We start from the raw sequence: 230,686 nt of genomic DNA, 5'->3' as shown, positions 1-230,686 counted from the left end.
ACAATATTTGAAAAGAGCATCACGCCTGAAAAAATAAGTGTTTTTTTGGAGTCACAACCTGACACCATTTTATGCAGATTCTATGACTCAGAAACCCACGCCGCCGCTCAATTTTTTTACGTAACTGACGATAACGACAGCACCCTCCTGAATCTTATTGAACACAACTTCAATCAACAACATGAAAGCGAAATTCACAATTATATAAACAACACCCAATTAGACGGCCCAGCCTAACCAGAAACCTTGTCAAAAATGACATTTCAATACAGCCTCAGCGTCACCTGGAAAAAACAGCCTTCGCAAGCCCTTATAAAGTCATTGTAAGATTTTCACTAACGAAGAAATGAAATAAAATGAAGATAAGAGTAACTGGTATTTTTTCTGATCAAGACATTCTACGTGTGAGATTCAACTCACCCTTCGGGAATGGTGTGGCTTTATGGAGCGATCCCACACCAGAAATTGGTGAAGATCTAGACGTGGAACTTGAGCTGGACGAAGTGTTCTCTTGGGAAACAAACATCATGTCCTCGCTTGAGAAGACGCCGCAGATCATTTTTACCAATGACACTCATTTCATAATTGGCGAACTAATTCAAGATGGAGGCGATGGTTGTGCCGCATTGAAGCTTGGCGACTCAATAATCCTTGTTGAGCTTGATGAGCCAATAAAACAGGAACTCGATTTAGTAGAGTTGAGAGTAAATACCATTCATTTGTGCCCAACAAACGTCTGAGTACGCGGATTGCCAAAAATTCAAGTTAATGGAAAATCTACACATCGCTTTAAGTACAGAAAAATCAAATTTAATTCTTTTTTGGAAATGACCCAGATGAATACTCGACGATGCCCTAGGGCGAAACAGAAATAGCCGACCCCCGAGGCTTCTTCGCTGACATCTACCGTTTAGCCAGCGAAGTCTGGAAGACGACCTCCAAAAAGCCAGCCTCGAAGACCAGTCCACATGGTAATCACACCGCCACTCACCCTGACACACCACAGTGGTAGTGCTTGCAGCCCAACGCAGGCCAAGGCTATTCACCACAAATGCTTGCTCACGCGAAACGGGTGAGCAAGCCAATCAAGTCACCTTATTGACCGTATCAGTAGCTTTGCGGCATTTCCCCGCGAGCCAAACGCTGGTTGATATCGGCGATGACCCCGGGCAGGTCGTTGATGGTATCGATCAAGTAATGCGGGCGCGACGCTTGGAACATCGCTTCGATACGCTGGCGCTCGCTGGTCAATGTGGCGCTGTCCAGGGCACGGAACTGTGCGTAGGTCAGGCCCAGGGCATTGCCCGAGCAGGTCAGCGCCACCGTCCACATACCGGCGCGACGGCCTTCGAGGATACCCGGCACGGTGTCGTCGACTTTCACGCACGCGGCCACGTCATCGATGCCCAGGGCGATCACGTTGGCCAGCGCCTGGGCTGGCCAAGGGCGGCCGTTGGGCACTTCGTCGGTGGCAACCACATGGTCGGCGACATAGCCGTTGGTGGCGGCCAGGGCCACGACCTTGTCCATCACTTGCTTGGGGTAGCCGGAGCAGGAGCCGATCTTGATCCCTTGCGCCCGCAGCGTTGCAATGGTGTCGAGGGCGCCGGGGATCAGCGCCGAGTGCTCGGCGATCTTCTCGATCTGCAGCGGCATGAAGCGCTGGTAGATGGCGGTTACATCATCATCGGTCGGCATGCGGCCGAATGCCTTGCGATAGCGCTCGGCAACTTGCGGCTGGTCGCAGAGGGTGCGGATATGGTCCCACTTGCCCATGCCCATCGGGCCACGGGCTTCCTCGATAGAGACTTGCACGTCGAACTCGGCAAACGCTTCGACAAAAATCTGCGTGGGGGCAAAGGAGCCGAAGTCGACCACGGTGCCAGCCCAGTCGAGGATAACGGCCTGGAGGGCGTTGGGGTTTTGATAGTTCATGGTTCAGATCCTGTGGGTAATGGGGGGAATCAAATGTCCAACACTTCCATTTCTTGCAGCACGTCGGCGATGGCCTTGACCGCTGCGCGCATGCCGGCCGTGTCGACATGGCCGATGCAGCCCACGCGGAAGGTTTCCACCTGGGTCAATTTGCCGGGGTAAAGGATGAAGCCCTTGGTCTTGACCCGTTCGTAGAAGTCCTTGAACTGGTAGCGCGGGTCTTTCGGTGCGTGGAAGGTGACGATGATCGGCGCCTGGATCGCCGCTGGCAGAAAACTGCGCAGGCCCAGTGCAGCCATGCCGTCCAGCAGTGCCTGACAGTTGTTGGCGTAGCGTTGATGACGGGCGGGCAGGCCGCCTTCTTCGGCGTATTGCAGCAGCGCTTCATGCAGGGCCGCGACTACGTGGGTCGGCGGGGTGAAGCGCCATTGGCCGGTCTTGGCCATGTAGCTGTGCTGGTCGAACAAGTCCATTGCCAGGGAATGGCAGTTGCCCTGGGCGGCAGCCAGCGCGTGTTTTTCCGCGAACACAAACCCCATGCCCGGTACGCCTTCCAGGCATTTGCCGGAGGCGGCGATCAACGCTTCGAACGGTACTTCGCGGGCATCGATCGGCAGCGCGCCGAAGGAACTCATGGCATCGATGATCAGGCGCTTGCCGTGACGTTTGATGACCTGGGCGATCTCCGGCAACGGGTTGAGAATGCCGGTACTGGTTTCGCAATGGATCAGCGCGACGTGGGTGATGGCGCTGTCAGCCTGCAGCAGGCGGTCCACATCAGCGGCCGTGGTGGGTTCGTCCTCAGCGGTTTCAAAGGTGCTGAACGCACGGCCTAGCACTTCGCAGATCTTCGCCAGGCGCTTGCCGTAGGCGCCGTTGATCAGCACCAGCACCTTGCCGTCGCGGGGTACCAGGGTGCCGATGGCGGCTTCGACGGCGAAGGTGCCGCTGCCTTGCAACGGCACACAATGGTGACTGTCGGCGCCGTTGAGGATCGCCAGCAACTGCGTGCACGCGCTGGCAGTGAGCTGGTTGAAGCGGTCATCCCATGAACCCCAATCCACCATCATCGCCTGACGGGTGCGGTTCGATGTGGTCAGGGGGCCAGGGGTCAACAGGATCGGCGCGGCAGTGGTCATCTCAAATCCTCGCAAGGTGTCGGGGGTGAAGCTACGGCGCCTAAATTGCAGTTTGGCTTGTCATCAATCAAATTGTTTGTTGTTATGCGAGCTATCAGTGAGGCCGATAGCTATGAACCTGTTCCAATTGCGTGCATTCGACGCCGTGGCCCGCGAGGGCAGTTTTACCCGTGCGGCGGCTCGGCTGTTCATCAGCCAGCCGGCGGTGACCGGGCATATCAAGGCGCTTGAGGAGTACTACCAGATCCCGTTGTTGCGCCGCACCGCACGACGGGTGGAGTTGACCGAGGAGGGCGCGCGCCTGGCGGCCATCACCCGGGCGATCTTCGGTTTGGTAGACGAAGCACAGACCATGCTGGAGGCCAACCGCCAGTTGCTCACCGGGCGCCTGGAAGTGGCAGCAGATGGCCCTCACTTGGTCATGCCGATGATCGCCAGCCTGCGCTCGCGCTACCCGGGCATCACCGTGAACCTGCGCCTGGGCAATGCCCAGGAGACGTTGGCGGCGCTGCTGTCCGAGCATGCGGATGTGGCGGTGCTCACCGAGGTGGAACCGCGCAATGGCCTGCACCTGCAACCCTTGAGCGAGTCACGCATTTGCGCCCTGGTGCCGGCAGCGCATCCGTGGGCAAAACAGCCCGAGGGGATTCAACTGGCGCAACTGCATGAGGTCATCATGGTGTTGCGTGAGCCCAGCTCCATCACCCGGCGCACCTTTGATGACGCGTGCCTGGCGGCGAATGTGCAACCCAAGGTGCTGTTGGAACTGGACAGCCGTGAAGCCGTGGCCGAAGCCGTTGCGGCTGAATTGGGCGTGGGGGTGGTGTCGTCGATGGAGATCAGCCCGGACCCGCGTGTACAAGCCGTACCGATCCTGGGTGATGGCCTGCTGAATCGGCATATGCTCGGCTGCATGGAGCGGCGCCGGTCGCTGCGATTGATTCAGGCATTTTTCGATTTGGCATGAAGGCTCTCACGCACGATCTCCAGAAAGGTCGCCACCACCCGGCGTGAACTCTGCTCTTTCAGGCACACCAGGGTTTCCTTCATGCGCTGGGTACAATCGCGGATCGGCATGGCGTACACCCGTGCGTCAGCGCCGAACTCCGCGGCCGACACCACGCCCACGCCAATGCCCACCACTACCGCTTCACGGGCGGCCTCGCGGCCTTCCACCTGGATCGCCGGGCGAATGCGCAGGCCGGCCTGGCTCATTTCCTGCTCCAGGGTCTGACGGGTGACCGAGCCTATTTCACGCAATACCAGTGGCGTGTCATCGAGGTCGGCCAGGCAGATGGATTCGCGCCCGGCCCAGGGGTGGTTGCGTGCGACGAACGCCAGGAGCTGGTCGTCGGGCAAGGGCAGCGACAACAGGCGTGCATCGTCGACATCGCGCCCCAACAGCGCGAGGTCGGCCTGGTAGTTGTAGAGGCGAGACAATGATTCATCGGTGTTGCCGGTTTCAATCTTCACGCTGATCCCCGGGTACAGCTGGCAGAAGCGCGCGATCTGCGGCAGTACATGCACGGGTGCATCCACCGCCAGGGTAAGGGTGCCAGTGAGCAGGGCGCGGGAGTCCTGCAGCAATTCCTCGGCTTGCGCCTCGATCACAAACAGGCGCTGGGTGATGCCCAGCAGGCGCTCTCCGAGATCGGTCAGGCGCACCGAACGTTTATTGCGGTGGAACAGCAACACGCCGAAGCGCTCCTCAAGTTTGCGCACTTGGTCGGAAATCGCCGGCTGGGTCAGGAACAGGCGCTCGGCGGCCCCGGTAAAACTGCCGTGGACGGCCACCGCATGGAAGGCCTTGAGCTGGGCATGGGAAACCGACATGGCACGTCCTCTTACAAGCTGAACTTATATTTGAAATACGATAAATCGATTTTACCTATTAGTCAGCCATTGCTTTGATGCACCTCAGTCGCTGTAGGTTGAGTCCTACAACCCCGGCGGCCATGGGCGCAGGCATACCGCACCCATCTGACCAATGTCGCGGCCTTCACGGCCCGACATTGCAGTGCTCAACCATAAAAAAAACAGGCGTTTTCTTTCGATTCTGCCGGCACACTCACACCTGAGGTCAGAACCACCATGAATATCCCTATGGGTAGCATCAAGCGTTGGCGCGTGCAGATTTTCGCCATCACCTGGCTGGCGTACGCCGCGTTCTATTTCACCCGCAAAGCATTTTCCGTAGCGAAATTGGGGATTGGTGATGACCCGAGCTTCCCCCTCGATAAAATGATGATGGCCAACCTGGATGGCCTCTACCTTGCTGCCTACGCCGTAGGCCAATTCACCTGGGGCATGCTTGCCGACCGCTTCGGGCCACGGCTGGTGGTGCTCGGCGGCTTGCTGATTTCCGCCGCCGCGGCGCTGGTGATGGGCACGTTTGCCACCTTGCCGATCTTCGTCACCTGCATGTTGATTCAGGGTTTGGCGCAGTCCACCGGCTGGTCGGGGTTGTGCAAGAACCTTGGCAGTTTCTTCCCGGCCCAGCAGCGGGGGCGGGTGTTGGGGTTGTGGAGTTCGTGCTACGCCTTTGGCGGGCTGGTGGCGTCACCGTTTGCCGGCTGGTGGGCCTATACGCTGATCGGTAGCTGGCACGCGGCATTTATCTCCAGTGCCGCAGTGGTGGCGGTGGTGGCCGTGCTGTTCTTCATCTTTCAGCGCAATACCCCGCAGGATGTGGGCTTGCCGGCGGTGGAACCCGAGCCGGTCTTGAGCGCCGAAGAGGCTGGCGCTCAACAGCGCATCAGCGTGCTCGAACCCCTGCGCGCGATCCTGCGTAACCGCACGGTATTGACCCTGGGGCTGGCGTACTTCCTGCTCAAGCCGGCGCGCTACGCGATCCTGTTGTGGGGGCCGGTGATTGTCTACGAGCAGATGCCGTCGGTGGGCAAGGTCGGCGCGGCCATCGTGCCCACTGCGTTTGAGCTGGCCGGTTTGCTCGGGCCGGTACTGATCGGCCTGGCCTCCGACAAACTGTTCGGCGCCCGGCGAATGCCGGCCTGTGTGCTTAGCTTGCTGGCGTTGACCGTGGCCCTGGCGCTGTTCATGGGTGCGCTGCACACCGGTAGCGTGGTGCTGGTGATGGCCTTGCTGTTTGTGATGGGCCTGACCCTGTACGGCCCGGACTCGATGATCAGCAGCACCGCGGCCATCGACTTCGGCACCGCCAAGGCTGGCGCCACGGCCGCAGGCTTTGTGAATGGCTGCGGTTCGGTGGGGGCGATCCTTGGCGGCTTGCTGCCGGGCTACTTCGATACCGTCACGGTGTTTATCGTGTTTGCCGGCGCGGCGCTGTTTTCTTCGCTGGTGTTGATGCCCTATTGGAACGCCAGGCCTGCGGTACTGGCCCAGGTCGGGGATTTTGTGCCAGACCGCAACGTCGCGATCAAACCCTTGCGCACCTGAGGGCTTGGGCGGTTTTTTGGTGGAACGATGCGTTCTTGCGCTATAAACTCTGCCCCCAAAGCGCCGGCCAGTAGACGTCTCGGCGCCATGGATATAAGAGAGTGAGTCATGGGCGCACAGTGGAAAGTCAAACATAAAGAAGCGGCATCCAATGCCAAGGGCAAGATCTTCGGCAAGCTGGTGAAAGAAATCACCATCGCCGCCCGCAACGGCGCCGATACCGCGACCAACGCGCACCTGCGCCTGGTGGTGGAGCAGGCCAAGAAGGCCTCGATGCCCAAGGAAACCCTGGAGCGCGCGATCAAGAAGGGCGCCGGCCTGCTCGGTGAAACGGTGCAATACCACCGCGTGACCTACGAAGGTTTCGCCCCGCACCAGGTGCCATTGATCGTTGAGTGCGTGACCGACAACATCAACCGTACCGTGGCAGAAATCCGCGTTGCATTCCGCAAGGGCCAACTGGGGGCTTCCGGCTCGGTGGCCTGGGACTTCAACCACGTCGGCCTGATCGAAGCATCGCCGGACACCCCGGACGCTGATCCGGAAATGGCCGCCATTGAAGCTGGCGCCCAGGACTTCGAAGACGGTGAAGAAGAGGGCACCACCCTGTTCATCACTGAAACCACCGACCTGGATGCCGTGCAAAAAGCCTTGCCGGAGCAGGGTTTCACAGTGCTGTCGGCCAAGCTGGGCTACCTCTCGAAGAACCCGGTCAGTGGTTTGACCGATGAGCAAATGGCTGAAGTCGAGGCGTTCCTGGAAGGCCTGGACAACCATGATGATGTGCAGGATATGTTTGTCGGCCTGGCTGGCTAGCCACTGGACAAATGCAGTCAAAAATGTGGGAGGGAGCAAGCCCCCTCCCACATTGGTTTAGTGGTGCTGCATAGATTTCAGCAACGCTTCGATTTCTTCGAAGCTCGGTCGTGCCAGCATATCCGGCTGAGAGCATCTTTGTTGCAGTGCCCGTAAGGTTTCGTTACTTGCCTCAACCCGCTCCAACAACTCCCCCAACAACACCCCGAACGCCCGCACTTCAATACGCTGCAACGCCCTGGTTTCCAGGGAGTCTGTGGTGGCATGGAATGACGCTGCGCCAAAGTCGCCAAGCAGACAATCTCCCGCCGTATTCCACAAGATATTGTGGCCATACAGGTCGCCATGGGTGATGCCCTGCCGGTGCAAGTGCGCCGCCACCGAGGCGATGCCTCGTACCATGCGCATGGCCACATCGAGGCTGAAACGGGTGCCGTGCTCGTAGATATCCCGGGTGCAGGATGCCATGCTCGGCAGAGCCGCGAGGTTGCGGTAGCTGGGGTCGATCAGGTCCATCACCAGTGCAGCCCGGTCGTCGGGGTGGCCGACGACACGGCCTTGCACCTTGATCAGGTTAGGGTGCAACCCGGCGGCGATGCAGGCTTGCATTTCATGCAGCGGTGAACCGTCGCTGGTGATGGTGCCCTTGTACAACTTGACCGCGACCGGCAGCGCCTGGGGTTTCCACCATGCTTTATGAATGATCCCCGAAGCGCCTTCACCGAGTACCTCGCCCAGTTCCAGTTCCGGCCAGGGAATGTTCGGCGTTGCATCATCTCCCTTTACCTCCACCGCCATTTCCACCGGGTTGCCGGCGTAGGCCAGCCAGGTCAGGCTCGGTAGCGTCAGCAGCCACTGCGGCAGTTGGGTGAAGCGGTTGGAGGCGATGCGGATCAGCTCCAGGTTCTTGCATTGGGCCAGGCTTTGCGGCAATCCGGTCAGTTGGTTGCCGGCCAGCATCAGTTTTTGCAGCAATGGGCGTTGGCCCAGTTCGTCGGGCAATTGGCTGATGCAGTTATCGGTGAGGATCAGCCAGCGCAACTGGGGCGGCAAGGCGGCGGCCGGCACGTGGCTGATCTTATTGACTCTGAAGGCAATCATGCTCAGCTTCGCACACCGGCCAAGGCACTCCGGCAACTCGGTAAATGCGTTTTCCGAGCAGAACAGCACGCGCAGGTGCTTCAGGCGATGCAGGTCGGTCGGCAGGCTGCTCAGGGCGTTGCCCGAGAGGTTGAGGATTTCCAGGGAGTCGGCCAGTTCGAAGATCTCCCGGGGGAACTCGGTCAGCCCGCAGGTCAGGTCCAGGCGCGTCGCGCCAGCCAGTTGGCCAGCCTTGAGTTGGGCGAGGGTATTCATGAACAGCACGGCACTCGGAAGGGGGCACAAAAGGCGCTCATGATACCGGGTCGGGGGCGGTTTGCGGGCTGCGTGTTTGCAATTGGCGCAGGCGGCTAGCGGTGCGGGCGAGGTCGATGGCCTGGCCTTCCAGGCATTTTTCCAGGGGTTGGTGGCCGATGAGGGTCAGGCGTTTGTCCTGGTCGTAGAGCACATCCACCAAGTTGATAAAACGCTGTTGCACGGCAATTGGGCATTCGGCCAGTTGTGGCAGGCCGTCGATGATCCAATGGTCGAAATCCTGGCACAGCAGCAGGTAGTCCATGACTGCCGTGAGCTGTTCACACAGGTCGTTGAAGGTGAACACGATGGTCCGCGCCTGATGGCCGCGGCACAGCAACCGCCGAGTGCCGACGGTCAGGGCTAGCGCCGGGCAATCCATGGCGGGCAACCCGAGGCTTACTCGCTGGTCTGAAGTGCCTGGCCATACATACTGGCCGCTGGTGAAGCATTGCTGCGGGTGGGCCTGGGGCAGGCTGCGAAAGTCCTGGGGCGCACTGACTTCCAACACGTCCATGCGCGCGGCGATCAGGTCGATCACCGGCTTGAATCGTTCATGGTACAGCGGGTTGGGCAGCAAGCCAGCGGGTGGGTAGTTGGAGGTCACCAGCACCAGCACCCCGCGCTGAAACAGGGCCTTGAACAAGCGGCTGATGAGCATCGCATCGCCGATATCGTGGACGTGGAATTCGTCGAAGCAGAGCACCCGGCAGTCGGCCAGCAACTGATCCAGGGCGACGGCCAGGGCATCGTCATGCCCGCGGTGCAGGAACATGCCTTGGTGCAGGCGGGTGAAGAAATCGTGGAAGTGCACGCGCTGCTTCTCGGCGATCGGCAGCGCCTGGAAAAAACCGTCCAGCAGCCAGCTTTTGCCGCGCCCCACTGGGCCATGCAGGTACAGGCTGCGCGTGGCTTGGCCGTTGAGCAGGTGCTGGGTCTCGCGATCCAGGGCGGTAACCGCCCGGATTTGCCCGTCGCTGAGGGTATAGCCCTGTTGTTCGGCCTTGTTCTGAAAATACGCCGGGATAGGCGAGGCGCCCAGAACGTCGGTTTTTTTACCCAGCAGGCGCTGGAGCAGGGGAAGCACGGCCAATGAGAGTCACTCTGTATTGCGGTGGTCACTCACTGTAGGGCGCCCGACGCCATTTGACCAATAGGGATGTACGCGGCCAGCCATCTCGAAAAAGCATGGCATGGGCGCCAAGCCCGGCAAACTGGCACTTTCACTTTAAATGACTAATCTCATACACAGTTGTCACCCCTGTATAAGGAATTGGGGCTGTGAAGGGACCGGCGGTATTGGCTGTCATGAGCACGATGCTCTGCAACACGGCTTACGCTGCGCAACTCCAGGTGGAGGTGCGCATCGACGTGCAGCGGGGTTGCCAGTTGGTGGGCACCACCCGCCATGCGGGCATCGAGCAACTTGGCGTATTGGATTTCGGTAACGGCCCTCGTCTGGATGACCCGGCCGGCCCCCTGAGTGCGGCCTTGATCAGCCAGCGCCAGCCGCGCCTGGAATGTAACCCCGACACGCCTTACCAAATACGCGTTGATGGCGGCCTGCATGGCGGCGTAGGCGAAGTGCGTTACCTCGCCAATGCGGCGCCTTCAAGCAGGCCCATTCCCTATCGAATCTATGCCGACGCCGCGCGGTTGATCCCCTTGCCGGTGGACGTGCCGATCAGCGGCCGCGTACCGGACACCGGTTCGGTCGACCTGCCGCTGTATGGCCGTATCGAACCGCTCAAAGATATCCCGGCCGTCGGCCGTTATTCCGACCTGCTCAAGGTCACCGTCACATGGTAAGCCGCTATCTGGCCGTTGCGGCCCTGGGCAGCCTGCTGTTGCTGGCGGATGACGCGCAGGCGGCCGCGGTCAACGGGCAGATCCACGCGCGGTTGGTGATCACCGCCAGTTGCGAAGTCAGCAAAGGCGTGGAGCGCGCACCGGTGACCCCCGAAGGCGGCACCGCGCTGCTGGATTTCGGCAGCCAGGGGCCGACCTGGAATGACACGTTGGGAGCGACCCTTTCCGATGGCGAGAAAGCGCCGCTGTCGGTTTCCTGCAACCCTTCGGTGGTCAGCAGTTTCACCGTGACCATCGACGGTGGCGCCCACGGCGACGGCACCACGCGCCGCCTGAGCAACGGCCGCCAGACGATTCCCTATCGGCTATCGGCCGATGCATTGGGCCAGAGCGCCTACCGCATCGGCCAGCAGCGCAATTTCGTCGTGACCAAGGGCGCACAGGTACCTATTCCGGTATTCGGCTCAGTGGTGGCGAATACCAGGGCCCTACCGGCCGGCATCTACACAGACACCCTGACGGTGACTCTGGATTGGTAAACCATGAGGATAAATATCATGCATGCACTCGTATCTCGAATCGGCGTATGTGCCCTGGGCCTGGCGCTGGCTTCCAGCGTGAATGCGGCGACCACGGTCACCGGGCAGATCACCTCCAGCCTGACCTTGATCGCCAGTTGCCAGGTCAACGGTTCTGGAGCGGCCACCGGGTTGAACTTCGGTAGCCTGAACTTCGGCACCACCAACAGCCTGTTTACCAATGCCGATGCGCAATTGCTCGGCGGCACCGGTACTGGCGGGGCGCTGTCGATCCTATGTTCGGCCGGCACCACGCCTGCGGTGAAGGTGCGTGCCGGTGCCCATGATGGCGCCTCCCCGGGCGGCACCCGTGCGCTGGCCGATGGGGCGGGGAACTTCGTGCCTTACGACTTCTACACCGACAGCGGGCACTCCGCGCTCCTGGCGATTGATGGCGTGGTCACCCTCGCCACCAGCACGGGCGTGGCGCAGACCGTCAACCTCTACGGTCGGGCGGTGGGCAAGGCGGGGCTGCCGGCGGGTACTTACACCGACACCGTGGCCGTGGAGCTGACGTTCTAACGATGTGGCTCAGAGTGTGGTTGGCCTGTGGGTTGGCGATGCCGCTGCCGCTATCGGCGGTGACCAGCCAGAGCTTCCAGGTCAGCGCGACCATTACCCCGGGCTGCCTGATCGTGGGCGGTGGCTCCAACTACGGCGCGTTGGCCTACGGCAGCTATTCGGCCCTGGCCACCAGCACGGTAACGGCGGCCCTCACTGGCGGTGTGACGTTGCAATGCACGCCGGGCGTGGCCCTGAGCATGAGTGTGGATGGCGGCTTGCACAGCAGCGCCGGGCGTAATTTGCAGCTCAACAGCGGCAGTGCGCGGGTGGCTTACCAATTGTTTCGGGATGCGGCGTTCAGCCAAAGCCTGGGGATCAGCCAGAGCGTCAGCGTGACCTACAGCGATGCAAACAACATCAGCCTGCCGATTTACGGGCGGGTGGTATTGCCGGGCAATCAGCCTGGGGGGACGTATAGCGACACGCTGCAGGTGCAGCTGTCGTGGTAGGGCTATCGGTATAAGGAGTGGTGTTATGCGTTCAGCTTCCCGGCGGTGGTGTGCCGCGGGTATTGCCTTGGTTTTTTTGTGCACAGCAGGGCTGGTGCAGGCGGCCAGTTCGGTGCTGATCTGGCCCATTGACCCGGTGTTGGAGGCCGATCAACAGGCCAGTGCGTTGTGGCTGGAGAACCGTGGCACGGAGACCGCCAACCTGCAGATCCGCGTGTTTGCCTGGAGCCAGACCGGCTTCGAGGAGCAGTACCAGAACCAGCGCGATGTGATCGGTAGCCCGCCGGTGGCCAGGATCGAGCCCGGCCAGAAGCAACTGGTGCGCCTGACCCGCACCCGTGAAGTGCCACCCGGGCAGGAGTTGGCCTACCGCATCATCATCGATGAAATCCCTTCGGCGCTGCAGGTGCCCGCACCGCCGGAAGGCAAGAACACAGCGGCGGCGATTCGCTTCCAGATGCGCTATTCGGTGCCGTTGTTTGCCTACGGCGCCGGGCTTTGGAGCAAGGATGACGCCACTCGCCAGCGCGACCCCAAGGGCGCGGGCAAGCCGGAGTTGAGCTGGCAAAAGGTCAACGTGGCCGGGCACAGCTACATCGAGGTGCGCAACCAGGGCGCCGTGCACGCGCGGCTCACCGATGCGTCGTTCAAACAGGGCGGGCAGACCCGGCCGCTGGTGGAGGGGTTGCTCGGCTATGTACTGCCGGGCGCGAGCATGCGCTGGCCGGTGCCGGATGCCGTGTCGGCCGACCAGCCATTGCAAGTCAGGGTCAACGGCGCGCCGCAACTGGAGAGCCTGGCGCCAAAGCGGTAATGGTTGTGTAGCGAGACGGGCTCAAGCCCGGGTTTAGACAGGATGGAGATGTCCATTGAAGGACACAACGCCATGGTGAGTCGTGGCTGGGCTCGAGGTTTATGGCCGTCGGTGGCAGTGGCAAGCGGGCTGTGGGGCGCGGCGGTGGCGGGCGACCTGCCGCCGCCGCCGAGCAGTATGGAGGCAGTCGCTGATGCTCAGCTGTTTCTGGAACTGGTGGTCAACCAGATGGACACCGGCCGCGTCATCGCCGTCGATCAGCGCGCCGGCCAGCTGTTTGTACCGGCCAGTGCCTTGCAGGACGTGGGCATGAAACTGCCTGGCGAACCCGTCGGCAGTGTGGCCCTCGACCAGGTGCCCGGCCTGCACAGCGACTACGACAGCCATGGCCAGCGCCTGCTGCTGGATGTGCCGCCGTCATGGTTGCAGGCGCAGTTTATCGGCAACCGCAGCACCTACCCCCGCACCCAGGCCATGAGCAGCTTCGGCGCCTTGCTCAACTATGACGTGTATTTCAACGACACCGATGACGGCGGCAGTTACCTCGCCGCCTGGAACGAGGTGCGGCTGTTCGACAATTGGGGCACGTTGTCCAACACCGGGCAGGTCCGCCAGACCCTCGCCGGTGGCATCAGCGACAGCACCCTCAGCAACGGCTACCGGCGCTACGACACCACTTGGCGGTTTTCCGATGATGAACGCCTGCTCACCTACGAGGCCGGCGACGTGATCAGTGGTTCGCTGCCCTGGAGCAGCTCGGTGCGCCTGGGCGGGGTGCAACTGTCTCGGGACTTTGCCGTGCGCCCGGACCTGGTCACTTACCCCTTGCCGCAGTTTGCCGGTGAGGCGGCGGTACCCTCGTCGGTGGACCTGTTTATCAACGGCTACAAATCCGACAGCGCACAGCTGCAACCCGGCCCCTATACCCTGACCAACATCCCGTTCATCAACGGTGCCGGCGAGGCCGTGGTGGTCACCACCGATACCCTCGGTCGCCAGGTCTCGACCACGGTGCCGTTCTACGTCACCAGCACCTTGCTGCAACAAGGCTTGACGGACTTTTCGGTGGCCGCCGGTACCTTGCGTCGTGACTACACCCTGCGCGATTTCGGCTACGGGCCGGGCGTGACCAGCGGTACGTTTCGCTATGGTTATTCGGATAACCTGACCCTGGAAAGCCACGCCGAAGCGTCCAGCGACCTGACCCTCGGCGGGCTCGGTGGCAACCTGCGCCTGGGCAACTTCGGCGTGCTCAATACCGCCGTCAGCCAGAGCCAGTTCGACAGCCGCAGCGGCCAGCAACTGAGCCTGGGCTACCAGTACAACAGCACGCGCTACAGCCTGATGTACCAGCGCGTGCAGCGGCGCGACGACTATGCCGACCTGACCCTGGTCGATACCCCTTACGCCAGCCTCAGCAAGCGCAGCGAGCAGGTGACCCTGAGCCTCAACCTCGAGCGTTTTGGCAGCCTGGGCCTGGGCTATTTCGACGTGCAGGCGGCGGACGATTCGCGCACGCGCCTGCTTAACCTGAGCTGGAGCAAACCGCTGTGGCGCAATACCAGCTTCTACCTGTCGGCCAACCGCGAAATCGGCGACAGCAACTGGGCCATGCAGGCACAACTGGTCATCCCGTTCGACCTCAACGGCAGCCTGGCCTTGAGCACCGAGCGCAGCAAAGATGGTGCCAGCCGCCAACGCATCAACTACAGCCGCTCGGTGCCCAGCGAAGGCGGCGTGGGTTACAACCTCGGTTATGCCCAGGGTGATGGCCCGGTCTATCGGCAGGCCGACCTGACCTGGCGCTTGCAGTCGGTGCAGTTGCAGGCCGGCGTGTACGGCAGCAGCGATGCGCAGACGCGCTGGGCGGATGCCAGCGGCTCGCTGGTTTGGATGGGAGGCGAGACCTTTGCCGCCAACCGTATCAATGATGCGTTTGTGGTGGTGAGTACCCAGGGGTTTGCCGGGATTCCGGTGCGCTACGAGAACCAGCTGGTGGGCCAGACCGACCGTAACGGCCACTTGCTGGTGCCGTGGAGCAGTGCGTATTACCGCGGCAAATATGAGATCGACCCGCTGAACCTGCCGGCGAATGTGCAGAGCCCCAATGTGGAACAGCGGGTGTCGGTGCGCCGGGGTAGCGGCTATCTGCTGGAGTTCCCGCTGCGCCGGGTGCTCGCCGCCAGTATCACTCTGGTGGATCGCCAGCATCAGGAGTTGCCACTGGGCAGCCTGGTGGTGCACGAGCAAAGCAGCACCCAGGCGGTGGTGGGCTGGGATGGCCTGGTTTATCTGGAAAACCTCAGCGCCCACAACACCTTGCAGGTCACGTTGGGCGAAGGGCGGACCTGCCAGGCGACATTCGACATCGATGAGCAACAACAGGACGTGCCCCTCATCGGGCCGTTGGTGTGCCAATGAGCAGGCTGCGGGTGACGGGCAAGGCATGGCTGTATGGAGTAGGGCTGTTGTTTTCCGGGCAGGTAATGGCGCTGTGTTCGGTCGGTTCCACTGTGCCGGCCAGTTTCGGCTCGATCAGTTCGATGACGGTGCGCACGGCGGCGCAAACCAGCTCCACCACCAACTCAGGGTTGAGCTGCACCTCGGCGTTGATTTCGTTGCTGGTGTCCACGGACCACTTTTACGCGACGATCACCTCGGCCCAGAGCGGCATGGTCGGGCCGACCGGTGATGTGATCGGCTACACGATTTATGGCAACAACAGCACCAGCTACCCGATAACCCGTGGCGCACAATTCGATTTTGGTGGTGCCGGGGGGATTGCCCAGAGCATTGGCCTGGTCGCCGGGCCTGGGGCGAAGACCGTGCCGCTGTACCTGAGCAGCATCACCGGCAGCAACGTCGCGGCTGGGTTGTATACCGAGACATTGAACATCGCCTGGAACTGGAATTATTGCTCGGGGATCGGCGTTGGTGGTCTGTGCCTGGGGCGTGACATTGGCAGCGGCACGGCGTCGCTGACGGTCAGCATGACCGTGACCAATGACTGCCAGATCACCGCGCCGAATATCAGCTTTGGCAGCGCGCCGGTGGTCAGTGGGTTTACTGCGGTGACCGGGCAGACGATCAATATCGCCTGCACCAAGGGCAGCGCCTATACCGTGGGCTTGAGCGACGGCCAGAACCCGGTCAGTGTCGGCGGGCGGCGACGCATGATTTCTGGTACCAATTACCTGGCCTACGACATTTTCAAAAGCGCCGGCACCACGCGGTGGGGCAGTGTCGGCGCGGCGCGGCGTGCCAGCTCCACGGCCGAGGTCAACCCCGGTAACGGCTTGGGGACCGGCAGCCAGGTGTACAACTACAACGCGCGAATCTACACCGACCAGACCACGCCGCCGGGCGGCACTTATATCGACAACGTGGTGCTGGACGTGGGCTTCTAGAATTTCATCAACGGCGTGACGGGCTGATCCACCGGGCTGACTATCGCGTAGTTGTAGCCGCCGCCCGACCAGTATTGGGCCTGCAAGCCATCGGCACTGCGGCTGCCCCGGGGCAGAAAACCGTTGTTCGGGCCCGGCGGGCGGATATAGAAGCTGATGCGCCGGCCTTGTAGGTCTTCGTACAGCACCATGGCCGCTGCGCCTTGGTCGGTGGTGAGCAGGCGCCCGCTGACCGGCTTGAACCCCGCCTGGCTCAGGTCGGGCAGGCGGTGGGCCTGATTGAAATAGCGGTCGAGCCAGGCCTGCATATTGCCGCCGCCGTCGGCGTTGTAGTCGGCGGGCATGATGCCGTCCTGGGCAAACAGCCGGTAGGCCTGCATGGCGTCGGTCATCGGCAGCAGCGGCGGTTGGGTAACTTCGCGGGCGTGCCAGCCGCCCACGCCGCCGAGGCTCACGGCGATCAGCAGCAGCGCCGCCGTGGCGAAGTGGCGGCGGGACTGACGCTTGATGCGCTGGCGAATCAGCGCCGGGTCCAGTGCCGGGTTGTTCGGCTGTTGCAGCGAGCCGCTTAAAGAGGCACGCAATAATTGCGCATCCTGTTGCCAGGCATGCACCTGCGCGGCGACCTCGGGGTGGTTGGCCAGCCAGGTTTCAAGCACGCGGCGATCACTCTCCAGTAATTGATGATCGACGTAGGCATGCAAATCGCGTTCGCTGGGGGGAAGGCTGATCATTTGAGTCTCCGCAGGGCAGGGCCGGTAATTTCGCCATCGCTGAGTTGACGCAGCGCTTGGCGCGCGCGGGACAGGCGGGACATCACGGTACCGATGGGCACCGCAAGAATCTCGGCCACTTCCTTGTAGCTCAAGCCTTCGACAGACACCCATAGCAGCAGGGCACGCTGTTCGGTGGTGAGCCGGTCGAAGGCTTGCAGGGTGGATTGGGCCATCACCGTGCGCTCCACCGACGGTTGCACGTCATCGCGGCCGGTGAAGAATTCGAGCATGCGTGCATAGCGTCGGCTACGGCGGTGGGCGTCGAGAAACTGCCGGTAGAGGATCGAGAACAGCCAGGCGCGCAGGTCGCCTTCGATACGTTTGCTGGCCCAGGCGATGATCGCCCGTTCCAGGGTCGCCTGCACCAGGTCATCGGCGCTGCTGCTGTTGCGCGTCAGGGACACGGCAAAACGCCGTAACCTGGGGATGAGTTCACGTAACTGTTCGTCGAGTTCATGCATGGGTGTCTGGCTGATCACTACGCTGGAACTAGAGAGACGTCCGGCGTTGAAGGTTATTCCACGGCCAACAAAATAATTTCAAGGCCAGGGAATAGAGCAAATCGGCGTTCGTCTTAATGCTCCGACCTTATGTTTCACCCTAAGGCCTCTGGCCCTGGAGTTCCTGCATGGTAGATCACTCATCACCCCCCCGTCCTCCGCTGAGCACCGCGAGCCTGATCGCACGCCTGGCGGGCATCGGCGCCGTGGTTGCCGTTGTCGCCGGGGCATTTGCCTACGTCAACGGCACTCTCGACCCACAACGCCTGCGGCCAAAAACCTTGGTCAATGCCTTGGAAACCAATAACGGCGTGCACCCGGGGTTTCGCCGTAACCATGCCAAGGGCGTGTGCGTGGCCGGTTATTTCGAGAGCAGTGCCGAGGCGCGTGCGTACTCCAGTGCCCAGGTGTTCAGCGAGGTCAAGACCCCGGTGATCGGCCGGTTTGCCTTGCCCAGTGGCAACCCTTATGCGCCGGACAGCAGTGTGCCGATTCGCAGTTTTGCCGTGCAGTTCAGCCAGGCCAACGGCCAGCAGTGGCGTACTGGAATGAACAGCATGCCGGTGTTCCCGGTGGGCACGCCCGAGGCGTTCTACCAGATGCTCAAGGCCGGCGCGCCAGACCCCGCCACCGGCAAGCCGAACCCGGCGGGCATGCCCGCGTTTTTTGCCGCGCACCCGGAGACGGCGCCGTTCCTGGCCTGGGTCAAGACCGCCAAGCCGTCGGCCAGTTATGCGACTGAAACCTATAACGGCATCAACGCGTTTTACCTGGTGGGTGCCGATGGCCAGCGCCAGGCCGTGCGTTGGGGCGTGGTGCCGCAGAGCCAGGACACGACGGGTGATACGGCGCCGTCGGGCAGTGATTTCCTGGAACAAGACCTGGTGCGGCGCCTGGCCGCCGGGCCGCTGCGTTGGCAGTTGAACATGACCCTGGCCAACCCTGGCGACCCGTTGGATGACGCGAGCAAGACCTGGACCGGCGCGCACAAGGTGCTGAACGCCGGCACCCTGGTGCTGCAAAGCAGCCAGCCACAGGCGGATGGAGATTGCCGCGATATCAACTTTTACCCGCTGATTTTGCCCAGTGGCATCGAGGCCTCCAAGGACCCGTTGCTGGCCGCACGCTCGGCCGCGTATGCCAGTTCGTACCTGCGCCGCGCCGGTGAAGTCAGCCCGTTGCACAGTGCCCCTCAGGAGTCGAAGCCATGAATGCTCAACCGCGTTTTTTTGCACCCCTGGCACGTCTGCTGCACTGGCTGATGGCGCTGATGATCATCGCGATGTTGTTTATCGGTGCCGGTTTGGCGGCGTCCGTGTCGGAGCGCCATGAGTGGCTGATCCACTTACACAAGCCTTTAGGGATTGCGATTCTGGCACTGGTGATCGTGCGATTGGTGGTGCGCTTTTCCACCCGACAACCGCCGTTGCCTGCGGATTTGCCTGTGTGGCAAGTGCTGGCAGCCAAGGCTTCCCATGTGCTGTTGTACGCATTGATGCTGGTGTTGCCGTTGCTGGGCTGGGCAATGATTTCGGCAGCCGGTGACCCAGTGATGCTCAGCAGCAGCGTGCAACTGCCCGCGCTGGTGGGGGCGAATGCGCCATTGTTTGCACTGTTGCGCAAGGCTCATGGCTATCTCGCCTACGTGTTGTTCTTCACCGTGCTGGCGCACTTGGCGGCGGCGTTGTTCCACGGTTTGATCCGCCGCGATGGTGTATTGCAAAGCATGACCGGCACCAAGCACTGATGGGCTTTTGTGGCGAGCGAGCTCGCCACAAATCGTTAACGCAAGAGGCCGACGATATCGGCGACGCTGCTCAATACGTCCTTGCCCAACTGTTTCGAGCGATCGCCTGACCAGCCGGTGCGCAGGTTGGGCGCGTCGTCGTTGTCTTTGAAGGGCATCTCCAGGGTCAGGGACAGGCAGTCATACTTCTCACCGACCGCGTTGCAGGCCAGGGTCATGTTGGCTTCGCCCGGCAGGTCGCGGGTGTAGCCATGGGTGGTCTGGAAGTCTCGGGTCAGGTGGCTCAGGTGGCTGCGGAAGTGTTTTTCCAGGGCTTCGATACGCGGGGTGTAGCCGGGGTTGCCTTCGCAACCGGCGGTAAAAACGTAGGGGATTTCTTCGTCGCCATGGATATCGAGGAACAGGTCCACGCCGTATTTTTCCATCTGCTCCTGAATGAAGAATACTTCCGGGCTGAGTTCCTGGCTGGCGCTTTGCCAGGCGCGGTTAAGGTCCTGGCCCATGGCATTGGTGCGCAGGTGGCCGTGAAAGGCGCCATCGGGGTTCATGTTTGGCACCAGGTACACGTCAGCCACGGCTAGCAGCTTTTTCAGCTCTTCATCGCCATCCTGTTGCAGGCGCTCAATCACACCTTCCATAAACCATTCGGCCATGTGTTCGCCGGGGTGCTGCTGGGCGATGATCCACACCTTGCGGCGGCCTTCGCCTCCTTTGCCGCGGCGTAGCAGTTGTATATCACGGCCTTCGGCGCTCTTGCCGGTGGCGAGCAGGGTGACCCCGGCGTACTTCAGGGCTTGATCGATCAGCCAGTCGTGGCGTTCACGGCTGTAGGGTTCGAAATAGGCGAGCCAGACGTGCTTTTCCCGGGTTTGGAGGGTGATATGCAGGATCTCGCCATCAAAGCGCGTCGGTACCCGGAACCAGTTGATATGGTCGTAGGACGCCACGGCGTTGTAGCCGCTCCAGGCATGCTTGTAGGACGAGCGACCCGCGTTGCTCAAGCGAAAGGTGTGGGTATGGCCCACGTGCATGCCTTCGGCCTTGAAGTGGAACCATTGGAAGTGATCGCTGCGGGTATCGGGTTTGATTGCCAGCAACAACTGATAGGCATCGCTGGCATCCAGGACCTGGATATTGCCGCTGTCGAAGTCGGTGCTGATTTTGATGGAGGTCAAGGCCACGGTCATAGTCTGGTTGCCTGAATATGAGTGATGTGGCGGCTATATTACACAGGCGTCAGGTAAAACCTGGATGCAAAATTGTTGCATGGGGGAGGGGGCGTCATCCCTGACGCCGCCGCAGCTTAGAATCTATGAGATTGATTCTCAAGCGCTAATTCGCAAATATCCGGGCTAGAGCAGTCGAGCGGCTTTCTTTGGGCGATAGTCTTTTGCTACCATGCGCGCCATCGAGCAACACACAGTCTTCATTAGCCTGAAGCCATGCCAGGGAAACTGGCAAAAAAAAGACCCGGCCAAAGAGCCGGGTCAAAAACCGTGATTAGCCTGATGAGGAGATATTCCAAGAGTCCGACCTAAGGTCCCTTGGTCTATCGACTGATCTCGCGATCAGCTGAGTCCAATAATAATCATTATCATTTGCAAGTCAAATGTTTTTATCCGTGGGATAGAAATATTTTTCTTTCGCGGCTGTTACGCGTTTGCCTGAGCCCCTGGCCCTTGCAACGATCGCTCCACCATCGCCTTCGCCATGTCGATCAAATACACCACGGAAAACGCCAGGTCGCGCTGGTTGCCTTGATGGCTGCACGCTGATTCGTAGGCAGTTGCCGCTGCGCTGCGCAGCAGGTCCGAGGCGTGCACCAGGGCTTCCTCCTGGCTGATGCCCGGCTTGATTGCGAACAGCGTGCCGTCCGAGGCAGGCGACGACATATCTTCTTTCAAGTAATAGTCGAGTGCGCGTTGGGCCGCGCCGCTGTTGCACATGTCGTGTAATTCAACGTGTTCAGGTGTTTCGGGCAATGAATGCGGGCTGGTCGTCATGAGCGGCAGTACTCCGGTGGGTGTCGAAATCCTTAGGCTTGATGATAGTACGTATCGTATTTATGTCGTTTTATGGATTACTACAAACTGTTTATTGCCCTGAGAAACACACCCCGTATTGTCAGGCGCCATGGATAACTGGATAGCGTTGGTCAAAGCCAGCATGAAAGACCGCAAGGTCACACAGGGCGAACTGGCAGAGCGCCTGGGCATGTCCCAGGGCGGCGTCGGCCATTGGCTCAACAAGCGCCGCGTGCCGAGCCTGGCGGACATGAATCGGGTGCTGGCGGAGCTTGGGTTGGGGGGCTTGGAGGTGGCGCTCGAGATTCGTGAGCGGGCCGCAACGGAGCCTGCGTTGGAACAACGCTACAACCCCTATTTCCGCTACCCGGTCAGCGATTGGAAGCAGGCCTGCGAGCTGCGCGAAGAGCGTGCGGCCTATAGGGCTGGACGTTACGAGTTGACCGATTACCACGCTCGAGGCGAAGCGTTCTGGCTGCCGGTAACGGGCGACGCCATGACCGCGCCCACGGGCTTGAGTATCAGTGCCGGGATGATGATCCTGGTGGACCCGGCCATCGACCCCGAGCCCGGCAAACTGGTGGTCGCCCAATGGGCTGGCAGCTCCCAGGCGACCTTTCGGCAATTGCAGGACGAAAGCGGCCAGCGCTACCTGGTGCCGCTCAATCCCACTTACCCCAAGGCACTGCTCACCGACGAATGCCGCCTCCTGGGTGTCGTGGTGCAAGCCACGGCCAGGTTTTAGCCGGTCGTTTCGAGCTCCACCAACGCGCTGCCTTCAGCCACCATTTCACCTTCCTGGCAGAACAACGCCTTGACCACCCCGGCCTGGGGCGCACGGATGCTGTGCTCCATCTTCATGGCTTCCAGCACCACCAGTTGGGTGCCAGCCTCGACGGTCTGGCCTACCTCCACCAACACGCGCACGATGCTGCCGTTCATCGGAGCGGTAAGGCCGCCCTGATGGGATTGCCCAGCCTCGACCGCCGCAATCGGATCGAACAAGCTGACAGCATGCATTTCGCCTTCCCAACGCAGGTACAGATTGCCTGCACTGCGGACCGCCAGATGAGCGCGGCGCACGCCTTGGTGTTCGATCAGCAACTGCTCGCCGCACAGCAGCGGCGTATGCCCCGACAATGTCACCAGCCGATCCTGCCCATTGCAGCTCAAGTGCAGCGACACCTCGGCAGGCAGGCCCGTACGAAAGCCCTGGTTAGTTGCCCACGGCCCTTCACCCAGCGGCAGGCTCTGCATAAACGCCGAGCCCGCCGCCTGCCAGAACGCATCGCTCAATGCACCGGGCGCTGGCAACAGTTCATCCTGATAGCGCGGGATAAACCCGGTATCCAGTTCGGCCGCCGCAAACGCGGGATGGCCGATGATGCGTCGCAGAAAACCCAGGTTAGTCTTGAGCCCGCCGACCGCAAACTCATCGAGCATGCCCAGTAACCGCAAGCGCGCCTGTTCACGGTCTTCACCCCAGGCAATCAACTTGCCAAGCATCGGGTCGTAGAAGGGCGATACGTCGTCGCCTTGTTCGACACCACTGTCCACCCGGCGTCCCGGGCCTGGGCTGGACTCGCGGTATAGCGCCAGGTGCCCGGTGGCCGGCAGGAAATCATTGGCCGGGTCTTCGGCGTACAGCCGCACTTCAATCGCATGGCCGATCAACGGCACCTGCTCTTGAGTGATCGGCAGCGCCTCGCCCTGGGCAACTCGAATCTGCCAGGCCACCAGGTCGAGGCCGGTAATCGCCTCGGTCACCGGATGCTCCACTTGCAGCCGCGTGTTCATCTCCATAAAGAAGAACTCGCCCCGGGCATCCAGCAAAAATTCCACCGTGCCCGCGCCGACATAACCGATGGCCTGGGCTGCGCGCACTGCCGCTTCGCCCATGGCCTTGCGCTGCTCCACACTCAAACCCGGTGCCGGGGCTTCTTCCACGACCTTTTGATGGCGACGCTGGATAGAACAGTCGCGCTCATTGAGGTACAGGCAGTGGCCGTGCTGGTCGGCAAACACCTGGATCTCGACATGGCGCGGCTTGAGCAGGTATTTCTCCACCAGCATCTGCCCATTGCCGAACGACGACAGCGCTTCACGCTGGGCGGAGGCCAAGGCTTCGGCCAATTGGCTGACGTCCTCGACCACCTTCATGCCCTTGCCGCCGCCGCCGGCCGTGGCCTTGAGCAGCACCGGGTAGCCGATACGCTCGCAGGCGGCGCGGAAGGTCTCCAAGTCCTGGGCCTCGCCGTGATAACCCGGCACCAGCGGTACGCCAGCCGTTTCCATCAGGGCCTTGGCCGCAGACTTGCTGCCCATGGCATCGATGGCCGAGGCGGGCGGGCCGAGGAAGATCAAGCCGGCGGCCTCGATGGCGCGGGCGAAGCCGGCGTTTTCCGAGAGGAAGCCGTAGCCGGGGTGAATCGCCTGGGCGCCGCTGGCGTGGGCGGCGGCGATCAGTTTGTCGATTTGCAGGTAACTGTCGGTGGCTTTGCTACCCCCCAGGTCGACACGGATATCCGCCTCGCGGCTATGGCGCGCATCGCGGTCGATGGCGCTGTGCACGGCCACGGTAGTCAGCCCCATGGCCTTGGCGGTGCGCATGACCCGGCAGGCAATTTCGCCACGGTTGGCCACCAGTATTGTGGTGAGTGAGCTCATGAACGCGGCTCCTGGGCCTGCCAACTTGGCGCACGCTTTTGCAGGAACGCGCGCAAACCTTCCTGGCCCTCGGCGCTCACACGAATACGCGCGATGGCGTTTTCACAATAACGTCGCAACGCGGGATTGAGGGCTCCGTTGCCCACTTCACGCAGTAAATCCTTACTGGCGCGCATCGCCGCCGGGCTGTTTTGCAGCAGGTTGACGACCCACTGGTCCACCTGCTGATCCAGGGTTTCGGCCGGATAACTCTCTGCCAGCAAGCCGATCTCCCGCGCCCGCTGGCCGCCAAATCGCTCGGCCGTCAGGGCATAGCGACGGGCAGCGCGTTGGCCCATCGCCTGCACCACGAACGGGCTGATCACCGCTGGCGCAAGGCCGATGCGCACTTCCGACAGGCAAAACTGCGCGTCGTCGGCTCCGATGGCCATGTCGCAGCAACTGATCAGGCCCAGCGCGCCACCGTAGGCCGCGCCTTGCACCACGGCCAACGTGGGGATTTTCAGCTTGGACAGGTTGTACATCAGCTCCGCCAGTTCGCGGGCGTCGTCCAGGTTGGTGTGGTAGTCCAGCTCGGCCGACTGCTGCATCCAGGCCAGGTCGGCGCCGGCACTGAAATGCTTGCCGCGCCCGCGCAGTACCAGGAAGCGCAGGGACGGGTCGCCCTGCACCCGGTCGAGGGCAATGATCAGTTCGCGGATCATCTGGGCGTTGAACGCGTTGTTCTTGGCTTCGCGACTGAGCCACAACGTGGCAAAGCCACGGCTGTCGGTGATCAGTTCGAGGGTGTTGAAATCGCTCATGGGATACAGCTCCATTTACATGCGGAACACGCCGAAGCGGCTCGGCTCGATGGGGGCGTTCAGCGAGGCGGACAAGGCCAGGGCCAGCACGTCGCGGGTCTGCAACGGGTCGATGACACCGTCATCCCACAGGCGCGCACTGGAGTAGTAGGGGTGGCCCTGGGTTTCATACTGGTCGAGGATCGGCTGCTTGATCGCGGTTTCTTCTTCTGCACTGAACGCCGCGCCTGCGCGCTCAGCCTGTTCACGCTTGACCTGCACCAGCACGCCGGCGGCCTGTTCGGCACCCATCACGCCAATGCGTGCGTTGGGCCACATCCACAAGAAGCGCGGGTCATAGGCGCGGCCGCACATGCCGTAATTACCTGCACCAAAGCTGCCGCCGATGATCACGGTGAACTTCGGCACCTTGGCACAGGCCACTGCGGTCACCAGCTTGGCGCCATGCTTGGCGATACCACCAGCTTCGTACTTCTGGCCGACCATAAAACCGGTGATGTTTTGCAGGAACAGCAGGGGAATCCCGCGCTGGCACGCCAGCTCGATAAAGTGCGCGCCTTTCTGCGCGGCTTCGGCGAACAGGATCCCGTTGTTGGCCAGGATCGCAATCGGGTAGCCATGCAAGTGCGCAAAGCCGCACACCAAGGTGGTACCGAACAAGGCCTTGAACTCATCGAACACCGAACCGTCCACCAGCCGTGCGATGACTTCGCGCACATCGAACGGTTGCTTGGCATCCGCCGGAATCACGCCGTACAGCTCTTCGCTGCTGTACAGCGGTGCCACGGGCGGGCGTTGCAGCAACTCACCTTGTTTGCGCCAATTGAGGTTGGCCACGCTGCGTCGAGCCAGGGCCAGGGCGTGTTCATCGCTGTCGGCATAATGGTCGGCCACGCCGGAGATCTTGCAGTGCACATCGGCGCCGCCGAGGTCTTCGGCGCTGACCACCTCGCCGGTGGCGGCCTTTACCAGCGGCGGGCCGGCGAGGAAGATGGTGGCTTGCTGGCGCACCATGATCGCTTCGTCAGCCATGGCTGGCACGTAGGCGCCGCCGGCGGTGCACGAGCCCATCACCACGGCAATCTGCGGGATGCCCTGGGCGCTCATATTGGCTTGGTTGAAGAAGATCCGCCCGAAGTGCTCACGGTCCGGAAACACTTCGTCCTGGCGCGGCAGGTTGGCGCCGCCGGAGTCCACCAGGTAGATGCACGGCAGACGGTTCTGCTCGGCGATGGTCTGGGCGCGCAGGTGTTTTTTCACGGTCAGCGGGTAGTAGGAGCCGCCTTTGACCGTGGCATCGTTGGCGACGATCATGCATTCGACGCCTTCCACACGGCCGATCCCGGCAATCACTCCGGCGGCCGGTACGTCCTCGCCATACACCTGATAAGCCGCCAGTTGGCTGAGTTCGAGGAACGGCGAGCCCGGGTCGAGCAAGCGGTTGATACGCTCGCGAGGCAGTAGCTTGCCCCGCGAGGTGTGGCGCTCCTGAGCCTTGGCGCCGCCGCCTTGTTGTACGTGAGCGAGCAGGCTGTGCAGGGCGTCGACCTGTGCGAGCATCGCCGCGCTGTTGGCGGCGAACTCTGCCGAGCGCGGGTTGAGCTGGGTATGCAGGGTGGCCATGGGGCGCTCCTTCAGCGGGTTTCGTTGAAGAGTTCGCGGCCAATCAACATCCGTCGAATCTCACTGGTACCGGCGCCGATTTCATACAGCTTGGCGTCGCGCAGCAGGCGGCCGGCGGGGAATTCGTTGATATAGCCATTGCCGCCGAGAATCTGGATCGCGTCGAGGGCCATCTGCGTGGCGCGCTCGGCGCTGTACAGGATCACGCCCGCCGCGTCCTTGCGCGTGGTCTCGCCGCGCTCGCAAGCCTGGGCCACCGCGTAGAGATAGGCGCGGCTGGCGTTGAGCTGGGTGTACATATCCGCGACCTTGCCCTGGATCAGCTGGAATTCGCCGATGCTCTGGCCAAACTGCTTGCGGTCATGGATGTACGGCACAATCAGGTCCATACACGCCTGCATGATCCCGGTGGGGCCGCCGGACAGCACCACGCGTTCGTAGTCCAGGCCGCTCATCAGTACCTTCACGCCGCCATTGAGCACGCCGAGGATGTTTTCTTGCGGTACCTCCACGTCATCGAAAAACAGCTCGCAGGTGTTGGAGCCGCGCATGCCCAGTTTGTCGAACTTGTTGCTGCGGCTGAAGCCTTTCCAGTCACGCTCGACGATGAAGGCGGTGATGCCGTGGGGGCCTTTCTCCAGGTCGGTCTTGGCGTAGATCACGTAGGTGTTGGCGTCGGGGCCGTTGGTGATCCAGGTCTTGCTGCCGTTGAGTACGTAGCAGTCGCCGCGTTTGTCGGCGCGCAGTTTCATCGAGACCACGTCGGAGCCGGCATTCGGCTCGCTCATGGCCAGGGCGCCGATGTGTTCGCCGCTGATCAGCTTGGGCAGGTACTTGAGTTTCTGTTCGTGGTTGCCGTTGCGGTTGATCTGGTTGACGCACAGGTTGGAGTGCGCACCGTAAGACAGCGCCACCGAGGCCGAACCGCGGCTGATTTCTTCCATGCTCACCACGTGGGCCAGGTAACCCAGGCCGGCACCGCCGTATTCCTCCGGCACGGTGATGCCCAGCAGGCCCATGTCCCCGAACTTGCGCCACAGGTCGGCGGGGAACAGGTTGTCGATGTCGATCTGGGCCGCGCGCGGTGCGATCTCCTTGGCCACGAAGGACTGCACCTGGTCGCGCAGCATGTCGATGGTCTCGCCGAGGGCGAAGTTCAGGGACGGGTAACTCATGGACAGGCACCTTAATGTGAGCTTTGTTGTTGTGTGGGTTGGGCGCCAGAGGAGGGCGCTCACCTTTACGTTAACGTAAGCTTGCGTTGCGGCGCTGTCAATCGTAGTTTACGTATACGTCAACCTACAAAAAAGACAACAGGGGTCGTTATGGAGCAACCGAATCAGAGCTACTGCCGTGGCTCCCAGGACAAGACCTTGCTGGCCATGACCATTGGCCAGGCCTTCGACCGCACCGCCGCGCAGTATGCTGAGGGCGAAGCCCTGGTGGTCCGACACCAACAGCGACGCTACACCTGGCGGCAGCTGGCCGAGACGGTCGATCTGCATGCGCGGGCATTTCTGGCCCTGGGCATGCAAACCGGCGACCGCCTGGGTATCTGGGCGCCTAATTGCGCCGAATGGCTGATCTGCCAGGTAGCAAGCGCCAAGCTCGGGGTGATCCTGGTCAATATCAACCCGGCCTATCGCAGGAGTGAGTTGGACTACGTGCTCAAGCAATCCGGCTGCCAATGGCTGGTATGCGCCGGTTCGTTCAAGACCTCCGATTACCACGCGATGGTCCAGGCGCTCAAGCCGGACCTGCGCGGCCTCATCAGCCTCGACTCCAGCCCGCCACCGGAATTCGTGCCCTGGTCGCAACTGTCAGCCCTGGGCGCCGGGGTCCCGGCCGAGCAACTGCACAGCCGCCAAGCCAGCCTGCACGTCGACCAACCCGTGAATATCCAGTACACCTCCGGCACCACGGGCTTCCCCAAGGGCGCCACCCTCAGCCACCACAATATCCTCAATAACGGCTATATGGTCGGCGAAAGCCTGGGCCTGACTGCGCAGGATCGTTTGGTCATCCCGGTGCCGCTGTACCACTGCTTCGGCATGGTAATGGGCAACCTCGGTTGCATCACCCACGGCACCACCATGATCTATCCCAACGACGGTTTCGACCCGCTGTTGACGTTGAGCGCCGTCGCCGAAGAAAAAGCCACCGGCTTGTATGGTGTGCCGACCATGTTTATCGCCATGCTCGATCACCCGCGCCGGGCCGAGTTCCAATTGTCCAGCCTGCGCACCGGCATCATGGCCGGGGCGACATGCCCTATCGAAGTGATGCGCCGAGTCATCCATGAACTGCACATGGGTGAAGTGCAGATCGCCTACGGCATGACCGAAACCAGCCCGGTGTCACTGCAGACCGGAGCCGATGACGATATCGAGCGGCGCGTCACCACGGTGGGCCGTACCCAACCGCAACTGGAAACCAAGATTATCGACGACGCCGGCAACACTGTAGCGCGCGGCGTGATAGGTGAGCTGTGCACCCGTGGCTACAGCGTGATGCTCGGATACTGGAACAACCCCGAAGGCACCCGCGAGGCCATCGACGACGCCGGCTGGATGCACACCGGCGACCTGGCGACCATGGATGAACAGGGTTACGTGTGCATTGCCGGGCGCAACAAGGACATGATCATTCGCGGCGGCGAGAACGTGTACCCACGGGAGTTGGAAGAGTTCTTCTTCACCCATCCGGCGGTGGCCGACGTGCAGATCATCGGCATCCCCGATGAGCGCTATGGCGAAGAAATCGTCGCCTGGATCAGATTCCATCCCGGCCATGTCGCTAACGAGCTTGAACTGCTGAGTTGGTGCAAGGACCGCATCGCCCACTTCAAGACGCCCAGGCACTTCAAGTTTGTGGATGAGTTTCCGATGACGGTAACGGGCAAGATCCAGAAGTTTCGCATGCGTGAGATTTCGATCGAGGAATTGCGCGAGCAATCTACCTAGCAGCGCACACTCCATTTGGGAGTGGCGGTGCGCCGCTCGCACATTTTGGATGCGATGAGTCAGCGGATGACCAAAGGCCAGGAAGCACAAAGGGGACCCGAAGGTCCCCTTTAATTTGTCGTTGCGTGCTCTTTTCTTATTATTGAGGGGCGGCCTGTTGTTGTTTTTGGTAGCCGTGGCCCGTACCGCTATTTTTGGCGACCCCCATCCGGGGTCAAGAGCAAACGTATTTTTTTGAACGCTGACCTGCTTCTTCGTAAACGATCCAACCAGTGGGTAGCTACCTGAGGTAATTTTATTTTTCTCTATCCGGTTGCGGGTTGCGGCACGCCGTACCCTGCGAAGCACATCTTCTCCAAAAAAATCTGTTAGCTGCGTCTCTGCCGTGTTGTTTTTGTTATGTCAGAGTCGTTTCGTCTTATTTTTATTAGGTTTGGCGCTTTTTATTCTTGTTATGCCATAGAGATAGCAGGAGGCGTGCCAACTTTTAAAAGTCTTCTAAAATCAATAAGTTAACTTTTTTGTGAGAAATATCTTTCAGTAAAGGCGACATATTTTGTTCCCGCGTTACCCGTTGTGTAGGTGTGCGGTAACACATTGTCACAGCCGTGCTACCTACCCTGCGTTACGTGCCTTCGCCACACGGGATCCACTGGGCCGCCCGAGCACCCGGCTGATCTGCTGGCCGGCGCCAATCAAGCACTCCAGGTCAATGCCCGTGTCGATGCCCAGGCCGTTGAGCAGGTAGAGCACATCCTCGGTGGCGACGTTACCGCTGGCGCCCTTGGCATAAGGGCAACCGCCGAGCCCCGCGATAGAGCTGTCGAACACATGGATGCCTTCCAGCAGGCTGGCGTAGACGTTGGCGATGGCCTGGCCGTAGGTGTCATGGAAATGCCCGGCCAGCTTGTCCCGTGGCACCTGGGCGCCGACGACTTCGAACAGGCGCCGGGTAGCGCCGGCCGTGCCGGTGCCGATGGTGTCGCCCAGGGACACTTCATAGCAGCCCATGGCATACAGCTCGCGGGCGACGGCCGCCACTTGCTGCGGCGCGATATCGCCTTCGTAAGGGCAACCCAACACACACGACACGTACCCGCGCACGCTGATGCCGTGCTGCTTGGCCGCGGCCATGATCGGCGCGAAACGCTCCAGGCTTTCGCTGATCGAGCAGTTGATATTGCGTTGGGAAAACGCCTCGGACGCGGCGGCAAACACCGCGACCTCCTTGACCCCGGCCGCCAGCGCATCCTCAAACCCGCGCAGGTTTGGCGCCAACGCGCCATAGGTCACACCGGGCTTGCGCTGGATCTGTGCAAACACCTCGGCTGAACCGGCCATTTGCGGCACCCATTTGGGCGAGACAAAACTGCCGACTTCGATATAGCTCAACCCGGCGGCGCTCAAGGCGTCCACCAACTGGACTTTATCCGCCACGCTGATGGGCTGGGCTTCGTTCTGCAAGCCGTCGCGCGGGCCGACTTCCACCAGGCGTACGTGTGAGGGGAGGGACATGGCAGTTACCTTCTGATTATTGGCCGGCTTGGCTCATGGTGTGCGCCAGTGCCTGGGTGCAGCGCTCTTCGGCGGTGTCCAGTTCCAGCTTCATCTGTTCGATATCCAGCAACTGTTGCTCAAGCTGTTCACGGCGCTCGGCGATCTTGGCCAGCATGCTGTGGAGTTGGATCTGGTTGCCGCCGGTAGGGTCGTAGAGTTCGATCAGCTCGCGGCATTCGGCCAGGGAAAAGCCGATGCGCTTGCCGCGCAGGATCAGCTTGAGGCTGACCTTGTCCCGCGCCGAGTAGATGCGCTCCTGGCCCCGGCGTTCAGGGGCCAGCAGGCCTTGTTCTTCATAGAAACGAATGGCGCGGGTGGTGATGTCGAGCTCGCGGGCGAGGTCGGAGATGCTGTAGGTCGTGCTCATGGGGGCGCTCAAGAAAGTCTTGGCGTTAAGCTAATGTCAGGTTGACGTAAACGTCAAGGGCCGCTGCGCAGCCCATCGGGGCCAAGCCCCCTCCCACAGGGTGAGTACTTCAGCCTCCCGCCTGTTGTTTATCCAGTTTCTTTTCGTGGGCCGTGACTTGCTGGCACAGCTCGATCATCTGCTCGCGCATCCAGCGGTTGGCCGGATCCTGGTCGGTGCTTTCATGCCAGTACAAATGGGTTTCCACCGGCGGCACATCGTTGACCGGCAAATTGAACCAGTGCAGTTCATGGCGTCGGGCGAAGCGCTCGGGCACGGTCATCACCATGTCGGTCTGTTGCAACACCTGGGAGGCCATCAGGTAATGCTGTGAGCGCAGGGCGATCTTGCGCTGGATGCCCATTTTGCCCAGGGCCAGGTCCACATGGCCCAAGCCGTTGCGGCGGCTGGAGATATGGATATGGGTCAGCGACAGGTAGTCATCCAGGCTGAATTTGTCCTTGCCCGCCATCGGGTGGCCTTTGCGCATGGCGCACACGTAGCGGTCCTCCATCAGCTTGACATGGCGCACCTGCGGGTCGGTGTTGAGGGGCGCGTCCACGGCAAAATCCAGGCGCCCGGCCGCCAGCTCCTTGGTGGTCTCACGGCGCTTGGACAGGAAGCTCTCGATCACCACGGTCGGCGCCAGGCGACGCAGGCGCTGGAACAACTGCGGCAGGATCACTGCCTCGGTGAGGTCGGTCATGCTGATGCGGTAGGTCTTGGCCGCCTGCTGCGGATTGAAGATGCGGCTTTCCTGCACCGACACTCGCAGCAACGACAGCGCATTGCGCACCGGGCCGATGATGTTCTGCGCCATGGGCGTGGGCACCATGCCCTGGGCGGTGCGCACGAACAGCGGGTCATTGAAGGTCTCGCGCAAACGCGCCAGGGCGTTGGACACCGCCGGCTGGGTGATGCCGACGATCTGCCCGGCGCGGGTCAGGTTGGCTTCGGTGTAGATCGCATCAAAGACGATGAAGAGGTTGAGGTCGACCTTGCTCAGATTCATTTCGTTGCGCTCTTCTTGTTAGATGTCCATACGCCGATCATATATCGGTGATGAATGTTAATACACGCCGAGAATAGGCTAGGTAAATTATCAACGCTGTTCTAGCATCGAATGCATGACCTAAACAACCTCTCAAAGAAGGGAGCTGCTCATGGATTTCGCCTATTCGCCCAAGGTTCAGGAACTGCGTGAACGCGTCACTGCGTTCATGGACGCTTATGTCTACCCGGCCGAGCCAGTGTTTGAGCGCCAGGTTAATGAAGGTGATCGCTGGCAGCCCACCGCAATCATGGAGGAGTTGAAGCTCAAGGCTAAAGCCGAAGGCCTGTGGAACCTGTTCCTGCCTGAGTCCGAACTGGGCGCCGGCCTGACCAACCTTGAGTACGCGCCGCTGGCCGAAATCATGGGCCGCTCCCTGCTGGGCCCGGAGCCCTTCAACTGCTCCGCCCCCGACACCGGCAATATGGAAGTGCTGGTGCGCTATGCCAACGAAGAACAGAAACGCCGCTGGCTCGAACCGTTGCTGCGCGGCGAAATTCGCTCTGCCTTTGCCATGACCGAACCGGACGTGGCTTCTTCGGACGCCACCAACATGGCCGCCCGCGCCGAACGCCAGGGCGACGAGTGGGTGATCAACGGCAAGAAATGGTGGACCTCAGGTGCCTGCGACCCGCGCTGCAAGATCCTGATCTTCATGGGCCTGAGCAACCCGGATGCGCCGCGTCACCAGCAGCACTCGATGATCCTGGTGCCGGTGGATGCACCCGGCGTAAAAATCGTACGGCCGCTGCCGGTATTCGGCTACGACGACGCGCCCCACGGCCACGCCGAAGTGCTCTTCGACAACGTGCGCGTACCCTACGAAAACGTCTTGCTCGGTGAGGGCCGTGGTTTCGAGATCGCCCAGGGCCGCCTTGGCCCGGGCCGTATCCACCACTGCATGCGTTCCATCGGGATGGCCGAGCGTGCGTTGGAGTTGATGTGCAAACGCTCGGTCAGCCGCACTGCATTCGGCAAGCCCCTGGCGCGTTTGGGCGGCAATATCGACAAGATTGCCGACTCGCGCATGGAAATCGACATGGCGCGCCTGCTGACCTTGAAAGCGGCGTACATGATGGACACCGTGGGCAACAAAGTGGCGAAAAGCGAAATCGCCCAGATCAAGGTGGTAGCGCCGAATGTGGCCTTGAAGGTGATCGACCGTGCGATCCAGATCCACGGCGGCGCCGGGGTTTCCAATGATTTCCCGCTGGCCTACATGTACGCCATGCAACGTACCCTGCGCCTGGCCGACGGCCCGGACGAAGTGCACCGCGCGGCAATTGGCAAGTTTGAGATTGGCAAGTATGTGCCTAGGGAGCTGATGCGTAGCGGGCAGTAGACCGCGTCATCTGTAATCGGGAGCAAGCCCCACATTGGAATGCATTCCAAGTGTGGGAGGGGGCTTGCTCCCGATGAGGCCGGATCAGGCACTGAAGATCCAGCAACCCTCAGTACACCCACACCTCCACCCGCCGATTCTTGATCCGCCCCTCATCCGCCGTATTCGCCGCCACCGGCATCTGCGCGCCAAACCCGCGAATATCCCTTAGCACCACGCCGCTCTTGACCAGTTCCCGGCGCACCGCCATCGCCCGTAACTTCGACAACAACGCCGCACGCTGCGGATCATTCTTGGCATCGCCAAACCCCACCAGCGTCACCCGTTTATCCAGCTTGCCGTGGCTTCTTATATAAGCCACCACTCGCTGCAGATCCTGGCGCGCCTTGTTGTCCAGGCTGGCGCTGCCTTCCTCGAAACGGAAATTCACCGTCAGGCGCTGGGCGTCACGGGTGATGGCCTGGTAGTCGTCGGGCATTGACGGGCGTGGCGTCACGCCTATCGCTTGTACCTGCTGGGCGATAAAGCCATTGGCGGCCACAATCGCCTGGCCCTTGCTGCCTTGGCTGAAGTCCACCAGCGCCTTGGCCCACGGGTTGCGGGAAGAGGGCGGCACGTAAAAGAACAGCCGCCGTGACAGCGGGTAATCCTCGGTGGCAATCAAGCTGGTCAAGGGCAGCATCGGTTGTGAGTCGCCGTCGACAATCGCCACCGCCTTGGCCTGGCGCACATAGGGCAGGCCGATAAAACCGATGCCTTGCGGGTCATGGCTGACCGCATCGGACAACGCCTCACTGGACTCGAAACGCTGGGCGGTCCCGGCAAGCGGTTTGCCCCGTCGGCTCAACACCAGCTCCTTGAACGTGTCGTAGGTGCCGGACTGATCATCCCGGGCATATAGATGAATGGCACCGCCAATGCCACCCAGTGCTTCCCAGGTGCTGACCTCGCCATTGAATATTTGCGCCAACTGCTCGGTGTTCAGGGTATTGAGCGGGTTGCGAGGGTTGAGGATGATCGCCAGACCATCGATGGCGATTACCTGTTCGGCGTCAGGGCTTTTCAGATCGCCCAGGGGTTCGAGGTCCACCAGCTCACTGTCCTTGATCGGGCGGGACGATGCGGCGAGGTCGGCGCGAGCGTTTTTCAGCGCGGCAAAGCCGGTGCTGGAACCATGGGCAGCGACCTCGACGGTCACCGTCTTGCCTTGGCGCGTCTTGCCGACCACGCGCTGCTCGTTCGCCCCGGCACCTGGCTCGCTGTGTACGCCCTGCAAGCCTTGATGCTCCATTAACCCCTTGACCAACGCGGGGCCGAGCGCCGCGCCGATGGTGTTGGAGCCCTGGATGCGTAGCGCAGGGCCTTGGTCGGGAATGGGCAGGGGAGTGGCCACGGCGGGCAGGGAGATCGCAAAGCACAGGAACAGAACGCGCAGCTTCATGCTGGCACCTTCTCAAGCCAAAGGGAGTGCCGCGAGATTAAGTCAGGCAGATGGCATGAATGTTACAGGCACACTGCAGGGCAAAATGTGGGAGGGGGCTTGCTCCCGATTGCGGTGTATCAGCTACAGATGAGCTGACTGACACACTGCTATCGGGGGCAAGCCCCCTCCCACATTTGCCCGAGTACAACCAGGCAACTCAGCTCAATTCCAGCCAGATCGGCGCATGATCCGAGGGTTTCTCCAACCCACGCAAATCGTAATCCACCCCGGCGTCCTTGACCCGCGGCACCAGGCCAGTGGATGCCATGATCACGTCAATACGCAGCCCACGCTTGGGCTCATCTTCAAACCCACGGCTGCGGTAATCGAACCAACTGAAGCGGTCGGCCACGTCCGGGTTGAGGTGGCGGAAGCTGTCGACCAGGCCCCAGTTCTTCAGGCGTGCCATCCACTCGCGCTCTTCCGGCAGAAAGCTGCACTTGCCGGTTTTCAACCAACGCTTGGCGTTGTCGGCGCCGATGCCGATGTCGCAATCTTCCGGAGAAATGTTCACATCGCCCATCACCACCAGCGCCTGGTCACTGCTGAACTGGCTTTCCAGCAGTTGCTGCAAGTCTTCATAAAAGCGTTGCTTGGCCGGGAACTTGGTGGGGTGATCGCGGCTTTCGCCTTGGGGGAAGTAGCCATTCATGATGGTCACCGGGTGGCCGTTTTCATCGGCGAAGGTGCCCCAGATAAAACGACGCTGGGCGTCCTCTTCATCGCTGGCAAAACCTTTGTTTACGCTCAGCGCCTCTTTGCGCGAGAGCAGGGCCACACCGTAGTGGCCTTTCTGCCCGTGGTAGTACACGTGATAACCCAGGGCCTGCACCTCGGCCAACGGGAACTGGTCATCGTGGACCTTGGTTTCCTGCAGGCCGATCACATCCGGTTGATGTTTTTCAATCAGCGCCGCCAGCTGGTGAGGGCGGGCGCGCAGCCCGTTGATATTGAAGGAGACGATTTTCATGGTCGACAGTCCAGTCTGGCAAAAGCGCGATGCTAGCCGACAAGTCCGGCGGGGGCCAGCGTGGCGGTAGGGCAGATGCACTGCTAATGTCTGGGAACGACTGGAGCTGCACAGGTTCGTACCCATAAGAACGCCATGTTTGAGTGGCGCCCAGGAGATTGACTGTTATGCCAGACACTTCGACGGCCATTGCCGAAATCCGCCTGCTCAATAGCGGCTACTCCCGCGAAGCGCGATCCCTGCTTTACCAGGCGTATCGCCATGAGCCGACCTTCGCCTACATCTTCGAAGCCGAACGCTCAGGCTATGAACAGCGGGTACGCGCCACCGTGCGCGAACTGGTCAAGCAGCATTTCTTCCAGAAGCTTCCCGCCATCGGCCTGTTCGTCAACGACCGACTGATCGGCATCGCCCTCATCGCACCGCCGCAGCGGCGTCTGGGTATCACCGAGAGCTGGGCCTGGCAGATCCGCATGTGGCTGAGCACCGGTGTGCGCGGTACACGGCGTTACCTGGAATACCATCAGGCCGTCCTGGCCTGCCTGCCCAGCGAGTCGGTGCATGTATTGCCTTTGCTGGGCATTCACCCGCAGTTCCAGGGCAAGCACTATGGTGAGCAACTGCTGGAAGCGGTACACAATTGGTGTGCCGACGACCCGCATTCCTCCGGCGTGGTGCTGGATACGGGCAATTCCCGCTACCTGGATTTCTACAAGCGCCAAGGTTATGAGGAGATCGGCGAAGTCGCTGTAGGCCCGGTGCTGGAGCATGTGTTTTTCCATCCTAATCCGCAGGCGTTACATGCTGTAACGGCTTAGGACAGAATTATTCAGACAATTCCAGGTTCAAAGAGCCTCCCTAGCTCGTGTAGCATCCGCGCCTATGAAGTTTCCAGGAAGATATACCAGCGGCTTGATTCTGCTGTTCACGAGCTGCGGCGCATTTGCGCAAAGCGAACTGGACGTGCGGATCAAACCCTCAAACGACGCGCTGAAAGCCAACATCGAAGGCTATATCGGCGGGGTGGGCGATCGTGATGAAGAGGCCTTGCTGCGGTTCAGCCGCGGCGCCGAGGAGCAGGCGCGCAAAGCCGCCCAGGCCTTGGGCTACTATCAGCCACAGATCGCCAGCGATGTTAAGGGCGGCAAGAACCCGCGCCTGACCCTGACCATCGACCCCGGCGAACCGGTGCATTTGCGCAACGTGACCATTCGGGTCGATGGCCAGGCCGCGAGCCTCAAGGCCTTTCGCGTGCCCGCCAGCGACGACCTCAAGTCCGGCGCCGTGCTCAACCACGGCCATTACGAAGACGCCAAGCGCCTGATCCAGAACCAGGCGTCGCGCTACGGCTTTTTCAGCGGGCGGTTTACCAGCCAGAAACTGGCGGTGGACCCCAAAGCGGGTGTGGCCGATATCGAACTCATCTACGACAGCGGCCCGCGCTACAGCATGGGCAAAGTCAGCTTCAGCGGTGACACACCGTTTGATGAAGAGCTGTTGCAACGCATGGTGCCGTTCAACAGCGGCACGCCGTACGACTCCGAACTGGTCGCCGAACTCAATCAAAACCTGCAAGCCAGCGGCTTCTTTGAAGGCGTGCGCGTGGACGCCAGCCCCACCGCTGCGACCAATGACGTGATCCCGGTCGCCGTGCAGCTGGAAACCCGCAAGCCGCGCACCATGGGCCTGGGCCTGGGTTACTCCACCGACGTCGGCCCACGGGGCAAAGCCAACTGGACGCGCCATTGGGTCAACCCCCAGGGCCACAGTTATGGCTGGGAAGCCGAACTGTCGGCGCCACGGCAGAACGTCGGGCTGTGGTACGACATCCCGCTTGACCCACCGCTCACCGACAAATTGCGCTTTGCCGGCGGCTATCAGAATGAAGAGATCGCCAACACCGATACCTTGAGCAAGCTGCTCACCATTGGCCCCGAATGGCACAGCAAGTTGCCCAGCGGCTGGACGCGGGTGATTTCCCTCAAGTACCAGCGGGAAGAGTACCGCCTGGGCAATGACTCGGGCCTGAGTAACCTGGTGATGCCGGGGGTCAGTTATTCCTACCTGCGCAGTGACAACCGCATCGACCCGCACCATGGCTACCGGCTGATGTTCGATACCAAGGTCGCCAAGGAGGGCCTGGGGTCCGACACCAACCTGCTTTACGGCACCGCCACGATCAAGGGCCTGACCACCTTGTGGGACAACCACCGTTTCCTGGGCCGCGCGCAATTTGGCGGCAGTGCCACCAACGGCTATAAATCCGTGCCACCGTCACTGCGCTTCTTTGCCGGCGGCGACCAGAGCGTGCGCGGCTATGAGTACCAGACCCTGTCGCCAGAGAACGATCGCGGCGATCGCATCGGTGGCCGCTACATGGTGGCCTTGAGCGCCGAGTATCAATACTCCATCACCGACAAATGGCGCATCGCGACCTTTGTCGACCAGGGCAACTCCTTCAACAACCTGGATTTTCCCAGCCTGAAAACCGGTGTGGGCGTTGGCGTACGCTGGGTCTCGCCAGTGGGGCCAATTCGTCTCGACCTCGCGCATGCCCTCGAAGATCCGGGCGGCGTTCGATTGCACTTTTCCATGGGGCCTGAGCTGTGATGCGTGGTTTGAAAATAGCGGGGCTGGCGCTGGTCGGCATCCTCGCTTTGCTGTTGTTGGCGCTGTGGTCGGTACTCGGCACCCAGGCCGGCAGTCGTTGGGCCTTGGGCCAGGTGCCGGGTTTGAGCGTAGAGAATTTCCAGGGCCGCCTGGGCGGGCAGTGGAGCGCCGAGCATCTGCTGTGGCAGCAGGACGACAGCCGCGTCGAGCTGAATGCGCCGAAGTTTGATTGGTCGCCCGGCTGCCTGCTGCGCATGACCCTGTGTATCAACCAGCTGGATGTGGAGCAGGTCAGCCTGGAATTTCCACCCAGTGCCGAAGAGAGCAGCAGCGGGCCGATTCAACTGCCCGAACTGAAACTGCCGCTTGCCCTCCAGTTGGGCGACGTTCGCATCGGTAGCCTGTTGTTCAACGGCAGTGAAGAACTCAAGGGCCTGCAATTGGCGGCGCACTGGACCGCTGCCGGTATGCAGATCGACTCGGTACACCTGCAACGCGACGACCTCGTGCTGGACCTTGCCGGCTTGCTGCAACCCACCGGTGATTGGCCGCTCAATGCCAGCGGCAACCTGAGCTTGCCCTACGCCCCAGGCGGTGCACCCTGGACTATCGCGCTCAAGATCGACGGCGACCTGCTCAAGACCCTCAAACTCGACGCCGACAGCAGCGGCTACCTGCCGGCCAAGCTCAGCGGCGAGTTGCAACCCCTGGTGGAAAACCTGCCTGCGCAGTTGCACATCACCTCCGAGGCTTTCAAGCCCAGCGCCGACCTGCCTGACACCCTGCAACTCAACCAGCTGGACCTGAGCGCCAAGGGCGACCTGAAAAGCGGCTACCAGTTGCTGGGCAAGGCCGTGCTGCCGGCGGAAAAAGGCCCGGTGGATTTGCTCTTGCAAGGCAAGGTCGACGCCAAGGGCGCGCAGATCGCCGGCCTGGACTTGAATGCCGGTGACAAGCAAAGCCTCAAGCTCAGTGCCAACCTGGACTGGCAGCAAGGCTTGCGCGCTGACGCCAAGATCGACTGGTTGGACTTCCCCTGGCATCGCCTCTATCCCGTGATCGATGAACCCCAAGTGGCATTGCGCACCTTCAACGGTGAAGTCTCTTATAAGGACGGCAATTACCTCGGCAATCTCAAGGCCGACCTCGACGGCCCAGCGGGTAAATTCAATGTGGTCACGCCCTTCAGCGGCGACCTCAAGCAAATCTTTTTGCCCGAACTGAAACTGACCGCCGGCCAGGGCAAGGCCGAAGGTCACCTGAACGTGCAATTTGCCGACGGCATTGCCTGGGATACCGCGCTGGATCTGTCGGCGCTGAACCCTGCGTACTGGGTCGCGGAGTTGCCCGGCACCCTGGCCGGGCCGCTGCGCAGTAAAGGCGAGTTCAAGAATGAACAGCTCAAGCTCAACGCCGATTTAGACCTCAAGGGCCGCCTGCGTGGGCAGACCGCGGTGCTGGCGGCCAAGGCCGAAGGCGCCGGGGAGCAATGGACCCTGGCCAACCTGGATATCCGCCTGGGCGACAACCGCATCAACGGCAGCGGCAGCCTGCAACAACGCCTGGCCGGGCAGATCGACATCAAGCTGACGCGCCTGGCCCAGCTATGGCCGCAACTGCGTGGGCAAATCAATGGCCGTGTCGATGTGGCAGGCACCCTGAAAGCGCCCCAAGGCAAGCTCGATCTCAAGGGCCAGCAACTGGCATTTGCCGACAACCGCCTGCAAACCCTCAACCTGGACGCCAGCCTCGATAGCGCCCAGCGCGCCAAGCTCGACCTGAAGGCCAGCGGCATCCAGGCCGGCGAAACCCAGGTGGGTAACCTCACCGCCAGCGCCCAGGGCGATATCAAGAGCCAGAAAGTCCAGTTGGACCTGGCCGGCCCGTTGGTCAAGCTGGCCCTGGCCTTGGATGGCAACCTCGACAAAGGCAACTGGCGCGGGCGCCTGGCCAGCGGCGATGTGCAAGCCGGTGGCCAGGACTGGCGTCTGCAAGCTCCGGCGAAAATCGAGCGGCTGGCCGATGGCAAGCTCACCTTCGGCGCGCACTGCTGGGTCTCCGGGCCGGCCAGCCTGTGTGGCGAAGACCAGCGCCTGATGCCCGAACCGAAGCTGCGTTACCACCTCAAGCAATTCCCCATCGATAGCCTGGCGGCCTTTTTGCCCAAGGACTTCGCCTGGCAGGGCAAACTCAACGCCGACGTCCAACTGGACTTGCCGGAGAGCGGGCCCAAAGGCGTGGTGGCGGTGGACGCCAGTGGCGGCACCTTGCGCGTACGGGACAAGGGCCAGTGGCTGGATTTCCCTTACGACACGCTGAAGCTGGAAACCACCCTCAACCCCAAGCGCATCGACACCCAGCTGAATTTCCGTGGCGGCAAGCTCGGCGAGTTGGTGTTGCAGGCGCAAATCAACCCGTTGCCGAACAACAAGCCGATCACCGGCAATTTCAGCCTTACCGGCCTGGACCTCGCCGTGGCGCGGCCCTTTGTGCCAATGGTGGAAAAACTCAACGGCAAGCTCAACGGCAATGGCCGCATCTCCGGCGGTCTGCTCGCACCCCTGGTCAACGGCAACCTGAGCCTGGTGGACGGTGAAGTCTCCGGGCCGGAATTGCCCATCAGCCTTGAGGGCCTGAACCTGCAGGCGCAGATCGCCGGCGAAAGCGTGCAGCTCAATGGTGGCTGGCACAGCGGCAAGGCCGGGCAGGGCAGCCTCAAGGGCCAGATCGACTGGGGCCGCGCCTTGGTGGTCGACCTCAGCCTCAAGGGCTCGCAACTGCCGGTCACGGTGGAACCCTATGCCAAGCTGGAAGTGGCGCCCGACCTGAAAATCAGCCTCAAGGACGACAAGCTGGCGATTGCCGGCAAGGTCCACATCCCCCGTGGCGATATCACCGTGCGCGAATTGCCACCGTCGACGGTCAAGGTCTCCGATGACACGGTGATCATTGGCAGCCAGACCGAAGAGGGCAAACCGCCAATGGCCATGGCCATGGATATCGACGTGGAGGTGGGCGAAGACCAGCTTAACTTCGCCGGCTTCGGCCTCACTGCCAAGGTCCAGGGCCATGTGCATATCGGCGACAACATGGACACCCGCGGCGAACTGTGGCTCAACGACGGCCGCTACCGCGCCTACGGCCAGCGCCTCAACGTGCGCCGTGCGCGCCTGCTGTTCGCCGGGCCGCTGGACCAACCGTTCCTGGATATCGAAGCGGTACGCATCGTCACCGAATCCAGCCGCACGGTCACCGCGGGTATTCGCCTGAGCGGCAGTGCCGAACAGCCGACCACGCAGATCTTCTCCGAGCCGGCCATGGCCCAGGAAGATGCGCTGTCCTACCTGGTGCTGGGCCGCTCGCGCACCAACACCGGCGAAGACAACAACATGCTTGCAGAAGCCGCCCTGGGCCTGGGCTTGATGGGCAGTGCCGGTTTGACCTCGGATATTGCCAACAAGCTGGGCATCCAGGATTTCGACCTCGACACCCAAGGCACCGGTAACAGCACCGCCGTAGTGGCGAGCGGCAAGATCAACGAGAAACTCAGCCTGCGTTACGGGGTAGGGGTGTTCGAGCCGGCCAACACCATTGCGCTGCGCTACTTGCTGAGCAAGAAGGTGTACCTGGAAGTGGCCACGGGCGTGGCCAGCTCCCTGGATATCTTCTACAAGCGCGATTTCTGACCAGTACAGGGTAATAAATGTGGGAGGGGGCTTGCTCCCGATGGCGGTGGGTCAGCTACAAATTAGCTGACTGACATACCGCCATCGGGAGCAAGCCCCCTCCCACATTTAACTGCATTGCAAGCCACTAAATCAGCCAACTACCAAGCAAGCTAATTATTCCATTTGACATTCGCTGCCTAAGCAGTAACATCTCGTCACATATTCGCTGCCTAGGCAGTAATAAGGTGACTTTCGATGCCTCACTTCACCCCTGACAACTTCCACAACTGCCATCTTGGCTTGTTGCTGGGCCGCGCCGCGATTCTCAAGGACCGGATCATCGACACGCATATGGAACCCCACGGCATCACCGCCGCGCAGTTCAAGGTGTTGATCATCATGGCCCAGTTCGGCGTCGACACCCCGGCCGAGCTGTGCCGCAACCTGTCTCTGGACAGCGGCTCGATGACGCGCATGCTCGACCGGCTGGAGCAAAAAGACCTGCTAAGCCGCAAGCGGTCCGAGCTGGACCGCCGTCAGGTGCAGTTGGTACTGACCGCCGAAGGCCAGCGCCTGGCGGACATGTTGCCGCATATCGGCGCCCAGGCCCTCAATCAACTGGCTGGCGCCCTCGAACCGGGCGAGCTGGAAAGCCTGGAACGGATTCTGAAGAAGATTTTGATCGCTGCGGGTGACCCCATCACTATCCAGCGGGTAGGTAAACAATGAACACACGCGCATTCAGCCTGGTGCTGGCGGCGATGACGCTGGCCGGTTGTGCCAACTACAGCGGCCTCGACACCCAGGGCCAACGCCTCGACGCCAACACCCTGCACACCGGTAAATCCCTGAGCGGCGTGACCCTGTCCAGCGCCGCGTGGCCGGCCGCCGACTGGTGGAAAAGCCTCGGCGACCCACAGCTCGACGGCCTGATCGCTGAGGCCCTGCAACACAGCCCCGATATGCAAGTCGCCGATGCCCGTGCCCATCAGGCCGAAGCCGCCGCCTATGCCGCCAACGCCGCACGCATGCCGACCCTGGATGCCAGCGCCGGCGTCAGTCGTTCGCGCCTGGCCAAAGACCAGGACCCGCGGGGGCAGGGCGATGCGTACTCGACGGTGCGCAATGTCGGCGCCAGCTTCAACTACAACTTCGACTTGTGGGGCGGCCAGCGCGCCGCCTGGGAGGCCACCCTGGGCGAGGCCCGCGCCGCCGAAGTCGATCAACAGGCCGCGCGCCTGACCCTGGCCGCCAACGTGGCCAAGGCCTACAGCGACCTGGGCCAAGCGCATATCGTGCGTGACCTGGCCACCGACGACCTCAAGCGCACGCGGCAGATGCTCGACCTGAGCAAGCGCCGCTTGAGTTCCGGCATCGACAGCGAGTACCAGTACCAGCAGACCGAGAGCCTGGAAGCCAGCTCCCAGTCGCAGTTGATCGATGCGGAAAAACAACTGCAAAGCGCCAAGATCGCCCTGGCGGTGTTGCTCGGCAAAGGCCCGGACCGTGGCAGCGAGCTGGCGCGCCCGGCAGTGCTCAAGCCCAGCGCCGTCGCGGTGCCTTCGGTACTGCCTGCCGAGCTGCTCGGCCGACGCCCCGACCTGGTCGCCGCACGCTGGCGGGTAGAGGCGGCGAGCAAGAACATCGACGCCAGCAAAACCCGCTTCTACCCCAACCTCAATCTGAGCGCGAGCGCCGGGGCGGAGTCGTTGCTGGGGGACGCGATGTTCGGTTCGGCCAGCCGCTTCTTCAATATTGCGCCGACCCTTTCGCTGCCGATCTTCGACGGCGGTCGCCTGCGCGCCGACCTCGATGCCCGCGACGCCGACTACGACCTGGCGGTAGCCCAGTACAACAAAACCCTGGTGCAAGCCTTGGGCGATATCGGCACCACCCTTTCGCAGCTGCGCGACACCGGGCGGCAGATCCAGGCCCAGCAACATGCCGCGGACATTGCCCAGCAGTCCTATGACACCGGGGTGCAGCGCTACAGCTCAGGCATCGGCAACTACCTGGATGTGCTCAGCATCGAGCAGCAATTGCTGCAGGCCCAGCGTCAGTTGGCAACCCTGAATGCCGCGCAGATCGATCTGTCGATTCAACTGATGCAGGCCCTGGGTGGCGGGTACAACGCCAACAGCGTGACCGCGACCACCCCCGCTACACGCACGGAATAATTTGAGGTATTTGTCATGACCACTGCCGAAAACACCACTGCAACTGAACAACCCAAAGACAACAACCCACGCAAACGCAAAGTGATGCTGATCGGCCTGGCGCTGATCGTTATTCTCGGTGTGGTCGGCGTGTGGGGCTGGTATGAGTTCTACGGCCGCTTCAATGAAAGTACCGACGACGCCTATGTGAACGGCAACGTGGTGGAAATCACCCCGCTGGTCACCGGCACCGTGGTCAGCATCGGCGCCGACGATGGCGACCTGGTCCACGAAGGCCAGGTGCTGATCAACTTCGACCCCAACGACGCTGCCGTCGGCCTGCAGAGTGCCCAGGCCAACCTGGCCCGCACCGTGCGCCAGGTGCGCGGCTTGTACAGCAACGTCGATGGCATGAAAGCCCAGGTCAATGCGCAGAAAGCCGATGTGCAAACCGCCCAGGACAACTACAACCGTCGTAAGACCCTGGCCCAGGGCGGCGCGATTTCCCAGGAAGAACTGTCCCACGCCCGCGACAGCCTGACCGCCGCCAAGAACGCCTTGACCAACCTCGAGCAGCAACTGAAAACCAGCAATGCCTTGGTGGATGACACGGTGATTTCGTCCCACCCCGACGTGCAAGCTGCCGCCGCGCAGTTGCGCCAGGCCTACCTGGCCAACGCGCGCAGTACCTTGATCGCGCCGGTCACAGGTTACGTGGCCAAGCGCACCGTGCAATTGGGCCAGCGCGTACAGCCTGGCACCGCGTTGATGGCGGTGATTCCGCTGGACCAGCTGTGGATCGACGCCAACTTCAAGGAAACCCAGCTGCGTGATATGCGCATCGGCCAGCCGGTGGATATCGAGTCCGACATCTACGGCAGCGACGTGAAGTACAGCGGCACCGTCGACAGCCTCGGCGCCGGTACCGGCAGCGCGTTCGCCTTGCTGCCGGCCCAGAACGCCACCGGTAACTGGATCAAGATTGTGCAACGGGTGCCGGTGCGCATTCATATCAACGCCGAAGAGTTGGCCAAGCACCCGCTGCGCGTGGGCCTGAGTACGGTGGTCAACGTGAACCTGCACGACCAGAGCGGCCCGGTGCTGGCGCAACAGGCGCCGCAGAAAGCGTCGTTCAGCACCAATGTGTATGATCGCCAATTGGCCGAGGCCGATGCCATGATCAACCAGTTGATCCATGACAACAGCGTCGCCGCTCCCAAGGCTGCGCAACGCTGATGAGCAATAACGCCTCGTTCACGCCACCCAGCCTGCTGATGGCCACTATTGGCCTGTCGCTGGCGACCTTTATGCAGGTGCTCGATACCACCATCGCCAACGTGGCGTTGCCGACTATCTCTGGCAACCTCGGTGTGAGTTCCGAGCAGGGCACCTGGGTGATTACCTCGTTTGCGGTGAGCAACGCCATCGCCTTGCCGCTTACCGGTTGGTTGAGCCGGCGCTTTGGCGAGGTGAAGCTGTTTTTGTGGGCGACCATCCTGTTTGTGCTGGCGTCGTTCCTCTGTGGGATTTCCACCTCAATGCCCGAGCTGATCGGCTTTCGGGTGCTGCAAGGCTTGGTCGCCGGGCCGTTGTACCCGATGACGCAGACGCTATTGATCGCGGTCTACCCACCCGCCAGGCGCGGCATGGCACTGGCGTTACTGGCGATGGTCACCGTGGTGGCGCCCATTGCGGGGCCGATCCTCGGCGGCTGGATCACTGACAGCTACAGTTGGCCGTGGATCTTCTTCATCAACGTACCCATCGGTATCTTTGCGGTGATGGTGGTGCGTTCGCAGTTGAAGAAACGCCCGGTGGTCACCAGCTACCAGCCGATGGACTACGTCGGGCTGCTGAGCCTGATCGTCGGTGTCGGCGCCTTGCAGATCATCCTCGACAAGGGCAATGACCTGGACTGGTTCGAATCCAACTTCATCATCATCGGTGCGGCGATCTCGGTGGTGGCGCTGGCGGTGTTCATCATCTGGGAAATGACCGACAAGCACCCGGTGGTGAACCTGCGGTTGTTCGCTCACCGTAACTTCCGGATCGGCACTATCGTGTTGGTCCTCGGTTATGCGGGCTTCTTCGGCATCAACCTGATCCTGCCGCAATGGCTGCAGACCCAGATGGGCTATACCGCCACCTGGGCCGGGCTGGCGGTGGCACCGATCGGTATCCTGCCGGTGCTGATGTCGCCGTTCGTGGGCAAGTACGCGCACAAGTTCGACTTGCGCCTGCTGGCGGGCCTGGCGTTCCTGGCGATTGGCTTGAGCTGCTTTATGCGCGCCGGTTTCACCAACGAAGTGGACTTCACCCACATCGCCCTGGTGCAGCTGTTCATGGGCATTGGCGTGGCGCTGTTCTTCATGCCGACCCTGAGCATCCTGATGTCCGACCTGCCGCCGCACCAGATTGCCGACGGCGCCGGGCTTGCGACCTTCCTGCGCACATTGGGCGGCAGCTTCGCGGCTTCGCTGACCACCTGGATCTGGATCCGCCGGGCCGACCAGCACCATGCCTATATGAGCGAGAGCATGACGCCCTATGACTCGGCCACCCGTGACGCCTTGCAGGCGCTCGGTGGAGCGGGGCACAAGGCGTATGCGCAATTGGACCAAGTGCTCACCAGCCAGGCGTACATGATGTCCACCGTGGATTACTTCACGTTGCTGGGGTGGATGTTCATGGGCTTGATGTTGCTGGTGTGGCTGGCCAAGCCGCCATTTGGCGCCAAGGCAGGGCCGGAAGCGTCCGGCCACTGACCGGCAAAGGTTGGAATGCAATTCAATGTGGGAGGGGGCTTGCCCCCGATAGCGGTGGGTCAGCCAAAAAATATGCTGACTGATCCACAGCCATCGGGGGCAAGCCCCCTCCCACATTTTGATCTCTGTTCACATAGGATTAGTGGTGTTTGAGGATCATGCGCCAGGCAGTGCCAATTGCGGATTGACGAAGTCAAACGCCGCCAATTGAAACCCTTGCTCATCCACCTGCAACGCCCAGCCTTGTTTGTCCCAATCCCCCAGTACAATGCGCCTGGCCGCTTGGTCACCAATCTGCAACTTATGGATGGCCGGGCGGTGCGTATGGCCGTGCACCAGGGTGTGCACGCCGAACTGCTGCATCACCCGCGGGACTTCTTCGGGGGTTACATCGACAATGTCGTTGGCTTTCATGCGCACTTGGGCAGAACTTTCACTGCGCAACTTGCGCGCCAGTTTATGGCGCGTGCTCAACGGCAGGTGGCGCAGGATAAACAACACAATCGGGTTACGCAGGATACGCCGCAGCTTCATATAGCCAAGGTCGCGGGTGCAGAGGCTGTCGCCGTGCATCAATAGCACTGGCTCGCCATAGAACTGCACGACACTCGGATCCTTGAGCAAGGTTGCGCCTGCTGCTTTGCAGAACGCCTTGCCGATCAGGAAATCGCGGTTGCCATGCATGATGAAAATCGGGGTGCCGCTGTCGCTCAGTTCACGCAGCGCTTCACAGATGGAACGCTGGAAGGGCGTCATCCCATCGTCGCCAATCCAGGCTTCAAAGAAGTCCCCCAGAATGTACAACGCCTGGGCACCACGGGCGCGACCGTGGAGTAAATCCAGAAACGCCCGGGTAATATCCGGGCGCTCCTCTTCCAGATGCAAATCTGAAATCAGCAATATCACGCTTCGATGATCTCGGCTTTCTCGACGATCACGTCTTCTGCTGGAACGTCCTGGTGACCGGCCTTGGACGTAGTGGACACGCCTTTGATCTTGTCGACAACGTCAGTGCCGGCGGTGACTTTACCGAATACCGCGTAGCCCCAGCCTTGCACGTTCTTGCCGCTGTGGTTCAGGAAGGCGTTGTCGGCGACGTTGATGAAGAACTGCGCGGAGGCCGAATGCGGCTCCATGGTACGGGCCATGGCGACGGTGTACTTGTCGTTGGAAAGGCCGTTGTCCGCTTCGTTCTGGATGCTTGGGCGCTTGTCTTTCTTTTCTTTCATGCCAGGCTCGAAACCGCCGCCCTGGATCATGAAGTTGCCGATGACACGGTGGAAAACGGTGTTTTCGTAGTGGCCGGCTTTCACGTACTCGATAAAGTTGGCGACGGTGATCGGCGCTTTCTCGGCGTTCAGCTCGATGACGATGTCACCGTGGTTGGTGGTCAGTTTGACTTGAGTCATGTTCACTACTCTTTTCAGGGAATTCGTGGGTGTGGACGCCTGGGCGCCTCGACCGGTTTGGCCTATCAGCGGCCAAGGTGCGCAGTTTAGCGTGCCTTGCAGGAATTTCGAGGTGGTTTTTTACCGCGCCTGTCATTAAAGCAGCAATTAAAGCAGCAGTTTTTGACCGTGCTCTGTCAGGTGGTTGACAGCATCGGCTATGATAAGCCCTTTGTTTTATCTGGCCCCACCTGGCCACGAACCTGTCTGTTCAAGGATCCTATGAGCAAGCCCACTGTCGACCCTACCTCGAATTCCAAGGCCGGACCTGCCGTCCCGGTCAATTTCCTGCGCCCGATCATCCAGGCGGACCTGGATTCGGGCAAGCATACGCAGATCGTTACCCGCTTCCCGCCAGAGCCCAACGGCTACCTGCACATCGGTCACGCCAAGTCGATCTGTGTGAACTTCGGCCTGGCCCAGGAGTTCGGTGGCGTCACGCACCTGCGTTTCGACGACACCAACCCGGCCAAGGAAGACCAGGAATACATCGACGCCATCGAAAGCGACATCAAGTGGCTGGGCTTCGAATGGTCCGGTGAAGTGCGCTATGCCTCCAAGTATTTCGACCAGTTGTTCGACTGGGCCGTCGAGCTGATCAAGGCCGGCAAGGCCTACGTCGACGACCTGACCCCGGAGCAGGCCAAGGAATACCGTGGCACCCTGACCGAACCCGGCAAGAACAGCCCGTTCCGCGACCGTTCGGTGGAAGAGAACCTCGACTGGTTCGCCCGCATGCGCGCCGGTGAGTTCCCGGACGGCGCCCGCGTACTGCGCGCCAAGATCGACATGGCCTCGCCGAACATGAACCTGCGCGACCCGATCATGTACCGCATCCGCCATGCCCACCATCACCAGACCGGTGACAAGTGGTGCATCTACCCCAACTACGACTTTACCCACGGCCAGTCGGACGCCATCGAAGGCATCACCCACTCCATCTGCACCCTGGAGTTCGAAAGCCATCGCCCGCTGTACGAGTGGTTCCTGGACAGCCTGCCGGTACCGGCGCACCCGCGTCAGTACGAGTTCAGCCGCCTGAACCTGAACTACACCATCACCAGCAAGCGCAAACTCAAGCAACTGGTGGATGAAAAGCACGTGCATGGCTGGGACGACCCACGCATGTCGACGCTGTCGGGCTTCCGCCGCCGTGGCTACACTCCGGCATCGATCCGTAATTTCTGCGAGATGGTCGGCACCAACCGTTCCGACGGCGTGGTCGACTACGGCATGCTCGAGTTCAGCATCCGCCAGGACCTCGACGCGAACGCCCCGCGCGCCATGTGCGTGCTGCGTCCGTTGAAAGTCGTGATCACCAACTACCCGGAAGGCCAGGTCGAGAACCTCGAACTGCCGCGTCATCCGCAGAAAGAAGAGCTGGGCGTGCGCAAATTGCCGTTTGCCCGCGAAATCTACATCGACCGTGACGACTTCATGGAAGAGCCGCCCAAGGGCTACAAGCGCCTGGAGCCGAACGGCGAAGTGCGCCTGCGCGGCAGCTACGTGATCCGCGCTGACGAAGCGATCAAGGACGCCGATGGCAACATCGTCGAACTGCGTTGCTCGTACGATCCGGATACCCTGGGCAAGAACCCTGAAGGCCGCAAGGTCAAGGGCGTGGTCCACTGGGTTCCGGCTGCCGCCAGCATCGAGTGTGAAGTGCGTCTGTACGATCGCCTGTTCCGTTCGCCGAACCCTGAGAAGGCCGAAGACAGCGCGAGCTTCTTGGACAACATCAATCCTGATTCCCTGCAAGTACTCACGGGTTGTCGTGCCGAGCCATCGCTTGGCGACGCACAGCCGGAAGACCGTTTCCAGTTCGAGCGCGAAGGTTACTTCTGCGCGGATATCAAGGACTCGAAACCCGGTGCTCCGGTATTCAACCGTACCGTGACCTTGCGAGATTCGTGGGGCCAGTGATCAAGTCTTAAGGGATTCATCGTGCTAACGATCTACAACACGCTCAGCAAGACCAAAGAAGTCTTCAAGCCGCTGGATGGCAACAAGGTGCGCATGTACGTGTGCGGCATGACCGTGTACGACTACTGCCACATCGGCCACGGCCGCAGCATGGTTGCCTTCGACCTGGTGACCCGCTGGCTGCGTTTCAGTGGCTATGACTTGACGTACGTGCGCAACATCACCGACATCGACGACAAGATCATCAACCGCGCCAATGAAAACGGCGAGTCGTTCGACGCGCTGACCGAGCGCATGATCGCTGCCATGCACGAGGACGAGGCGCGCCTCAACATCCTCAAGCCGGACATGGAACCGCGTGCCACGGACCACATCCCCGGCATGCACGCGATGATCCAGACCCTGATCGACAAGGGTTACGCCTACGCCCCAGGCAATGGTGACGTGTACTACCGCGTCGCCAAGTTCATGGGCTACGGCAAGCTGTCGCGCAAGAAAATCGAAGACCTGCGCATCGGCGCCCGCATCGAAGTCGACGAGGCCAAGCAAGACCCGCTCGACTTCGTGCTATGGAAAGGCACCAAGCCCGGCGAGCCAAGCTGGGAATCGCCATGGGGCGCCGGGCGTCCGGGTTGGCACATCGAATGCTCGGTGATGTCCACCTGCTGCCTGGGCGAGACTTTCGACATTCATGGCGGCGGCAGCGACCTGGAGTTCCCGCACCACGAAAACGAAATCGCGCAAAGCGAAGCCGCCACCGGCAAGACCTACGCCAACGCCTGGATGCACTGCGGCATGATCCGCATCAATGGCGAGAAGATGTCCAAGTCTTTGAACAACTTCTTCACCATCCGCGACGTGCTGGAAAAGTACCATCCGGAAGTGGTGCGTTACCTGCTGGTGTCCAGCCACTACCGCAGCGCCATCAACTACTCGGAAGACAACCTCAAGGACGCCAAGGGTGCTCTGGAGCGGTTCTACCACGCGTTGAAAGGCTTGCCCGCCGTGGCGCCTGCTGGCGGCGAAGCGTTCGTGGCGCGGTTTACCGAAGTGATGAACGACGACTTTGGTACACCGGAAGCCTGCGCGGTGTTGTTTGAGATGGTGCGTGAGATCAACCGCCTGCGTGAGAGCGATCTCGACGCAGCGGCAGGTCTGGCTGCTCGCTTGAAAGAGCTGGCGAGTGTCCTGGGCGTGTTGCAGATGGAAGCTGATGACTTCCTGCAAGCCGGCGCCGAAGGGCGTGTGGATGCGGCTGAAGTGGATGGGTTGATTCAGGCGCGTTTGGCTGCTCGTGCGAACAGGGACTGGGCGGAATCCGACCGTATCCGTGACCAACTGACCGCGATGGGTGTGGTGTTGGAAGACGGCAAGGGTGGGACTACTTGGCGGTTGGCTGATCAGGCTTGATCGGTAAACGCTGAATGAAAAACGCCCCGACTGGTTCGGGGCGTTTTTTTGCATACCGTTTTAACGGCGCACTCCTTAGGACATTTCCCAAAATGCCCACCGCATTTGACGCTCGCTCCATCCTGGCTTTAGATGTTGCTACGACCAAACCCAAGATGAAACTGGCGGTAATTCAAATGGATTGTATTTTCTGCAGCATTGTCCGAAAAACCTCCCCGGCCCATATCCTGTGGGAGGACGAACACCACATGGCGTTCTTGTCGATCTTTCCCAACACCCCGGGTTTCAGCGTGGTGATCCCCAGGCAGCATTACGGCAGTTACGCGTTTGCGCAGTCGGATGAAGTGTTGGCAGGGCTCGCTATCGCCGCTAAGAAGACCGCGCAACAGATCGACCGCGCGTTTCCCGATGTGGCGCGTACGGGGATGTTCCTGGAAGGCTATGGCGTGGATCACCTGCATGCGAAGCTGTTTCCGATGCATGGGACTGGGCAGGACAGTACATTCAAGCCGATGAGTTCGAAGGTGGATAAGTTTTTTGCGGCTTATGAGGGCTATATCTCTTCCCACGACCATGTGCGGGCGGATGATGCCGAACTGGCTGGGCTGGCAGAGCGAATCCGGTCTTTCGCCTAGTAGAGTCACAAATGTGGGAGGGGGCTTGCTCCCGATGGCGGTGGGTCAGTTACAGATTAGCTGACTGACCTACTGCTATCGGGAGCAAGCCCCCTCCCACATTTTTAACCGTGCCCGCTCTATAAGTTAGCGGCGGCTGCTGACTTCGGCGGGTACGTCATCACCAGCCATGCGCTTGCGGAACAACGCGGTACGCGCCAGCAGCAAGGTAGTCACCGGCACAGTGATCGCCAACAAAATCGGGATCAGCCAGCCGTGCAATACCGGCCCGGACTTGAGCACCGAAAAGTAGATGATCGACGCCAACGCCACACTCCAGGCGCCCAACGTCGAGGCCAGCGCCGGCGGATGCATGCGCTGGAAGAAGTCCTTCATCCGCAGCATGCCGATCGCGCCAATCAGCGCAAACACGCTGCTGAGCACCAACAACGCCGCCACTATGATTTCAACCCATAACGGCATCATTCAATCACCTCCCCACGCAGCAGAAATTTGGCCAGGGCAAACGAGCCGACGAAGCCGAACAACGCAATCAACAGCGCCGCTTCAAAATAAGTGTCACTGGCATAGCGAATACCCAGGGTCAGCATCATCAGCATCGCCAGGATGTACAGGTAGTCCAGCGCCAGTACCCGGTCCTGGGCCGACGGGCCTTTGAACAGGCGCACCAGGGTCAGCACCATCGCCATGGAGAACAGGAACAGGCTGAACAGGATCGCATTGGCGAGCAGGGCGCTCATTCGAAGATCTCCATCAGGGGCCGTTCGTAGTCGTGTTTGAAGTGCTGGATGAATAGCGCGTCGTCATCCAGGTCGAAGACGTGCAACAGCAGGATGCTGCGGTCTAGCGCCAGCTCCGACCAGACGGTGCCGGGCGTCACGCTGGTGATCATCGCCAGCACGGCCAGGCCATTGGCGTCGCGCAGGTCCAAGGGGATCTTGATAAAGCGCGAGCGCGGTGGGCGTGAGCCGCAGGTGAGTACACCCCAGGCCACCTGCAGGTTGGAGATGATCACGTCGCGGCCAACCCGGAAAAACAGGCGGACTATTACGCCAGGGCGGCGGATACGGATCGGCAACGGGCGCAGTGGCGCCATCAACAAGGGTGCAAGAACGCCCAGCAATGCGCCCAGCAGCAGGTTGCCGGGGCTGATCGACAGGTTCAGCACCAGCCACAAGACCCATAACGCCACTGATAGCCACGGGGCAGGGAACAGGCGCTTCATGGCTGCACCCCCAGCGCGGCGGCCTTGGCTTCGGGGCTTGGCACCGGACGCGTGGCCAGCACCGCCATCACGTAGTGTTCCGGGTTGTTCAGGCTTTCGGCGGCGGCCTGGGTGTAGCGCATCAGCGGCTCGGCCTTGAAGGTCAGCAGGATGCTGAGACCGAGCAGGAAGAAGATTGGCACACATTCGTAGCGACGCAGCAACGGCGAGGGGCGCTCTTCCGGGGTCCAGAAGCGCTGGATGCCGAGGCGGGCGAAAGCGATCAGCGAGGCCAGGCCAGACAGAATCAGCAACGCCACCAGGCCCCAGGCCGCAGGGCGGATCGATTCGTCCACGGCGTTGCCCAGGCCCAGTGGGTTGATCAGCGCACTCAACAGGCTGAGCTTGCCGATGAACCCGGACAAGGGTGGCATGCCGATAATCAGCAGCGCGCAGGCGATAAAGCTCAAGCCGAGAAAGGCCATGGTCCAGGGGATTACCTGGCCGACCACGGCTTTCTGCTCATCGTCCAGGTTCACGCCAGGGCGCGGATGCAGCGATTCCATGGCCTTGGGCAGCGCATCGATCTCTTCATCCAGCGGCAGGTCGTTGGCTGAACGCGAACGCTCGATCAACTCCGCCAGCAGGAACAACGCACTCAACGCCAGGGTGGAGCTGACCAGATAGAACAACGCCCCAGCGGTCAGGCTCGGCTGGGCAAACCCCACTGCCGACAGCAGGATCCCGGCCGAGACCAGGATGCTCAGGCTGGCCATGCGCTCCAAGCGTTGCGCCGCTACCATCGCCAGCGCCGCGCAGATGATCGTCGCCATGCCGCCGTACACCAGCCAGTCGCCGCCAAACAGCGCCGAAGCGCCGGCCTGGCCGGAGAACAACAGGGTCCACAAGCGCAGCACGGTGTATACGCCGACCTTGGTCATGATCGCAAACATCGCCGCCACCGGCGCGCTGGCTGAAGAGTAGGCGGGCGCCAGCCAGAAGTTCAGCGGCCACATCCCGGCCTTGGCCAGGAACGCCGTGGCGAGGATCGCCGCGCCGGCATGCAACAGGCCACGATCAGCCTCCGGCACCAACGGGATTTTCAACGCCAGGTCAGCGAAGTTCAGTGTGCCGGTAACGCCGTAGATCATCGCCGCGCCAATCAGGAACAGCGACGACGCCAGCAGGTTGATTGCAATGTAATGCAGCCCCGACGACACCCGTGCGCGGCCGGAACCGTGCAGCATCAGGCCGTAGGACGCCGCCAGCAGCACCTCGAAGAACACGAACAGGTTGAATAGGTCGGCGGTGAGGAACGCGCCATACAAACCCATCAGCTGGATCTGGAACAGTGCGTGGAAACTGGTGCCCGCACGGTCCCAACGGGCCATGGCAAACAGCAGCGCGCTCACGCCGATAATGCCGGTCAGCACCAGCATCATCGCCGACAGTTGGTCGACCACCAAGACGATGCCAAACGGCACCTGCCAGTTGCCCGGCAGGTACACACCAATCGAGCCGGGGCCGCCTTGTTGCGTCCAGTACAACAGCAGGATAGCGATGCCCAGGCCGATCACACTGGAGCACAGATTGATCCGGGCCTTCAGCGGGCGGCGTTTCTCGCCCAGCATCAGCATCAACCCGGCGGTGAGCAGCGGCAGCAGGATCGGCGCGACGATCAGTTGATTCATCCACGTCATTCCTTGGGCTCCCGGCCGTCCACATGGTCAGTGCCGGTCAGGCCCCGGGACGCCAGCAGCACCACCAGGAACAAAGCGGTCATGGCGAAGCTGATCACGATAGCCGTCAGCACCAGGGCCTGGGGCAACGGGTCGGTGTAGTTGAGCAGGTCTTGGGGCACGCCGTCCTTGATGATCGGTTCCTTGCCAATAAACAGGCTGCCCATGCTGAAAATGAACAGGTTGACCCCGTAGGACAGCAGGCACAAACCCATCACCACCTGGAACGTCCGTGGCCGCAGGATCAACCAGACGCCGGAGGCCGCCAGGACCCCAATGGCGATTGCGATGACTTCTTCCATCAGGCGGCTCCTTCAGTTGCGGCAACCACTTTGGGCTGGTTGCTCGGTTTATGCGCTCGCACGGATTGGTGGCCGAGAGCGGTCAATATCAGCAGTGTGGAACCTACGACCGTGGCGTACACGCCGACGTCGAAGAACAATGCACTGGCAATATGGATGTCACCCAGCAGCGGCACGCTGAAATGCCAGGTATGGGTGGTCAGGAACGGGTAGCCGACGAACAGCGCGCCGAGCCCGGTCAAGGTCGCCGAAAGCAGGCCGAAGCCCATCCAGCGCATTGGCCGCAGGCTCATCTGCGCCTCGACCCACTGCGTGCCAGCCACCATGTATTGCAGGATAAACGCCACCGACATCACCAAGCCGGCAACGAAGCCGCCGCCCGGTTGGTTGTGGCCGCGCATGAACAGGTAGAACGACACCACCAGCGCAATCGGCAGCAGCAGGCGCACCAGCACCGCCGGCACCATCATGAAACCCAGGGCGGTATCGCTGGCCTGGCGTGGGTTGACCAGGTCGGTGGCCACGTCGGGTGCCAACTGGCGCTGTTGTGGCGGCAACTCCATGCTTTCTTTAGACGGACGGAAGCGTCGCAGCAGGGCGTACACGGTCAATGCCACGGCGCCGAGCACGGTGATCTCGCCCAGGGTGTCGAAGCCCCGGAAGTCCACGAGCATCACGTTCACCACATTGCTGCCGCCGCCTTCGGGCAGGGCGCGGCTCAGGTAGAACGAGGAGATATCGTTGGGCGTCTGGCGGGTCAGCATCGCGTAGGACAACAACGCCATGCCGCCACCCACCACGGTGGACAGCAGGAAGTCGCGCACCCGGCGAATCCGCGCCTTGCGCAGGGTGTTGGGCAGTGGCCAAACTTCTTCGATCCGCCGCGGCAGCCAGCGCAGGCCGAGCAGGATCAGCACGGTAGTCACCACTTCCACTACCAATTGGGTCAGGGCCAGGTCCGGCGCCGAGAACCACACGAAGGTCACGCAGGTCATCAGGCCGCACACGCTGACCATGGTCAGGGCCGCGAGCCGGTGATACTTGGCTTGCCAGGCGGCGCCGAGGGCGCAGGCAATCGCCAGCAGCCACAGGGTGACAAACACGATGGAGCCAGGGATCTTCGGCCGGTCGCCCCAACTGAGGCCACTGTTGATCATGGGGATCATGGCGCCGACCACCGCCAGCAGCACCAGCAGGAACAACTGGGTTTGCAGGCGCTTGGTGCTGATGCGTTTCTCGATTCGGCGCACGCCGCGCATCATCACCACCAGGCAGCGCTCGAAGCCGCGCTTGCCGTTGAAGTAGCTGATCAGCGGCGGGTACTTGAAGCGCCCGCGCTTTAGCTGCTTGCGCAGCAACAGGTACAGCACCACGCCGCCGGACATGGCCACCAGGCTCATGATCATCGGCGCGTTCCAGCCATGCCAGATCGCCAGGCTGTACTGCGGCAGCACACCACCGACCACCGGGAGCGCCGCGGCGGCGAGGATCGAGCCGACCACCTGGGCCGGGAAGATCCCCACCAGCAGGCAGGTAAACACCAGCAACTCGACCGGCGCGCGCATCCAGCGCGGTGGCTCGTGGGGTGTGTGCGGCAAGTCGGTGGCAGGCGGGCCGAAGAACACATCCACGGTAAAGCGCAGGGCGTAGGCGACGCTGAAGGTACCGGCGATGGTCGCGATCACCGGCAGGGCGATTTCTACCCATTGGGTCGACGAGATAAACACGGTTTCAGCGAAGAACATCTCTTTGGACAGGAAACCGTTGAGCAACGGCACCCCGGCCATGGACGCACTGGCTACCATCGCCAGGGTTGCGGTAAACGGGATCAGGCGCACCAGGCCACTGAGCTTGCGGATATCCCGCGTGCCGCTTTCGTGGTCGATGATGCCCGCCGCCATGAACAGCGAAGCCTTGAAGGTGGCGTGGTTGAGAATATGGAACACCGCAGCGACGGCGGCCAACGGGCTGTTGAGGCCCAGCAGCAGGGTGATCAGCCCGAGGTGGCTGATGGTGGAGTAGGCCAGCAGGCCCTTGAGATCGTTTTGAAACATGGCGCAGTAAGCGCCGAGGAGGAGAGTGAGGGCGCCGGCACCGCCGACGATCCAGAACCATTCTTCGCTGCCGGACAGCGACGGCCACAGGCGGGCCAGCAGGAACACGCCGGCCTTCACCATCGTCGCCGAGTGCAGGTAGGCTGAGACCGGAGTCGGCGCCGCCATGGCGTGGGGCAGCCAGAAGTGGAACGGAAACTGTGCGCTTTTGCTCAAGGCACCGATCAGCACCAGGGCCAGCATGACCGGGTAGAGGGAGTGCGCGCGAATCTGATCGCCCGCCGCCAGCACCAGGTCCAGGTCGTAGCTGCCGACGATATGCCCCAGCAACATCACGCCCGCCAGCAGGCACAGGCCGCCGGCGCCGGTGACCATCAGCGCCATATAGGCACCGCGTCGCGCATCGGCGCGGTGATGCCAATAGCCGATCAACAGGAACGAGAACAGGCTGGTCAGTTCCCAGAAGAATACGATCTGGATCAGGTTGCCGGAGATCACGAGGCCAAGCATGGCGCCCATGAACGCGAGGAAGAACGCGAAAAAACGCGGCACCGGATCGTCCGGCGACATGTAATAACGCGCATACAACGCCACCAGTGAGCCGATGCCCAGCACCAGCATCGAGAACAGCCAGGCAAACCCATCCATGCGCAGCACGAAGTTCAGCCCGAGGCTGGGCAACCACATGAATTCTTCGCGGATCACGCCACCATGGGCGATCTGGGGGTAGAGCAGGGCGACTTGAATAGTGCCGACCAGGGCCACAAGGCCGGCCAACAGGGATTCGGTGTTACGTGCGTTGTGCGGCAGCAAGGCCGCCAGACAGCTGCCGATAAAAGGCAGAAGCAGTAGAACTATCAGGGACATAGGCTTCTAATCTGCGGAAGTTTGGGATGCATCATACGTGCCGCTTTCACGATCACCAAACGGCAAGATGTGGCAGGATCCTACAGGAGCAGTAGAAAACAGTTACAAGCGGCAAGCTACAAGAGAATAGCCGTGTGTATTTCTTGCAGCTTGTAGCTTGCCGCTCACAGTATCAACCTTGATTTTCAGGCTCTACAGCGCGTTGAGTATCGACAGCTGTCGAGCTGCTCCTCTTCCACTCACTCACAATCACGGCCACCACAATCAAAGCCGCCCCCAGCATCGCAATGGGCGGGAACCGTTCCCCGGCAATCCGCCCAACCACCCCGGCCCACACCGGCTCACCGGCATAAATCAAGGTGGCCCGGGTCGGTGACACACTCTGCTGCGCCCAGTTCATCGCGACCTGGATCACGGCACTGGTCAAGCCCAGGCCCACCGCGCTGAATAACAGCAACCACGAAAAGCCCGGCAACGCCTCGCCCATCGGTACCACCATCATGAACGACAGCACCGATGCCGTCGCCAGTTGCACCACGGTCACGCGCCGCACATCCACCTGCCCGGCAAATGCGCTGATCAAAATGATCTCGGCCGCAATCGCCACCGCGCCGATCAAGGTGGCGATTTCACCCGCGCTGAAATCCAGCGAAGCGCCCGCCGGGCCGGTCAGCAGCATCAGCCCGGCGAACGCCAGCATGATGCCGATGCTCGGCATCAACCCCGGGCGCCGACCCAGTACCAGCCACTGCAATAGCGGCACGAAGGGTACGTACAGCGCGGTGATAAATGCCGACTGGCTGCTCAGAATCGTCTGCAGGCCAATGGTCTGCAAGCCGTAGCCAAACATGATCGCCACGCCGATAAATACGCCGGCCTTGAATTCAAACAGGGTCAAATCGCGCAGAGTGCGCAAGGAAAAACAGCCCACCACGATAGCGGCAGCGGCAAAGCGCAAGCCGACGAAAAACATCGGCCCGCTGACAGTCATGGCGTGCTGCACCAGCAAGAAGGTACCGCCCCAGATCATGGTGATCACCACCAGGATGCATTCGGCTTTACTGAAACGGTTGAAACGCGAAGGGGAGTTCGGGGCGGTCATGGCGGCTCGGTCTTGCAAGGGGAAAGCACGGACCGCACAATGCGCCGCACTGCTGGGCAGTATACTGCGCACACCCACCTATTGAGCAATATAGTGCACAAAGAAAATCCGCAACGGGCTTCGGTCCTGCAGCACGTCAGCCAGAACGTCCGTCGCCTGCGTCACGCCGCCGACCTGAGCCAGACCGCGCTCTCGGAAAAGTCCGGGGTCAGCCGGCGCATGCTGGTGGCGATTGAGGCGGGGGAGAAGAACGTCAGTTTGTCCACTCTAGACCGTGTGGCCGAAGCGTTGGAGGTGGCGTTCAGCGACCTGATCCAGGCGCCAGATGCGCCTGACCACAGCCGCATCAATGAGCTGGCCTGGGCCGGTGATGTTCCCGGTAGTAAAGCGGTGTTGCTGGCCAAAGCCAACGCCCGGCGCGAAGTGGAACTGTGGGAGATGCGCCTGGAACCCGGTGATCGCTACAGCCCCGAGCCGGATCCGGACGGTTGGAGCGTGCAACTGTTTGTGTATGAAGGTGCACTGACCCTGGTTCTGGACGGCGAAGAGAAAACCGTCGCCGCCGGTGAGTTCTATATGTTCGCCAGCCGCCAATCCCACGGCTATCGCAATGATGGCGACGTGGCGGTGTGCTTCGTGCGTACGGTGGTGATCTAGACAGTGAGGGCCAACCTGCATGAGTGAATCCACCCGCAACGCCGATGTCCTGATCATCGGCGGCGGCCTGAGCGGCACGATGCTGGCGGTGCAACTGCTGCGTTTGCCTGGCGCACGGCGCATCCTGGTGATCGAGCCGCGTGCTGAGCTGGGGCGGGGTGAGGCTTATAGCGCCGTCGAGCTGGGCCACACCTTGAACGGCAACGCGGCGCGCATGAGTGTCGACCCTGACAATGCCGACGACCTGACTCAATGGCTCACCGACTACATCGGCGCAGGCGGTTGGCCGGAGTCGGACCAACAGCATGTGCCCATCAGTGAACTATTCCCACCACGGGGGATTTTTGGTTTGTATGCCCAGCAGCGCCTGGCCGAGGCCATTGCGTTATCTACCTCGACCGTCGAGCATATCCGCGCCGAAGCAGTCGACCTGCAAGTCGATGCCACCTCCGCGCTGTTGACCCTTGATAAAGGTGAGCAACTGCGTGGCACCTGCGCGGTATTGGCCACCGGCATGTTCCCGGCAGCGCGCACACCGCAAACCGAATCCACCGGCTTGAACGCCGCAGCACTGGACCCGTGGGACGTGCAAGCGATGACCCAGCTCGACCCGCATTCAACGGTGCTGATCATCGGCTCCGGGCTGACCATGGTCGATGCCGTAGTCTCCTTGGAACAGGCCGGGCATCGCGGGCCCATCGAGGTTTTTTCGCGCCACGGCCTGTTGCCCCATGTGCGCCGGCAACCGCCGAGTTGGGAAGACTTCCTGGCCGCAAACCACCGCCTGCGTAGCCCACGGCAATTGCTGCGTGAGGTGCGGCGCCAATGCCGGCTAGCGCTTGAGCAGGGCATCGACTGGCAAGCGCCGCTGGACACGGTGCGCAGTCATATCGCGCGTTTATGGAGCCAGGCCAGTGAGGCACACAAACGCCAATTCGTGCGGCATGTACGGCCGTGGTGGGAAAGCCATCACCACCGCTCACCGCCGTTGAGCGCGCAGTTGGTGGCGCGGTTGCAGAGAGAAGGGCGGTTGCGGATTCGCGCAGCGTCGTTCAAAGGCTTGGTGCCGTCGGATGATGGAGTTGCCATTGCGGTGCGCCTTCGTGGCGAGCAAGGGCTCACCCATATTTCGGGCGCGGCGCTGATCAACTCCAGCGGCATCGAATACGACTGGCGCCGCGTGGCCCGGCCGTTGCCGCAGCAACTGCTCAAGCGTGGGTTGATCCAGCCCGGGCCGTTGGCGTTGGGGATTGCGGCGGATGCGTGCGGTGCGGTGCTGAATGCCCACGGCCAGGTCAGCCCGCGACTGTTTGCCATGGGGCCGCCGTTGCGCGGGATGTGGTGGGAGAGCACGGCGGTGACAGATGTGGCGCTCCAGGCCAAGGCGCTGGCCGCCAAGCTGACACAGAACTGAATGTGGGAGGGGGCTTGCTCCCGATGAGGGCGTGTCAGTAGATACATTCGTGGCTGATGCACCGCTATCGGGAGCAAGCCCCCTCCCACATGTTGATCTGCGGTTAGCTTGAGGTTTTCACAAAGCCTGGCTTGAGTCCGAATACCTCAACGCCCTGGGGCGTCGATTGCCCGGTGGTGACCTTTACTCGCTCCACCGGCTTGTCCATCGCCGCCCGATACTCCACCGTCATATCCGGCTGGATCGCCTGGCTGGGAATCACGATCGCCTGGTCATTGTTATAGGTCACGATGGTCAATCGCGCGCTCATGCCCAGGCGCACCCGCTGCAACTGCTGCGGCGTCAGCCTGGGGATCGACAAGGTCACCGGAAACTGCGCGCTGCCCTGGCTGTCGCTGGCGATGGCCAAGCCACTGACCACACTGACCGAGCCCGTCAGCCGTTCGCCATCAAACCCATCGCCCATCACTTCTACCGCCTGGCCCTGATGCAACTGGTTGATATCCAACTCTGAGACCTTGGCGACGATTTTCAGCCGTTCGATATTGGCCAGCCCGAACAGCACCTGGCCCTGGCTGACCTTGCTGCCGGCCTGTACCGGCGCATTGCTGTTGCCGCCACTTTGGGCGGAGCTGGTGCTGCCGGGGGCGGGCACCACGATGCCTGAGAAGGGTGCCTTGACCTCTTTGCCTTCGAGCAGTTTTTGCAAGGCTTCGTACTTAACCGTGGCATTGGTCAACTCCATCTCGGCGATCTGTCGGTATTCGCCCTTGCCTTGGTCCTGGGCCTGTTGCAGCTCACTGCGTGCCGCCACCAGGTCCAGTTGCTGCTGCTGGGTTTGCTGCTTGAGATCGTCCAGTTCGTTGCGCGGAATGATGCCGCGTTTGAACAGGTTTTCGCTTTCTGTGAGTTTGCGCTGGGTGTTGCCAGCGGTCATTTCAGCAGTGCGCAAGCTGCGGCGGGCGCGGCTGACGGCGGGGCTGCTGTCCCAGTCCTGCATTTCCTGCACGGTGCGCCGGGCCTTGAGTTGGGCAGAGAGGGCATCGCGCAGTTGCACTTCAAGAGTGGCCGGGTCCATGAGCAACAGCACCTGGCCGGCCTCGACTCGCTGGCCTTGTTCGACCAGGTTGGCCAGCACGTTGCCGTCAAACGGTGCGGTCAGCGTGACAGTGGTGTCGGGCTCGATCTTGCCCACCAGGCCGATCTGGTGCACCAGCGGGTCAGGCTTCACCGCCAGCCACTGCTCGGCCGTGCCCGCCTGTTCGGCGCCGCTGCGTTGGCTGAGCAGGCCGATGGCCGCACCGGCCAACAGCAGGATCAAGGCAACGGCGAGCAGGCGTTTTTTATTAGTAGTCATTGAGGGCGATTTCCCAACTTTCCAGCGTCATGCCCAGGGTCAGATCGAGCTGGGTCTGGGCGTTCAAATAAGCGATCAGCGCATTGAGCTGGGCATTTTCGGCGTTGCGCAGGTCGGTTTCGAAGCTCAACACCTGGAAGTTGGTGGAACGCCCGGCACTGAGTTTTTCCCGCTCGATCTCGATCTTGCGCCGCGACAACTCCACGGCGCGCTTGGAAATTTCATATTGGCGCCAACGCGTGCCAAGGTCACGCACCACATTGTTGACGTTACGTTCCAGCTCCTGGCGAGCGTCGGTAATGCGGATTTCCTGATCCTCCACATTCACCCGCGCACGCACTTCGGCCTGGCGCGTGCTGATATCGCCGATGGGGATCTGCACCTGCACGCCAGCGTAGCTGTCCCAGGTGCGGTTGTTGTTGTGGCCGTTGTCGTTGTCGGTGGCAGCGCGCACCTGATTGGCGCCGGCGACCAAGTCCACCTGCCAGCGCCCGGAGTCCTTGGCGATCACCAGGTTGAGGTCGGCCTGCTGGCTGCCCAGCAGCGCGGCGAGGTATTCCGGTTGCTGGTTCTGCGCCAGGTTGAAGGCTTGGCGTTTGTCGATCTCCATGGGGTTGGCCTCCAGGGCCTCGGTGGCGCGCACCGGCGTCGACAGGTCCAGGGCCAGCAGGCGCAGCAAGGCCAGGCGGCTGGTGTCCAGTTGGTTCTGGGCTTCTTCCACGCCCAATTGCTGGGTAGCGATGTCGGCTTCGGTCTGCACGATCTCGAACTCAGCCATGCGCCCGGCGCTGATCAGCGCCTTGTTCACGTCCAGCAGTGTATTGGAGCGCTTGAGCGCTTCCTGCACGATCACCAGTTGCTCCTGGGCGCGCAGCAATTGGCGGTAGGTGGCGATGATCTGGCTGATGGTCTGTGCCACGGTGGCCTTGAGGTTCAAGCGATTGGCCTGCTCGGCCAGGCGCGACAGGCGTAGCGGTGCGGTGGTGGCGTCCCAGCCGGCCCCGCGCATCAGCGGTTGGATGATCGCCAGGTCAAGGCCGTCGCTGCGGTAGCGGCCGGCCCGGTTGGCATTGTTCAATTGCTGGGTCCAGGCCATGCTCAAGCGCGTGCCGTATTCGCCGAGCAGGCTGCTGGTCGGCGCCAGGTTGGCGTTGCGCGCATTGTCCTGGGAACCCCGGGTGGTGCGGTAATAACTGTTGAGGGTGAGCTTGGGGTTGAACACATCTTCGGCAACGCGCAGGTCGAACTTCTGCGCCACCCGTTGCAGGTATGCGCTGCGGATCGCCGGGTTGTTGCGCAGGCCCAGGTACACGGCGTCGCCCAGGGTCATGGTAGTTGCCTGGGCATTCAGTGACACGCCGCGCTCGTAGCCGCTGCGGGTGGTACTCGGCGCTTGCGGGTTGACCACCACGTCTGCGGCCATGCACGGCAGGCTGATCAGCATAAGGAGCAGCACGCACTTATTCATCACGCAGGGCCTCAACCGGCTGCAACCGCGAGGCCGACACTGCCGGGTAAATGCCAAAGAACAAACCGACCAGCAACGTACTGCCAACCCCCAAGGGCAGGGCGGCGACCGCCAGGGCAAATGCCCAGCCTGACAGCCATGCATACAGCCATGCGGCGGTCATGCCCAGTACTGCGCCGCACAGCGCACCCACGGCGGTGAGCGTGACGGCTTCGAGCAGGAACAGGTTGCGGATATCCCGCTGGCGCGCGCCCAAGGCCATGCGGATGCCGATCTCGCGACGGCGTTCCGAGACGTTCATCAACATCACGTTCATCACCCCGACGCCGCCGCCGACCAGGGAGATCGCGCCGAGCGCCAGCAGCAGGTAGGCGAAGGTACGACTCTGGCGGGTCATGCCATCGATCATTTGCTGGGGCACGGTGATGTTGACGTCGTGGTCGCTGAGTTGCGGTTGCAGCGCGGCGGCGGCGTCGCGGGCGATACGCTCCATGTCCTGCCCCGGCGCTGCGCGGATGATCACGTTGCTGATCTGCGGGCTGGCATAGATGCGGCGCATGCCCTCGGCCGGGATAAACAACGATTCGTTGGCCTGCACCGGCATCAGCATGGCCCGGGGTTGGTCATGCAGGATGCCCACGATCAGAAACAGGTAGTCGTTGATGCGCACACGGTCGCCCAGTTTCAGCGGGTCGCCCGGTGCGCCGAGGGCCTGGGCGAGTTGGTCACCAATTACCCCGTAGGTTTCGTTGGCGTCGAACGTTGACAGGAAACGTCCCTCGCGCACGATCAGGCGCATGGCCGCGTGGATCTGCGGCGTGCTGCCGACAAAGTTGGCATTGGTGGTACGCCCATGGAACACGATGGGCCCGCTGAACAGGCTGAGCGCGCCGATATCGGCGATGCCCGGCACCGCCAGGCGCACGGCGTCAAGGTCGAGCCGGGCGTGCATGGGCACGCTGCTGCTGCCCTTGGGCGGGAACTGGGCGATGAGGGTATCGGTGCCCATGTCCTTGAAAATCATCGCCGCATCCACCGCCGCGTTGTGGCCGATATTGATCAGCGCGACCACCGAGGAGCTGCCGATCACGATGCCCAGCAGTGCCAGGATCGAACGTTTGCCCAGGGTGCGCAGGCTGATAAACGCTTCATGCAGCAGTTGGCTGAGGCTCTGCTCGACCCGCAGGCTCATAGGCGCCCGGCCTCATGCACCACGCCATTGCGCACCAGGATCTTGCGCTCCAGGCGCTCGGCAATGTGGGCATCGTGGGTGACGATGATCAGCGTGACCTGCTGCTCGCGGTTGAGGGCCAGCAGCAGGTCCATGATCTCCTGGGCGGTGGTGCTGTCGAGGTTGCCGGTGGGTTCGTCGGCCAGGATTACCGAAGGCTTGCCGACCAAGGCGCGGGCAATGGCGACGCGCTGGCGCTGACCACCGGAGAGGTCAGCAGGGCGATGGTGGGCGCGATCGGCCAGGCCGACTTGCTCGAGCATGCATTGTGCGTGTTCCACCGATTCATGCCGCGACATACCGCGATAACTCAAGGGCAGCGCGACATTGTCCAGGGCACTCAGGCGTGACAGCAGGTTGAAGCTCTGGAATACGAAACCGATCTGCTGGTTGCGAATCGCTGCCAGTTCATCGGGGGTTGCACTGAAAATATCGTGGCCGGCAAAGTGGTACTGGCCGCAGTTGGGCAAATCCAGCAGGCCGAGGATATTCAGCAGGGTGCTTTTGCCGGAGCCGGAAGCGCCGAGAATGCCGCAGCTGTCACCGCGGGCGATGGACAGGCACACGTCATTGAGAATGCTCAGCTCTTGCCCGGCGAGCTGATAACGCTTGCCGATGCCTTGCAGGGAGATCAAGCCTGGGTGCGTGGGGGTGTCTGTCATCATGACTACGCCTGCAGTCTCGACGGTACCGCCATGCCCCGGAAAATCTTTGTAACAAGTTCGGGAGCTGCCTGTACGCGTCACGGACTGGTTTTATTTCTTGTTTTTAAAATATTGTTTGAATAGTACCTGCGTTCAATCTGCTTCGCCAGCCATGGATTTAGAGCGGTTTTACCCTTTGAAACGATTTGCCGAACGCAGGTTTCGGACGGGTAAAAATGCTTTCGATAGACGTCGATGGCCCGGTTATACAGGCTTTTAGTGATATGGAGGAGTGTCACCACTTGCTTTCGACGGGCCGCACCGGTATAAAAAATCAAATTATTTTTTAAAACATTATTTCCGCCGTGGAACCCATATGGTCGCGAAGAAACTCAGCGCTCCAAACGTTACCAAGACTCGACTGCTGGATGCGACAGAGGCGCTCTTCATCAAGTACGGCTATGACGCCGTATTGCTACGGCAGATTACCGAACGTGCCCAGGTCAACCTGGCGGCGGTGAACTATCACTTCGGGGACAAGGACTCCCTGATGAAAACCCTGCTGATGCAACGCCTGGAGCCGCTCAACGAGCAGCGCCTGGAGTTGCTCGCCCGTTGTGAGGCCGAATCCGACGGCCCGCTGGATTGCGATACCTTGCTCGGCGTGCTGTTTGCCCCGGCCATGGGCCTGGAACGCAGCGACCCGGCCAGTGGGGAAGGGCGCTCGTTCATTCGCTTCCTCGGCCGGGTCTACAGCGACACCTCGCCGTTTATCCAGGAATACCTCAAGGTGCATTACCAACCGGTGTTCCAGCGTTTCTTTGAAGCCTTCGCCCTGGCCTTGCCGGATCTACCGCGCAACGAACTGGGCGTGCGCCTGCAATTTGCCCTCAAGGCGATTTCCGGGGTGATGGCCGGCACCGAACTGCGCCTGCTGATGAACTCCATGAGCCTGGGCCGCCCGGCCACGGATGCCGAGGTCATGGCCAAGTTGATCACCCTGGTCTCGGCGGCGATTCGCGTGCCGCAGCAAAGCCCGGAAGCGGAAACCGCGTTGGCCAGGGTGTTGGATACCCAACGGGCGATTCGCGAACAGGCCACGCGCTGAAGCCAAGCCCTTGTAGGAGCGAGCCTGCTCGCGAAAAACGTCAACGATAACGCGGGCATTTTGGTTCACCGCGGTGTGATTGCGTTCTTCGCGAGCAAGCTCGCTCCTACAAGGGCGGGGCTTTGCCTTTGTCAAAACGCACACAAAAAAAAGCCCGCTGGGGCGGCGGGCTTGATATGCAACGTTTGTAACGGATGAGGCTTCACCCTACGTCCCGGGATGTGAATAAAACGTGAAAAATATGTAAGAAGAAGTGTGAATGTGCGGCGATTGTATTCACGGCAATTTTGCTTGATGCGTTACCACTCGTCGCCACTGTCAATTTTCACAGCTAGACGCACCCTCTCAGACAGCTGTTTGATCTACCTGGCCCCCACGCACCCAGCCACCCTGCGTTTCTTCCGCCAGGAGAGTACTCCATGTCTGACTATCCTCTTAATCCCGACAGTGGTCGGGTCCCCGCTTCTGATAACGCTGCATTTCCCGTCGCCTGCACACCAGAGCGAGGGCGGTCTTCCCTTGCGGTTACGCCACGCGCTGAGGACCTGGATCATCCTTACTCCGCATATCCTGCGGTTCCTCTGCTTACCGTCTACCCTGAAGCTGCGGTCTACGGCCTGGGCATCCGGCATGTGCGCCCCTATGCGCTGTTCGTGTTTGAACGATGGCTGAATATAAACCACAACGATTATTTCGCCTTTTACCTTAACGACCTCGTGTACTCGGCAGCCGACGATCTTGTCGAGGACCCCAGCCTTGATCGCCAGACCCTGGCGATTCCCGAAGAGTTTTTTGCAGAGCTTTTGCATGGAGATCCTGAAAATCCTAAAGAGATAGTGCAAAGCTAAGGCCGAGTACTGCGGGCAGGGAGCCTTACCGAAAGCACCTCCCCCCCTCAACCCATTCTGATCAAGATCACTCGCCCGGGTGGCACCGATACCGACCCGGGCAGCCCGTGGCATACCGGGTTGGTCATGCATGTCGACGGGTTCCCCGAAGGCGCGAGCATCGGCGCGGGTGATGTCGTAAGCGGCTTGTGGTGCATCGTTGAATGGTACGAAGACATCCGCCAGAACGATGTGATCGAGCTGTCCTGGGACGGTATTTTTGTCCTGCATACAGTGAGCCCCGCTGAAGCGGCGGGAGGGGCGCCGATCCGGGTCTTTGTGAGTAAGTCGATCATTGATCAGGGCGGGCAACTGGGCACCTTGACCCTGCGCTTTCGCGTGCGGGATGTGGTGGAGAACTTTTCCGGCGAAAAGTATCAGTATTCCAAACCCTATTTTCTCGATGCCGAACTGGATCCCAGCCTGCTGGGAGCGCCGATTTTCCTCGTGGATGGCGACGAGCTTGTTTCCCGACAGATCGACTTCGACACCCAAAGTGACTCGACCTTCGAAATCGTCATCCTGACCAACCGCCAGTTTCCCACGCCTAACCCCCGGCATCAGGTCACCGCTCGATTGCTCTGCATGCTGGACGACGGGACCATCCTGCCTATCGAGTTAGGGCCCGTGACCGACAATAACTTGGGTTTTACCTTTATTCCTGTCGACGCTGAGATTATTGAGCAAGTGATCGGTGGCTCTTTTCGGGTTCAATTCCGTTGGGAAACTGCTGGCGGTGAGTACCTGGGGGAATCTGGCAGCATCACGATCACGGTGGTCGGTACCAAGGTGTCGATGCCGGCCCCCAGCGTCAGCCCTATCGAATTAGGGTTGATTCCAGCCGGCGAGCCCATCACGGTCACCATTCCTCATTACGAACCCCACAATCCAGGCGTGTGGGAAACGCTGTATATCATCCACATTCCGCCGGGCGGGGGGAGCGCGATCATCCATAGCCAGTCACAACTGGCGGGCTCACAAGGCGGCACCTACACCGTTAGCGCTGCCGAGATGGAACAGTTCAATGGGCGGGGTGATATCCAGATTTACTACGAAACCAACGATGGTGCCGTCCATATCCTGGGAGGCGGTGCATTGGCGATTCGTCAATCGGCGATGCTGGGCGCGCAAGTCGGTGAGCGCGAGGCTGACATGCCGGCGCCACGGTTGCAGGGTGCTATCGGTAACAACGTCGACCCTGCCGACGTGCCGGGCAGCGACGTATTGATCACCTTTCCCTACCTGTTGACTCAGAAAGATGACAAGCTTCACTGGACGTGCATCGGCTCGGGCCTTGGCGGTTCCATCAGCGGCACGATCGACATCAACGGCGTGACCGCAGGCAAGGAACTGCCCTATCCGGTCACCCGCGATATTCTGGATAAAAACAACAACGGCAGCCTGCGCATCTCCTACAGCCTGGAACGGGCGGGCCCACCGCGGGTGGTGCTGCGCTCGGAAGTGCTGGCGCTCACCGTGGGCAAGGGCGTGCAGTTGGACCGGCCGATCATCGAGGGGGCCTCGATCTCTCCCGATGAACTCAACCCGTTGGCGGCCGTGAATGGCACATGCGTGAGAGTGAAGTTTCGGCCGATGCTGGCCACTGATTGGATTACTGTCGATTGGGTCACTGCCGATGGTCACGGTAGCGTCGCGAAAAAAGTCTATGGCGACCCAACGACCAACGAAGTCAGTGTGCTGATCGACCCTCGCACCATCGCTCAAGGGATTCGTGACGGCGGCAATACCATTAATGTGCAATATCACTTCCATCGTGGCACGTTCCCGTATGAGTCCCTGATAGTCCCCCTGCGGCTGCTGCCGCTGACGGGGTTGCCGACGCCGACCATCGAAGGCTTCAGCGGACCGATTCTGGAGGTGTCGCGACTCAGCCCGCTCGCGCGTACCTATATCCCAGTGTGGAGCTTTATCCATGCCGCCCAGTTGATATGGATGACGTACGAAAGTGGCGGCGTGGTTATCGAAGAAACCTACACCGCCAACGAGGTCACGGCCGAGGGCGAGCGCAATGGGATCAACCCACCCACGCCCGTGGATAAGATCAAGCTGCTTGAGGACGGCGCAGACTTGACGATCAAGTTCTGGGCCAGCCTGGCGGAAACGCCGGACCAGAGAGACTCCGTGCTGTTTGGTGTGCGTCATTACACCATCCAGGCCCTGCCAGGAGTTTTGCCGCATCCGTTTATCAATGGCACCACCGATACCGGGCCGAATGTGACGGTGGACCCGCTGCCCATTGAGCACAATCTGACGGTGACCGCTCGCTATGCCGGTATGAGTGGTCGAGACAAGATCACGCTTGAATGGTTTTTTGCAGACGGCACCCATCATTCAGTCACCCTGGATGGATTGGATGGCGGTGAGGTGGTGTTCAACCTCACTGCGGATAAAGTCTTGCATCGCAGCGTGAACAGCACGGTGTGCTTGAAGTATTCGGTAGTGCGCGATGGCGCGGGAGACCCTATTCCGTCGCAGGTGCAGACGGTGAGGGTCAATACGATTCCTGCTGCCAGTTTGCCGCAGCCACGGATCAACAACATTGCTTCTGGCGGTACGCTGGATGTCAACAATTTCGCGGGTAACGCCACGGCTGCAGTGCCCAAATGGTCGTTGAGTCACCCAGGGCAAAGGGTCTGGCTGATTTGCAGCAGTGCAGGCGTAACCCCGCTAACTGTTCTCAATGGTGTGGCAATCACCGCAACAGAGGCTCTTAATGGGCTTGCAAACAAGGCAGTACTGCGTAGTTGGCTGAAGCGCATAACTAATGGCAGACAAATAACGATAACCTGTGAGGTAACGTTTGACGGCAGTAATGATAAGTTAAAAGCTGTTATTTTTAGAAGTGCTCAATATATCAAGACAGACCCTTGGACAGATGCCGGCCATTACTTTAACACTGGAAATTTAGACGGATGGACTTTAGGAAGAGGCGGTCTGGGCGCTACGTTTGGTGTCCTTGGTTTGTTTGTGGATACTCCCCATCCCTCTAATGCTGGCGCAGTGATCTCAAGGACATTTAACTTTAATAGAGTGCATCGCTATAGCATCAGTTATTCCATCGGGAGCGTTAGTCCGCCCGGTGGTGTCCCGCCCATCACGGCTGTTCTCGTGGGCTCGCAGGTTGCTATACCGAAATTTACAGTTCCAAATTCCGGCTATATTGAAGGCCAACAAAATTTGTCCTTCATACCGGCGGCTAACGGGCCGGCTTCCGTTGTGCTTCATAACTATCAAGATCTAGGGGGCGGTTCAGGCTCTCAAGGGGGCAATGACTTTCACGTCTACTACATAGGCGTATATCGCCTCGATTAAATGAAAAATGAGAGTAAGAAGTAACGCGCAATGAAAAGGGGTGGATCTATTTTATTTATGGGTCAGTCCTAACTAAAAGCGGAACAGATCTATTCAAGATAGATCTGTTCCGTTTTTGCTGTGATATCAAATCTTCCAGCGCGCCGAACTTCTGAAGAGCCGCTCGCGCATCCCATCAATATTCGCGGCCAGTTGCAGCGTCAACAGCCGGTAGCCGTCCAGCCCGTTGTGTACCGGGGCCTCCAGCAACGTGACGTTCGGTGTGACACTACCCGATCGCTCCAACCGCTCCGTCACCCCCGACTTCAACGCCCGCGCCATCCCCACCAACTGCACCCGAATCTGCCGATGCTCGGTTTTCAACATCACTTGCATGCGTGCCGTCGCCTGTTCATCGCGTGGGTCTGGCCGTGTATTGCCGAGAATCTCCAGGGTGCTGATGCACATGCGCAAATGACGCTGGATCGCGTCCAGCTCGGTCATGGAAATCCGCACTTCCTTGGACACTGACGGCATCAGCGAACGCAGTTGCACCATCGCCCCGTTCAAGCGGTTGAGCAGCTTGAGGTGTTCATCGTCAGTGACCGATTGGCTATTGATGATCCGGCTGTAAATTTGCGCGCAATCGCGTAACGCGCTGGCCAGGTTGTAGCGCCACGAGTACACGGCGTACAGCGGCAGGGCGAAGGAAAACGCCAAGGCCAGCACGATGCCGATCAGGATATCGACGGTGCGCCACAGGCCATCCGAGATCGGGTTGTCCCCGTGGCCGGCGACGATGAATACCGTGATGGCCGACAGCAGCGCGATGTAACCGCCTTTGCCGATGGCGTGATAGGAAAAGAACCCGCACACCACCGACATCAGCAAATAGGTCAACAGCGGCAGGCCGAAGTACGCCTGTTGCACCACCAGCAGCAAACCAACGCTTGCACCGATCAAGGTGCCGTAGGCGCGCTCCACGGCTTTTTTGCCGATATTGCCGTGGTGCTGCAACCCGCCGATCACGATCAGCATGGTCACCGACGCCCATTCTCCATGGGGCAGGTTGAGGCCGGTGGTCAGCAGGATCGTCGCCAGCAAACCAACGGACACGCGCGCCGCGTGGATCAGCTTGGCGTGGCGAAAGCGGCGGTACGGGTCGAGCAGGGGGCGCAGCAGGCGCCGGGCAAAAAAGGGCAGGTTCATCGGTACTAAAGGGGCCTCGTTCATCAGGGCAAACCGGGTCGAATGTGGGAGGGGTTTTCCCCTCCCACAGTTTGAACCGAGGTGGACTTAGAAAATGTAGTCGGTGGTCAGGAAGCTCGAGTCACGGTTGCGCAGGATATCGCTGACCAACGCCTTGTTGCTCTCCTGGAACTTGGTCGCGACCAAGGTGCGGATCGAAAACACACGCAAGGCGTCATGCACCGACAATGTGCCCTCGGCCGAGTTCTTGCGGCCGTTAAACGGAAAGGTGTCCGGCCCGCGCTGGCACTGCGCGTTGATATTGATGCGGCCGACCTGGTTGGCGAAGGTGTCTACCAGGCGCCCGACCTCGACGGGGTTGGTACCGAAGATGCTCAACTGCTGGCCGAAGTCCGAGTCCAGCACGTAGTCGATCACGGTTTCCAGGTCGCGGTAGGGCACGATCGGCACCACCGGGCCGAATTGCTCTTCGTGGTACACGCGCATCTGTGGGTTCACCGGGTACAGCACCGCCGGGAAGAAGAACGAACCACGGCTACTGCCACCTTCGGCATTCACAACCTTGGCGCCATGTCGGGCCGCATCGGCCACCAGTTCGTTGAGGTAATCCACTTTGCCCACTTCCGGCAGTGGCGTCAGTGCTACGCCGTCGTCCCAAGGCATACCGGGCTTGAGCGTGGCCAGCTTGGCGTTGAATTTCTCGATAAAGCGCTCGACCACGTCTTCATGCACAAACAGGATTTTCAACGCGGTGCAACGCTGGCCGTTGAACGACAGCGAGCCGGTGACCGCTTCGCTCACGGCATTATCCAGGTCCACTTCGGGCAGCACGATCCCGGGGTTTTTTGCATCCAGCCCCAGCGCCGCGCGCAAACGGTGTGGCTTGGGGTGCAGCTTTTTCAGATCGCTGGCGGCCTTGTTGGTGCCGATAAACGCAAAGATATCGATCTTGCCGCTGGCCATCAGCGCGCTCACGGTTTCGCGGCCGCTGCCATAGATCACGTTGATCACCCCAGCCGGGAAGCTGTCGCGGAACGCCTCCAGCAATGGGCGGATCAACAGCACACCGAGCTTGGCCGGCTTGAACACCACGGTATTGCCCATGATCAACGCCGGGATCAGCGTGGTGAAGGTCTCGTTCAACGGGTAGTTGTAAGGCCCCATACACAATGCCACGCCCAGGGGCACGCGGCGGATTTGCCCGAGTGTGTCCTGTTCCAGCTCGAAGCGGCTGCTGCGGCGATCGAGTTCCTTGAGGGCATTGATGGTGTCGGTGATGTAGTCACAGGTGCGGTCGAATTCTTTCTGCGAGTCCTTGAGGTTTTTACCGATTTCCCACATCAGCAGCTTCACCACCGCGTCGCGCTGTTCGCGCATACGCCGCAAGAATGCTTCGACATGCTGGATACGCTCGGCGACGCGCATCGTCGGCCATTCACCCTGGCCACGGTCATAAGCGCGTACGGCAGCATCGAGAGCGGTGAGGGCGGTATCGGCATCCAGCAGCGGCGTGCTGCCGATATGCACACGCTCATCCCCCAGTTGCACGGGGCTTTGCACCCGGGCGAGCGGCCCGTTCCACACCTGCAACTGGCCGTCGACCAGGTAATCACGCTGTTCAATGGGTGCCGTCAGGCGAAATTGCTCAGGAATCTGGGCGACGGAGGTGGGAAACAGCTCGGCGAGCAGGTTGCTGGTGGTCATGTCGCTACCCCTGGAATAGTTGCAAAACATGACTAGAGAGTCACCCAACTAGCGGCGCTAAGGCAAGGCTTGCGCGCATTCTTGTTCGCAGTATCGCGTGCGCCGGGTAAACTGCGCGGCTTTTCAGAAGGAGTTCACATGAGTCAGTACCAGCCGGGCATCCTTGCCGCACCGGTGCCTTTGCAGGCCCGCCATCTGTTTTTCGCCATTGAATCCCTGCAAGCTGTGCCGGCTGCGCTCGATGCGCTGGTGCAGTCGACGGACGCGACGGCCGTGGTCGGTTTCGGTGAGCCGCTGGTAAAGGCGCTGGGTGCTGAGATTGAAGGGTTGCGCGCATTTCCCGCTGTCAGCGGCCCGGGTGCGCACAATCCGTCGACTCAACAGGCGCTGTGGGTCTGGCTACACGGGGTGGACCGTGGCGAGTTACTGCTGCGCAGCCGCGCGCTTGAAAAAGCCCTGGCCCCGGGTTTTCGCCTGGTGCAATCGACCGAAGGCTTCCGCTACAAGACCGGTTTTGACCTGACCGATTACGAAGACGGCACCGAAAACCCCCACGACGATGCCGCCGTGGAAGCCGCCTTGACCGACAGCGGCGCCAGCTTTGCCGCTATTCAGCAATGGCAGCACGACCTTGACGGCTTCGCCGCGCTGCCTGCCCAGGAGCGTGACCACATCATCGGCCGCCGCCATGGCGACAACGAAGAACTCGACGACGCTCCCGAGTCCGCCCACACCAAGCGCACGGCCCAGGAAAGCTTCACCCCGGAGGCCTTCGTGGTGCGCCGCTCCATGCCTTGGGCCGAGAACGGCCAGGCGGGCTTGATGTTCCTCGCGTTTGGCCATTCCTTCGATGCATTTGAAGCGCAGTTGCGCCGTATGAGCGGGTTGGAGGATGGCATTGTCGATGGCTTGTACCGCATCAGCACGCCGTTGACTGGTGGTTACTACTGGTGCCCGCCGGTCAAAGATGGGCATCTGGACCTGGGCCAGGTGTTTAAAACTCCACAGCTTTAAAACTGTGGATAGGGCGCTTGCAGGGCGAACATGAAAGATTCGACAGCCAGTCAACCTGGCACTGAAAAAAACGGCGCCTGCCCGTAATCTAAGCGTCTTTACTGCCTGTGTGGATTATCCATGTCTTCTGTTGCCGATGGGTTGCCCCTCAATAAACGCCTGCCGGCCGTGGTCGCGCTGTCCCTGGGGATCGGCATGGCGACCCTGGACACTGCCATCGTCAACACCGCGTTGCCGACGTTGGCCGAAGGCATTGGCACCGATTCGGCATCGGTGATCTGGGTGGTCAATGCCTATCAACTGGCGATTATCGCCACGGTGCTGCCATTCGCGTCGTTGAGCGATGTGTGGGGGCATCGGCGGGTCTACCTTGGCGGGCTGCTGCTGTTTATCGTCTCGTCACTGTTCTGCGGGTTGGCCGGTTCGCTATTGACCCTCACCGCCGCACGGGTGGCGCAGGGCCTGGGGGCGGCGGCGGTGATGAGTGTCAACACCGCGCTGCTGCGGCATATCTACCCGGCGAAGATGCTTGGGCGTGGCCTGGGCTATAACTCGCTGGTGGTGGGGCTGGCGTTCACCCTGGGGCCCACCGTCGCCTCGGCGATTTTGTCGGTGGCGACCTGGCATTGGCTGTACCTGATCAACGTACCTCTGGGGCTGTTGGCCCTGGGCCTGGGCCTGCGTTCGTTACCGACCTTGCCGATCACCGGTCACGCCTTCGACCGCCTGGCGGCGCTGCTGTGTGCCGGCTTGTTCGCCTTGCTGGTGTTGGGACTGGGCGCTGCCGTGCATGGGGCGCAAGGGGCACTGACGATGGGGCTGGTGGCGGTGGCGTTGGTATGTGGCGTGTTGCTGCTGCGGCGTGAGGCGGGGCACCCGGCGCCGATGCTGGCGGTGGATTTGTTCAAGCGCCCGGTGTTTGCCTTGTCATCCCTGACGGCGATCTGCGCCTTCAGCGCCCAAGGCCTGGCCTTTGTGTCGCTGCCGTTTCTGTTACAGGCGGCACTCGGCCATAGCCAGGTGGAAACTGGTTTTCTGATGACGCCCTGGCCTGCGGTGGTGGCGGTGATGGCGCTGGTTGCAGGGCGTTTGGCCGACCGCGTGTCCCTGGGCCTGCTGTGCGGCATCGGCTTGTTGATGCTCAGTGTGGGCATGGCCACATTGGCGAGCTTGGGCAGTGGCGCCTCAGCCTTTGATATCGGCTGGCGCATGGCGTTATGCGGTGCCGGGTTCGGGTTCTTCCAGTCGCCCAACCTCAAGGCCTTGATGACCAGCGCGCCCCTTGCGCGCAGCGGTGGTGCCAGTGGCATCGTGGCGATTTCGCGCTTACTGGGGCAGACGCTGGGGGCGTCGTTGGTGGCTTTGTGTTTTCACCTGTCCCTGGGCAGCGGTCCGCAATATGCGCTGTGGCTGGGGTGTGGCTTTGCCTTGGTGGGCGCGGTGGCCAGCGGCCTGCGTCTATTGCCTTATCAACACGAGGCTTAGGCCTTGTAAAACTCGCAGCGAGAAGGCTAGTGTGGCGGTCTGAATATTTCTGAATGTTTCAGCTTTATGCCCAGCCTGACCCAACGCACTGCCGATATCAATTCCCGCCGCGCTGCTTTGACCCTTGGTTTTTGCCTGCCCAGCGACGTATTGCTTTACCTGCTGCTGCCGATGGAGTCCGCGGCGTTTGGTATCACCCTGGCCCAGGCCGGTGTGTTATTGGCCGCCAACCGCCTGGTACGGATCTTCGGCTACCGGCACGTACTGAACTTCTATGCGCGCAACGGCGACCGCCTGACCTGCATGCTCGCCGCCGGTGCCGCAGCGGTGTGCGCGTTGGGTAACTCGATGCTGTCCGGTTTTGCCGCGCTGCTGGGTTTGCGGTTGGTCTGGGGCCTGTGTTTTGCCGCGTTGAACCTCTCGACCCAGGTACTGGCGACGTCCGAGCCGCAAGGCGCCGCCCGCAGGGCAGGGCGTTCGCGGGCGTTGATCGCCTTCGGGCCGATGCTGGCCTTGCCGTTGGGCGGGCTGCTGACCTTATGGGCGGGGCCGCGCCCGATCTTCCTGATTCTCGCCGCTTGCTGCCTGGTGGGGCTGTGGCTCGCCCGCGGCTTGCCAACCAGCGGCCATGATTTGCACAGCACTACGAGGCGCCGCTTCAAGTGGCCGGACAGCGTGGCGCTATGGTCGTTTATCGAAGGCGTTGCGCTGGACGGCTTGTTTATCTTTGGCCTGTCAATTCAGGCGCAGAAGATCATGGGCGGTGATGCGGTGCTGATCGCCGGTGGCTTGATGGGCCTGCGTTACCTGTCGGAATTGCTGCTGAGCCCGTTGGGCGGGCGCGCGGCCCAGCGTTTTGGCGCCACGTCGATGTTGCTGCTGTTTTCGTTCCTGAGCGCCTTGGCTCTGGTGGCGTTCGGCAGTCATTGGGTGATCGCCGGCGCAGCGGCCGTACTGGTACTGCGGGCCCTGCAATTGCCCCTAGTGACCACGCTGGTGGCCGAGCGCAACCCGGGCGCCATGCGCGTGTCGGCATTGGCGTCCAACGCTGTATGGCGCGATATCGGCGCCGGCCTTGGGCCGCTGCTGGCGGGCCTGTTGCTGCCAGTGGCGGCGGCGCCGTGGGTGTTCGGCCTGGCGGGCGCGGCGATCGCCGTGAGCGCGATATTCTGCTGGCGAGCCAAGGTCACCCACTGACGCACGCCTGCTGTCTTAAGCGCCTTTCAGGCTATCCAGCCAAGCGGGATCCAGCCGGGGTTGGTCCGTGTCGATGCCCAAGGCCTCCATCTTTGCCTTGTGGGCCTCGATCTCGCCGACCAGTTGCGCCTGGGCGCTGGAGTTGGCGTCCAGCTCATGCATTTGCGTCAGCCCCAGGTGATAGAAGCGCAACAGCTTGATGGCGACCGGGTCGTTGGCCTGTACCCGCTCCCGGACCTTGTGCATCACATTGGTCACGCTCATCAGGCTGCGCTTGAGCCGCCAGCCGTACACTGCCGGCGCTAGCCAGGGCTGGGTCCAGAAGGGGCCACGCACCAGTGCGACAGTGATCAACACCCCGGCAAATACACCGCCGACATTGAAGCGAAAGTTGTCACCGCCGGGTTCACCGAACAGCATCACCGCCAGGCTCGACAGCAGCATGGCCAGGGCCAGGAACAGCACGGCGACGATCAGCGTGCTGCGGCGGGTCTGTTGACGGTAGGTGACGGGGTCGCAGGGTTTGAGCTCGAACATCCGGGGCAAGTCTCCAGAAAGGGCAGCCATCTTCTCATGGTTGCCGTAATCAAGTTGAACGATGGCTGGGGGCGGTTTCTCTAAACCTGTGAAACCCGCCCTGAGGTCAGCCAACATGTCTGAACACAAGCAGCCACCACCTGGTACACCCGATCCGAACCGCACACCCGGTGAAGAAGAACGCGACAACGATGCGTTGCGCCCTAATGACCCGAAAGAGCGTGGCCCGGGCGACGATGTCGAGCGCGTCGAAGAAGACCTCGACAACCTCCACGACAAAGCACGCCCGCTTTAACAGGAGAACGCGATGAACAAGCGTACCGATGGCCCCCGTTCCGATGAACATGCCAGTGGCAAGGATGAACTGAGCTTCGACCCGGACTCGCCGGATGTGGCAGACCCGCAGGTCGATCCGACAGGTCCTGCTATCGCGCCGTTGGACCAAAAGGGTAAGAAGGATGAGGCGAAAAAAAAGCCGCCCTACGATCCGTTGGGCGACTTGAAAAAGTGAACCGAGCCCCGCCATTGTGCGGGGCTTTGTTTATTTGGGCGGGGTCCAACTGACATCGGTGATGCCATATTTTTCCGCCCAGGGCCGGGTGGTTTTTTTCACCTGCTCGTGACCCACACGACCGATTCGGCTGACATGGGCAATGTCGGCATCAACGGCCGCCCAATGCCAGGCCTCGGCGTTGTTCATCACTTCGGCGCGCACCACGAAAGACTTGGGTTTACCGTGTAGCTGGTAGTGGATGGTGTAGATTTTTGCGGTACTCATGTTGCCTCCCTGTCTTGTTATAGATGGATAGGCTGACGTTGAAAAAGGTTCATTCAAAATGACAACTTACGCAGGGGCGCGGCATAGTGACGCGCTTGCCCTGCGCCCGAGGATCGCGCCATGCCCACACTTACCGACCGCCGCCTGTACCTGCAACGTCTGGGGTACGACTCGCCACCGGCGCCGACCCTGCAAACACTGCGCGACTTGCAGTTGCGCCATGTCTGCACCTTTGCCTTTGAAAGCCTGTCGACCCTGATGCATGCACCGGTGCCGATCGACTTGCCCAGCGTCGAGCGAAAGGTGCTGCACGAAGGGCGCGGCGGGTACTGCTACGAGTTGAACCAGTTGTTCCTGGCTCTGTTGCAGGAACTGGGTTTCGAAGCCCGCGGCATCACTGGGCGCGTGGTGATCGGCGGGCCACCCGACGCACACACCGGGCGCACCCACCGCCTGAGCCTGGTGACCCTGGACGGTGTGCGCTACATCACCGACGTCGGCTTTGGCGGCATGGTGCCTAGCAGCCCGTTGCAACTGGACACCGACGCCCCACAAGCCACTGCCCACGAGCCCTATCGCCTGAGCTTCAATCAAGGCAGCTACACGCTATGGGCTCAGGTCGGTGAAGAGTGGCGTGGCTTGTATGTGTTCGACTTGCAAACCCAGGCAGACATCGACTACGAAATCGGCAACTGGTACGTCTCCACGCACCCGGGTTCGCCGTTCGTGGGGCAATTGAAAGCTGCACTGCTGGCACCCGGTAAACGCCATACCTTGGCCAACGCCCACTATGCGCTCCATTGCCTGGATCGGCCCAGTGAAAAACGCACGCTAGAGAGTGCCGAGCAATTGCTTGCGTTATTGCGCGACACGTTCGGTATTCGCCTGCCCGAGCAGCCGCAACTTTATGAGGCCGTTGAGCGCCTGGTACGGGCCAATCCTGAAGAATATTGATTTAGAGCCTTCGCTGAACCGTTTTTTCTCCAGATCGGGGCAAATTAATTCGAACCTTTGGCGCAAGCCGGGGTTCGAACCGATTCCTGAATACTTTGCCCACCTGAAAATGGAGATGTAAAACGATGTCCAAACTATTCGGAAAATTCCTCAAGCATTCCTCGCTGCTGGCCCTGGTGGCTGCGCCTGGCGTGGTATTCGCAGCGCCGTCCACCGACCCGATTTCCACCTTCGGGATCCTCGGCAGCTATAACGACTTCAAGCTTGAAGGCGGCAGCTCCAGCGACAAGGACCACATGCCTGAAGCAGGCCTGTTCTATAACTTCGGTAACAAGCTCACCGCTGAGTCCGGCTTTATCTACCAGGCCGGTATCGAAGCCAAGTACGGCGAAAAGAGTGATAACAAACTCAAGGAAGGCCAGGCTGACCTCGACCTCGGCTGGCGTGCCGCGCTGGATGCGCGCAACTTTGTCGACGTGATCGTCGGCGGTGGCTACAGCTGGACGCGCTACGAGCCGGATACCAATGGCTACGACATGAAACTCACCAACAAGTCGCCGTTCGCCAAGGCGGCCCTGGGTTACAACCACCAGTTCGATGACATGACCCTGCGCGTTGAAGCCGGTGCCCGTCACACCATTGATGGCCGCGCCAAGCTCAAGGTGGACGGTGTTGGCAGCGACACCGTGGACCTCAAGGACCGCACCAACCCCTACGCTGAAGTCAGCCTGCTGATGAACCAGAAGGGCGACCTACCGGTCATGGCGGGCCTGTACTACACCCGCACCGAGTACAAGCTCGACGGCGATTCCTATGTAGCCGACAACACCAAGCTCAAGCGTGACGAGTACGGTTTCAAGGTGGGTATCGCGTTCTGACGCTGTTGTGCTGCAAAAAACGCCCCGAATTCTCGGGGCGTTTTTTGGGTGCGCCAGGCATGGCGCTTTGCGCGCAAGCCTACTCGATCTTGGACTTGATTAGGTAACTTAAAGTAGTAGGAGATTCACCGGATGATCGTTTGATTTGGCACTAACTGACAGGTGTGCGCGCTTGTTTTTTGTACAAATATAGATAGACCGCAATTGATACTGATGCCGTTAAAAAAGCCATGCATGCAGCCACAACAAAAGGTGCCGGGCGACCGCCTGCGATTATTAGCATTGTCCCTAAAGAAGGTCCGATTATAACGCATAGCATTTGGATGCTTCTGAAAGACATGGATACTCTTCCGATATTATCGGAAGGGCATAATTGTTGAAGTATTATATTGGACGATATGATTAATATCTCATAACTGAAACCATTCACAAACCAAACTAGCGGATAGAGATAGGCTCTTCCAGGTACTTGGAAAAATACTAAAATTGCGGTCAGGATTAATGCTGCAGAAAAAATAAATAATGCATGTGATCGAAGTAGGATCTCATCGATATTGCTCAATTTGAACTTCACCAACAGTGCGGCACATATCGCGCCTCCGGCGGTTGCGGAAACGATTACTGAAAAATTAACTGGAGGTAAACCTTCGTAGGCTAGAAAGGACGCCAAGTGCGGGTCGTAAATTCCTAAAGCCAGCGATGTCAGTAGGGAGTATAAAAAGCCTATGCGTAGTTGAAAGGGCAAGGCATTGAAAATAGAAAGTCCTCTTGTTATGTCGCGATAGAGTGGAAGGGTTTTCGTAGAGGAGTCATTAATTTGCGTTCGGAATCCCAGGCAAATAGACCTTAGGAGTGGAAAGGTTAATGCTATGGCGGCAGCCGACAAAAAGAATAAATCCTTAGGTGATAATACCGCCGTTAACACACCTGCAAGTAATGGCGCAAAAATTTTGGAGGATTGATCAAATACACTGACGTGACTGAAAAAGGATTTGCGCTCTTCGGCAAGTATCAGTTGTCGAACCATCATGGTTATCGAAGGGAAGTAAAATAAGTTTGACACACCTTTGAATAAAACGAAAAACAAAAAACTCTGAAGGTCTGGAGACACTGCTAGTGCTACAGTAGATAGTACGCGCAGTAAGGCACCAAATAATAGTGTTTTTCTTACGTCATGTCGATCTATCAGCGTTCCAACGATAGGGCCAAGGAATAACATTGGAGCGCCCAAGCAAAAAGCCAGGAACGCTATCGATGAAGGAGAGGCATGCCATAGATAAACGGGAACCGTGAAGATCAAAAAAATATCAAGCCATAGTGAGAGACTGGATAGCGCTTGCACGTAAATAAGCTTACTTGACGTTCTCATCGTGCCGATCTGAATTGAGAAAAAGTTTGTCTTCAAATACGAAGCCGTCGAGTTCATGTTCGTTGGCGAATTGATACAAGTCGCTCAACTTGTTTATAAAGCCACGGTCGTTAAAATTTAAGGAGGGGTTGCTTTCTGCTGTAATACGCTTCGATAATGCTACCCGCATAGTTGGGAGTAAAATTGTAGCGGGGCACAGTTATAGTCTTAATTGAGATGTAAGGAGCCTGGTGCGCGTCGATTGATTGATTGTTAAACGTCGGCTCTATAATTGCTCGTTTCATATATAGTTTTCAGGGTTATTGCCTTCGCAGATTTGCGATGCACTTAAACCGTATTGGGGGCTACTGTGGTTGTCAATAGAAATTTGCTGGGTTGTATTGTTTTTCAGTTGAGCTTTCGTGTGTTTATCCAGACGTTTATCGGATCGGTCTGATTGGCATTTCCTACATTTCGCTCCATGGTTGATTTCTAAAAGTATTGATTCATATACAAGACTGTAATATCCAGTTGCATATAAGCCGACGATTCCGTTGTCGTTGTGGTTCACATATTTTTCTTCGCGGGTGCTCAACGCTAAAAACGTTTAGTCGAGGACACCAAACGCGGCGTATGGAATGCCTACGTTGATATTGACCTGCATCTGGCGTTTACCCTTGCGGCCGAGTGCGCCATGACCGGTGCTGTTCGACTCACTGTGGCGGTGAGTCGAATGACTTGGAGGTGAAAGTCCTCTACACACCCGGCAAGGGGAAGTGTTAGCCAGAGGCTAGGGTGTCGCGGGTGACTGCGAATTTGAAGTAAGCCCGAGGCTACTAGCCGGCGGCAAGAGGGACGCCGCAAGACGGCCCGCTCTCGCCGTTGCTGTCGAATATCCTGCTCTACGAACTCGACAAAGAGCTGGCGCGACGGGGCCATCGCTTCGTACGTTATGCCGACAACGCGAACATTTTACGTGCGCAGTCGTCGGGCCGGCGAGCGAGTGTTGGCAGGCGTCGAGCGCCTCTTGAATCAGCATCGCGCAACCTGATGCGCTTGGAACTCAGTGAGGAACGGGATTGGTCTCGATACTGGATACGATAAACCGGCTTAATCGCATAACCTGAACCGTCGTATGCGGAACCGTACGTACGGTGGTGTGAGAGGGCGGCGGATGTAAATCCGCCTCCTGCTCGATGCTTTTGCAGGTCAGCCCAGTGCGGCAAGTTGTGCCACGGTTTCCGGAAAACGCGCCACCAGGTGTATAAGGGTGACGGCCTGGGCGTTGGGTTTGGCCCGGTCGACCGGGAGAGGTTGAGTTGCTGGCGCACGGCGATCACCTCGTCTGCGTGGCATAGGACAGTGTTGAGCCCATGAGTATCCCACTGACGCTCCTCGATCCAAATGTGGGAGCGGGCTTGCTCGCGAAGGCGATAGTGGTTGCACCGCATCTCTAATGTCTTCCCCCTGAAACGCAAAACGGCGCCCAAAGGCGCCGTTTTGCTTATTGCATCAATCTAAGCGATCAAACGCCCAACACCGCGTGCTGCACCAGCGTGAGCAACGGTTGTGGGTACACGCCCAGGAAGAACGCGAGCAGGGCGATGGCCAGCAGCATTACGCCACCGGCTTTCTGTTCCCAGTGCAGTTCGGCATCCACCCGGCGCAGGTTTGGCTCGATCAGGTACAGGGTGACCATCACGCGCAGGTAGTAGAACACGCCGATGGCGCTGCCCAGTACCAGGGAAGCAACCAGCCACCATTGATGAGCTTCGACACCGGTAGCGACGATGTAGAACTTGCCGATGAAGCCCGCGGTCAGCGGGATACCGGCCAGGGACAACATCATTACGGTGAGTACGGCGGTCAGGTACGGACGGCGCCAGAACAGGCCGCGGTATTCATACAGCGCGTCAGCGTCACGGCCTTTGTACGGCGAGGACATCAGGGTGATCACGCCGAACGCGCCGAGGCTGGTGATCACGTAGGTGACCAGGTACACGCCGATGGCTTCCACGGCCAGGCCTTTGCTCGCCACCAGGGCGATCAGCAGGTAGCCGAAGTGGGCGATGGACGAATAACCCAGCAGACGCTTGAGGTTGTTCTGGGTCAGCGCCAGCAGGTTACCGAACAGGATCGACGCAATGGCGATCACGGTCAGCACGTTGCTCAGCACGCCGGTGTTGGCGGCAGGGGAGATCTGGAACAGACGCACCATCACCGCAAACACCGCCACTTTCGACGCAGTGGCCAGGAACGCGGCCACCGGCGCCGGGGCGCCTTCGTACACGTCCGGGGTCCACAGGTGGAACGGCACCAGCGACAACTTGAACGCCAGGCCGATCAGCATCATCGCCAGGCCCAGTTGGGCAATCGGCGCAGGGCTGTTGGTGGCGGCCAGGGCGTGGCCGATACCGCTGAAGCTCAGGCTGCCGGCTTCGGCGTAGAGCAGGGCCATACCGAACAACAGGAACGCGGAACCCGCGGCCGACAGCACCATGTACTTGATGCCGGCTTCGAGGGAGCGCTTGCTGAAGAAGGCATAGGCCACCAGGCCGTAGGTCGGGATCGACAACAGTTCCAGGCCGATGAACAAGCCGGCCAGGTGCTGTGCGCTGACCAGCACGATGCCACCGGCCGCAGCCAGCAGGATCAGCAGGTACAGCTCTTCCTTGTTACCCGGGTAGCCGGTGCCGCCTTCGCCGAGGTAGGCGTGGGCGAGGGTCACGCATGCCAGGGTCGCCACCAGGATCAGGGCGATGTACAGCAGCGCGAAGTCATCGACCAACATCAGCGGCGTGACCGCCAGTGGCGCGACCTTGAGGGCCGGGATGATCGACAACAGGGCCAGGTTCAAGCCGGCACAGGACAGCAGGAACGTTTGCGAGTGATTGCGGCGCCAGGCGATCGCCAGCATCACCACCACGATGGTGAGGCTGGTGATCAGCAGCGGCGCAAGCGCGATAAAGTGTTGGATCGTGAATTCCATAGCGCTCTTACCGGGCCGAAGCGAGTTGGGAGAAGGCGGTGCCGAACCACTGCTGCACGCCATGCATCGTTGCGGCAGAAGTGTCCAGGAACGGTTGCGGGTACACGCCGATGAAGATCAGCAATACCGCAAGGCCGAGCACCATGATCAGTTCGCGAGCATCCATACCGTGCAAGACGGTGTCCGACTTGGCCGGGCCGAAATACGCGCGGTGGATCATGATCAGCGAGTAGACCGAACCGAACACCAGGCCGGAAGTGGCGATGGCGCTGATCCATGGCGTCTGCACGAAGGCACCCATCAGGATCAGGAACTCGCCGATGAAGTTACCGGTACCCGGCAAGCCCAGGGACGCAGCGGCGAAGAACAGGCTGATCGCCGGCAGGTACGCGATGCGCGACCACACGCCACCCATTTCCCGCATGTCACGGGTGTGCAGGCGTTCGTACAGCTGGCCACTCAGGATAAAGAGTGCAGCGGCCGAAACACCGTGGGCCAACATCTGGATCACGGCGCCTTGCAACGCCAGCTGGCTGCCGGAGTAGATGCCGATCAGTACGAAGCCCATGTGGGAAACGGACGAGAAGGCAATCAGACGCTTGATGTCGGTTTGTGCAAAGGCCAGGAACGCACCGTAGAAGATCCCGATCAGACCCAGGGTCATTGCAATCGGCGCGAACTCGGCCGAGGCATTCGGGAACAGCGGCAGGGCGAAACGCAGCAGGCCGTAGGCTGCCGTCTTCAGCAGGATACCGGCCAGGTCCACGGAACCGGCAGTCGGCGCCTGGGCGTGAGCGTCAGGCAACCAGGAGTGGAACGGCACCACCGGCAGCTTCACCGCGAAGGCGATGAAGAAGCCCAGCATCAGGATGTACTCGGTGGTCAGCGACATCTTGGTCTTCAACAGGTCGGCGTAGTTGAAGGTAATCACGCCCGTGCTGTTGAAGTTGACCAGTACCAGGCCCAGGATCGCCACCAACATGATCAGGCCGGAAGCCTGGGTGAAGATGAAGAACTTGGTCGCCGCGTAGATCCGGGTTTTCTTGCCGTCCGAAGAACTGTGACCCCAGAGCGCGATGAGGAAGTACATCGGCACCAGCATCATTTCCCAGAAGAAGAAGAACATGAACAGGTCGAGGGCGAGGAACACGCCGACGACACCGCCCAGGATCCACATCAGGTTCAGGTGGAAGAAGCCCACGTGACGCTGGATCTCTTTCCAGGAGCAGAGTACCGAGAGGATACCCAGCAGGCCGGTCAGCAGGATCATCAACAGCGACAGGCCGTCGAGGGCCAGGTGCACGTTGATGCCGAAGCGCTGGATCCACACGTGCTTGAATTCAAGCGCGAAGGTGGGGTCGACACCCGGTGCCGGAGCAAATGAATAGTCGCCATGGGCCCACAGCCAGAGGCCGAGCGCGAGTTCCAGGGACATGGTCAGCAACGCAATCCAGCGGGGGAGGGTGGCGCCGAAGCGTTCACCCATCCAGCAGAGCAGGCCGCCGATGAAGGGGATCAGGATTAGCCAGGGCAGAATCATGACAGGCTCGTTTCCTTTCGCAAGTTCGCAAAGATCGCAATGTTCGCAATGTGCATAGACATGGTCAGACCGCTACCACAACGATGGCGCCGATCACCAGAACCGCACCGGCCGCCATGGAAGCTGCATACCAACGCAGTTGGCCCGTCTCGCTGCGGCTCAGGGCTGTGTGACCAGCCTTGGCGGCGCGCGGGATCAAACCGATGGTCTGGTCGAGCGGGTCTTTGCGCAGTACATGGCTGATGGCCAGGTAGGGCTTGACGAACAGTTTGTCGTAGATCCAGTCGAAGCCCCAGGCGGCGAACCACCAGGCCGACAGGAAGCGGCCAATGCCACTGTTGGCCACGGCGGTCACGAAGCGACGCTTGCCGAGGAACAGCAGGGCTGCCAGCAGGATACCGGCGATGGCAATGGCACCCGAGGCGATTTCCAGGCTGTGCTTGTCTGCGCCGCCGGCATGGCCGACGCTTTGTGGCAGTACACCGTGCAGAGGCGGGGTGATCATGGCGCCGATGAAGGTCGACAGGATGATTAGCACCGACAGTGGCAGCCAGTGGGAGATGCCGTGGCCTGCGTGCGCTTCGGTCTTGGCTTCACCGTGGAAGGTGATGAAGATCAGGCGGAAGGTGTACAGCGAGGTCATGAACGCACCTACCAGGCCTGCGTACAGCAGGTTCTGGTTTCCGCTGGCAAAGGCTTCCCAGAGGATTTCGTCTTTCGAGTAGAAACCGGCGGTCACCAGCGGCAGGGCTGCGAGCGCGGCACCACCGACGATGAAGCTGGCGTAGGCCAGTGGCAGTTTCTTCCACAGGCCGCCCATCTTGAAGATGTTCTGCTCGTGGTGGCAGGCCACGATCACCGCACCGGAAGCAAGGAACAGCAGCGCCTTGAAGAACGCGTGGGTCATCAGGTGGAAGATCGCCGCGTCCCAGGCACCAACGCCCAGGGCCAGGAACATGTAGCCGATCTGGCTCATGGTCGAATAGGCGAGGATGCGCTTGATGTCGGTCTGCACCAGCGCGGCGAAGCCGGCCAGTACCAGCGTCACGCCGCCTACTATGCCCACCAGGTGCAGGATGTCCGGCGCCAGGGTGAACAGGCCATGGGTACGGGCGATCAGGTAGACACCGGCGGTCACCATGGTGGCGGCGTGGATCAGTGCCGACACCGGGGTAGGACCGGCCATCGCGTCCGCCAGCCAGGTTTGCAGCGGCAGTTGCGCAGATTTACCCACGGCGCCGCCCAGCAGCATCAGGGTCGCCAGGGTGATCCAGAAGTCACCGACCTGGAATTTCTGCGGTGCCAGCACCAGCAGTTCCTGGATGTTCAGCGTGCCCACCTGTTGGAACAGGATGAACAGGCCGATGGCCATGAACACGTCGCCGATGCGGGTGACGATGAATGCCTTGAGTGCCGCGTTACCGTTGTTGCGGTTGCTGTAGTAGAAACCGATCAACAGGTACGAGCACAGGCCTACGCCTTCCCAGCCGAAGTACAGGAACAACAGGTTATCGCCCAGCACCAGGAACAGCATGCTGGCGATAAACAGGTTGGTGTACGAGAAGAACCGCGAGTAGCCCGCTTCACCGCGCATGTACCAGGACGCGAACAGGTGGATCAGGAAGCCCACGCCGACAACCACGCCCAGCATGGTGATCGACAGGCCGTCGACGTAGAGGGCGAAGTTAGGCTTGAAGCCCTCCACCGACATCCACTGCCACAGCACCAGGGTGTAGTGACCGCCTTCCGGCGGCGCCACGTTGAATTGCCAGATGACGTAGGCGGCAACGATCGCCGACAGGCCAATGGAACCCACACCCACCAGGGCAGAAAGGTTTTCCGACCAGCGTCCACGGGAGAACGACAGCAGCAGGAAACCGATCAGGGGGAATACGAAAGTCAGAAAGATCATGTTCATCCGCGCATCTCACTGGCAGCGTCGATATCAAGCGTGTGGAAGCGACGATACAGTTGCAGCAGGATCGCCAGGCCGATACTGGCCTCGGCGGCTGCCAGGCTGATCACCAGGATGAACATGACTTGTCCATCGGGCTGGCCCCAACGTGCACCTGCAACGATGAACGCCAATGCTGCAGCGTTCATCATGATTTCCAGGCTCATCAACACGAACAGAATGTTACGGCGCACCATCAGGCCGACCAGGCCAAGGCAGAACAGGATGCCGGCGACCGCCAGACCATGCTCCAAAGGGATAGCAGGCATCGTCATTGCTCCTTGGCTTCGTTGCGGCCCAAGTGGAAGGCGGTGATGGCTGCGGCGAGCAGCAGCATCGAAGCCAGTTCGACCACCAGCAGGTACGGGCCGAACAGGCTGATGCCCACGGCTTTCGCGTCTACGGTGGTGTGGCCGATGGCCTGGCCGCTCTGGTGAGCGAACAGCACATACAGCAGTTCACCCAGCAGCAGCGCTGCAAGGATCACCGGGCCGAGCCAGATGCCGGGCTTGAGCCAGACGCGCTCCTGGGCGACCGAAGCCGGCCCGAGGTTGAGCATCATCACCACAAACACGAACAGCACCATGATGGCGCCGGCGTAGGCGATCACTTCCAGTACACCGGCGAACGGTGCGCCGAGACTGAAAAAGGTCATGGCCACGGCGATCAGCGAAATGATCAGGTAGAGCAGGGCGTGCACGGGGTTGGTGTTGGTGATCACGCGAAGCGTGGACACAACCGCGATACCCGATGCGAAATAGAAAGCGAATTCCATCTTTCTTCCTTAAGGCAGCAAGCTCTTCACGTTGATCGGCTCGGCTTCGTTTTGTGCGGCGCCTTTGGGCTTACCGGCAACGGCCATACCTGCAACACGATAGAAGTTGTAATCAGGGTTTTTACCGGGACCAGAGATCAGCAGATCTTCTTTCTCGTACACCAGGTCCTGACGTTTGAACTCGGCCATCTCGAAATCCGGTGTCAGCTGGATCGCGGTGGTCGGGCAAGCTTCCTCGCAGAGGCCGCAGAAAATGCAGCGCGAGAAGTTGATACGGAAGAAGTCCGGGTACCAGCGACCGTCTTCGGTTTCAGCTTTCTGCAGGGAGATGCAACCCACCGGGCACGCCACGGCGCAGAGGTTGCAGGCTACGCAACGCTCTTCGCCATCGGGGTCGCGGGTCAGTACGATGCGGCCGCGATAGCGCGGCGGCAGGTACACCGCTTCTTCCGGGTATTGCAGGGTGTCGCGTTTGCGAAAGCCGTGACCGAACACCATCACCAGGCTTCGCAACTGGGTACCGGTACCCTTAACGATGTCGCCAATATATTTGAACATGGGTCAAATCCTCACTGAACCGCGCCCGCTGGCGTGTTCAACAACACAACGGCAGCAGTCACCAGCAAATTGATCAGGGTCAGCGGCAGGCAGAAGCGCCAGCTGAAATCCATCACCTGGTCGTATCGTGGACGCGGAATGGAAGCGCGCAGCAGGATAAACAACATGATGAAGAACGCGGTCTTCAGGAAGAACCAGAAGAACGCCAACTGCGGCAGGATGCCGAATGGACCGTGCCAGCCGCCGAAGAACAGCGTGACCAGCAAAGCCGAGATCAAGATGATGCCGATGTACTCACCGACGAAGAACATGCCCCATTTCATGCCGGCATATTCAATGTGGTAACCGTCGGCCAGTTCCTGTTCCGCTTCCGGCTGGTCGAACGGGTGACGGTGAGTCACGGCCACGCCAGCGATGAAGAAGGTACAGAAGCCGAAGAACTGCGGAATGATGAACCACAGGTTCTGCGCCTGGTACTCGACGATGTCGCGCATGTTGAACGAGCCGACCTGTACCACAATGCCCATCAGCGCCAGGCCCATGAACACTTCGTAGGACACGGTCTGGGCCGAAGCACGCAAGCTGCCCAGCAGGGCGAACTTGTTATTACTGGCCCAGCCGGCGAACAGCACCGCGTAGACCGACAAACCGGCCATGGCGAAGAAGAACAGCAAGCCGATGTTCAGGTCCGCCACGCCCCAGGTCGGGGTGATCGGGATGATCGCGAAGGCGATCAGCAAGGCGCTCATGGCCACGACCGGCGCCAGGGTGAAGATCACCTTGTCGGCAAACGGCGGGGTCCAGTCTTCCTTGAAGAACATTTTCAGCATGTCGGCCGCGATCTGGAACATGCCGAATGGGCCAACGCGGTTCGGACCGTAACGGTCCTGCCACCAGCCCAACAGGCGACGTTCGACGAAGCTGAGCAGGGCGCCCGCCACGACCACGGCCAACAGGATCACGATGGCCTTGACGACCGAGATGATCACGTCGATCACTTCAGGGGTGAACCAGGTCATTGCGCTGCCTCCTGCAGACCGTCAACGGTTTGGCCAAAGATCGCAGGCGGGATACCGGCGAGGCCTTTCGGCAGTGCAACCAGGCCGGCACCCAACTCTTCGTTGATACGCAGCGGCAGGCGCAGGGTCTGGCCGGCTACGTTCAGGCTGAGCAAGGCACCGTCGTTGACGCCCAGGCGGTCGGCTTCGGACTTGGCCACGGACACGTAGGCGGTCGGGATGCGCTCTTGAACCGGCGCGGCCTTGGAAGAGGTCTCTTCGCTGCCGAACAAGTGGAAGAACGGCACGACCTGCCAGGTGCCCGGGGCCGGGTTGAACGGCCGCGGTACCGCAGCGAACCAGTTCAGCGAGTCACCGGTGCTTTCGATCAGGCGTGTGCCTGGGTCGCCAGCACGGATGTGACCACCGACTTCGTCCTGGAACTTGTTCCAGGCCTGCGGCGAGTTCCAGCCCGGCGACCAGGCAAATGGCACTTGCTGACGCGGCTCGACCGAGCCCGAGTAACCTTCCATGGAGAAGGCGAACGCGGTGTCGATGTCTTGTGGAGTACGCGGTTCGTGCACGCTGATATCAGCACGCATGGCGGTACGCCCGGAGTAACGCAGCGGCTCACGGGCCAGCTTCAAGCCCTTGATGCGGAACGCGGCAGACGGCGCAGCGTCGACAATCCGGGCAAGCTGCGGCGCACTCGCGGCGGTGGCTGCGGTGACGTGGTCGAGCTGGGTCCAGTCGATCGGCTGGTTCAGCAGGGTCGCACGCAGGGCATGCAGCCAGCGCCAGCCTTCGTGAACCAGGATGCTGGCGTCCATGTACTTCGGATCGAACACCTGGAAGAAGCGCTGGGCGCGGCCTTCCTGGCTGACCAGGGTACCGTCGCCTTCGGCAAAGCTGGCGGCTGGCAGTACCAGGTCGGCACGGTCGCTGGTGGCGGTCTTCTGGTGGTCGGCCACGATCAGGACCTTGGCGGCGTTCAGTGCAGCGTCAACCTTGGCGGCGTCGGTGCGAGTGTACAGGTCGTTTTCCAGCACCACGATGGCGTCGGCGTTGCCGTCGGTCACCGCTTGCAGGGCGGCGTCCAGGGACTCGCCACCGAGCATCGCCAGGCCAAGGCTGTTGGCTTCCGGCACCACCAGGCTGATGGAGCCGTTCTTGTCGCGCAGCTTCAGGGCCTTGGCGATGTTGGCGGCGGCTTCGATCAGCGCCTTGGAACCCAACGAGGTGCCGGCAATGATCAAGGGACGCTTGGCTGCCAGCAGGGCGTCGGCGATGCGCTGGGCCAGTGCAACGGCTTCAGCGTCCAGGCCTTCGACGGCAGGCGCGCTGGCGTCGAGGGCGTGGGCCACGGCGAAACCGATACGGGCCAGGTCATCCGGCGCTGCGTGTACGCATTCTTCGGCGATATCGTCGAGCTTGGTTTCAGCAAGGCTTGCGATAAACAGCGGGTTCAGCGCGTGCTGGCCGATGTTTTTCACCGCGGCGTCGAGCCACGGCTGCACGCGCATGGCGTCGGCCATCTCTTCGGCCTTGCCTTTGACCGACTGGCGCAGCGACAGCGCGATGCGTGCGGCGGTCTGGGTCAGGTCTTCACCGAGTACGAAGATGGCGTCGTGGTCTTCAATGTCGCGCATGTTCGGCACCGGCAGCGGGCTGTCGTTCAGCACTTGCAGGACCAGGCGGATGCGCTCCAGCTCGCCGGCTTCGATACCGCAGTAGAAGTGCTCGGCACCCACCAGCTCGCGCAACGCGTAGTTGCTTTCGAGGCTGGCACGCGGCGAACCGATACCGACGATGTTGCGCCCGCGCAGCAGGTCAGCGGCTTTATCCAGCGCCGCGTCCAGGCTCAGCTTGGCGCCATCGGCCAGCAGCGGCTGGCGTGGGCGGTCTTCGCGGTTGACGTAGCCATAGCCGAAACGGCCACGGTCGCACAGGAAGTACTGGTTGACCGAACCGTTGAAGCGGTTTTCGATCCGACGCAGTTCGCCGTAGCGCTCGCCCGGGGAAATGTTGCAACCGCTGGAGCAGCCATGGCAGATGCTCGGCGAGAACTGCATGTCCCACTTACGGTTGTAGCGCTCGGAGTGGGTCTTGTCGGTGAACACACCGGTCGGGCAGACCTCGGTGAGGTTGCCGGAGAACTCGCTTTCGAGCACGCCGTCTTCAACGCGACCGAAGTACACGTTGTCGTGGGCGCCGAATACGCCCAGGTCGGTGCCGCCGGCATAGTCTTTATAGAAACGCACGCAACGGTAGCAGGCGATGCAGCGGTTCATCTCGTGGGAGATGAACGGGCCGAGGTCCTGGTTCTGGTGGGTACGCTTGGTGAAGCGATAACGGCGCTCGTTGTGGCCGGTCATCACCGTCATGTCTTGCAGGTGGCAGTGACCGCCTTCCTCACAGACCGGGCAGTCGTGGGGGTGGTTGGTCATCAGCCATTCGACAACACTGGCGCGGAACGCCTTGGATTCTTCATCTTCGATGGAGATCCAGGTGTTGTCGGTGGCTGGGGTCATGCAGGACATGACGATACGACCACGGGTGTCGTTCTCGTCGGTGTATTGCTTGACCGCACACTGGCGACAGGCACCGACGCTACCGAGAGCGGGGTGCCAGCAGAAATACGGGATATCAAGGCCGAGTGACAGACACGCCTGTAACAGGTTGTCCGCCCCATCGACTTCGAGCGCTTTGCCGTCTACGTGGATAGTGGCCATGGTTCAAAGTTCTTCGTTGGCCCGTTGTCAGCGGGCGTGGCTAATGGAATCTTGTTATTCATGGGCATCAACACAGCCTTTACGGCGTCAGCCCATGAGCAGGTGAAGGGCACGGACCCTTCACCTGTTAAAGCGTTACGCGCCGACTACGATCGGCCTCGCCAGAGGCGGGACGGCGGCGCTGGTAGGCGCGATGCCGGCTTCGAACTCCGAGCGGAAGTATTTGATTGCGCTGCCCAATGGCTCCACGGCGCCCGGTGCGTGAGCACAGAAGGTCTTGCCTGGGCCGAGGAAACCGACCAGGCCCAGCAGGGTCTCGATATCACCCTCGCGGCCTTCGCCATTTTCCAGGGCCATCAGCAGCTTGACGCTCCACGGCAAACCGTCGCGGCATGGGGTGCAGAAACCGCAGGACTCACGGGCAAAGAACTGCTCCATGTTGCGCAGCAACGACACCATGTTCACGGTGTTGTCGACCGCCATCGCCAGGCCGGTACCCATCCGGGTGCCCACCTTGCCGATGCCGCCGGCATACATTTGTGCGTCGAGGTGCTCAGGGAGCAGGAAACCGGTACCGGCGCCGCCTGGCTGCCAGGCTTTCAAGGTGTAGCCGTCGCGCATGCCGCCGGCGTAGTCCTCGAACAGCTCGCGTGCGGTCACGCCGAACGGCAGCTCCCACAGGCCAGGGTTCTTGACCTTGCCGGAGAAGCCCATGAGCTTGGTGCCCATGTCTTCACTGCCTTCGCGAGCCAAGGATTTGTACCAGTCCACGCCGTCGGCAATGATCGCCGGCACGTTGCACAGGGTCTCGACGTTGTTCACGCAAGTCGGCTTGCCCCACACGCCCACGGCGGCAGGGAAGGGCGGCTTGGAACGGGGGTTGGCGCGGCGGCCTTCGAGGGAGTTGATCAGTGCGGTTTCTTCACCGCAGATGTAACGCCCGGCGCCGGTGTGTACGAACAGCTCGAAGTCAAAACCCGAACCGAGGATGTTCTTGCCTAGCAGGCCCGCTGCCTTGGCTTCTTCCACGGCACGGTTGAGGTGCTTGGCGGCAGTGGTGTATTCGCCACGCAGGAAGATGTAGCCACGGTAGGTTTTCAGCGCGCGGGCGCTGATCAGCATGCCTTCGATCAGCAGATGGGGCAGTTGCTCCATCAGCATGCGGTCTTTCCAGGTGTTGGGCTCCATTTCATCCGCGTTGCACAGCAGGTAGCGGATGTTGATGGATTCGTCCTTGGGCATCAGGCCCCACTTCACGCCCGTGGGGAAGCCAGCACCGCCGCGGCCTTTGAGGCCGGCATCTTTCACGGTCTGGACGATGTCGTCCTGAGCCATGTCGGCGAAGGCTTTACGCGCAGCGGCGTAACCGTTCTTGGCCTGGTACTCGTCGAGCCACACGGGCTCGCCGTCGTCACGCAGGCGCCAGGTCAGCGGGTGGGTCTCGGCCGAACGCTTGATCAGGTTGGCCGGGCCGAAAGAAGTCAGGGTCATGGGTAGCCCTCGAGCAATTGGGTCACGCCAGCGGGCTGCACGTCACCGAATGTGTCGTCGTCGATCATCAACGCCGGCGCCTTGTCACAGTTGCCCAGGCAGCACACCGGCAGCAGCGTGAAGCGGCCGTCCGGGGTGGTCTGGCCCAGGCCGATGCCCAGCTTGTTCTGGATTTCGCTGACCACGGATTCATGGCCGCCGATGTAGCAGACCATGCTGTCGCACACGCGAATGATGTGGCGGCCGACCGGCTGGCGGAAGATCTGGCTGTAGAACGTCGCCACGCCTTCAACGTCGCTGGCAGGAATGCCGAGGATCTCGCCGATGGCGTAGAGGGCGCCGTCGGGTACCCAGCCACGTTCCTTCTGGACGATCTTCAAGGCTTCGATCGACGCCGCGCGCGGGTCTTCGTAGTGATGCAGCTCGTGCTCGATGGCCGAGCGCTCGGTTTCACTGAGGGTGAAACGGTCTGTCTGGATAAGCGTGCTGTTCATGCTTAGCGGTCCACGTCGGCCATAACGAAATCGATACTACCCAGGTACGCAATCAAGTCCGCGACCATCTCGCCTTTGATCACCGAAGGGATCTGCTGCAAGTGGGCAAAGCTTGGGGTACGAATCCGGGTGCGGTAGCTCATGGTGCCGCCATCGCTCGTCAGGTAATAACTGTTGATACCCTTGGTCGCTTCAATCATCTGGAAGGATTCGTTGGCCGGCATGACCGGGCCCCACGATACCTGCAGGAAGTGCGTGATCAGGGTTTCGATGTGCTGCAGCGTGCGCTCTTTGGGCGGCGGCGTGGTCAGCGGGTGATCCGCCTTGTACGGGCCGGCCGGCATGTTGCGCATGCACTGCTCGATGATCTTCAGGCTCTGGCGCATTTCTTCGACGCGCACGATGCAACGGTCGTAGGCATCGCCGTTGGCCGCCAGCGGGACTTCGAACTCGAAGTTCTCGTAGCCGGAGTACGGGCGCGCTTTACGCAAGTCGAAATCGCAACCGGTCGAACGCAGGCCGGCACCGGTGACGCCCCATTCCAGGGCTTCTTTGGTGTTGTAGGCAGCGACGCCGATGGTACGGCCTTTGAGGATGCTGTTGTCCAGCGCAGCCTTTTGGTACTCGTCCAGACGCTTGGGCATCCAGTCGATGAATTCCTTGACCAGGCGTTCCCAGCCATTCGGCAGGTCGTGGGCAACACCGCCGATGCGGTACCAGGCCGGGTGCAGGCGGAAACCGGTGATGGCTTCGATGACCTTGTAGGCGCGCTGACGGTCGGTGAAGGTGAAGAACACCGGGGTCATGGCGCCGACGTCCTGGATATAGGTACCCAGGAACAGCAGGTGGCTGGTGATGCGGAAGAACTCGGCCATCATGATGCGGATGGTGTCGACGCGGTCCGGCACCTTGATACCGGCCAGCTTCTCGACCGAGAGCACGTACGGCAGGTTGTTCATCACGCCGCCGAGGTAGTCGATACGGTCGGTGTACGGGATGAAGCTGTGCCACGACTGGCGCTCGGCCATTTTCTCGGCACCACGGTGGTGGTAGCCGATGTCCGGCACGCAGTCGACGATTTCTTCGCCGTCCAGTTGCAGGATGATACGGAAGGCACCGTGAGCCGAAGGGTGGTTCGGGCCCAGGTTGAGGAACATGTAGTCCTCGTTGGTGCCGGAACGCTTCATGCCCCAGTCTTCCGGACGGAACCGCGCCGCTTCTTCTTCAAGCTGCTGCTTGGCGAGGTTGAGGCTGAACGGGTCGAATTCGGTGGCGCGCGCAGGGAAGTCCTTGCGCAGCGGGTGACCTTCCCAGGTCGGCGGCATCATGATGCGCGTCAGGTGCGGGTGGCCCGGGAAGTCGATGCCGAACATGTCCCAGACTTCACGCTCGTACCAGCTGGCGTTTGGCCAGATGCCGGTCACGGTCGGGATGCTCAGGTCGCTCTCGCTCAGCGCGACCTTGATCATCACGTCGCTGTTACGTTCCAGTGACATCAGGTGGTAGAACACGGTGAAATCGGCACCGCTCGGCAAGCCCTGGCGCTTGGTGCGCAGACGCTCGTCCACGCCATGCAGGTCATAGAGCATGACGTACGGCTTGGGCAGGTTGCGCAGGAAGGTCAGGACTTCGACGAGCTTGGCGCGCGCCACCCACAGCACCGGCATACCGGTGCGTGTGGCCTGGGCGGTGAAGGCGTCAGGGCCAAAACGGTTATTGAGTTCGACGACCACATCCTGGTCGTCTGCCTTATAAGGCGGGATGCGTCGAGCACTGCCTGTAGTCATGGTTTTTTATCGCTTTCGGTCAACGTAAAGAATGAAGCCAGGTTTTCGTTCTATAAAAGAAGCGGCGCTGGATCAGACTTCGTCGGGGCTGCGCAGGTTGGTGACTGCGATTCGCTGTTCGCGGCGCTGTTCCTTTTGCGAAGGCATCTCGGCGCGGTACACGCCTTGATCGCCGACGACCCAGGAAAGCGGGCGACGCTCCTTGCCAATCGATTCCTGCAACAGCATCAAGCCTTGCAGAAAAGCTTCAGGGCGGGGCGGGCAGCCAGGCACGTAGACGTCCACGGGCAGGAACTTGTCCACCCCTTGAACGACGGAGTAGATGTCGTACATGCCACCGGAGTTGGCGCACGAACCCATGGAGATAACCCACTTCGGCTCGAGCATTTGCTCGTAGAGACGCTGAATGATCGGCGCCATCTTGATAAAGCAGGTTCCGGCTATAACCATGAAATCCGCCTGGCGCGGCGATGCCCGAATAACTTCGGCGCCAAAGCGCGCGATGTCGTGGGGCGCCGTGAAGGCGGTCGTCATTTCCACGTAGCAGCACGAAAGACCGAAGTTGTACGGCCACAGGGAGTTTTTACGCCCCCAGTTGACCGCGCCACTCAGCACGTCTTCGAGCTTGCCCATGTAGATGTTTTTGTGGACTTGGTCTTCTAACGGGTCGGAAACGGTTTCCCGTTCGCCGATTGGGTACTGCTCGTTAGGAGCATCCGGGTCGATCCTGGTGAGATTGTATTGCATCGCCAAAGCCTCATTGTTTCAGCTTCGCTTGCCGCTTACGACGAGCTTCCGGAGCCCAGTCAAGGGCGCCCACTCGGAATAGGTAGACAAGGCCTGCCAACAGAATTGCTATGAAAACGAGAGCTTCGACGAATCCGGTCCAGCCGCTTTCGCGAACAGACACAGACCAGGCAAAGAGAAAGAGGGCTTCGATATCGAAGATCACGAACAGCATCGCGACCAGATAGAATTTGGCTGAGAGCCGCAAGCGGGCGCCACCTGTAGGTAGCATGCCGGACTCGAACGGTTCGTTTTTGCTGCGGCCCCAGGCTTTTGACCCGAGGAGGCTGGAGACGCCGAGCATGAAGGCGCAAAGGCCGACAACACCGAGGAGGAAAATGGCAAAGCCCCAGTTGTGGGCCATGAGTCCTGTCGCTTCGGTCATGCTGGAAATCCTTAACAGAGAGCAAAGGTCTCTGAGCTCGAAAAAGTAACGATGCAGTGACGATATGTCGCAGCGCAATCAATCGCGGTGATTTTATGGCTAAACACCGGGCAAGTAAAATTCCTGGGGTGAAATTATTCGGTGGAATAAGCACATAGTGCACCTTCTTTAGGCTGTAGCCCTTGTGGCGTGGGCATTAGAGGGCTTTTCATCAATTATGTTTTGTTTAAGCTGTAACGAAGTTTTCAGGCTCCAAATGATAATGAATATTGTTTGCGTGGGGTTTAAGCGATTGTTTCTCATGTGGCGGGGGAAGTTGCCGTTACTTGCTTGAGTGTCGCTTAGTTGTCGCAACGGTTCTTTTAACCGATTGGATGTGTACGAATACCGCTCTGGATCAATGTTTTGCGCAAAATTCCTTGTGGGAGGGGCTTGCTCCCTCCCACATTTGGTCCGCAGTGCATCGGTAGGTTTTGTGCAGGCAAAAAAACGCCCCGAACCAGTCGGGGCGTGATTGTTGTGCGGCACTGCGGTTAGGTCTTCCTTGGGGCCGCGGTGGCCGTGTGCTCAGTCGATCAGTGGAACTGCTCTTCTTCGGTCGAACCGGTCAACGCGGTCACGGACGAGGTGCCACCCTGGATCACGGTGGTCATGTCGTCGAAGTAACCGGTGCCCACTTCCTGCTGGTGCGCCACGAAGGTGTAGCCCTTGGAGGCGTCAGCGAATTCCTGCTCTTGCAGCTTCACGTAGGCGGTCATGTCGTTGCGGGCGTAGTCGTGCGCCAGGTTGAACATGCTGTGCCACATGTTGTGAATGCCGGCCAGGGTGATGAACTGGTGCTTGTAGCCCATTGCCGACAGTTCGCGCTGGAACTTGGCGATAGTCGCGTCGTCCAGGTTCTTCTTCCAGTTGAAGGAAGGCGAGCAGTTGTAGGACAGCAGTTGGTCCGGGTATTCCTTCTTGATCGCTTCGGCGAAGCGACGGGCCTCGTCCAAGTCGGGCTTGGCGGTTTCGCACCAGATCAGGTCGGCGTATGGCGCGTAGGCCAGGCCACGGGCAATGGCTTGGTCCAGGCCGGCGCGGACTTTATAGAAGCCTTCCTGGGTGCGTTCGCCAGTCACGAACGGTTGGTCGTACGGGTCGCAGTCCGAAGTCAGCAGGTCAGCGGCGTTGGCATCGGTACGGGCCAGGATGATGGTCGGTGTGCCGGCAACGTCAGCCGCCAAACGAGCAGCGGTCAGCTTCTGTACGGCTTCCTGGGTTGGAACCAGTACCTTGCCGCCCATGTGGCCGCATTTCTTCACTGACGCAAGCTGGTCTTCGAAGTGCACGCCGGCAGCGCCTGCCTCGATCATGCTCTTCATCAGCTCGTAGGCGTTCAGTACGCCGCCGAAACCGGCTTCGGCGTCAGCCACGATGGGCGCGAAGTAGTCGATGTAGCCTTCGTCACCCGGGTTCTTGCCGGCTTTCCACTGGATCTGGTCGGCACGACGGAACGAGTTGTTGATGCGCTTGACCACGGTTGGCACGGAGTCCACCGGGTACAGCGATTGGTCGGGGTACATGGATTCAGCGGAGTTGTTGTCCGCTGCCACTTGCCAGCCAGACAGGTAGATCGCCTGGATACCGGCTTTTACCTGTTGCACTGCCTGGCCGCCAGTGAGGGCGCCCATGCAGTTGACGAAATCTTTGTCGGGGCGGAAGGACGGCTTGGCACCTTGGGTGACCAGGTTCCACAGCTTCTCGGCGCCGAGTTTTGCAAAGGTGTGCTCAGGTTGGACCGAGCCACGCAGGCGGACGACGTCAGCAGCGGAATAAGCGCGGGTCACGCCTTTCCAGCGTGGGTTTTCAGCCCAGTCTTTTTCAAGGGCTGCAATTTGCTGTTCGCGTGTCAGTGCCATGGGGAAAAACCTCGTCGCGTCTTGTTTGAAGTATCCGTTTGCCAGCCCGGCATTCGTTGCCTGGGTAGGGTTGCTCGCTGACCAGAAGCTCAGGTGTTCAAGCCAAGTCTGACGGGGAGGGGCGACGGGATGAACGATGGGGCTCAAGGGGGGAGTTGAGCAGGTAAGGGCGAACTGCGAACGGTCTTCGGGCGTCGTGGGCCTTTGTACGATCCATCAGTGTGTAGCCGGGTTACCTGGTTAGCTTCCGTCCCTCGGGACAACTTCGTTCCAGTCGCAACCAACGTCAAACACACCTTGTGGGCGGTACAGACACGAATCGGCTCAGGTGGGTAGCTTAGAGCGGCGATCCGAAGGCCCTTGCCAGGGCCCCTGATTAGCGGGAGCGAGGCCATCATGCCCATGCTTTTTTGGATCGTCAAATGTTTTGTAGTGCTTTTTTTAAGGCACTACATCTTTAGTCTAATGCGACTTGCCAGTCAGTTTTCGGTGCTTCAGTTCAGGGTGTCGACCTTGACCCGCAACGTCAGGTCATCACGGCCCTGAGTAGAGTAATTGCGGGTTGTAGAGGATTTATCGGCCTGGGTTTCGCGATTGATCCCGGCCAGGGGGATCCATTCGCCGAGGCGCCCGCTGACGGTTGTGTCGGTGCTTTGCACGTTCACTACATCGGGACGTTCCTGGCTCATACGGTCACGGTTGGTACTGATGGCCAGGTGTACGGTCTCGCCGGTGACGCTGGCGGTCACGTAGAAGCCCTGGGTGACGTTGCGATACTGGGTCTGGTTCTGCAGGCGGCCATAGCTGTCTTGTTGGGTAGTGGTCAGCGGCACGCTCTGGCCGACCTGGATCAGCGCGGGCACACCTTCGCTGGCCTGGATCTGCTGGACGCCGCCATCGCGGCTGGCGGTGCCGTAGCTGATGATGCGGGTCTGGCTGTCGCCGCTGTTCTGTTGGTTGTTTTCATTGGTGTCGACGGTGATCAGCAGGCGTTTTGCCGGTGTGTCCAGTTGCGAGAGCAAGGTCCGCAAACCCTCGATCCTGGCTGGGTCAGCTTTAACAATAAGCTGGTTGCCGTAGGCGCTGACGGTGCCGTCCTTGCCGATGAAATTCTGCGCCACGGGTAGCAGGTCTGCACTCGTGCGGTTGCTCAGGTTAACGACTTCGGTGTCGGCAATGGCCGAAACGCTAGCGGTCAGGAGGAGGGCGGTGAGCAGGGTGCGTAGGGACATGTCCGTGATCTCTGCGAGTCATTTAGGCTTGATAGTGCCAGTTTGTCGGCCTGGTGGGTCGCAAGTTGAATCGTAGACGGCAAAATGCCCTGGCATGGCAGGGCATTTGTGGTGTTGCTGATAATGCTATCGGGAGCAAGCCCACTCCCACCGTTGACCGCGTACATCCTTGGAATGTGGTCAAAATGTGGGAGGGGGCTTGCTCCCGATGGCGTCGACACGGCCTTGAATCAGTCCCCGCGCACCATATCCACATGCGGAATCCCGACTTCAAGAAACTCATCACTGACGATCTTGAAACCCAACCGCTCATAAAACGGCGCCGCATACACCTGCGCGCTGAGGAACTGTCTGGTCTGGCCACGTTGCTCGGCCACGCCAATCACCGTTTCCATCAGCTTGTCGCCAACCTTCAGCCCGCGCCAGTCTTTGAGTACTGACACCCGGCCAATCTCGCCACTGGGCAGCAGGCGCGCGGTACCGATCGGAAAATCGCCTTCGAATGCAAGGAAATGCACCGCGCCGGCGTCATCCGCGTCCCACTCCAGCTCCGGTGGAACCGATTGTTCAGCGATAAATACCGCTTCACGAATGCGCCGAATCTCGGCGATATCCTTTTGCCAGTCCGCGACACTTACGTGAATCTTATTCATCCGCAAACCCCAGGCTGCCTTGCTTGACCAGTTCGCACAGCAGGTCGCGGCCATCTTCGTCCGCCAGCCACTCGCCGAGGTTCTCGCTGTGCAGCGCATCGGCCGAGCACACCAGCTTCAGCAGTTCACGCAGTTTGCCTGGCAGGTAACGGCTCTGGCCGCTGGCGAACAGCAGTACGTCGTCGTCGACTTCGGACCAGGCCAGGCGGGCGCTTGGGTTGCGTACCAGGATCGCGCCGTCTTGCAGGCTGTTGATGAAGTCTTCTTCGCCCAGCTCTTCGCCAGCTACCATTTCCGGGTAGCGCGGCTCGGTCATGAACTGGCCGAACCAGGTCAGCAGCATGCGCTCGTCGCTCATGTGCTCGGCCAGCAGGCCCTTGAGGCGGTCGAGGGCGTCGCCCTGGATCTGATGCGGGTCGCTGACCGGCTGGGCATCGGCGTCGGTGTAGCGCTCTTCGTCGGTCAGGTACTGGCTGAGGAAGTCGGTGAAGTGGGTCAGCACTTCAGCGGCGCTTGGGGCGCGGAAGCCTACGGAGTAGGTCATGCAGTCATCTTCGGCAATGCCGAAGTGGGCCAGGCGCGGCGGCAGGTAGAGCATGTCGCCCGGTTCCAGCACCCATTCGGCGCTTTCTTCGAATTCGGCGAGGATGCGCAGGTCGGCGTGTTGCAGCAGCGGGCTTTCGGAGCTGCACATCTGGCCGATTTTCCAGTTGCGCTTGCCCTGGGCTTGCAGCAGGAACACGTCATAGTTATCGAAGTGCGGGCCAACGCTGCCGCCTGGTGCGGCAAAGCTGATCATCACATCGTCGATACGCCAGCTCGGCAGAAAGCGGAAGTGCTCCAGCAGCTCCGCCACTTCCGGCACGAACTGGTCGACTGCTTGCACCAGCAAGGTCCACTCACGCGCAGGCAGGGTGCTGAAGGCATCTTCGGCAAACGGGCCGCGACGCAGTTCCCACGGTCGTTCGCCGTGTTCGATCACCAGGCGCGACTCGACTTCTTCTTCCAGAGCCAGGCCCGCCAGTTCGTCGGCGTCGATCGGGCTTTCGAAATCAGGGATGGCCTGACGGATCAGCAGCGGCTTTTTCTGCCAGTAGTCGCGCAGGAATTCCCGTGCTGTGATACCGCCCAGAAGTTGAAGAGGAATATCAGGATTCATGTGTAACCTATTGAAAAAAAGCATTTTTCAGACTGGAATAAAAACGCCCGGCGCGGCCGGGCGTCTCAAAGGGTGCGCGATGATCAGATGCGCTTGGCTTGCTCTACAGCGTTGCCGATGTAGTTGGCCGGAGTGAGCAGTTTCAGCTCGGCCTTGGCGGCGGCTGGCATGTCCAGGCCGTCGATGAAAGTTTGCAGTGCTTCAGGGCTGATGCCCTTGCCGCGCGTCAATTCCTTCAGCTTCTCGTAGGGGTTTTCGATGTTGTAGCGGCGCATCACGGTCTGGATTGGCTCGGCCAATACTTCCCAGCACGCATCCAGGTCAGCAGCGATTTTCTGCTCATTGAGCTCCAGCTTGCTGATGCCTTTGAGGCTGGCTTCGTACGCGATCACGCTGTGGGCAAAGCCGACGCCGAGGTTACGCAGTACGGTGGAGTCGGTCAGGTCACGCTGCCAGCGGGAGATCGGCAGCTTGCTGGCCAGGTGCTGGAACAGGGCGTTGGCGATGCCGAGGTTGCCTTCGGAGTTTTCGAAATCGATCGGGTTGACCTTGTGCGGCATGGTCGACGAACCGATTTCACCGGCAATGGTGCGCTGCTTGAAGTAGCCCAGGGAGATGTAGCCCCAGATATCGCGATCGAAGTCGATCAGGATGGTGTTGAAGCGCGCAATGGCGTCGAACAGCTCGGCAATGTAGTCGTGCGGTTCGATCTGCGTGGTGTATGGGTTGAAGCCCAGGCCCAACTCGTCTTCGATGAAGGCGCGGGCGTTGGCTTCCCAGTCGATCTCAGGGTAGGCCGACAGGTGGGCGTTGTAGTTGCCTACGGCGCCGTTGATCTTGCCCAGCAGCGGCACGGCGGCGACTTGAGCGATCTGGCGCTCCAGGCGGTATACCACGTTGGCCAGTTCTTTACCCAGGGTGGTCGGCGAAGCTGGCTGGCCGTGGGTGCGCGACAGCATCGGCACGGCGGCGAAACGGATCGCCAGCTCACGGATCGCTTCGGCGGTCTGGCGCATCAGCGGCAGCATCACGTCATCACGGCCTTCGCGCAGCATCAGGGCGTGGGACAGGTTGTTGATGTCCTCGCTGGTGCAGGCAAAGTGGATGAACTCGCTGACCTGGGCCAGTTCCGGCAGCTTGGCCGCTTGCTCTTTGAGCAGGTATTCGATGGCTTTGACGTCGTGGTTGGTGGTGCGCTCGATCTCTTTCACACGCTCGGCGTGCTCCAGGGAGAAGTTTTCCGCCAGGGTGTTGAGTACAGCGTTGGCTTCGGCTGAGAACGCCGGCACTTCGCTGATGGCGGGGTGAGCGGCCAGGCGCTGGAGCCAGCGCACTTCAACCAGTACACGAGCACGGATCAGGCCGTATTCGCTGAAAATAGGGCGCAGGGCCTGGGTTTTGCCGGCGTAGCGGCCGTCAACAGGGGAAACCGCAGTGAGCGAAGAGAGCTGCATGGGGTGTTCTCGGACAGTCGGGCAACGAAATGGGGCGCGTATCATACATGAAAAAATCCGCCGGTCCGTTGCCAACTGACCGGCGTATTACGCGTAACGGCTTGAAAAAGGCCTGCTGGTGCGACTTATTCGTTGCGCATCAACGGGTAAAGCTCTTTGAGCAATTTGCGTCGGCTGATCACCAGCTGCCAGCGATGACCGCCCAACTGGCGCCACAACCGCGCGGAGCGAATACCGGCCAGGAGCAGGGCGCGGATTTTCGAGGCGTTATTCGGTTGCTGCAAGTTGCGCATGTCGCCGTGTACCTGAATACGCTGGCGTAACGTACTCAAGGTGTCCTGATACAGCGCACCACAGGCGGCGATCACGTTTTCGTGGGCCGGGCCGAAGTGCTCTACCTGGGATTGGATCTGCGGCAGACGCTTGCCGATGGTCTCCAGCAGGTCGTCACGCTTGGCCAGTTGGCGCTCCAGGCCAAGCATCGACAAGGCGTAGCGCAACGGCTCGCGCTGCAAGGTGCTGGGGTCGCGCTCCAGGGCGCCGATCAATGCGCGATAACCTTCGCGCAGGGCCAGGTCGTCACCGCCGTAGACTTCCAGGGTGTCCTTGGGGTCGCGGATCAGCAGGCTGCCGAGCATGCAGGTCAGGCCGGCTTCAGTGACCTGGCCGGTCTTGGCGATCTTGTCCACCAGTACGGCGGCAAGAAACACACCGCCAAGGGCCGTCAATTGCTCCTGGGTCGGGCTCATGCCGGGTTGCTCCAGCCTTGCGCAACTTCGATCACGCCGCCGCCCAGGCAGATTTCGCCGTCATAAAACACCACGGATTGGCCTGGGGTGACCGCACGTTGCGGGTCATCGAAGGTGGCGCGGTAGCCGGTGGCGGTTTTTTCCAGGGTGCAGGGCTGGTCGCTCTGGCGATAGCGCACCTTGGCGGTCAGGCGGCGTGGCGTGCTCAAGTCGATCGGGTTGACCCAATAGATCTCCGAAGCGAGCAGGGCACCGGAAAAAAGCAGCGGATGCTCATTGCCCTGGCCGACGACCAGCACATTGTTTTCCAGGTCCTTGACCAGCACATACCACGGCTCTTCACCTGCGTCTTTCAAGCCTCCAATGCCCAGGCCCTGGCGCTGGCCGATGGTGTGGTACATCAGGCCATGATGACGGCCGATGACTTCGCCTTCGGTGGTTTTGATTTCACCGGGTTGCGCCGGCAGGTACTGCTTGAGGAAGTCGCTGAAGCGGCGTTCGCCGATAAAGCAGATCCCGGTGGAGTCTTTCTTCTTGGCAGTGGCGAGGCCATGTTTTTCAGCGATCTTACGCACTTCGGGCTTTTCCAGTTCGCCGACCGGAAACAGCGTCTTGGCGATCTGTTCACCGCCGACGGCATGCAGGAAGTAGCTCTGGTCCTTGTTCGGGTCCAGGCCCTTGAGCAGTTCGGTACGCCCATCGATATCGCGGCGGCGCACGTAGTGGCCAGTGGCGATCAGGTCGGCGCCGAGCATCATCGCGTAGTCGAGGAACGCCTTGAACTTGATCTCGCGGTTGCACAGGATGTCCGGGTTCGGCGTGCGACCGGCCTTGTATTCGGCCAGGAAGTGCTCGAACACGTTGTCCCAGTACTCGGCGGCAAAGTTGGCGGTGTGCAGCTTGATGCCAATCTTGTCGCACACGGCCTGGGCGTCTGCCAGGTCGTCCATGGCGGTGCAGTATTCCGTTCCATCGTCTTCTTCCCAGTTCTTCATGAACAGGCCTTCCACCTCATAACCCTGCTCCATGAGCAGAACGGCGGAAACGGAAGAATCCACGCCGCCGGACATGCCGACGATGACGCGCTTCTTTTGTATGTCAGAAGGGGCTGGATCACGCATAGGGTTTCAACGGGTGTCTTGAAAAAGGACGCGATTCTATCAGGCCCAAGCCGCTAAGGCTAAAGAGAAGGGCGGATCAACTCGAGACTGTGGCGCTGGCCGGCCAGATAATCGTCGATACAACGGATAATCAGCTCGCTGCGCCAGTCATTGCGCACGGCCATCAGCTCGTCGCGGGTCAGCCAGCGGGCGCGGAGGATGCCGTCGTCGAGTTGATAGTCCGGGTGGTGTTTGAGTGCCTTGGCAATGAAGCAGACGCGTTGATAGGTCACGCCATTGCTGGGCGCGGTGTACAGGTAGATGCCGACAATGCCGGTGGCTTCGACGTCCCAGCCGGTTTCTTCGAGGGTTTCGCGCACGGCGGCTTCGGTCAGGGTTTCGTACGGGTCGAGGTGGCCGGCGGGCTGGTTGAGCACGGCGCGGCCGCCCTTGAGCTCTTCGACCATCAGGAACCGGCCGTTGTCTTCGACGATGGTGGCGACGGTGATGTGGGGTTGCCAGGTCATGGGATGCCTCTCGATTCTGAATACAGCGCAGTCTTAGAGCAGGATTACAGTCAGTGTGGGAGGGTTTCGCCAGAGATGATGCATAAGCAATCTGCATGATGCGCCTGACATTTAATGATTTTACCGATTTGAGCCCGTGGCGCAGCTTATCTCTCCAGAACCTTCAGTGCGGAGAGTGTCATGCAGCCGATTGCCCACAAAAACTATGAAGTGCGCCTTACATCGCCGTTGCCCATTGCCTTCATCCTGTTATGGAGCTCCGGCTACATCGGTGGAGCGTTCGGTGTGCGTTATGGCGAGCCTTTCACCATGACGTTCTACCGGTTTGCCCTGGCGGCCCTGGTGTTCCTGGGCGTGGCGCTCGCCATCAAGGCCGAGTGGCCCAGGCGACTTACACCTTACCTTCACGCGGCGGCCGTGGGCTTGCTCTTGCAGGCTCTGCAATTTGGCGGCCTCTACACCGGGATAAGTCAGGGCGTCCCGGCTGGGCAAGCTGCGCTGATTGTCGGGCTGATGCCCGTATTCGTCGTGATCGGCGCCTACTTCTGTTTAGGCGAGCAATTGAGTTGGCGCGACTTGCCAGGCTCGATCCTGGGTGTGGGTGGCGTGGCCATTGTGGTCGGCAGCAGTTTTTTTGGCCCTGAGGCGTCCATCGGCGGTTATGGCGCGGTGGGGCTGGCGTTGCTAGGCATCACCCTTGGCACGCTTTATCAGAAACGTTTCCTCGGCGGCGTCAACCTGTGGGTGGGCTGTTTTGTTCAGATGGTCACCGCGTCGCTGGTCATGTTGCTGCTGGCCTATACCACCGAGACCATGCAGGTGACGCAGTGGGTGCCCTTCGCTGCTTCGGTGGCGTGGATCACTGTAATGAACTCAGTCGGCGCGCTGACCCTGCTGTACCTGATGATTCGGCGGGGGGAGGCGAGTAAAGCGACGAACTTGTTTCATGTTATTCCGGCTGTTACGCAGATCATGGCGTCGTTGGTGTTGGGTGAGGTGCCGAGTGTGGTGGCGATTGTGGGGTTTGTTGTTTCGGGGGTGGGAGTTTATTTAATGAATCATTCGAGAGCAAAGTAAGCCTCTAATATTGAAGGCTGCTTATGAGGAGAGTAATCATGTTTAAGCACGAAATGGCGGACAAAAAAATATATAGCGATGAAATTTGCCGGTCTGGAGGTGGACTACACGTTGATGATATTGACTGTCTGAATTTTGAACCTTATGAAGTGGATGGGCGCAAGGGCGTTTCAATATTTCATCTCTATGATGCGCGGGATAATGCGCAAGGGCCAGTTGCCGCATTGGTTCGTTACGCCGGTGGAGCTCTAACACCGAGGCATAGGCATCAGGGATGGGAGTTAGTGCTGGTGGTCGATGGTGAACTTGTCGATGACAGAGGGCGACATACTGTAGGTGCGCTGCAAATTTACCCGCCTGGCTCTACTCACCAACTTTCTTCTGTTACAGGTTGTACGTTTCTAGTCGTTTGGGAGCAGCCAGTTCAGCCCTCCCCAACTCAGGGCTCGGAGGCCGCAGCATGAAAATTATCAACGAACAGCAAGCTGCAGAGTTGATTGAGGATGGATGGACAATTATTCCGGGAGGGTTTGGTAGTTGCGGGCATCCTGATGGACTTACTCGAGCAATCAGTGATCGTTTCAAGCGGGAGGGGCGGCCTCGTAAGCTGGGTCTGCTCTTTGCCTCTGCTTCTGGAGACCTTGACGAAAGGGGTGTCGACGTTTTGGCTCAGAGTGGGCTGGTGGCCAAGGCAATTGGAGGGTTCTGGGGGCTTATACCTCGATTGGGAAACATGGCGCTTCAAGGAGAGATAGAAGCGCATAACTGGCCGCAGGGGGTTGTCAGCCAGCTGTTCCGTGCGATCGCGGCGAAGAAGCCCGGTGTGATCTCGAAGGTTGGTCTCAATACTTTTGTTGATCCTGATCACGAGGGTGCACGCTTGAATCAGCGGGAGGGAGGCGCTCTCGTTCAGAAGATCGTTATTAATGGAGAGTTGACGCTCTTTTACCCTGCACTTAATGTCAATTGTGCGTTATTAAGAGGGACGTTTTGTGACCCTTTAGGCAATATTTCGATGGAGCGGGAGGTGTCATATAGTGACGCGCTTGCGCAGGCAATGGCAGTTAAGAACTGCGGTGGAATAGTGATTGTTCAGGTTGAAAGCTTAGTAGGGTTACATGAGATTGAACCGCAGGATGTAAAAATCCCCGGGCTATTGGTCGATTATGTGACGGTGTCGCGTCCTGATGAGCATCCTCAAACTTATGGTGTGATACATAATTCAGCGTTTACACGTCCGGGAGTGCTTACTCGTGGCGTAAGTGCGATTTCATGCGCTGAGAGAATTATTGCGAAAAGAGCTTTGCAGGAAATACGACACGAAAATGCTCGGATTATCAATCTGGGTATTGGTATACCGGTAGTCGTTGCTCAGGTGGCTGAAGAGTTGGGCTGTGCGGAGTCGGTGACCTTTACTATTGAGTCCGGCGTTATAGGTGGTAGGCCAGCAGCTGGATTGTCATTTGGTGCCAGCTGTCGTCCAGTCAGTATTATTGAGCAGGCAGCTTTGTTCGATTTTTACGAAGGCGGTGGAATTGACGTAGCGTGTTTAGGCTTTGCCGAAATGGACAGTTTTGGCAATGTCAATGTTTCGCAGTTCGGTCGTAAGTTGCAAGGCGCTGGGGGGTTCATAAATATCTCTCAGTCGGCTAGATGTATTGTCTTTTGTGGTACTTTTACAGCGGTGGGGTCGATCGTAGATGTAAGTGAAGGGAAAGTCCGCATAGTTCGGGAAGGTCATGTAAATAAATTTGTTCGTCACGTCTCACATTTGACTTTTAATGGCAGCTATTCTCAGGTCTTGGGTCAAAGAGTTATATTTGTCACGGAGCGAGCTGTTTTTGCATTAAGAGATGGAGTGGTCTATTTGGATGAGGTCGCTCCAGGTATAAGTATTGAACAGGATATTATGCCGTTCATAGAGGGTGGGTTTGTGGTGTCTGGTAGTTGCAGGCCTATGTCGGATGAAATGTTTTTGTTTTAGGTGTGCGGGTTTAAAATTCGTGATTAATAATATGTCGAATGCCGAAAAAATCGGCGGGAGGTTATTATGTCTGGCAACGTAATTACGGTAGTCGGTGGTGGGGCCTCTAGTGTCTCTTTTATATACGCGGTCTTAAATGGCTTGGGGAGACATGGTTGTCATTCGGATGTGTCGATATTCTTGATAGATAAGCAATATCAATGTGGTAGAGGACTTGCCTATTCTGACGACTGCAGCACAAATATTTTAAATACGCGAGCGGAATTCATTTCGCCTTTCCCTGACCAGTCTGGACATTTTTATAGTTGGTTATTGGCTAATCGTGAGATTTGGGAGGACGACTTCCCAGGTATTGAACTGTGCCCGCAGGCCTTTTTGCCTCGCCCCTTGTTTGGATTATATCTTGCGCACATGATTCAGTTTCTCGTCAAAAAAGCTGTAGAGCTCGGTTGTCAATTAATTCCGGTGCATGACGAGGTCCTAAACTTGAGTTTCTCGCATGATAGGAGGGTCGTAGTTTCAACAAAGGGGAATCTCTCCTTTCCCAGTGATCATGTAGTGTTGAGTTGTGGTAATGCACGTAGTCTGGAATACCGATACCTTACTGCTGCGGAGGGTTTTTTTTCCAGCCCTTATCCAATCAAGCGTACATGCCGGCTGATTCAAAAGCAGGCGCGTGTTGCAATTGTCGGATCAAGATTGAGTGCTATCGATGCGGTGATTGGGCTTACTGCTAATGGCCATGAAGGACCCATTACGTTGCATTCACGCACGGGAGCCCTGCCAAGTGTGAGAGGGACTCAGGGGCGCTATCAACCGACGATACTGACACCGGAAACTGTTAGATCTTGTATTTCTCGAACTGGCGTAGTACGACTTGAAGATGTGCTTCGTTGGACGACGCAGGAGTTGGCCTTGGAGGGCAAGCCGATTCGCATGGCTGATTGGCCGACAAAATGCTTCCAAAGGCCTGCAGTGGAATTTCTTGAGACGGAAATAGCGGCCGCGCATCACCCGCGGTTTTGGCAATCCGTTCTCTACTCCACAAATGCTGTACTTGATTTGATTTGGCCCGCAATGCCGGACGAGGACAAGAAGATGTTCTTGGGTTACTCTAGTTGGTGGATGGCCTACCGTGTCTCTATTCCGATTGAGAATGCATTAAAAGTTAAGTCACTAATCGAAGCCGGGAAACTATCAATCATCAAAGGTGAGATTGAGGCGATTCAATACGATGGGCGCTTTATCTTGGAAGTGGCTAATCAGTCGGACAAAAGTTGCTACGACTACGATTCCGTTGTGGTGGCTACAGGTACGCCCCGTGATGTAAGTAAGTTTGATAACCCTTTGGTGCAAAATATGCTTCAGCAAGGAATTGGATGTGCGGACCCATTCGGAGGAGTGAGGGTGTCTGCTGAGTCGGGCGGATTGATAAATCATTTGGGGCATGTGGATGACAGAATCACTGTTCTGGGGGAGTTGACAAGCGGCGCGTTCTTTTTTACCAGCGCTTTAGAAATCAACGCTCGCCATTCGGCGAGGCGAGCAGAGTACGTTTTGGCGAGGTTGGCGCTAACTTCCGATAGGTATTTGAACCCCCTTAACGCTCGATTATTGGCATAGGATGACAGAAAATTCTTTTATTAAACATTATTTGTATATTTTCATACGTAAATTTAGCTCGTGCCTAACCGAACAGCTAGTGGCGAGCGACGCGTTGATTTGCCACAATCGGAAGACTAATTTCGGTCGGTGGCATGCTATGAGAGTCAATCTTGATGTTCAGTCGTTGCGAAGCTTTATCAGAGTAGGCGAGACCAAAAGTTTTACGCGCGCGGCCGAAGCGTTAAGCCTGACTCAACCTGCTATTAGTCAACAGATCAAACGGTTAGAGGACCTATTGGGTGTGGAATTGTTTGCAAGGGAAAACCGACAAGTATTATTAACCTTGGAGGGAGAAAAGCTCTTCAGTTATGCCAAGAACATCGTCATTTGTAACGATAAAGTGGGTAGGCTGTTTGAAAGGGTTGAAAAAAGAGAAACGATCATAGTGGGTATGCCTGAGCATTTTTGCGAAAGGGTGCTCCCCAAGATTATTTCCAACATGGCCACTCACTTTCCAGCCATACAAATGGTGGTCAAGGTCGCCAGATCTGGTTTGCTATTGGATGCGGTAAGTGAGGGGAAGATCGACCTATGCCTCGTGATAGATGAACTGAAAAAAATGCATGAGCGTCCTTGGCATACATTATCGGTTAGGTGGTTTGCTGGCGATAACGCGGACATGATCGATAAACCATATGATGTTCCGCTCGCTTTGTTCAAGCCGCCATGTGGGTTTCGCAGTCTGGCGATTCGGAGTCTAGAGGAGTGCGGTATCAAATGGCATTGCGTTTATGAGTCGGAAGACTTGATGTCGCTGCGGTCTGCAGTGCAGGCGGGAGTAGGTATTACGTTGCTGCCTTTTGTCGCACAAGTGTCGGGTTTAAAGAGTCTCGAGGGCATTTCCAGTTTGCCGGTGCTACCTCAATTTGCTGTAGTACCTAAAGAGCGAGCGGGTTGGAGTCCTGTTTACAGGCGTGAGGTGCTTGAGTTGATTCGCTCTGTATGGATTTCAGAGTACGCCAATGCCTCCCTGTGACTAAACTCACTTTCGCTGAAAACAAAAACCCCGGCATATAGCCGGGGCTTCTTTGCATCCCTACAACTTTACTTCAACTTGGCAATCGCCGCATTCAGCGTGCCGCTTGGACGCATGGCCTTGCTGGTCAGCTCTGGGTTCGGCGCGTAGTAGCCGCCGATGTCCACTGGCTTGCCCTGCACGGCGTTGAGCTCGGCAACGATGGTTGCTTCGTTCGCGGCCAGGGTTTTGGCCAGTTCGCCGAACTGCGCTTGCAGTGCAGTGTCTTCGGTCTGGGCGGCCAGGGCCTGGGCCCAGTACAGCGCCAGGTAGAAGTGGCTGCCGCGGTTGTCGATGTTGCCGACTTTGCGCGATGGCGACTTGTTGTTGTCGAGGAACTGGCCGGTGGCCTGGTCCAGGGTCTTGGACAGTACCAGGGCTTTCGGGTTGTTGTACGTCACACCCAGATGTTCAAGGGACGCGGCCAGGGCCAGGAACTCGCCCAGGGAATCCCAACGCAGGAAGTTTTCTTCCAGCAGTTGTTGCACGTGCTTGGGAGCCGAACCGCCGGCGCCGGTTTCGAACAGGCCGCCGCCGTTCATCAGCGGCACGATCGACAGCATCTTGGCGCTGGTGCCCAGTTCCATGATCGGGAACAGGTCGGTCAGGTAGTCGCGCAGTACGTTACCGGTCACCGAGATGGTGTCCAGGCCCTTGCGGGTGCGCTCCAGGGTGAACTTCATGGCGTCGACTGGCGCCATGATGCGGATGTCCAGGCCGTCGGTGTTGTGGTCTTTCAGGTAGGCCTGAACTTTCTCGACCACGACGCCATCGTGGGCGCGCTGTGGGTCCAGCCAGAAGATGGCCGGAGTGTTGCTGGCGCGGGCGCGGTTGACGGCGAGCTTGACCCAGTCCTGGATCGGCGCGTCCTTGGTCTGGCACATGCGGAAGATGTCGCCGGCTTCGACTTTCTGTTCCATCAGCAGGTTGCCCTGGCTGTCGGTGACGCGGACTACGCCGTCAGCCTTGATCTGGAAGGTCTTGTCGTGGGAGCCGTACTCTTCGGCTTTCTTCGCCATCAGGCCAACGTTTGGCACGCTGCCCATGGTGGTTGGGTCGAAGGCGCCATTGGCCTTGCAGTCTTCGATGACCGCCTGGTAGATGGTGGCGTAGCAGCGATCCGGGATCACGGCCTTGGTGTCGTGCAATTGGCCGTCGGTGCCCCACATCTTGCCGGAGTCACGGATCATGGCGGGCATCGAGGCGTCGACGATCACGTCGCTCGGCACGTGCAGGTTGGTGATGCCTTTGTCGGAGTTGACCATCGCCAAGGCTGGGCGAGCGGCGTACACCGCCTGGATGTCAGCTTCGATCTGCGCTTGCTGGTCGGCCGGCAGGGCCTTGATGCGGGCGTACAGATCGCCGATGCCGTTGTTCAGGTTGAAGCCGATCTGTTCCAGCACGGTAGCGTGCTTGGCCAGGGCGTCTTTGTAGAACTCGGCAACGATCTGGCCGAACATGATCGGGTCGGAGACCTTCATCATGGTGGCTTTGAGGTGAACCGACAGCAGCACGCCTTGTTTCTTGGCGTCTTCGATTTCAGCGGCGATGAAGCTGCGCAGGGCTTTCTTGCTCAGCACACCAGTGTCGATGATCTCGCCGGCCTGGACGCTGGTCTTTTCCTTCAGGACGGTGGTGGTGCCGTCCTGCGCAACCAGTGCAATTTTGACAGCGTCAGCGGCTTCGATCTGTACGGCTTTTTCGCTGCCGTAGAAGTCGCCATTGTTCATATGGGCAATGTGCGACTTGGAGTCGGCAGCCCAGGCGCCCATCTTGTGCGGGTGCTTGCGTGCGTAGTTCTTGACCGACAGCGGTGCGCGGCGGTCGGAGTTGCCTTCGCGCAGTACCGGGTTCACGGCGCTGCCCTTGACCTTGTCGTAACGTGCACGGGTTTCTTTTTCCGCGTCGGTGGTTACGGTTTCCGGGTAGTCCGGCAGGGCATAGCCCTGGGCCTGCAGTTCCTTGATCGCGGCTTGCAGCTGCGGGGTCGAGGCACTGATGTTAGGCAGCTTGATGATGTTGGCTTCAGGGGTAACGGCCAGGTCGCCCAGTTCGGCGAGGTGGTCCGCAACAGCCTTGGTGCCCAGTTGCTCGGGGAAGCTTGCGAGGATGCGCCCGGCGAGGGAAATGTCGCGGGTTTCCACGGCAATATCAGCGGAAGCGGTGAAGGCCTCTACGATAGGCAGCAGTGAATAGGTGGCGAGGGCTGGGGCTTCGTCGGTGAAGGTGTAGATGATCTTCGAGCGGGTGGGCATATTCGGATTAACTCTCTTCTTTGCTGAAAGCGTGCGCAGAAACTCGAGATGCGCCGGGTAGAGCGCGTTCGTTCAAAGTCATCCATGAGCGAAATGTCGATGTTTCTTCGCGGTGATGTTGGGTTGCATCAGTCGAGCGTCAAGCGGGTGGGCTATTGTAATAGTCCGGCTTTCTGGCGAAAGGCTACGTTCTAGAGCGGTCCGCCGTCGTGACTCTTTGGTCAGCGGCGGCATTATACATAGGTCGCTATGCTTACGCCGAGCCTTCATATAAAAGGAGGCTCGTCCATTGGTCTAAAGGTCGCAGGTGCGACGCTTGCGCGCAGGGCTGCGGGGTGTGCTCAAGATTGGCGCTTTTCCCTTTGCTTTCAGGCTTGTAGGCAACTAAATGTGCTGTTTTCGATGCAAATGAGTATGGCGCGAGGTTTCAGTCGCCATGTATCTGGAGTAGGCTCGGACGCAGCCAGATGTTCAATCCATAGATGGAGTTCAGCATGGGATACAAGAAGATTCAGGTTCCGGCAGTCGGCGACAAAATCACCGTCAATGCAGACCATTCTCTCAATGTTCCTGACCAACCGATCATCCCCTACATCGAAGGTGACGGTATCGGCGTCGACATCAGCCCGGTAATGATCAAGGTGGTCGACGCAGCTGTTGAAAAGGCTTACGGCGGCAAGCGCAAGATCTCGTGGATGGAGGTTTACGCCGGCGAAAAGGCTACCCAGGTCTACGACCAGGATACCTGGCTGCCCCAGGAAACCCTGGATGCGGTCAAAGATTACGTGGTCTCCATCAAGGGCCCGCTGACCACGCCGGTCGGGGGCGGTATTCGCTCGCTGAACGTGGCCCTGCGTCAGCAACTCGACCTGTATGTGTGCCTGCGCCCGGTGCGCTGGTTCGAAGGTGTGCCTAGCCCGGTCAAGAAACCTGGCGACGTGGACATGACCATCTTCCGTGAGAACTCCGAGGATATTTACGCCGGCATCGAGTGGAAGGCGGGTTCCCCGGAAGCGATCAAGGTGATCAAGTTCCTCAAGGAGGAAATGGGTGTCACCAAGATTCGTTTCGACCAGGATTGCGGGATTGGCGTCAAGCCGGTCTCGAAAGAGGGCACCAAGCGCCTGGCACGTAAAGCCCTGCAATATGTGGTGGATAACGACCGCGATTCGCTGACCATCGTGCACAAAGGCAACATCATGAAGTTCACCGAAGGTGCCTTCAAGGAATGGGCCTACGAAGTGGCGGCTGAAGAGTTTGGTGCGACCCTGCTCGATGGCGGCCCGTGGATGCAGTTCAAGAACCCCAAGACCGGCAAGAATGTGGTGGTCAAGGATGCCATCGCTGACGCCATGCTTCAGCAGATCTTGCTGCGTCCGGCTGAGTATGACGTGATCGCAACGCTTAACCTGAACGGCGATTACCTGTCTGACGCCTTGGCGGCAGAGGTAGGCGGTATCGGTATTGCGCCGGGGGCGAACCTGTCGGACACCGTGGCGATGTTCGAGGCTACCCACGGTACTGCGCCCAAATATGCGGGCAAAGACCAGGTAAACCCGGGCTCGTTGATCCTGTCGGCGGAGATGATGCTGCGCCACATGGGCTGGACCGAGGCGGCTGACTTGATCATCAAGGGCACCAACGGCGCGATTTCGGCCAAGACCGTGACCTATGACTTCGAGCGCCTGATGGATGGCGCTACGCTGGTGTCGTCGTCGGGCTTTGGTGATGCATTGATCAAGCATATGTAAGCAGGCAGAAAAAACCGGCTGCTCTGATGGCTCAGGGTAGCCGGCTTGGCTTTCAAGGCTTTGCTCGGTGGCTGATCAGGCCGTTTGCTTTTTTGGTTTTTGAGCTGGCGCTGCTGTTTTCCTAGCGTCTTCAGTGACGACGGGCGCACTGATATCTACGGCATGCTTGCCCTTGGGGCCTTGAATAATTTCAAAGCTGACAGCCTGACCCGCTTTCAGAGTCTTGTAGCCATCCATCTTGATTGCTGAGTAATGCGCAAAAAGGTCTTCAGTCTTGCCGTCTTCATTAATGAAGCCGAAGCCCTTGGCGTTGTTGAACCACTTGACCTTACCACTAGCCATTCCCATATCCCTCTGCACCAGACTCCATCACTGGAGTATCATCCTGTCTATCCGTCCTAACCCGAATAAATAAGGTTGACTGCGCGGACCTTTTTTACCCACTGTGGGTTCTATTGGTTGTAACACCGATTCGCCGATAGTCAAGGCGACCAGTCGGTCAGAGTTGAAATTCTGACAGGTCGCCCCCACCACTGTATTTGAACCACTGACGAACCTTCTTTCCATGCATGCAAACAGCCAGATTCGACTAACATTCAATCAGGATCGCCCGGATCAGGAACATGACGACGACGGTTCTGCAGGCATTGCTGTTCAGGAGGCCAAGCCTGCTTTACAGGCGCCGCCGATGTACAAGGTGGTTTTGTTCAATGATGACTACACACCGATGGATTTCGTCGTCGAAGTGCTCGAGGTGTTTTTTAACCTGAACCGCGAGTTGGCGACCAAGGTAATGCTGGCCGTTCACACAGAAGGACGGGCAGTATGTGGAGTGTTTACCCGCGACATCGCCGAGACAAAGGCCATGCAGGTCAACCAGTACGCCAGGGAAAGCCAGCATCCGCTACTCTGTGAAATCGAGAAGGACGGTTAACGCCGACCACTTGGGTATGAGGTGAAGCTATGTTAAACCGCGAGCTCGAAGTCACCCTCAATCTTGCCTTCAAGGAGGCTCGCTCGAAACGTCATGAATTCATGACTGTCGAGCACCTGCTGCTGGCACTTTTGGATAACGAAGCTGCCGCCACCGTTCTGCGCGCGTGCGGCGCCAACCTCGACAAACTCAAGCATGACCTGCAGGAGTTTATCGACTCCACCACGCCACTGATCCCCGTGCATGACGAGGACCGCGAAACCCAGCCAACCCTGGGCTTCCAGCGGGTATTGCAGCGTGCTGTTTTCCACGTACAGAGCTCCGGTAAGCGTGAGGTCACGGGCGCCAATGTGCTTGTGGCGATTTTCAGCGAACAGGAAAGCCAGGCAGTGTTCCTGCTCAAGCAGCAGAGCGTTGCCCGTATTGATGTGGTCAATTACATCGCCCACGGTATCTCCAAAGTGCCTGGGCACGGCGATCATTCCGAGGGTGAGCAGGATATGCAGGATGACGAGGGCGGTGAGTCTTCTTCTTCGGGCAATCCACTGGATGCCTATGCCAGCAATCTCAATGAGTTGGCGCGCCAGGGGCGGATCGATCCGCTGGTGGGGCGTGAACTCGAGGTTGAGCGTGTAGCGCAGATCCTCGCTCGTCGTCGCAAGAACAACCCGTTGCTGGTGGGTGAAGCGGGCGTGGGTAAAACCGCAATCGCCGAAGGCCTGGCCAAGCGTATCGTCGACAATCAGGTGCCAGACTTGCTGGCCAACAGCGTCGTCTACTCCCTTGACCTGGGCGCCTTGCTCGCCGGGACCAAGTACCGTGGCGATTTCGAGAAGCGCTTCAAGGCGTTGCTCGGCGAGCTGAAAAAACGTCCGCAGGCGATCCTGTTTATCGACGAAATCCACACTATCATCGGTGCCGGTGCGGCATCCGGTGGCGTGATGGACGCCTCCAACCTGCTCAAGCCGTTGCTGTCGTCGGGTGATATCCGCTGCATCGGTTCGACCACGTTCCAGGAATTCCGCGGGATCTTCGAGAAAGACCGTGCCCTGGCGCGTCGTTTCCAGAAAGTCGACGTGTCCGAGCCTTCGGTTGAAGACACGATTGGCATCCTGCGCGGGCTCAAGGGGCGCTTTGAAGCGCACCATGGCATCGAATACACCGATGAGGCCCTGCGTGCTGCTGCTGAGCTGGCGTCGCGCTACATCAACGACCGGCATATGCCGGACAAGGCCATCGATGTGATCGACGAAGCGGGCGCCTACCAGCGCCTGCAACCGGTCGAGAAGCGTGTGAAGCGCATCGACGTGCCGCAGGTCGAGGACATCGTGGCGAAGATCGCGCGAATTCCGCCCAAGCACGTCAACAGTTCCGATAAGGAGCTGCTGCGTAACCTGGAGCGCGACCTCAAGCTCACGGTGTTCGGCCAGGATGCGGCCATCGATGCGCTGTCCACCGCGATCAAGCTTTCGCGTGCGGGCCTCAAGTCGCCGGACAAACCTGTCGGTTCGTTCCTGTTCGCAGGTCCGACCGGCGTCGGCAAGACCGAGGCGGCGCGGCAGTTGGCCAAGGCCATGGGTATCGAACTGGTGCGTTTCGACATGTCCGAATACATGGAGCGTCACACTGTGTCGCGCCTGATCGGTGCGCCTCCGGGCTATGTCGGCTTTGACCAGGGCGGTCTGTTGACCGAGGCGATCACCAAGCAGCCGCATTGCGTATTGCTGCTCGATGAAATCGAGAAGGCTCACCCGGAAGTCTTCAACCTGCTGTTGCAGGTGATGGATCACGGGACCCTCACCGACAACAATGGGCGCAAGGCGGACTTCCGCAACGTGATCGTGATCATGACCACCAACGCCGGTGCCGAAACGGCTGCGCGGGCGTCGATTGGCTTCACGCATCAGGATCATTCTTCTGATGCCATGGAAGTCATCAAGAAGAGCTTCACGCCAGAGTTCCGCAACCGCCTGGATACCATTATTCAGTTTGGTCGCCTCAGCCATGAGGTCATCAAAAGCGTGGTGGACAAGTTCCTCACCGAGCTTCAAGCGCAGTTGGAAGACAAGCGCGTGCAGCTGGACGTGACGGAGGCGGCCCGCAGTTGGATTGCGGAGGGCGGCTACGATGCGGCAATGGGCGCTCGCCCAATGGCGCGTCTGATCCAGGACAAGATCAAGCGGCCACTGGCCGAAGAGATCCTGTTCGGCGAGCTCTCCGACCATGGTGGTGTGGTGCATATCGACCTGAAGGACGGCGAGCTGACCTTCGAGTTCGAAACCACGGCTGAAATGGCCTGATCGCTGTGCAGCAACAAGAAAAGGCGCCGAAAGGCGCCTTTTTGCTGACTTGAAACCTAATCGCCAAAACAATGCAGATCAAATGTGGGAGGGGGCTTGCTCCCGATGGCGGTGGTTCAGCAACAGATTAGTTGCTTGGCCCACTGCTATCGGGAGCAAGCCCCCTCCCACAGGGATTTGTGTTGCTGGGGCAAATGCCACACACACAAAAACGCCCGGCATAACCGGGCGTTTTGTATTGACTTGCTTAGCGAGCGCGGTAAGTGATGCGCCCTTTGCTCAAGTCATAGGGCGTCAGCTCGACGCGCACTTTGTCGCCGGTAAGAATACGAATGTAGTTCTTGCGCATCTTGCCGGAGATATGCGCGGTTACGACGTGCCCATTTTCCAACTCCACACGAAACATGGTGTTGGGCAGGGTGTCGACGACAGTGCCTTCCATTTCGAAGCTGTCTTCTTTCGACATGCAGTAAAGCCCTCGGTATCCAGTGAATGGCCCGGTGCAACTGCGCCAGGCAAAAGCGGCGTGCATTGTGCCCGAAAAAGGGTGTTTAAGCCAAGGGGTTCTAGTTAAGCGTGACCCATCTTTGATTAATCAGTAGCTCAATGGGCCGATATTGGGTCTTGTAGTTCATCTTTTTGCAGTTCTTGATCCAGTATCCGAGGTACACCGCCTCCAGTTCCTGGCGCAATGCTTCGCCTATTTGCCAAAGGATGGCAAAGCGTCCGAGGCTGCGGCGCTCCTCGGCCGGTTCATAGAAGGTGTACACCGCCGACAGGCCGTTGGGCAGCAGGTCGGTCACGGCTACGGCCAGCAGGCGGCCGTCGAGGCGGAACTCGTAGAAGCGCGAGAAGGGCAGGTCGCGTACCAGGAAGGTGGAAAACTGATCGCGGCTGGGCGGGAACATGTCGCCATCTGCGTGACGCTGTTCGATATAGCGTTGGTAAAGATCGAAATATTCTTCACTGTACTGCGGCTTGGTGGCGGTTACCGTCAGGTCGGCATTGCGCTTGAGAATGCGTTTCTGGTTGCGGTCCGGCAAGAATTGCGCGACCGGGATGCGCGCCGGTACGCAGGCGTTGCAATTCTGGCAGTGGGGGCGGTACAGGTGGTCGCCGCTGCGACGAAAGCCCATCTCGGACAGGTCGGCGTACACGTGCACATCCATCGGCTGGCTGGGGTCGAGGAACAGCGTGGTGGCCTGCTCGTCGGGCAGATAGCTGCAAGAGTGGGCTTGAGTGGCATAAAACTTCAAGCGCGCCAGCTCGGTCATGATCAACCCTCGGGGTAAGCTTTGAAATAAGTGTATGCCAGGTAGGCGAAAGTCGCCTAGGAAACCCACGGTCCAGAGCTGGGCTGGTCCAAATGTTTGCGCAGGAAGTCGGCGAAGTCATTGCGCGGTATGGCGCGGGCACCCAGGCTATGCAGGTGATCATTGGGCATCTGGCAGTCGATCAGCACAAATCCCCAGGCTTGCAGCTGCCGGGTCAATGTGGCGAAGCCGAATTTCGAGGCGTTGTCGGCGCGGCTGAACATGGATTCGCCAAAAAACAACTGACCCATTGCCAGGCCATACAGGCCGCCCACCAGTTCGCCCTGGTCCCACACCTCGACGGAATGGGCATAGCCACGCTGGTGCAGCTCCAGGTAGGCATTCTGGATACCTTCGGTGATCCAGGTGCCATCCGCATAGGCGCGGGGCGCAGCACAGGCTTGGATGACGGCGGCGAAATCCTGGTCGAAGGTCACGGTATAACGCTGTTGGCGCAATAATTTGCCGAGGCTGCGGGAAACGTGCAGCTCGTTGGGGAAGATTACCGTGCGCGGGTCAGGTGACCACCAGAGGATAGGCTGGCCTTCGGAGAACCACGGAAAGCAGCCATGGCGATAGGCCTGGATCAGTCGTTCGGCCGACAGGTCGCCACCGGCGGCGAGCAGGCCATTGGGTTCGCGCATGGCCTTGGCCAATGGCGGGAAAGTCAGGGTGTCGCGTTGTAACCAGGTCAGCATGGCATCCAGGCTTATGGAAGGGGAGGGGAGTGGCAGGTAAGGCGCCTGCCCCGGGAGCCTTGATTATTGTCGACCCGGCGCCAGGGGGCCAGCCCGAATAGCTTGTCAGGCAGGATTAGCATGAGCGGGTGTTTCTGCAACTCTACGCATAAGGCGCGGTCGTAATCGGGTCTGGCGCATGCCGGCCATCCGCCAAGCTTGCCTGGATTGCTAAATACAGCCCATAAGCCTTTGTCAGCAAAGACAATGCATGCTCAAATTGAACAGGCTGTGACACGTCAATTGTCTAGGCTACCGAGTGAAGGGCAAGTGTGTGGCATCGCGCACGCAAACCCGTACAATGCGGCCATTATGGCGTTATCGCCATTTCACCTATCCATCACCCGGTGTTAAAAGTAGATTCAGCAACATTTGTTCATTTTTCAGCTGCTCGGGATAGAGCAGTAGTGTGTAGTCATTCAACAGATGGACGCGCTAAAGGCGCAGGAAAAGACCCGTTTTGAAGAAATCCGCCGCAGCACCTAAAGCAGCAGTCGTACCGGCCTGGCGCCAGCACCTGCATTACCGACTCAAGGAAGGCGCACTGATTGCCATCGGTGCCCTGTGCCTGTTCCTGATGATGGCCTTGCTCACTTATGGCAAGGACGATCCGGGCTGGAGCCATAACAGCAAGATTGATGATGTGCAGAATTTCGGTGGCCCCGTGGGCTCCTACAGTGCCGATATCCTGTTCATGATCCTGGGTTACTTCGCCTATATCTTCCCGCTGCTACTCGCGATCAAGACCTGGCAGATCTTCCGCCAGCGTCATGAACCGTGGCAGTGGAGTGGCTGGCTGTTCTCCTGGCGCCTGATCGGCCTGGTGTTTCTGGTGCTGTCCGGTGCGGCGCTGGCGCATATTCACTTCCATGCGCCTACCGGCCTGCCGGCGGGCGCGGGTGGGGCGCTGGGTGAAAGTCTCGGCGACCTGGCACGCAGAACCCTGAATATCCAGGGCAGCACCCTGATGTTTATCGCGCTGTTCCTGTTTGGCCTCACGGTATTCACCGACCTGTCATGGTTCAAGGTGATGGACGTGACCGGCAAGATCACCCTCGACCTGTTCGAATTGTTCCAGGGCGCCGCCAACCGCTGGTGGGCTGCTCGTGTCGAGCGCAAGCAAATGGTTGCGCAGCTTCGCGAGGTGGACACTCGCGTCAATGAAGTGGTGGCCCCAAGCACCCCGGACCGGCGCGAGCAGGCCAAGGTCAAAGAGCGCTTGATCGAGCGCGAGCAAGCTCTGAGCAAGCACATGTCGGACCGCGAGAAGCAGGTACCGCCGGTGATCGCTCCGGCACCGCCCAAGGCCCCCGAACCCAGCCATCGCGTACAGAAAGAGAAGCAGGCTCCGCTGTTCATCGACAGCGCCGTCGAAGGCACCTTGCCGCCGATCTCGATTCTCGACCCAGCGGAAAAGAAACAACTCAATTATTCCCCGGAATCCCTGGCGGCTGTCGGCCATCTGCTGGAAATCAAGCTCAAGGAATTTGGCGTCGAAGTATCGGTGGACTCTATCCACCCCGGCCCGGTGATTACCCGTTACGAAATCCAGCCGGCCGCTGGTGTGAAAGTCAGCCGCATTTCCAACCTGGCCAAAGACTTGGCGCGCTCCCTGGCCGTGACCAGCGTGCGTGTGGTGGAAGTGATCCCGGGCAAGACCACCGTGGGTATCGAGATTCCCAACGAAGACCGCCAGATCGTGCGCTTCTCCGAAGTGCTGTCGACCCCGGAATACGACAATTTCAAATCGCCGGTCACCCTGGCCCTCGGCCATGACATCGGCGGCAAGCCGGTGATCACCGACCTGGCGAAAATGCCGCACCTGCTGGTGGCCGGTACCACCGGTTCGGGTAAGTCGGTGGGTGTGAACGCGATGATCCTGTCGATCCTGTTCAAGTCCGGCCCGGATGACGCCAAGCTGATCATGATCGACCCGAAAATGCTCGAACTGTCGATCTACGAAGGCATTCCGCACCTGCTGTGCCCGGTGGTTACCGACATGAAGGACGCCGCCAACGCCCTGCGCTGGAGCGTTGCCGAGATGGAGCGTCGCTACAAGCTGATGGCGAAGATGGGGGTACGTAACCTGTCGGGCTTCAACGCCAAGGTCAAGGAAGCCCAGGATGCCGGCACACCGCTGACCGACCCGCTGTACAAGCGCGAAAGCATTCATGATGAAGCGCCATTGCTGACCAAGCTGCCGACCATCGTGGTGGTGGTCGACGAATTTGCCGACATGATGATGATCGTCGGCAAGAAGGTTGAGGAGCTGATCGCCCGTATCGCCCAGAAGGCCCGTGCTGCGGGGATTCACTTGATTCTTGCGACCCAGCGTCCGTCGGTAGACGTAATCACGGGTCTGATCAAGGCCAACATCCCGACGCGCATGGCGTTCCAGGTCTCCAGCAAGATCGACTCGCGCACCATCATCGACCAGGGTGGCGCCGAGCAACTGTTGGGCCATGGCGACATGCTCTACATGCCGCCCGGCACCAGCCTGCCGATCCGCGTTCACGGTGCCTTCGTTTCCGATGACGAAGTACACCGCGTGGTCGAAGCCTGGAAACTGCGCGGCGCGCCGGAATACAACGATGACATCCTCGCCGGCGTCGAAGAAGCCGGCAGCGGCTTCGACGGTGGCAGCGGCGGTGGCGACGATGATGCTGAAACCGACGCGCTGTACGATGAAGCCGTGGCCTTCGTGCTGGAAAGCCGTCGCGCCTCGATCTCTGCGGTGCAGCGCAAGCTGAAAATCGGCTACAACCGCGCCGCCCGCATGATCGAAGCCATGGAAAATGCCGGCGTTGTGACTGCCATGAACACCAACGGCTCGCGTGAAGTGATCGCCCCCGGGCAGATGCGCGACTGACTCCGAGCCGCGTGGCAACACGCGGCACGCCCTGACTACTCAATGAGGACTCCCATGCGCTTTATCCGCATGCTGTTGTTGCCGGCACTGGCCCTGACCGCCGTTTCGGCCCACGCTGACCCGGCTTCCGTCGCCAGCCTGAAGAACCTGCTGGACAAATCCCAGACCCTGACCGCGCGCTTCTCCCAGCTGACCCTGGATGCCGGTGGCACCCAGTTGCAGGAAACCGCCGGTGAAATGGCCGTGCAGCGCCCAGGGCTGTTCTACTGGCATACCGAAGGCAAGGCTGAGCAGACCATCGTTTCCGACGGCCAGAAAGTCACCCTGTGGGACCCGGACCTGGAACAGGCGACCATCAAAAAGCTGGATCCGCGCCTGAACCAGACTCCAGCGCTGCTGCTGTCGGGCGATGTGTCGAAAATCAACGACAGCTTCGAGATCACCTCCCAGCAGACCAGCAACGTGATCGAGTTCACCCTCAAGCCAAAATCCAAGGACACGCTGTTTGACACCCTGTCCCTGTCGTTTGGCAACGGCGTGATCAACAACATGCGCCTGGTCGACAGCGTCGGCCAGCGCACCGATATCCTGTTCTCCGGGGTCAAGGCCAACCAGCCGGTGCCTGCATCCAAGTTCAAGTTCGACATCCCCAAGGGTGCCGACGTGATCCAGGAATAATCTAGAGGTTTCAAACGCTGCCCATGGACCTGTTTCGAAGTGACCCGATTGCCCAGCCCCTGGCCGCACGCTTGCGTTCGACCAACCTGGATGAGTACGTCGGTCAGGAGCACCTGCTCGCTCGTGGCAAGCCTCTGCGCGAAGCCCTGGAGCAGGGTGCGCTGCACTCGATGATTTTCTGGGGCCCGCCGGGTGTGGGCAAGACCACTCTGGCGCGGTTGCTGGCGAAAGTCTCGGATGCACACTTTGAAACGGTCTCGGCGGTGCTGGCCGGGGTCAAGGAGATCCGCCAGGCGGTAGAAGTCGCCAAGCAGCAGGCCGGGCAATACGGCAAGCGCACCATCCTGTTCGTCGACGAAGTGCACCGCTTCAACAAGTCGCAGCAGGATGCGTTCCTGCCTTATGTCGAAGACGGCACGCTGATTTTTATCGGCGCTACCACCGAAAACCCTTCGTTTGAATTGAACAACGCGTTGCTGTCACGGGCGCGGGTCTATGTGCTCAAGAGCCTGGACGAAGCCGCGATGCAAAAGCTGCTGCACCGCGCCTTGAGCGAAGACAAGGGCCTGGGTAAGCGCCAGTTGAGCCTCAGCGATGAAGGCTTCAAGATTTTGCTCACGGCCGCTGATGGTGATGGTCGGCGCTTTCTCAACCTGCTGGAAAACGCTTCTGACTTGGCTGAGGACGGCGGCGAGATTGGCGTCGAGTTGCTGCAAAGCCTGCTCGGCGATACGCGCCGGCGTTTCGACAAGGGCGGCGAAGCCTTCTACGACCAGATTTCCGCGCTGCACAAGTCTGTGCGCGGGTCCAACCCCGATGGTGCGCTGTACTGGTTTGCGCGCATGATCGACGGCGGTTGCGACCCGCTGTACCTGGCACGTCGCGTAGTGCGCATGGCCAGCGAAGACATCGGCAATGCCGACCCGCGTGCCCTGAGCCTGTGCCTGGCCGCCTGGGAGGTGCAGGAGCGCCTTGGCAGTCCGGAAGGCGAGTTGGCAGTGGCCCAGGCCATTACTTACCTGGCCTGCGCGCCGAAAAGCAACGCGGTGTACATGGGCTTCAAGTCGGCCCTGCGTGCGGCGGCCGAACATGGCTCCCTCGAAGTGCCGATGCATTTGCGCAATGCGCCGACCAAACTGATGAAGCAACTGGGCTACGGCGATGAATACCGTTACGCCCACGATGAGCCGGATGCCTATGCGGCCGGTGAAGACTATTTTCCCGATGAGCTTGAGCCGCTGCCGCTCTATCAGCCGGTGCCCCGTGGCCTGGAGCTGAAAATCGGCGAAAAGCTCAATCACCTCGCGCAGCTCGATCGCCTCAGCCCCAGACAGCGGAGAAAGTAGTGCTCAAGACGATTCTTGCCGTGTCCGTTGCGGGCATCGCTGGTACATTATTGCGTTTCGCCACCAGCACCTGGGTCAGCGCCAATTGGCCGAAGCATTTTTATGCGGCGACCCTGGCGGTCAACCTGGTGGGCTGCTTGATCATCGGGCTGTTGTACGGCTGGTTCCTGTTGCGCCCGGAAGTACCGATTGAAATTCGCGCCGGCTTGATTGTCGGCTTTGTAGGCGGTCTGACGACCTTTTCATCCTTTTCACTGGATACGCTGCGCCTGCTGGAAAGCGGGCAGGCCCTGGTGGCCTTCGGGTACTTGGGCATCAGCGTATTCGGCGGGCTGCTCGCCACCTGGGCTGGCCTGTCCTTGACCAAACTTTGATAAACGAGAGACCGACATGCTCGATTCCAAACTGTTACGTAGCAACCTTCAGGACGTAGCGGACCGCCTCGCATCCCGTGGCTTTGCCTTGGATGTTGCGCGCATCGAAGCGCTGGAAGAACAGCGCAAGACCGTCCAGACCCGCACCGAAGCACTGCAGGCTGAGCGTAATGCGCGTTCCAAATCCATCGGCCAGGCCAAGCAGCGCGGCGAAGACATTGCGCCGTTGATGGCGGATGTCGAGCGTATGGGCACTGAGTTGTCCGACGGCAAGATCGAGCTGGAAGGCATTCAGACCGAGTTGGACTCGATCCTGCTGGGCATTCCGAACCTGCCCCACGAATCCGTGCCGGTGGGTGAAGACGAAGACGGCAACGTTGAAGTGCGCCGTTGGGGCACGCCGAAAACCTTCGATTTCGACATCAAGGACCACGTGGCCCTGGGCGAATTGACCGGTGGCCTGGATTTTGAGACCGCCGCAAAAATGTCCGGCGCACGCTTTGCCTTGCTACGCGGCCCGATTGCCCGCATGCACCGAGCACTGGCGCAGTTCATGATCAACCTGCACACCGGCGAACACGGTTACGAAGAGGCCTACACCCCGTACCTGGTTCAGGCGCCGGCGCTGATGGGCACCAGCCAACTGCCAAAATTCGAAGAAGATCTGTTCAAGATCAGCCGCGACGGCGAAGCCGACCTGTACCTGATCCCGACTGCCGAAGTGTCGCTGACCAATATCGTCGCCGGTGAAATCCTCGACGCCAAGCAATTGCCGCTGAAGCTGGTGGCCCACAGCCCATGCTTCCGCAGCGAAGCGGGCGCGTCGGGTCGCGACACCCGTGGCATGATCCGCCAGCACCAGTTCGACAAGGTCGAGATGGTGCAGGTGGTAGAACCGTCGACCTCCATGGAAGCCCTGGAAGGCCTGACCGCCAACGCCGAACGTGTGCTGCAACTGCTGGAGCTGCCGTACCGCGTCCTGGCGCTGTGCACTGGCGACATGGGCTTCAGCGCCGTGAAGACCTACGACCTCGAAGTGTGGGTGCCGAGCCAGGACAAGTACCGCGAGATTTCGTCGTGCTCCAACTGCGGTGATTTCCAGGCACGTCGCATGCAGGCGCGGTTCCGCAACCCGGAAACCGGCAAGCCGGAGCTGGTGCACACCCTTAACGGTTCGGGCCTGGCCGTAGGCCGTACCCTGGTGGCCGTGCTGGAAAACTACCAGCAGGCTGACGGTTCGATCCGCGTACCTGAGGTGCTCAAGCCGTACATGGCGGGCGTTGAGGTCATCGGCTAAATGGAATTTCTGCCGCTGTTTCATAACCTGCGCGGCAGTCGTGTGTTGGTCGTCGGTGGCGGGGAGATTGCCTTGCGCAAATCCCGGCTGCTGGCCGACGCCGGTGCGTTGCTGCGGGTGGTTGCTCCCCAGATCGAAGACCAGTTGCGTGAGTTGGTCCTGGGCAGTGGCGGGGAACTGATTTTGCGCGGTTATCAGGAGGCCGACCTTGACGGTTGCACCCTGATCATCGCAGCGACCGACGATGAACCGCTGAACGCGCAAGTGTCCAGTGATGCCAAGCGTCGTTGTGTACCGGTCAATGTGGTCGACGCGCCCGCCTTGTGCAGCGTGATCTTCCCGGCGATTGTCGACCGTTCGCCCTTGGTGATTGCGGTGTCCAGTGGCGGCGATGCGCCGGTACTGGCGCGCTTGATCCGTGCCAAGCTGGAAACCTGGATTCCCTCCACATACGGCCAGTTGGCCGGGTTGGCGGCGCGTTTTCGTGCCCAGGTCAAAGGTTTATACCCGGATGTGCAGCAGCGCCGCGCGTTCTGGGAAGAGGTGTTCCAGGGCCCGATTGCCGACCGCCAGTTGGCCGGGCAGGGCGACGAGGCTGAGCGCCTGTTGATCGAAAAGGTCAACGGTGCACCACCGAACGCGCCGGGCGAAGTTTACCTGGTGGGCGCTGGGCCGGGCGATCCGGACCTGTTGACCTTCCGTGCCCTGCGTTTGATGCAGCAAGCCGATGTGGTGTTATACGACCGCTTGGTGGCGCCGGCGATTCTCGAGCTGTGCCGTCGTGATGCCGAGCGCGTGTATGTCGGCAAGCGTCGCGCTGACCACGCCGTGCCGCAAGCCCAGATCAACCAGCAACTGGTGGACCTGGCCAAGCAAGGCAAGCGCGTGCTGCGGCTCAAGGGTGGCGATCCGTTCATCTTTGGCCGGGGTGGCGAAGAGATCGAGGAACTGGCGGCCCATGGCATCCCGTTCCAGGTGGTGCCTGGGATTACCGCTGCCAGTGGGTGCGCGGCCTATGCCGGGATTCCCCTGACTCATCGCGACTATGCGCAGTCGGTGCGTTTTATCACTGGGCATTTGAAGAATGGGACGTCGGACCTGCCCTGGCACGACCTGGTGGGGCCCTCGCAGACCCTGGTGTTCTACATGGGCTTGATTGGCTTGCCGATCATCTGTGAACAGTTGATCAAGCATGGTCGCTCGCCGGACACGCCAGCGGCGCTGATCCAACAGGGCACCACGTCGAACCAGCGGGTGTTTACCGGCACGCTGGCCGACTTGCCGCGCATGGTGGCGGAGCATGAAGTGCATGCGCCGACATTGGTCATCGTGGGTGAGGTGGTGGTGCTGCGCGAAAAACTGAAGTGGTTTGAAGGCGCACAATCCCAGGTGTGAACCTTAAAAGCATCGGGAGCAAGCCCCCTCCCACATTTTGACTGTATTCACAAATCGAAATGTGGGAGGGGGCTTGCTCCCGATGAGGCCATTAAATACAACCCATCTCTTGAATTACTTCCAGACCCCCTTACCCCTCAACCGCTGACGATCGTGCTCTGCATCAAACCGCTGCAACGGCCCCTTCGGCACAATCCCCGTCGGATTGATTGTGCGGTGGCTGGCATAGTAATGCCCCTTGATGTGCGCGAAATCCACCGTCTCGGCCACCCCCGGCCACTGGTACATCTCCCTCAACCAATTCGACAGGTTCGGATAATCCGCAATCCTGCGCAGGTTGCATTTGAAGTGGCTGTAATACACCGCATCAAAGCGAATCAGCGTGGTGAACAGCCGCACATCGGCTTCGGTCAGGTATTCGCCGGCTAAATAGCGATGCGAACCCAAGTGCTGTTCCAAATGATCCAGCTCGGCAAACACATCATCAAAGGCACTTTCATAAGCCTGTTGCGAAGTGGCGAAGCCTGCGCGGTACACCCCGTTGTTCACGGCGGGGTAAATTCGTTCGTTCAACGCGTCGATGGTCGCGCGCAGCGGCTCGGGGTAGAAGTCCAGGGTGTTGCCGGTCAATTCGTTGAACGCGCTGTTGAACATGCGGATGATCTCCGCCGATTCATTGCTGACGATACGTTTGAGCTTTTTGTCCCACAGCACCGGTACGGTGACGCGCCCGGTGTAATCAGCGGTATCGGCGGTGTAGCGTTGGTGCATGAAGTCGAAACCGTCGAGTTTGTCGCCGCTGGAGCCGTGGGCCTTGTCGAAGGTCCAGCCGTTTTCCAGCATCAACCAACTGACTACCGAGACGTCGATCAAGCTTTCCAGGCCTTTGAGCTTGCGCAGGATCAAGGTGCGGTGCGCCCAGGGGCAGGCGAGAGAGACATAGAGGTGATAGCGACCGGCCTCGGCCTGGAAGCCGCCTTCGCCGCTGGGGCCAGGCTGGCCATCGGCAGTCACCCAGTGGCGGCGTTGTGCCTGTTCCCGTTGGAAAGCGCCGTCTGCGCTACTTTCGTACCACTGGTCTTTCCAATGTCCTTCGATCAGTAAACCCATGACTGGCTCCTTGGCTGATAAGCGTTGGAGCCCAGTCTAAAGGCATGAGTTCGAACTAAAAGCGCAAAGACCGGGCGCGAATGATCGATTAAATCGATTTATCCCGCGCATCCCAGTATTGCTGGGCCAATTCGAATGCCTGTTGCCGTGAGTGGCCGAGGCCGCGCAAAGCCAGGGCCATGGTGGCGATCAGGGCCAGCTGCGGGTAGCTGTCCTCGACGTCGCCGCGCCATAGCGCCTTGAGGTGCTCAGGCTCAAGCACCGCTGGCTTGACGTGACGCTGGGCGGAGAGGGCGGGCCACTCTTCGTCCCAGCTCTGGCCGCCCGTAGTGCCATATAAGTGGCTGAGGGTATCGGGGTTGATCTCGATCTCGCCGCCGTCGCCCTTGACCACAATCACATTGTCACCGAGCAGCCCGCTGGCATCGCGATGCACGCCCTGGTAACCCGGATGGAAAATGCTTTGCAGGCCGCAGCGCGCATTCAGCGGGTTGAGCAGCCGCGCCAGGGAGTGGATAGGCGAGCGCAGGCCGAGGGTGTTGCGCAGGTCGATCATGCGTTGCAGTTGTGGAGCCCAGTCGCCCAGTGGGATAAACGCCAGGTTGCCGTGCTCGAAGGTGGATTGCACCTGCTGCCAATTGCGGCACAACGGGATCTGTAAAGTGTCCAGCAGTTGCTCGGTGTACAACCGGCCGGCGGTGTGGGCGCCGCCGCCGTGCATCAGGATGCGCACGCCGTTTTGTGCCAGGCATTTGGCCGCCAGCAGGAACCACGGCAGGTGGCGTTTCTTGCCAGCGTAGGTCGGCCAGTCGATATCCACGTTCAACGTCGGTGCGTTCAGGCGTTCGCGTACCGCTTCGGTGAAACCGGCAAGTTCTTCCGGGCTTTCTTCCTTGTGGCGCAGCAGCATCAGGAACGCGCCGAGCTGGGTGTCCTCGACCTTTTCGTCGAGCAGCATGCCCATGGCTTCCCGGGCTTCCTCGCGGGTGAGGTTGCGCGCGCCGCGCTTGCCTTTGCCGAGGATGCGCACGAACTGCGCAAAGGGATGCTCTTCAGGCGTTGCGAGGGTCAGTGGGGCAAAGTCGGTCATAAGCAATTCGTCGGCCTGGGCAGGCCCGCCAGCTTGGCGGCGAGTTTGGCGGGAGTGCCGTTGAACAGTTTATTGAGGTGCAGGCTGTTGCCCTTTTCCGGACCCAGCTTCAGGGCGGTGTACTTGATCAGTGGGCGCGTGGCAGGAGACAGCTGGAATTCGGCGTAGAACTGGCGAAGCAATGTGAGGATTTCCCAGTGATCCGGGGTCAGTTCCAGGGCTTCAGCGGCGGCCAGGGCATCTGCCACTTCGTTGGACCAATCATTCAGGTCGACGAGGTAGCCGTCCTTGTCCAGCTCCAGGGCGCGAGCGCCTACGGTCAGGGTGTTCATAGCCAGGTGTTGACCTTGTCATAGTCGATCGACAGTTGCACGAAACCCGGGTAGTCCACGCTGTCGGCCCAGTCGGGCAGGGGCAAATTGCGCGCCTGCATGTCTTCGGCCAGCACAAACACCTTTACGCCTTTGGTTTGCAGGGTAGGGCTGTGCAAGCCGTAGGCACCATCGCCGCACAGCAGGATCGCGTCGTTGCTGCCACACAGGCGCAGGCAGCTGTCGAGGCGGCTATCGGTAAACGGGGAGTGGGACAGCACATGTAAAGTCGACATCAGAGGGTTATCACCTGGTCGTAGCGGTCAATCAGCCTGGAAATTTCTTCATTACCCAGAGACTCGGCGATGCTGGGCACAGTGAGCCCGCGCTCCGCCAGGCTATGGCTGCAAGCGAACACATCCTCGATGCCAAACAGCCCCAAGGCCTGCAGGTTGGCACCGAGGTCCTTTTGCTGCACGGCCTTGGCGTCCTGGTGCGGTGCCAGTTGGAACACGCCGTCGTCGAGGAACAGCAGGCCAATGGGCAGATCAAACGCGCCACCGGCCAGTACGATATCCAGCGCTTCCCGCGCACTCGGCCCGGACCATGGGGCCTGGCGGCTGATTACCAATAAGGATTGGGACATGTCACGGCCCTCCAAAACAGATCAGGCGGTCGGCGTCCTGGATCGCGTCATGCAATTGTCCCAGGCCCGACAACGCCCAGGGTGCCTCCAGGTTGACCGCACTGCGTTGATAGCGCGCGGCTTCCTCGGCGTTAAGCACGCCACGGCGCAAGGCGGCGGCGATGCACACCACGCCGTCGAGCTGGTGCTGGCTGACGAACTCGCGCCATTGGCGCGCAATGTCTTGTTCATCCTGGGGTGCAACGATGTTATTGGACGCGCTGTACACGCCATCCTGATAAAAAAACAGCCGCACAATCTCGTGCCCGCCGGCTAACGCCGCCTGGGCGAACAGTAGGGCGCGGCGCGAGGAGGGCGCGTGGGCGGCGCTATACAGTGCAATCGCGAACTTCATGGAACACTCTGCCAACAAACGTGGGCCAATCATAAAGCCGCCGCCGCGAAAAAGCCCGCCGTGATCAATACGGTCACTGTGGATGATCGTTCTGACGATTGCCGGTAAGCGCCAGGCTGCCTAGTCTGTGGCTATTCGCAACCCAAATGGAATCCCCATGTCAGGTCCCTTGGCGTCCCTTAAAGTGCTGGATTTTTCCACCTTGCTACCCGGCCCGTTTGCCTCCTTACTGCTGGCGGACATGGGCGCCGAGGTGCTGCGCATCGAATCGCCTGCGCGCATCGACCTGTTGCGTGTATTGCCGCCCCATGACCGCGGCACGTCGGCAAGCCACGCGTACCTCAATCGCAACAAGCGCAGCCTGGCCCTGGATCTCAAGCAGGCCGAGGCGGTGGAGATCGTGCGTGAGTTGGTTAAAGGCCATGACATCCTGCTCGAACAGTTTCGGCCCGGGGTCATGGAGCGCCTGGGCCTGGGTTACGCGGCGTTGAAGGCGATCAATCCGCGGCTGATTTACGTGTCGATTACCGGCTACGGCCAGACCGGCCCTTATAAAGACCGCGCCGGGCACGATATCAACTACCTGGCGTTGGCCGGCGTGGCCAGCCACACCGGGCGCCGGGACAGCGGGCCGTTGCCGTTGGGCGTGCAATTGGCGGATGTGGCGGGCGGTTCGCTGCATGCGGTGGTGGGCTTGCTGGCGGCGGTGATTGCCAGGCAGCAGAGCGGGGTGGGGCAATACCTGGATGTGAGCATGACCGATTGTTCGTTCAGCCTGAACGCCATGGCCGGCGCCGGTTACCTGGCCTGTGGGGTGGAGCCAGAGCGGGAGAACCATGTGCTCAATGGTGGGAGTTTCTACGATTACTATCGGACCCGCGATGGGCGCTGGATGTCAGTGGGAAGCCTGGAACCGGGGTTTATGCAGCAGTTATGCGTGGCTCTGGGGCGGCCGGAACTGGCGGTGCACAGCGTGAAGCCTGAGCAGCAGGCAGTGCTCAAGCAGGCCCTGCAGGTGGAATTCGAGAAGCGCAGCTTTGATGAACTATGTGAATTGTTTGCCGGGGTGGATGCGTGTGTGGAGCCGGTATTGAGCTTGAGTGAAGCCCTGCAACATCCACAACTGAAGGCTCGTGAGCTGGTTAGCCAGGTGCCGAGGGGTGATGGCTCGAGCCAGGCGCAGATTGCCTGCCCGTTGAAGTTTTCCGAGGGGTTGCCAGCGCCGAGGCATATCGGTGCAGCGGTGGGGGCGCACAGTGATGAGGTGCTGGCGCAATTGGGGTTCAGTGCTCAGCGGATTGCGGATTTGCGGCAGGCCAGGGTTGTTGGGTGACTGTTCTGATGCCATCGGGAGCAAGCCCCCTCCCACACTTGAAATGTTTTCACCGATTAAATGTGGGAGGGGGCTTGCCCCCGATGAGGCCCTTATTCCACCCGAGTTTGTCCGGTAAACACCAAGGTCTGCCGACATCGACGACACAAATACCGCCGCCCCTGGTTCACCAAGCCATGGCGCTGCGCCGAAAACGGAAAATCACTGTCTGCACACGGGCAGCGGTAGATATAGCGGGTCACCTGCCGGCGCTTGATTTCATAGGTGTGGCAACGATCCGGCGGCAGTTCATAAACGCCGCGCATGATCAACTGCCATTCCTCGCCATGGGGCTGGATACGCTCGCCGAACAATTGGTGGGCAATCAGATGCGCCACTTCGTGAGCCACGGTTTGCTTGAGAAAGTGTTGGCTGTTTTCACGGTACAACTGAGGGTTGAAGCGCAGCAGGTTCTCGTGCAAATGCGCGACACCGGCCTTCTGGCCCCGCAGCTTGAGGCTGACCTGGGGGCGTTTGAAGCTTCGTTTGAAAAAGGATTCGGCTTGCAGGAAACAATCTTCGACGCGGGTATTGAGTTGCTCGGGCATGCTGTACATATCTCCAGAGAGGCCCAGTATGCCGCAAAACCGGGTGTTTCCGAATCTGTCAGGCGCCGAATGGTCATGCATAACGCACAAAGCCACCTTGCGGTGGCCTTGCCTGCGGGTTTATCCGTTCAGTTGGTGTAGATCGGCCCTACGCCCAGGCCCCAGACGATCACGGTGAAGGCCATGATCGCGACCAGTACAACCAGGCCCACGGCCAGCACCGAGCTGGAAAACAGAAAACCTTCGTCCGGGTCGATACTCATGAAGGTCGGCAGCCCCACATACAGCAGGTACACCGTGTAGCAGATCGCCGCCGTGCCCACGACCATCCCCAGCCACATATGCGGGTAGAGTGCCGCCAACCCGCCGACAAACAAGGGTGTAGCGGTGTAGGTGGCAAAGGCCACGCAGCGGGCCATGCTTGGGCTGGCATCGTAGGTGCGAGCCATCCAGTGGATAAACGCTCCCATCACCGCCACACCACCGAGCATGGCGGCGTAAGACATGAGGGTCATCCATAGCGCGCTTTCCTGGGTCAGCATGACCGGGGCACGGTTGCCGATGACCCAGCCAACCTGGGTGGTGCCGATAAAGGCGGATACGGCGGGGATCGCCGCGAGAATCAGGGTATGAGTGAGGTACATGTGGCCGATGCTTTCTTCTTTATCGCCACGGATTTCCCGCCATTCCTGGTCGGGATGGGTAAAAAGCCCCACGACGTGATGGATCATGCCAGTCACTCCTGTCGTTATTACCATCGCCCCCCATCGGAGCGCCCACCGGCCAAATGGCCTGAAAGGTCTGGATATATGTGTGCGACCTCAAGTCGCAGTATAGGAAGTGATGACCGGAATAACCGTAGGGCCTTTAGAGCAAATTGCGCTGTAAACCTTGAGCTTAATCGCGGTGAGGTCTGTCGATTGGAATGCTGGCACCTCTCACATTGAATGTGGGTACTCGACCTCGCTAAAATACCCGGCTTTTCGTCACACACCTTCAGTGGATCCAAGCGCCATGGGCACTCTTACGGTCAACCAGAACAAACTGCAAAAACGCCTGCGTCGCCTGGCCGGTGAAGCGGTCGCCGATTTCAACATGATCGAGGACGGCGACAAGGTCATGGTCTGCCTCTCCGGCGGCAAAGACAGCTACACCATGCTCGACGTGTTGTTGCACCTGCAAAAGGTTGCGCCGATCAAGTTCGAGATCGTGGCCGTCAACATGGACCAGAAACAGCCAGGCTTCCCCGAGCACGTGCTGCCGGCTTATCTGAAAGAACTGGGCATCGAGTACCACATCGTCGAGAAAGACACCTACTCGGTGGTCAAGGAGCTGATCCCGGAAGGCAAGACCACCTGCTCGCTGTGCTCGCGCCTGCGCCGTGGCACGCTCTATACCTTTGCCGACGAAATCGGCGCGACCAAGATGGCCCTGGGGCATCACCGCGATGACATCGTCGAGACCTTCTTCCTCAATATGTTTTTCAACGGCTCCCTCAAGGCCATGCCGCCCAAGCTGCGTGCCGATGACGGGCGCAACGTGGTGATCCGCCCGCTGGCGTATTGCAACGAGAAGGACATCCAGGCCTATTCCGACTTCAAGCAATTCCCGATCATCCCCTGCAACCTGTGCGGCTCCCAGGAAAACCTGCAGCGCCAGGTGGTCAAGGACATGCTGGTGGACTGGGAGCGCAAGACCCCTGGGCGTACCGAAAGCATCTTCCGCAGCCTGCAAAATGTCATCCCGTCACAGTTGGCCGACCGCAACCTGTTCGACTTCACCAGCCTGAAAATCGATGAGACGGCCGCCTCGCGTTTCGTCAATGTAGTGAACCTCTGAGCCTCATCAAGGCTCTAGTACACGGCGCTTGCGGGCGCCGTTTTCAATTTCAATCCCAGAATTCAACTGCCAGGAGAGGGCATGCGCGATTACAAGTGGCTGCACGAATATTGTCTGAACCGCTTCGGTTCGGCGGCCGAGTTGGAAGCCCATCTGCCTGTGCCCAAGACCCCGGCGCAATTGCGCAAGATTACTGATGACCGCTACCTGTCGACCTTGGCGCTGCGGGTGTTTCGCGCTGGCTTGAAGCACAGCGTGGTCGATGCCAAGTGGCCGGCGTTCGAGCAGGTGTTTTTCGGCTTCGACCCGGAAAAAGTCGTGCTGATGGGTGCCGAGCACCTGGAGCGCCTGATGCAGGACACGCGGATCATTCGCCACCTGGGCAAGCTCAAGAGTGTGCCGCGCAATGCGCAGATGATCCTCGATATCGAGCAGGAAAAGGGCAGTTTCGGTGCGTTTGTCGCCGATTGGCCGGTGACCGATATCGTCGGGCTATGGAAATACCTGAGCAAGCACGGCCACCAGTTGGGTGGGCTGTCGGCGCCACGGTTTCTGCGGATGGTGGGCAAGGATACGTTTGTGCCCAGCTACGACGTGGTGGCGGCGTTGAACGCACAGAAGATCGTCGACAAGGCACCGACCAGCCTGCGGGACTTGGCGACGGTGCAGGGCGCGTTCAACCAGTGGCATGCCGAGAGTGGGCGGCCGATGTGCCAGTTGTCGATGATGTTGGCGTATACGGTGAATCATTGAGACCGCGGTGATTCCTTCGCGAGCAAGCCCGCTCCCACATTCGACCGCATTCCAAAGGATGTATGCGGACAAATGTGGGAGCGGGCTTGCTCGCGAAGACGGACTTTCAGGCCCCCGGGGCTTCAGCCAACCGCCGATTCAACTGATGCCGCCAGCGCACATACAGCAGCGCCGTACAAAACACCGCCAGGCTCGCCAGCATCTCCAGCACCCCGAACCACTGGCGGTTCGGATCGTACGCCGCCAGTGCGCCCTTGATGAAATACAGGTTCACCACAAAGCACATCCACGAATGCCCGCGGGCACTGCCGATGATCATCCCTGGCGCCAGCACCAGCAGCGGCACCAGTTCGATCAGCAGGATCACCCATGGGCGCGCCCCGTGCAGATCGGCGATGAACAGGTAGTACACGCACAACAAGCCCACCAGGCTGAAAAACGCCAGCAGGCTCAGTGCGCGTGCAATCTTGACCCGTGGTTCCAGCCACGCCTGGGATGGCAGGACCTTAGGCTTCCTGGCCACGGCCGTTCTCCAGCAGCGTGGCGGTCTTGGCCAGGCGCAGGCCGAGGGCCCGGCACAGGGTGATTTCATGTTGATCGAGCATGCGCTTGCCGTCAGGCCCGGAATGGTGGCTGGCGCCATATGGCGTCCCGCCGCCCTGGGTGTCGAGCAGCGCCTGCTCGCTGTAGGGCAGGCCGGTGATCAGCATGCCGTGGTGCAACAGCGGCAGTAGCATCGACATCAGCGTAGTTTCCTGGCCGCCATGCAGGCTGGCGGTGGAGGTGAACACGCCGGCAGGCTTGCCGACCAACGCGCCGGTGAGCCACAGGTTACTGGTGCCGTCGAGGAAGTACTTGAGCGGCGCGGCCATATTGCCGAAGCGGGTCGGGCTGCCCAGGGCCAGGCCCGAGCAGTGCTTCAGGTCATCCAGGCTGGCATACAGCGCACCTTCGTCGGGAATGCTCGGCGCCACGGCTTCGCACTCGGTGGAAATCGCCGGCACTGTGCGCAGTCGTGCTTCCATGCCGCCTTGTTCAATGCCCCGGGCAATCTGCCGGGCCATCTCGCTCACCGCGCCGTTGCGGCTGTAATACAACACCAGCACATAGGGCGCGCTCACGGCAGGATCTCCAGCACATTCTCGGGCGGGCGGCCAATGATGGCTTTAGTGGTGGTTTCCAGGATCGGGCGCTCCATCAGCTTGGGATGGGCTGCGATAGCGGCGATCAATTGCGCTTCGCTGAGGCTGGCGTCGGCCAAATCGAGGGTTTTGTATTCGTCTTCGCCCGTGCGCAGCAATTGGCGTGCGCTGATCCCCAGTTTTTTCAGCAGGGCCTTGATTTGCGCTGCATCGAGTGGGGTTTCCAGGTAGCGCACCACCTTTGGGGTGAGGCCGCGAGCTTCAAGCAGTTCGAGCGCACCGCGGGATTTCGAGCAGCGCGGGTTGTGATAAAGCGTCAGATCGGTCATGTGCGGGTCGCATCTTGCGTAAGGTGGCAGGTATTCTACCTGCGCTGGCGCCTGTCCTTAAACCGTAAGAGGCGATAGGTCGCAGCCCATGTTCATTTTTGCAAAGGAATACCCCATGACAAGGCGACTGATCGGTGCATTGGCGATCATCACAACCCTGCTGCTCAGCGGCTGTGGTAACGATTACGGCGTTGACCAATATGGCCAGAAAGTGGCGGCCGAACGCTTGGACAAACAGTGGCTGGTGGTCAACTACTGGGCCGAATGGTGTGGCCCGTGCCGCACGGAAATCCCCGAGCTCAACGCGCTGGCTGAGCAAGTGAAAGGGCAGGGTGTGGGGGTGTTCGGGGTCAACTTCGACAATGTGCAGGGTGAAGAGCTGAAAGCTGCCAGCGACAAGCTGGGGATCAAGTTCACGGTACTGGCCCAGAACCCGGATGGGATCTTCGAGATCCCGCGCAGCGAGGCATTGCCGGTGACCTACATCATTGATGACAAGGGTAAGGTGCGGGAGCAATTGATGGGTGAGCAGACGGCGGAAGGTGTGTTGGCCAAGCTTAAAGCCTTGCGCGGCTGACAGATTTGTCCCCAATCAAATGTGGGAGGGGCTTGCTCCCGATAGCGGTGTGTCAGCCAGCACCTGTAGTGCCCGACACACTGCCATCGGGAGCAAGCCCCCTCCCACATTTAGATCCAGTCAATCCCGAAAGTGGGATATCAGCCTTCTTCAAGCCACAAGCGAATCGGCTTGCCCTCGGCCGGCCAGAAACGCGTCTGGTCGATTGGCGAGATGTCCCAACGCTGCACGCCTTGCAGGGCCTGGAAGAAGCGATGCTCCTGCTCCATCAGGGCTTCGGCGCAGAGTTTGCGCGTGCTGCCGAGCTGACCGAAGCTGAGCTTGTCGCCCTCGACGGTGTACGGCGCGAACCAGTGGTTGCAGCCGCCGTTGCCATAGGCACGGCCATCTGCGCCGAGCGTGACGGTCAGGTGCGCGTAGTCCATCAGCGGCCGCTCACCGATCCACTCCACCACGTAGCTGTGGTCGCGCTCGAGCTTCGCGCCATCCGCCGCGCAGCCCGTCAGGCCCACACCGATTGCGGCGAGCAGCAACGCGCCTTTCATTGTGCGGCCTGCTGGCATTTCGGGCAGCGGTGCTTGTCGCCTTCGCTGGCCCAGCCGAGTTCTTTGATGCGTGCGTTGGCGGCCGGTTGCAGCGGTTCTTTGGTCAGCTTGGTTTCCACCGCGAATTCAAACTCGAGCACGGCGTCGCAGCTGTCGCAATTGGCCTTCCAGGTGTGAATCTCCAGTTCGCCAAACTTCGGCCCCAGGGCCATGGCGACCCATTGGCCAGCCGGGCGGATGGAGTAGCGCGCGTCACCTTCGACGGTCAGGCGCATAGACAGGGTTTTACTGCCGCGCAGGGTGACGATCAGGACGTCGCCATGCTTGATCGAACCACCGTTGCCGGTGACCTGGTAGCGGCCCGGCACCAGGGCGCGGCATTCGATCAGGGTGTGTTGCGGGCTCAGCAAGCTGAAGCGGAAATCGTGTTCGGCCATGGATCCTCCAAATAGGCGCGGCATCCTATCACGGGTGCCGGCCTATCATGAGCCTGGTATGTGACCGCTGATCATCCCTCGACCAGGTTCTGCGCCCGGCCATTGGCCCATGCTGCAATGTTGGCCAGCGTGGTGCCAGCAATGGCCGCCAGGGCTTCGCGAGTGAGGAACGCCTGGTGTGCGGTGATGATCACGTTGGGGAAGGTCAGCAGGCGGGCGAGTACGTCGTCTTGCAGGGGCAGGTCCGAGCGGTCCTCGAAAAACAGCTGGGCCTCTTCCTCGTACACATCCAGCCCCAGGTAACCCAACTGGCCAACCTTGAGCGCTTCGATCAGCGCCGGGGTATCGACCAGGCCACCGCGGCCGGTATTGATCAGCATTGCGCCGGGCTGCATCTGCGCCAGGGAACGGGCATTGATCAGGTGCTTGCTGTCAGCGGTCAGAGGGCAGTGCAGGCTGATGATCTGCGCCTCGGCCAGCAAGTCGGGGAGGCTCACATAGCGGGCGCCCAGGGCCTGCACCTGCGGGTTGGGGAAGGGATCATAGGCCAGCAGCTGGCAGCCGAAGCCGGCCATGATCTTGGCGAAGGTCGCGCCGATCTGCCCGGTGCCGACCACGCCGACGGTTTTGCCGACCAAATCGAAACCGGTGAGCCCGTGCAGGCTGAAATCACCGTCGCGGGTACGGTTGTAGGCACGGTGCAGGCGGCGGTTGAGGGCCAGGATCAGCGCCACGGCGTGTTCCGCTACGGCGTGGGGCGAATACGCGGGCACGCGCACGATGGTCAGGCCCAGGCGTTTGGCGGCTGGCAAGTCGACATGGTTGTAGCCGGCCGAGCGCAGCGCAATCAAGCGCGTGCCGCCCTTGGCTAACTGCTCCAGCACCGGTGCACTGAGGTCATCGTTGATAAAGGCGCAGACCACTTCGTGATGTTCGGCCAGGGCAACGGTGTCGAGGTTGAGGCGGGCGGGTTGGAATTGAAGTTCCACACCTTTGGGCAGTGGTTCGCCGAGGAAGCTGTCGCGGTCGTAGGTTTGGCTGCTGAAAAGAATGACGCGCATTAAAAAGGCTCCCTGCAATTTACAAGTTGAAATGCTGACTGAATATGGGAGGGGGCTTGCCCCCCCCCACATTTTGATTGGTGTTGTCCATAGAATTGCGTCAGGCGCTGACTCTGGCTTCACTGGCCAATCGCGTAATCGCCATGTCCAGTTCATCCAGCGCCGCCGTGGCCTTGGCATCATCCTGCTTGAGCAGGGTTTCGGCGCGTTGGCAGGCTGCACGCAGTTGTGGCACGCCGCAGTAGCGCGTGGCGCCGTGCAGGCGGTGCACGCGTTCGATCAGGGCGTGGTTGTCATTGGCTTCACGGGCGAGCGTAATCGCCAGGCGGTCGGCTTCCAGAGAGGCCAGCAGCATGGCAAGCATATCGGCGGCCAGGTCGGCCTTGTTGGCGGCCAGGCGCAGGCCTTCCTCGTGGTCGAGCACCAGCAGTTGCACGCCCTGGGCCAGGCCATCGTTGACGCGCTCCGGGCCTTGGTTGCGCAGGGCCAGGCCGGTCCACTTCAACACCACCTGGGCCAACTGCCGCTCACTGATCGGCTTGGTCAGGTAATCGTCCATGCCGCTTTGCAGCAGGGCACGTTTTTCGTTGGCCATGGCATGGGCCGTGAGGGCGACCACCGGCAGCGGCGTGCCGTGGCGTTCGCTTTCCCACTGGCGGATCGCCTCGGTGCTTTGGCGCCCGTCCATGCCGGGCATTTGCACGTCCATTAATACGAGGTCGAAGGTTTCCTGCTTCACCGCATCGATGGCCGCATAACCGCTTTCCACCGCCTGCACCTTGGCGCCCATGTCTTCCAGCAGGGTTTGTACCAGCAACAGGTTGGCCGGGTTGTCGTCCACACACAGCACTCGCGGCGCACGGCTGGACAGCGGCTCGCCCGGTTCGCTGCGCGAAGGGCGTGGGCTGATCAGGTCGGCCAGTGAGCGGCGCAACTTACGTGTACAGGCGGGTTTGGCCTGCAACTGGCTGTTGGGGTTGGGCACCGATTGGTTGAACAGCATCTGCTCGGTGGTCGGGCACAGCACCAGGACCTTGCAGCCCAGGTGTTCAAGGTCCCACAAATGCTGGTTGAGGCGCTCGGGCGGAATGTCATTGGCGGTGACGCCGAGCACGGCCAGGCTGATCGCCTGTTCGGTCTGGTGCGCACTGGTAATGCCGTTGGTCAGGCTTTCCAGGCTGTTGAACGGTGTGACTTCCAGGCCGCAGTCTTCCAACTGATGTTGCAGGGCCTGGCGCGCCAGTTCGTGGTTCTCCAGCACTGCCACACGGCGCCCCAGCAGCGGCGGGGCGGGCAGGTCTTCAACGTCATCGCGGGTCTTTGGCAGGTTCAGGCTGATCCAGAACTCCGAGCCTTCGCCCGGTGTGCTGTCGACGCCGATTTCGCCGCCCATCTGCTCGATCAAGCGCTTGGAGATCACCAGGCCCAGGCCGGTACCGCCAGGCTGGCGCGACAGCGAGTTGTCGGCCTGGCTGAAGGCCTGAAACAGCGCGCGTACATCCTGGTTGGACAGGCCGATGCCGGTGTCTTGCACACTGATGCGCAACTGCACGCTGTCTTCCTGTTCGTCCTCGATCATCGCCCGGGCAACGATGGTGCCTTCGCGGGTGAACTTGATCGCGTTGCTGATCAGGTTGGTCAGGATCTGCTTGAGGCGCAGAGGGTCGCCCACCAACGCCAGCGGCGTGTCGCGGTACACCAGGCTGACCAGTTCGAGCTGCTTGGCATGCGCGGCGGGGGCGAGGATGGTAAGGGTGTCTTGCAGCAAGTCCCGCAGGTTGAAGGGCACGCTGTCGAGTACCAGCTTGCCGGCTTCAATCTTCGAGAAATCGAGGATCTCGTTGATGATGCCCAACAGGTTATCGGCGGACTTTTCGATGGTGCCCAGGTAATCCAGCTGGCGCGGCGACAGTTCGCTTTTTTGCAGCAGGTGGGTAAAACCGAGGATACCGTTGAGCGGCGTGCGGATCTCATGGCTCATATTGGCCAGGAACTCCGACTTGATGCGGCTGGCCTCCAGGGCCTCCTTGCGTGCCAGGTCCAGCTCGATGTTCTGGATCTCGATGGTTTCCAGGTTCTGGCGCACGTCTTCGGTGGCCTGGTCGATGCTGTGTTGCAGCTCTTCCTGGGCATTTTGCAGGGTTTCGGCCATGCGGTTGATGCCCGACGCGAGCTGGTCCAGTTCCTGGCTGCCCAGCAGTGGCAGACGTGTTTCCAGGTTCCCGTCCTTGAGCTGGGCCACGGCCTGTTTGATTTTGCCAATGGGCGAGTTGATGCTGCGGCTGATCCGCAGGGCGAGGGCAGCGGTACCCATCAGGCCGATGGCGATCAACAACAGGCTGGCGAACAGGCTGCGGTAGCCGCGCAGCAACATGCCGTTGTGGGACAGCTCCACCTCGACCCAACCCAGCAGGCGGTCAGACTCATCGGGGATGAGGTCGCCCGCCAGGTTGCGATGGCGGCCAAATACCGGCAGCAGGTAGCGAGTGGCGTCGTTGCCGGTGCGTTGCAACAGGTGCGAACTGTTGCCGGTGGGCGGCTGGTTAAGCATGGTCGGGCCGGCGTGGGCCAGGGACGAACGGTCTGGAGCGAGAAATGACACGGCACGCACGTCCGGTTGCTCCAGGGATTGGGTGGCGATGCGCTCCAGCAGGTCGGTGTTCTTGTGGCCCAAGGCGGGCGCTACCAGCGGCGCCAATTGTTCGGCGATCATTTCTCCGCGTTGCAGCAACTGGCTCTGCAACTCCGACAGTTGCATCCAGGTGAAATAGCCTCCCAATAACAGGGCCATCAGGCTGGTCGGTAATAAGGTCAGCAACAGTACGCGGCCTTTTATCCCCATTCTTCTAAGCACGCCACTCTCCTGCTACCACGTTGTTATCAATTATCCACGCAGGCATCCGGCCCGCGCCACCTGCGCAGTGTAGCCATTTGCACGGCCTGGAATCTTGCAAATTAATGACATACGGCAATCTTCGGGCCATTCGGCGCCGGGTGGCGATTGCCTGTAACCATTTAATCTTGAATAATCAGTGATTGAGAATGACTTGCAGACGCTAATGACTCCCGCAACAGTTGGCCTACCCACTATCCTGACCATTGAAGATGACCCTGTCCTGGGGGCCTACGTGCATGAGCAGCTCGGCCGCAGTGGTTTCCAGGTGACGTGGTGCCAGAACGGTCAGCAGGGCCTGCAAATGGCCCGCGACCAGGCGTTCGACCTGGTGTTGATGGACATCCTGTTGCCGGGGTTGGACGGGCTGTCGATTCTCACCCATTTGCGCCAGAGCCATGCCATGCCGGTGATCCTGATGTCGGCGCTCGGCGCCGAAGCCGATCGTATCAGCGGCTTTCGCCTGGGGGCCGATGACTACTTGCCCAAACCGTTCAGCATGGTTGAACTGCGCGTGCGCATTGAAGCGATCCTGCGCCGCGTTGCCCTGGATCGCCGGCCTGAACCGCCGCAGCCAGTGGTGCGAGAGGATGTGCGGGTATTGCATTTCGATGATGAACGCTGTGATGTGGCCTGCCAGGAACAGTGGGCGGGGCTGACGCGCAGCGAATACCGCTTGCTGGAAACCCTGCAGCGCAATGCTGAAGAAGTCCTCAGCAAAGCTTTCCTGTATCAGCACGTGCTGCAGCGCGGTTATGCGCCCCATGACCGCAGCCTCGACATGCACGTCAGCCAGATTCGCCGCAAGCTCAAGGCCATCGGCTATGCCGAGCGCGAAGTGCGCACCGTGTGGGGCAAGGGTTATGTGCTGAGCGGTCCTGATGCAGGGCTTTGAGCGATTGCCCGGCAAACACTCGTTGTTCTGGAAGTTGGCCTGCCTGTTGATCGCCTTCTGTTTGCTGATGATTTGGCTCAGTTGGTCGTGGGGCCGCTACATGGAGCAGCAGAGCGCGTACCTGTCGGACAAGTCGCGGGAGATTCTCAGTGGTTACGCCGCAGGCGCAGAGCTGGCGTGGAGCACACAAGGCAGCGCCGGCGTGGATGCCTGGCTGCAACTGATGGCCAAGCGTGAAACCACTTGGGTCGGCGTGATCGGTAACGACCTGCAATCCCTCAGCAGCACGCCTCTGAGGGACAAGGAAAGCCAGCGCCTGACCTTTTTGCGCGGGTTGGATTGGCCGGTCAGCCGGCATGTCATAGGTTTACCCTGGATGAAGGTGCCGTTCCCGGTTGACCCTGGCGTGGGATCGCTGGTGATCGAACTGCCGCAGCGCTTTATGCCCGGGCGCTATCAACTGTTCTGGCGGGTGGTCACCAATGGCGTGATCCCGGGCCTGTTTACCCTGTTGTTGTGCATTGGCCTCTATCGGCTGCTGATCATGCCTCTCAATCAATTACGTGAGCAGGCCAATGCCTGGCGTGCGGATCAATTGAATACGCGCATGTCCCGGGATGCGACCAGTCGTCAGGACGAGCTCGGCGAACTGGGGCGTGCCTTTGACCATATGTCCGAACGCTTGCAGGGCACGGTGCGCTTGCAACAGCAGTTGCTGCGCGACATGTCCCATGAATTGCGCACACCTTTGAGCCGCCTGCGGGTGGCCTGCGACAGTGAGCAAGACCCGGCCAGGCTGCGTGAGCGCCTGAGTCGGGAAATCGACGCCATGCAGCGCCTGGTGGAAGACAGCCTGCAACTGGCTTGGCTCGACAGTGAAACAGCGCCGTTGCCCCAGGAAGACATTCAGCTCCAGGCGTTGTGGGACATGTTGCGGGAAAACGCCTGTTTCGAAAGCCACTGGCCGGCGTCGCGCTTGCCGTGCCTATTGCCGGCGGACAGTTGGGTGCGCGGCAACCTGAATGCATTGGCCCAGGCCCTGGAAAATATCCTGCGCAACGCCATACGCCATTCCCCCGACGATGGCTCAGTGCAACTTGACGGGTGTCGCGAGGGGGACTATTGGCATATCTGGCTGGAGGATCAGGGCGGCGGTATTGATGAGCGGGATTTGGAGCGCATCTTTGCGCCCTTTACCCGCTTGGACGGCTCGCGGCCCGGCGATGGTGGTTTCGGCCTGGGGCTGAGCATTGCCCGCAACGCCGTGCAGCGTCAGGGCGGGCGCTTATGGGCGGAAAATACCGGGCAGGGCTTGCGGGTGCATCTGCGCTTGCTGGCGTGTTAACACTCAGCGCCGGCGCAATTTGCGTTTTTTCCACTGGTGCGCAACCCACCAGCGCCAGTACGCCATGGTCAGGCAATAAGCCAACGCCCCCAATACCAACCCCAATACCACCGAACCCAGCAGGAACGGCTGCCACAGCGTGCTCAACTGGCTGCTGATCCATTCCCAGGTCAGGTCGTCGGGCAGGCTGCGCGGCGGTACGTTCATCAACCAGGCGCCGGTCATGTAGGTACAGAGGAACACCACCGGCATCGTGATCGGGTTGGTCAGCCACACCAGGCTCACGGCGATCGGCATATTGCCGCGCACTGCAATGGCCAGGACCGCGGCGAGCAACATCTGGAACGGAATCGGTATAAACGCCGCGAACAACCCCACGGCCATGGCGCGTGCCACTGAGTGCCGGTTCAGGTGCCAGAGGTTCGGGTCATGCAGCAAGGTACCCAAAAACTGTAAGGACTTATGTTCCCTGATATGGGCGGGATCTGGCATGTACCGTTTGAATAAGCGCCGGGGCATAAGGGTTCCAGGTCAGTTTGAGGGGCAAGTATGCCCGGATTCTATAAACAGAAAATTCAGACTTTGTGACAAAACATCATAGGCGCTGTCGGTCACCCGGCTAAGACTGAGTGGATCACTGGAAAAGGATGATCCATGAAAACAGGGATGTTGGCGTTGGCGCTGGGCTTGCTTGCGTTGCGTTGGTTACCGGCACTGGCGCCTGGCGCTGGGTTACTGGCAATGCTGGTACTGGCCTTGATGTTATTGCCTTTTCGCACCTATCCCTTGGCGTTCTTCCTGGTGGGTTTGAGCTGGGCCTGTATCAGTGCGCAGTGGGCGCTGGATGACCGTTTGCAACCGGCGCTGGACGGGCAAACGCGCTGGGTGGAAGGGCGTGTAATCGGCTTGCCGCAAAAGACCGGCACGGGAGTGCGCTTCGAACTGGCCGACAGTCGGTCGCGCAATGCGCGGCTACCCAAGCGCATCCGCGTGTCTTGGCATGCTGGGCCAGCGGTAAACAGCGGAGAGCGCTGGCGTCTGGCATTGACGCTGAAGCGGCCTGCCGGCTTGCTCAATTTTCATGGCTTCGACTACGAAGCCTGGCTGCTGGCCCAGCGTATCGGCGCCACAGCGACAGTAAAGGACGGTGAGCGCCTGGCGCCGGCCCGCAATGCCTGGCGTGATGCTGTTCGCCAGCGGTTGATGGCTGTGGATGCCCAAGGCCGCGAAGCGGGGCTGGCGGCGTTGGTACTGGGCGATGGCTCCGGGCTTGCGCCTGAAGATTGGCAGGTGCTGCAGGGTACGGGCACGGTGCATCTGCTAGTGATTTCCGGGCAGCACATAGGCTTGTTGGCGGGGTTGCTCTACGGCCTGATCGCTTTGTTGGCCCGCTATGGTTGCTGGCCCCGAACCTGGCCGTGGCTGCCGTGGGCGTGTGGTTTAGCGTTTACCGGGGCGCTGGGTTATGGACTGCTGGCGGGGTTCGGCGTGCCGGTGCAGCGGGCCTGTGTCATGGTGGGCTTGGTATTGCTATGGCGTTTGCGCTTCCGTCATTTGGGTGTCTGGTGGCCGTTGTTGCTGGCGTTGAATGGCGTGCTGGTGCTTGAGCCCTTGGCCAGTTTGCAGCCGGGGTTCTGGTTGTCGTTTGCGGCCGTCGCAGTGCTGGTGCTGGCATTCAGCGGGCGCCTGGGGCCGTGGAGCGTCTGGCAGGCATGGACCCGTCCCCAGTGGTTGATCGCCATTGGCTTGTTTCCCATTTTGCTCGCGCTGGGTTTGCCCATCAGCCTCAGCGCACCCGTGGCCAACCTGTTTGCCGTGCCGTGGATCAGCCTGGTGGTGCTGCCTTTGGCGCTGCTGGGTACATTGTTGCTGTGGGTGCCATTGGCCGGCGACGGTTTGCTTTGGTTGGCGGGTGGCGCGCTGGACGGGTTGTTCAAGGGCCTGACGCTGCTCGCTGTGCGACTGCCTGCCTGGATACCGGCCGAGGTGCCTTTGGGCTATTGGCTGGTGAGCCTGGCCGGCGCGGTTATTTTGCTATTGCCCAAGGGGCTGCCGTTTCGGTTGCTGGGTTGGCCCATGCTGTTGTTGGCGGTGTTTCCACCCAGGGAGTCGATACCTCACGGGCAGGTAGACGTGGTGCAGCTGGATGTCGGTCAGGGGCAGGCCCTGATCCTGCGCACTCGCCATCACACCTTGCTCTACGATGCCGGGCCCCGGGCAGGGCCCGTCGACCTGGGCGCACGGGTCGTCTTGCCGGCGTTGAAAAAGCTCGGGGTAGGGCAGTTGGACATGATGTTGCTCAGTCACGCCGACGCCGATCACGCTGGCGGTGCAGCGGCGGTGGCCCGCGGGCTGTCCGTCAAGCGCGTGGTGGGTGGCGAAACCGAGGGCTTGCCACGGTTTCTTGATACCCAGCCCTGTGCCAGTGGCGAGCGGTGGGAATGGGATGGCGTGTCATTTGAACTGTGGCAGTGGGCGGGTGCGATTGATGGCAATCCGAGATCCTGCGTATTGCAGGTCGAGGCCAATGGCGAACGCTTGCTGCTCACCGGCGATATCGATCGCGCCGCCGAACAGGCATTCCTGGCCTCGCCGCTGGCGGTACCCACCGATTGGCTGCAGGCCCCGCACCATGGCAGCCGCAGTTCTTCGTCCTGGCCCTTCCTGCAGCGGCTGGCGCCGACATCGGTGCTGATTTCCCGTGGGCGCAGCAATGCGTACGGCCATCCTCACCCACAGGTAATGGCGCGCTATCGGGCACTGGGCAGCCGGGTTTATGACAGCGCTGAGCAGGGTGCCGTGAGCCTGCGTTTGGGTGCGTTCCAGGCACCGACTGTTGCGCGCAGTCAACGCCGTTTCTGGCGCGAACCGTTACCGTAATCCGGCGTTACCAAAGACTTGGGCCTGCGATAGGCGGGCCTGTAGCCGACGAACCCCGCTGCCGAACCTATATGGTAAAGTGGCGCACTTTTTCGAGGGGGCATTCACTGTGTGGGAATTGGTCAAATCCGGCGGCTGGATGATGTTGCCGATCATTCTGAGCTCCATCGCCGCACTCGGCATCGTTGCCGAACGCCTGTGGACCCTGCGCGCCAGTCGCGTTACCCCCGAGCACCTGCTGGGGCAGGTCTGGGGCTGGATCAAGAACAAGCAGCTCGACAAGCAAAAGCTCAAGGAACTGCGCGCCAATTCGCCGCTGGGTGAAATCCTCGCTGCCGGCCTGGCCAACTCCAAGCATGGCCGCGAGATCATGAAAGAGTGCATTGAAGAAGCGGCTGCCCGGGTTATCCATGAGCTGGAACGCTACATCAATGCCCTCGGTACTATCGCCGCCATGGCGCCCTTGCTCGGTTTGCTCGGGACGGTGCTGGGCATGATCGATATCTTCAGCTCGTTCATGGGCTCGGGCATGACCACCAACGCGGCGGTATTGGCCGGGGGCATCTCCAAGGCCTTGATCACCACGGCAGCAGGCCTGATGGTGGGTATTCCCTCGGTGTTCTTCCATCGCTTCCTGCAACGTCGCATCGATGAGCTGGTGGTCGGCATGGAGCAGGAAGCCATCAAGCTGGTGGAAGTGGTGCAGGGAGACCGTGACGTGGACCTGGTTGAGGGCAGAGCGTGAAATTTCGCCGCAAGCAACGGGAAAATGTCGATATCAACCTTGCATCGTTGATCGACGTGGTGTTTATCCTGCTGCTGTTTTTTGTCGTGACCACCACCTTCACCCGAGAAACCCAGCTGCGTGTCGACTTGCCTGAAGCGGTGAGCGGTTCGCCTGCCGAAGACCAGCAGGTCAAGCAACTGGATATCGCCATCAGCGCTGATGGCGTGTTCTCGGTGAATAACCAGTTGCTGGCGAAGAATGACCTCGCCAGCCTGATGGAGGCGTTGCAGAAGGAGTCCGGTGGTGACACCCAACTGCCGCTCTCCATCAGCGCTGACGGCAAGACGCAGCATCAAGCCGTGATCACCGCCATGGACGCTGCCGGCAAGCTCGGTTTCAGCCATTTGCGCATGACCACCGTCGAGGCGGCGGGCCCGCCCTGATGGCCATGTCCGATCGTTTGCTCAAGGCCTGGTACGAGGGCCATCCGGCATTGGTATTGTTGCGACCGCTGGAATCCCTGTATCGCCGGGTGGTGCAACGTAAGCGTGACCGCTTCGTGGCGGGCGAGGGCGAGATTTATCAATCGCCGGTGCCGGTGGTGGTGGTCGGTAATATCACCGTTGGAGGTACCGGCAAGACGCCGTTGATCCTGTGGTTGATCGAACACTGCCGGCGCAGCGGTTTGCGCGTGGGCGTGGTCAGCCGTGGCTACGGTGCCAAGCCGCCTCAGTTTCCGTGGCGAGTCGAGGCCAGCAACAGCGCCGAGGTGGCTGGCGACGAACCCTTGCTGATCGTGCAGCGCAGCGGCGTAGCGTTGATGATCGACCCCGACCGCAGCCGTGCGGTAAAGGCCCTGCTTGCCAGCGAACCGCTAGACCTGATCCTTTCCGACGACGGCTTGCAGCATTACCGCCTGGCCCGCGATCTCGAACTGGTGCTGATCGATGCCGCCCGCGGCCTGGGCAATCGCCGTTGCCTGCCGGCCGGGCCGTTGCGCGAGCCGGTGGAGCGCCTGCAGAGTGTCGATGCGCTGCTCTATAACGGTGCCGGTTCGGACCGTGAAGATGGCTTTGCCTTCCGCTTGCGGCCCACCGCGCTGGTCAATCTGCACAGCGGCGAGCGCCAGCCGGTCACGCACTTTCCGATGGGCCAGCAGGTGCATGCAGTCGCCGGTATTGGCAATCCGCAACGTTTCTTCAATACCCTTGAAACGCTACACTGGCAGCCGATACCCCATGCTTTTGCCGACCACGCGCCCTATAGCGCCGAGGTCTTGAATTTTACGCCGTCATTGCCGCTGGTCATGACCGAAAAGGACGCGGTGAAGTGCCGCGCCTTTGCCCAGCCCGACTGGTGGTACCTTGCGGTGGATGCGGTACCGTCGCCGGCGTTTGTCGCCTGGTTCGACACGCAGCTGATGCGTCTGCTGCCCAACCGTCTCTTGCCTTAAAACGCTTCTTTCCAGGAAACATTCATGGACACCAAACTGCTCGACATCCTCGCTTGCCCGATCTGCAAAGGCCCGCTCAAGCTCAGCGCCGACAAAACCGAGCTGATCAGCAAAGGTGCCGGCCTGGCTTACCCTATCCGTGACGGCATCCCGGTCATGCTCGAAAGCGAAGCCCGTACCCTGACTACCGATGAGCGCCTGGATAAATGACCACCGCCTTTACCGTTGTCATTCCCTCGCGCTATGCCTCGACGCGCCTGCCGGGCAAGCCGCTGCAAATGATCGGCAATAAGCCGATGATTCAGCTGGTGTGGGAACAAGCGTGCAAAAGCAGCGCCGAGCGGGTGGTAGTGGCCACCGATGACCCGCGAATTATCGAGGCGTGCAAAGGTTTTGGTGCCGAAGCGGTACTGACCCGCGAAGACCATAATTCCGGCACTGATCGCCTGGCCGAAGTCGCCACCAAGCTTGGCCTGGCGCCCGACGCTATCGTGGTGAACGTGCAAGGCGACGAGCCGTTGATCCCGCCGGGCGTCATCGACCAGGTCGCCGCCAACCTGGCGGCCCATGGTGAAGCGCGCATGGCGACCTTGGCCGAACCGATCGAAGACATCGAGACGCTGTTCAACCCGAACGTGGTGAAAGTGGTCAGCGACATTAATGGCCTGGCACTGACCTTCAGTCGTTCGACCTTGCCTTGGGCGCGGGATGCCTTTGCCAAGAGTCGCGATATATTGCCGGAGGGTGTTCCGTATCGCCGCCATATCGGCATCTACGCCTATCGGGCCGGCTTCCTGCATGATTTCGTCAGTTGGGGCCCGTGCTGGCTGGAAAACACGGAATCCCTGGAGCAACTGCGTGCCCTGTGGCACGGCGTGCGCATCCATGTAGGCGATGCTCTGGAAGCGCCGCCAGCGGGTGTCGACACCCAGGAAGACCTCGAGCGCGTCCGTCGCCTGCTGGGCGCCTGATGGAAGTCCTGTTTGTATGCCTGGGCAATATCTGCCGCTCGCCAACCGCTGAAGGCGTGCTGCGCTATAAGCTGCGCGAAGCAGGCTTGGCCGGCCAGGTTGAGGTGGCGTCTGCCGGCACCGGCGAATGGCATATCGGCAACCCGCCGGACCAGCGCAGCCAACGTGCGGCGCTGGAGCGTGGTTATGACTTGTCGTCCCAGCGTGCCCAGCAGGTCTCCCGCGCCGACTTTGCGCGTTATGACCTGATCCTGGCCATGGACCACAGCAACCTGCGCAACCTCAAGGCCATGCAGCCGGGGCAGGGCAAGGCGGAACTGGATTTGTTCCTGCGTCGCTTTGACGGCGAAGTGGACGAGGTGCCAGACCCATACTATGAAGGTGAGCAAGGTTTCGAGCGGGTCCTGGACCTGATCGAGCGCGCCTGTGATTTATTGGTGATCGAATTGAAGGGGCGGTTATGACCTTGCAAGTGCTTGCGCAGGTATCGCTCAAGCCGTTCAACAGCTTCGGCATCGACGTGCGCGCTCAATTATTTGCCGAGGCCCACAGTGATGCGGATGTTCGCGAGGCGCTGGCCTACGCCGCTGCACAGGCGGTGTCGCTGCTGGTGATCGGTGGCGGCAGTAACCTGCTGCTGACCCAGGATGTTCCTGCCCTGGTCGTGCGCATGGCAACCCAAGGTATTCGCGTGCTGCACGACGATGGCGTGCACGTGGTCGTCGAAGCCGAAGCGGGCGAAGCCTGGCATCCGTTTGTACTGTGGAGCCTTGAACACGGCTTCTGCGGCCTGGAAAACCTCAGCCTGATCCCTGGCACGGTCGGTGCGGCGCCGATGCAGAACATCGGTGCCTACGGCGTGGAGATCAAGGATGTGTTTGCCGGCCTCACCGCCCTGGATCGCCAGACGGGCGAGCTGCGGGATTTCAGCCTGGACGAATGCAAGTTTGCTTACCGTGACAGCCTGTTCAAGCATGAAGTCGGGCGTTGGCTGATCCTGAGGGTACGCTTTGCACTCAGCCGCGCCAGCCATCTGAAGCTCGACTATGGCCCGGTGCAACAGCGACTGTCCGCGCAGGGCATCACCGTCGCTACACCCAGCGATGTGAGCCGGGCAATTTGCAGCATTCGCCGTGAAAAACTGCCCGACCCGGCGGAGCTGGGCAACGCCGGCAGCTTCTTCAAGAACCCACTGGTATCCCAAGCCCTCGCCGCAGAACTGCAAAGCCAGTATCCGGACCTGGTGGCCTACCCTCAGGCCGATGGGCAAATGAAACTCGCCGCCGGCTGGCTGATCGACAAGGCGGGCTGGAAAGGCTTCCGTGATGGCGATGCGGGCGTGCATAAGCTGCAGGCACTGGTGCTGGTCAACTATGGTGCAGCGACGGGCCGCGAGATTGCCAACCTGGCGCGACGTATCCAGCAGGATATAGCCACGCGCTTCAAGGTTGAGTTGGAAATGGAGCCCAACCAGTACTGACCTTTCATCAGGCCTGGAAATAAAAATGCCCCGTATCTTGCGATACGGGGCATTTTTTAATGCGCTAGCTGATCAGTCGTCGCGGCTCATGATGCCGAAGATCTGCAGCAGGCTGACAAACAGGTTGTAGATCGATACATACAGGCTGACGGTCGCCATGATGTAGTTACGCTCACCACCGTGGATGATGGCGCTGGTCTGGAACAGGATGCACACCGAGGAAAACAGCACAAAACCTGCGCTGATCGCCAGTTGCAGGCCGCTGATCTGGAAGAACATGCTGGCAACCACTGCCGCCAGCAACACGAAGAAGCCTGCGGTGATGAAGCCACCCAGGAAGCTCATGTCCTTACGGCTGATCAGCACGTAGGCCGACAGGCCACCAAATACCAGGGCCGTCATGGCAAACGCCGAACTGACCACTTCCGCACCGCCGGCCATGCCGAGGTAACGGTTGAGGATCGGGCCGAGGATGAAGCCCATGAAGCCGGTCAAGGCAAACGCCGACACCAGGCCCCAGGCCGAGTCGCGCAGCTTGTTGGTCAGGAAGAACAGACCATAGAAGCCGATCAACACGACAAAGATATTTGGATAACCGACGCGCATCTGCTGGGCCACGTACGCCATTACACCGCTGAATGCGAGGGTAAGGGCGAGCAGGCCGTAGGTGTTGCGCAAGACGCGGCTGACTTCAAGCTGCTCAGCCTGCGCGTTACCATTCACTGCGTAATTCTGTTCGCGCATGGCGACACTCCTTCAGTTTTGAAACGTTCAGTCGCAAAGATCATAACAGACGCTCTGTAACTAGCGATGCAGAGAGTTTGACAGTGTGTTTCATTCGGGTATTATGGCGCCCGCTGACACCGGATGGGCTACTATAATCCTGTGATGCACAAGGGAAATTGGCAGAGTGGTTGAATGCACCGGTCTTGAAAACCGGCGAACGTTAATAGCGTTCCCAGGGTTCGAATCCCTGGTTTCCCGCCAAGATTCACACGAAAGCCCCGCGATTGCGGGGCTTTTGCGTTTCTGGGGTCTGGCTTTGGCTGACTTGTATTTGCTCGGCGTTCCATAACTATTATGGAAGTGTTCCAGAACCTTTTTTATTTTGAAGGCTTCGCTGTGGCGCCGAGACTCCTGTAAACGCGCTTTGCGATCTCCTGGTTACTATGCCCAAGTAGCAGGCTGGCCTCGCCGATATCTACGATCTGAAATCTCCCTGACTAATTTGCCCAGGCTATTTTCCCCTTCCTCTGTACGCACCCGGATGCGACCAGCAGGCCGCCACCGCACGACCTGACGATGTGCGAGGCTACGGCCTTGCCCTGGCATATCCTGTCGTGGCCCGAGGGCGACTTGCGGACGATCACACCGATGCCGGAAATGCTACATTCCCGCCAAACCAAATGGGGAGCGACATGAGGATTTTGATACCGGCGGTCGCGGTAGCGTTAGCGATGATGGCAGGGTGCGCTGTATCCAAAAGCGCTGCCCATCATGCCGAACCCGCTTCAGATACTCAGGAGTGCGTGACGTACCGAGCCATGATGACAGCTCCGATGGAACCAAGGGCTCATGAGCGGCTGAGATTGGCTTGCGACATCTCTAGGTCAACGGTGGGCTCGAAATAGCTTGGACGCGTATTTGAAGCGCCAACTCTCCTGTATCGACATGACAAAGCCCGGCAAATTGCCTCTTTCGTCTTCTGCCTGTCGTCCGCTGCCATGCTAGGGCTTGGTGTGCTGCTTGCCAGTTACGAATGGCTGTTCAACGCGGTGAAGTTCATCGGTGCCGGTTATTTGTTCTATCTCTGATCCTTACCTCGATCTTCATGGCATTGTCGATGTCATCTCTAAGCATATATGCCGCGCTCGCCTCCCGAGCTAAGGAGCTTGTAGCTCCACCAGCGAAACGTTCAAGGCAAGAAAAAGCCATCACTCCTGCCACTATCAGAACTTCAGGAGTACCCGATGCAACCTCTACTCCTTCATTTATTTGCGGCAACCCGCTCACCGACTCCGCTTCCTAAGACCGCTTTGGTGAGCTAAATCGTGCAGGTCCGGGATGATTAAAATGTTCTCCAAAGGTATGACCTGGGTCATACCCCGATTTCGGCAGTCTGCTAGCGTATCCGGCCGCTGAAACGCTCAGGGAGGATCAGTTCGGCCTACACGCCATATTGATGACTGGAGCATTCACGGTGAAGAGCTGGCACTGCATAATTGGTATCTTGGTGGTTACTACACTAACGCTGCTGATTGAAATACCTATTGATACTTGGCTTACATCGGCAACTCTCAGCCTGATACTTGGAACTTGCGCGTTGGTCTATATGGCTGCTTCCTGCCTGATGGCCAGTCGCTGGGGTGTAATCGAGAGTCTATTCGGCGGCCTGGACCGGGTCTATGAATCGCACAAATGGCTAGGCATCTGGGCACTCGTATTTGCCACTTATCACTTTGTGTTCAAGGCAAATCTGGACGTTTGGAACAGCGTCCCTATCCTGGAGTTGCCAAAATATTGGACACGACTAGTGCGCCAGTTGAGCTATGTAGCTTTAGGCCTCATCGTATTACTTGCGCTGAATCGCAATATTCCTTACAGCTTATGGCGGTGGTGGCACAAGCTCTCGGGACCCTTGTTTCTTGTCGTGATCTTGCATTGGCTTAGCTTCAAATCGCCGATCACTTTGTTCAGCCCCTCAGGTATCTGGTTGGCACTGTCCTGCGGGCTGGGTGTGTTAGCGGCCCTCTACAAACTGATTTTTTACCCGTTTCTCGCACGTGCTGGCGAGTACAAGGTGACAGCAGTCAATAGGGGAAATAGGGCGCTGCATTTGACGCTGGAACCAACCCATAAGGGGTTTGAATTCAGCGCTGGGCAGTTTGCTTTTCTGGCAATGCAGCAAAAAGGCTTGCGTGAGCCTCACCCGTTCACAATAGCGAGTGCTGGCGGTCAAAATGGGCAGGTTGAGTTCATAATCAGAGGGCTTGGGGATTACACCAAAAAGCTGTGTGAGTGCGCGAAAGTCGGAATGCTGGCCACTCTATACGCCCCTTATGGGAAATTTAAACGGGCCTCTCAGGCCGAGCGGGAAATTTGGATCGGCGCAGGTGTAGGGATTTCACCCTTCATTTCCTGGTTGCAAGATCCGAATGGCAAAGACTTCGAAAAGGTAACCTTGGTCTATTGCTTCACGCCCTCGCGCGCCTTTCCACCCTCCGAAGAGTTGGAAAGCATAACCGCAAAGCGTGGCGTGCAATTTGTTCGTAATACAGGTGGCACTGAGCAGTTGGCTGAAACCTTGCGTGAGGCAGTCGCTCAAACCAAGCCCCACCAGATTCATGTAAGTTTTTGCGGCCCGAAAGGCCTACTGCACAAGGTGTATGAACTTATGGCAATCAATCGGATTCCGAAAGCTAATCTTCACTTCGAACTTTTCGAGTTTCGTTGATTCGATAAGGTGCCTAATACAACTCACGTTACTTGGCTTTTCCGCCCACATTCACACGAAAGCCCCGCGATTGCGGGGCTTTTGCGTTTCTGGGGTTTGGTTATGCCGGGCTATTAATGGCTGACCATTTCCGCATCATTTCGGGCAGTTGCCGCAACGAGTTGCGCGAAGCGGTCATCTGGTCGGTTGAACGATCTCGCCAATACGTCGATAAACCGTCTCGGTTAAGGTACCAGCATTCGCATCAGGTCACAGGATCGGTGACCTTCATTGCTCTGAGCCTATTCTTGGCAAGTTGTGAGATGGGTTTCTCTATCAACGTGAAACTTGCCCACGAAACCGCAGCAATCGTTACCGTAATCAGTGCGAAGGTTGTCCACGTAGCCAGGCCAGCTACCTGCTGAAACCTGAGCCCAAAGCAAATTACAAGCACGTGGCATAGGTAGGTCGAATAGGACCAGTCACCGAGTTTTGATAGGAAACCTATTCGACTGAACAGACGTTCCTGAGAGATCGCAGCTATCAGTATCATGGCGCAAGGTAAGCCGTTACCATAAGGGTCGTGATTGATTGGGGAGTTTACTGAGATTCTCCAGAACGCTACGGCGATCATAGACGCGGCTACCACTAAAGGAATACGTGTTACATACCCTTTCTGGTAAAGCAGGGCGATACCTATGCCAAAAAGAAACTCATAGACGATTCGGTTTTTGAAGAAGATGAAGTCTCCACCCAAGGCAGGCAGGAAAGCTTGCATTAGCAATACCCCCGCGACGATTGCAACAACTCTTAATCGCACTGGAAGGTAAAGGGCCAAAAAGAATATGACGTAAAATGCCATTTCGTAATTTAGGGTCCATCCCATGGTGACCACCGGATACAGGCCGATTCCCGAGGGGTTTTGTGCGGGTATGAAAAATAAACTCTTTAGTAGAAATACCGGTTCGTACATTGTTAGGGGCACTATGCCTGGCACAATTAATAATGTAGCGACGGTGGCCAATGTAAATGACCAGTAGGCTGGGGCAATACGCGCCAGTCGATGTAAGGCAAAAATGCCGGGCGATTGGTGTTTTTGTGATGCGGACAGATATATTACAAATCCACTAATTACGAAAAATAAATCGACGCCTACAGCACCGTATTTATATAGCGCTACGGAAACTGGATCTGTAAGTGAGAATTTGAATGCGACCTGCATGTAGTGATGAAAGACCACAATCCATGCGGCCAAAGCTCTTAAAGTCTGTATTGAGTTGAGCATGAATGCAGCCGTCTAAAAAAATTGAGTATACCCAAATCTTTGCTATTGGACGGCTATCACATAGCTCAGACCTTCGTATCAGTGATTTTCCGTAGTTCGCCGATCAATCGCTGATTTCCCCTGAACACGTGGTCGCGCTGGTCCGTCAGTATGTCCACGGATCTGTAATTGAGCGTGCCAGAAGGCTCGGCACTCACGGACTACAAGCGCTCCAGCGCCGCCTTGAGTTCCTTTGCCGAAATGGCCTTGTCGAGCGATTGTACAAAAGCCCCGCGATTGCGGGGCTCTTGCGTTTCTGGGGTTTGGTTGTGCCGGGCTATTCAGGCAGTGGGTCTGACCCGGAAAGCCAGGAACACTGGGCCGAATGGGAAGGTGCTGACTTCCAGCTCATCTAGTGGGTTAAGCGTTCGCGTGCGGCCACCAGCGTTGCTGTAGATCATGTGGCTGCTCGATACGGCGATGTTGATCTTGCCGGCGGCCGCCTGGATTAGAGTCACCTTGAACCCTTCAGTCACGTCATCACCAATTGTGAGCGTGACGTCTGTATCGCTGATGACCAGGATCGACTTGCCAGAGTCCGCCATGGTCAGTGGTCTGCTGCCGGTGATAGAGACGTTGGGGTGCACGTGTCCACCGGCGTGGTAGCTGACCATCCTCGGGTCAGCGAAGACCCGGGCGAAGGAACCGACATAATTCACACTGGCGCGCATGTCATCAAATTGCTCGACCACATAAGTACCGATGCTGCCGGAGACTTCCCCGTTGGGATCCAGAACCCATTTGCGTCCAACCATCAGCCCGATCTGGGTGTTGGCACGTACCCCTGCACGCATTTCTTCGAGAAACAGCTGACTGATCTGACCACCGCCTTTGCCCTGGACATAGGTAAACCGTGCAATGGAGTGGCTTTCTCCAGTAGGGCTACCCTGGGAGGTGTCGACCGTGTAGTCGACAAAGTCTGCCGAGACGGTGGTGGTCGTTGTGTTGGCGTTTGGCGCCCAGGTGAAGTCCAAGACCCTGCCGGTTTTGACCTGCTCTAGGGAAGTGGTGGTCTGTGAGGTAGTCGTAGAGCCTGACTGCTTCAAATCATCGTTCATGATACTCATCCGTAAGTGAAGTGCGTATTTGAGTGCGGGTCGAAATGCCCCGAAGCGTATGACCGCCGTCATAACGCCACTATCTTTATCTGCGGCCATAATCCCGGGAGGGCTACCGCCTGGTTTCAGACTCCTTGGATAGGTGAATATCGAAACTTCCAAGGTGGTGTCCTGTCCGAGCTTTCATACCTGCTTTTAAGTTCAGCCTGCGAAGAAGCGGATGAGAAGTCACCAAGATGGAGTAATTCGAATGAAAATAGTGAGCCTTTCAACTCTTGCGGGTGCCTCCCTGATGCTGGTGGTTGGAGGCGCTTGCGCTGAGCAGTATCTGCCTGAGATTGCCAGCAAAGCGCCTTACAAAAAAGCCTACGCAGAGATGCTCAGTCATCCAACCTGGGTCAGCAAAGCTCAGGGCACAGCCTCGCCAGTCGAGAAGGTTTCGGCTGAGGGCAAGAGTTTCACGGTAGGCCATATGTGCAAGCCGCATGATTGTGCAGATAACCAGCTAATCGTGGTCTTTAACGCAGATGGAACGAAGTCCTGGGGGTTGCTCGCGACTCGTCCAGCGGATGGAGAGGCGTTCAGTAAGCAATTACTCGGTAATCCCGACAGTGTGGTCCAGGGGCTACTGAACAAGTCGTTTTCTGATAACAATCCCGAAGATTGATGAGCGTGTAGCGACATGCGGGTGTTTCGTAATGGGTCCAATCCGATTGGGGGGTGATCCGGCAAGCCATCCTGGTGAATCTGCTTGACCCCAAGCTGTCGATCTTCGCTTTCCTGCAACAATTCATCGGTCACAACGTGGAGCATCCACACTGCTCATGCTGCAACTCTCAATCATTTTCATGGCAATGACGTTCGTGGTGTTCACAGGCTACGGAGTGTTTGCGGCGGGCGCTCGCGGCCGCATTCGTCTCTTGGGATGGCGGCTGCAACCGATAGCGTGGGGAAGGCAAGCAACATAACGAATATAAAGGTGCGTCCGTTCATTTGATATCTCCTGAAAAGCTATAAAGTCGTCGGTTTCAATAGCGTCGACCGACTGGATTCAGCAGTTGAACACCGGCGCATAACGCTCTTCGCGCTTTTTGAAGTGAATAGGCGCCATGGGGATTTTTTCACCGTTGACGAAGATATCCGGAAAAGTCAGCGTGAAGTCGTCCATTTCGCCGTTACCCAAGGGCGTGCCCTTACTGTAGGGCGTGGATATTTTCTTGGGGTCGAACCCAGTTTTTAACTGCGCAATACTAACTTGATAAGTTTGACCTGAAGCCAGTTTCACGGTCACCTCAGGCGAGGCCGCACTCACCCAGAGCGACGTGGCGGCGTTGCCCGGATGCGGTTTATACAGACGGCCGAACAGGCGAAGTTCCGTGTCGGATGTCTTCACATTACCTGGCCAACTCGGTGTACCCGGCGGGGCCACATACACCAGCACGTGAACCCAGTTAAGCTCCTCGGACAGTGGCGTAAAACTCATTGCAGCGTGTGCACCCGGACAAGTTCGTGAAAGTAGGGCGTTCTGGCCAGCCGACGATTCCGGGTGCAGATAGGGCTCCGTACTGCACCCCGCGGCTAGTGCCAATAGAGAACACAGGAGGTACTTGTTCATCACGCATTTTCCTTTGCGTCAATTCGCAACGAGAAGGTCTCTAACAGTTGCAAGGATCCGTTCAATGTTGAATGGCTTTACCAAAACCGCATCAAACAAATCCGATCTTTCCATACCCAGGTGCGCTTGCGCTCCGCTGATCAAGATGATCGGCAAGTGACTAACGGCAGGCAAGGCGCGCACGGCCTTGGCGAATTCGAGGCCGTCCATGACAGGCATCATGAAGTCGGTGATGATCAGGGCTGGCCTTTCTCGCTCAAGCACCTCGAGTCCTTTTTGGCCATTGCTGGCCTTCACCACCATGTAGCCTTCATCCTCCAGCGCATAGCCGAGAATATCAGCGATCAAGTATTCGTCGTCGACGACCAGGATAGTGGTCATGTGAATTCAACCTGAATCAATGACTTAGGAAGATGAACCGTGCAGCGCTGTAGGAATGGGAACTGGCGGTTCATTGCTTGAAGCCTTTTTCAGATCAACGTCTTGGTCACGGATGACCACTTCAAATCGCGAAGGGTCATAAGAGCTATCTCTTACTTTAAGAATGGAAATAGTCCGGCTTAGTTCAGAGTGATTCTCGAAGAAGCGCATAAGCATCAGGTTGTCGACGATGCTGGAGAGATCAGAGTTCGGTGAGCTGACCTCGGAGCCGAAAAGATCACGCATCTCCCAGGACGCAAACACGGTCACGCCCCTGGAGCGCAGTTCGTTCATCAGCGCACTGTAAAAGTCAGTGATCCGGGCAGGGCTCGTGGAAACCCGCGTCATGCCGCTGAGGCTATCGATGAACAAACGCTTGATCCCTTTTTCTTCGACGATGCTCAGCAGTCGTGCGCCCAGCCCATCTAGAAGACCTTCGGTGGTAGGTTGCCAGGTGATGCTCAACGCACCACTTTCTTCCATGCCCTTGATATCGATACCCAGAGATTGGCCTTTCAGGCGTAACCGCTCCGGGCTTTCATAGAAGCCAAAATGCAGCCCCGGTGCTTGCACCGTCGATTCGCTCAGGAATTTGAGCCCCAGCGTGGTCTTACCTATTCCAGAGGGGCCCATGACCAACGTCACGCTGGAACTGTAAAGGCCCCCGCCCAATATGGTGTCCAATGCACCTATGCCACTGGCGATGCGCGTCATATCCGCGCTGTCGGGTGCGGACGGGTGGCTGTAAAGGCTTTCCAGGCGCGGATAAACCACCAAGCCCTTTTCAGTGATTTCACACTCGTGAAGCCCAGTCAGCGCCGCGCTGCCACGGGTTTTACGCAGTTGAATACGACGCGCCGAGCGAGTGCCATACAGCTCTTCGCCCAACTCAATGACGCCGTCAACCATGGTGTGCTCGGGGCTGCCGTCATCCAGCCGTGAACTGGTGAGAAACAATACGGTGCATCCAGCAAATGCGGCGTGCCCTTGCAATTCCGAGATGAACTTCTTCGTGTCGATAGGCGAGTCGGCTTTAGAGCGCGCGTTGAGCAAGCCGTCTACCACCATGACCGTGGCCTTCTGACGGCTGATCTCGCGCCTTAGTAGTTTGACGACTTCATCCAGGCCTTCATTTTCCAGGGTGTCAAATGCGCTGACGAACTGGATTTCGGCTCCTACCAGGGCTGAGTCGAAAAAGCTCAAGGTCGACAGGAATTGAAAAAGACGGTCGTGGGATTCGGCAAGCAGTGTGGCAACCAGGACCCGGCCTCCATTGCGCGCATGATGGAAGCCAAGTTGGTTGGCGAGAATCGTTTTGCCAGATCCCGGACGGCCCTGAACAATGTAGGAAGCACCTGAGACAAGTCCTCCTTTAAGCAGAGCATCCAGGCCTTCTATTCCACTTTGAAGGCGATTTAACTTTTCCACAATGCGACCCTGATCTGAAAAAACACGCGGTTAAACCGAATGTGTAGGATGCTAACGCCATTTCTGTGTTGGAGCTATCGACACTTCTGCAACGGATAAAATCAAATTACCGCCGCGCTCTAACGATTGAGTCTCTACGACTCGCCATAGGGTGTACTATCAAATTCTGCCCATCAGAAATTAGTTAGCCATGTCCGCGCTAAACGAAGAGAGCCGCCAGATCGTAGCGTCTCTGGCGCAACGGGTTGGCCCTGATGCTGATACTGCAAGGATCGCGCAAGCAATTGTCTCGACCTTGCAGGCTATTGATGCAGCCCTTACCCCCATCATTGGTCAGCAAGGGGTAGCCGCGCTTTATCGACGCAGCCTTCATCTGTGCGCTTCCCGGCACCCGCGCGTGGCCCACCTGTCTGATCGCGTGCAAGCCTCGCTGGATCTGAAAGCGCTTGATTCTGTACTTGTTACAGAAAGCGAAGCAGACGCCTTGTTGTTTGGTGAAGTGATGCTGACCACCTTTTACGAGTTACTCACTACGCTGATCGGGCCCTCGCTCACCGCACGCTTACTTCGCGACGTGTGGACACCTTCTTTGAGCGACACATCTGCGCAGGAAAATTCGCCATGAACACCAAAGTGACTATCAATCGCCTGGCCACCGGAGTTCCAGGGCTGGACGAGGTGCTGGGCGGGGGATTGCCGGAGTTTTCGTTCAACCTGATCGCCGGCCCGCCGGGCTGTGGCAAAACCACCCTGGCGCATCAAATGATGTTTGCCTTGGCGACACCCGAGCGCCCGGCACTGTTTTTCACCGTGCTCGGCGAGCCGCCGTTGAAAATGCTGCGCTACCAACAGCAATTCGACTTTTTTGACAGTGAAGCCATCAATCAGTCGATCCGCTACATCAACTTGGCCACAGACACCCTGGCTGGGGATTTGGATGAGGTGTTACGCCGTATCGTTGCTGAGGTTGAGGCCCACTCTCCGGCGCTGGTGTTTGTCGACTCGTTCCGTTCAGTGGTGCTGGCGAGCCAGACACAGGACAACCCCAACAATAACTTGCCGCAGTTCGTTCAGCAGTTGGGCATGTTGATGACCACTTGGCAGGCAACCACCTTCCTGATTGGCGAATACTTCAGCGAAACCGACACCAATCCGATTTTCACTGTGGCCGATGGCCTGATCTGGCTGCGCCAGAGCGTTCAGCGCAACTCCATGGTGCGCAAGATGGAAATCATGAAGATGCGCGGCCAGCCGACGCTGCCGGGGCTGCATACCTTTCGCATCGCCACCTCGGGTATCCGGGTGTTTGCGCCGGCGCCACTCAATCCGGTTGAACCACCCCCTAGGTCTGCGATGCAGCGCCTGAAAATGGGTGTGCCACAACTCGACGAGATGCTCGGCGGCGGCTTGCCCCGTGGCTACTCCCTACTGGTGGCCGGCCCATCGGGTTCGGGCAAAAGCATTCTCGCTGCGACGTTCCTCGCCGAGGGCGCTCGCAATGGCGAAACCGGGGTGATAGCGGTATTTGAACAGCGCCCCAATCGCTCTCAGAACGCCATCCTCGCGGGTTTGATTCAGGGCGGTAAGGTCGGTTTGGTCGATAGCCGTGCGCCGGACTTGTCCATCGATGAAATCGTCCAGTTGCTGTTGAGCGAGATCACCCGGCTGAACGCCACCCGCGTGGTGATCGATTCGCTGTCAGGCTTCGAACTGGCGCTCGCCCCGACCTTCCGCGAAGACTTTCGTGAGTCGTTGTCGCGCATGGTTACCGCCCTCACCAACGCAGGGGTTAGCGTGTTGATGACGTCCGAGCTGGAGGACCGCTACACCGATCTGCGCTTCAGTCCTTACGGTACGGCATTTCTCACCGACGCAATTATCGTCCAGCGCTATATTGAAGTGGAGAGCCGTTTGCTGCGGATCATGGCGGTGGTCAAGGTGCGGGCTAGCGCTCACTCCGACGAACTGCGGCTGTACCGCATCGACGATGACGGCGTGCAGATCGGAGAGAGGTTGCCGGATAAAGAGGGGTTGCTAGGGGGAAGACCTACCCAACAGCGTACGGTCACATTCCAGGGATGAGCGAAATATCATGAGTGAGGCTGACGGCAAGAATAAGCAAGCGATAGCCACCGCAGCACGCGAGCTGTTCCTTCTCGGCCAGAAAACGGTCGCGGCGCGGGCGGTGCTCGCATCGGTGCACAAGGAGCTTAACCAAGCCCATAGCCAACTCCTCGATAATTTGCAGGTCGAGCAACTGATTGAAGCCAACCAGCAGTTGGTGCTCGCCATTCTTTCGGCGCAGTCGGAGGCTGAAAATCCGAAAATCGCTCAGGCCGAGCAGCAAATGTACCTTGAGATGCGCGAGGCCAACGAGCAATTGGTCATAGCTGCGCTTAGCGCACAAGACCTGCAGGTCGCGGCGCAAGATGCGCTGAAGCAGCAACGCAACTTCCTCAACCTGGTGGCCCACGAACTGCGAAATCCTCTTACACCCATTAGTCTGATTGCTGGCCGGTTGGTACGAGTGCCGAGCGAAGAGTTGCCGCGCATGCAGATGCTGATAGAGGGGCAGGTGAAGCAGATGTCGCGGTTGGTTGAAGACTTGCTCGACATTGCCCGCGCCAGCACGGGTAAGTTTCACCTTGATTGCCAGCGTGTCGATCTGGCTCAGATCATCCTTGAGGCAATAGAAACCTGCACCCCGGTGATGGTCGCTCACCACTTGCATTTCAGCGCGCAATTGCCAGAGCGTGCGTTGATGGTCTATGGCGATTCGGCACGCCTCACTCAAATTCTCGGCAATCTTCTAGGCAACGCAGCCAAGTACACGCCGGTGGATGGCGCAGTCATGTTTACGGTCACCGCCGACGCCGATCAACTTCACATTCGAATCTGCGATACCGGTATCGGTATAACGGCCGACGCGCTACCGTTCATCTTTGACCCCTTCGTGCAGGATGTGCACGCGGTTGGTTTCAATGGGGCAGGCCTGGGCATTGGTCTGACGGTCGTGCGTGAGTTGATCGCAGCCCACGGCGGCACAGTGACCGGTACAAGCCAGGGGGCCGGGAAGGGAAGCGAGTTTACGGTAACGTTGCCCTTGATCCATTAGATGTTTATTGGATGATAGAACCGACAATTACCGCGGAGTAGGTTCGCTGATGCGCTGGCAGGCAACCCGGCAACGCAGATAAATAGACCAATCGGTGCGGTGTTTCCCTTTCCTCTGTAGGAAGCGGCCTATCTTGCCTCTCAGTGCTTGAAACGCTTCCCGGCGGGCAATAGCCTCGGATTTTTCTTAAACACGAGGCCCTACCTTGGGTAAACGAAAAACGGTTTGGCCCACGGATCGCGAAATCCGTTTGCGGTTTATCCTCTTTGCGGTGATCGACGCCGCGACTGTACAGGGCGTCTCGGCCGAGTTGCTGTTGCCGGCGCACAAGCTGCTGCGCGACTCGCCTTCGCAAACCCAGTTGCGCGATGCCTTGAGCGATATCCTGGCCACCGACGAAATGTACGGTTTCCGCTTTCCGGCAGGGTCGGAGGCGGATGATCTGATGCGGGCGCTAGCAGCGGCGGACGGCTAAATCGGGTTCGATACTGTTTTGCAAGCGTCCTGGTCCGTCAATAAGGCGTGACCTGACGGGCGTGCCTGCCTTCCCATCACTGTTCGCGTGGTGGGCCAGGCCTGTCACGTTCCCGAATTCCAAGGACCTGCCCCAATGCTGCTGCGCCAACCCCCGTTCCTTTTTGCCGCCCTGACCTTCAGCTCGTTGGTACAGGCCGAAGGCCTGCAATTGGCGCCGGTCGAAGTCACCACCACTGAGGCCAGCGCCGGCGAAATCGCCCAGGCTCAGCTCCAAAGCGTGCCCGGCGGCACCAACTTCATCGATATGAACAGCGTGCAACAGGGGCGGGTCAGCAGTAACGAGGATGTCTTCAAGTACCAGGCCGGGGTGTATGCCAAGGCGGCGAATAATGAAGGGGTGAAATTGTCCATTCGCGGCTCGGGCCTGAACCGCAGCCCCGGTGCCCATGCCTCCGGCTTGTACGAAATGTTCGACGGCCTGCCGCTTACCGGCCCGGGCGGCACGCCCTATGAACTCAAGGACCCGCTGTGGCAGAGCCGGGTGGAAGTGCTGCGCGGCGCCAATGGCTTCGATCAGGGCGCGTTGGCCTTGGGCGGCTCGGTCAATTATGTCACCCGCACCGGCTACGATGCGCCCAAGCTGCAAGTACGCTACGAGGCCGGTAGCCGCGGCTATACCCAGCGCGAAATCAGTTCGGGCCAGGTGCTGGGGGATGCCGACTACTACATCAGCCTCACGGATTCGGCCTCCGACCGCTATCAGCATCAAAGCGCCGGCACCGGCAAGGGCATCGCCGCCAACTTCGGCTACCGTTTCAACCCGGACCTGGAAACGCGCTTCTACTTGCGTTACCGCGAAACCACCAACGATTCCCCCGGCAAGCTCACGCGCTACCAGATCAGCCATGACCCGCGTGCCGCCAACAGCCTCAACGCTGCCCGCGATTCAAAACGCCTGCAACCGGGCTCTACCTGGATCGCCAACAAGACCACCTTGCAACTGGATGACGCCTCAAGGGTCGAGGTCGGGCTGGCCTATCACGACTACCCCATGGACCTGCGCGAAGGCACCAATCGCCTGAAAGTCGCCTACACCGATATCAGCGGCACCCTGAACTACATCCGCCAGGACAGCCTGTTCGGCCATGCCAGCAAAACCACCGTCGGCCTGCGCACCACCCAGGCGATGCCGAACAATGGCGCCTCGGAATACGTACGCACCCCCGCTGGCAATACCGCCACCTATGCACCCGGCACCAAAACCCGTGACTACAGTTACCTGGGTTCCGACACCGTGCTGCATGTAGGCAACGAGCTGGAACTGGTAGAGGACCTGTGGCTGACCACCGGCCTCGCTGCGATCTACACCCGCCGTGAAACCCAGGTAACTTACCCCGACGGCCAGGCACCGGTCAGTCAACATGACTGGGACTACGCACCGCGCATCGGCCTGCGCTACGACTTCACCGCGCAATTGCAGCTATACACCAACCTGAGCCGCTCGGTAGAGCCGCCGCACGCCTGGTCGATGATCTGGGGCTCCAACAAATATTTCGGTCCGGGCAATGGCGCGGCCACAGGGTTGCAGCGAGAAGGCGTGAAGTTGCGTAATCAGACCGCCACCACCCTGGAAATCGGCGGACGCGGTGAAGCCTGGCTCGGCCAGTGGGACCTGGCCCTCTACCGCTCCGAAGTACGCCACGAGCTGCTCTCCGTAGAAACCCAGGCCCAGACCGCCAACAGCAGCGCCATCATCGCCGAATCCAATGCCAGCCCCACCGTGCACCAAGGCGTGGAACTGAGCCTGCTCAGCCCTCTATGGGACGGCGGCCGCAGCGGTAGGCTCGACCTGCGCCAGGCCTATACCTTCAGCGACTTCCACTACCGCAACGACGACCGTTTCGGTGGCAACACCTTGCCTGGCATTCCCAAGCACTACTACCAGGCGCAAGTGCGCTACAGCCATCCGACGGGTTTCTACACCAGCCTCAACACCGAGCACGCCTCGCGGGTCGCGGTGGACTACGCCAATTCCTACTACGCTGCGGCCTACACCACCCTCGGCGCCACGTTCGGCTACGACGCACCCAAACAGGACTGGCAAGCCTGGGTCGACCTGCGCAACCTCACTAACCGTCGCTACGCCAACACCGTGACACCGGGTTACGACGATAAAGGCATGGACGCGGCACGTTCCACCCCCGCGGATGGGCGTGGCATCTATACCGGGGTGTCGTGGAGCTGGCGTTGATGGGCATTGCGCGCTAGATCAGCCTTCGTGCTGGCGCAGGCGCTTGTACAGGGTGTTGCGGCTCACCCCCAGCTCCCGCGCCAAGAGGGAAATATTCCCACCGACGGCTTGCAGGCGTTGGCTCAGGTCGAGGCTTTCATCCAGGCGATCCGGGCCGCATGGCGGCGCCACCGCATTCAAATCCACAAAAAAATCATCGGGCAGATGTTCCGCGCGAATCGGCTGCTCTTCGGCCATCGCCAACGCTACCTGCAACACGCTGCTCACCTGGCGCAAATTCCCCGGCCACGGGTGTTGCTCGAACAACGCCAGCACCTCGGCACTCACCCCGGCCCACTGAGTCGGCTCACGGTGTTGCTGCCACAGTTGCTGGAACAACGCCTGTTTATCGGTGCGCTCGCGCAACGGCGGTAGCTCCAGGGTCAGGCCACCGATGCGGTAGTACAAATCCTCACGAAAGCGCCCGGCCTGCACCAACTCCCGCAGTGCCCGGTTGGTCGCCGAGATGATGCGCAAGTCCACCGGGAACACCTCACTGCTGCCCACTGGCTGCACGCAACGCTCTTGCAACACCCGCAACAGGCGGGCCTGGGTCGGTAGTGGCATATCGCCGATTTCGTCGAGAAACAGCGTGCCCTTGTCAGCCTTGCGGATCAGACCGATGCTGCCTTTCTGATTGGCGCCGGTGAAGGCGCCTTTTTCGTAGCCGAACAGTTCAGATTCCACCAGCTCAGCGGGAATTGCCGCACAGTTCACCGCGATAAAAGCCTGTCGGCTGCGGGAGCTGGCCTGATGCAGGGCTTTGACGAACACCTCTTTGCCCACGCCGGTCTCGCCATGGATCAGCAACGGAATATCTTTTTCCAGCAAGCGCTCGGCTTGGCGCACGGCTTTCTCCACACGCGCATCGCCAAAATGCAGGGTCTTGAGGCTGAGCGAGCTCGGCGTTGGCGGCGGCGGCGTCGGTTCATTGAACACCCGCGCCTGCACGGGCATCTGCTTGGGCCGCTTCAACAGGCACTGGAACCGATTGCGTCCCGCCGCCTGCAACGAAAACGCCAAGCCTTCCGGCTGGTTGAGCAACTCCAGCAACGACACCTTGAACAAACGGTCGATCATCACCCGCGACAGGCTGATGCCCAGCAGGTTATCCGCACGCCGGTTGGCCGACAGCACCTGGCCGGTTTCATCAAAGATCAGCAGGCCGGCCCACTGGCTGTCGAGGTTGCTCAAGCCGGTGTTGAACGTCAGTTGAAAATGTTCGCCGCGAAACAGGTTGAGGATCAGCCGGTTTTCCACGGTCTGGCTCATCATCTTCACCATGCCGAGGGTGTGGGAGGGCGGCAGGTAGCTGTCGCTGGACACATCCAGCACCGCGATGATTTCGCGCTGGGCATCGAAGATAGGCGCTGCTGAGCCGGTCATGAAGCGGTTGGCCTTGAGGAAGTGTTCGTCGTGTTCAATATGCACGGCCTGAGCACAGGCCAGCGCGGTGCCGATGGCGTTGGTGCCGCTGGAACGTTCCATCCAGCTGGCGCCGGGGCTGAAACCGCGGGCCAGCCCGGGTTCGATAAACCGCTGGGTGCCCCACGAAGTCAGGACCTGGCCCTGATTGTCGGCCAGCATGATCAGGCAGTTGGAATTGCTGAGGATGTTTTCATAGTAGGGCAGCACTTCCTGGTGGGTGGTCTGCACCAGTGAGTGTTGGCTTTCCAGCAGTTGGCGAATGCCTTCGGCGGGCAACTGGTCAAAGCTGGGGGCGCTCTGGTGATCCAGGCCAAAGGCGCGGCAACGGCGCCAGGAATCCTGGATAAGGGTGTCGTGAGCCAGTGGTTCGGCCATGGTGCGACCTTCGTTTTTATTGTTATCGGGCGTGCACAATTCAACTATTGGAATGGGTTCAAGCCCCCTGCCACATTTTTATCCTGTGTTGGTCATGAGAGTGTTGTTCAGAACTGTTCATTGTCAACCCCGACAGTGTTCAGTTGTTCAGCCAGATTGTTCACGCCTGAACATCACGATTAACCCATTTCCTTGCGCATCAAGCGCTTGCGTTTTTGGCACGAAACTCGCTTTGACACCTGGCCAGATTCATTCCAATAATAAAAAGGGCGTGTCATGTCATTGACCCTGGAACATGTCTCCCGCGTTGTCGACGGCCAAACCTGGATCGACGACGCCAACCTGCGTTTCGAAGCCGGCTCCTTCAACGTCTTGCTCGGCCGCACCTTGTCCGGCAAGACCAGCCTGATGCGCCTGATGGCCGGCCTGGACAAGCCTGACAGCGGGCGCATCCTGATGAACGGTGTGGATGTCACGCAAAAACCGGTGCGCCTGCGCAACGTGTCGATGGTCTACCAGCAGTTCATCAACTACCCGACCATGACCGTGTTCGAAAACATCGCCTCGCCGTTGCGCCAGGCCGGTGTATCCAATGAGCTGATCCAGAGCAAGGTACTGGAAACCGCCAAGATGCTGCGCATCGAGAAATTCCTGCAGCGCCATCCATTGGAACTGTCTGGTGGCCAGCAGCAACGCACTGCCATGGCCCGTGCCTTGGTTAAGGATGCCGAACTGATCCTGTTCGATGAGCCGCTGGTCAACCTGGACTACAAACTGCGCGAAGAACTGCGTCAGGAAATGCGCGAACTGTTCAAGGCGCGCCACACCATCGCCATTTACGCCACCACCGAGCCCAACGAAGCACTGGCCCTGGGTGGCACCACCACCATTCTTCACGAAGGCCGGGTGATCCAGAGCGGCAAGGCCGCCGAGGTCTATCACCAACCGCAAACCGTGCTCGCCGCTGAACTGTTCTCCGAGCCGCCGATCAACCTGATGCCAGGGTGTATCAGCGGTAATGAAGTGAGCTTCGCCAACTGTGTACATTTCCCGCTCAACGTCGACCTGCGTCCCATCGGCGAAGGCGAATTCCGCTTTGGCGTGCGCCCCAGCCATATCAGCCTGGTGCCAAGCAACGACGATGACCTGGAGCTGGCGGTAACCGTGGAAGTCGCCGAGATCAGCGGTTCGGAAACCTTCCTGCATGTGCGCAGCGAACATTTCCTGCTGGTACTGCACCTGCCGGGGGTGCATGAGTACGACGTCGACGCGCCGATCCGCGTGTATATCCCCACCCATAAACTGTTTGTGTTCGATGGCCAGGGCCGTTTGGTCCAGGCCCCCGGGCGCCGTGTCGCGAGGGTTGCCTGATGGCCGAGATCCACTTGCGCAACCTTGCCCATAGCTACAGCCCTACGCCAAAGGGGCCTGAAGACTACGCCATTCGGGAAATGAACCATGTGTGGGAGCAGGGCGGTGCCTACGCCTTGCTCGGGCCGTCGGGCTGCGGCAAGTCCACGCTGCTCAATATCATTTCCGGCCTGCTCAGCCCCTCCGAAGGCCAGGTGTTGTTCGATACCCAGGTGGTCAACGACCTCACCCCGGAGAAACGCAACATCGCCCAGGTGTTCCAGTTCCCGGTGGTGTACGACACCATGACAGTGTTCGACAACCTGGCCTTCCCGCTGCGAAACCAGGGTATGGCCGAGGCGAAGATTCACAGCAAGGTGCAGGAAATCGCCGAAGTCCTCGACCTGCAAAACCTGCTGAGCAAAAAAGCCCGCAACCTCACCGCCGACGAAAAACAGAAAGTCTCCATGGGCCGTGGCCTGGTGCGCGACGACGTCTCGGCGATCCTGTTCGACGAGCCGCTGACGGTGATCGACCCGCACCTGAAATGGAAGCTGCGGCGCAAGCTCAAGCAGATCCACGAGCAATTCAATATCACCATGGTCTACGTCACCCACGATCAACTGGAAGCCTCCACGTTCGCCGACAAGATCGCGGTGATGTATGGCGGGCAGATCGTGCAGTTCGGCACACCACGTGAATTGTTCGAGCGGCCAAGCCACACCTTTGTCGGCTATTTCATCGGCAGCCCTGGGATGAATCTGATCGAAGTGCAGGCCAAGCCCGGCGGCGTAGGGTTTGCCAACACGCTGCTGCCGTTGTCCGAGGCGTTGCAGCAACGTATCCATGCAACCGACTGCAAAAAACTCCAGGTCGGCATCCGCCCGGAATTTATCCATGTGTGGGACGAGTACAACCCTGACGCCCTACAAGCGGATGTCGTGCATGTGGAAGACCTCGGTACCTACAAGATCATGACCCTCAACCTCGACGGCGCCACGCTCAAGGTGCGCCTGGCTGAAGACAAGCCGGTGCCGCAGGGCAGGGCGTCGATCAGCTTCCCCGCGCAATGGCTGATGCTGTACGCCGACGATTACCTGCTGGAGGTGGCGCCATGAACAAGGTGCAGAACAACAAGGCCTGGTGGCTGGTGTTGCCGGTGTTCCTGCTGGTGGCGTTCAGTGCGGTGATCCCGATGATGACCGTGGTCAACTACTCGGTGCAGGACATTTTCGACCAGTCCAGCCGCTACTTCGTCGGCGCCGACTGGTACAAGCAGGTGCTGCTCGATCCTCGCCTGCACGACTCGTTGCTGCGCCAGTTCATCTATTCGGCCTGTGTCTTGCTGATTGAAATTCCGCTGGGGATCGCCATCGCCTTGACCATGCCCACGAAGGGCCGCTGGTCCTCGCTGGTGCTGATTATCCTCGCCATTCCGCTGCTGATTCCGTGGAACGTGGTCGGCACCATCTGGCAGATTTTTGGTCGTGCCGACATCGGCCTGCTGGGTTCGACCCTCAACGCCATGGGCATCAGCTACAACTATGCGGCCAACACCATGGACGCCTGGGTCACCGTGCTGGTGATGGACGTGTGGCACTGGACCTCATTGGTGGCGCTGCTGTGCTATTCCGGCTTGCGCGCCATTCCGGACGTGTACTACCAGGCCGCGCGGATTGATCGCGCATCGGCCTGGGCAGTGTTCCGACATATCCAGTTGCCGAAGATGAAAAGCGTGCTGCTGATCGCGGTGATGCTGCGGTTCATGGACAGCTTCATGATCTACACCGAGCCCTTCGTGCTCACCGGTGGCGGGCCGGGTAACGCCACCACCTTCTTGAGCCAGACGCTGACCCAGATGGCCGTAGGCCAATTCGACCTGGGCCCGGCGGCGGCGTTTTCCCTGGTGTACTTCCTGATCATCCTGTTGGTGTCCTGGCTGTTCTACACCGCCATGACCCATTCCGACGCCAACCGCTGAGGCCGCCAACATGAGCAAGCGCAAGCTTATTCCGTTACTGATTTATATCCTGTTCCTGCTGGTGCCGATCTACTGGCTGCTGAACATGTCCTTCAAGAGCAACACCGAAATCCTCGGCGGTCTGACCCTGTTTCCCCAGGATTTCACCCTGGCCAACTACAAGGTGATCTTCACTGACCCGAGCTGGTACACCGGCTACCTCAACTCGTTGTATTACGTGAGCCTGAACACGGTGATCTCCCTGAGCGTGGCGCTGCCGGCGGCCTATGCGTTCTCGCGCTACCGCTTCCTGGGTGACAAGCACCTGTTCTTCTGGCTGCTGACCAACCGCATGGCGCCCCCGGCAGTGTTTTTGCTGCCGTTTTTCCAGCTGTATTCATCCATTGGCCTGTTCGATACGCACATCGCCGTGGCCCTGGCCCATTGTTTGTTCAACGTGCCGTTGGCGGTGTGGATCCTCGAAGGCTTCATGTCCGGTGTGCCCAAGGAAATCGACGAAACCGCCTACATCGACGGCTATAGTTTCCCCAAGTTCTTTGTGAAGATTTTTATCCCATTGATCGGCTCCGGCATCGGCGTCACGGCGTTTTTCTGCTTTATGTTTTCCTGGGTTGAGCTGTTGCTGGCGCGCACCCTGACCTCGGTCAACGCCAAGCCCATCGCGGCGGTGATGACCCGCACGGTCTCGGCCTCGGGCATCGATTGGGGCGTGCTGGCAGCGGCGGGGGTGTTGACCATTCTGCCGGGCATGCTGGTGATCTGGTTTGTTCGTAACCACGTGGCCAAGGGCTTTGCCCTCGGCCGGGTCTAGAGGAATCAATGATGGAATGGATGGCCTGGACCACCCCCACCGCGCTGTTCTTTGGCGGCATCGCCCTGATCCTGGCGGGTATGACCACCTGGGAACTGCGTTCGCCGAGCATCCCCCGGCGCGGGTTGCTGCCGATCAGCACCACCCGTGGTGATCGCTTGTTTATCGGTCTTCTCGGTAGCGCCTACCTGCATTTGCTGGTGATCGGCGTTACCGACTGGAGCATCTGGGTGGCGTCCGCGCTCTCCCTGGTATGGCTGTCGAGTGTGATGCGTTGGGGCTAGTGCCCTTATGAATAAACAACCAGGAGGTCTCTATGTTGAATAAGAACAATAAGCTGCGACATAGCATTTCATTGGCCGCCGTACTGGCCCTCAGCGGTTTGAGCGCTTCGGCCTGGGCTGATGCGTACGAAGATGCCGCGAAAAAATGGATCGGCAGCGAGTTCAAGCCTTCCACCCTCACCGAAGCCCAACAGCTCGAGGAGTTGAAGTGGTTTATCAAGGCGTCGGAACCGTTCCGTGGGATGAAGATCAACGTGGTGTCGGAAACCCTCACCACCCACGAGTACGAATCCAAGGTACTGGCCAAGGCTTTCAGTGAAATCACCGGCATCAAGCTGACCCACGACCTGCTGCAGGAAGGCGACGTGGTGGAGAAGCTGCAAACCCAGATGCAGTCTGACAAGAATATCTACGACGGCTGGGTCAACGATTCCGACTTGATCGGTACGCACTTTCGCTATGGCAAGACTGAATCCATCACCGACCTGATGGCCAACGAAGGCAAGGACTTCACCTCGCCCACCCTGGACCTCAAGGACTTTATCGGCCTGTCCTTCACTACCGCGCCCGACGGTAAGGTCTACCAGTTGCCCGACCAGCAGTTCGCCAACCTCTACTGGTTCCGCGCCGACTGGTTCGAACGCCCGGAGCTGAAAGCCAAGTTCAAGGAAAAATACGGCTACGACCTCGGCGTACCGGTGAACTGGTCGGCCTATGAAGACATCGCCAAGTTCTTCAGCGAAGACGTCAAGGAAATCGATGGCAAGCGCATCTATGGGCACATGGACTACGGCAAGAAAGACCCGTCCCTGGGCTGGCGCTTCACCGATGCCTGGTTCTCCATGGCCGGCGGCGGCGACAAGGGCTTGCCCAACGGTTTGCCGGTGGACGAGTGGGGCATCCGTGTGGAGGACTGCCACCCGGTGGGCTCCAGCGTGACCCGCGGCGGCGACACCAACGGCCCGGCCGCGGTGTTCGCCACGCAGAAATACGTGGACTGGATGAGAGCCTACGCGCCACCGGAAGCGGCCGGCATGACCTTCTCCGAATCCGGCCCGGTGCCGTCCCAGGGCAACATCGCCCAGCAGATCTTCTGGTACACCGCGTTTACCGCCGACATGGTCAAACCGGGCTTGCCGGTGGTGAATGCCGACGGTACGCCGAAATGGCGCATGGCGCCGTCACCCGTCGGGCCTTACTGGGAAAAAGGCATGAAGAAAGGCTATCAGGATGTAGGTTCCTGGACCTTCCTCAAGTCCACGCCCGAGAAGCAGAAACTTGCGGCGTGGCTCTACGCGCAGTTCGTCACCTCGAAAACCGTGTCTTTGAAGAAAACCATCGTTGGCCTGACGCCGATTCGTGAGTCCGATATCAACTCCCAGGCCATGACCGACATGGCCCCCAAGCTCGGTGGCCTGGTGGAGTTCTACCGCAGCCCGGCTCGCACCGAGTGGTCGCCGACCGGCACCAACGTGCCGGACTACCCACGCCTGGCGCAGCTGTGGTGGAGCAACATCGCCGCCGCCGCCAGCGGCGAGAAAACCCCGCAACAGGCGTTGGACAACCTGGCCAAAGAGCAGGACGCGATCATGACGCGCCTGGAACGCTCCAAGGTGCAACCGGTGTGCGGGCCTAAGATGAACCCCGAGCGTGACGCCCAATACTGGTTCGATCAGCCGGGTGCGCCGAAGCCGAAACTGGCCAACGAGAAACCTAAAGGCGAAACCGTGAACTACAACGACCTGCTCAAGCAGTGGGAGGCGGCGCGTAAATAGTTCAGCGGGATGTGGTGAATGTGGGAGGGAGCAAGCCCTCTCCCACATTTGGACCTGCGTTTTGCCGTCAATGACCGCTTATCCACCCCAACCCAACCTCATTTGAATTTTTCGCACATCCCAATGCTCTGCATTTTAGAAGCGCACGCTGTTGAGCGCTCTTGCGGGGCCGCCTTGTTGGGAGGCCTGTTGTATCGGACTTTGCGGAAACTGCCATCATGACGCTTCTTACAGCGCTGTCGGGCCAGCCGGCCTCCATCACTCCATCGGCTCACGGCCCCTATCAGGGGCTTTATCAACAGCTCTATGGTGAAGGCCATGGCGCTGAAGAAGCCGCGCGTAACTTCCTGCAAGCGCAATTGGCCCAGGTTCGCGAGGCTGCCTGTGAATTGCCCGACCTGCCCGAGCAGTTGCCGGCCTGGGTCGAACAGCGATGCGCGGAGGTGGCCCAGGCCTATGCCGATTACCTTGAGCAACGCCAGCAAGGCCAGCCACGGCGGTATTTCCAGAACAAGGCCCATGCGGTGTATTTTTTGCAACGCGTGGCGCCGACCAAGCAGGTCGACGGCGCTTGGCTCAACGGCTTGCTGCGTTACTGGCATGACCCGCGTTTCGATGGCCTGCTCACGACCTATCTGGAAGAGTTGGGTGACGGCGAGGCCGCGCAGAACCACGTGGTGATCTACCGCAAATTACTCAGCGAGCACGATGCTGACAGCGAAGCCGGCGTCAAGGATGAGCATTACCAGCAAGGCGCACTGCAATTGGCGCTGGGCTTGTGCGCCGAAGAATTCCTACCGGAGATCATTGGCTTCAACCTCGGCTACGAGCAGTTGCCCCTGCACCTGTTGATTACCGCCTACGAGCTGAGCGAGCTGGGTATCGACCCTTATTACTTCACCTTGCACGTCACCATCGATAACGCCAGCAGCGGCCACGCGTGCAAGGCGGCGCAATCGGTGCTGAGCCTGTTGCCACTGGGCGAGGGCAGGGCGGATTTCTACCGCCGCGTCGCCGAAGGGTATCGCCTGAATGATCTTGGCCCGGGCACCACGGCTGTCATCCAACAGTTCAACCTGCATGACGAAGTGGTGGCGATGCTTGAACGCAAACGCACCTTCGGCCAGCACATGCATTCGGACTATTGCCGCTTCGAAGGCCAGACCGTCAACCAATGGCTGGCCAAGCCGGGACAGATCGGCGATTTCCTCAAGGCCCTGGAAGACAAGGGCTGGATCAAACACAACCAGGACCCCGCCGACAGCCGTTTCTGGCAGTTGATCGAGGGCGCGGGCGCAGCGATGTTCGGCGTGTTCAGCGGATACGAAAAACAGTTGTTGCATGACTGGATCGCCGGTGACTGGACCAGCAGCGAACGCGTGCCGCCTGTACGGCCAGGACGCGGCAGCCGATTTTCTCGCGAACAGCATCGCCCGGCAGACCCCGATACCCAGGCCCTGGTGGATTCGCTGTGTAGCCTGCCCGATGAGCAGCAGCTCAATGCGCTGATCCCGTGGATGTCGGCGCGCCGTCACTGCACGCCCGCAGGGTTGTACGCGACCCGCCGCTTTATCCAATTGCGCGCGCGTCTGCGCTAAGGAATTCGTCATGTCTGCACAACAGCTCGCTGATCGTGCCTTGTTGAACCTGGGCCGGGGGTTGAAGGAGAGTGGTTACCGCTTTATCACGCCGACGCCCTTGACCCATGAGCGCGTTTACCGACGCTTGGCGACGCCGCTGGCCAGGAACATTCGCGATGTATTCGGCTGGTCGATGCCGTTCGACCACGACCTGTTGCCCGAGGCATTTCGCGAAGAATTGCAGCAAACCGATGTGATCGAAAAGCACGGGGCGTTATGGCGCAGTACGGTGCGTTGGTCGAGCATCGACGAGCTGCTGTTCGCCCATTCGCCATACCCTACGGTGCAAGCGGACGCGGTGTTCTTCGGCCCCGATAGCTACCGTTTTGCCCAGGTGATCGAAGCCCATCTGCAACAGCGTTTCGAACCGCTCACGCGCGCGGTGGATATCGGCTGTGGTGCCGGTGTCGGCGCGCTGGTAGTTGCTCGGGCACGCCATGACGCTGAGGTGCTGGCGGTGGATATCAATCCTCGTGCCCTGCGCATGACCGCGGTGAATGCCGAGCTGGCGGGGCTTGGTAACGTCAGCGTTTATCACAGTGATGTACTGGCCGGCGTCGAGGGTCAATTTGACCTGATCGTTGCTAACCCGCCCTATATGAATGATGACCGCCAGCGCGCCTATCGCCATGGCGGCGGCGTGCTGGGTGAGCAGTTGTCGGTACGTATCGTCAGCGAATCCCTCGGGCGCCTGGCCCTTGGCGGTAGCCTGGTGCTCTACACCGGCGTGGCGATGGTGGCGGGCGGCGATCCATTCCTGGAGGCGGTCAAGCCGCTGTTGGGCAACGACGCCTATGGCTGGACGTACCGCGAACTGGACCCCGACGTCTTCGGTGAGGAACTCGACAAACCGGGTTATGAACGTGTGGAGCGCATCGCTGTGGTCGCGCTCTGCGTCACCCGGCTGCGCTGAAGTCCATGCTCACCTTCGGTATCGAAGAGGAATATTTGCTCACCGACCTGCACACCCGCCGGATGCTCACTGAGCCGTCGGCGGCCGTGCTGGCGGCCTGTCGCGCTGCGATCGGCGGCGGCTTCGCGTATGAGATGTTCCAGGGGCAAATCGAAGCCGCTTCACCGGTGTTCACCACCAGCGGCGAGGCAGCGGATTACCTGGCGACGGTGCGCGGCAATCTCGCGAAATCCCTGGCTGAATTCGGCCTCGGCGTGGTGTGTGCCGGCAGCCACCCCCTGGCCGATTGGCGCGAGCAGCGGCCAACCCCCCAGGCGCATTTCCAGCAGCTGTTCGACGATATTCAGTACGTGGCGCGCCGCAGTGTGTTGTGCGGGCTGCACGTGCATGTGCAGGTGCCGCAGACCCTGGACCGCATCGCCGTGATGAACCAGGTGTCGCCGTGGCTGCCTCTACTGTTACTGCTCAGTTGCTCCTCGCCATTTTGGGATGGTGCGCCCAGCGGCTTCATGAGCTATCGCCAGGCGGCGTGCGATGAGTGGCCGCGCATGGGCGTGCCGGAACATTTTGCCGATTGGAGCGAGTACCTGCACTACCTCACAGTGCTGCAACGCATAGGCGCGATCAAGGCAGATGGCAACGGCTGGTGGGGCATTCGCCCGGCGGCGCGTTACCCAACGCTTGAACTGCGCATGACCGACGCCTGCCCGCGGCTGCCCGACGCCTTGGCCCTCGCTACGCTGTTTCGGGTGATGGTCACCCACGCCTGCGCCCTGGAGCGCCCCGGCGCCGGGTTCAGTACCGAGGCGCGCTGGCTGCTCAAGGAAAATCGCTGGCAGGCCAAACGCTACGGTGCAGCGGGCAACTTTGCGTTGGATGACAATGGCGCCATGGGCAGCGCGGAACACTGGCTGCAATGCGCCCGCCAGGAGTTTGCGGCCACCGCCGAGGCGATGGGCGAGCCGCAGCTTTTCGCTACCCTTGAGGCGCTGCTGCAGCGCGGCAACAGCGCGACTGAACAATTACGCTGGCATGCCCAAGCGCAGGCCGATGGTGTCGATGAGCTGGGTAGCCTGCACCGCGTAGTCGACCAACTGCTGGCCCAGAGTCGCGGCGACCATTGACGCGCTGCGGTCAGGCCATGGCTTGTGGCTGAATACGCAACTCACCGTCCACGTCCTTGACCAACCCACTGGCCACGAACAATGGCGCAAGGCGCTTATGCAACTGCGGCTCGACAAACTCCTTGACCGTGTCCAGCACCAACACACCACTGAGCGGCAGCTCGACCTTGGTGTACGACAACCACGCCTTCTTCAACGCCATCAACACATCACTGCCTGCCGTCGAAGCGAAGCGGCGGTGCATAGGCTTACCGTCGAAGTTGAACGTGTGCTGGAACTCATAGCCGCTTTCATCACCGCCGCTGGCAGCGCACCGTACGCAGGTGCACGGGCCGTCGCCGAAGGCGTTGCGCAGATAGGCGTTGAAGTCCACCACGGGCTTGAGTGACAGGCGTTTATCGACCTCGAACAGGTCCCCGGTCATTTTTTCGTCAGTGTTCAACGTCCATTTCCTCGCAGGTCGGTGGCGGTATTTCAAAGCGCAGCACGATACCAGCCGAACGTCGGTTTGTATCTGGCTATGAAACGCAGTTGGACGTGTGGGAGGGGGCTTTTAACCTTCACTGCACCTGAGGATCAGCGGAAAAATTCACCCGGCGTCGCCTCAAACTGCTGGCGAAACGCATTGATAAACGCCGACGTCGATTCATACCCACACCCCAACGCCACATCCGTCACCCGCTCACCTTGCTCCAGGGCGGGCAGGGCGCTCAACAGTCGCAGACGCTGGCGCCATGCACGGAATGTCAGCCCGGTGTCACTCAGGAACACGCGACTCAGGGTTTTTTCGCTGACCCCCAGCTTGCGGCTCCAATCCCCCAGCGTAGTTTGCTGCTCGGGGTGCAGGTTCAGGCTGCGATAGATCTGCCGTAGCCGCGGGTCATGGGGCAGCGGCAACATCAAGTCGACTTGGGGCGCGGCGGCGAGTTGGTCGAGCAGTACCTGGGCCAGGCGCCCATCCGGCCCATCCTCGGCATAGGCCACCGGCAGCTCGCTGAAACTGCGGATCAACTCGCGCAACAGGCTACTCACCTCCAGCACCTGGCAGCGCTCGGCCGCCCAGGCTGTAACGCTGCAATCGAGGTACAAACTACGCATTTCCGTATGGGGCGAACTGAATACCCGATGAGGCACGCCCGCCGGGATCCATACCGCGCGCTGCGGTGGTGCGACGAAACGGCCGACGCTGGTCTGGATCTCCAGCACCCCGGAAATCGCATAGGACAACTGCACCCACGGGTGGCTGTGCCGTCGCGTCAGCGCCCGATTGGGCAACGATTCGGTACGCCCATACACCGGCCGTGGCAGGCTGGAAAGCCCGGGCACACTGCGCCGGACGGCTTTTTCATGTCCTTTAGGCGGCATTTACTGGCTCATTGGCGTTAGTCGGTAACAGGCAGTTACGTTAGAGTCGCCACGATGTTCTTGGCAACCCCTGGAAGATTTGCTTATGACCCGCCCGCGCTTTCTACCCGACAACTTCACCCTGACCCTGATCGCCACGGTGATCCTCGCCTCAGTGCTGCCGGCCAGCGGCCAGACTGCCGTGGCGTTCGGCTGGGTCACCAACCTGGCCATCGCGCTGCTGTTTTTCCTGCACGGCGCCAAGCTGTCACGCCAAGCCATCGTTGCTGGTGCCGGCCACTGGCGCCTGCACCTGCTGGTGTTCGGCCTGACCTTCGTGTTGTTCCCACTGCTGGGCCTGGCGCTCAAACCGGTGCTGTCACCGCTGATCGGCAAAGACCTGTACATGGGCATGCTCTACCTCTGCGCCTTGCCGGCCACGGTGCAATCGGCGATTGCCTTCACGTCCCTGGCCCGCGGCAATATCCCGGCGGCGATTTGCAGCGCGGCGGCGTCGAGCCTGTTCGGTATCTTCCTGACACCGTTGCTGGTCGCGTTGCTGCTCAATGTGCAAGGTGATGGCGGCTCCACCGTCGACGCGATCCTGAAGATCAGCGTGCAGTTGCTGCTGCCGTTCATCGCCGGGCAAGTCGCCCGCCGTTGGATCGGTGACTGGGTCGGTCGCAACAAGTCCTGGCTGAAATTCGTCGACCAGGGCTCGATCCTGCTGGTGGTCTACGGCGCATTCAGCGAAGCGGTCACCGAAGGTATCTGGCACCAGATCCCGTTGTGGCAACTGGGCGGTCTCGTCGTGGCCTGCTGCGTCTTGCTCGCGCTGGTGCTGGTGGCTTCCCTGTTGCTGAGCAAGGCGTTCGGTTTTAACCAGGAAGACCGCATCACCATCCTGTTCTGCGGCTCGAAGAAAAGCCTGGCCACTGGCGTGCCCATGGCACAGGTGCTGTTTGCCGGGGCGAGCATGGGGGTGTTGATACTGCCGCTGATGCTGTTCCACCAGATCCAATTGATGGTGTGTGCGGCGTTGGCCCAGCGTTACGCCCAGCGACCGGAAATCATCCCCGAGTTGATGGGGCAGGTGGATCCGTGATCCACCTCTCATTCCCAGACAAATAGCTTCAAGTTAACCGCCACGCCGACGACTACCTTCTTACTAACCCAAGAAGGAGTGTCGGCATGAACGTTGGTCATATTTCGGTAGTGACAGGCCTCCTTTGCCTGTGGGCAAGCACCTGCGGCGCGGCGCAGACAGTGGGGCAGGGCACCATCAGGTTCACCGGCGCCATCGTCGAGTCGGGGTGCAGGACAAATGCGCGCAGCGGCTCGATGGTGGAACTGACCGGCTGCGCCAGCATCAGCCGCGGCAGCCGCCTCGATGTACGCAGTGTGGCACCCGTGGCCAGCGTCAATGCGGCCCATGTGCGGCTGGTGGCGGACACTGGCGAGGGGCGCTATTACGACCAGCGCTACCTGCTGGTCGACGACGCCGGCAAGCCTATTCAGTCGGGCAACTACGTGATCACCATGACCTCGCCATAAGTGCCGGGGCGACGATCCGCATCAACAGCGACCGGAGAAACCTATAGAATGCTCGGCGGCTGCGCTTGTCCTGGGTGGCCGCTCGATCATCGCCAGAGTACCTCGCCCGCCAATGAGCCTTTCTACCGCAACCCCCCAAGCCAACTGGCAACCGGTCATCGCCCTCGCGCTGGCCGCGTTTGTGTTCAATACCACCGAATTCGTGCCTGTCGGGCTGCTCAGCGCCATCGGCGCCAGCTTTGACATGCCCGTGGCCAGCGTCGGCCTGATGCTCACCATCTATGCGTGGATCGTGTCCCTGACCTCGCTGCCGGTGATGCTGCTGACCCGCAACGTCGAACGGCGCAAATTACTCATCGTGCTGTTCGGCCTGTTTATCGCCAGCCATATTCTCTCCAGCGTTGCTACCAGCTTTGGCCTGTTGATGGTCAGTCGCGTCGGCATCGCCTTGGCCCATGCCCTGTTCTGGTCGATCACCGCCTCGCTGGCGGTACGCCTGGCGCCTGAGGGCAAGCAGGTCCAGGCGCTTGGGCTATTGGCCACGGGCACATCCCTGGCGATGGTGTTGGGCATTCCCTTGGGCCGCCTGCTTGGCGAGGCCATGGGCTGGCGTACCACCTTCCTGGTGATCGCCGCGTTCGCCGCCGCCCTGGTGTTCTGGCTGGCGCGCACCTTGCCGCCACTGCCCAGCCAGAACTCCGGCTCGCTGCGCAGCCTGCCGCTGCTGTTCAAGCGCCCGGCACTGGTGGCGCTGTACGTGCTTACCGCGATGACCGTCACTGCGCAATTCACCGCCTACAGCTACATCGAACCCTTTGTCGAAGGCGTTGCCGGGCTGGGTGGCAGTGCGGTGACGTTGATCCTGCTGGTGTTCGGTGGTGCCGGTATCATTGGCTCGTTGTTGTTCAGCCTGGTGCATCGCTTCAATCCGCACCTGTTCGTGATCGGCGCAGTGTTTATCCTCGCCGCGTGCCTGGCACTCATGCTGCCGTTGAGCGGCGCTGAGTCTTACCTGGTGGTGCTGAGCATTTTCTGGGGCATGGCGATCATGGGCTTTGGCCTCGCCATGCAGTCCAAGGTACTGGTGCTGGCGCCGGACGCCACCGATGTGGCGATGGCGATGTTTTCCGGGATCTACAACATCGGCATCGGCGGCGGCGCGTTGATGGGCAGTTGGGTCGGCAGCCATTTCGGCTTCGCCTGGATCGGCGCGGCGGGTGGGTTGCTGGCGGCGCTGGCGTTGGTGGGGTATTGCCTGGCGATTCGGCGGTTTGGGCAGGGTGTGCCGCGCACACCAAGCTGATTGGCGAGTATTCAGCGGGTGACTGCAAGCTAAATGTGGGAGGGGGCTTGCTCCCGATGAGGGAGTATCAGCACACACATCTATGGCTGACACTCCGCCATCGGGAGCAAGCCCCCTCCCACATTTCAGACCGAGTTCGATTTCATGCCACCGGAATCAACGGACCCGCTTCGATGAAAGGGGCGGGGCGTGTTTTACCACTTCCCGCCGGCCTTGTTTACCCTAGGGTTGCCAGGTCTGCACCGCCTTGGCATCCACCGCCTTGGGCAACAGCCCCGCCTTGAAGAACGCATCGGCAATCTTTTGCTGCTCCCCCAGTTGCTCAAGCGTCACCGGCTGCACCAGATAACTGCGGTGCGCATTGGCGGCCTCCACCGTCGCCGGATCGAGGTTGCCCCACAACGGGCCCAGCACTTTTGCCGCGTCTTGCGGATGAGCTTTCACCCATTGTCCGGCTTTTTCCAATTCTGCATACACCACCTTCAGCACCTCGGGATGAGCCTGGGCGTAAGGCGTGCCGGTCAGGTAATAACGCTTGTAGCTCGCCAACCCGCTGCCGTCCGCCAGGGTGCGGGTCGGCAGTTGCCGCTGCACGCTGGTGAGGAAAGGCTCCCAGGTGACCCAGGCATCCACCTTGTTGTTTTCAAAGGCGGCGCGGCCGTCAGCGGGGGACAGATAGGCCGGTTGGATATCGGCAAACGCCAGGCCGGCTTTGTTCAACGCGGCAATCAATAAATAGTGAGTGCCGGCGGCTTTGGTCACGGCGATTTTCTTGCCCTTGAGGTCCGCCAACTGCTGGATCGACGAGTCCTTGCGCACCACGATGGCCTGGGCGGAGGGCGAGGGCGCTTCCTGGGCAAAGTAGGTGAGCTGGGCCTGGGCTGCCTGAGCAAAGATCGGCACGGTATCGGCCACATCGGCGCTGATATCCACGTTGCCGACGTTCAGTGCCTCCAGCAATGGCAAGCCGCTGGGGAACTCGTGCCAGCTCACCTCGATGTGGTCGGCCTTCAGGGCTTTTTCCAGGGTGCCCTGGGTTTTGAGCAGGGTGATCAGGGTCGAGGATTTCTGGTAACCGATTCGCAGGGTTTGCTGGGCTTGGGCGCTCAAGGCGACAGAAAAGGCCAGCAATCCTAATACAGCGGCGAGAGGGCGACGAAGGGACATGTGGGCGCTCGATTTTCAACGGAATGGCCCGAAGCATAAGGTTCTGAAAACCATTCGATAAATACTCTTTCGATCTGAGCTTAAGGTTACTTGAGGCCCTGTCAGCCAGGTCGGGGCCGTGAGCAATCACCCGTTGGGCAGAATCGATGCCTATCTAATGTGGGAGGGGGCTTGCTCCCGATAGCGGTGGGTCAGATATAGATTAATTGACTGACCCACCGCCATCGGGAGCAAGCCCCTCTCACAGGTGTGACATGGGCGGTCATCGCCGCGGTACTGGTAAAACTCAGATAAGTTGAAAGCCAGCGAGTAAAAACGGGAACCCTCCCGCCCGATACTTGTCCCCGGTTCCCATGTCACCCCCCACCCCGCAAATCCCTTAATTTTCCAAGCCTGCCGGAAGCCCCTCCTGGCCCCCGGCTGCGCCCGCTATTTTTTCCTGGGCGCCCAGCACTGCCGATCCAAGCGGCAACTGAATACGGACATTCTCTTCAACCGTGATATATCAGGCAGGTTACCCCATGCAGTTCAGCGACTTACTGGCAGCGATCTCCACTCACGCGATCCGTCTGCAAACTGAAGAAGGCGACCTGATCATCCTCGGCGATGACGAAGCCTTGGATGACACGCTCTGGGACCAGTTGATCGCGCACAAACCCAGGCTGCTGCAGCTGGTCGCCGAGCATGGCGGTGACTGGCTGAGCCCGGCCTATCGCATCACCCCGGACATGTTGCCGCTGGTCAACCTCGACCAGCCAGCCATCGACCGTATTGTCGCGGCGATCCCCGGTGGCGCGGCGAATGTGCAGGACATCTATCCCCTGGCGCCGCTCCAGGAAGGCATGCTCTACCACCACCTTTCGGCGGCGCAGGGCGACCCCTACGTGCTGCACGCACAGTTCGTGTTCGACAGCCGTTCACGCCTCGACGCTTTCGCCCAGGCGCTGCAATGGGTGATAGACCGCCACGATATCCTGCGCACTTCCATGGTGTGGGAACGGCTCGACGAACCCCTGCAAGTGGTGTGGCGCAAGGCCCGATTGGCCTGCGAAGAAGCCCGCTTCGACAGCGGCGACCGACTCGCCCAGTTACTCGCCCGCTATGACGCCCGCACCTACCGCATGGACCTGGGCCAGGCACCGCTGCTGCGTTTGGTGTTCGCAGACGACCCGGCCAACCAGCGCGTGGTGGCGATGCTGCTGTTCCACCACACCATCCTCGATCACACCGCCCTGGACCTGGTGCGCCATGAAATCCAGTGCTACCTGGCCGGTGAGCAAGCCCAGGCCGCTGCGCCGGTGGCGTTTCGCAGCTACATCGCCCAGGTGCGCCATGGGGTCAGCGAGCAGGCCCATGAGGCGTTCTTCCGCGACATGCTCGCGGATGTCGATGAACCGACCTTACCCTTCGGCCTGCAGGATGTGCAGGGCGACGGCCAGGGCATCGACGAAGCGCGCATTCCCGTCGACAACAGCCTCAGTCGCCGCCTGCGCAGCTTGGCGCGGCCGCTGGGAGTGAGCGTGGCAAGCCTGATGCACCTCGCCTTGGCGCGGGTGTTGGGCGTGGTCTCCGGTCGTGAGACGGTGGTGTTCGGCACCGTGATGCTCGGCCGCATGGGCGCAGGCGAGGGCGGTGAACGGGCCTTGGGCATGTTCATCAACACGTTGCCGCTGCGGGTGGATGTTGGCGGGCAAGGCGTGCGCGCCGCCGTCAAGGTCACCCACGAACGCCTCACCCGTTTGCTCGATCACGAGCATGCCTCCCTGGCGCTCGCCCAGCGTTGCAGTGGCGTGGCGGCCCCCACGCCGCTGTTCAGCGCGATGCTCAACTATCGCCACAGTGCCGCCACCGACATGGCGGCGGTGATCGAGGTCGCCGAAGGCATCCAGGTGCTGGGCGCCGAGGAGCGCACCAATTACCCGCTGACGGTCAACGTCGATGACCTGGGGGAAGACTTTGCCCTGACGGTGATGGTCGATGCGTCCATCGACGCGCAACGGGTCGCCGGCTACCTGCATACGGCCCTGGAAAGCCTGGCCGACGCCCTTGAGCAGCGACCGGATATGCCGCTGCGCGGCCTTAACATCCTGCCGGAGGCTGAACGCCACACCCTGCTGCACACCCTGAACTACTGCGCCACGCACTACGCCGACACCGCGCTGATCCACCAGCAAGTCGAAACCCACGCCGCCGCCCAGCCCGAAGCCGTTGCGGTGCGCTTTGAGCAGCAACGCCTCACGTACCGCCAACTCAACGAACGCGCCAACCAGGTCGCCCATGCGCTGTTGGTCCAGGGCGTGGCGCCGGACAGTCGCGTGGCGATCTGCGTGGAGCGTGGCCCGCAGATGATCATCGGCCTGCTCGGCATTCTCAAGGCTGGCGCCGGCTACGTGCCGATTGATCCGGCTTACCCGCAGGAACGCATTGCCTACACCCTGGCCGACAGCCAGCCCGTGGCCGTGCTGGTGCAGGCCAACACCCGGCATCTGGTCGGTGAGCTGGCGCAGGTAGACCTGGACAACCTCGGCCAGGCGTCCATCCTCAACCCACGCTTGCACCTGAGCCCGGCCAACCTTGCCTATGTGATCTATACCTCCGGCTCCACCGGCCAACCCAAGGGCGTAATGATCGAACACCGTCAGGTGGCGCGCCTGTTCAGCGCCACCCGGCAGTGGTTCGGGTTCAACCAGCATGATGTGTGGGCGCTGTTCCATTCCTTCGCCTTCGATTTTTCTGTGTGGGAAATCTGGGGCGCGCTGATGCACGGCGGCCAGTTGCTGATCGTGCCGCAACTGGTCAGCCGCTCGCCGGATGAGTGCTACGCGCTGCTTTGCGACGCCGAGGTGAGCATTCTCAACCAGACGCCGAGCGCGTTCCGTCAATTGATCGCCGCCCAGGGCCACAGCGCTCAGTCGCACTCGCTGCGCCAGGTGATTTTCGGCGGTGAAGCCCTCGAACCGGGCATGCTCAAGCCGTGGTACGCGCGGGCGGTGAACGCCGGTACGCAGCTGGTGAACATGTACGGCATCACCGAAACCACCGTGCATGTGACCTATCGTGCGCTACAGGCGGCGGATGCCCAATTGGTCGGGGTCAGCCCGATTGGCGTGCGCATTCCCGACTTGCAGCTCTACGTATTGGATGAACAGCGCGAGCCCCTGCCGCTGGGTGTGGTCGGCGAGTTGTACGTGGGCGGCGCCGGGGTGGCGCGCGGTTACCTGAACCGCGAGGCACTCAACGCCGAACGCTTCCTCGCTGACCCGGCCACCGGCCTGCGCATGTACAAGACCGGCGACCTCGGGCGCCTGTTGGCCGATGGCAGCGTCGAGTACCTGGGGCGTAACGATGACCAGGTCAAGATCCGCGGTTTCCGGATCGAGCTGGGTGAAATCCAAGCACACCTGGCCAGCGCCAGCGGCGTGCACGATGCGGTGGTGATTGCCCGTGAAGATGAGCCGGGTGACAAGCGCCTGGTGGCCTACGTGATCACCGAGGGTGAGCCCAGCGTCGCCGCCTTGCGCGACCACCTGCTGCTGAGCCTTGCCGAGCACATGGTGCCCAGCGCCTTCGTGCGCCTGGATAAGCTGCCGCTGACCACCAACGGCAAGCTCGACCGCAAGGCCTTGCCCGCCCCGGATGCCGACGCCTTGGCCCGGCGCGGTTATGCGCCGCCCCAGGGCGCGGTAGAAAACGCCATCGCCACGATCTGGCAGGAGCTGCTCAAGCTCGAACAGGTGGGCCGTGACGATAACTTCTTCGAGCTGGGCGGGCATTCACTGCTGGCGGTCAAGCTGATCGAGCGCATGCGCCAGGTCGAGCTCAGCGCCGACGTGCGCGTATTGTTCGGCCAACCCACGTTGGCGGCCCTCGCGGCGGCGGTGGGCGGGCAGCGCGAGGTGCAGGTTCCGGCCAATCTGATTGAAGAACACACTGAGCAGATCACGCCGGGCATGCTGCCGCTGGTTGAACTGGACCAGGCCGCCATTGATCACATCATCCAGTCCGTGCCCGGTGGCGTGGCCAACGTGCAGGACATCTACGGCCTTGCCCCGTTGCAGGCCGGCATTCTCTACCATCACCTGGCAACCACCGACGGCGACCCCTACGTGTTGCAGGTGCAGTTGCGTTTCAACGACCAAGGCGCCGTGGATGGTTTTATCCAGGCGTTGCACAGCGTGATCGAGCGCAACGATATCCTGCGCACCGCTATCCTCTGGGAGGGCCTGGAGGAACCGGTGCAAGTGGTGTTGCGCCAGGCGCCGCTGGCCGTGGAACGCATGGACAGTCAGGGCACCGATGCCCTGGCGCACCTGCAACAGCGCTTCGACCCACGCCACTATCGCCTGGACCTGTCCCGTGCCTCGCTGATGCGCCTGGCCTATGCCGAAGAGGCGGGCGGCTTCGTCGGCATCCTGCTGCTGCACCACATCCTGCTCGACCATACGGCGCTGCAAGTGCTGGTCGAAGAAATGAGCGCCAGCCTGAGCGGCAACCGTGCGCAACTGCCCGACGCGGTGCAGTACCGCAGCTACGTGGCCCAGGCGCGCCTGGGGCTCAGCCAGGCGCAGCACGAAGCCTTCTTCAGCGAGATGCTCGGTGATATCGACGAGCCGACGCTGGCTTTCGGCTTGCAGGACGTGAATGGCGACGGCAGCGGCATTCACGAAGCCCGCTTGCCGCTGGAACCGGCCCTCAGCCTGGGCCTGCGTGAACAGGCGCGGCAACTGGGCGTGAGCACCGCGAGCCTGGTGCACTTGGCCTGGGCGCAGGTGCTGGGCCAGGTATCCGGCCAGCAGGAGGTAGTGTTCGGCACCGTGCTGCTGGGGCGCATGCAGGGCGGCGAGGGCGCCGACCGTGCGCTGGGGATGTTCATCAATACCTTGCCGCTGCGGGTCAGCCTGGGGGCCGTCGGCGTACAAGCCGGTGTGCGCGCCAGCCATGCACGCCTGGCGCAACTGCTCGGTCACGAGCATGCCTCGCTGTCCCTGGCCCAACGGTGCAGCGGTGTACCGGGCTCGCTGCCGTTGTTCAGCACCTTGCTCAACTACCGCCACAGCGCGCCGGATGCAGCGCCGGGAGATAATCCCTTTGCCGCGTCCGGTATCCAGATCCTCAGTTCCGAAGAGCGCAGCAACTACCCGCTGGTGCTCAATGTCGATGACCTTGGCACAGGCTTCACCCTCACCGTACAAGGCGTCGCCGAGCTGGATGTGCAACGGGTGGGCGACTATATGCTTACGGCGCTGCGCCACTTGGTGAGCGCGCTGCAACAAGCGCCGACCACCGCGTTGCACAAGGTCTCGATTGTGCCGCCCGCCGAGCGCCGGCAACTGCTGCAGGGCTTCAATGCCAGCGCCCGTGAATACCCGTCGCAGCTCACCGTCGCCCAATTGTTCGAAGCCCAGGTACTGGCTCGGCCTGAGGCGATAGCGCTGGTGCACGGCCAACGGAGCCTGAGCTACCGCGACCTCAATCGCCGCGCCAATCGCCTGGCCCATCACTTGATCAGCCGTGGCGTGCAGCCGGGTGAACCGGTGGCCCTGGCGCTGCCGCGCTCCATCGACCTGATCGTCAGCCAATTAGCCGTGCTCAAGTGCGCGGCCGTGTACGTGCCGCTAGACGTCAACGCGCCGCTCGAGCGCCGGACCTTCATGGTGCAGGACAGCGGCGCCCGCCAAGTGCTCGAAAACCTGGCCGAGCTGGACCTGGAGGATCTGCCGGCGGATAACCCCGGGCTGACCCAATCCGCGCAGGACGTGGCGTACATCATGTACACATCTGGTTCCACCGGCACGCCCAAGGGTGTGTTGGTGCCCCATCGCGGTATCACGCGCCTGGTGATCAATAACGGCTATGCCGATTTCAATGCCAGCGACCGTGTGGCCTTTGCTTCCAACCCGGCGTTCGACGCCAGCACCATGGATGTGTGGGGCGCGCTGCTCAATGGCGGGCAAGTGCAGGTGATCGACCATGCCACCTTGCTCGACCCGTTGGCATTCGGTGCCGAGCTCCAGGGCGCGACGGTGCTGTTCGTCACCACCGCGCTGTTCAACCAGTACGTGCAACTGATCCCCGCGGCCCTGGCCGGCCTACGCATCCTGCTGTGCGGCGGTGAGCGTGCCGACCCGGCGGCGTTCCGCAGCTTGTTGGCGCGGGCACCGGCGCTGCGCCTGGTGCATTGCTACGGGCCGACCGAAACCACCACCTACGCGACTACCTATGAAGTGCGCGAAGTCGGCACGGATACGGACAGCGTGCCGGTGGGGCGCCCCATCTCCAACACGCAGATCTATGTACTCGATGCGCAGTTGCAACCGGTACCGCTGGGCATCACCGGTGAAATCTGCATCGGTGGCGATGGCGTCGCCAAGGGCTATTTGAATCGCCCGGAGTTGACTGCTGAAAAGTTCGTCAGCAACCCCTTTGTCGAGCAGCCGGGGGCGTTGATGTACCGCACCGGTGACCTGGGACGTTGGTCGGTGGACGGCCTGCTGGAATGCCTGGGACGCAATGACGACCAAGTGAAGATCCGTGGCTTCCGCATCGAACTGGGTGAGATCGAGTCGCGCCTGGCCAGTTGCCCGGGTATCCAAGAGGTCGCCGTGCTGGCCAGGGAAGACGTGCCGGGGGACAAACGCCTGGTGGCCTATTTCACCTGGGTCGATGCCGACCTGGGCATTGACCAGGTACACGCCTACCTGCAAGGCCAACTGCCGGACTATATGCTGCCGTCGGCCTATATGCCGTTGGCAAGCCTGCCCTTGACCAATAACGGCAAGCTCGATCGCAAAGCCTTGCCGATACCGGACCAGGCGGCCTTGCTCACTCGCGGCTACGAAGCCCCCCAAGGCGAGGTAGAAACCCTGCTGGCGCAGATCTGGCAGGACGTGCTCAAGCTCGAACGCGTCGGGCGTCACGATCATTTCTTTGAACTGGGCGGGCATTCGTTGCTGGCGGTGAGCCTGATCGAACGCATGCGCCAAGTGGGCCTGAGTACGGATGTGCGGGTGTTGTTCAGCCAGCCGAGCCTGGCGGCGTTAGCGGCAGCCGTTGGCAGCGGCAGAGAAATCGTGGTGCCCGCCAATGGCATCCCCGCAGGTTGCACACAGATCACGCCGTCGATGCTGAGCCTGGTGCAACTCACGCCGGATGCCATCGCGCGTATCGTTGCCAACGTGCCGGGCGGCGCGGCGAATGTGCAGGACATCTACCCGCTGGCGCCGCTGCAGGAAGGCATTCTCTACCACCATATCAGTGCCGAGCAGGGCGACCCGTACCTGCTGCAATCGCGCATGGCATTTGACAGCCTCGAACGCTTGCACGGGTTCATGGGCGCGCTGCAACAGGTGGTGGCGCGTCACGATATCTTGCGCACAGGCGTGGTCTGGGAGGGGCTGGACAGCCCGGTACAAGTGGTGTGGCGCGAGGCCCGGCTGGTCGTGCAGGAGGTGCATCTGGACCCGGCCGACGGTGGCATCATCGAACAACTGCATGCACGCTTCGATGCCCGGCACTACCGCCTGGACATCACCCAGGCGCCATTGCTGCGCATGGTCTATGCCCGGGATCCGGCGCTTGACCGAGTCGCGGCGATCCTGTTGTTCCACCACCTGGCGTTGGATCACACCGCCATGGAAGTCGTGGGTCAGGAGATGCGTGCCTGCATGCTCGACCAGGCGAGTGCGTTGCCCGAGCCCGCGCCGTTTCGCAACTACGTGGCCCAGGCGCGACTGGGCGTGAGTGTGGCGGAGCATGAGCAATTCTTCCGCGAGATGCTGGCCGATGTCGATGAGCCAACCTTGCCGTTCGGCCTGCAGGATGTGCAGGGTGATGGCCGCGCTATCGAAGAGGCCGGGTTGCAACTGGGTACCGAGCTGGCACAGCGGGTACGCCAGCAGGCACGACAACTGGGTGTCAGCGCCGCCAGCCTGATGCACCTGGCCTGGGCCCAGGTATTGGGGCTGGTGTCCGGCCGCGATGACGTGGTGTTCGGCACGGTATTGATGGGCCGTATGCAAGCTGGCGACGGCGCGGACCGGGCGCTGGGGATGTTCATCAACACCTTGCCGCTGCGGGTCGATGTGGCGGCCGCTGCCACGGCGGCGGTCAAGGCGACCCACGCACGCTTGAGCGCCTTGCTCGGCCATGAACATGCCTCGTTGGCCCTGGCCCAGCGCTGCAGCGGTGTGCCGACCAGCACGCCATTGTTCAGCGCCTTGCTCAATTACCGCCACAGCAACCCCGGCGAAATGGCGCGTGACGGCCATGGCATCTGGGAAGGCGTGCAACTGCTCGGTGGTGAGGAACGCAGCAACTACCCGCTGACCCTGAGTGTGGATGACCTGGGCGCAGGCTTCGGCCTGAGCGTGCTGGCGCTGCCGCAGATCGGTGCGCAGCGCCTGTGTGATTACATGCACAGCGCCGTGGCACAGTTGGTCGCGACCTTGGAGAGTGCCCCGCACCACGCCCTCAACCAACTGCCCATCCTGCCAACCGCCGAGCGCGAAACCCTGCTGCGCGAGTTCAACGCCACGGCCCATGATTTCCCCCTTGGCCAGACCGTCCACGGCGCGTTTGAGGTGCAGGCCGAGCGCCAACCCCACGCGATTGCCGTACAGCAAGGCAGCGATGTACTGACCTATCAGCAACTCAATCAACGTGCCAACCAGTTGGCCCACCACCTGCTCGAACTCGGCGTGCAGCCGGATGACCGCGTGGCGCTGTGCTGCCGTCGCGGGCCGCAGATGCTGGTGGGGTTGCTGGGCATTCTCAAGGCCGGCGCGGGCTATGTGCCGATTGATCCGGCGTACCCCGCCGAGCGTATCGCCTACCTGCTGCAGGACAGCGCCCCGGTGGCGGTACTGGCCGAGACCAGCACCCGTGACCTGCTGGGGCCGGTGGCGATGGTCGACTTGCATGACCCCCGTTGGCAGCACCACGCCGTCAGCAATCCGCAGGTAGCCACGCTGACCCCGGCGCACCTGGCCTACGTGATCTACACCTCCGGCTCCACCGGCCAGCCCAAGGGCGTGATGGTGGAACACCGCACGGTGGAAAACCTCGTTCACTGGCATTGCGAAGCCTTTGGCCTGAATGCTGTGAGCCACACCAGCAGCGTCGCCGGTTTTGGTTTTGATGCGATGGCCTGGGAAACCTGGCCGGCCTTGTGCATCGGCGCGACCCTGCATCTGCCGCCCGCCGAAGTGGGCAATGAAAACCTCGATGAACTGTTGGCCTGGTGGCTGGCGCAGCCGCTGGATGTGAGCTTCCTGCCCACGCCAGTGGCCGAATACGCGTTCAGCCAGCCGTTGCAACACCCGACCCTGCGCATCCTGCTGATTGGCGGTGACCGCCTGCGTCAGTTCACCCAGGAGCGGCGCTTTGCGGTGATCAACAACTACGGCCCCACCGAAGCCACGGTGGTCGCCACTTCCGGTCGCGTGCGCGCCTGGCAGGCGTTGCATATCGGCCGGCCTATCGCCAATGCCACCAGCTACGTACTGGATGCACAACAGCGCCCGGTGCCGGTGGGCGTGACCGGTGAACTGTATGTGGGCGGCAGCGGCGTGGCGCGAGGTTACTTGAATCGCCCGGACCTGACTGCCGAACGCTTTCTGCAAGACCCGTTTAACGAAGGACGCATGTACCGCACGGGCGACCTGGTGCGCTGGTTGCCCGATGGCAACCTCGAGTACCTGGGCCGCAACGATGACCAGGTGAAAGTGCGCGGTGTGCGCGTGGAACTGGGCGAAATCGAAAGCCGCCTCGCCGCACTCGATGGCGTCGAGCAAGCCGTGGTGCTGGTGCGCGAAGGCCGCCTGCTGGCCTGGTTCACCGAGCAGCGAACGCTGGATATCCAGGCGTTGCGTGCACAACTGCACGCTCAGCTTCCCGATGCGCTGGTGCCGGTCGCCTACATGCGACTCGACGTGCTGCCCCTGACCGCCAACGGCAAGCTGGACCGCAAGGCGCTGCTGGATCCCGACCAGTGCGCCTTGCTCAGTCGCGAGTACCAAGCCCCGCAAGGCGAAGTCGAAACCGCCCTGGCGCGCATCTGGGCCGAGGTATTGCAGGTGCAGCAGGTGGGCCGCCATGACCACTTCTTCGAGCTGGGCGGCCATTCATTGCTGGCCGTCAGCCTGATCGAACGCATGCGCCAGGCCGGCCTCAGCGCTGATGTGCGCGTATTGTTCAGCCAGCCGACCCTGGCCGCGCTGGCGGCCGCCGTCGGCAGTGGCCGCGAAGTGCAGGTGCCGGCCAACCGCATCAGTGCCGACTGCCAACGCATCACCCCGGACATGCTGTCCCTGGTCACGCTGGATCAATCGACCATCGACCAAGCGGTCGCCCAGGTGCCCGGCGGCGCCGCCAACGTACAGGATATCTACCCGCTGGCGCCGCTGCAGGAAGGCATTTTCTACCACTACCTCACTGCCGAGCAGGGCGACCCGTACCTGCTGCAATCGCACCTGGCGTTTGACAGTGTGGAGCGCCTGCAAGCCGTTGTCCGGGCGCTGCAACAGGTGATCGACCGCCATGACATCCTGCGCACCGCAGTGGTGTGGGAAGGCCTGGCGCAACCGCTGCAAGTGGTGTGGCGCAAGGCTGCATTGAGTGTGCAGGAGCTGCATCTGCAAGGCGACGTACTCGCCGGCCTGCATGAGCGGTTTGACGCGCGGCGCTATCGCCTGCCGGTCAGCCAGGCGCCGCTGATCCGGCTGATGTACGCCCAGGACCCGGCCAACCAACGTGTGGTGGCGGTGTTGCTCTACCACCATATCGCCCTGGACCACACCGCGTTCGATGTGGTGCTGCGAGAGATGCAGGGCTACCTGCTGGGCCACGGCGTGCCCACCGCCGCGCCGATGCCGTATCGCAACTATGTGGCCCAGGCGCGGTTGGGCGTCAGTGAGCAGGAACATGAAGCGTTCTTCCGCGCCATGCTCGCTGATGTCGATGAACCTACGCTGCCATTCGGTTTGCAGGATGTACGTGGCGACGGGTTCGATATCCAGGAACACAGCCTGCGCCTGGACAGCGACCTCAACCGTCGGCTGCGCGCCCAGGCGCGCCTGTTGGGCGTCAGTACCGCCAGCCTGTTTCACCTGGCCTGGGGGCAGGTGCTGGCGGCCACTTCGGGCCACCAGCGGGTGGTATTCGGCACCGTGCTGGTCGGCCGCATGCAAGGCGGCGAGGGCGCTGATCGGGCGCTGGGGGTGTTTATCAATACCTTGCCATTGCGCCTGGACATCGATGACCGGGGCGCCCGCGCCGCCGTGCGCGCCACCCATGCGCGGCTTACTGAGTTGCTTGGCCATGAGCACGCCTCCCTGGCCCTGGCCCAGCGTTGCAGCGGCGTGGCGGCACCGGCGCCGTTGTTTAGCTCGATGCTCAACTATCGCCATCGCGGCGCCGCCACCCGTTCGGCGGATGCGCATCTGGCGTGGGAAGGCATGCAGACCCTGGTCAATGACGGGCGCACCAACTACCCGCTGACCTTGAATGTAGACGACCTGGGCGACGGCTACGCGATCACCGCGTTGGCCCAGGTGGATGCGCAGCGGGTCTGCGGGTATATGCAGACCGCGTTGTCCGGTTTGGTCGAAGCGTTGGAGCAAGCACCCAGCCAGGGGTTGAATCGCTTGCCGGTCATGGGCCCCGAGGAGCGCCATAAACTGCTGGTCGAGTTCAACGCCACCGCCGTGGACTACAACCTCGACCAGACCCTGCACAGCCTGTTCGAAGCCCAGGTACTGCGCACGCCACAGGCCGTGGCGGTGAAGGCGGGCGAGCACTCGTTGAGCTACCTGCAGCTCAACGAGCGCGCCAACCGCCTGGCCCATCACCTGCGGGAGATGGGCGTGCAGCCCGACTCGCGGGTGGGGATCTGCGTGGAGCGCGGCCTGGACATGGTCATCGGCCTGTTGGCCATCCTCAAGGCCGGCGGCGGTTATGTGCCGCTGGACCCGGCCTACCCGCAAGAGCGCCGCGCCTACATGCTGCAAGACAGCGCGCCGGTGGTGGTGCTGGCCCAAGGCGCTACCCGTGCCTTGTTGGGTGACGTGGCGCTGATCGATCTCGACCACAGCACCTGGTACCAGCAGCCGGCCACCAACCCACACGTGCCGGGCCTCACCGCCCGGCACCAGGCCTACGTGATCTACACCTCCGGTTCCACCGGCCAGCCCAAGGGCGTGATCAACGAACATGCCGGGGTGGTCAACCGCCTGTTGTGGATGCAGGACGCCTATGGCCTCCAAGCCGACGATGCGGTGTTGCAGAAAACCCCGTTCAGCTTCGACGTGTCGGTGTGGGAGTTCTTCTGGCCGCTGTTCACCGGCGCACGCCTGGTGATGGCGCGCCCGGGTGGGCACAAGGAGCCGGCGTACCTGTGCGAAGTGATCGAAGCAGAACAGATCACCACCTTGCACTTCGTGCCGTCGATGCTCGATGTGTTCCTCGCCCACGGCGAAGTCAGCCAGGCGGCCGGCCTTGTTCGGGTGATGTGCAGCGGTGAAGCCCTGCCGGGCAGCCTGGTGCGCCGCTTCAAGCAGCAACTGCCGGGCATTGGTTTGTACAACCTGTATGGCCCCACCGAAGCGGCGGTGGACGTGACCGCGTGGAACTGCGCACGCCCGGACGTGCCGGACAACACGCCCATCGGCAAGCCGATTGCCAACACGCGCCTCTACGTACTGGATGGGCAGTTGCAGCCGGTGCCCCTGGGCGTGGTCGGTGAGTTGTTTATCGGCGGTGTGCAAGTGGCGCGGGGTTACCTGAACCGTCCTGAGTTGACGGCCGAACGCTTCCTCGATGACCCCTTCAGCCCAGGGCGCATGTACCGCACCGGTGACGTGGGCCGCTATTTGCCCGACGGCACTATCGAGTATCTGGGACGCAACGATGATCAGGTCAAGATCCGAGGCCTGCGCATCGAACTGGGGGAAATCCAGGCGCGGCTGGTCGAGCATCCGGCAGTCAAGGACGCGGTGGTAGTGGCTCGCGAAGAACGGCTGGTCGCCTACTACACCGGCGTACCGACCGACATCGAGAGCCTGCGCGCCCAGCTGTTGCAACACCTGCCGGACTTCATGGTGCCAGCGCTGTTCGTGCACCTGGACGCATTGCCCCTGAGCCCCAACGGCAAGCTCGACCGCAAGGCCCTGCCCGCACCGGGCATGGACGCACTGAGGGTGCGTGAGTACGAGGCGCCCGAAGGTGATACCGAGATTCTGCTGGCCCGGCTCTGGGCCGAGCTACTCAAAGTGGAGCGGGTAGGCCGGCATGACAATTTCTTTGAATTGGGCGGGCACTCGCTGCTGGCCGTGAGCTTGATCGGGCGCCTGCGCCAGGAAGGCATGGAAGCTGATGTGCGGGCGTTGTTCGAACAACCGACCCTGGCCGGCTATGCCGCAATGACCGAACGAATGGAGATCGTCCTGTGAGCCTCTTCGAGCTGTTGGCAACCCTGAAAACCAAGGACGTGCAACTGGCGCTCAAGGGCGAACAGTTGGCGGTAAACGGCAACAAGCAAGCTCTGAGCGACCCGGCGATACTGGCTGCCTTGCGCGAACACAAACCGGCGCTGATCGAGTTGATCAAGGCCGGTGAATACTTGGCGACCAAGGCTGGCGATGTGGCGGTGCCGGCCAATGGCATTCCGGCCGGGGCCGAAGGCATTACCCCAGAGATGTTGACCCTCTCGAGCCTGAGCCAGGACGAGATTGAACGGATCGTCGCCACCGTGCAGGGCGGTGTGGCGAATATCCAGGATATCTACCCGCTGGCGCCGCTGCAGGAAGGCATCCTGTTCCACCATGTCAGCGCCGAGCAAGGCGACCCCTACGTGATGCAGTCGCAGTTCGCCTTCGACTGCCTGGAACGTTTCGAGGCATTCGCCCAGGCCCTGCAACGCGTCATGGACCGTCACGACATTTTGCGTACCGGGGTGGTCTGGGACGGCCTGGCACAACCCTCGCAAGTGGTGTGGCGCCAGGCATGCCTGCCGGTGCAAGTCTTGACGCTGGACCCGGCCGACGGCGATATCGCCGGGCAACTGCATGACCTGTTTGATGCCCGCCACTATCGCCTCGACGTGACCCAGGCGCCGCTGCTGCGCCTGGTGCGTGCTGAAGACCCGGCCAACCAGCGCATCGTCGCCACCTTGTTGTTTCATCACATGGCTTTGGACCACAGCGCCCTGGAAGTGGTGTGCCATGAAATGCAGGCGTGCCTGTTGGGGCAGGGCGCCGCCCTGGGCCAGGCTGTGCCGTTTCGCAACTATGTGGCGCAGGCGCGGCTGGGCATCAGCGAGCAGGAGCATGAAGGGTTTTTCCGCCAGATGCTCGGCGATATCAGTGAGCCGACCCTGCCGTTCGGTTTGCAGGATGTGCAGGGCGACGCCCGCGGGATCGCCGAAGTCAGCCTGCCGTTGGCGCCACAGCTTGCACGGCGTTTGCGGGTGCAGGCCCGCCAACTCGGCGTGAGCGCCGCCAGCCTGTTCCATATGGGCTGGGCCCAGGTGCTGGGCGTGTTGGCCGGCAAGGCCCAAGTGGTGTTCGGCACCGTATTGATGGGGCGCATGCAGGGCAGTCATGACACCGACCGCGCCCTGGGCATCTTCATCAACACCTTGCCGTTTCGCGTGGATGTGGACGCCCAGGACGTGCGCAGCGGCGTCAAGGCCACCCACGCACGCCTGACCACCTTGCTGCGCCATGAGCATGCAGCCCTGGCCCTGGCCCAGCGTTGCAGCGGCGTGATCGCGCCGACGCCGCTGTTCAGCGCGCTGCTCAACTACCGCCACAGCGCACCCGCCGCCAGTGCCGAGGCCGTGTCGGCCTGGCAGGGCATCGCCGCATTGCGCGCCGAGGAACGCACCAACTACCCGCTGACCCTGAGCGTGGACGACCTGGGCGAGGGCTTCGGCCTGAGCTTGCTGGCCAGCACCCTGGTCGACCCTCAGCGCGTGTGTGCCTACCTGCAAACCGCGCTGGAAAACCTCGTCACCGCGCTGGAGCAAGCACCCCACACCGCGCTTAACCAGCTCTCGGTGGTGCCCGTCGCCGAACAGCGCCTGTTGCTGGAGCAGTTCAACACCACTCACGCGCTGTTTCCCCAAGGCACCACGCTGCATGGCCGCATCGAAGCCCAGGCCGCACTCACGCCGGATGCCATTGCCGCCGTGCACCAGGGCCGGCAACTGACCTACGCCGAACTCAACCAGCAAGCCAACCTGCTCGCTCATCACCTGCTGGCGTTGGGGGTCAAGCCCGATGACCGCGTGGCCATCGTTGCGCGGCGCGGCCTCGACACCCTGGCCGGGTTGCTGGCAACCCTCAAGGCCGGTGCCGGTTATGTGCCGGTGGACCCGTCCCACCCGGCCGAGCGCCTGCACTACTTGCTCAGCGACAGCGCCCCAGTGGCGGTGCTCACCCAACACGCCTTGCTGGGGCGCCTGCCCGAGCTTGACGTGCCGGTGATCAACCTCGACCGTTTCACCTGGCAGCACCATACGGCGAGCAACCCCAAGGTCGCCGTCGGCCCCAAGCACCTGGCATATGTGATCTACACCTCCGGCTCCACCGGCTTGCCCAAAGGCGTGATGGTGGAGCACCACACCGTTGCCAACCTGGTGGACTGGCATTGCAGCGCCTTCGATCTGCGTGCCGGGCGGCACACCGCCAGCGTCGCCGGTTTCGGCTTTGATGCGATGGCCTGGGAAGTGTGGCCGGCGCTGTGTGTGGGTGCCACCCTGCACCTGCCGCCGGCCCACGACGGCGCTGAAGATATCGATGCATTACTGGCCTGGTGGTGCGCGCAGCCATTGGACGTGAGCTTCCTGCCCACGCCAGTGGCCGAATACGCGTTCAGCCAGAACATTGAGCACCCGACCTTGCGCACCTTGCTGGTCGGCGGCGATCGCTTGCGCCAGTTCGGGCGGGCGCAGCGCTTTGAGCTGATCAACAACTATGGCCCCACCGAAGCCACGGTGGTGGCAACCTCCGGCAAGGTCGAGGCGGGCCAGCCGTTGCATATCGGCAAGCCCATCGCCAATGCCACGGTGTATGTGCTCGATGAACAGCAGCGTCCGGTGCCGCTGGGCGTGGCCGGCGAGCTGTACGTGGGCGGCAAGGGCGTGGCGCGCGGTTACCTGAACCGCCCGGAGCTGACCGCCGAGCGCTTCCTGCGCGACCCGTTCAACCCGGGGCGCATGTACCGTACCGGCGACTTGGTACGTTGGCTGCCGGACGGCACGCTCGACTATCTGGGCCGTAATGACGACCAAGTGAAAATCCGTGGCGTGCGTATCGAGCTGGGCGAGATCGAAACCCGGCTCAACCACTTGCCGGGCATCCTGGAGGCAGTGGTGCTCGTGCGTGAAGAACGGCTGGTGGCCTACTTCACTGAAAACCCGCAACTCGATGCGCTGACAGTGGCGCAGATCCGCGCTCATCTGGTGGCGCATTTGCCGGACTCCATGGTCCCCGTCGCCTTCATGAAACTCGACGCGCTGCCGCTGACCACCAATGGCAAGCTCGACCGCAAGGCCCTGCCGGCGCCGGACATGGCGGCGGTGTTTACCCGCGAATACGCCGCGCCCCAGGGCGAGATCGAAGGTGTGCTGGCGCAGATCTGGGCTGATGTGTTGCAGGTGGAACGGGTCGGGCGGCGTGACCATTTCTTTGAGTTGGGCGGGCACTCACTGCTGGCGATGCGCATGGTCTCCCAGGTTCGCCAGCGGCTGGGGGTCGAACTGGCGCTGGGCGACTTGTTTGCCAACGCCGAACTGGCGGCGGTCGCGGAGCTGCTGGCCCAGGCCGGGCGCAGCACCTTGCCGGATATCCTGCCGGCCAATCGCGATGACGACGTGCCGCTGTCGTTCGCCCAGCAACGCCTGTGGTTCCTGGCGTTGATGGAAGGTGCCAACACCGCCTACAACATTCCCATCGGCCTGCGTTTGCGTGGGCAGTTGCATGTGCAGGCGCTGCAACGGGCCTTGGCACGCATCGTCGCGCGGCATGAAACCCTGCGCAGCCGCTTTGCCCAGAATGGTGATCAGGCCCAGGTGCTGATCGTACCGGCCGAGGCGTTGCAGACCCTGCAAGTGCAGGACCTGCGCCGCCACCCGCAACCCCAGCAGGCCCTGGACGCCCTAGTCCATGGCGAAGCCTCGGCGCCGTTCGACCTTGAGCGTGGCCCGTTACTGCGCGGGCGCCTGGTGGTGATGGCCGACGATCACCATGTGCTGTTGCTGACCCTGCACCATATCGTCTCCGATGGCTGGTCCATGGGCGTATTGACCCGCGAGCTGATGGCGCTGTACCAAGCCTTCAGCCACGGCCACGCCGACCCGCTGCCGCCCTTGCCGATCCAGTACGCCGACTTTGCCGTGTGGCAACGCCTGTGGTTGAGCGGCGAAGTGTTGCACCGCCAAAGCACCTATTGGCAGCAGGCCCTGGCCGGTGCGCCGGCGTTGCTGACCTTGCCCACCGACCGCCCGCGCCCGGCGCAGCAGGACTACGCTGGCAGCAGCGTCGAAGTGCGCCTGGATGAACGCCTCACGGCCGGGCTCAAGGCCTTGAGCCAACGCCATGGCAGCACGTTGTACATGACGTTGATGAGTGCCTGGGCCTCGCTGCTCGCGCGCCTGTCCGGCCAGCAGGACGTGGTGATCGGCACACCGGTGGCCAACCGCACGCGTACCGAGGTGGAAGGGCTGATCGGCCTGTTCGTCAACACTCTGGCGTTGCGTATCGACACCTCCGGCGAGCTGAGCACCGAGGTGTTGTTGGCGCGGGTCAAGGCGCTGACCCTGGCGGCCCAGGCCCATCAGGACCTGCCATTTGAGCAAGTGGTGGAAATCACCCGCCCGCCGCGCAGCCTGGCGCATAGCCCGCTGTTCCAGACGTTGCTGAGCTGGCAGGACAGCAGCGCGCCGACCCTGGCGCTGGGCGACCTGGCCCTGGAAGGCATTGTCGAGAACAGCCACTTCGCCAAGTTCGACCTGTCGTTGAACCTGGGGGAAGTGCAGGGCAGCATCCTCGGCGCGCTGGAATATGCCGTGGCGCTGTTCGATGAGTCGACCGTGCAGCGTTACGTCGGCTACTTCACCCGCGTGTTGCAGGCCATGGTCGCTAACGACCAGGCGGTGCTGGAGCATGTGCCGCTGGTGGATGAGCACGAGCGTCAGCAATTGCTGGTCGATTTCAACGACACCGCCGTGGCTTACAACCTCGACCAGACCTTGCACGGGCTGTTTGAAGCCCAAGTACTGCGCACGCCAGATGCGACGGCCCTCACGGCCGGTGAACAGCAACTGACCTATGCCGAACTGAACGCCCGCGCCAACCAACTGGCCCATCACCTGCAAGCCCTCGGTGTGCAGCCGCAGGCGCGGGTGGCGATTTGCGTGGAGCGTGGCCTGGACATGGTCATCGGCCTGTACGCCATTCTCAAGGCTGGCGCCGCCTATGTGCCGGTCGACCCGGCGTACCCGTTGGAGCGTATCGCCTACATGCTGCAAGACAGCGCACCGACGGTGGTGCTGGCCCAAGGCAGCACCCTGGGTTTGCTGGGCGCAGTGCCGGTGATCGATCTGGATCAACCCACCTGGCAGCACCAGCCCACCGGCAACCTCGATGTGGCCAGCGTGGCCGCCTACGTGATCTACACCTCCGGTTCCACCGGCCAGCCCAAGGGCGTGATCAACGAACACCCTGGGGTGGTCAACCGCCTGCTGTGGATGCAGGACGAATACGGGCTCGATGCCGGCGATACGGTGCTGCAGAAAACCCCGTTCAGCTTCGACGTATCGGTGTGGGAATTCTTCTGGCCATTGTTCACCGGTGCACGCCTGGTCATGGCGCGCCCCGGCGGGCATAAAGACCCTGAGTACCTGTGCCAGGTGATTGCGGCTGAGCACGTCACCACCTTGCATTTCGTGCCGTCGATGCTCGATGTGTTCCTTGCCCATGGCGATGTCAGCCAGGCGGCCGGGCTGGTGCGGGTGATGTGCAGCGGCGAAGCCCTGCCGGGCAGCCTGGTGCGGCGCTTCAAGCAGCAACTGCCGGGCATCGGCTTGTACAACCTGTATGGTCCCACTGAAGCAGCGGTGGACGTGACCGCGTGGGCCTGCGCAGGCCCTGACGTGCCGGACAACACGCCCATCGGCAAGCCGATTGCCAACACCCGCCTGTACGTACTGGACGGGCAGTTGCAGCCAGTGCCGTTGGGGGTAGTGGGTGAATTGTTTATCGCCGGTGTGCAGGTGGCGCGGGGTTACCTGAACCGTGCCGATCTCACCGCCGAGCGTTTCCTCGATGACCCGTTCATGCCGGGGCGCATGTACCGCACCGGTGACCTGGGCCGCTATTTGCCGGACGGTACTATCGAATACCTGGGACGCAATGATGATCAGGTCAAGATCCGTGGCCTGCGCATCGAATTGGGAGAAATCCAGGCGCGCCTGAGCGAGCACCCAGCCGTCCAGGAGGCCGCGGTGATTGCCCGCGAGCAGCGCCTGATCGCTTACTACACCGGCACATCGACCGAAATTGAACATCTGCGCGCCCATCTGCTACTGCACCTGCCGGAATTCATGGTGCCGGCCAGCTTCGTGCATCTGCACGCTTTACCCCTGAGCCCCAACGGCAAGCTCGACCGCAAGGCGTTGCCAGCGCCGGGCCTGGATGCCCTGGGGGTGCGCGAGTACGAGGCGCCCCAGGGCGATACGGAAATCACCCTGGCCGCGTTGTGGGCCGAGTTGCTCAACGTGGAGCGCGTGGGTCGCCACGATAACTTCTTCGAGCTGGGCGGCCACTCATTGTTGGCGGTCAGCCTGATGGGGCGCCTGCGCCGCCTGGGCTTGTCGGCGGATGTGAAGGTGCTGTTTGGTCAACCGACCTTGGCTGCGCTGGCAGCGGCCTTGGGTGGCGGGCGTGAAGTGGCGGTGCCGGCCAATGGCATTGCTGCCGACTGCGTGCAGATTACCCCGGACATGCTGGTGCTGATCGACCTGGACCAAGCCGCTATCGAGCGCATCGTTGCCAACATCCCCGGGGGCGCTGCGAATGTGCAGGACATCTACCCGCTGGCGCCGTTGCAGGCCGGCATGCTGTATCAGCATCGCGCCGTACAGGGCGGCGACGCCTATGTATTGCAGGCGCAGTTTGCCTTTGACAGCCGCATGCGCCTGGACGCTTTCGCCCGTGCATTGCAGGCGGTGATCCAGCGCCACGACATCCTGCGCTCATCCTTCCACTGGGACGGGCTGGAAGAACCGGTGCAGGTAGTGTGGCGGCACGCCTCGTTAAGCGTTGAAAACGGACCGCTGCCGTCACGCCTGGACCTCGGCCAGGCACCGTTGATGCGACTGGTGTACGCCGAGGAACCGCAGCGGGTGGTGGCGACGTTGCTGTTCCACCATCTGGTGATGGACCACATCGCCCTGGAGATTCTGCAGCATGAAATGCAGGCGTTCCTGTTGGGCGCCGAGGGCACGTTGGCTGCGCCCGTGCCCTATCGCAACTACGTGGCCCAGACCCGTTTGGGCGCGGATGATCACGCGGCGTTTTTCCGCGAGATGCTCGCTGATATCGACGCACCGACCGAGGTTCCCCGTCTCGGCGCCGATGACCATGCGCAACTGAGCCTTGACCTGACGTTGAGCCAGCGCCTGCGCAGCCAGGCTCGCCAAGCGGGCGTCAGCGCCGCCAGCCTGATGCACTTGGCCTGGGCCCATGTGCTGGGCAAGGTCTGCGGCCGCCAACAGGTGGTATTCGGCACGGTGATGCTGGGTCGCCTGCAAGGCGGCGAAGGCGCCGTGCACGCCATGGGCGTGTTTATCAATACCTTGCCGCTGCGCGTCGACCTGGGTGAACGCTCGGTGTTGACGGCACTGCGCGCCACCCATGGGCGCCTGACCCAACTGCTCAGCCATGAACATGCGCCCCTGGCGTTGGCCCAGCGTTGCAGCGGCGTGCCAGTGGCGACGCCGTTGTTCAGCGTGTTGTTCAACTATCGCCACAGCGCAGCCCAGGCCGGTGGCGTGGCGGCGGCGTGGCAGGGTATCGAGTTGCTCAAGGCCGAGGAACACACCCATTACGGCGTGGCGGTAAGCGTGGATGACCTCGGTGAAGGCTTCAGCCTGACGGCCATGGGGCAGGGCGCCCGGCGTTTGTGCGGCTACCTGGAGATCGCGCTGACGCAACTGGTGCAGGCGCTGGAAGGCAACCGCGACATCGCCATCAGCCGTTTGCCGATCCTGCCTGAGGCTGAACGCCAGCAACTGCTTGAGGGCTTCAACGCCACCGCCCGCAGGTTCCCACATGAACATACCGTGCAGCGTTTGTTCGAAGCCCAGGCCCATGCACGCCCAGACGCCGTGGCGGTGGTGCACGGCGAGCAACGGCTGAGCTACGGCGAACTCAATAGCCGCGCCAACCGCCTGGCCCATCATCTGCTCGACCTGGGGGTGCGCCCGGGCGATAACCTGGCGATCCTGCTGCCGCGTTCGCTGGAGTTGCTGGTCGGCCAACTGGCTATCCTCAAATGCGCCGCCGCCTATGTGCCGCTGGACATTCACGCACCGCCCGAACGTCAGGGCTTCATGTTGCAAGACAGTGGTGCGGCCTGGCTGTTGACCCGCAGCGATGCCGCCTTTGAAGGTGGGGCACGCCGCCTGGACCTGGACACCCTGGTCCTCGACCCGCAACCGAGCCACAACCCGGACTTGTCGCAGCCCTCGGACAGCGTGGCGTACATCATGTACACCTCCGGCTCCACCGGCACGCCCAAGGGGGTACTCGTGCCCCATCGCGGCATCACGCGCCTGGTGCTCAACAACGGCTATGCCGATTTCAATGCCAGCGACCGCGTGGCCTTCGCTTCCAACCCGGCGTTCGACGCCAGCACCATGGACGTCTGGGGGCCGTTGCTCAACGGCGGCCAGGTGCAGGTGATCGACCATGCAACCTTGCTCGACCCGGCGGCCTTCGGCGTGGCCTTGCAAGGCGCCACGGTGCTGTTCGTCACCACTGCGCTGTTCAACCAGTATGTGCAACTGATCCCCGAAGCACTGGCCGGCTTGCGCATTCTGCTGTGCGGCGGCGAGCGTGCCGACCCGGCAGCGTTCCGCAACCTCTTGGCGCAGGCACCGGCGTTGCGCCTGGTGCATTGCTACGGGCCGACCGAAACCACCACCTATGCCACCACCTATGAAGTGCGCGAGGTCGGCACGGATACGGGCAGCGTGCCGGTGGGGCGACCCATCTCCAACACGCAGATCTATGTGCTCGATGCGCAGTTGCAACCGGTACCGCTGGGCATCACCGGTGAAATCTGCATCGGTGGCGAGGGCGTCGCCATCGGCTATTTGAATCGCCCTGAGCTGACCGCCGAAAAGTTCGTGCAAGACCCGTTCAACCCCGGCGCGTTGATGTACCGCACCGGCGACCTCGGGCGCTGGACGGCCGACGGATTGCTGGAGTGCATCGGGCGCAATGACGACCAAGTGAAGATCCGTGGTTTTCGCATTGAGCTGGGTGAGATCGAAGCCCGGCTGGCGACGTTCGGCCCCATCCGGGAAGCCGTGGTGCTGGCCCGTGAAGACGTGCCGGGGGACAAGCGCCTGGTGGCGTATTTCACCTGGGCAGGCGAACCCGTCGGCATCGAGCAGGTGCGTGCTTACCTGCACGCGCAATTGCCGGACTACATGGTGCCGTCCGCTTATGTGGCGCTTGAGCAACTGCCATTGACGGCCAATGGCAAGGTCGACCGTAAAGCCTTGCCGGTGCCTGCCTGGGAAGCCTCGGCCAGCGGTACGTTCGAAGCGCCGGCCGATGCCCTGGAGCAGACCCTGGCCCAGCTCTGGGGCGAGGTGTTGAAGCTCGATCAAGTGGGGCGGCATGACAGTTTCTTCGAACTGGGCGGGCATTCGCTGTTGGCGATTCGCCTGGTCAATCTGCTCGACGAGGCCGGGTTGCCGGTGGCGCTGGCCGAGTTGTTCCAGCACGCCAGCGTGGCCTCGGTCGCGGCGCTGCTGCGTCAGCGCGGCGATGCAGCGCTGCCTGACACAACGGTGATCACCGTGCGCAGTAGCGGCTCCCAGGCGCCGTTATTCCTGGTGCATGAGTTCAGCGGCCTGGACGTGTACTTCCCGGCGCTGGGCCAGCACCTGCCCGGCGATTATCCGATCTATGGCCTGCCAGGCCTGGCGCTTGGCGAGGCGCACCTGGACAGCATGGAGGGCCTGGCGGCGCGCATGGTCGGGTTGATCCGCGAGAGACAGCCTCACGGCCCGTACCGGGTAGCGGGCTGGTCCTTTGGTGGCGTGCTGGCCTATGAAATCGCCATGCAACTGCTGGGGCTGGACGAGGCCGTGGCATTCCTCGGCTTGATCGACAGCTACGTGCCGCGCATGACCGATCAGGGCAAGGCGCGCTGGAGCGGGCCGGATGCGCTCAAGCGGCATCTACTGTTGCAGTGCACGGCGTATTGGAATTCACAGGGAGGTGTGGATGAGCTGGCAAGCCTTGAACAGCTGGAGGCAAAGATTGGACAGCTGGACTTTGCGGCTCTGCTGCAACGCTGTCGCGATGAAGGTTTGCTATACGCGCAAATGGCGGCGGCGACGGACGCGGACCTGTTGAGCTTCATCCAGCGGGAAGTCGGGCATGGGCATGCGTTGGCCCACTACAGCCTGTTCCCGCTGCCGATTCCGGTGCACCTGTTCAGCGCCGAACAACGTCCTACCGAGCTGTCGCGGCGCAGTGTGGCACTGGGGTGGGACGCTGCCTTGGCGCCTGGGCAACTGCGCCAGGTGCAAGTGCCGGGGGATCACCAGAGCATGATGCAGGCGCCGCATATCCAGGGGCTGGGCCGGGCGATGACGGTGGCGCTGGCGGCGAGTACGCCGGTCAGTTGCGCGGTGCATCAACCGTTGTTGCGTATCCAGAGAGGTCGCGTGGGGTATGCACCGGTGTTCTGCATACCGGGGGCCGGGGACAGCGTGACCGGGTTTGTGGGCTTGAGCGAAGCGCTGGGGCGTGACTGGCCGCTGTTTGGCTTGCAGCCACGCGGCCTGGATGGCGAGGCGGTGCCTCATAGCCAGGTTGAGGCGGCGGCGAAGTGTTATCTGGCGGCGTTGGAGCAGGAATGCCCCCACGGGCCGGTGCACTTGGTCGGGCATTCGTTTGGGGGCTGGATCGCGCTGGAGATGGCGCTGCGCTTGCAGGCGATGGGGCGTGAGGTGGGGTCGTTGACGGTGATCGACAGTGAGGCGCCGGGGCGTGACGGCAAGCCGTATACGTCGACGGCGGCGTTGTTGCGGTTGATCGAGGCGATGCAGTTGGCGGCCGGGAAGTCGCTGGGGATTGATCCGCTTGATTTCGCCGGACGCGATGAAGTGGCGCAGCGGCAGTGGTTGCATGCGGGGATGGTCGGCGTCGGGTTGTTGCCGGCACGGTCTGCCGTGGACGCGATGGACGGGCCGGCGCGCACGTATGCGGCGGCGTTGCGTACGGTTTATCGGCCGCAGGCGCGGTACAGCGGGGTGGTGCGGCTGGTGTTGGCGCAGGATCCGGCACTGGATGCGGCGGGGAACCAGCGTGAGCAGGGGTTGATGATCGAGGGGTGGCGGCGGCAGGGGAGTGGGTTGGAGGTTTGGTATGGCGGGGGGAACCATTTCACCTTGCTCAAGGAGCCGAATGTGTTGGGGTTGGCTAAGTGGTGGGTTGAAGGTGTTGGGGTTCGGGAGGTGGTTTCGTGAGTGGGGGCATATCCGTTGCTGCGGTAACGGCGACTTATGGTTCCGCTCTTACAGCGGGTCACTTTTGGAAAGGCCCAAAAGTAACCAAAAGGCCTTCGCCCCACCACTCGGCACCTCGCCTAGGCTCGGTGTGCCCGAACGCAGGCTTTGGAGCGTGGGCCGCCGCAATGGGCCATCCCTGGCCCAGTGCGGCTAACCCGGCGTCCTGCCGGGTTGCCCACGCTCCAAAACCTGCGTTCGGCCAGCGTGGTTTAACGGGGCGATTCCAGATCAAAAGCAAAGCGCGGCGGCCTTATAGCCGACCGGTTGGTGAGGCCGGGTACCGTAAGAAATGTGGGAGGGGGCTTGCCCCCGATAGCCATGGGTATTTACACCGCCTTGTAGTGGCCGCCGGTAACCACGATACGAAGCGAGCCGCTCTTGATCTTGCTCTGCTTTTGATCTCAGGCGGCCCCCCAAATCCATGTCGGATTACGGGCACACCGAGCCTAAGCGAGGTGCCGAGTGGTGGGGCAAGAGCCTTTTGCTTACTTTTGGGCTTTTCAAAAGTGAGCCGCTGTAAGAGCGGAACCCATAGCAGCCGTTACCGCAGCAATGGATATGTACTCGGTCTGATCCAACATTCTGGTCGGCTGTCAGGCCGCCATCGGGAGCAAGCCCCCTCCCACATTGTAAGCCGCGTTCACCCGGGTAACGGATATGTACTCAATCAAGAAGCCCACTATGCAAACGTCTAAATTCCGCAAAATCGGCATACTTGCAATCTTGGCCATAACCATCGGCCTGGTCATTTACACCGTCCAGGCCCCGGCCGACGCCCCCCAATACCTCACCGCCAGCGCCGAACGCGGCGATATCGAAAACGCGGTATTGGCCACCGGCCTGCTCGAAGGCATCAAGCAAGTCGACGTTGGCGCCCAGGTCTCCGGCCAGCTCAAGTCGCTGAAGGTCAAAGTCGGCGACAAGGTGAAAAAGGGCCAGTGGCTGGCCGAAATCGACCCGTTGATCCTGCAAAACACCCTGCGCAAAGCCCAGGTCGATGAAGAGAACCTCCAGGCCCAACGCCGCGCCACGGCGGCTCAGCTCAGGCAGGCCAAGTCAGTGTACGAACGCTACAAGGGCCTGCAGGTGGATGAATCCGTGTCGCGCCAGGACTTCGAAGATGCCGAATCGAGCTTCCAGGTGCAGCAAGCCAACCTGCTGTCCCTGGATGCGCAGATCAAAAGCGCGCACATCCAGATCGACACCGCCAAGGTCAACCTGGCCTACACCCGTATCAACGCGCCCATCGATGGCGACGTGGTGGGCATCGTCACTCAGGAAGGCCAGACCGTGATCGCCAGCCAGTTGGCGCCGGTACTGCTCAAGCTGGCGGACCTGGACACCATGACCGTCAAGGCCCAAGTCTCGGAAGCCGATGTGATTCATATCAGCCCTGGCCAGCAGGTGTACTTCACCATCCTCGGCGAGGCGGATAAACGCTATTACGCCAAGCTGCGCGGCACTGAGCCGGCGCCGCAGAACTTCCTCGAAACCCAGACCGCCGGCACGCCCAAGCAGAACACCGCGGTGTTCTATAACGCGTTGTTCGACGTGCCCAACCCCGACCACCGCCTGCGCATCGCCATGACTGCCCAGGTGCGCATCGTGCTCGACACCGCCCAGGCCGCGCTGATGGTGCCGGTAGCGGCGCTGGGGGCGCGCAATGCCGATGGCAGCTACTCGGTGCGCGTGCTGGATGCCAAGGGCAAGGCGGTAGCGCGTAACGTCAAGACCGGTATCAATAACAACGTCAAGGTGCAGATTCTCGACGGCCTGGTCGAGGGCGACAAGGTGGTGATCGGCGACGCCACGCCTGCCGTGGCGGGGAACTGAGCCATGACCCAACCCCTGCTGGAACTCAAGGGCATCACCCGCAGCTTCATGGCCGGCGAGCGTGAATTCATTGCACTCAAGGGCATCGACCTGACCATTCATGCCGGGGAAATGCTCGCGATCATCGGCGCCTCCGGGTCGGGTAAATCGACCCTGATGAACATCCTCGGCGGCCTGGATTACGCCACTGCGGGCAGCTACAAGATCAACGGCATCGAAACCCGCTCCCTGGGCGATGAGCAACTGGCAGAGCTGCGGCGCGATTACTTCGGCTTTATCTTCCAGCGCTACCATTTGCTCGCGCACCTGAGCGCATTGCACAACGTGGAAATGCCGGCTATCTACGCAGGCTTACCGCAGAGCCAGCGTCACAGCCGTGCGAGTGAGCTGCTGGCACGCCTGGGCCTGTCGAGCCACACCAGCCACCGTCCGAGCCAGCTGTCCGGCGGGCAACAGCAGCGGGTGAGTATTGCGCGGGCCTTGATGAACGGCGGCGAAGTCATCCTAGCCGACGAACCCACCGGCGCCCTCGACACCCACAGCGGCAAGGAAGTGATGCGCATCCTCGCCGAGCTGCACGCGGCCGGGCACACGGTGATTATCGTCACCCATGACCCCAAGGTCGCAGCCAATGCCCAGCGTATCGTCGAGGTGTGTGACGGCGAGATCATCAGTGACAAGGCCAATGACAGCGCCGACCTGGAATTGCCCAGTGAAGCGCCGATCGAGCCCAGGCGCAACGGCGCGCGGCGCCTGGTGGCGAGCCTGGGGTTGTTCAAGGAAGCCTTCAACATGGCCTGGGTGGCGCTGATTTCCCATCGCATGCGCACCTTGCTGACCATGCTCGGCATCGTCATCGGCATCACCTCGGTGGTGTCGATCTCGGCCATCGGCGAGGGGGCCAAGCGCTATGTGCTCAAGGACATCCAGGCGATCGGCAGCAACACCATCGATATCTTTTCCGGCACCAGTTTTGGCGACAGTCGCGCGTCGGCCATCGAGACTTTGATGCCCTCGGATGTGGACGCGTTGAACCAGCTGTATTACGTCGACAGCGCCACGCCGGTGGTGGGGCGCAACCTGCTGCTGCGCTTCGGCAATATCGACCTGGATGCCCAGGTCAATGGGGTGAGCGATCGCTACTTCAAGGTCAAGGGCCTCAAGCTCGAAGCCGGCATAGCCTTCAGTGAAAGCGATGCGCGGCGCCAGGCCCAGGTGGTGGTGATCGATCACAATACCCGGCACCGATTGTTCGGGCCGAACATCGACCCGCTGGGCCAGGTGATCCTGGTGGGCAACCTGCCGTGCACGGTGATCGGGGTGACGGCGGACAATAAAAACATGTTCGCCGCCAGCAAGGCGCTGAACGTGTGGGTGCCCTATGAAACCGCGGCGGGACGTTTATTGGGCCAGCGCCATCTGGACAGCATCACCGTGCGCATCAAGGACGGCCAGCCGAGCAAGGTGGTGGAAGACAACGTCAACAAGCTCATGCTGCAACGGCACGGCACCAAGGACTTCTTCACCAACAACCTCGACAGCATCATGCAGACGGTGCAGAAAACCAGCCGTTCCCTGGCGCTGCTGCTGTCGTTGATCGCGGTGATTTCATTGTTGGTGGGCGGCATTGGCGTGATGAATATCATGCTGGTGTCGGTCACCGAGCGGACCCGCGAAATTGGCATCCGCATGGCCGTGGGTGCACGCCAGTCGGATATTCGCCAGCAGTTCCTGGTAGAGGCGGTGATGGTGTGTTTGATCGGCGGGATCATCGGGATCTCGTTGTCCTATGCCATCGGCTATCTGTTTTCGCTGTTTGTGAAGGAGTGGGAAATGGTGTTTTCCGTGGGTTCGATCATTACCGCGTTTGCCTGTTCAACGTTGATCGGCATTGTGTTTGGGTTTGTGCCGGCGAGGAATGCGGCGCGGTTGGACCCCATAGAGGCGTTGGCTCGGGACTGATCCCCTGCCGGCCGATGAAGCTCGAATGTGGGAGGGGGTTTGACCGAGTACATATCCGTTATTTAGGTAACGGCCACTTAGGGGGCCGCTCTTACAGCGGCTCACTTTTGGAAGGACACTCCGGCTTGAATCCGTGGGCCGCCGTCCTGCCGGGTTACCCACGAATTCAAGCCTGCGCTCGGCCAGCGTGGTTTAACGGGGCGCCTGAGATCAAAAGCCAAGTCAAAAGCAGAGCAAAAGCAGGTGAATATTTACCTGATGTGTGGAGATCAAACTGTGGGAGGGGGCTTGCCCCCGATGGCGGCCCCCCAAATCAATGTCGGATTACGGGCACACCGAGCCTAGGCGAGGTGCCGAGTGGTGGGGCAAGAGCCTTTTGGTTACTTTTGGGCTCTTTTCAAAAGTGACCCGCTGTAAGAGCGGAACCAATAGCCGCCGTCACCTAAACAATGGATATGTACTCAAACCAACCCAATATCCTGGCCAGCTGCCAGGCCGCCTTCACAGGCAAGCCAGCCCCCACATTTAGATCGCGTCGCATCATTTAGATAGTTGCTTGCAGTCAAGCCGCCACGGGTGGCAAGCCCTTCCACAATGTTGATCTACGTAGACTTAAGCGCTTGTGGCGTCTTCAGTGGAATACATCCACCGCAACAACGAATGCCGCCCACTGATTCCCAGCTTGATGGCCGCGCGCTTGAGGTAGCTCTCGATGGTGTTGACCTTCAACGCCAACTGATCAGCCAGCTCCGGCGCGGTGCGCCCGGCCAGCAGGCCCACGCACACCTCCAGTTCACGGTTGGACAGGGTCATCCCCGATTGCACCAGGCGCTCCTGGATACGTCGGCGCAGGGTTTCGAGGCCCTGGTGTTCCGGCACTGCCGGCGGGTTGTCCTGGCGGCATGGCTGGATCGCGGTAATGTGCTTTTCCACCATGGGCAGCAACAGCGTGGAAAAATCCTCGAGCATGCTGCGCTCCTGGGCGGAAAAGCTGTCGGATTGGTGCGAGCGGTACACCGACAGCACGTAGCGCACGTCGTCCTTGCGGCGCGTGAGGTGCAATTGTGCGGCGGGTTGCTCTGCACCCAGGGCCGCTACCGAATCGGTATAGACCGGGCTGATCTTGCGGCGGCTGTGGCCTTCGCTGCTGACTCGCAGTTGGGTGATATGGGTGGCGTCCACTGCCAGTTGGGTGAGGATGAGGTCATGCAGCATGCGTGGGAAGTGGCGGCTGCCGGTGCTGGCGATGACCTTGCCTATATGTGGGAACAGGTGTGAGTTCATCAGTTCGTCCATGAGTTTGGAGTGCAGGTATCCAGCCTTATAGCGACGGGAGTTAAGAAGGTAACCAGTGTGAATAACCCGCAGTGATAATGCTTCCCGCCGCAACCATGCTAGTACAGGCTGGCGAAAGGAGGGGGATCCAATCTGCAAAAAAACCAGATTAAAACGGCTTAACGGTGACCGGATCCGTCCGACCACCGTAGAGGGAAAAATAACCCGGCGTTTAGGCGTTATCTCACAGCATGGGTCACCGTCGCGCGCTGACGCACTGGCGAACGGCCGCACTTGGCCAGGGCTTGTTGCACATCGGCCAACAGGTCGGCTACATCTTCAAGCCCTACTGACAAACGCACCAAACCTTCACTGATACCGTGCTGCGCGCGTTGCTCGGGCGTATAGGTTGAGTGAGTCATGCTCGCCGGGTGTTGGGCCAGTGACTCGGCATCCCCAAGGCTGACGGCGCGGGTGAACAGTTGCAGTGCATTCATGAAGCGCCGGCCCATCTCGATTCCGCCCTTGAGTTCAAAGGCAATCATGCCGCCGGGTAGTTTCATCTGGCGGTTCGCCAGTTCGTACTGGGGGAAAGACCGCAGTCCAGGGTAGGTCACCCATTGCACCGCCGGGTGCGCCTGCAAGGCTTCGGCCACTGCCTGGGCGTTGCTGCAATGGCGGTCCATGCGCAGGGCCAGTGTCTTGAGGCCGCGCATCAGCAACGATGCATCCTGGGGCGACATCACCGCGCCGGTCAGGTCCTTGAGCCCCTGCAGGCGAATGCGCTGCGCCAGGGCCTGGTTGCTCACGGCGATGCCCGCGGTAATGTCGCCATGGCCGCTGAGGTATTTGGTGGCCGAGTGCACCACCACGTCCGCGCCCAGCTCCAGCGGACGTTGCAGGTAAGGCGTGCAGTAGGTGTTATCGACCACCACGGTGATATTCGGTTGTTGATGGGCAAGCCTGGCCACGGCGGCGATGTCGATAAGGCGCAGGTTGGGGTTGGCCGGGGTTTCGCAATAGATCATGCGGGTGGCCGGGGACAGAGCTGCTTGCAGGGCGGCCAGGTCGGTCAGGTCGACATGCCGTACCTTGATGCCGAATTCGCCAATGCCATGGTGCAACAGGGCGAAGGTACAGCCATAGAGTGTCTGGCTGACGATGATCTCGTCGCCTGGGCGCAACAGGGTCCAGAACGTCGCCGCAATCGCGCCCATGCCGGAGCTGAACGCCACCGCGGCCTCGCCGTTTTCCAGGGTGGCCATGCGCGATTCCAGCAGGGCCAGGGTCGGGTTGGAAATGCGCGTATAGAAGTGGCCGCTGGCTTCACCGGCGAAGCAGGCAGCGCCATATTCGGCGGTGGGAAAGGCGAACGTGGCCGACAGGTAGATCGGCGGTACGAGGGCGCCGTGGTGGTCCTGGGGGTCATAGCCGTGATGAATGGCGCGGGTAGAAAAGCCGAATGTGTTGTGTTTATTGGTCATGTCGGGCGCTCCTTATTTCCTACAATGCTATGCTCATAACCGCAGATGAACCTTGCAAAAGATGCTGGGAAAAGCCGCGTTTGTGGATCAAACACCGATAAAAATAATGTTTAGAGGCACGTTATGCCCATCAAGCTGGACCGCACCGATAAAGCCCTGTTGAACGCGTTGCAAGGTAATGCCCGCCTGACCGTGGCCGAGTTGGCCGAGCGGGTTGCCCTGACCACCTCACCGTGCTGGCGGCGAATACGCACCCTGGAAGAAAGCGGGGTGATCAGTGGTTACCAGGCAATCCTCTCACCCAAGGCGCTGGGCTATGGGGTGACGGCATTTGTCAGCATCATGATGGAGAGCCACACCCAGGAAATCGCCCGGGCGTTCGAGCAGCGGCTGTTGGAAATTCCGGAGATTGTGGCGTGCCATAACGTGTCGGGGCGCTATGACTTTTTGCTGGAGGTAGTGGCCAAGGACCTGGAGTCGTTCGGCGAGTTTGCCCGGGAGGTCTTGCAGACCTTGCCCTGCGTCAAGGAAATCTATTCGAGCTTCTCCTACAAGTCGGTGCGGCCGTTGCGGGTGATTCCGCTGCCGGGGTGACGGGCTTCTCGGGCAATCCGCTTCCATCAGGGTTACGTCCCAGCGGGGGGCGTGCTCTGAGCAACACCCCGCAGCAACAGCGCCTCGAACACCCGCTGCACCCGTGGCTCATCACTGTGGGCCACATTGAAGCGCATTGAGTCGCGATGGGCCGGGTCGTAGCCAAACAGCGCGCCGGGCGCGAGCACCATGCTGCGTTTCAACGCCTCCTGGGCCAACAGTTCGCCGTTTACGCCAGGCGGCAGGCGCGCCCAGATAAACATCCCGCCTTCATAGGCCATCGGCAGTTCGCAGCCGCAGCGCTTGAGCCATTGCTCGACGCGCCCACCGGCCTCCATCAGGCGTTGCACCATGCGCTTGCGATGTTTGGCATAGCTGCCTTCGCTGAGCATGCGGTAGACAATCTGTTCGAACAATTCCGAGGTCACGCCACCGCTCATCAATTTCATGTTGGTCAGGTTGGCGGCCAGTTGCGGCGCAGCCACCACGTAGCTGACTCGGGTGTTGGCACTGAGGATCTTGGAGAAGCCCGACAGGTAGGTGACCTGGTCCAGCCCCGCGACGGCGGCCAGGCGCGGTGGTGGGTTGGGGTGCAGGTCGCCGTAGAGGTCATCCTCGACGATGTGGCAGTGGTACTGCTGGGTCAGTTGCAGCAGGCGAAACGCCTGGCTGGGGCTGAAGGAGTGGCCGGTTGGGTTATGCAAGACGCTGGTGGTCAGGTACAGGCTGGGGCGGTGTTCGGCCAGCAAGTGTTCGAGGGCGTTGAAGTCAAAGCCGTCGGGGCGGCGCTCGATGGTGATGACCTTGACGCCGTGCAGCGCCAGGTTGGCGTGGAAGTTGAAGTAGCAGGGTGCGTCGAGCAGCACGGTGTCGCCAGGGCGGGCCAGCAGGCGCATGAGCATGTCCAGGCCCTGCACGGTGTTGGGCGTGGTGATGATTTGCTCCACCGGCACCGACAAACCTTCGCCGTGCAGTTTCTGTTGCAGTGCCTGGCGCAGCGGCAGCAGCCCGGCCGGTGTGCCCAGCCCGGCAATGCGCAGTGACGGCGCGCGCACCACGCTGCGCATGGCCTGGCGGATTGCTTCGCCATTGAGCCAGTCCTCTGGCAAGTGCCCGCCACCGGGGCGCAGCTCGCCACCGGCGGTGACCAGGGGGCGGCGCAATACGCTGAGCAGGTCCTGGGGCAACAGGTCGACCCAGGTCACCGAGGCTGGACGGGGGCAGTCCATCGCCACGAAGTAGCCCCGGCCCTGGCTGGAGGTGAGCAGGTGGCGCCCGCGCAGGCGGTCCAGTGCTTCGTTGAGGGTGAACTTGCTGACGCCCAGGGTCAGGGTCAATTCGCGTACCGACGGCAACTTGCTGCCCGGTGCCCATTCGCCGCTTTCGATGGCCTGGCTGAACGCCTCGACGATCTGCTGGACCTTGGGTGTGCCTTCCACAAAAGCGATGGCGGATACAAACATGACGCGTCCTTGTGTTTACTGGTGCTTTTACCGGTGAAGTTAGGCCGGATTAGGCAACACTTTACCTGCCTTGTGCAATGCAACTTCCCTAGACTGCGGGCCATCTCGCCAGGAATTGGCGAAATTTCCTACAAGCGAGCAATGGATTCTGCATTCTCATGAAGACTTATATGTGCGCCCCCTGCGGTTTTATGTACGTAGAAGAATTGGGTATTCCGGAGGACGGAATACCTGCAGGCACCCCTTGGGAAGAGGTGCCTGAAGACTGGACATGCCCGGATTGCGGCGTGACCAAGGCCGATTTCATGGCCATCGAGCTCCCTGACACTCCATCAACGAAAGGAATCGCCCCATGGAAAGTAAACTGATCAACGCTAGCGTGCCGTTCTGTACCGGTGTGGCCCACCAGAAATACCTGGGCGCCGAGAAGGGGCTGGAAACCGCCATCGAAGGCAATTGCACCCACTGGTACATCGACGGCAGCCTGTTTGGCGAAATGGTCGACGACTGGACCGATGCGCGCATCGAAAGCCTACAGGCGCAAATCGCCGCCACCGGCGTTCGGCCGATCTTCCACGGCAACTTCAAGGCGCCGCTGGGCAGTGACGTCGAGGCTTTTCGTGCTGCGGCGGTGGAGTATGTGAAGAAAGAAATCGACATTGCGAGCCGCCTGGGCGCGCCGTTGATCATTCACGGCGGCTGCATCGTCGAGCCGAAAATGGTGCTGATGGCCAAGAAGGTTGCCCTGGAGCATTACCTGAAGTCGGTGCAGGAACTGGCGCGTTACGCCGAGGCCAAGGGCACGGATATCTATCTGGAGAACCTGTCCAACTACGTCAACTATCGGCCATTCCACTACATCTTTACTCATGAAGCGGAATACGCCTTTGTGTTCGAGCGCCTGCAAGCCCACAGCAACGTGTACTTCTTCCTTGATGCCGGCCACGCCAACATCGAGAACGGCCAGCCAGCAGCAATCGTGCGCAAGTATCACCACCTGATCAAGGGTATTTCCTTCAGCAACAACAACGGCGTGCAAGACCAGCACTTCGGCATCCACGACGGCAACTGTGACTACGCCGATGTGGTGCAGGCCATCGTCGAGACCAACTGGAAGGGCCTGGTAGCGTTCGAAACCCGTAACCAGACGGCCAAGGCTGCCCTGGCTGACCTGGCGGTGATGTACCGCGAATCCCTGACCACCGAAATCGCTGTTGCCTGATCGGCCCAGGGGCGAGCACTTGCGGCGCTCGCCCCGTTGTTGTTTTTATCCATTCAAGGTCCCCGGCCATGACAAGTGCGTTAACCCTGTCTTCGTTTCTCTACTTCCTGCTGTTTTGCGCCACCATGACCTTCAGTCCCGGCCCCATGACCCTGCTGCTGCTGAGCCTGGGCTTGAAGGACGGCTTGCGTAGCTCGATCCCGGCGCAGATCGGCGCCAGTGTGTCGTACCTGATTTCCATCCTGATCTTTGCCGTCGGCTTCTCGGAGTTGATCAAGGGCAACCTCGCCATTACTCAGACCATCCAGTTTGTCGGCGTGGCGTACATTCTCTACCTGGCCTACAAACAGTGGACCAGCAGCGGTGTGTCAATCAATAAAGCCGGCGCCGTGGAGGGCTCGCGCAGCCTGTTCGGCAAAGGGCTATTGACCGGGTTTTCCAACCCCAAGACCATCATCATGTTCAGCGCCGTGTTCCCGCAATTTGCCGGGGCTGGGGAGCACAGTTCGGCGGCGGATATCGCCATCCTCGGGGCAACCTTCCTGTTGCTGCAGTTTGCCAGCGGGTGCCTGTACTGCTATTTCGGCCAGCGCATCAAACACGTGCTGGAAAACCCCAAACGGCGGGTGTTGTTGCAGCGCATCACCGCCGTGTTGCTATTGGGCGTTGCGCTGATGCTGGCGCGTGGGTTTTCACACTGAAGTATTAGCTTCCAGGCGGTAGTGGCGATCTGCCGGTGCCCTGATAGACTCCAGGCACCCACCCAGGATCGCACCCACCATGCCAGCCGTCGGAGGAAATGGACGTCCGCTCGCTTCGCGCTTGTACAAATCGCGCCTATTGGGGCTGACGCTCGGCTTTATCTGCGTCGCGTTTGGCATGTATCCGCTCAATCCTTCCCTTTGGGTGTGGGTCTGGATGCTGATCAACGCGTTTGTGTGGCCGCATGTGGCTTTTCAATTGTCGTTGCGCGCGGCCCATACGTTGCGCAGCGAGCGCCGCAGCTTGTTGTTTGATTCCTATTGCGGTGGGTTCTGGGTCGGCGCGATGCACTTCAACCCGCTGCCCAGCGTCACCACGCTGTCGATGATGACCATGAATAACGTCGCCATTGGCGGGCCGCGCTTCATGCTCGCCGGTTGGGTGGCGCAGGCCCTCGGGATCGGCACGGCGCTGCTGATATTCGCCCCTGCATTCATTGCCGTGACCACCCAGGCCCAGCTGTATGCCTGCCTGCCGATCCTGATGCTGTATCCCCTGGCCCTGGGCTGGATCTGCTACCGCCAGGCCGTGACCCTGGCCAGCCACAAACGCGAATTGCTGGCCCTGAGCCGCACCGACAGCCTGTCTGGCTTGCTCAACCACGGCGCCTGGAAAGACCACCTGGACATCGAGTTCCAGCGTTGCCGCCGCGGCCCGGCTGGGGCAGCCATCGCCTTGATCGACATTGACCACTTCAAGACTATCAATGACACCTACGGCCATGTGACCGGCGATATCGTATTGCGCCAGTTGAGCAAAGTGCTGCGCCAGAACCTGCGTACCACCGACCTGGCCGGGCGTTATGGCGGCGATGAGTTCTGCGTGATCCTGCCTGACATGCCCCTCAACCGTGCCACTGAAGTGATGGACGCCTTGCGCGACCGTTTCAATGCCCTGGCGTACGCCCAGGACCCGACGCTGCGCGTCAGCTTGAGCATCGGCCTGGCGCCGTACCAGCCGGCCCACGCCGACTCCATCAGTTGGCTCAACGATGCCGACCAGGCGTTGTACGAAGCCAAGAGCAGCGGGCGCAACCGGGTGAGCTCGGTGCAGGAGAGTTGGTTGCGGTCGATCTAGTGGGGTAGGGTGGCGGGGCACCTTCCAACAAAAAAACAAGGATCGGCCCATGCTCTTCACCTTCCCGCGTACCCTCCTGGCCGCCACCCTGGCCTTGTCCTTCGCCCTGCCGGCCTACAGCGCCGAACCCCACAAACAGATCCAGGCGGATGCCGAGCAGTACAAGGCCGACGCCCTCAAACTGCTGGAGCGCCTGGTGAACATCGACTCCGGTTCCGGCTACGAGCCGGGCTTGACCCAAGTAAGCGACATCGCGGTGGATGAGTTGAAGCAGCTGGGTTTCAGCATTGAACGGGTGCCGGACAAGGCGGCCAACAACAGTCATGTGGTCGCCACCCTCAAGGGCACCGGCAAGGCCAAGATCCTGCTGATGGCCCATATGGACACCGTATTCAAGGAAGGCTCGGCCGCCGAGCGCCCGTTCCACATCAAGGACGGCCGCGCCTATGGCCCCGGCGTGATGGATGACAAGGGCGGCATCGTCGCCGGCATCTATGCGCTGAAAGTTCTGAAGAAACAGGGTTTCAAGGACTACGCGCAGATCACCTTCCTGCTCGACGCCAGCGAAGAAACCGGTTCGGAAGCCGCCTCCGAACTGATCCGCAACACCGCCAAGGGCCACGACGTGACCCTCAACCTCGAACCCGGCCGCCCAGCCGACGGCCTGGTGGTGTGGCGCAAAGGCAGCGCCACCGCCGTGGTCGAAGTCAAAGGCAAGGCCGCCCACGCCGGCGTCGCCCCAGAATTGGGGCGTAACGCCGCCATGGAAGTCGCGCACCAGATCCTGCAACTGGGCAAGCTCGGCGACGAAGACAAGAAAACCACCATCAACTTCACGGTACTCAAGGCCGGCGACCGCACCAACGTCATCCCCGACCAAGCCACCGCCAAGGCCGACGTACGCGCAGCCTTGCCGGAAGAGTTTGACCGGATCGAGAAGGACTTGGCGCGGGTTTCAGCGAACAAGTTGATTCCGGAAACCGAAGTGAAAACCAGCCTGCAACGCGGCCTGCCCCCCATGCCGCAGACAGCCGAGTCGGACAAGTTGGTGGCGATTGCCCAGGGTATTTATGGAGAGTTGGGGCGTAAGTTGACCATTGAAGGCAGTGGTGGGGCGGCGGATGCCAGCTTGTCGGCCGGGGTAGGCACGCCGACTCTGGATGGGTTTGGGATAGTGGGTGGGAATATTCATACGCCTGAGGAATATGCCGAGGTGGAGAGTGTGGTGCCACGGGTGTATTTGTTGAGTCGGATGATTATGGAGTTGTCCAAGCGCTGATCAGGTCGCGCGATTACAGAATGAAGCAGATTTGAATGTGGGAGGGGGCTTGCTCCCGATGGCAGTGGGTCAGTCAATGCATATGCAAGCTGATCCACCGCCATCGGGAGCAAGCCCCCTCCCACATTGGATACTCGGTGTATCCAAGATTCGGGTCACCATGTGGCAGGGTCTTCGAGGCTGGCTTTTTGGAGATCGTCTTTCCAGACCTCGTTGGCTAGCCGATAGATGTCCGCGAAGAAGCCTCTGGGGTCAGCTATTTCTGTTTCGTCCCAGGCCATCGTTGAATACTCATCAGGGTCGTCTTCAAAGAAAGAACCAAAGTCGAAATTTTCAGTGTTTAGAGCAGTAGCTAAGCTTTCAATTAATTTGTATTTGTGACGATAAGAATATTTGATATGAGGATCTAGGCAGTACTTTACAATTAGGTCTTCCCTATCTTTTTCGTTGTTGGGGTTATAGGCATACAGCTCTTTTCCCTTGGTTTCTTCCCTGTCGTAAATATCGAAAGCTCCCACGAAATAGCGTAGGCTCGCGTCGAAAGGTATGTTTTCAGAGCATGGATGAAATAGCATTTTTTACTCCTTAATAGGGAATAGGGTAAACGGCGTGCCGTCTTCACGGAATTTCATCTCTGCACCATTCATCGAAGGGTTAAAAAATGGATGGTGCGGATCCGTCTTGTTTGGTCTGTAGCCACGTCCAGCACCTGGCAATTCCAGTTGGACTATATCGTTCTTGTTACCATCGACTCCGGTGTATCGCGGAAGTCCCCGCTCAATCCTTGAAGTTGCCTTCGTCCAAGCCTGAAGTTGAAGCTTCCAACTGTTAAATTGTGAACTGGGCACTCCTTTTTTCTTAGATGGGAAGCTACCTGTTATCGGGTCCTTCCCATCGATCGACCGCTGACTTACTTTAGATGACTCAACTTCTGGTCCATGCTTTCCAACCATGTGCATATCGTAATTTTCTTCGTATTCCAAAATTCGACGTTTCGCATTCGCTTCGCTTAGCTCCTCTATTCTTGCCCGTCTATGCTCCCCAGACGGCTGAGGCACCGAGGGCTGCCCCTCATCAACTCTTGCCTTTGCTATTGGGCTTTCTGGGCCGGTTGCTGGCTTACACCCATCCCTACCTGGACACGTATTTAGGCCCAGCGGGTCTACCCAGCCCGTTGGGTTGGGCACGTATCGGTACCCATTGATCCCCCCCGCCAACTTCACCGGGTCCGGCGTCAGGTAACGACCAATATCCGGATTGTAGTAGCGATGGCGGTTGTAGTGCAGACCGCTTTCTTGGTCGAAATACTGCCCTTGGAAACGCAGCGGATTGTCGATTTTGCCTACGTCGAGACGCGCTATCTGGCCGTAGGCGCGGTAGTGGGCGGACCAGACAATTTCGCCTTCGGGAGTGGTGAGTTCTTGCGGTGTGCCGAGGTGGTCGAGTTGGTAGTGGTAGGGCTTTGTTTCTTTTGGACCAAACCCTTCCAGCAGCGCCAGTGCGCGGAAGCTGTCCGGTTCATAGATGTAGCTGCGATGACAATCCGCATGGTGTTCGGCAATCAGCTTGTCACCTTGCCAGAAAAATTCCGTGGTTTTGTCATCCACGGTCTTGCTGATACGCCGCCCAAAGGGGTCATAGCGGTAACTGGCGGTTTCGCCGTTCGGCTTTGTGACGCCGATCAGCCGGTGCTGGCAGTCATAACGGTATTCGGTGACGAGTTGATGGCCTTTGCCGCGCCGCTCGCGGATGAGGTTGCCGAAGGCGTCGTAGTCGTAGTTGCGGTCGCCCTGGATCACCAGGCGGTTGGCGGCGACGATGTCCGGGCCCGGGCGGTCTTGCATGAGCAGGTTGCCCGCCGGGTTGTGGCCGAAGCGTTCCTGCACGTCCTGCGAGTGATCGGCGCGGGTCAGGCGGGCGAGCGGGTCGTAGCGGTAGTCGTGTTGGCCTTTGCGGGTGTCGAGCAGGCGGGTGAGGTTGCCGCTTTTGTCGTAGTCGTATTGGCGTTGATAGAGGTGGTTTTGCTGTTGGGTAACCGCGTGGGCGTGCAGTCGGTTCTGGTCGTCGTAGTGGTAGTGGCTGAGCAGTTGACCTTGTTGGCGTTGGTGTTCGCGACCGCTCTTGAATAGGTGTGAGGTGAGGACTTCGCCGTTGAGTTCGACAGTGGCGAGGTGGCCGCCTTTGTCGTGGTTGAAGGTGAGGCGGTTGTTGTCAGGCAGGCGTAATTTTTGTAACTGGCCGCAGGCGTCGTAGCTGTAGCGCAGGGTGCCCCAGCCTTGGTGTTCGGCGATGAGGCGGTTTTGGCGGTCGTATTCGTAGACCAAAGCCCAGTGACCGTCCTCGACGCTGAGGAGATTGCCTTGGCGGTCGTAGGCATAGTCGACAACGCTGTCATCGGGCAGGTTTTTTCTTACAAGACGTCCGGCGTGGTCTCGCTCGTAGCGGGTGATTAGCTGGCTGCCGTCGTCGCCGTATTCGGTCTTTTCCTGCAGATTGCCGTTGAGGTCGTAGGCATACGCGGTACGTTGGCCGTCAAAGCCGTTTTCCTGCTGGATCAGGCCGTTGGGGTGATAGTCGAGTTGGTAGGTTTCGCCGACTTCGTTTTCGATCTCGGTCAGCAGTAACCGAACATTGTCGTAGCGGTACTTGACCTGGGTGCCGTCGGCGTTGATGCGGCGGCTGATCAGGTGCAGACCATCGGCGTATTCGTAGCGGGTGACGTGGCCGAGTTCGTCGCGTTCGGCGATGATTTTTCCGTAGGGGTTGTAGCTGAATTCCCGGAAAGCACCGCCTGGCAAGACGAGACGAATCAATCGACCAACGCTGTCCCATTGATACTGGGTCAGCGCGCCATGTTCATCCTCACGGGCAATCTGCCGTCCAAGGTCGTCATAGCGATAGCGCTTAACCCCGCCATTGGGCAGTTGTTCTTCAACGAGCTGGCCACGCTCATTCCACACCAACCGATGACAGCTGTGATCGGGGTACCAAACCCCGGTCAGTTGCCCATGTTTGTTGTAGCTGTAGTCGGTCGCGTTGCCATCCGGATCAATCTTGCGGATGACGTCGCCCTGATCATTACGCTCATATTTCCAGACCGCCTCGCCACGCCTTACAACCCGTACGAAGCCGTTGTCATGCTCGTAGGCGGTCGGTTCATCATCCCCCGGAAACAACGCCACCAAGCGCCCAGCTTCGTCGTACTGATACGCCGTAACCGCGCCCATCGGGTCCTGCTCGACGGTCAGCCGGCCCCTGTCATCGTAGGATTTGAAATGCTGGGCGCCGTCGGGATCGATGCGCTGTACCAACCGCGCCCGGTCATCGTGAACATAGACTTCCTGGCTACCATCGGCGTTATGCACGGTGACGCGCCCGTCATCACCCCAGGCATACCGCGTGTCCATCTGCGAAAAGCTCGCCCAATGGCGGACACAGCGCGCCGCCTTGCCGGAACCTTCCCATTCCCAAAAGAAACTCGCGCCACCGGCCAACTGCCGCTCAACAATGACGTGCTGATCGTCGTAGCGATAACGCTCGCTTTCACCGACGGCATTGGTCGCGCAAACCAGTCGTCCATCTTCGTCATAGGCGTAGGAAACGACGTTCTGCTCGGTCACCCAGACGTAGGGCTCACGCCCTTTTGCGCGATGAACCTGGTAGTCCACCGCGACGATGCGATCCAGTTCATAGCGCAGAAGCAGCGAACGGCCACAACCGTTATCCAGCCGCTCAATCCGCCCTGAATAATCACGGCAAATGCGCAGGCGGTTGTCATACGCATCGCTGATCGAGACCAGCACACCGTCGCGAAAGTGATAGAACCGCGACGCCTGGGCCAGCACTAACTCATCAGGAGCCGAGCCCAAGTAGATCGCCGCTTCCGCCAGGCTATTGGTGATCGCGGGTCGAGAGTCAGTGGGCAAGGGAAACTGAGTACGGCGGTTCTCATGGTCGGTCCACACCACCGAGTCGCCAGAAACAACCAGCCGATGGGCCAGCGAATGACTCCACCCAAACCCCAACCCACAATCCACTTCTACCGCACTGGTGCGATACAACCGCGTCCACTCAAACGGCAAAATCCCGTCCAGCGCACCATCGGTGAGGGTCAGCAATTCCTCCCCGGTAACCATCGACACCGGGCAGCCGTTAGTGACTGTCTTGTCCGCAGACGAAGCAGCATCTCCCTTGGGATTCGAAGCCACGACAGGCACATCATCGACGTGCTCTTTCTGCTTCAGCACTGCGTTCTGCCGCGCCCGCCAGCGCATCTGCATCGTGCCTTGCTTCAGCCCGCCGACCACCCCGCGAACCGCCACCGCCTTGTAGCGGTCCACCGCCTGCATGAACTTGGTGAGAA

General features: G+C 60.5%; 189 protein-coding genes, 1 tRNA gene and 4 pseudogenes (1 of these 194 cut by a window edge). 100 read left to right on the top strand and 94 right to left on the bottom strand.

Going from position 1 to position 230,686, the window contains the following annotated elements:
* Both FRT59_RS07270 and FRT59_RS07265 read left to right on the top strand, forming a co-directional pair.
* On the top strand, positions 1-237 hold the final stretch of the coding sequence (locus FRT59_RS07270; protein ID WP_153870801.1) for a hypothetical protein. The gene continues 420 nt to the left of window position 1, outside the view; the window shows 237 of its 657 coding nt (coding positions 421-657); its start codon lies beyond the left edge, outside the window; it ends in the stop codon at positions 235-237.
* 119 nt (positions 238-356) lie between these two features.
* Entirely contained in the window at positions 357-740 is a 384-nt protein-coding gene (locus tag FRT59_RS07265; RefSeq protein ID WP_153870800.1) for a hypothetical protein, read from the top strand.
* Between the two features lie 367 nt (positions 741-1,107).
* Here FRT59_RS07265 and phnX read toward each other — a convergent pair whose 3' ends face one another.
* Both phnX and FRT59_RS07255 read right to left on the bottom strand, forming a co-directional pair.
* The gene (gene phnX / locus FRT59_RS07260; protein WP_153870799.1) at positions 1,108-1,935 is read right to left on the bottom strand and encodes a phosphonoacetaldehyde hydrolase; all 828 of its coding nucleotides are present in this window, start codon (positions 1,933-1,935) and stop codon (positions 1,108-1,110) included.
* 29 nt (positions 1,936-1,964) lie between these two features.
* The gene (locus FRT59_RS07255; RefSeq protein ID WP_153870798.1) at positions 1,965-3,074 is read right to left on the bottom strand and encodes a 2-aminoethylphosphonate--pyruvate transaminase; all 1,110 of its coding nucleotides are present in this window, start codon (positions 3,072-3,074) and stop codon (positions 1,965-1,967) included.
* A 112-nt stretch (positions 3,075-3,186) separates the two neighbouring features.
* Here FRT59_RS07255 and FRT59_RS07250 point away from each other — a divergent pair, with 112 nt between their 5' ends.
* Positions 3,187-4,041, top strand: a complete 855-nt coding sequence (locus tag FRT59_RS07250) for a LysR substrate-binding domain-containing protein (protein ID WP_034120344.1) — start codon at positions 3,187-3,189, stop codon at positions 4,039-4,041.
* Here the strand turns inward: FRT59_RS07250 and FRT59_RS07245 are convergent.
* Positions 4,017-4,907 (bottom strand): LysR substrate-binding domain-containing protein, encoded by an 891-nt coding sequence (locus FRT59_RS07245; protein WP_153839255.1) that lies wholly within the window; start codon positions 4,905-4,907, stop codon positions 4,017-4,019. The two genes, FRT59_RS07250 and FRT59_RS07245, sit on opposite strands and share 25 nt — an antisense overlap.
* A gap of 258 nt (positions 4,908-5,165) precedes the next feature.
* On the opposite strand from FRT59_RS07245, the gene FRT59_RS07240 reads away from it, so the two are divergent.
* Together FRT59_RS07240 and FRT59_RS07235 are read left to right on the top strand one after the other, a co-directional pair.
* Positions 5,166-6,491, top strand: coding sequence for an MFS transporter (locus tag FRT59_RS07240; protein ID WP_153839256.1), 1,326 nt, complete (start codon positions 5,166-5,168; stop codon positions 6,489-6,491).
* 108 nt (positions 6,492-6,599) lie between these two features.
* Positions 6,600-7,307, top strand: coding sequence for a YebC/PmpR family DNA-binding transcriptional regulator (locus FRT59_RS07235; protein WP_034120341.1), 708 nt, complete (start codon positions 6,600-6,602; stop codon positions 7,305-7,307).
* 57 nt (positions 7,308-7,364) lie between these two features.
* Here FRT59_RS07235 and FRT59_RS07230 read toward each other — a convergent pair whose 3' ends face one another.
* Both FRT59_RS07230 and zapE read right to left on the bottom strand, forming a co-directional pair.
* A complete protein-coding gene (locus FRT59_RS07230) occupies positions 7,365-8,663 on the bottom strand; it encodes a protein kinase (RefSeq protein WP_153870797.1) in 1,299 nt (432 codons plus the stop codon).
* A 37-nt stretch (positions 8,664-8,700) separates the two neighbouring features.
* Positions 8,701-9,795 carry a cell division protein ZapE gene (zapE, locus tag FRT59_RS07225; protein WP_153870796.1) on the bottom strand — a complete coding sequence of 365 codons (1,095 nt, stop codon included), beginning with the start codon at positions 9,793-9,795 and terminating at the stop codon, positions 8,701-8,703.
* 215 nt (positions 9,796-10,010) lie between these two features.
* On the opposite strand from zapE, the gene FRT59_RS07220 reads away from it, so the two are divergent.
* From FRT59_RS07220 to FRT59_RS07190, 7 genes are all read left to right on the top strand, one after another.
* A complete protein-coding gene (locus tag FRT59_RS07220) occupies positions 10,011-10,511 on the top strand; it encodes a Csu type fimbrial protein (RefSeq protein ID WP_425338799.1) in 501 nt (166 codons plus the stop codon).
* Positions 10,505-11,050, top strand: coding sequence for a spore coat protein U domain-containing protein (locus tag FRT59_RS07215; RefSeq protein ID WP_153870795.1), 546 nt, complete (start codon positions 10,505-10,507; stop codon positions 11,048-11,050). The genes FRT59_RS07220 and FRT59_RS07215 overlap by 7 nt, the downstream gene beginning before the upstream one ends.
* 18 nt (positions 11,051-11,068) lie before the next feature.
* Positions 11,069-11,611, top strand: coding sequence for a Csu type fimbrial protein (locus tag FRT59_RS07210; protein ID WP_034120336.1), 543 nt, complete (start codon positions 11,069-11,071; stop codon positions 11,609-11,611).
* A 2-nt stretch (positions 11,612-11,613) separates the two neighbouring features.
* On the top strand, positions 11,614-12,102 hold the full coding sequence (locus FRT59_RS07205) for a Csu type fimbrial protein (protein WP_034120335.1): 489 nt from the start codon (positions 11,614-11,616) through the stop codon (positions 12,100-12,102).
* 25 nt (positions 12,103-12,127) lie between these two features.
* Positions 12,128-12,916, top strand: coding sequence for a fimbrial biogenesis chaperone (locus FRT59_RS07200; protein WP_153870794.1), 789 nt, complete (start codon positions 12,128-12,130; stop codon positions 12,914-12,916).
* A gap of 72 nt (positions 12,917-12,988) precedes the next feature.
* Positions 12,989-15,337, top strand: coding sequence for a fimbria/pilus outer membrane usher protein (locus tag FRT59_RS07195; RefSeq protein ID WP_153871123.1), 2,349 nt, complete (start codon positions 12,989-12,991; stop codon positions 15,335-15,337).
* On the top strand, positions 15,334-16,323 hold the full coding sequence (locus tag FRT59_RS07190) for a Csu type fimbrial protein (RefSeq protein ID WP_411828940.1): 990 nt from the start codon (positions 15,334-15,336) through the stop codon (positions 16,321-16,323). The genes FRT59_RS07195 and FRT59_RS07190 overlap by 4 nt, the downstream gene beginning before the upstream one ends.
* Here the strand turns inward: FRT59_RS07190 and FRT59_RS07185 are convergent.
* The gene (locus tag FRT59_RS07185; RefSeq protein WP_153870793.1) at positions 16,320-17,057 is read right to left on the bottom strand and encodes an anti-sigma factor family protein; all 738 of its coding nucleotides are present in this window, start codon (positions 17,055-17,057) and stop codon (positions 16,320-16,322) included. The genes FRT59_RS07190 and FRT59_RS07185 overlap by 4 nt on opposite strands.
* The gene (locus FRT59_RS07180) at positions 17,054-17,560 is read right to left on the bottom strand and encodes a sigma-70 family RNA polymerase sigma factor (RefSeq protein ID WP_153839262.1); all 507 of its coding nucleotides are present in this window, start codon (positions 17,558-17,560) and stop codon (positions 17,054-17,056) included. Before FRT59_RS07180 ends, FRT59_RS07185 begins: the two co-directional genes overlap by 4 nt.
* Positions 17,561-17,727: 167 nt before the next feature.
* Here FRT59_RS07180 and FRT59_RS07175 point away from each other — a divergent pair, with 167 nt between their 5' ends.
* Positions 17,728-18,810, top strand: coding sequence for a catalase family peroxidase (locus FRT59_RS07175; RefSeq protein ID WP_153870792.1), 1,083 nt, complete (start codon positions 17,728-17,730; stop codon positions 18,808-18,810).
* Complete coding sequence (locus tag FRT59_RS07170) at positions 18,807-19,346, top strand: cytochrome b (protein ID WP_153870791.1); 540 nt, start codon at positions 18,807-18,809, stop codon at positions 19,344-19,346. Before FRT59_RS07175 ends, FRT59_RS07170 begins: the two co-directional genes overlap by 4 nt.
* Before the next feature lie 35 nt (positions 19,347-19,381).
* Here FRT59_RS07170 and FRT59_RS07165 read toward each other — a convergent pair whose 3' ends face one another.
* Both FRT59_RS07165 and FRT59_RS07160 read right to left on the bottom strand, forming a co-directional pair.
* Positions 19,382-20,533: a M14 family metallopeptidase gene (locus FRT59_RS07165; protein ID WP_153839264.1), complete on the bottom strand. Its 1,152-nt coding sequence runs from the start codon at positions 20,531-20,533 to the stop codon at positions 19,382-19,384.
* A 465-nt stretch (positions 20,534-20,998) separates the two neighbouring features.
* Positions 20,999-21,349 carry a DUF6124 family protein gene (locus tag FRT59_RS07160; protein ID WP_198809808.1) on the bottom strand — a complete coding sequence of 117 codons (351 nt, stop codon included), beginning with the start codon at positions 21,347-21,349 and terminating at the stop codon, positions 20,999-21,001.
* 130 nt (positions 21,350-21,479) lie between these two features.
* Here FRT59_RS07160 and FRT59_RS07155 point away from each other — a divergent pair, with 130 nt between their 5' ends.
* Entirely contained in the window at positions 21,480-22,115 is a 636-nt protein-coding gene (locus FRT59_RS07155; protein WP_153870790.1) for a LexA family protein, read from the top strand.
* Here FRT59_RS07155 and FRT59_RS07150 read toward each other — a convergent pair.
* The 4 genes from FRT59_RS07150 to FRT59_RS07135 are packed head-to-tail and all read right to left on the bottom strand — an operon-like array spanning position 22,112 to position 27,638.
* On the bottom strand, positions 22,112-24,037 hold the full coding sequence (locus tag FRT59_RS07150; protein ID WP_153870789.1) for an acetyl/propionyl/methylcrotonyl-CoA carboxylase subunit alpha: 1,926 nt from the start codon (positions 24,035-24,037) through the stop codon (positions 22,112-22,114). The two genes, FRT59_RS07155 and FRT59_RS07150, sit on opposite strands and share 4 nt — an antisense overlap.
* A complete protein-coding gene (locus FRT59_RS07145; RefSeq protein ID WP_153870788.1) occupies positions 24,034-24,840 on the bottom strand; it encodes a gamma-carboxygeranoyl-CoA hydratase in 807 nt (268 codons plus the stop codon). Before FRT59_RS07145 ends, FRT59_RS07150 begins: the two co-directional genes overlap by 4 nt.
* Before the next feature lie 15 nt (positions 24,841-24,855).
* The gene (locus FRT59_RS07140) at positions 24,856-26,463 is read right to left on the bottom strand and encodes a carboxyl transferase domain-containing protein (protein WP_034120322.1); all 1,608 of its coding nucleotides are present in this window, start codon (positions 26,461-26,463) and stop codon (positions 24,856-24,858) included.
* Positions 26,464-26,474: 11 nt separating this feature from the next.
* Positions 26,475-27,638: an isovaleryl-CoA dehydrogenase gene (locus FRT59_RS07135; RefSeq protein ID WP_153839267.1), complete on the bottom strand. Its 1,164-nt coding sequence runs from the start codon at positions 27,636-27,638 to the stop codon at positions 26,475-26,477.
* A 150-nt stretch (positions 27,639-27,788) separates the two neighbouring features.
* Here FRT59_RS07135 and FRT59_RS07130 point away from each other — a divergent pair, with 150 nt between their 5' ends.
* Complete coding sequence (locus FRT59_RS07130) at positions 27,789-29,426, top strand: AMP-binding protein (protein ID WP_153870787.1); 1,638 nt, start codon at positions 27,789-27,791, stop codon at positions 29,424-29,426.
* 615 nt (positions 29,427-30,041) lie between these two features.
* On the opposite strand, the gene FRT59_RS07125 is transcribed toward FRT59_RS07130, so the two are convergent.
* The 3 genes from FRT59_RS07125 to FRT59_RS07115 all read right to left on the bottom strand — a co-directional run bounded on the left by FRT59_RS07125 (position 30,042) and on the right by FRT59_RS07115 (position 32,401).
* Complete coding sequence (locus tag FRT59_RS07125) at positions 30,042-30,941, bottom strand: hydroxymethylglutaryl-CoA lyase (protein WP_034120319.1); 900 nt, start codon at positions 30,939-30,941, stop codon at positions 30,042-30,044.
* 16 nt (positions 30,942-30,957) lie between these two features.
* A complete protein-coding gene (locus tag FRT59_RS07120; protein ID WP_034120318.1) occupies positions 30,958-31,350 on the bottom strand; it encodes a MerR family transcriptional regulator in 393 nt (130 codons plus the stop codon).
* A 109-nt stretch (positions 31,351-31,459) separates the two neighbouring features.
* On the bottom strand, positions 31,460-32,401 hold the full coding sequence (locus tag FRT59_RS07115) for a LysR family transcriptional regulator (RefSeq protein ID WP_034120317.1): 942 nt from the start codon (positions 32,399-32,401) through the stop codon (positions 31,460-31,462).
* Between the two features lie 151 nt (positions 32,402-32,552).
* Between FRT59_RS07115 and FRT59_RS07110 the strand changes: the two genes are divergently transcribed.
* Positions 32,553-33,782, top strand: a complete 1,230-nt coding sequence (locus FRT59_RS07110; RefSeq protein WP_153839270.1) for an acyl-CoA dehydrogenase — start codon at positions 32,553-32,555, stop codon at positions 33,780-33,782.
* A 109-nt stretch (positions 33,783-33,891) separates the two neighbouring features.
* Here FRT59_RS07110 and FRT59_RS07105 read toward each other — a convergent pair whose 3' ends face one another.
* Together FRT59_RS07105 and xthA are read right to left on the bottom strand one after the other, a co-directional pair.
* Complete coding sequence (locus FRT59_RS07105) at positions 33,892-35,223, bottom strand: substrate-binding domain-containing protein (RefSeq protein WP_153870786.1); 1,332 nt, start codon at positions 35,221-35,223, stop codon at positions 33,892-33,894.
* 199 nt (positions 35,224-35,422) lie between these two features.
* Positions 35,423-36,235: an exodeoxyribonuclease III gene (xthA, locus tag FRT59_RS07100; RefSeq protein WP_034120314.1), complete on the bottom strand. Its 813-nt coding sequence runs from the start codon at positions 36,233-36,235 to the stop codon at positions 35,423-35,425.
* Positions 36,236-36,402: 167 nt separating this feature from the next.
* Between xthA and FRT59_RS07095 the strand changes: the two genes are divergently transcribed.
* The 7 genes from FRT59_RS07095 (at position 36,403) to FRT59_RS07065 (ending at position 47,434) form a co-directional block, all read left to right on the top strand.
* Positions 36,403-37,053, top strand: coding sequence for a GNAT family N-acetyltransferase (locus FRT59_RS07095; protein WP_034120313.1), 651 nt, complete (start codon positions 36,403-36,405; stop codon positions 37,051-37,053).
* A 64-nt stretch (positions 37,054-37,117) separates the two neighbouring features.
* Positions 37,118-38,845, top strand: coding sequence for an autotransporter assembly complex protein TamA (locus FRT59_RS07090; RefSeq protein WP_034120312.1), 1,728 nt, complete (start codon positions 37,118-37,120; stop codon positions 38,843-38,845).
* Complete coding sequence (locus FRT59_RS07085) at positions 38,845-42,531, top strand: translocation/assembly module TamB domain-containing protein (protein WP_153870785.1); 3,687 nt, start codon at positions 38,845-38,847, stop codon at positions 42,529-42,531. Before FRT59_RS07090 ends, FRT59_RS07085 begins: the two co-directional genes overlap by 1 nt.
* Before the next feature lie 237 nt (positions 42,532-42,768).
* The gene (locus FRT59_RS07080; RefSeq protein WP_034120310.1) at positions 42,769-43,242 is read left to right on the top strand and encodes a MarR family winged helix-turn-helix transcriptional regulator; all 474 of its coding nucleotides are present in this window, start codon (positions 42,769-42,771) and stop codon (positions 43,240-43,242) included.
* On the top strand, positions 43,239-44,690 hold the full coding sequence (locus FRT59_RS07075) for an efflux transporter outer membrane subunit (RefSeq protein ID WP_153870784.1): 1,452 nt from the start codon (positions 43,239-43,241) through the stop codon (positions 44,688-44,690). Before FRT59_RS07080 ends, FRT59_RS07075 begins: the two co-directional genes overlap by 4 nt.
* 15 nt (positions 44,691-44,705) lie before the next feature.
* Positions 44,706-45,905, top strand: a complete 1,200-nt coding sequence (locus FRT59_RS07070; RefSeq protein ID WP_034120307.1) for an HlyD/EmrA/EmrK family protein — start codon at positions 44,706-44,708, stop codon at positions 45,903-45,905.
* Positions 45,905-47,434 (top strand): DHA2 family efflux MFS transporter permease subunit, encoded by a 1,530-nt coding sequence (locus FRT59_RS07065; protein ID WP_153870783.1) that lies wholly within the window; start codon positions 45,905-45,907, stop codon positions 47,432-47,434. Before FRT59_RS07070 ends, FRT59_RS07065 begins: the two co-directional genes overlap by 1 nt.
* Before the next feature lie 156 nt (positions 47,435-47,590).
* Here the strand turns inward: FRT59_RS07065 and lpxH are convergent, their stop codons facing one another.
* The gene (gene lpxH / locus FRT59_RS07060) at positions 47,591-48,340 is read right to left on the bottom strand and encodes a UDP-2,3-diacylglucosamine diphosphatase (RefSeq protein ID WP_198809810.1); all 750 of its coding nucleotides are present in this window, start codon (positions 48,338-48,340) and stop codon (positions 47,591-47,593) included.
* Positions 48,337-48,843: a peptidylprolyl isomerase gene (locus FRT59_RS07055; RefSeq protein ID WP_065877469.1), complete on the bottom strand. Its 507-nt coding sequence runs from the start codon at positions 48,841-48,843 to the stop codon at positions 48,337-48,339. The genes lpxH and FRT59_RS07055 overlap by 4 nt, the downstream gene beginning before the upstream one ends.
* A 261-nt stretch (positions 48,844-49,104) precedes the next feature.
* Between FRT59_RS07055 and FRT59_RS07050 the strand changes: the two genes are divergently transcribed.
* The 3 genes from FRT59_RS07050 (at position 49,105) to FRT59_RS07040 (ending at position 52,850) form a co-directional block, all read left to right on the top strand.
* A complete protein-coding gene (locus FRT59_RS07050; protein WP_153870781.1) occupies positions 49,105-50,805 on the top strand; it encodes a glutamine--tRNA ligase/YqeY domain fusion protein in 1,701 nt (566 codons plus the stop codon).
* A 21-nt stretch (positions 50,806-50,826) separates the two neighbouring features.
* Complete coding sequence (gene cysS / locus FRT59_RS07045; protein WP_198809811.1) at positions 50,827-52,215, top strand: cysteine--tRNA ligase; 1,389 nt, start codon at positions 50,827-50,829, stop codon at positions 52,213-52,215.
* 176 nt (positions 52,216-52,391) lie between these two features.
* The gene (locus tag FRT59_RS07040) at positions 52,392-52,850 is read left to right on the top strand and encodes an HIT family protein (protein ID WP_153871121.1); all 459 of its coding nucleotides are present in this window, start codon (positions 52,392-52,394) and stop codon (positions 52,848-52,850) included.
* Positions 52,851-52,976: 126 nt separating this feature from the next.
* On the opposite strand, the gene FRT59_RS07035 is transcribed toward FRT59_RS07040, so the two are convergent.
* The 7 genes from FRT59_RS07035 to FRT59_RS07005 form a co-directional block, all read right to left on the bottom strand.
* Entirely contained in the window at positions 52,977-53,315 is a 339-nt protein-coding gene (locus FRT59_RS07035) for a Na+/H+ antiporter subunit G (protein ID WP_034120292.1), read from the bottom strand.
* Entirely contained in the window at positions 53,312-53,590 is a 279-nt protein-coding gene (locus tag FRT59_RS07030) for a K+/H+ antiporter subunit F (RefSeq protein WP_153870780.1), read from the bottom strand. Before FRT59_RS07030 ends, FRT59_RS07035 begins: the two co-directional genes overlap by 4 nt.
* Positions 53,587-54,075 (bottom strand): Na+/H+ antiporter subunit E, encoded by a 489-nt coding sequence (locus FRT59_RS07025; protein ID WP_034120291.1) that lies wholly within the window; start codon positions 54,073-54,075, stop codon positions 53,587-53,589. The genes FRT59_RS07030 and FRT59_RS07025 overlap by 4 nt, the downstream gene beginning before the upstream one ends.
* Positions 54,072-55,754, bottom strand: coding sequence for a monovalent cation/H+ antiporter subunit D (locus FRT59_RS07020; protein ID WP_034120290.1), 1,683 nt, complete (start codon positions 55,752-55,754; stop codon positions 54,072-54,074). The genes FRT59_RS07025 and FRT59_RS07020 overlap by 4 nt, the downstream gene beginning before the upstream one ends.
* Positions 55,751-56,095 (bottom strand): Na+/H+ antiporter subunit C, encoded by a 345-nt coding sequence (locus FRT59_RS07015; protein WP_003192163.1) that lies wholly within the window; start codon positions 56,093-56,095, stop codon positions 55,751-55,753. Before FRT59_RS07015 ends, FRT59_RS07020 begins: the two co-directional genes overlap by 4 nt.
* Complete coding sequence (locus FRT59_RS07010) at positions 56,095-59,016, bottom strand: monovalent cation/H+ antiporter subunit A (RefSeq protein WP_153870779.1); 2,922 nt, start codon at positions 59,014-59,016, stop codon at positions 56,095-56,097. Before FRT59_RS07010 ends, FRT59_RS07015 begins: the two co-directional genes overlap by 1 nt.
* A gap of 172 nt (positions 59,017-59,188) precedes the next feature.
* On the bottom strand, positions 59,189-60,118 hold the full coding sequence (locus FRT59_RS07005; protein ID WP_153870778.1) for a DMT family transporter: 930 nt from the start codon (positions 60,116-60,118) through the stop codon (positions 59,189-59,191).
* 93 nt (positions 60,119-60,211) lie between these two features.
* Between FRT59_RS07005 and FRT59_RS07000 the strand changes: the two genes are divergently transcribed.
* Together FRT59_RS07000 and FRT59_RS06995 are read left to right on the top strand one after the other, a co-directional pair.
* The gene (locus tag FRT59_RS07000; RefSeq protein WP_034120286.1) at positions 60,212-60,775 is read left to right on the top strand and encodes a helix-turn-helix domain-containing protein; all 564 of its coding nucleotides are present in this window, start codon (positions 60,212-60,214) and stop codon (positions 60,773-60,775) included.
* Between the two features lie 19 nt (positions 60,776-60,794).
* The gene (locus FRT59_RS06995) at positions 60,795-62,189 is read left to right on the top strand and encodes an FAD/NAD(P)-binding protein (protein WP_153870777.1); all 1,395 of its coding nucleotides are present in this window, start codon (positions 60,795-60,797) and stop codon (positions 62,187-62,189) included.
* Positions 62,190-62,292: 103 nt separating this feature from the next.
* On the opposite strand, the gene FRT59_RS06990 is transcribed toward FRT59_RS06995, so the two are convergent.
* The 4 genes from FRT59_RS06990 to FRT59_RS06975 are packed head-to-tail and all read right to left on the bottom strand — an operon-like array spanning position 62,293 to position 66,910.
* On the bottom strand, positions 62,293-63,546 hold the full coding sequence (locus tag FRT59_RS06990) for an efflux RND transporter periplasmic adaptor subunit (RefSeq protein ID WP_153870776.1): 1,254 nt from the start codon (positions 63,544-63,546) through the stop codon (positions 62,293-62,295).
* Positions 63,536-65,014, bottom strand: coding sequence for a TolC family protein (locus tag FRT59_RS06985; RefSeq protein WP_153870775.1), 1,479 nt, complete (start codon positions 65,012-65,014; stop codon positions 63,536-63,538). Before FRT59_RS06985 ends, FRT59_RS06990 begins: the two co-directional genes overlap by 11 nt.
* Positions 65,007-66,206, bottom strand: a complete 1,200-nt coding sequence (locus FRT59_RS06980; protein ID WP_153839286.1) for an ABC transporter permease — start codon at positions 66,204-66,206, stop codon at positions 65,007-65,009. The genes FRT59_RS06985 and FRT59_RS06980 overlap by 8 nt, the downstream gene beginning before the upstream one ends.
* Positions 66,203-66,910, bottom strand: coding sequence for an ABC transporter ATP-binding protein (locus FRT59_RS06975; RefSeq protein ID WP_153870774.1), 708 nt, complete (start codon positions 66,908-66,910; stop codon positions 66,203-66,205). Before FRT59_RS06975 ends, FRT59_RS06980 begins: the two co-directional genes overlap by 4 nt.
* Positions 66,911-67,265: 355 nt before the next feature.
* Here FRT59_RS06975 and FRT59_RS06970 point away from each other — a divergent pair, with 355 nt between their 5' ends.
* From FRT59_RS06970 to FRT59_RS06965, 3 genes are all read left to right on the top strand, one after another.
* The gene (locus FRT59_RS06970) at positions 67,266-67,997 is read left to right on the top strand and encodes a TetR/AcrR family transcriptional regulator (protein ID WP_034120280.1); all 732 of its coding nucleotides are present in this window, start codon (positions 67,266-67,268) and stop codon (positions 67,995-67,997) included.
* A 419-nt stretch (positions 67,998-68,416) separates the two neighbouring features.
* Entirely contained in the window at positions 68,417-68,845 is a 429-nt protein-coding gene (locus tag FRT59_RS27185; RefSeq protein WP_233094252.1) for a TetR-like C-terminal domain-containing protein, read from the top strand.
* A 126-nt stretch (positions 68,846-68,971) separates the two neighbouring features.
* A complete protein-coding gene (locus FRT59_RS06965) occupies positions 68,972-72,217 on the top strand; it encodes a YncE family protein (RefSeq protein ID WP_233094253.1) in 3,246 nt (1,081 codons plus the stop codon).
* A 126-nt stretch (positions 72,218-72,343) separates the two neighbouring features.
* Here the strand turns inward: FRT59_RS06965 and FRT59_RS06960 are convergent, their stop codons facing one another.
* A complete protein-coding gene (locus tag FRT59_RS06960; protein WP_153871120.1) occupies positions 72,344-73,405 on the bottom strand; it encodes an FUSC family protein in 1,062 nt (353 codons plus the stop codon).
* Positions 73,406-73,492: 87 nt separating this feature from the next.
* The gene (locus FRT59_RS06955; RefSeq protein ID WP_153870773.1) at positions 73,493-75,109 is read right to left on the bottom strand and encodes an NADP-dependent glyceraldehyde-3-phosphate dehydrogenase; all 1,617 of its coding nucleotides are present in this window, start codon (positions 75,107-75,109) and stop codon (positions 73,493-73,495) included.
* Between the two features lie 138 nt (positions 75,110-75,247).
* On the opposite strand from FRT59_RS06955, the gene FRT59_RS06950 reads away from it, so the two are divergent.
* The 3 genes from FRT59_RS06950 (at position 75,248) to FRT59_RS06940 (ending at position 78,805) form a co-directional block, all read left to right on the top strand.
* The gene (locus FRT59_RS06950) at positions 75,248-76,123 is read left to right on the top strand and encodes a Dyp-type peroxidase (RefSeq protein WP_034120276.1); all 876 of its coding nucleotides are present in this window, start codon (positions 75,248-75,250) and stop codon (positions 76,121-76,123) included.
* Between the two features lie 120 nt (positions 76,124-76,243).
* Entirely contained in the window at positions 76,244-77,608 is a 1,365-nt protein-coding gene (locus FRT59_RS06945; protein ID WP_153870772.1) for an MFS transporter, read from the top strand.
* Positions 77,609-77,674: 66 nt separating this feature from the next.
* Positions 77,675-78,805, top strand: coding sequence for an MFS transporter (locus tag FRT59_RS06940; RefSeq protein WP_153870771.1), 1,131 nt, complete (start codon positions 77,675-77,677; stop codon positions 78,803-78,805).
* Between the two features lie 15 nt (positions 78,806-78,820).
* On the opposite strand, the gene FRT59_RS06935 is transcribed toward FRT59_RS06940, so the two are convergent.
* The gene (locus FRT59_RS06935; protein WP_153870770.1) at positions 78,821-79,342 is read right to left on the bottom strand and encodes a DUF3087 family protein; all 522 of its coding nucleotides are present in this window, start codon (positions 79,340-79,342) and stop codon (positions 78,821-78,823) included.
* 115 nt (positions 79,343-79,457) lie between these two features.
* Between FRT59_RS06935 and FRT59_RS06930 the strand changes: the two genes are divergently transcribed.
* Together FRT59_RS06930 and FRT59_RS06925 are read left to right on the top strand one after the other, a co-directional pair.
* Complete coding sequence (locus FRT59_RS06930; protein WP_153870769.1) at positions 79,458-79,637, top strand: hypothetical protein; 180 nt, start codon at positions 79,458-79,460, stop codon at positions 79,635-79,637.
* Positions 79,638-79,649: 12 nt separating this feature from the next.
* Entirely contained in the window at positions 79,650-79,853 is a 204-nt protein-coding gene (locus FRT59_RS06925; protein ID WP_153870768.1) for a DUF6021 family protein, read from the top strand.
* A 30-nt stretch (positions 79,854-79,883) separates the two neighbouring features.
* On the opposite strand, the gene FRT59_RS06920 is transcribed toward FRT59_RS06925, so the two are convergent.
* Positions 79,884-80,120 carry a DUF6555 family protein gene (locus FRT59_RS06920; protein WP_005789137.1) on the bottom strand — a complete coding sequence of 79 codons (237 nt, stop codon included), beginning with the start codon at positions 80,118-80,120 and terminating at the stop codon, positions 79,884-79,886.
* Between the two features lie 120 nt (positions 80,121-80,240).
* Between FRT59_RS06920 and FRT59_RS06915 the strand changes: the two genes are divergently transcribed.
* Both FRT59_RS06915 and FRT59_RS06910 read left to right on the top strand, forming a co-directional pair.
* The gene (locus FRT59_RS06915) at positions 80,241-81,074 is read left to right on the top strand and encodes an arylamine N-acetyltransferase family protein (RefSeq protein WP_153839295.1); all 834 of its coding nucleotides are present in this window, start codon (positions 80,241-80,243) and stop codon (positions 81,072-81,074) included.
* Positions 81,075-81,199: 125 nt separating this feature from the next.
* Entirely contained in the window at positions 81,200-81,952 is a 753-nt protein-coding gene (locus FRT59_RS06910; RefSeq protein ID WP_034120265.1) for an outer membrane beta-barrel protein, read from the top strand.
* 151 nt (positions 81,953-82,103) lie between these two features.
* On the opposite strand, the gene FRT59_RS06905 is transcribed toward FRT59_RS06910, so the two are convergent.
* Entirely contained in the window at positions 82,104-83,321 is a 1,218-nt protein-coding gene (locus tag FRT59_RS06905; RefSeq protein WP_153870767.1) for an MFS transporter, read from the bottom strand.
* An 831-nt stretch (positions 83,322-84,152) separates the two neighbouring features.
* Between FRT59_RS06905 and FRT59_RS27180 the strand changes: the two are divergent.
* Positions 84,153-84,336 (top strand): annotated as a pseudogene (locus tag FRT59_RS27180) (reverse transcriptase domain-containing protein); the annotation flags it as partial.
* Positions 84,337-84,509: 173 nt separating this feature from the next.
* On the opposite strand, the pseudogene FRT59_RS27500 reads toward FRT59_RS27180, so the two are convergent.
* From FRT59_RS27500 to FRT59_RS06790, 22 genes and pseudogenes are all read right to left on the bottom strand, one after another.
* Positions 84,510-84,649 (bottom strand): annotated as a pseudogene (locus FRT59_RS27500) (transcriptional regulator); the annotation flags it as partial.
* 176 nt (positions 84,650-84,825) lie between these two features.
* Positions 84,826-86,289, bottom strand: a complete 1,464-nt coding sequence (nuoN, locus tag FRT59_RS06890; protein WP_153870766.1) for an NADH-quinone oxidoreductase subunit NuoN — start codon at positions 86,287-86,289, stop codon at positions 84,826-84,828.
* A gap of 7 nt (positions 86,290-86,296) precedes the next feature.
* Positions 86,297-87,829, bottom strand: a complete 1,533-nt coding sequence (gene nuoM / locus FRT59_RS06885; protein WP_034120261.1) for an NADH-quinone oxidoreductase subunit M — start codon at positions 87,827-87,829, stop codon at positions 86,297-86,299.
* A gap of 64 nt (positions 87,830-87,893) precedes the next feature.
* The gene (nuoL, locus tag FRT59_RS06880) at positions 87,894-89,747 is read right to left on the bottom strand and encodes an NADH-quinone oxidoreductase subunit L (RefSeq protein ID WP_034120259.1); all 1,854 of its coding nucleotides are present in this window, start codon (positions 89,745-89,747) and stop codon (positions 87,894-87,896) included.
* Positions 89,744-90,052, bottom strand: coding sequence for an NADH-quinone oxidoreductase subunit NuoK (nuoK, locus tag FRT59_RS06875; RefSeq protein WP_003174727.1), 309 nt, complete (start codon positions 90,050-90,052; stop codon positions 89,744-89,746). The genes nuoL and nuoK overlap by 4 nt, the downstream gene beginning before the upstream one ends.
* A 2-nt stretch (positions 90,053-90,054) precedes the next feature.
* Positions 90,055-90,558 (bottom strand): NADH-quinone oxidoreductase subunit J, encoded by a 504-nt coding sequence (gene nuoJ, locus FRT59_RS06870; protein WP_003219561.1) that lies wholly within the window; start codon positions 90,556-90,558, stop codon positions 90,055-90,057.
* A gap of 9 nt (positions 90,559-90,567) precedes the next feature.
* The gene (gene nuoI, locus FRT59_RS06865; RefSeq protein ID WP_003174725.1) at positions 90,568-91,116 is read right to left on the bottom strand and encodes an NADH-quinone oxidoreductase subunit NuoI; all 549 of its coding nucleotides are present in this window, start codon (positions 91,114-91,116) and stop codon (positions 90,568-90,570) included.
* Positions 91,117-91,127: 11 nt separating this feature from the next.
* Complete coding sequence (nuoH, locus tag FRT59_RS06860; protein WP_017737147.1) at positions 91,128-92,135, bottom strand: NADH-quinone oxidoreductase subunit NuoH; 1,008 nt, start codon at positions 92,133-92,135, stop codon at positions 91,128-91,130.
* Positions 92,132-94,846, bottom strand: coding sequence for an NADH-quinone oxidoreductase subunit NuoG (gene nuoG / locus FRT59_RS06855; RefSeq protein ID WP_153870765.1), 2,715 nt, complete (start codon positions 94,844-94,846; stop codon positions 92,132-92,134). Before nuoG ends, nuoH begins: the two co-directional genes overlap by 4 nt.
* Positions 94,847-94,981: 135 nt before the next feature.
* Positions 94,982-96,337 carry an NADH-quinone oxidoreductase subunit NuoF gene (gene nuoF / locus FRT59_RS06850; protein ID WP_153870764.1) on the bottom strand — a complete coding sequence of 452 codons (1,356 nt, stop codon included), beginning with the start codon at positions 96,335-96,337 and terminating at the stop codon, positions 94,982-94,984.
* Complete coding sequence (gene nuoE, locus FRT59_RS06845; RefSeq protein ID WP_003174721.1) at positions 96,334-96,831, bottom strand: NADH-quinone oxidoreductase subunit NuoE; 498 nt, start codon at positions 96,829-96,831, stop codon at positions 96,334-96,336. Before nuoE ends, nuoF begins: the two co-directional genes overlap by 4 nt.
* A 2-nt stretch (positions 96,832-96,833) precedes the next feature.
* Positions 96,834-98,618: an NADH-quinone oxidoreductase subunit C/D gene (gene nuoC, locus FRT59_RS06840; protein ID WP_034120254.1), complete on the bottom strand. Its 1,785-nt coding sequence runs from the start codon at positions 98,616-98,618 to the stop codon at positions 96,834-96,836.
* Positions 98,619-98,690: 72 nt separating this feature from the next.
* Complete coding sequence (locus FRT59_RS06835) at positions 98,691-99,365, bottom strand: NuoB/complex I 20 kDa subunit family protein (protein WP_003174719.1); 675 nt, start codon at positions 99,363-99,365, stop codon at positions 98,691-98,693.
* A 10-nt stretch (positions 99,366-99,375) separates the two neighbouring features.
* Entirely contained in the window at positions 99,376-99,789 is a 414-nt protein-coding gene (locus tag FRT59_RS06830; protein WP_003219575.1) for an NADH-quinone oxidoreductase subunit A, read from the bottom strand.
* Between the two features lie 575 nt (positions 99,790-100,364).
* Positions 100,365-101,690: an isocitrate lyase gene (gene aceA / locus FRT59_RS06825; protein WP_034120253.1), complete on the bottom strand. Its 1,326-nt coding sequence runs from the start codon at positions 101,688-101,690 to the stop codon at positions 100,365-100,367.
* A gap of 494 nt (positions 101,691-102,184) precedes the next feature.
* Positions 102,185-102,922: a secretin N-terminal domain-containing protein gene (locus tag FRT59_RS06820; protein ID WP_153839300.1), complete on the bottom strand. Its 738-nt coding sequence runs from the start codon at positions 102,920-102,922 to the stop codon at positions 102,185-102,187.
* Between the two features lie 230 nt (positions 102,923-103,152).
* Positions 103,153-103,575, bottom strand: a complete 423-nt coding sequence (locus tag FRT59_RS06815; protein WP_153870763.1) for a GNAT family N-acetyltransferase — start codon at positions 103,573-103,575, stop codon at positions 103,153-103,155.
* Positions 103,568-104,734 (bottom strand): ribosomal protein uL16 3-hydroxylase, encoded by a 1,167-nt coding sequence (locus FRT59_RS06810; RefSeq protein WP_034120248.1) that lies wholly within the window; start codon positions 104,732-104,734, stop codon positions 103,568-103,570. Before FRT59_RS06810 ends, FRT59_RS06815 begins: the two co-directional genes overlap by 8 nt.
* Positions 104,735-104,817: 83 nt before the next feature.
* Entirely contained in the window at positions 104,818-106,188 is a 1,371-nt protein-coding gene (purB, locus tag FRT59_RS06805; RefSeq protein WP_034120246.1) for an adenylosuccinate lyase, read from the bottom strand.
* A gap of 125 nt (positions 106,189-106,313) precedes the next feature.
* Positions 106,314-106,937 (bottom strand): high frequency lysogenization protein HflD, encoded by a 624-nt coding sequence (hflD, locus tag FRT59_RS06800; protein WP_017137510.1) that lies wholly within the window; start codon positions 106,935-106,937, stop codon positions 106,314-106,316.
* A complete protein-coding gene (gene mnmA, locus FRT59_RS06795) occupies positions 106,934-108,058 on the bottom strand; it encodes a tRNA 2-thiouridine(34) synthase MnmA (protein WP_153870762.1) in 1,125 nt (374 codons plus the stop codon). Before mnmA ends, hflD begins: the two co-directional genes overlap by 4 nt.
* Before the next feature lie 59 nt (positions 108,059-108,117).
* Positions 108,118-108,564 carry an NUDIX hydrolase gene (locus FRT59_RS06790; protein WP_153870761.1) on the bottom strand — a complete coding sequence of 149 codons (447 nt, stop codon included), beginning with the start codon at positions 108,562-108,564 and terminating at the stop codon, positions 108,118-108,120.
* Positions 108,565-108,744: 180 nt separating this feature from the next.
* On the opposite strand from FRT59_RS06790, the gene FRT59_RS06785 reads away from it, so the two are divergent.
* The 5 genes from FRT59_RS06785 to FRT59_RS06765 all read left to right on the top strand — a co-directional run bounded on the left by FRT59_RS06785 (position 108,745) and on the right by FRT59_RS06765 (position 114,266).
* The gene (locus FRT59_RS06785; protein ID WP_153870760.1) at positions 108,745-109,641 is read left to right on the top strand and encodes a DMT family transporter; all 897 of its coding nucleotides are present in this window, start codon (positions 108,745-108,747) and stop codon (positions 109,639-109,641) included.
* 38 nt (positions 109,642-109,679) lie between these two features.
* Positions 109,680-110,105 carry a cupin domain-containing protein gene (locus FRT59_RS06780; RefSeq protein WP_167524258.1) on the top strand — a complete coding sequence of 142 codons (426 nt, stop codon included), beginning with the start codon at positions 109,680-109,682 and terminating at the stop codon, positions 110,103-110,105.
* Positions 110,102-111,625, top strand: a complete 1,524-nt coding sequence (locus tag FRT59_RS06775) for an acyl CoA:acetate/3-ketoacid CoA transferase (RefSeq protein WP_153870758.1) — start codon at positions 110,102-110,104, stop codon at positions 111,623-111,625. Before FRT59_RS06780 ends, FRT59_RS06775 begins: the two co-directional genes overlap by 4 nt.
* 66 nt (positions 111,626-111,691) lie before the next feature.
* Positions 111,692-113,248 (top strand): FAD/NAD(P)-binding protein, encoded by a 1,557-nt coding sequence (locus FRT59_RS06770; RefSeq protein ID WP_153870757.1) that lies wholly within the window; start codon positions 111,692-111,694, stop codon positions 113,246-113,248.
* Between the two features lie 139 nt (positions 113,249-113,387).
* Positions 113,388-114,266 (top strand): LysR family transcriptional regulator, encoded by an 879-nt coding sequence (locus tag FRT59_RS06765; RefSeq protein WP_167524257.1) that lies wholly within the window; start codon positions 113,388-113,390, stop codon positions 114,264-114,266.
* 68 nt (positions 114,267-114,334) lie between these two features.
* On the opposite strand, the gene FRT59_RS06760 is transcribed toward FRT59_RS06765, so the two are convergent.
* On the bottom strand, positions 114,335-116,560 hold the full coding sequence (locus FRT59_RS06760; RefSeq protein ID WP_153870755.1) for an NADP-dependent isocitrate dehydrogenase: 2,226 nt from the start codon (positions 116,558-116,560) through the stop codon (positions 114,335-114,337).
* A gap of 494 nt (positions 116,561-117,054) precedes the next feature.
* On the opposite strand from FRT59_RS06760, the gene icd reads away from it, so the two are divergent.
* A complete protein-coding gene (gene icd, locus FRT59_RS06755; RefSeq protein WP_034120241.1) occupies positions 117,055-118,311 on the top strand; it encodes an NADP-dependent isocitrate dehydrogenase in 1,257 nt (418 codons plus the stop codon).
* 75 nt (positions 118,312-118,386) lie between these two features.
* Here the strand turns inward: icd and cspD are convergent, their stop codons facing one another.
* Positions 118,387-118,659: a cold shock domain-containing protein CspD gene (cspD, locus tag FRT59_RS06750; protein WP_153870754.1), complete on the bottom strand. Its 273-nt coding sequence runs from the start codon at positions 118,657-118,659 to the stop codon at positions 118,387-118,389.
* A gap of 217 nt (positions 118,660-118,876) precedes the next feature.
* Here cspD and clpS point away from each other — a divergent pair, with 217 nt between their 5' ends.
* Together clpS and clpA are read left to right on the top strand one after the other, a co-directional pair.
* Positions 118,877-119,245, top strand: coding sequence for an ATP-dependent Clp protease adapter ClpS (gene clpS / locus FRT59_RS06745; protein WP_005789091.1), 369 nt, complete (start codon positions 118,877-118,879; stop codon positions 119,243-119,245).
* 29 nt (positions 119,246-119,274) lie between these two features.
* The gene (gene clpA / locus FRT59_RS06740) at positions 119,275-121,545 is read left to right on the top strand and encodes an ATP-dependent Clp protease ATP-binding subunit ClpA (protein WP_034120239.1); all 2,271 of its coding nucleotides are present in this window, start codon (positions 119,275-119,277) and stop codon (positions 121,543-121,545) included.
* Between the two features lie 247 nt (positions 121,546-121,792).
* Here clpA and infA read toward each other — a convergent pair whose 3' ends face one another.
* From infA to aat, 3 genes are all read right to left on the bottom strand, one after another.
* Positions 121,793-122,011 (bottom strand): translation initiation factor IF-1, encoded by a 219-nt coding sequence (gene infA / locus FRT59_RS06735; RefSeq protein ID WP_002553999.1) that lies wholly within the window; start codon positions 122,009-122,011, stop codon positions 121,793-121,795.
* Positions 122,012-122,111: 100 nt separating this feature from the next.
* Positions 122,112-122,819, bottom strand: a complete 708-nt coding sequence (locus FRT59_RS06730) for an arginyltransferase (RefSeq protein WP_034120238.1) — start codon at positions 122,817-122,819, stop codon at positions 122,112-122,114.
* Between the two features lie 56 nt (positions 122,820-122,875).
* On the bottom strand, positions 122,876-123,556 hold the full coding sequence (gene aat / locus FRT59_RS06725) for a leucyl/phenylalanyl-tRNA--protein transferase (protein WP_034120237.1): 681 nt from the start codon (positions 123,554-123,556) through the stop codon (positions 122,876-122,878).
* Positions 123,557-124,055: 499 nt separating this feature from the next.
* Here aat and ftsK point away from each other — a divergent pair, with 499 nt between their 5' ends.
* Genes ftsK through cysG form a run of 6 tightly spaced genes read left to right on the top strand, consistent with a single transcriptional unit; the run spans position 124,056 to position 131,554 of the window.
* Positions 124,056-126,464, top strand: coding sequence for a DNA translocase FtsK (ftsK, locus tag FRT59_RS06720; protein WP_153839306.1), 2,409 nt, complete (start codon positions 124,056-124,058; stop codon positions 126,462-126,464).
* 54 nt (positions 126,465-126,518) lie between these two features.
* Positions 126,519-127,142 (top strand): outer membrane lipoprotein periplasmic chaperone LolA, encoded by a 624-nt coding sequence (gene lolA / locus FRT59_RS06715; RefSeq protein ID WP_153870753.1) that lies wholly within the window; start codon positions 126,519-126,521, stop codon positions 127,140-127,142.
* Positions 127,143-127,165: 23 nt separating this feature from the next.
* Complete coding sequence (locus FRT59_RS06710; RefSeq protein WP_034120233.1) at positions 127,166-128,488, top strand: replication-associated recombination protein A; 1,323 nt, start codon at positions 127,166-127,168, stop codon at positions 128,486-128,488.
* Positions 128,488-128,862, top strand: coding sequence for a fluoride efflux transporter CrcB (crcB, locus tag FRT59_RS06705; RefSeq protein WP_034120232.1), 375 nt, complete (start codon positions 128,488-128,490; stop codon positions 128,860-128,862). The genes FRT59_RS06710 and crcB overlap by 1 nt, the downstream gene beginning before the upstream one ends.
* A 16-nt stretch (positions 128,863-128,878) precedes the next feature.
* On the top strand, positions 128,879-130,159 hold the full coding sequence (gene serS / locus FRT59_RS06700; protein ID WP_034120230.1) for a serine--tRNA ligase: 1,281 nt from the start codon (positions 128,879-128,881) through the stop codon (positions 130,157-130,159).
* The gene (gene cysG / locus FRT59_RS06695) at positions 130,160-131,554 is read left to right on the top strand and encodes a siroheme synthase CysG (protein ID WP_153870752.1); all 1,395 of its coding nucleotides are present in this window, start codon (positions 130,160-130,162) and stop codon (positions 131,552-131,554) included. It begins immediately after the preceding gene.
* Positions 131,555-131,668: 114 nt separating this feature from the next.
* On the opposite strand, the gene FRT59_RS06690 is transcribed toward cysG, so the two are convergent.
* From FRT59_RS06690 to tusD, 6 genes are all read right to left on the bottom strand, one after another.
* Positions 131,669-132,664, bottom strand: coding sequence for a glutathione S-transferase family protein (locus FRT59_RS06690; protein WP_153870751.1), 996 nt, complete (start codon positions 132,662-132,664; stop codon positions 131,669-131,671).
* A gap of 88 nt (positions 132,665-132,752) precedes the next feature.
* Positions 132,753-133,754, bottom strand: a complete 1,002-nt coding sequence (locus FRT59_RS06685) for a glycosyl transferase family protein (protein WP_034120225.1) — start codon at positions 133,752-133,754, stop codon at positions 132,753-132,755.
* Entirely contained in the window at positions 133,751-134,086 is a 336-nt protein-coding gene (locus FRT59_RS06680; RefSeq protein ID WP_034120224.1) for a TusE/DsrC/DsvC family sulfur relay protein, read from the bottom strand. The genes FRT59_RS06685 and FRT59_RS06680 overlap by 4 nt, the downstream gene beginning before the upstream one ends.
* Entirely contained in the window at positions 134,083-134,361 is a 279-nt protein-coding gene (tusB, locus tag FRT59_RS06675; RefSeq protein WP_034120223.1) for a sulfurtransferase complex subunit TusB, read from the bottom strand. The genes FRT59_RS06680 and tusB overlap by 4 nt, the downstream gene beginning before the upstream one ends.
* The gene (tusC, locus tag FRT59_RS06670) at positions 134,361-134,711 is read right to left on the bottom strand and encodes a sulfurtransferase complex subunit TusC (RefSeq protein ID WP_153870750.1); all 351 of its coding nucleotides are present in this window, start codon (positions 134,709-134,711) and stop codon (positions 134,361-134,363) included. Before tusC ends, tusB begins: the two co-directional genes overlap by 1 nt.
* Before the next feature lies 1 nt (position 134,712).
* The gene (gene tusD / locus FRT59_RS06665) at positions 134,713-135,105 is read right to left on the bottom strand and encodes a sulfurtransferase complex subunit TusD (protein ID WP_003192069.1); all 393 of its coding nucleotides are present in this window, start codon (positions 135,103-135,105) and stop codon (positions 134,713-134,715) included.
* 157 nt (positions 135,106-135,262) lie between these two features.
* Between tusD and FRT59_RS06660 the strand changes: the two genes are divergently transcribed.
* Positions 135,263-136,438: a CaiB/BaiF CoA transferase family protein gene (locus FRT59_RS06660; RefSeq protein ID WP_153870749.1), complete on the top strand. Its 1,176-nt coding sequence runs from the start codon at positions 135,263-135,265 to the stop codon at positions 136,436-136,438.
* A 92-nt stretch (positions 136,439-136,530) separates the two neighbouring features.
* On the opposite strand, the gene FRT59_RS06655 is transcribed toward FRT59_RS06660, so the two are convergent.
* Positions 136,531-137,025 carry a SprT family zinc-dependent metalloprotease gene (locus FRT59_RS06655; RefSeq protein WP_153870748.1) on the bottom strand — a complete coding sequence of 165 codons (495 nt, stop codon included), beginning with the start codon at positions 137,023-137,025 and terminating at the stop codon, positions 136,531-136,533.
* A gap of 128 nt (positions 137,026-137,153) precedes the next feature.
* On the bottom strand, positions 137,154-137,756 hold the full coding sequence (locus FRT59_RS06650) for a Yip1 family protein (RefSeq protein WP_005789070.1): 603 nt from the start codon (positions 137,754-137,756) through the stop codon (positions 137,154-137,156).
* Positions 137,757-138,039: 283 nt separating this feature from the next.
* On the opposite strand from FRT59_RS06650, the gene ttcA reads away from it, so the two are divergent.
* Together ttcA and FRT59_RS06640 are read left to right on the top strand one after the other, a co-directional pair.
* The gene (gene ttcA / locus FRT59_RS06645; RefSeq protein WP_034120217.1) at positions 138,040-138,864 is read left to right on the top strand and encodes a tRNA 2-thiocytidine(32) synthetase TtcA; all 825 of its coding nucleotides are present in this window, start codon (positions 138,040-138,042) and stop codon (positions 138,862-138,864) included.
* Positions 138,865-138,945: 81 nt separating this feature from the next.
* Complete coding sequence (locus FRT59_RS06640; protein WP_034120216.1) at positions 138,946-139,617, top strand: DNA-3-methyladenine glycosylase I; 672 nt, start codon at positions 138,946-138,948, stop codon at positions 139,615-139,617.
* Between the two features lie 106 nt (positions 139,618-139,723).
* On the opposite strand, the gene FRT59_RS06635 is transcribed toward FRT59_RS06640, so the two are convergent.
* From FRT59_RS06635 to arsC, 3 genes are read right to left on the bottom strand one after another with little or no spacing between them, the layout of a single operon-like run.
* The gene (locus tag FRT59_RS06635; RefSeq protein WP_034120215.1) at positions 139,724-140,140 is read right to left on the bottom strand and encodes a DUF2069 domain-containing protein; all 417 of its coding nucleotides are present in this window, start codon (positions 140,138-140,140) and stop codon (positions 139,724-139,726) included.
* Entirely contained in the window at positions 140,124-140,738 is a 615-nt protein-coding gene (gene wrbA, locus FRT59_RS06630; protein ID WP_034120214.1) for an NAD(P)H:quinone oxidoreductase, read from the bottom strand. The genes FRT59_RS06635 and wrbA overlap by 17 nt, the downstream gene beginning before the upstream one ends.
* Positions 140,735-141,088, bottom strand: coding sequence for an arsenate reductase (glutaredoxin) (gene arsC / locus FRT59_RS06625; RefSeq protein ID WP_153870747.1), 354 nt, complete (start codon positions 141,086-141,088; stop codon positions 140,735-140,737). Before arsC ends, wrbA begins: the two co-directional genes overlap by 4 nt.
* 115 nt (positions 141,089-141,203) lie before the next feature.
* On the opposite strand from arsC, the gene FRT59_RS06620 reads away from it, so the two are divergent.
* Positions 141,204-141,665 carry a TlpA disulfide reductase family protein gene (locus tag FRT59_RS06620; RefSeq protein WP_034120212.1) on the top strand — a complete coding sequence of 154 codons (462 nt, stop codon included), beginning with the start codon at positions 141,204-141,206 and terminating at the stop codon, positions 141,663-141,665.
* A 140-nt stretch (positions 141,666-141,805) separates the two neighbouring features.
* On the opposite strand, the gene FRT59_RS06615 is transcribed toward FRT59_RS06620, so the two are convergent.
* From FRT59_RS06615 to FRT59_RS06600, 4 genes are all read right to left on the bottom strand, one after another.
* Entirely contained in the window at positions 141,806-142,210 is a 405-nt protein-coding gene (locus FRT59_RS06615; protein ID WP_153870746.1) for an META domain-containing protein, read from the bottom strand.
* A complete protein-coding gene (locus tag FRT59_RS06610) occupies positions 142,207-142,647 on the bottom strand; it encodes a hypothetical protein (protein WP_153870745.1) in 441 nt (146 codons plus the stop codon). The genes FRT59_RS06615 and FRT59_RS06610 overlap by 4 nt, the downstream gene beginning before the upstream one ends.
* 71 nt (positions 142,648-142,718) lie before the next feature.
* Positions 142,719-143,708, bottom strand: a complete 990-nt coding sequence (locus tag FRT59_RS06605; protein WP_153870744.1) for a 2-hydroxyacid dehydrogenase — start codon at positions 143,706-143,708, stop codon at positions 142,719-142,721.
* Positions 143,709-143,808: 100 nt separating this feature from the next.
* On the bottom strand, positions 143,809-146,562 hold the full coding sequence (locus tag FRT59_RS06600) for a response regulator (RefSeq protein WP_198809813.1): 2,754 nt from the start codon (positions 146,560-146,562) through the stop codon (positions 143,809-143,811).
* A 205-nt stretch (positions 146,563-146,767) separates the two neighbouring features.
* Between FRT59_RS06600 and FRT59_RS06595 the strand changes: the two genes are divergently transcribed.
* Together FRT59_RS06595 and FRT59_RS06590 are read left to right on the top strand one after the other, a co-directional pair.
* The gene (locus FRT59_RS06595; RefSeq protein WP_153870743.1) at positions 146,768-147,496 is read left to right on the top strand and encodes a response regulator transcription factor; all 729 of its coding nucleotides are present in this window, start codon (positions 146,768-146,770) and stop codon (positions 147,494-147,496) included.
* On the top strand, positions 147,483-148,841 hold the full coding sequence (locus FRT59_RS06590; RefSeq protein WP_153870742.1) for a sensor histidine kinase: 1,359 nt from the start codon (positions 147,483-147,485) through the stop codon (positions 148,839-148,841). The genes FRT59_RS06595 and FRT59_RS06590 overlap by 14 nt, the downstream gene beginning before the upstream one ends.
* Positions 148,842-148,844: 3 nt before the next feature.
* Here FRT59_RS06590 and FRT59_RS06585 read toward each other — a convergent pair whose 3' ends face one another.
* Entirely contained in the window at positions 148,845-149,360 is a 516-nt protein-coding gene (locus FRT59_RS06585) for a DUF2062 domain-containing protein (protein ID WP_034120205.1), read from the bottom strand.
* A 147-nt stretch (positions 149,361-149,507) separates the two neighbouring features.
* Between FRT59_RS06585 and FRT59_RS06580 the strand changes: the two genes are divergently transcribed.
* The 8 genes from FRT59_RS06580 to murB all read left to right on the top strand — a co-directional run bounded on the left by FRT59_RS06580 (position 149,508) and on the right by murB (position 156,352).
* Positions 149,508-151,721, top strand: a complete 2,214-nt coding sequence (locus tag FRT59_RS06580; protein ID WP_153871118.1) for a DNA internalization-related competence protein ComEC/Rec2 — start codon at positions 149,508-149,510, stop codon at positions 151,719-151,721.
* A 109-nt stretch (positions 151,722-151,830) separates the two neighbouring features.
* Positions 151,831-152,466 carry a MotA/TolQ/ExbB proton channel family protein gene (locus FRT59_RS06575; protein ID WP_034120356.1) on the top strand — a complete coding sequence of 212 codons (636 nt, stop codon included), beginning with the start codon at positions 151,831-151,833 and terminating at the stop codon, positions 152,464-152,466.
* Positions 152,463-152,891 (top strand): ExbD/TolR family protein, encoded by a 429-nt coding sequence (locus FRT59_RS06570; protein WP_034120201.1) that lies wholly within the window; start codon positions 152,463-152,465, stop codon positions 152,889-152,891. Before FRT59_RS06575 ends, FRT59_RS06570 begins: the two co-directional genes overlap by 4 nt.
* Positions 152,891-153,901, top strand: coding sequence for a tetraacyldisaccharide 4'-kinase (lpxK, locus tag FRT59_RS06565; protein WP_153870741.1), 1,011 nt, complete (start codon positions 152,891-152,893; stop codon positions 153,899-153,901). Before FRT59_RS06570 ends, lpxK begins: the two co-directional genes overlap by 1 nt.
* A gap of 24 nt (positions 153,902-153,925) precedes the next feature.
* Positions 153,926-154,111: a Trm112 family protein gene (locus tag FRT59_RS06560; RefSeq protein WP_003174668.1), complete on the top strand. Its 186-nt coding sequence runs from the start codon at positions 153,926-153,928 to the stop codon at positions 154,109-154,111.
* Positions 154,108-154,872, top strand: a complete 765-nt coding sequence (kdsB, locus tag FRT59_RS06555; protein WP_153870740.1) for a 3-deoxy-manno-octulosonate cytidylyltransferase — start codon at positions 154,108-154,110, stop codon at positions 154,870-154,872. The genes FRT59_RS06560 and kdsB overlap by 4 nt, the downstream gene beginning before the upstream one ends.
* Positions 154,872-155,336: a low molecular weight protein-tyrosine-phosphatase gene (locus FRT59_RS06550; RefSeq protein ID WP_034120194.1), complete on the top strand. Its 465-nt coding sequence runs from the start codon at positions 154,872-154,874 to the stop codon at positions 155,334-155,336. The genes kdsB and FRT59_RS06550 overlap by 1 nt, the downstream gene beginning before the upstream one ends.
* A complete protein-coding gene (murB, locus tag FRT59_RS06545) occupies positions 155,333-156,352 on the top strand; it encodes a UDP-N-acetylmuramate dehydrogenase (RefSeq protein ID WP_153870739.1) in 1,020 nt (339 codons plus the stop codon). Before FRT59_RS06550 ends, murB begins: the two co-directional genes overlap by 4 nt.
* 72 nt (positions 156,353-156,424) lie before the next feature.
* On the opposite strand, the gene FRT59_RS06540 is transcribed toward murB, so the two are convergent.
* Positions 156,425-157,096, bottom strand: a complete 672-nt coding sequence (locus FRT59_RS06540; protein WP_034120190.1) for a Bax inhibitor-1/YccA family protein — start codon at positions 157,094-157,096, stop codon at positions 156,425-156,427.
* Positions 157,097-157,248: 152 nt separating this feature from the next.
* Between FRT59_RS06540 and FRT59_RS06535 the strand changes: the two genes are divergently transcribed.
* The 4 genes and pseudogenes from FRT59_RS06535 to FRT59_RS06525 all read left to right on the top strand — a co-directional run bounded on the left by FRT59_RS06535 (position 157,249) and on the right by FRT59_RS06525 (position 159,806).
* Positions 157,249-157,339 (top strand) — tRNA-Ser (locus FRT59_RS06535).
* Between the two features lie 270 nt (positions 157,340-157,609).
* Positions 157,610-157,726: pseudogene (locus FRT59_RS27165) on the top strand (MPN domain-containing protein); the annotation flags it as partial.
* 317 nt (positions 157,727-158,043) lie between these two features.
* A pseudogene (locus tag FRT59_RS06530) lies at positions 158,044-158,261 on the top strand (hypothetical protein); the annotation flags it as partial.
* A 291-nt stretch (positions 158,262-158,552) separates the two neighbouring features.
* Positions 158,553-159,806, top strand: coding sequence for a ferredoxin reductase family protein (locus tag FRT59_RS06525; RefSeq protein WP_198809814.1), 1,254 nt, complete (start codon positions 158,553-158,555; stop codon positions 159,804-159,806).
* A 244-nt stretch (positions 159,807-160,050) separates the two neighbouring features.
* Here the strand turns inward: FRT59_RS06525 and FRT59_RS06520 are convergent, their stop codons facing one another.
* Both FRT59_RS06520 and FRT59_RS06515 read right to left on the bottom strand, forming a co-directional pair.
* Positions 160,051-161,070: an acyltransferase family protein gene (locus FRT59_RS06520; RefSeq protein ID WP_153870737.1), complete on the bottom strand. Its 1,020-nt coding sequence runs from the start codon at positions 161,068-161,070 to the stop codon at positions 160,051-160,053.
* 320 nt (positions 161,071-161,390) lie between these two features.
* Entirely contained in the window at positions 161,391-162,167 is a 777-nt protein-coding gene (locus tag FRT59_RS06515) for a hypothetical protein (RefSeq protein WP_233094254.1), read from the bottom strand.
* 250 nt (positions 162,168-162,417) lie between these two features.
* On the opposite strand from FRT59_RS06515, the gene FRT59_RS06510 reads away from it, so the two are divergent.
* A complete protein-coding gene (locus FRT59_RS06510) occupies positions 162,418-162,834 on the top strand; it encodes an Ivy family c-type lysozyme inhibitor (RefSeq protein ID WP_153870736.1) in 417 nt (138 codons plus the stop codon).
* A 384-nt stretch (positions 162,835-163,218) separates the two neighbouring features.
* Here FRT59_RS06510 and FRT59_RS06505 read toward each other — a convergent pair whose 3' ends face one another.
* Genes FRT59_RS06505 through FRT59_RS06495 form a run of 3 tightly spaced genes read right to left on the bottom strand, consistent with a single transcriptional unit; the run spans position 163,219 to position 165,633 of the window.
* Complete coding sequence (locus FRT59_RS06505) at positions 163,219-163,782, bottom strand: hypothetical protein (protein ID WP_153870735.1); 564 nt, start codon at positions 163,780-163,782, stop codon at positions 163,219-163,221.
* 18 nt (positions 163,783-163,800) lie between these two features.
* A complete protein-coding gene (locus FRT59_RS06500) occupies positions 163,801-164,163 on the bottom strand; it encodes a response regulator (protein ID WP_153870734.1) in 363 nt (120 codons plus the stop codon).
* Positions 164,164-164,187: 24 nt separating this feature from the next.
* Positions 164,188-165,633 (bottom strand): ATPase domain-containing protein, encoded by a 1,446-nt coding sequence (locus tag FRT59_RS06495; RefSeq protein WP_198809822.1) that lies wholly within the window; start codon positions 165,631-165,633, stop codon positions 164,188-164,190.
* 187 nt (positions 165,634-165,820) lie between these two features.
* Between FRT59_RS06495 and FRT59_RS06490 the strand changes: the two genes are divergently transcribed.
* From FRT59_RS06490 to FRT59_RS06470, 5 genes are all read left to right on the top strand, one after another.
* Positions 165,821-166,255, top strand: coding sequence for a hypothetical protein (locus FRT59_RS06490; protein WP_153870733.1), 435 nt, complete (start codon positions 165,821-165,823; stop codon positions 166,253-166,255).
* Positions 166,252-167,712: an ATPase domain-containing protein gene (locus tag FRT59_RS06485; protein WP_153870732.1), complete on the top strand. Its 1,461-nt coding sequence runs from the start codon at positions 166,252-166,254 to the stop codon at positions 167,710-167,712. Before FRT59_RS06490 ends, FRT59_RS06485 begins: the two co-directional genes overlap by 4 nt.
* Positions 167,713-167,722: 10 nt before the next feature.
* Positions 167,723-168,745 carry a sensor histidine kinase gene (locus FRT59_RS06480; protein ID WP_153870731.1) on the top strand — a complete coding sequence of 341 codons (1,023 nt, stop codon included), beginning with the start codon at positions 167,723-167,725 and terminating at the stop codon, positions 168,743-168,745.
* 205 nt (positions 168,746-168,950) lie between these two features.
* Positions 168,951-169,220: a hypothetical protein gene (locus tag FRT59_RS06475; RefSeq protein WP_153870730.1), complete on the top strand. Its 270-nt coding sequence runs from the start codon at positions 168,951-168,953 to the stop codon at positions 169,218-169,220.
* A gap of 135 nt (positions 169,221-169,355) precedes the next feature.
* Positions 169,356-171,473: a TonB-dependent receptor family protein gene (locus tag FRT59_RS06470; RefSeq protein WP_153870729.1), complete on the top strand. Its 2,118-nt coding sequence runs from the start codon at positions 169,356-169,358 to the stop codon at positions 171,471-171,473.
* Between the two features lie 18 nt (positions 171,474-171,491).
* Here FRT59_RS06470 and FRT59_RS06465 read toward each other — a convergent pair whose 3' ends face one another.
* Positions 171,492-173,315 (bottom strand): sigma-54-dependent Fis family transcriptional regulator, encoded by a 1,824-nt coding sequence (locus FRT59_RS06465; RefSeq protein WP_153870728.1) that lies wholly within the window; start codon positions 173,313-173,315, stop codon positions 171,492-171,494.
* Positions 173,316-173,591: 276 nt separating this feature from the next.
* Here FRT59_RS06465 and FRT59_RS06460 point away from each other — a divergent pair, with 276 nt between their 5' ends.
* The 9 genes from FRT59_RS06460 (at position 173,592) to FRT59_RS06420 (ending at position 183,193) form a co-directional block, all read left to right on the top strand.
* Positions 173,592-174,686: an ABC transporter ATP-binding protein gene (locus FRT59_RS06460; RefSeq protein WP_153870727.1), complete on the top strand. Its 1,095-nt coding sequence runs from the start codon at positions 173,592-173,594 to the stop codon at positions 174,684-174,686.
* The gene (locus FRT59_RS06455; protein ID WP_153870726.1) at positions 174,686-175,783 is read left to right on the top strand and encodes an ABC transporter ATP-binding protein; all 1,098 of its coding nucleotides are present in this window, start codon (positions 174,686-174,688) and stop codon (positions 175,781-175,783) included. The genes FRT59_RS06460 and FRT59_RS06455 overlap by 1 nt, the downstream gene beginning before the upstream one ends.
* Entirely contained in the window at positions 175,780-176,646 is an 867-nt protein-coding gene (locus FRT59_RS06450; RefSeq protein WP_005789024.1) for a carbohydrate ABC transporter permease, read from the top strand. Before FRT59_RS06455 ends, FRT59_RS06450 begins: the two co-directional genes overlap by 4 nt.
* 10 nt (positions 176,647-176,656) lie before the next feature.
* Positions 176,657-177,457: a carbohydrate ABC transporter permease gene (locus FRT59_RS06445; protein ID WP_003232361.1), complete on the top strand. Its 801-nt coding sequence runs from the start codon at positions 176,657-176,659 to the stop codon at positions 177,455-177,457.
* Between the two features lie 11 nt (positions 177,458-177,468).
* Positions 177,469-177,741: a DUF2160 domain-containing protein gene (locus FRT59_RS06440; protein ID WP_153871115.1), complete on the top strand. Its 273-nt coding sequence runs from the start codon at positions 177,469-177,471 to the stop codon at positions 177,739-177,741.
* Between the two features lie 32 nt (positions 177,742-177,773).
* Positions 177,774-179,516 carry an ABC transporter substrate-binding protein gene (locus tag FRT59_RS06435; protein ID WP_034117678.1) on the top strand — a complete coding sequence of 581 codons (1,743 nt, stop codon included), beginning with the start codon at positions 177,774-177,776 and terminating at the stop codon, positions 179,514-179,516.
* A gap of 218 nt (positions 179,517-179,734) precedes the next feature.
* A complete protein-coding gene (locus FRT59_RS06430) occupies positions 179,735-181,114 on the top strand; it encodes an iron-containing redox enzyme family protein (RefSeq protein ID WP_153870725.1) in 1,380 nt (459 codons plus the stop codon).
* Between the two features lie 10 nt (positions 181,115-181,124).
* Positions 181,125-182,069, top strand: coding sequence for a methyltransferase (locus tag FRT59_RS06425; RefSeq protein ID WP_153870724.1), 945 nt, complete (start codon positions 181,125-181,127; stop codon positions 182,067-182,069).
* 5 nt (positions 182,070-182,074) lie between these two features.
* Entirely contained in the window at positions 182,075-183,193 is a 1,119-nt protein-coding gene (locus tag FRT59_RS06420; protein ID WP_153870723.1) for a carboxylate-amine ligase, read from the top strand.
* 10 nt (positions 183,194-183,203) lie between these two features.
* Here the strand turns inward: FRT59_RS06420 and FRT59_RS06415 are convergent, their stop codons facing one another.
* Together FRT59_RS06415 and FRT59_RS06410 are read right to left on the bottom strand one after the other, a co-directional pair.
* Positions 183,204-183,635: a hypothetical protein gene (locus FRT59_RS06415; protein WP_034117682.1), complete on the bottom strand. Its 432-nt coding sequence runs from the start codon at positions 183,633-183,635 to the stop codon at positions 183,204-183,206.
* 134 nt (positions 183,636-183,769) lie between these two features.
* Entirely contained in the window at positions 183,770-184,558 is a 789-nt protein-coding gene (locus tag FRT59_RS06410; protein WP_153870722.1) for an AraC family transcriptional regulator, read from the bottom strand.
* A gap of 85 nt (positions 184,559-184,643) precedes the next feature.
* Between FRT59_RS06410 and FRT59_RS06405 the strand changes: the two genes are divergently transcribed.
* The 3 genes from FRT59_RS06405 to FRT59_RS06395 all read left to right on the top strand — a co-directional run bounded on the left by FRT59_RS06405 (position 184,644) and on the right by FRT59_RS06395 (position 187,394).
* Positions 184,644-185,642, top strand: a complete 999-nt coding sequence (locus FRT59_RS06405) for a bile acid:sodium symporter family protein (protein ID WP_153870721.1) — start codon at positions 184,644-184,646, stop codon at positions 185,640-185,642.
* Positions 185,643-185,728: 86 nt separating this feature from the next.
* Complete coding sequence (locus FRT59_RS06400) at positions 185,729-186,091, top strand: type 1 fimbrial protein (RefSeq protein WP_153870720.1); 363 nt, start codon at positions 185,729-185,731, stop codon at positions 186,089-186,091.
* Positions 186,092-186,203: 112 nt separating this feature from the next.
* Positions 186,204-187,394 (top strand): sugar transporter, encoded by a 1,191-nt coding sequence (locus tag FRT59_RS06395; protein WP_034117686.1) that lies wholly within the window; start codon positions 186,204-186,206, stop codon positions 187,392-187,394.
* A gap of 222 nt (positions 187,395-187,616) precedes the next feature.
* Here FRT59_RS06395 and FRT59_RS06390 read toward each other — a convergent pair whose 3' ends face one another.
* The gene (locus tag FRT59_RS06390; protein ID WP_034117687.1) at positions 187,617-188,561 is read right to left on the bottom strand and encodes an aliphatic sulfonate ABC transporter substrate-binding protein; all 945 of its coding nucleotides are present in this window, start codon (positions 188,559-188,561) and stop codon (positions 187,617-187,619) included.
* A 521-nt stretch (positions 188,562-189,082) separates the two neighbouring features.
* Here FRT59_RS06390 and FRT59_RS06385 point away from each other — a divergent pair.
* The 4 genes from FRT59_RS06385 (at position 189,083) to FRT59_RS06370 (ending at position 217,167) form a co-directional block, all read left to right on the top strand.
* Positions 189,083-202,006, top strand: coding sequence for a non-ribosomal peptide synthetase (locus FRT59_RS06385; protein WP_153870719.1), 12,924 nt, complete (start codon positions 189,083-189,085; stop codon positions 202,004-202,006).
* Complete coding sequence (locus tag FRT59_RS06380; RefSeq protein ID WP_198809815.1) at positions 202,003-213,330, top strand: non-ribosomal peptide synthetase; 11,328 nt, start codon at positions 202,003-202,005, stop codon at positions 213,328-213,330. The genes FRT59_RS06385 and FRT59_RS06380 overlap by 4 nt, the downstream gene beginning before the upstream one ends.
* Positions 213,331-214,053: 723 nt before the next feature.
* On the top strand, positions 214,054-215,205 hold the full coding sequence (gene macA, locus FRT59_RS06375; RefSeq protein WP_153839337.1) for a macrolide transporter subunit MacA: 1,152 nt from the start codon (positions 214,054-214,056) through the stop codon (positions 215,203-215,205).
* Between the two features lie 3 nt (positions 215,206-215,208).
* Positions 215,209-217,167, top strand: a complete 1,959-nt coding sequence (locus FRT59_RS06370) for a MacB family efflux pump subunit (RefSeq protein WP_153870718.1) — start codon at positions 215,209-215,211, stop codon at positions 217,165-217,167.
* 612 nt (positions 217,168-217,779) lie between these two features.
* Here FRT59_RS06370 and FRT59_RS06365 read toward each other — a convergent pair.
* Positions 217,780-218,451 carry a response regulator transcription factor gene (locus tag FRT59_RS06365; RefSeq protein ID WP_198809816.1) on the bottom strand — a complete coding sequence of 224 codons (672 nt, stop codon included), beginning with the start codon at positions 218,449-218,451 and terminating at the stop codon, positions 217,780-217,782.
* A gap of 230 nt (positions 218,452-218,681) precedes the next feature.
* Positions 218,682-219,926 carry a methionine gamma-lyase gene (locus FRT59_RS06360; RefSeq protein WP_153870717.1) on the bottom strand — a complete coding sequence of 415 codons (1,245 nt, stop codon included), beginning with the start codon at positions 219,924-219,926 and terminating at the stop codon, positions 218,682-218,684.
* Between the two features lie 123 nt (positions 219,927-220,049).
* On the opposite strand from FRT59_RS06360, the gene FRT59_RS06355 reads away from it, so the two are divergent.
* On the top strand, positions 220,050-220,520 hold the full coding sequence (locus FRT59_RS06355) for an Lrp/AsnC family transcriptional regulator (RefSeq protein WP_034117692.1): 471 nt from the start codon (positions 220,050-220,052) through the stop codon (positions 220,518-220,520).
* A 32-nt stretch (positions 220,521-220,552) separates the two neighbouring features.
* Here the strand turns inward: FRT59_RS06355 and FRT59_RS06350 are convergent, their stop codons facing one another.
* Positions 220,553-221,983, bottom strand: coding sequence for an aminotransferase-like domain-containing protein (locus FRT59_RS06350; RefSeq protein WP_153870716.1), 1,431 nt, complete (start codon positions 221,981-221,983; stop codon positions 220,553-220,555).
* Positions 221,984-222,141: 158 nt separating this feature from the next.
* Between FRT59_RS06350 and FRT59_RS06345 the strand changes: the two genes are divergently transcribed.
* The 5 genes from FRT59_RS06345 to FRT59_RS06325 all read left to right on the top strand — a co-directional run bounded on the left by FRT59_RS06345 (position 222,142) and on the right by FRT59_RS06325 (position 226,323).
* A complete protein-coding gene (locus tag FRT59_RS06345; protein WP_080752916.1) occupies positions 222,142-222,351 on the top strand; it encodes a rubredoxin in 210 nt (69 codons plus the stop codon).
* On the top strand, positions 222,336-223,205 hold the full coding sequence (locus FRT59_RS06340) for a sugar phosphate isomerase/epimerase family protein (protein ID WP_034117694.1): 870 nt from the start codon (positions 222,336-222,338) through the stop codon (positions 223,203-223,205). The genes FRT59_RS06345 and FRT59_RS06340 overlap by 16 nt, the downstream gene beginning before the upstream one ends.
* A 68-nt stretch (positions 223,206-223,273) precedes the next feature.
* Positions 223,274-223,906: a LysE family translocator gene (locus FRT59_RS06335; protein ID WP_034117695.1), complete on the top strand. Its 633-nt coding sequence runs from the start codon at positions 223,274-223,276 to the stop codon at positions 223,904-223,906.
* A gap of 79 nt (positions 223,907-223,985) precedes the next feature.
* On the top strand, positions 223,986-225,044 hold the full coding sequence (locus FRT59_RS06330) for a diguanylate cyclase (protein ID WP_034117696.1): 1,059 nt from the start codon (positions 223,986-223,988) through the stop codon (positions 225,042-225,044).
* Between the two features lie 49 nt (positions 225,045-225,093).
* The gene (locus FRT59_RS06325; RefSeq protein WP_153870715.1) at positions 225,094-226,323 is read left to right on the top strand and encodes a M20/M25/M40 family metallo-hydrolase; all 1,230 of its coding nucleotides are present in this window, start codon (positions 225,094-225,096) and stop codon (positions 226,321-226,323) included.
* A gap of 155 nt (positions 226,324-226,478) precedes the next feature.
* On the opposite strand, the gene FRT59_RS06320 is transcribed toward FRT59_RS06325, so the two are convergent.
* Both FRT59_RS06320 and FRT59_RS06315 read right to left on the bottom strand, forming a co-directional pair.
* Positions 226,479-226,898 carry a hypothetical protein gene (locus FRT59_RS06320; RefSeq protein ID WP_034117698.1) on the bottom strand — a complete coding sequence of 140 codons (420 nt, stop codon included), beginning with the start codon at positions 226,896-226,898 and terminating at the stop codon, positions 226,479-226,481.
* Positions 226,899-226,901: 3 nt separating this feature from the next.
* On the bottom strand, positions 226,902-230,686 hold a 3,785-nt coding region (locus FRT59_RS06315; protein ID WP_245223363.1), incomplete at its 5' end, for an RHS repeat-associated core domain-containing protein.

The organism is Pseudomonas haemolytica (assembly GCF_009659625.1).
GTDB lineage: Bacteria > Pseudomonadota > Gammaproteobacteria > Pseudomonadales > Pseudomonadaceae > Aquipseudomonas > Aquipseudomonas haemolytica.
Note: the sequence above shows the minus strand (reverse complement) of the source record. Positions and strands in the feature narration are given on the sequence as shown.

What these genes read in the sequence shown, in the direction of transcription:
- FRT59_RS06955 (WP_153870773.1), bottom strand. Translation starts at nt 75,109, where the DNA reads ATGACCACCAGCAACCTGCTCGCCGAGCTGTTTCCCACCTCCGTCGCC.
- FRT59_RS07125 (WP_034120319.1), bottom strand. Translation starts at nt 30,941, where the DNA reads ATGTCCCTCCCCTCACACGTACGCCTGGTGGAAGTCGGCCCGCGCGAC.
- FRT59_RS06470 (WP_153870729.1), top strand. Translation starts at nt 169,356, where the DNA reads ATGCTGCTGCGCCAACCCCCGTTCCTTTTTGCCGCCCTGACCTTCAGC.
- FRT59_RS06340 (WP_034117694.1), top strand. Translation starts at nt 222,336, where the DNA reads ATGGAAAGTAAACTGATCAACGCTAGCGTGCCGTTCTGTACCGGTGTG.
- FRT59_RS06595 (WP_153870743.1), top strand. Translation starts at nt 146,768, where the DNA reads ATGACTCCCGCAACAGTTGGCCTACCCACTATCCTGACCATTGAAGAT.
- FRT59_RS06390 (WP_034117687.1), bottom strand. Translation starts at nt 188,561, where the DNA reads ATGTCCCTTCGTCGCCCTCTCGCCGCTGTATTAGGATTGCTGGCCTTT.
- FRT59_RS06905 (WP_153870767.1), bottom strand. Translation starts at nt 83,321, where the DNA reads ATGAGAACGTCAAGTAAGCTTATTTACGTGCAAGCGCTATCCAGTCTC.
- FRT59_RS06550 (WP_034120194.1), top strand. Translation starts at nt 154,872, where the DNA reads ATGGAAGTCCTGTTTGTATGCCTGGGCAATATCTGCCGCTCGCCAACC.
- FRT59_RS07205 (WP_034120335.1), top strand. Translation starts at nt 11,614, where the DNA reads ATGTGGCTCAGAGTGTGGTTGGCCTGTGGGTTGGCGATGCCGCTGCCG.
- FRT59_RS07170 (WP_153870791.1), top strand. Translation starts at nt 18,807, where the DNA reads ATGAATGCTCAACCGCGTTTTTTTGCACCCCTGGCACGTCTGCTGCAC.
- FRT59_RS07005 (WP_153870778.1), bottom strand. Translation starts at nt 60,118, where the DNA reads ATGACCGCCCCGAACTCCCCTTCGCGTTTCAACCGTTTCAGTAAAGCC.
- FRT59_RS07150 (WP_153870789.1), bottom strand. Translation starts at nt 24,037, where the DNA reads ATGAGCTCACTCACCACAATACTGGTGGCCAACCGTGGCGAAATTGCC.
- FRT59_RS06815 (WP_153870763.1), bottom strand. Translation starts at nt 103,575, where the DNA reads ATGAATAAGATTCACGTAAGTGTCGCGGACTGGCAAAAGGATATCGCC.
- FRT59_RS07220 (WP_425338799.1), top strand. Translation starts at nt 10,011, where the DNA reads ATGAGCACGATGCTCTGCAACACGGCTTACGCTGCGCAACTCCAGGTG.
- FRT59_RS06520 (WP_153870737.1), bottom strand. Translation starts at nt 161,070, where the DNA reads ATGCTCAACTCAATACAGACTTTAAGAGCTTTGGCCGCATGGATTGTG.
- arsC (WP_153870747.1), bottom strand. Translation starts at nt 141,088, where the DNA reads ATGACCGATCTGACGCTTTATCACAACCCGCGCTGCTCGAAATCCCGC.
- tusB (WP_034120223.1), bottom strand. Translation starts at nt 134,361, where the DNA reads ATGTCGACTTTACATGTGCTGTCCCACTCCCCGTTTACCGATAGCCGC.
- FRT59_RS06455 (WP_153870726.1), top strand. Translation starts at nt 174,686, where the DNA reads ATGGCCGAGATCCACTTGCGCAACCTTGCCCATAGCTACAGCCCTACG.
- FRT59_RS07110 (WP_153839270.1), top strand. Translation starts at nt 32,553, where the DNA reads ATGGATTTCGCCTATTCGCCCAAGGTTCAGGAACTGCGTGAACGCGTC.
- FRT59_RS07095 (WP_034120313.1), top strand. Translation starts at nt 36,403, where the DNA reads ATGCCAGACACTTCGACGGCCATTGCCGAAATCCGCCTGCTCAATAGC.
- tusD (WP_003192069.1), bottom strand. Translation starts at nt 135,105, where the DNA reads ATGAAGTTCGCGATTGCACTGTATAGCGCCGCCCACGCGCCCTCCTCG.
- FRT59_RS07235 (WP_034120341.1), top strand. Translation starts at nt 6,600, where the DNA reads ATGGGCGCACAGTGGAAAGTCAAACATAAAGAAGCGGCATCCAATGCC.
- FRT59_RS06330 (WP_034117696.1), top strand. Translation starts at nt 223,986, where the DNA reads ATGCCAGCCGTCGGAGGAAATGGACGTCCGCTCGCTTCGCGCTTGTAC.
- FRT59_RS06585 (WP_034120205.1), bottom strand. Translation starts at nt 149,360, where the DNA reads ATGCCCCGGCGCTTATTCAAACGGTACATGCCAGATCCCGCCCATATC.
- macA (WP_153839337.1), top strand. Translation starts at nt 214,054, where the DNA reads ATGCAAACGTCTAAATTCCGCAAAATCGGCATACTTGCAATCTTGGCC.
- FRT59_RS07055 (WP_065877469.1), bottom strand. Translation starts at nt 48,843, where the DNA reads ATGACTCAAGTCAAACTGACCACCAACCACGGTGACATCGTCATCGAG.
- FRT59_RS06395 (WP_034117686.1), top strand. Translation starts at nt 186,204, where the DNA reads ATGAGCCTTTCTACCGCAACCCCCCAAGCCAACTGGCAACCGGTCATC.
- tusC (WP_153870750.1), bottom strand. Translation starts at nt 134,711, where the DNA reads ATGTCCCAATCCTTATTGGTAATCAGCCGCCAGGCCCCATGGTCCGGG.
- nuoL (WP_034120259.1), bottom strand. Translation starts at nt 89,747, where the DNA reads ATGAACATGATCTTTCTGACTTTCGTATTCCCCCTGATCGGTTTCCTG.
- FRT59_RS06510 (WP_153870736.1), top strand. Translation starts at nt 162,418, where the DNA reads ATGAAAATAGTGAGCCTTTCAACTCTTGCGGGTGCCTCCCTGATGCTG.
- aceA (WP_034120253.1), bottom strand. Translation starts at nt 101,690, where the DNA reads ATGGCACTGACACGCGAACAGCAAATTGCAGCCCTTGAAAAAGACTGG.
- FRT59_RS07185 (WP_153870793.1), bottom strand. Translation starts at nt 17,057, where the DNA reads ATGATCAGCCTTCCCCCCAGCGAACGCGATTTGCATGCCTACGTCGAT.
- FRT59_RS06765 (WP_167524257.1), top strand. Translation starts at nt 113,388, where the DNA reads ATGAGAGTCAATCTTGATGTTCAGTCGTTGCGAAGCTTTATCAGAGTA.
- FRT59_RS06935 (WP_153870770.1), bottom strand. Translation starts at nt 79,342, where the DNA reads ATGTTCGAGCTCAAACCCTGCGACCCCGTCACCTACCGTCAACAGACC.
- FRT59_RS06950 (WP_034120276.1), top strand. Translation starts at nt 75,248, where the DNA reads ATGAGTCAGTACCAGCCGGGCATCCTTGCCGCACCGGTGCCTTTGCAG.
- kdsB (WP_153870740.1), top strand. Translation starts at nt 154,108, where the DNA reads ATGACCACCGCCTTTACCGTTGTCATTCCCTCGCGCTATGCCTCGACG.
- FRT59_RS06435 (WP_034117678.1), top strand. Translation starts at nt 177,774, where the DNA reads ATGTTGAATAAGAACAATAAGCTGCGACATAGCATTTCATTGGCCGCC.
- FRT59_RS06325 (WP_153870715.1), top strand. Translation starts at nt 225,094, where the DNA reads ATGCTCTTCACCTTCCCGCGTACCCTCCTGGCCGCCACCCTGGCCTTG.
- FRT59_RS06980 (WP_153839286.1), bottom strand. Translation starts at nt 66,206, where the DNA reads ATGAGCCTGCGGGTCGAGCAGAGCCTCAGCCAACTGCTGCATGAAGCG.
- FRT59_RS07015 (WP_003192163.1), bottom strand. Translation starts at nt 56,095, where the DNA reads ATGGAAGAAGTCATCGCAATCGCCATTGGGGTCCTGGCGGCCTCCGGC.
- FRT59_RS06560 (WP_003174668.1), top strand. Translation starts at nt 153,926, where the DNA reads ATGGACACCAAACTGCTCGACATCCTCGCTTGCCCGATCTGCAAAGGC.
- nuoF (WP_153870764.1), bottom strand. Translation starts at nt 96,337, where the DNA reads ATGACCCTGACTTCTTTCGGCCCGGCCAACCTGATCAAGCGTTCGGCC.
- FRT59_RS07130 (WP_153870787.1), top strand. Translation starts at nt 27,789, where the DNA reads ATGGAGCAACCGAATCAGAGCTACTGCCGTGGCTCCCAGGACAAGACC.
- nuoM (WP_034120261.1), bottom strand. Translation starts at nt 87,829, where the DNA reads ATGATTCTGCCCTGGCTAATCCTGATCCCCTTCATCGGCGGCCTGCTC.
- FRT59_RS06945 (WP_153870772.1), top strand. Translation starts at nt 76,244, where the DNA reads ATGTCTTCTGTTGCCGATGGGTTGCCCCTCAATAAACGCCTGCCGGCC.
- FRT59_RS06965 (WP_233094253.1), top strand. Translation starts at nt 68,972, where the DNA reads ATGCATGTCGACGGGTTCCCCGAAGGCGCGAGCATCGGCGCGGGTGAT.
- FRT59_RS07200 (WP_153870794.1), top strand. Translation starts at nt 12,128, where the DNA reads ATGCGTTCAGCTTCCCGGCGGTGGTGTGCCGCGGGTATTGCCTTGGTT.
- clpA (WP_034120239.1), top strand. Translation starts at nt 119,275, where the DNA reads ATGTTAAACCGCGAGCTCGAAGTCACCCTCAATCTTGCCTTCAAGGAG.
- FRT59_RS06370 (WP_153870718.1), top strand. Translation starts at nt 215,209, where the DNA reads ATGACCCAACCCCTGCTGGAACTCAAGGGCATCACCCGCAGCTTCATG.
- nuoK (WP_003174727.1), bottom strand. Translation starts at nt 90,052, where the DNA reads ATGCCTGCTATCCCTTTGGAGCATGGTCTGGCGGTCGCCGGCATCCTG.
- FRT59_RS06910 (WP_034120265.1), top strand. Translation starts at nt 81,200, where the DNA reads ATGTCCAAACTATTCGGAAAATTCCTCAAGCATTCCTCGCTGCTGGCC.
- FRT59_RS07180 (WP_153839262.1), bottom strand. Translation starts at nt 17,560, where the DNA reads ATGCATGAACTCGACGAACAGTTACGTGAACTCATCCCCAGGTTACGG.
- FRT59_RS06835 (WP_003174719.1), bottom strand. Translation starts at nt 99,365, where the DNA reads ATGCAATACAATCTCACCAGGATCGACCCGGATGCTCCTAACGAGCAG.
- FRT59_RS06620 (WP_034120212.1), top strand. Translation starts at nt 141,204, where the DNA reads ATGACAAGGCGACTGATCGGTGCATTGGCGATCATCACAACCCTGCTG.
- FRT59_RS06660 (WP_153870749.1), top strand. Translation starts at nt 135,263, where the DNA reads ATGTCAGGTCCCTTGGCGTCCCTTAAAGTGCTGGATTTTTCCACCTTG.
- FRT59_RS06615 (WP_153870746.1), bottom strand. Translation starts at nt 142,210, where the DNA reads ATGAAAGGCGCGTTGCTGCTCGCCGCAATCGGTGTGGGCCTGACGGGC.
- FRT59_RS06465 (WP_153870728.1), bottom strand. Translation starts at nt 173,315, where the DNA reads ATGGCCGAACCACTGGCTCACGACACCCTTATCCAGGATTCCTGGCGC.
- icd (WP_034120241.1), top strand. Translation starts at nt 117,055, where the DNA reads ATGGGATACAAGAAGATTCAGGTTCCGGCAGTCGGCGACAAAATCACC.
- FRT59_RS06925 (WP_153870768.1), top strand. Translation starts at nt 79,650, where the DNA reads ATGAACAAGCGTACCGATGGCCCCCGTTCCGATGAACATGCCAGTGGC.
- FRT59_RS07245 (WP_153839255.1), bottom strand. Translation starts at nt 4,907, where the DNA reads ATGTCGGTTTCCCATGCCCAGCTCAAGGCCTTCCATGCGGTGGCCGTC.
- FRT59_RS06995 (WP_153870777.1), top strand. Translation starts at nt 60,795, where the DNA reads ATGAGTGAATCCACCCGCAACGCCGATGTCCTGATCATCGGCGGCGGC.
- FRT59_RS06360 (WP_153870717.1), bottom strand. Translation starts at nt 219,926, where the DNA reads ATGACCAATAAACACAACACATTCGGCTTTTCTACCCGCGCCATTCAT.
- FRT59_RS06385 (WP_153870719.1), top strand. Translation starts at nt 189,083, where the DNA reads ATGCAGTTCAGCGACTTACTGGCAGCGATCTCCACTCACGCGATCCGT.
- FRT59_RS07145 (WP_153870788.1), bottom strand. Translation starts at nt 24,840, where the DNA reads ATGAGCGATTTCAACACCCTCGAACTGATCACCGACAGCCGTGGCTTT.
- FRT59_RS06505 (WP_153870735.1), bottom strand. Translation starts at nt 163,782, where the DNA reads ATGAACAAGTACCTCCTGTGTTCTCTATTGGCACTAGCCGCGGGGTGC.
- FRT59_RS06500 (WP_153870734.1), bottom strand. Translation starts at nt 164,163, where the DNA reads ATGACCACTATCCTGGTCGTCGACGACGAATACTTGATCGCTGATATT.
- FRT59_RS06985 (WP_153870775.1), bottom strand. Translation starts at nt 65,014, where the DNA reads ATGAATAAGTGCGTGCTGCTCCTTATGCTGATCAGCCTGCCGTGCATG.
- FRT59_RS06345 (WP_080752916.1), top strand. Translation starts at nt 222,142, where the DNA reads ATGAAGACTTATATGTGCGCCCCCTGCGGTTTTATGTACGTAGAAGAA.
- FRT59_RS07160 (WP_198809808.1), bottom strand. Translation starts at nt 21,349, where the DNA reads ATGACGACCAGCCCGCATTCATTGCCCGAAACACCTGAACACGTTGAA.
- FRT59_RS06930 (WP_153870769.1), top strand. Translation starts at nt 79,458, where the DNA reads ATGTCTGAACACAAGCAGCCACCACCTGGTACACCCGATCCGAACCGC.
- FRT59_RS07250 (WP_034120344.1), top strand. Translation starts at nt 3,187, where the DNA reads ATGAACCTGTTCCAATTGCGTGCATTCGACGCCGTGGCCCGCGAGGGC.
- FRT59_RS07115 (WP_034120317.1), bottom strand. Translation starts at nt 32,401, where the DNA reads ATGAATCTGAGCAAGGTCGACCTCAACCTCTTCATCGTCTTTGATGCG.
- FRT59_RS07195 (WP_153871123.1), top strand. Translation starts at nt 12,989, where the DNA reads ATGGTGAGTCGTGGCTGGGCTCGAGGTTTATGGCCGTCGGTGGCAGTG.
- FRT59_RS06450 (WP_005789024.1), top strand. Translation starts at nt 175,780, where the DNA reads ATGAACAAGGTGCAGAACAACAAGGCCTGGTGGCTGGTGTTGCCGGTG.
- ttcA (WP_034120217.1), top strand. Translation starts at nt 138,040, where the DNA reads ATGGGCACTCTTACGGTCAACCAGAACAAACTGCAAAAACGCCTGCGT.
- nuoE (WP_003174721.1), bottom strand. Translation starts at nt 96,831, where the DNA reads ATGAACAGCACGCTTATCCAGACAGACCGTTTCACCCTCAGTGAAACC.
- FRT59_RS06355 (WP_034117692.1), top strand. Translation starts at nt 220,050, where the DNA reads ATGCCCATCAAGCTGGACCGCACCGATAAAGCCCTGTTGAACGCGTTG.
- FRT59_RS06350 (WP_153870716.1), bottom strand. Translation starts at nt 221,983, where the DNA reads ATGTTTGTATCCGCCATCGCTTTTGTGGAAGGCACACCCAAGGTCCAG.
- FRT59_RS07090 (WP_034120312.1), top strand. Translation starts at nt 37,118, where the DNA reads ATGAAGTTTCCAGGAAGATATACCAGCGGCTTGATTCTGCTGTTCACG.
- FRT59_RS06440 (WP_153871115.1), top strand. Translation starts at nt 177,469, where the DNA reads ATGGAATGGATGGCCTGGACCACCCCCACCGCGCTGTTCTTTGGCGGC.
- nuoN (WP_153870766.1), bottom strand. Translation starts at nt 86,289, where the DNA reads ATGGAATTCACGATCCAACACTTTATCGCGCTTGCGCCGCTGCTGATC.
- FRT59_RS06830 (WP_003219575.1), bottom strand. Translation starts at nt 99,789, where the DNA reads ATGACCGAAGCGACAGGACTCATGGCCCACAACTGGGGCTTTGCCATT.
- FRT59_RS06785 (WP_153870760.1), top strand. Translation starts at nt 108,745, where the DNA reads ATGCAGCCGATTGCCCACAAAAACTATGAAGTGCGCCTTACATCGCCG.
- aat (WP_034120237.1), bottom strand. Translation starts at nt 123,556, where the DNA reads ATGCTGACCTGGTTACAACGCGACACCCTGACTTTCCCGCCATTGGCC.
- nuoC (WP_034120254.1), bottom strand. Translation starts at nt 98,618, where the DNA reads ATGACTACAGGCAGTGCTCGACGCATCCCGCCTTATAAGGCAGACGAC.
- FRT59_RS06610 (WP_153870745.1), bottom strand. Translation starts at nt 142,647, where the DNA reads ATGGCCGAACACGATTTCCGCTTCAGCTTGCTGAGCCCGCAACACACC.
- FRT59_RS06540 (WP_034120190.1), bottom strand. Translation starts at nt 157,096, where the DNA reads ATGCGCGAACAGAATTACGCAGTGAATGGTAACGCGCAGGCTGAGCAG.
- FRT59_RS07085 (WP_153870785.1), top strand. Translation starts at nt 38,845, where the DNA reads ATGCGTGGTTTGAAAATAGCGGGGCTGGCGCTGGTCGGCATCCTCGCT.
- FRT59_RS06650 (WP_005789070.1), bottom strand. Translation starts at nt 137,756, where the DNA reads ATGATCCATCACGTCGTGGGGCTTTTTACCCATCCCGACCAGGAATGG.
- FRT59_RS06425 (WP_153870724.1), top strand. Translation starts at nt 181,125, where the DNA reads ATGTCTGCACAACAGCTCGCTGATCGTGCCTTGTTGAACCTGGGCCGG.
- FRT59_RS07255 (WP_153870798.1), bottom strand. Translation starts at nt 3,074, where the DNA reads ATGACCACTGCCGCGCCGATCCTGTTGACCCCTGGCCCCCTGACCACA.
- FRT59_RS06970 (WP_034120280.1), top strand. Translation starts at nt 67,266, where the DNA reads ATGGTCGCGAAGAAACTCAGCGCTCCAAACGTTACCAAGACTCGACTG.
- FRT59_RS06640 (WP_034120216.1), top strand. Translation starts at nt 138,946, where the DNA reads ATGCGCGATTACAAGTGGCTGCACGAATATTGTCTGAACCGCTTCGGT.
- FRT59_RS06940 (WP_153870771.1), top strand. Translation starts at nt 77,675, where the DNA reads ATGCCCAGCCTGACCCAACGCACTGCCGATATCAATTCCCGCCGCGCT.
- FRT59_RS06405 (WP_153870721.1), top strand. Translation starts at nt 184,644, where the DNA reads ATGACCCGCCCGCGCTTTCTACCCGACAACTTCACCCTGACCCTGATC.
- FRT59_RS06320 (WP_034117698.1), bottom strand. Translation starts at nt 226,898, where the DNA reads ATGCTATTTCATCCATGCTCTGAAAACATACCTTTCGACGCGAGCCTA.
- FRT59_RS06605 (WP_153870744.1), bottom strand. Translation starts at nt 143,708, where the DNA reads ATGCGCGTCATTCTTTTCAGCAGCCAAACCTACGACCGCGACAGCTTC.
- FRT59_RS06335 (WP_034117695.1), top strand. Translation starts at nt 223,274, where the DNA reads ATGACAAGTGCGTTAACCCTGTCTTCGTTTCTCTACTTCCTGCTGTTT.
- FRT59_RS07080 (WP_034120310.1), top strand. Translation starts at nt 42,769, where the DNA reads ATGCCTCACTTCACCCCTGACAACTTCCACAACTGCCATCTTGGCTTG.
- FRT59_RS07030 (WP_153870780.1), bottom strand. Translation starts at nt 53,590, where the DNA reads ATGAGCGCCCTGCTCGCCAATGCGATCCTGTTCAGCCTGTTCCTGTTC.
- FRT59_RS06490 (WP_153870733.1), top strand. Translation starts at nt 165,821, where the DNA reads ATGTCCGCGCTAAACGAAGAGAGCCGCCAGATCGTAGCGTCTCTGGCG.
- FRT59_RS07215 (WP_153870795.1), top strand. Translation starts at nt 10,505, where the DNA reads ATGGTAAGCCGCTATCTGGCCGTTGCGGCCCTGGGCAGCCTGCTGTTG.
- FRT59_RS06920 (WP_005789137.1), bottom strand. Translation starts at nt 80,120, where the DNA reads ATGAGTACCGCAAAAATCTACACCATCCACTACCAGCTACACGGTAAA.
- FRT59_RS07135 (WP_153839267.1), bottom strand. Translation starts at nt 27,638, where the DNA reads ATGAGTTACCCGTCCCTGAACTTCGCCCTCGGCGAGACCATCGACATG.
- FRT59_RS06770 (WP_153870757.1), top strand. Translation starts at nt 111,692, where the DNA reads ATGTCTGGCAACGTAATTACGGTAGTCGGTGGTGGGGCCTCTAGTGTC.
- FRT59_RS06775 (WP_153870758.1), top strand. Translation starts at nt 110,102, where the DNA reads ATGAAAATTATCAACGAACAGCAAGCTGCAGAGTTGATTGAGGATGGA.
- FRT59_RS06790 (WP_153870761.1), bottom strand. Translation starts at nt 108,564, where the DNA reads ATGACCTGGCAACCCCACATCACCGTCGCCACCATCGTCGAAGACAAC.
- FRT59_RS07050 (WP_153870781.1), top strand. Translation starts at nt 49,105, where the DNA reads ATGAGCAAGCCCACTGTCGACCCTACCTCGAATTCCAAGGCCGGACCT.
- nuoI (WP_003174725.1), bottom strand. Translation starts at nt 91,116, where the DNA reads ATGTTCAAATATATTGGCGACATCGTTAAGGGTACCGGTACCCAGTTG.
- infA (WP_002553999.1), bottom strand. Translation starts at nt 122,011, where the DNA reads ATGTCGAAAGAAGACAGCTTCGAAATGGAAGGCACTGTCGTCGACACC.
- FRT59_RS07120 (WP_034120318.1), bottom strand. Translation starts at nt 31,350, where the DNA reads ATGAGCACGACCTACAGCATCTCCGACCTCGCCCGCGAGCTCGACATC.
- FRT59_RS06975 (WP_153870774.1), bottom strand. Translation starts at nt 66,910, where the DNA reads ATGATGACAGACACCCCCACGCACCCAGGCTTGATCTCCCTGCAAGGC.
- nuoH (WP_017737147.1), bottom strand. Translation starts at nt 92,135, where the DNA reads ATGACCTGGTTCACCCCTGAAGTGATCGACGTGATCATCTCGGTCGTC.
- serS (WP_034120230.1), top strand. Translation starts at nt 128,879, where the DNA reads ATGCTCGATTCCAAACTGTTACGTAGCAACCTTCAGGACGTAGCGGAC.
- FRT59_RS07240 (WP_153839256.1), top strand. Translation starts at nt 5,166, where the DNA reads ATGAATATCCCTATGGGTAGCATCAAGCGTTGGCGCGTGCAGATTTTC.
- FRT59_RS06655 (WP_153870748.1), bottom strand. Translation starts at nt 137,025, where the DNA reads ATGCCCGAGCAACTCAATACCCGCGTCGAAGATTGTTTCCTGCAAGCC.
- lolA (WP_153870753.1), top strand. Translation starts at nt 126,519, where the DNA reads ATGCGCTTTATCCGCATGCTGTTGTTGCCGGCACTGGCCCTGACCGCC.
- FRT59_RS07025 (WP_034120291.1), bottom strand. Translation starts at nt 54,075, where the DNA reads ATGAAGCGCCTGTTCCCTGCCCCGTGGCTATCAGTGGCGTTATGGGTC.
- FRT59_RS07230 (WP_153870797.1), bottom strand. Translation starts at nt 8,663, where the DNA reads ATGAATACCCTCGCCCAACTCAAGGCTGGCCAACTGGCTGGCGCGACG.
- FRT59_RS06710 (WP_034120233.1), top strand. Translation starts at nt 127,166, where the DNA reads ATGGACCTGTTTCGAAGTGACCCGATTGCCCAGCCCCTGGCCGCACGC.
- FRT59_RS07105 (WP_153870786.1), bottom strand. Translation starts at nt 35,223, where the DNA reads ATGAAGCTGCGCGTTCTGTTCCTGTGCTTTGCGATCTCCCTGCCCGCC.
- FRT59_RS07065 (WP_153870783.1), top strand. Translation starts at nt 45,905, where the DNA reads ATGAGCAATAACGCCTCGTTCACGCCACCCAGCCTGCTGATGGCCACT.
- nuoG (WP_153870765.1), bottom strand. Translation starts at nt 94,846, where the DNA reads ATGGCCACTATCCACGTAGACGGCAAAGCGCTCGAAGTCGATGGGGCG.
- hflD (WP_017137510.1), bottom strand. Translation starts at nt 106,937, where the DNA reads ATGAGCCCGACCCAGGAGCAATTGACGGCCCTTGGCGGTGTGTTTCTT.
- FRT59_RS06820 (WP_153839300.1), bottom strand. Translation starts at nt 102,922, where the DNA reads ATGTCCCTACGCACCCTGCTCACCGCCCTCCTCCTGACCGCTAGCGTT.
- purB (WP_034120246.1), bottom strand. Translation starts at nt 106,188, where the DNA reads ATGCAGCTCTCTTCGCTCACTGCGGTTTCCCCTGTTGACGGCCGCTAC.
- FRT59_RS06810 (WP_034120248.1), bottom strand. Translation starts at nt 104,734, where the DNA reads ATGAATCCTGATATTCCTCTTCAACTTCTGGGCGGTATCACAGCACGG.
- FRT59_RS06990 (WP_153870776.1), bottom strand. Translation starts at nt 63,546, where the DNA reads ATGACTACTAATAAAAAACGCCTGCTCGCCGTTGCCTTGATCCTGCTG.
- FRT59_RS06590 (WP_153870742.1), top strand. Translation starts at nt 147,483, where the DNA reads ATGCAGGGCTTTGAGCGATTGCCCGGCAAACACTCGTTGTTCTGGAAG.
- FRT59_RS06730 (WP_034120238.1), bottom strand. Translation starts at nt 122,819, where the DNA reads ATGACCGAGCTGGCGCGCTTGAAGTTTTATGCCACTCAAGCCCACTCT.
- cspD (WP_153870754.1), bottom strand. Translation starts at nt 118,659, where the DNA reads ATGGGAATGGCTAGTGGTAAGGTCAAGTGGTTCAACAACGCCAAGGGC.
- FRT59_RS06480 (WP_153870731.1), top strand. Translation starts at nt 167,723, where the DNA reads ATGAGTGAGGCTGACGGCAAGAATAAGCAAGCGATAGCCACCGCAGCA.
- FRT59_RS06685 (WP_034120225.1), bottom strand. Translation starts at nt 133,754, where the DNA reads ATGACCGACTTTGCCCCACTGACCCTCGCAACGCCTGAAGAGCATCCC.
- FRT59_RS06960 (WP_153871120.1), bottom strand. Translation starts at nt 73,405, where the DNA reads ATGAACCTGCCCTTTTTTGCCCGGCGCCTGCTGCGCCCCCTGCTCGAC.
- FRT59_RS07035 (WP_034120292.1), bottom strand. Translation starts at nt 53,315, where the DNA reads ATGATGCCGTTATGGGTTGAAATCATAGTGGCGGCGTTGTTGGTGCTC.
- FRT59_RS06430 (WP_153870725.1), top strand. Translation starts at nt 179,735, where the DNA reads ATGACGCTTCTTACAGCGCTGTCGGGCCAGCCGGCCTCCATCACTCCA.
- phnX (WP_153870799.1), bottom strand. Translation starts at nt 1,935, where the DNA reads ATGAACTATCAAAACCCCAACGCCCTCCAGGCCGTTATCCTCGACTGG.
- xthA (WP_034120314.1), bottom strand. Translation starts at nt 36,235, where the DNA reads ATGAAAATCGTCTCCTTCAATATCAACGGGCTGCGCGCCCGCCCTCAC.
- FRT59_RS07070 (WP_034120307.1), top strand. Translation starts at nt 44,706, where the DNA reads ATGACCACTGCCGAAAACACCACTGCAACTGAACAACCCAAAGACAAC.
- FRT59_RS07155 (WP_153870790.1), top strand. Translation starts at nt 21,480, where the DNA reads ATGGATAACTGGATAGCGTTGGTCAAAGCCAGCATGAAAGACCGCAAG.
- FRT59_RS06420 (WP_153870723.1), top strand. Translation starts at nt 182,075, where the DNA reads ATGCTCACCTTCGGTATCGAAGAGGAATATTTGCTCACCGACCTGCAC.
- FRT59_RS06780 (WP_167524258.1), top strand. Translation starts at nt 109,680, where the DNA reads ATGTTTAAGCACGAAATGGCGGACAAAAAAATATATAGCGATGAAATT.
- FRT59_RS07140 (WP_034120322.1), bottom strand. Translation starts at nt 26,463, where the DNA reads ATGGCCACCCTGCATACCCAGCTCAACCCGCGCTCGGCAGAGTTCGCC.
- FRT59_RS07020 (WP_034120290.1), bottom strand. Translation starts at nt 55,754, where the DNA reads ATGACGTGGATGAATCAACTGATCGTCGCGCCGATCCTGCTGCCGCTG.
- FRT59_RS06580 (WP_153871118.1), top strand. Translation starts at nt 149,508, where the DNA reads ATGTTGGCGTTGGCGCTGGGCTTGCTTGCGTTGCGTTGGTTACCGGCA.
- FRT59_RS07040 (WP_153871121.1), top strand. Translation starts at nt 52,392, where the DNA reads ATGGATTGTATTTTCTGCAGCATTGTCCGAAAAACCTCCCCGGCCCAT.
- lpxK (WP_153870741.1), top strand. Translation starts at nt 152,891, where the DNA reads ATGGCCATGTCCGATCGTTTGCTCAAGGCCTGGTACGAGGGCCATCCG.
- FRT59_RS06400 (WP_153870720.1), top strand. Translation starts at nt 185,729, where the DNA reads ATGAACGTTGGTCATATTTCGGTAGTGACAGGCCTCCTTTGCCTGTGG.
- FRT59_RS06515 (WP_233094254.1), bottom strand. Translation starts at nt 162,167, where the DNA reads ATGAACGATGATTTGAAGCAGTCAGGCTCTACGACTACCTCACAGACC.
- nuoJ (WP_003219561.1), bottom strand. Translation starts at nt 90,558, where the DNA reads ATGGAATTCGCTTTCTATTTCGCATCGGGTATCGCGGTTGTGTCCACG.
- FRT59_RS06445 (WP_003232361.1), top strand. Translation starts at nt 176,657, where the DNA reads ATGAGCAAGCGCAAGCTTATTCCGTTACTGATTTATATCCTGTTCCTG.
- FRT59_RS07210 (WP_034120336.1), top strand. Translation starts at nt 11,069, where the DNA reads ATGCATGCACTCGTATCTCGAATCGGCGTATGTGCCCTGGGCCTGGCG.
- FRT59_RS06410 (WP_153870722.1), bottom strand. Translation starts at nt 184,558, where the DNA reads ATGCCGCCTAAAGGACATGAAAAAGCCGTCCGGCGCAGTGTGCCCGGG.
- FRT59_RS06760 (WP_153870755.1), bottom strand. Translation starts at nt 116,560, where the DNA reads ATGCCCACCCGCTCGAAGATCATCTACACCTTCACCGACGAAGCCCCA.
- FRT59_RS07190 (WP_411828940.1), top strand. Translation starts at nt 15,334, where the DNA reads ATGAGCAGGCTGCGGGTGACGGGCAAGGCATGGCTGTATGGAGTAGGG.
- FRT59_RS27185 (WP_233094252.1), top strand. Translation starts at nt 68,417, where the DNA reads ATGTCTGACTATCCTCTTAATCCCGACAGTGGTCGGGTCCCCGCTTCT.
- FRT59_RS07265 (WP_153870800.1), top strand. Translation starts at nt 357, where the DNA reads ATGAAGATAAGAGTAACTGGTATTTTTTCTGATCAAGACATTCTACGT.
- FRT59_RS07010 (WP_153870779.1), bottom strand. Translation starts at nt 59,016, where the DNA reads ATGTCCCTGATAGTTCTACTGCTTCTGCCTTTTATCGGCAGCTGTCTG.
- FRT59_RS07075 (WP_153870784.1), top strand. Translation starts at nt 43,239, where the DNA reads ATGAACACACGCGCATTCAGCCTGGTGCTGGCGGCGATGACGCTGGCC.
- FRT59_RS06915 (WP_153839295.1), top strand. Translation starts at nt 80,241, where the DNA reads ATGCCCACACTTACCGACCGCCGCCTGTACCTGCAACGTCTGGGGTAC.
- clpS (WP_005789091.1), top strand. Translation starts at nt 118,877, where the DNA reads ATGCATGCAAACAGCCAGATTCGACTAACATTCAATCAGGATCGCCCG.
- FRT59_RS06680 (WP_034120224.1), bottom strand. Translation starts at nt 134,086, where the DNA reads ATGAACACCCTGACCGTAGGCGCTCGCGCCCTGGAGCTGGACAAGGAC.
- FRT59_RS06460 (WP_153870727.1), top strand. Translation starts at nt 173,592, where the DNA reads ATGTCATTGACCCTGGAACATGTCTCCCGCGTTGTCGACGGCCAAACC.
- mnmA (WP_153870762.1), bottom strand. Translation starts at nt 108,058, where the DNA reads ATGCGTGATCCAGCCCCTTCTGACATACAAAAGAAGCGCGTCATCGTC.
- FRT59_RS07165 (WP_153839264.1), bottom strand. Translation starts at nt 20,533, where the DNA reads ATGACCGTGGCCTTGACCTCCATCAAAATCAGCACCGACTTCGACAGC.
- FRT59_RS07175 (WP_153870792.1), top strand. Translation starts at nt 17,728, where the DNA reads ATGGTAGATCACTCATCACCCCCCCGTCCTCCGCTGAGCACCGCGAGC.
- murB (WP_153870739.1), top strand. Translation starts at nt 155,333, where the DNA reads ATGACCTTGCAAGTGCTTGCGCAGGTATCGCTCAAGCCGTTCAACAGC.
- FRT59_RS06690 (WP_153870751.1), bottom strand. Translation starts at nt 132,664, where the DNA reads ATGGGTTTACTGATCGAAGGACATTGGAAAGACCAGTGGTACGAAAGT.
- FRT59_RS06365 (WP_198809816.1), bottom strand. Translation starts at nt 218,451, where the DNA reads ATGAACTCACACCTGTTCCCACATATAGGCAAGGTCATCGCCAGCACC.
- FRT59_RS06485 (WP_153870732.1), top strand. Translation starts at nt 166,252, where the DNA reads ATGAACACCAAAGTGACTATCAATCGCCTGGCCACCGGAGTTCCAGGG.
- cysG (WP_153870752.1), top strand. Translation starts at nt 130,160, where the DNA reads ATGGAATTTCTGCCGCTGTTTCATAACCTGCGCGGCAGTCGTGTGTTG.